This window comes from Pseudobutyrivibrio xylanivorans, from assembly GCF_008935055.1.
Lineage (GTDB): Bacteria > Bacillota > Clostridia > Lachnospirales > Lachnospiraceae > Pseudobutyrivibrio > Pseudobutyrivibrio xylanivorans_A.
Genome location: NZ_CP043028.1, coordinates 656,545 through 887,230, shown reverse-complemented (window position 1 = coordinate 887,230; position 230,686 = coordinate 656,545). Strand labels below are relative to the sequence as shown.

Below are 230,686 nucleotides of genomic sequence, written 5' to 3'. Positions count from 1 at the left end.
TGGGCATTTTTGAAGCTACAGATAGTCGCGATAACGAGATTCAAACCGAGGCACTTTATGGAATTGCCAGGGGTTATTTGAGTGCTTTGAGTCAGATGTTTTAGGTCAAAAAAATATATATGGTGAATAAAGAAATGCAATCCCTTTGACAATGGGGATTGCATTTTTTAGACACGAAATTGTTATAAAAAATAGGTTAATTTTAGCCACTCAGGACCGATATTATTGTTGTAAGGACATGGAAGATCTTTATACAACTAAACACCGCACGGATGCTAGACTTGCTCGTTTACTTAGGAGGCAACTATGAGAATTAACAACAACATGTCAGCGGTGATTACAAACAACAAACTTCTCGGTACCGAAAGTTCCCTTTCAGATGTAATGGAAAAGTTAAGCTCAGGATTTAGCATTAACCACGCGTCAGATAATCCATCTGGCATAGCAATTGCGGGCAAAATGCAGGCACAGATTGACGGACTTGATCAGGCATCTACAAATGGTTCTGACGGTATTTCTGTTTTACAGACAGCTGAAGGTGCTCTAAATGAAGTTACAGAGATGATTCAGAGAATGAGAGAGCTTTCAGTTCAGGCTGCAAACGGAACGAACTCAGGCGAAGAAAAGGAGGCAATCCAGAAAGAAATAGAATCCTTACTTACAGAGATAGACCGTGTAGCGTCTACAACAGAATTTAATAACATCAATTTATTGAACGGATCATTAGACTGCAGAACATATGCGAAGAACTGCTCAAGAATTCAGACCTCAAATACGGTCCCTGCAGGAATTTATCAGTTGGAAATTGACAAGGCTGCAACGCAAAGTAAAGCAACAGCAGCAAACGTAATGCCAGCAGAAGTGAATATGGCTGGTTCAATCAAGATTAATGGATACGGAATCGAAATAACTGGTGGAAGTCGCGAATTTGTATATGAGCAGCTTAGAAATGCGGCTGAAATCGGTGGAGCAACCATTTCAGATGTAAGCGATACTGAACCTTTAGTAATTAGCTCAAAGAAGTATGGGGCAGATGCTAACCTGAAGATAGAATTTTCGTCACTTGAATTGGCAGAAGCGCTTGGATTTGATACAACAGATGCAAATGTTTTTAACGAAAAGGATACTGACGGAAATTCATTACCATTGATTAGTACAGTAGGTGAAGATGCTGAGGTAACCATTCATCGAGAGAATGATGCAGACGTACAGGCAGGAACAATTACCTCGCTGTTTGGAGCTCAATCTACAGCGTCATTTGATGGAAACCACATTACAATCACAGACACAAATGGCTTTAAGCTTAGCTTTTTAGCTGATGTAGGTTATACAGGAAATCTCAGCTTTAACGTAACAGATATAGGTTCGATGTCGTTGCAGGTAGGTGCTAACCAGGGACAATCAATGATTGTACGAATTGCAGCAGTAACCACAGAATTCATGTATATCGATGATGTGGATGTTACTAGAATGGAAGGACCTGAGGATGCCATGGATGCCTTGGCAGATGCGTTAAGCTATGTTACATCGGTTCGTTCACAGCTTGGTGCATATGAAAACAGATTGGAGCACACAACAAAATCACTTGATACAACAGAAGAAAATATGACCTCTGCAATTTCAAGAATTGAGGATGCAGATATGGCAACCACAATGGTTGAATATACAAAGCTAAATGTATTAGAGCAGGCGGGTGTATCCGCACTTGCTCAGGCAAATGAATTACCACAGCTAGCTTTGCAATTATTACAGTAGTTTTTATCTAATCATCATTGGCAGGGATTAACCTTTGTTGTTCTTCAGTTATACTTTAAACAAGAATATGCACTTGCTTTGATAGGAGAAGAAACAAATGAACAAAGATAAGATTTCAGCTTTTACCTTGAGGATAGCATCTAGCAATGGCTGCGGATTGATAACAGTTTTATATGATATATATGAAGAATACGAATCCGAGGCTATTGAAAATTTTAAGGCTGGCCAAGTGGATGAAGCCATTCTGGCACTGAAAAAGTGCTCACAGGTTGTAACCCACCTCCAGAAGGATTTGAATTTTGATTACAAGGTAAGCACAAATCTGTACGCGCTATACGATTATGTAAAGCGAAATATATCAAAGTCCATATATAAAGCAACTGCAGAAGGTTTATTAGAGGCAAAACGTATAATGGATGAGCTTGGAGCAGCATTTGAGGAGATTGCCAGAGAGGATTGTTCAGATCCGTTAATGCAGAACACACAGTACGTAATGGCTGGTATTACCTATGGAAGGGAGACGTTGAATGAGAGCCTAATGGGTAATCAGACCAGCAGAGGCTTTTGGGCATAATCACAATTGAATATTATAGAAAAAGGAGGCTTTGCAAATGAAGCCTCCTTTTTTAATGCTGCGGGCGAAAATGTGTTGTGAGTATTAAACAATTGATGAGGATTTTTCTACGGATGAGTAATAAAACCTCAACAAAAATAAGAATTAGCAAAATAACTGAAAAAAAATATAGCGGCAAAATGGATTTTAAAACCCAGGGAGTGCCCCTATACTATCCCACGAAAGGCGGTGATGAATTACGGAGAAGTTTTTGATCTGGAGTCTTTTAACCGTGGCATCATTGTTTGATGCCAGAGATTACAGAATTCCAAATCAACTGATTGTGCTCGGATACATGGCAGGATTATTCCTAAATATCCAGCAATATAACGCAATCGGTATTGTCTATTTTGTAATAAAAGCAGTTGTGCCTGTTGCTATATTGATTCTGCTGTATATGTGGCGACATTCTCTAGGGAGTGGAGACATCAAGTTGTTTTCAGTAATGGCCACACTGGTGGGTGTGGATTTGACGACAGATGTGATGATTACTTCAGTGATGCTTGCTGGTGTCACGGTGCTTATGCTTTTTATTTACGAGAGGCGATTAGATCTAAAAAGAAGGCTACATTATTCTTTTTACATTACGGCTGCGTTTTTCATGCTGCAGTTCAAATAAAAGAATGGAGTAGAAAACGATGAAGAATTTGGAAGTGGCATTATGTGATCTGGATTCAGATTACATTCTTAAATTTGCCAATCACGTTATGGAGCAGGCCAGGGTGTCGGTACATATTTTCACCACACCTGAGGGATTTTTCTCAGATGAGAATGATTTTGATGTGTGCATTCTCACGGAGGAATTTGAAGAAGTGGCAGGCTTTAGACCGAAGGGACGTGTAGGACATAAATACATACTTACTGAAGGTTTAGCAGATGAAGCAGAGGATTACATTTATAAGTACCAGGCTGTGAACAATATCCTTGATGAAATATTTGAATTTCGACAAAGGAGTGGTACGAATGTCAGTGTAAAAAAATCTAGTGAAAAGTCTAAATTGGTGGGTGTTTATTCACCAAATTCACATGAGCTGCAGTTGCCTTTTGCAATGGCACTCGGTCAGGCATATAGAAGCGGTGGGCGCGTTCTATTCATTGATCTTGAGGAGATTTCTATAATGTCAAATTTGATTGGCAAAAGCTGTGAAAGAAATCTCATGGATCTTCTTTATGAAATTAGCACTGGCAACTCAAATGCAGATTTATCTAAGTATCTAAGAACTTTTATGGGATTTGATTACGTGGAGCCCTTCATTAACCCGAATGAAATCAGCGAAATAGACGAGGACACCTGGAACAGATTCTTCGATGTGCTGGCAAAATCGGATTATGACGTTGTTGTAATTCTGTTTGGAAGAACAATTAATGGCTTCACATCTTACATAGAAAGATTGAATAAGCTCTATGTACTTGGCAGGCCTGGAGACTATTTCAGAATGGGTCAGCAGATATTTTTGGATTATCTTGAGCGAATAGAGTTAGACGTTGAGGTGGAAAATGTTTTGCTACCAATGTCTGCAGGCAATCTTTCCGATGGAACTTATCAGATAGAAGAGCTTCTGCAGGGAAATCTAGGTGTGTTTGTAAAGAAGCTATTAGCTTAAGACAGGGAGAATTATGGTTAATTATGAAGATGAAATTCGTCAGGAGACGATGAATGAAATCGATTTATCCTACGATGTGTCGGATTTGGAAATACGTGAATTAATAAGAAATAAGATTATTGAAAAATCAAAAATGATTCCATTATCTCTTCAGGAAAGAGTAAGCATTGAAACACATGTATTCAACTCCCTCAGAAAGTTGGATGTGCTAGAGGATTTGCTGTCTGATGAAGAGATAACGGAAATAATGATAAATGGGCCAGATAATATTTTTATTGAAAAATGTGGTAAGGTCATTCATTCTTCAGAGCATTTTTCGTCTGAGGAAAAGTTGAATGATATTATCCAGAGTATTGTTGCCAACAGCAACAAGATAGTAAATGAGTCTAATCCTATAGTGGATACGAGGCTGGAAGACGGGAGTAGAGTTAACATTGTTTTAAAGCCAGCTGCGGTTGATTACCCAATCCTTTCCATAAGAAAGTTTCCCAAAGAGCAGATGACCATGGAAAGGCTAAAGGGCTTTGGCTCAATATCGGAGGAGCAGATTGAGTTTTTAAAGAAACTGGTTGAGAGCGGATACAATATTTTTGTTTCAGGCGGTACAGGAAGTGGTAAGACATCATTTTTGAATGCGTTAGGTGAGTTCATACCAAGTGATGAGAGAGTCATTACCATAGAAGATTCCGCGGAGCTCCAACTGAAAAATGTGGAGAATTTGGTAAGGCTGGAGGCTAGGAATGCAAATCTCGAGGGAAAAAACGAAATCAGTATACGGGATTTGTTGAAATCTAGTCTTCGAATGAGGCCGGATAGGATAGTAGTTGGTGAATGTAGAGGAGCAGAAGCACTTGAAATGCTTCAAGCCTTCAACACAGGACACGATGGCTCCTTGTCCACTGGACATAGTAATTCCTGCAAGGACATGCTTTCGAGACTTGAGACAATGGTGCTTATGGGAGCGGAGATTCCTCTTCCGGCTATTAGGCAACAGATTGCATCGGGAATCGATATTATTGTTCAGCTTGGACGACTTAGAGATAAGAGTAGGAAGTTGCTAGAAATTTCCGAAGTGGAGGGCCTAGAGGATGGAGAGATAAAGCTTAATCCATTGTATAAATTTAAAGAGCTTGATGAAGAAAAAGGAAGGATAATCGGCGAATGGGAAAAGGTAGGAACCTTGGTTCATACGGAGAAATTATTGGCAAATGGAATGATTTAGTGCCGATAATCCAGGGGGTGGCTTTAACAGCTGTGGTGGCATTTTTGTTTTACAGATCGGTGTTGGGAATTGCAGTAGGAGTATTGATTATTCCGTTTTGGTTAAAACTTAAAAGTGATGAAAAAAAGGCAATGCAGCAGGCAAAAATTGCGGCAGAGTTTAAGGAATATATGATGCTTATAGTTACTGGCCTTCAGGCAGGCTATTCATTGGAACGAGCCATCCGTCAATCAGAAGAGGAACTTAAAAAGATATTTCCAAAAGATTCAGTAATAGGGCCACATATTCATATTATGAACCAAAAGATAGGTATGAATGTGCAGCTAGAGAGAGCCTTCGACGAGTTCGCAAGGAGTCTAAAGCTTGAAGAAGCAGTTAGTTTGGCAGAGATTATTTCATTTGCCAAAAGAAGCGGTGGCGATTATGGAAAACATATCAGGGATACTGCGCTAAAGATTGAAGATAACCTTTCTATTCGCCAGGAGATAGAAACTATAACTACCGAAAAAAGACTAGAACTTAAAGTGATGTGCGTGATGCCGATGGCTATTTTGGCATATATTTCCATCACGTCAGAAAGCTTTATTGCGCCTCTTTATGGAAATTTGATAGGTATAGGCTTGATGACTATGTGCTTGGTAGCCTATGGCATATGCATTATCTTAGGGAGAAAAATAATTGATATTAAGGTCTAGAAGCAGGGAGGAGGGCATCTTGCAGAAAAGCCATGATTTAACAAAAAAGCAGTTGGTAGAAATAGTTCTGGTTACCACTGGTATGGGGCTGGGATTACTTGTGTACGATTTTTTGAACACAAATATAAATTTCGATGGAACAATAAAGAGAAATGATGCAGGAAAAGGGATTCTTACTGAAGATTTGAAGCTAGAGTTTTTAGATCAAAATCAAGAGATGTCAGTTGAGGTTTCTGATAGAAGTCTGACAGGGAGAAAATTGGATGAGGCATTTGATAAAGCAATTTCGGAAATACAGGAGACATACTTAGGGCAGAATGAAGCCGCTGACAATGTGATCTATGACTTGGAGCTTAAAGACAGTTACGTAGATGGTCTGATATCAGCGGATTGGAAGTTTGACACTTATGGAATCATATCCAATGAGGGAAAGCTTAGAGAAGAAAACATACCTGAGGAGGGTGTGATAGTCACGATTTCTGGAATCCTTTATTACGAGGAGGAGCGGATTCACAGCTTTTCGGTAGTAGTCAATCAAAAAGGGCTAGACACACTAGATGGGCAGATGTCCGCAATAAATAGGGCAGTTAAGGCGGAGGATGAATCCACGCGACAAAGGAAGAAGCTAAGTCTGCCAAAGGATGTCCAAGGGATGACTATTACCTGGAAGAAAAAAATGAATTATCGTGGACTTCAAATCATATTGCTTGGATTTGCTACAGTGGCGGGGCTTGTTTTAGGAAAGAAAAAGGATGCTCAAAAGGCAGCAACATTATTAACTGAGGAAAAAGAACAGGATTATCCGATGATAGTAAGTCAGCTATCTATACTTATGGGCGCAGGAATGAGCTTTAGAAAAGCGTTGGAGCGAATTGTAGCAAAATATTTAAATGGGTTAAAGAACGGTGAAACTCGTCGAGCAGGTTATGAGGAAATAGTTCGAACCTATAGGAAGATGACGGATGGTCATGGGGAGATACAGGCGCTGGAAGAGCTGGGTAAAACCTGCGAATGTAAGGAATACCGAAAGCTTTCGATGATGCTTATTCAAAATCTAAGAAAAGGCTCTAAGGAATTACTGGATTCTTTGGAAAAGGAAGAAAAATATTCCTTTGAAATGCGTAAGCAGAGGGCAGTCAGGGCAGGTGAGGAAGCTTCTACGAAGCTACTCCTTCCTATGACAGGTATGTTGTTTATTGTAATTGTTATTTTAGTAGTACCTGCAGTCATGCAGATGAATATATAAAGAAAAACGTGAGGTAAAGAGAATGAATTATTTAATGAATAAGATCAAGGGATTTGTAGTAGAGGAAGACGGTATCGGCACAGTGGAAATGATACTTATACTGGTTGTTTTAATTGGTATTGTGCTTGTGTTCAAGGATCATTTGAACTCATTAGTTGAGAGTATTTTCAAGACAATCAATTCTCAGGCAGGACGAGTATAGTGCAGAAAAAATTGAAGGGGTCTCTTTCGGTTTTCTTTGCGTTGATTATGGTTGCGGTTATGGGGCTCATTTTCACTATGAGTGAGTGCATCAGGCTTTATGAGCTCCATGCTTTTGCTCAGGAGTACACTGACATGGCTGTAGATAGTGCTTTTTCTGAGTATAATCCATACCTTTGGACAAATTATAAGATATTGGCAGTTGATTTAGGATATGGCTCTGAGAATAAGGGACCAGGGATAATGGAGCAGAAGACTCTGGATTATTGTAAATATAATTCAAGTGTGGAAAGTGGGCATAACTATGCCAGGCTTTCCACAGATGGATGTAAAGTGAATAGGTACTCGGTTCTTACAGATTCTGATGGTGCAGCAATTATTACACTCGGTGCTAAAGCTGCGAAAGAGGGAATGGCAGCACAAATAATAGACGGAGTACAGGGACATATCGACAGCATCAACAATATCGAAAAGATATCGGTGGAGGATAAAGCAAACTCTGCTAAGAAATCCTTGAATGATGCCAAAAGAGATTTGGAGAGAAAAAAGAGAGAGGCGGAAGAGGATGATGATCCCCGGACCAAGCCGGAGGACTATCCAAGTCCAGGTAGGGTTGAGGATAATCCATTGGACGCCTTTGATGTTTTAAAGGAATCATTTTCAAGAAGTGTTCTGGCTACAGTGACGAATGTTGATTCTGTTTCAGAAAAAGAAGTGGTGGAAGATCAGTTGCCATCTCACAGGACATTAAGTCGTGGAAATATGCAACAGACTACAGATGCTGGAATTGTTGATAAGGCCCTGTTTATCGATTACCTCTTAACAAATTATAGTCGATTTGACAAGGATAGAAAGCACGATGGTTTGAAGTATGAGGTTGAATACCTGGTGGCAGGGCAGCATACAGATTCCCAAAACTTGGCAAGAGTTGTGGAAGAAATACTTTTTCTTCGAGAGGCTGCTAATTTTGCAACTATTATGAGTAGCACACTTATGCAAAAAGAGGCCTATGATATTGCAGTCGTTTTGGCAGGATTTACAGGAAACCCTGTAATCATAGAAGCGCTGCAGGCAGGCATAATAGCAGCATGGGCTTATGCGGAATCTACATTGGATGTACGACTACTTCTATGCGGAGGAAAGGTTCCAGCTGTGAAGAATCTGGATCAGTGGACCTCGGACATATGGCACTTGTCATCCATGAAAAATGTAAATGTAAAGGCTAAGAATGTGGATTCTGGACTAACTTACAAGGATTTTTTAAGTGCATTGCTGGCAGTTCACTCAAAATCAAAGATTGCAATGAGGGCTCTCGATGTGATGGAAATAGCGTTAAATTCCACAGAAGACTATAAAGCTGTGAAGGTGGACAATATGCTATGGGCTGCGGATGTAGAGCTGTCCTTCAGCGCCAGTGAAATGTTTTTATCGATTTTTTCCAGGAACCAAGGAACTGCAGAGCAGATTCCCGGACAGTATTATTTTGCAAAAACACGATATCTTTCATATTAGGCAAAATTATGTAGGAAATATTTGAATTATGAGAGGAGGTGTAAAAAGGTGTCTCTAGGTAAAAAACTCTATAATACCAATTCGTTTGCACCGAATTGGCGGAGCAAGCTGCCAGTTGCTCCAGTTACTATCAACAAAGAACATGAATACAGAAAGGATAGATGTATTCATGGTCAGCCACCAGTATATAAAAGATTCATAAACTCATTAAAAGTACAGGAGATGCCTTTTTATGCCTCCTCAAAAAAGGCCAGTTATACAATTGAAGCAGCTGTGATTTTGCCACTGTTCATAAGCATGATGGTATTTGGATTGTTTATGTTTAGATTGCTACAAGTGCAGTCTGGAGTGCAGCAGGCAATAGACTATGCCAGTCGTACAATGGCAATAACCCTTGGAAATATGTCGAATTATGGTGAGTCAGACAAAGACGAAGATATCTCGGGACAGGAGCCGACAATAGGAGGAGAGGTCTCAGAAGCAGTGTTATTGGCATCAACTATTGCATTGTCAGGTGTGGAAATTGCAAAAAATGAGGTTCCTATTGGATTTGTGGATGGCGGTGCACTAGGATTTGATTTTTTTGATACAACAGTAGAAGGCAATTACATCGATATAAGGGTGAATTATCAGATGACATTTCCTGTGGGACTATTAGGACACTACTCTTTCGATGTGAGCCAAAGGGCAAGAAACCGCAAGTGGGTTGGGTATGATAAATCGGAGAATACCACAGATGCCAGATATGTTTATGTAACAGAAAAGGGAGAGGTTTACCATACAAACTACAATTGTACGTACCTCAATCCTTCGGTACATCGTCTCCCTAAGGGAGAGCTGTCAGAGGCAAGGAACAAAAGTGGTGGTGTTTACAATGTCTGTGAGCGTTGTAAGGGCAAAGATGCTCACGGTTTTATTTTTGTAACAGACTACGGAACAGCATATCACAAGGATATAAATTGTACCGAGATAAAGCATAATATCAAAAAGGTTTTGTATGAGGATGTGAAGGATTCAATGAGAGCCTGCAGTAAATGTTCAGCAGGAGAAAAGAATTGATGAAAGTTGATATAGAGGAGTGAAAATGTTGGAGCAGATTGGATTGTTTTGCTTTTATGGAATAACCGCCTTAGAAGATTTTCGGACGAAACAAATCAGACTGATAGAGATAGCAGTCTTTGGAATAATAGGAATATTAATAGATGTGATGCTACGTCCTTACTCATTACTGAGTATTATCGGTGGAGTTTTGGTTGGAGTGGTTTTATATGTTTTTAGTATTGTGACAAATGAAAAGATTGGAAAGGCAGATGCGCTGATTGTTATGGTTTCGGGATTATACCTGGGATTTATGAATATCTTGGTACTATTGTGGATAAGTTCAGTGTTTGCAGCAATTGGAGGTGGATTATTTCTTTTGACTATTGATAGAGAGTCCACCGGTGACTTCGATCTTCCATTTATGCCATTTATGTTGGCAGGATATATGGTGCTAATGTTTATAAATCAAACTGGAGGCATTTAGTTGTGAGTATTTTGTCTAAAAGTCTGAAGGGAAGCTATACGGTTGAAGGGGCAGTTATTATAAGTATTTGTTTTATTGTGTTTGGCATGGCTGTACTTTTATCCTTTGAATTGTTTAAGGAAAGTATCGCATATGTGGAATACAAGCAGGATACTTTTAATACGGTGTCGATTTTTAGGATAAAGGAAGGAATTGTTGGCACGATAAATGCCATCAGGGATTAGGTTATGAATATACAATACAAAAGGCAGCATAATGACAGCTATATGGTTGTGGATGCAGTAGATACCATATCTTCATACGAGGAGAGGATGATAGAGGAAAACAGGATAGATGCGTTGCTTGAGGTTTCCAAAATTAATATAAATGGTACACAGCAGTATAATTACAATATTTCGCGTAAGGAAAATCTGGAGGATTATCTTGACTCACATGATTTGACCATAGATATAGTTAGACGAATAATATTAAATATCCAGCTAGCCTATGATGAGCTAGAAAAATATATGATTGACGATTGTCATATATGGCTTAGCAAAGAAAGCGTTTATTTGGAAAAATCCTACGATAGTTTCAAGGTGAGTTTGTGCTATTACCCTAAGAATATGGGAAATGTGCAGGAGCAATTCAGAAGTATAATGGAGCATCTTTTGACCGTGGTGCCAGCATCTGATAAGGAACTGGCAAAAGTAGTATACGAGGCTTATGACATTTGCCTGAAGGAAGACTATACATTAAGTGAAATTTTAGATTGTATCAGTGATGTGTGTGAAGTGTCAGAGCCACCGGTAGAGAAAATAAATCTTCGAGAAGAAGAACGGACAGAATGCGACTACATAGAACAGGACTATTTCAATCAACAGGGAGAATATATCTCTGATCAGTTTGATGAAATTTCACAGGAGAAGACCAGTTTATTTTGGCAAGTACAGGGAGCTGTGAAAAATTTTTTATGTAAGAAGATAGAGTTTAAGGATAATCCTATTTTAGAGTCGGACGATTTTGTAATAGACCCGGAAAATATTGAACTAGAGCAAAAAACGGAGCTTTTAGCTGATGTGAAGCCCTCGGGAAAGCTTGTATACGATGGACTTAATCGCGAAGAAGACTTCTTAGTTGATAAAGATGTATTTCGAATAGGATCTGGAAGAGCCAATGATGCGGTTTTACATGAGAGAACTGTATCTACAAATCATGCAAAGATAGTGAGGGAGGGAGATGATTTTTATCTAAGTGACTTGAACTCCACAAACAGCACCTTTGTGAACAATGAACAGCTAGTCTACAGGAACCCTGTGAAGCTTAGGATAATGGATAGGATTTCTTTTGCCAATGTTAATTATACTTTCATGTAAAACACTATACTTTGACCCTGTTAATACACACGGAAAAACGTTGTTAAACTAGCCTGTTTCTGTTAAAATAGGTACAGTTTGTGGGTTTTATACCCAATAGGTTAGGAGATAGTAGTAATGAATATTATTGACAAGGTTTTTGGTACGCATTCAGAGCGAGAGCTTAAAAGAATTAAGCCTATCGTTGATAAAATAGAATCTTACAGGGATGCTATGGGGGCTCTTACAGACGAGGAGCTTCGTGGAAAGACTGTTGAATTTAAGGAGAGACTTGCAAAGGGTGAAACTTTAGATGATATTCTTCCAGAGGCATACGCTACAGTTCGTGAGGCAGGTAAGCGTGCCCTTGGTATGGAGCATTTCAGAGTTCAGATTATCGGTGGTATTATTCTTCATCAGGGTCGTATCGCAGAAATGCGTACTGGTGAAGGTAAGACTCTTGTATCTACACTTCCAGCATATTTGAATGCTTTGGAGGGCAAGGGCGTTCACATCGTTACTGTAAATGATTACCTGGCAAAGCGTGATGCTGAGTGGATGGGAGAGGTTCACCGTTTCCTTGGTCTTACAGTTGGCGTTGTTCTTAACGACATGACAAAGGAGGAGCGTCAGGCAGCATACAATTGTGATATTACATACATCACAAATAACGAGCTTGGTTTCGATTACCTCCGTGACAATATGTGTGTATATGAGAAGGATCTTGTTCAGAGAAGCCTTCACTACTGCATCATCGATGAGGTTGACTCAGTTCTCATCGACGAGGCACGTACACCACTTATCATTTCTGGTCAGTCAGGAAAGTCTACAAAGCTTTATGAGCTTTGCGATGTTCTTGCTCGTCAGCTTAAGCGTGGTGAGGATCTTCCGGAATTCTCTAAGATGGACGCTATCATGGGTGTTGAGAGAAACGAGACTGGTGATTTCATCGTAGACGAGAAGGATAAGGTAGTTAACCTTACAGCAGAAGGTGTTAAGAAGGTTGAGCAGTTCTTTCACATTGAGAACCTTGCAGATCCAGAGAATCTTGAGATTCAGCACAACATCATCCTTGCACTTCGTGCTCATAACCTTATGTTTAAGGATCAGGATTATGTTGTTTCAGATGGTCAGGTTATGATTGTTGATTCATTTACTGGCCGTATTATGCCAGGTCGTCGTTACTCTGATGGACTTCATCAGGCTATCGAGGCTAAGGAGCATGTTGAGGTTAAGCGTGAGTCTATGACTCTAGCAAGCATCACATTCCAGAACTTCTTCAACAAGTACGATAAGAAGGCTGGTATGACAGGTACAGCTCTTACAGAAGAGCAGGAGTTCCGTGATATTTACGGAATGGACGTAGTTGAGGTTCCTACAAACCGTCCAATCCAGCGTATCGATCACGATGATGCAGTTTATAAGACAAAGAACGAGAAGTACAAGGCAGTTGTAGAAGAGGTTAAGAAGGCTCACGAAAAGGGTCAGCCTGTTCTTGTTGGTACTATCGATATTGATATTTCAGAGCACGTTTCAAAGCTTCTTCGCAGAGAGGGTATCGAGCACAATGTACTTAATGCTAAGTTCCACGAGAAGGAAGCTGAAATCGTAGCTGAGGCAGGAAAGCACGGTGCCGTTACCATCGCTACTAACATGGCAGGTCGTGGTACTGATATTAAGCTTGATGAGGATGCTCGTGCAGCAGGCGGTCTTAAGATTATCGGTACAGAGCGTCATGAGTCACGTCGTATTGACAATCAGCTCCGTGGACGTTCAGGCCGTCAGGGAGATGTCGGTGAGTCACAGTTCTTCATCTCACTTGAAGATGATCTTATGAGACTCTTCGGTTCTGAGAGACTTATCAATATGTTCAATGCTCTCGGTGTTCCAGAAGGAGAGCAGATTAAGCACAAGATGCTTTCAGATGCTATTGAAAAGGCTCAGAAGAAGATTGAGGAAAACAACTTCTCAGCTCGTAAGAACCTTCTTGATTACGATCAGGTTATGAATGAGCAGAGAGAGCTTATTTACGCACAGCGTCATAGAGTACTTATGGGCGAGGATATGCACGACCAGATTCTTGGCATGATTCGCGATAAGGTTGACGAGTGTATTGAAAAGACTATTCCGGATGATGTTGAGAAGGAGCTTTGGGAGCTTCAGGAGCTTAATCACCTCCTTTGCCCAGTAATTCCAGTTCCTGTTATGACACAGCTTTCTATTGGAAATATCAAGAGCAAGAAGGAGCTCAAGGAAAAGCTTACAGATATCGCTCTTAAGATGTACGATGCTAAGGAAAAGGAATTCGAGCAGCCAGAGCAGTTCAGAGAGGTTGAGCGAGTTATCTTACTTCGTGTTATCGACCGAAAGTGGATGGAAGAAATCGATGATATGGAGCAGCTTCGTCAGGGTATCCGTCTTCAGGCTTATGGTAACCGTAACCCAGTTGATGAGTACAAGGCAGCAAGCTACGATATGCTTGATGCAATGAATGCAGCTATCATCAATGATACACTTACAATGCTTTACAGAATTCGCATAGAGAAGAAGGTAGAGCGTGAGGAAGTTGCTAAAGTTACTGGAACAAATAAGGACGACACAGCTACACGCGCACCAAAGAAGCGCGTAGACAAGAAGGTATTTCCAAATGATCCATGTCCATGTGGATCAGGTTTAAAATATAAACAATGTTGCGGTAGAAGCAAATAAAAAATGAAACTTGATTTCATTTTTTGTTTGCCACGACACATCCTCTTTGCCCGAAGGGCAATGTCAAATGGATGTGTCTTCCCGCTAGCAAGCCAAAAACTAAATTACTAATTATGGGGGCCTCATACTTTGTATGAGGCCTTTTAAGATATAGCCTTCCCCCTGAGAGCAGGGGGAAGGGGGACCGCGTTAGCGGTGGATGAGGGTAATATGACAAACTTAGAAGAATACTACAATAAATTCAACGAAGACAAGCGCCTTAAGTCGCGCCATGGCATCATGGAATTCACAGTAACCATGAAATACGTTCACAAATATCTAGACATACTAGAGCGTGGCAAAATAGGAAAAGAAGCTACTGGGGATGCCATGGGTTCTGTTGATGATAGCGTTTCCGATTCTGCTTCAAGAAAAGCAAAATCTAACATAAAGATTTTAGATATAGGCGCCGCCACCGGCGGCTACAGCATCCCCCTTTGGAACGAGGGCTACGATGTCACTGCTGTTGAGCTGGTAAAGCACAACCTTGGTATGCTTAAAGCCAAAGGCACTGGGGTGAAAGCATTCCAGGGTAATGCTCTAAAGCTAAAGCGATTTGAAGATAATAGCTTTGACCTTACGCTTTTGTTTGGTCCTATGTATCATCTGAAGACCTATGAAGAGCAGCTTCAAGCTTTGCTTGAAGCCAAACGCGTGACTCGCCCAGGTGGATATATTCTTGTAGCATACGTAATGAATGAATATGCCTTCCTTACTTATGGAATCAAGGAGGGCCACGTCTTAGAGAATATTGCTGAAGGAAAGTTGGACGAAGCCTACCACGTACGGCCGGGCGCTGATGATTTGTACGCGTTTATGCGCACAGAGGACATAGAGGCGTTGAATGAGGCTGCCGGGGTGCGCCGCGTACAAATCATATCGCCAGACGGCCCTGCGAATCACATGCGCCGCGAGGTCAACGCGCTTTCTGAGGAACAGTTTGCGGCCTTCATACGGTATCAGATGGCCGTCTGCGAGCGCGCCGACTTGCTCGGCGCCAGCGCCCACACAGTCGACATTCTCCAGAAATAGTAAAATCACAGCATCAGAGTAATATCACTTATAATTTCACCAGCGCAGCCGCTGTCGCGGCTTGCGCTGACCATTTTCCCAATCATTAAACTACTAGAATACTGAAATAGGCTTAGTAACTGCCTGAAACAGCCTGTCCGGGCAGTACTAGAGTAAAAATAGAATGCAGTACTGCCCGAAGCAGCTAGCCGGAGCAGTACTAGAGCAAAAATAGAGTGCAGTACTGCCCAAACAGCCAAACTAGGCAGTACTAGAGCAAAAACAAGCTACAGTACTGCCCAAAAGTAGTTTCCCACCTTCAAAAAATTAAAGAAATAATATTAGAACAAGGAATACAAATGAAAGCTATAGAAAAAGTAATAAATGAAAGATTAGAAGAAGTAAATAAACTATTGAATATATCAAACAAACAACTCACAAAGTATAGTAGCACCCCAGATATTCACATCCAAACATCAGTGACTAATGGGCGCGAACAGTTCTATTGTTTTGATGGCACGACTCACACAAGGAAGTACCTGAAGTCATGTGAAATCATAAAGTATGCTGGCATCATTCAGCGTGATTATGATTTATTGATTAACTACAAGCTTCAAACAATTCAAAAGAAATTATCCAGAATATCAAGAGATATAAGGGAGGCTAATTTAGAGCAAATCACAGGGATATACGAAAAAATGGCATCTGCAAAGAAGGCCTTCATCACTCCAATTATAGAAAGCGACGAAGAATTTATCGCCAGATGGTATGAAAGAAATCAAGGTGGACAAAATACATACCCAATAGAAGGAAACATTTTTACAGCCAGAGGAGAGCATGTACGTTCTAAATCAGAAAAGATATTAGCGGATCTTTTTGAAAAAAATAATATACCCTACGTGTACGAGCCGATGCTGAAGTTAAAAAATGGACATGTAGTAAGTCCTGATTTTGCCTTATTAAATACAAGAAAAAGAAAAACAATCTATTGGGAACATTTAGGTCTTATTGATCAAGAAGAATATGCGGTAAAAAATCTTTTGAAGCTTCAGAGATATGAAGATAGTGGCATAGTATTGGGAGAGAATTTGTTTATTTCAATGGAGTCTACTAAACAGGGGATGAATACAAAAATAGTAGAAATGTACATCAAAAACATGTTTCTTTGAGAGTCCTTCAAACTTACCAAGTCCCTAAAAAAATCAACTCCAAAAAACTTACCTAAATCCTACAAACTGCCCTCTCCGAAACTTTCCTGCATCCAGTAAAATTACCTCGATAATACTTGCTTTCAAATATGCATTTTAGTATATTTTATGGAAAAATATGCACACTCAAAGGAGAGAGGATAATGAAGATTGAGCCAATTACTTTTACAGATAAAATGGGGCGGACTGTTACACTGAGAGCAGCTGAGCCAAAGGATGCCCAAGCGCTTATAGATTATTTAAAGGTTGTAAATGCCGAAACACCATTTCTACTTAGAGAACCTGATGAGTGCAGTATTACACTTGAGAATGAGGAGGCCTTTTTACAGGGAATACTTGATTCTGAACGGGAAATAATGTTGATTGGCTTAATAGAAGGAAAGCATGTGGGCAATTGTTCTATCGCAAGCGTAGGCTCATATAAAAGAGTTAGCCACAGATGTGGAGTGGCAATAGCTTTGTATCAAGAATATTGTGGATGTGGTATTGGAAGAGTGATGCTAGAGACAGCGTTAGACATAGCACGTAAAGCTCACTATGAGCAGGCAGAATTAGAAGTGATTGAAGGAAATACAAATGCCATGGCTCTTTATGAAAAACTTGGGTTTAAAAAATATGGAACATTTCCAAATAACATGAAGTATAAGGATGGCAGCTACAGAGATTCCTACTGGATGATGAAGCAATTTAAATAAAACAATTGCAACCAACAAAAGACTATGCTACAATCTAGAAAAATTGTGAAGAAAGGAGGGCGTGTCATGATGAACAATTATGGCAGAGAATTAAAAATTGTAACTGATTACTTTAAGAATGATGCGCTCTTTTTGCACCGATAATTGCGACATAAAAGTCTAATAAGAATTATCGCATATACGAAATAGCATCCCCTTGAGGTAATAAACTTCAAGGGGATTTTTTTGTTTAACAAACTATTTTTCAAGTGCAAAAAGAGTGTTTATGGGAGGACATATGACAGATATTATGATGACAACAAGTGACCAAACAACCCAGGAAAAATCAAAAGACCAGACAGATACAACACACCCGCCAAATCCAGCAGGCTCTACCAATAAATTATGGACCAGAGATTTCACTATCATAACTATTGGCAGCGTAATATCAATGCTTGGTAATTCCTTAGTGGGATTTGCAATGAGTTTGATGGTTTTAGACTATACAAATTCATCTATGCTGTATGCAATCTACATGGTGCTATACACATTGCCACAACTGATTACACCAATAATCTCAGGTGCAATCTTAGATAGATTTTCTAGAAAGAAAATGATTTATACATTGGATTTCATAAGTGCAGGAATCTATCTGATAATGGCGATTACTCTTCTGAATGGGATATTTAATTTCCCTATGTTTGCAATGATAGTATTGCTCCTGGGAGTAATTCAGAGCACCTACTACATAGCATACGATAGTTTTTATCCATTGCTGATTACGGAGGGAAATTATCAAAAGGCATATTCAATTTCCAGTATGCTTGAGACAATGACAGTTGTGATGGTACCGGTATCTACATTTGTTTACAATCTTGTAGGAATCGGGCCACTTATGATAATTAACGCAGTATCTTTTGCGATAGCAGCTTTATTTGAGATGCAAATTGAACATGAAGAAGAATATATCTCAAAGCGCGAAGCTGAAGACACAAAGGCCGAAGGCAAGCTTAATCAGATGCTTTTAGATATAAAGGAAGGCATCAAATATATGGCTTCTGAGCCGGGATTGTTAGCAGTAGTAGCATATTTTGGCCTGAATATGTTTGCCTGTGGCGCGATGGATGTTTTGTGTTTACCTTATTACAAACAAAACTTTCATAATGGTGAGTATATTTATGCGCTAGTCTTCGGAATGAGTTTTATAGGTAGAGCAGTAGGCGGTGGAATTCACTATAAGTTTAAGATTCCAACTAAGCTAAAATTCATTTTTGCGCTGACCATATACATTATAATTGCTATTGGTGAGGGAACTTACATGTTCTTACCTATTGGATTGGCTGCAGTTGTGTGCTTCATCACCGGTATTTCCGGTGTTACTAGCTATACAATAAGGATTTCATCTACACAGGGCTACGTGCCGGATGAAAAGAAGGGCCGATACAATGGCGCCTTTCAGCTTATTACCACGGTAGGACTTTTGATTGGCCAGATGTCAGCGGGACTGATTTCTCAAAGAATTGATGAAAGATTTATTGTACTTGGCGGAAATATGATTGCATTAATAGCAGCCATTACAATTATCGGAGGCAACCGAAAGGAAGTAGCAAAAATCTATAATACCGATAACTAAAAATTTGCCAGCAAATTACTGACAATAAAAGCCAAATAAAATATTATTAAAGAGATATATTTCAGGAAATAATTAGAATTAACAATAATAAAAGGGGAATAATTATGGCAGAGACATTGAAAAAAAGAAGCGAAATTCCAGTTGAATTAACATGGGATACATCAAGACTTTTTAAATCATCAAAGGAGCTTATGGCGGCCCTTGAAGATTTTAAAAATTTGACAGCAGAGATTGAGAAGGATTATAAGGGAAAGCTCACTACACCAGAAGCGATAAATGGATGCCTGGACAAATATAATGAGTGGAACATCGAGGCCGACCACTTAATTAATTATGTTGAGCTCAACGTATCTGTAGATTATACAAATGGAGAGGCTCAAAAGGAACAGGCAATCGTTATGAGCGAGTTTTCGAAAGCGCTCAGCACTGTATCATTTATTGATAGTGAGCTTGCCGTGGCACCAAAGGATGTCATTGAAGAAGCTATTAAGACTGCAACAGAAGGTAAGCATTATTTGGAGGATGTTGAACGTCAGCGTCCACATCGACTTACACCTGAAACTGAAGCAGCACTTGCAGCACTTACAGAGACTATTCGCGCTCCATATACAATCTACGAAACAAGTAAGCTTGCTGATATTCAGTTCCCAGATTTTGAGGTGAACGGAGAGAAGCATCCATTAGGATATTCTTTATTTGAGGACAATTACGAATATGAGAGAAACACAGACATTCGTAGGGCAGCTTTTGATGCTTTCTCTAAGAAAATCCGTGAGTATCTGTACACAACAGCTACAGTATATGGCAGCCATGTCCGCACAGAAAAAACTATTTCTGAATTACGTAAATACGATAGTGTAATCGACAGCCTCCTTTTTGAACAGAAGGTAACTCGTGAAATGTATGACCGTCAGATTGACCTTATTATGGAAAAGCTTGCACCTCATATGAGAAAGTACGCAAGGCTTCTTAAGGAAGCACACGGTCTTGATAAGATGACATACGCTGATTTGAAAATCACAATGGATCCAGATTACGATCCACATGTTACTATCGAGGAATCAAAGAAATACATTATCGATGGCCTTTCAATTATGGGAGATGAATACAAGGAAATGCTTGAGACTGCCTACAGGGAGAGATGGGTAGACTTTGCTCAGAATATTGGTAAGTCTACAGGTGGTTTCTGCGCAAGCCCATATCAGAAGGGTTCGTACATCCTTTTATCTTGGAATGATAGAATGAGTGATGTATTCACACTTGCTCATGAGCTTGGACACGCAGGACATTTTGCTGCTTGCGGAAAGGCACAGAGTGCTCTTGATGTAGAGGTTTCCAACTATGTTGTGGAGGCGCCATCTACTATCAACGAGCTACTTATGGCTGAGTACCTTAAGGAAAAGAGTGGTGATGACAAGAGATTTAGAAGATGGGTTCTTGCATCGCAGATTTCAAATACTTATTACCACAATTTTGTAACTCATCTTTTGGAGGCAGCTTATCAGCGAGAGGTTTACAAGCTTGTAGATAAGGGCGAAGCAGTGCCAGCAGAGACATTGAATGAAATCTACAAAAACGTCCTAAAGAAATTCTGGGGCGATGAGGTAGAGCTTACAGAAGGTTGTGAGCTTACATGGATGCGTCAGCCACATTACTATATGGGGCTTTATTCATATAGCTACAGTGCCAGCCTTACAATAGCAACTCAGGTTATGAAGCGAATTCGCAAGGAAGGACAGCCAGCTGTCGATGACTGGAAAAAGACTCTTGCAGCAGGCGGTACCGTTGCACCGGTAGATTTTGCAAAGATGGCAGGTGTGGACGTAACCACAGATGCAGCACTTCTTGATACTATCGATTACATTGGTGGAATCATTGATGAGATTGAAGAATTAAATAAAGAACTTGCATAACAAAAAAGCAGCTACATCAATTTGATGTAGCTGCCTATTTTTTATAGTAATTAGTCGATATAACCGCTCTTTAAATAATCAATGAATGTCATAACAGTTCCGTTTTCACTATCAAATAACTCTTTGAAAATGTTCATGATAAAACCTCCTAAAATACTAAATATCAATCAACAGTTATAGAATACCACGATTTTTCAAAAGTTCTATTGATGAGAACGACAAACTATACAAAATAACGCATATCAAACTATGCAATATTCACAATAGAATGAAAGGATTGTAATAATAAAATCAAAGTGATAGTCTTACCGTAGCAAAAAATGGGTGTGAAAACCTAAGATGTTCTAAACATCATCATATATATGGGAAAGAGGAATTTCACCCCTTAGAGGATTGGAGTAATAAAATGAGTAATAACAAAAGAACAACACGTGAGAGTATTCTTATGATTACACAGGGTGCTATGATAGCCGCTCTTTATGTGGTACTTACATGGGTAGCAAATGTGCTAGGTCTTGCAAATGGCGCCATTTAGGTTAGATTTTCCGAGGCACTTTGCATTCTTCCAGTATTTACACCAGCAGCCATCCCAGGATTATTTGTACCCTTTATTTATAAAATATATTCCATAATACGTTCCTTGGTTTTCATTCCTATTTTTTCATAGAATTTCTCGGCGCCATCATTTCCTGCCCACACAGCAAGAGTGATTTCGTAACAGCCTAGGCGCTTGGCCTCAGCTTTAACATATTCAAAAAGCTGCTCGCCAATATGCTGACCACGGTAGTTGCTATCAACACATAGATCATCGATATAAAGTGATTTGAAAGGAACCATGTTAGTGGAGAAAGGCTGATTTCTGAGGGCACAAAATGCGTAACCCATTACGTCATCATTCTCGTTAACTGCAACATAGATTGGTTCTTCATCATTGGCTATCTTTTGTAATAATTCCTCGCGAGTATATTTAGTAGTACCGGAGATGAAAATATCAGGCCTGATATTGGCATGTATTTCCAACACTTCCTGTAATAGCTTAATCAAGCTGTCGATATCGTTTTCACTAGCTCTTCGAATATTCATTTTGCCCCTCCAGAATGCATTTTCCAGATTATATCATAATAATTTGTTATCAGTAAAATTTATAATAGATTTAGCGCAATCGAATAGTGTAATATTAAATTAAATCGGAGGTAATGAAATATGTTTATTAATGACGTAAAAAACAGACGAAGTGTAAGAACCTTTGACGGCAATGGTATAGGCAACGAAGTAATAGATGATTTAAAGGAATACGCAGAAAGCATTGTAAATCCTTACAATATTCCTGTGGAATTCGTATTTTTAAAAAAGGATGAGCATGGACTATCAAGCCCAGTTCTATCTGGTGAAAAGGAATATATCGCTGCTAAAGTGAAGAAGGGAGCAAACGCTGATGTGGCATATGGATATAGCTTTGAAGAGCTCTTAATGTATGCAGTAAGCAAAGGTCTTGGCACAGTTTGGATCGGTGGCACATTATCAAGGGATAAGTTTGAGAAGGCCATTAATCTTAAGGATGATGAAATTATGCCATGCATGAGTCCTATAGGATACGCCGCAGATAAAATGGGTGTTAAGGAAGTTCTTATGCGAAAAGGCGTTAAGGCTGATAGCAGATATGATTTTTCTGAATTATTTTTTGCAAATAGTTTTGAGACACAACTTACAGAAGATAAAGCAGAAGAGCTTGGAATAAAGACAGCTCTCGAAGCAGTTCGTCTTGCGCCATCAGCTGTAAACAAGCAGCCATGGAGAGTAGTTGTTACTGATAATGGAGTTCATTTCTATGAGAAAAAGGATAAGGGCTACGATAATGGAACTTATGATTTGCAGAAGGTAGACCTTGGAATTGCTCTTTATCATTTTGAAAACCAGTGTCGCGAGGAGGGCAAAAAGCTTACATTTAAGCAGGCAGACCCTGGTATTGCAACTCCAGAGAAAACTGAATACATAGCAAGCTACGTATGGTAAGAATATAATCTTAATAGTAGATAATTAGTAAGAGCCGACAAATTGAACTGTCGGCTCTTTTTTAGAATACAAACTTCTTTATATAACATGATATAGACAAGTTTGACAGAAACTTCTATTCTTGGTAAAAAAGTTTGTAACGAAAATCTACATAATCGGACTAATGTAGTGAAAGCAAATAAAAAGGGAGGAAGAAAGCTTGAACATCAAGAAAATGTGCGAAGAATACTATCAGCTTGTGCAGGGCTTTCTTCGGACACTCACCAATGGAGATAGGGACTTGGCAGAGGACCTAACTCAGGAGACTTTCCTTCGTGCAATCAGGCGAAGCGATACATTCAGAGGTGATTCAAAAGTCTCCACCTGGCTATGCCAGATAGCAAAATACACCTTCTGGCAATATCTTGAAAAGAATAATAAATTCAATCAGATTCCAATTGAAGAAGCCATGGAGATATCCACTGGTGAGCTGGTTGAAGAGATGTACATCAAAAATGAAACAAACAAGGCTCTGTACGCGGCTATCGAAAAGCTAGATAGCACTACAAAAGATGTGATGCTCTACAGGTTAAAGGGTGAGCTTTCATTCAAAGAAATAGGAGAATTAAAAGGCAAGACTGAAAACTGGGCCAGGGTAACATTCTATCGAGGCAAGGCGAAAATAGGAAAGGAGATGTGTGAATATGAGTAAATTTGAATGCGATTTAGTAGCAGATCTTCTTCCTATTTATATCGATGGAAAAGCAAGTGAGGCAACGAAGGAATTCATAGAAGAGCATATAAAAACCTGCCAGGATTGCAGGGACATCTATGAAGCCATGACGGCAGATATGGAGCTGTCAAAGCCAGAAAAGAGAAAGAAGAAATTTAAAATCCCTTCACTTCTTAAAATACTCTTAGTAGTGCTGGGGTACCTTGTTTTTGTGATAGTACTTATAGTGATAATAAATTACATCTTGATGAATGGAGTATTTTGATGGAAAAAATATCATGCGAAATAATAGAAGATTTGCTGCCATCATACAGGGATGAGGTGTTAACTGATTCGGTGAAGCTCATGGTAGAAAACCATCTTGAATCTTGTAACCACTGTAAAGGTAAGCTAACGCAGCTAGAGCAGGAAATCGAAATAAATGAACTAGAGCAGAAAAGTAGAGGACGCAAATTTATAGCAGTATTGCAAAGAAGAAAATACTACCTCATCGGAATGATGATAGGTGCGTTGATACCTATAGGAGCATTCGCCGCTTTAATAGTGTATCTCATGGTACTTTCTGAATAGAGACAGGAGAAAGATATGTTAGAGAAAAAAGGTTTTAAGATTGCAATAGGAATTATAGCTGGGCTAGTAATAGGATTGATTACTGTAATTGCAGCCATTTATATATTAATATTAGTATTTTTCTTTGGAGGCCCTCCTAAGGTTACAAAGGGTATAGAAAAATACGAGCAGACAATGAAGGAAAATATGACTCGTGAATATGGAAAAGCCAGGACTGAGTTTTTGACTTTCCCAAAGAAGGTGCCAGAAAGTGCATTTGAGCAGGACGAGAAGCCAGAATTTTATAATTCATATCAGGATACCTGGGATGACCCCACCTATGAGGTGTATCTCAAGTGTCAGTACAGCGATGATGATTACCAAAACGAAATCGATAGACTTTCCCAATCGTCACAGACGTATACACAATATGACGATAGAGCAAAAAAATTGATTTATGACAATTCGGATAGATTTGCTCATCCAGTCTATATAGCAATTGACCATAATGATTTTTCTTATGAGTATGCCATGGATTTAGGAGATAATAGCATCGCTTATATTTATGTAGCATTCAAAACCTCTGAGAAAAGCTTAAAAAAGATTCCTAAGGAATACCTTCCTACAGATTATGAGGAAAGTCTGACATTAGAGAATGGTGGATATAGTAATTATCTTGATGAAAGATCTACTGCCTATAATATATATCAGCCACCAATGTATAAGGGGCATAGCATAAGCTACGGACTAAAATCTTACAACAAGGTGGAATTGGAAAATGCCTTTGCTGGAATATCAGGATTACTTGTATTCCCAAAGGATATTAGCAGTGTGAAGGATGGATATTTCAAATATAGTAGAGATGATGATAGCGGATATGTAACTTTGGAAGCAGAGTATTCAGAAGTTGATTATAAAGAAGAAGAGGCTCGACTTAAGGATGAAGAAATAAGTTACACGACCTTTGATGCTGACACTTATGAATATCCAGCATATGTTTTATTTGATGGCGAAGAAGTCACTAATTATGAAGATCCATCAGGAAGCACAAATAAAGTATTTGAATATGCCCTTATGGATTCGCAAAACAATAGGATTAGCTATGTGTTGTTAATAAATCCAACTGCAAGGGATTTGAAAGAGAATGATAAATATCTCGCTGCAGATAGGTCTATATATCAATAAGGGAAGAAAAGCCTGTGCTTCAGTCTTTAACAAGGGCTGGGGGCACAGGTCTTTTTGCATAGAAAATAATTAAAATATTAAAACAGTAATAAACAGTAATAGGAACTTGAAAACAGTAATAAGTAGTAATAAGTTGTAATAAATAGTAATATGTGTGCATACTAGAAGGCAAGAATAAAAGTTGTAATAACCTGTAATAAGTTGTAACATAAAATAAAACATGTAATAAGTTGTAAGATGATTATAAACATGTAATAAGTAGTAATACGAGGAGGTCATCTATGAATAATCCGTTTAGCTTAGATTTTGGAACAGAACCAAATTTATACATTCCTAGAACAGAAGAACAGAACAAGATAATAAATACATTTAATTCGGAAATACCGTCTACACATATGTATTTGTTACTTGGAGCAAGAGGATCAGGAAAAACCGTACTGATGACAGCTGTTTCTCATAGACTTGCAGAAGATAAAAAATGGCTTCATATCGATCTAAATGTAGAGACAGATATGTTAAATTCGCTTGCGGCAAATTTATATAAGAAAACACAGGGAAAATTTCCAAAGGTTAAATTCGATGTCTCGATAAAAGGAGTATCTATAGCACTTGATAAAGATGAAAAATATTCAGATATACAGCTTGATATAGATTCAATGCTAAAAACATTGGCAAAGCATGATATCAAAGTATTAATAACAATAGATGAAGTGATTAATTCAAAGAATGTAAGAGAGTTTACAACTTATTATCAGCATTGCTTACGAGAAAAATTACCTGTGTTTGTATTAATGACAGGCTTATATAAGAATGTTAGAGCCTTGCAGAATAATCGCTCACAAACATTTTTAAAGAGAGCACCTAAGGTATCACTTAGTGCGTTAAATATGAGGCGAATGGCAAAGCAATATGAAGAGATTTTTGGAATAGGTGAGGCAGAATCGTTTGAGATGGCGAAGTTAACTGACGGATATTCATATGGATTTCAGATACTGGGCTATTATTTATTTGAATCAAAAAAGAAAACAGTTGATGATAAGATACTTTTTGAGTATAAGACCAGCCTTGAAGAAAGCTCTTATGAGAAGATATGGGAAGAATTATCCCCTGCAGAACAAAAAGTATCAGGAGCAATTTCAGGTTTTGAGGATAATGTATCTGTTAAGACAGTAAGAGAGAGCATCCAGATGGATTCAAATAATTTTTCATCATATCAAAGTACGTTGGAAAACTCCGGGATTCTTAAGTCAGATGGGGCCTATGGAAGATTATGTTTTGCTCTTCCATTTTTTAAGGAGTTTGTTCAGCATCAGACAATATAAATTAAAATGACAGTGAGGCCTGTGACGCCGCCTTCTTTTTAGGGCTGGTGCCATAGGTCTTTTTGTATGCACGCAGGAAAGTGGAATAGGTACCAAAGCCAGATTGTTCTGCGGCATCAGCGATTGGCTTGCCAGCGTCGATTAATGACTGAGCTAGGGCTAGGCGCTTGATAGTGATGTAGTTGCCGATGGTGTAGCCAGTCTCATCCTTGAAGGTATGCATGAGATAGTAGCGGGAAAGGTAGAACTGTCCTGCTATAGCATCAACTGATAAATCTGATGTTAGGTTTTCATTAATATAATTAATGATGGAATTGATTTTGCTGCCAGAATAGCTTGTAGATAGATATTCCACCTCATTACTTATGGCAGCGCGATTTAGCTCTACCATAAATTCAAGGAAGAGTACCTGCATGAAAAGTTCGTTTGCATAATCATCTTTTCCAAGATTTGAAGTAAGCTTGCCTACTGTGGCAGCTACACGAGAATTCTTAAAGGAATGGAGTCGCAAAACATGTGAACCATTCTCTATTGCATTTCTAAAGCAATAGGATAAATCATTATCAGTTTGGCTATATTCAGCCAAAAACTCCTTAGATATATATATGATAATTCGCTCGTAAGTGGAATTATCATGGAAAATTGGGCGATGAACTTCGCCGGCATTTACAAAGACAATATCGTTTGCCTGTAAATCAAAATTCTGTCCTTCTATAGAATAGGACGTATTCCCAGATAGGTGGATTAAAACCTTGTGGAAATCGTGATAATGAAAATCAATTTCACCAAGGTTTGAATCTGATAAATGGAAAATTTTGAAGTTGGAATATAGGTAACCTTTTTTGCTGTATTCGGTCATGACGTCATCCTTTCTTCACAATTCCATAGTATTATTCCACCTTGAGTATAAAACTCAATAGCACTATTTGCAACATTTTAAACACTAACTGATATTATCGCTTTAGAAAGTGCGGTATATACTTAAATTAAGATAAAAGAACTGTCGATTAGATTCGAAAGGACAAATATGAAATTTACAAAAATGCACGGCTGCGGTAACGATTACGTATATGTAAATCTCTTTGAAGAGAAGGTTGAAAACCCAGCAGAAGTTTCTACTAAAGTTAGTGACAGACATTTCGGAATAGGCTCAGATGGCCTTATCACAATAGGACCAAGTGATGTAGCAGATTTCAGAATGAGAATATATAACGCAGATGGCTCAGAGGCTGAGATGTGCGGAAACGGCATCCGCTGCGTAGCAAAATATGTTTACGATCATAAGCTTACAGACAAGACTGAGATTTCAGTTGAGTCAGGAGCAGGCATCAAATATCTCACATTATATGTAGAAAATGGTAATGTGCAGCAGGTTCGCGTAGATATGGGTGAGCCAATTCTTGAGCCTTCGCAGATTCCAGTAGTTGCAGATGGAGATAAGGTAATCGATGCTCCAATCGAGGTTGGTGGAAAGACTTGGAATATGACTTGCGTTTCCATGGGAAACCCACACGCAGTTATATTCGTAGATGATACAGAGCATTTTGAGCTTGAAAAGTATGGCCCACAGTTTGAGAATCACGAGAGATTCCCAAAGCGCACAAACACTGAGTTTGTTCAGGTGCTTTCAAGAACAGAGGCAAATATGCGAGTTTGGGAGCGAGGCTCTGCCGAGACTTGGGCTTGCGGAACAGGAACTTGCGCCACTGTTATGGCATGTATCTTAAATGGAAAGACAGATGATAAGGTATTAGTTCACTTAAGAGGTGGCGACCTTACAATCGAATACGACCGCGCGACAAATCACGTATTCATGACAGGACCAGCAACTGAAGTCTTTAATGGAGAAATCGAGGTTTAATATGAAATTAGTTGAGTTATTAGATAAATTAAATTACGAACTTTATGCAGGTGAGCTTGATCGTGAAATCAGCACACTTACATATGATTCAAGAAAAGTAGAAAAGGATAGCGTATTCGTTTGTATCTCAGGTACAGTTAGAGATGCTCATGATTTCATCCCTGATGTAATCGAAAAGGGTGCAAGCGTAATCATCATCGAGAAGGATGTAGAGCCAGTTGATGGTATCACATATATTAAAGTTAAGAACAGCCGTGAGGCGCTTGCATATACATCAGCAGCATACTTTGGTCATCCAGCTGAAAAGCTTAAGACTATCGGTATCACTGGTACAAAGGGAAAGACTACTACCACATATATGGTAAAGTCTATTCTCGATAGTGCAGGAATCAAGACAGGTCTTATCGGAACAATCGAGTCTATCGTAGGTGACGAGCGTATTCCTGCAGTTAACACTACTCCAGAGTCTTACCGTGTACAGGAGCTTTTTGCTCAGATGGTAGAGGCTGGGCTTGATGCAGTAGTTATGGAGGTTAGCTCACAGGCACTTATGCTTCACAGAGTTTCAGGTTTCACTTTTGACATTGGTGTATTTACAAACCTTGAGCCAGACCACATCGGTGACAATGAGCACAAGGATTTCGAGGACTATATGTACTGCAAGAGCTTACTTTTCCAGCAGTGTAAGACAGGTATCTTCAACGGAGACAGCGAGCACATCGAAGGCATCCTTAAGGGACACACTTGTGAGGTTATCAAATACGGCTACGGCAAGGACAACGACCTTATTGCTGAAAATGTAGAGCTTCTTAATGAAAACGGTGCTCTTGGAGTTCGTTACCACATAACTGGCAAGGAAGATATGACAGTAGAGGTAAATGTACCAGGTGCATTTTCTGTTTATAATTCACTTACTGCTGTTGCTATCTGCAAGCAGTTTAATGTAGCTGAGGACAAGATTAAGTCAGCACTTATGAATGTGCATGTAAAGGGGCGTATCGAGCTTGTTCCAGTTTCAAGCAAGTTTACAGTTATGATTGACTATGCACATAATGCCATGGCACTTGAGAGCCTTCTTACAACACTCAGGGCTTACGAGCCAGGCAGACTTGTGTGTATGTTTGGATGTGGTGGAAACCGCGCAAAGAGCCGCCGTTACGAAATGGGTGAGGTTAGCTCAAAGCTTGCAGATCTTACAGTTGTCACATCTGACAACCCACGTAACGAGGAGCCTATGGATATTATTAACGACATCTTAATCGGTGTTAAGAAGGCTGATGGTGAGTACGTAACAGTGCCAGACCGTAAGGAAGCCATTAGATATTGTCTTACAAATGCAAAGGACGGTGACATCATCGTTCTTGCAGGTAAGGGCCACGAGGATTATCAGGAAATTAAGGGTGTTAAGCACCATATGGACGAGCGAGAGCTCATTGCAGAGATTATTAAGGAGGACGGCAATGACATTATTTAGAGGTGCAGGAGTAGCATTAATCACTCCATTCAATGAAGATGAAACCGTAAATTATGACATGCTTGGAACTCTAATTGACAGACAGATTGAAGGCGGAACAGATGCTATTATTGTGTGCGGTACTACAGGTGAGCCAGCAACAATGAGCGAGGAAGAGAAGCTTTCTGTTATTGAATTTACAGTTAAGAGAGTAAATCACCGAATCCCTGTTATTGCAGGCTCTGGCGGTAATTCTACTCGTCTTGTAATTGATTTTTCAAAGAAGATTCAGGCTCTTGGAGTAGATGGACTTCTTATTGTTACACCATTTTATAACAAGGCAACACAGGATGGTTTGTACCAGCACTATTCTACAATTGCAAAGGAAATCGACCTTCCAATCATTATGTACAACGTGCCTAGTCGTACTGGCTGCAATATTTTGCCAGAGACTGCTATGAAGCTTGGACTTGAGAATAAAAATATTGTTGGTATTAAGGAAGCTTGTGGCGATATTTCTCAGATTACAAAGCTTGCAAGCCTTTGCCGCGGATGCCTTGATATATATTCAGGAAATGACGACCAGATAGTCCCAATTCTTTCACTTGGCGGAATAGGAGTTATTTCCGTGCTTTCAAATGTTGCCCCAAAAGGGACACACGACATGGTTATGTCATACCTTGAGGGAAATGAAAACAAAGCTCGCAAACTTCAGCTTGATTATCTCGAGCTTGTAGATGCGCTTTTCTGCGAGGTAAATCCAATCCCTGTTAAATCCACTATGAATATGTTAGGATTTAATGTAGGAAGTCTAAGACTCCCACTTACAGAGATGGAGGATAAGCATAAAGTGGCTATGAGTCAGCTGTTAAGCCGCATGCCACAGGAAATGCTTGCTTAGTGTGAAAAGTAATAAAGAAGATTTTTTAAATCCTAAAAACGGTCCAGTTACATTTGTGCTTGTGGCAATTAATATAATTGTCTTTATTGTGCTGGAATTTATTGGAGATACGGAGAATGGTGCCTTTATGTTAAATAATGGTGCTATGAATCCGTATCTTGTTTTATATAATCATGAGTGGTACCGCCTTGTTACAGCTACCTTTATGCATTTTGGAATCGAGCATTTGGCAAATAATATGCTACTTTTATTTTTGCTGGGGCAGATTTTTGAGAGGGCGGTAGGTACCACTAGATATGTTGGAATCTACCTTGGCTCAGGCCTGGCAGGTTCTTTTTTGTCGTTCTTTTATATGTGCCTGATGGGAAAGAATGATATTGTGGCAGGGGCCTCAGGGGCTATATTTGGTATAGTTGGAGGTATGATTATTGTTGTTATATGCCATAAGGGAAAATACGAGGGGATTAATACGAAGCGAATGCTCTTTATGGCAGCACTGACTCTTTATTTTGGCTTTGCAACAGCGGGAACTGATAATGTGGGGCATCTTGGTGGACTTTTGACTGGAATAATTCTCACCTTTTTCTCATATGGAATACCAACTATCATAAGGGCGATTAAGGCCCCAAAGGAAAATGGTTCCGTTGATTTTGGGGAGGAAAATCCCTATACTTAAGGTAAGAGACGTAAAAGTCGGGGGGCTATTATGAAAGTAAACATTTACTACGGCGGTAGGGGTCTGCTTGAGGACCCAACACTTTATGTTATCGGCAGAATGGAGCAGGTGCTCACAGAGCTTCAGGTGGAGGTTCACACCTACAAGATTTATGAGCAGAAGAATGCTATTTCCATGATGCCTCAGACCTTGAAGGATGCCGATGGAATCATCCTTGCGACCACTGTGGAATGGCTTGGTATTGGCGGATATATGAATCAGTTTTTGGATGCCTGCTGGCTCTATGCTGATAAGACAGCACTGGCTACTACCTACATGCAGCCGGTGGTTATGTCTACCACCTATGGCGAGCGTGAGGCAATGGTTACGTTGGAAAATGCATGGGAAATTCTTGGTGGACTTCCATGTTCTGGATTCTGCGGATATGTGGAAGATGTGAAGGAATTTCGCGAGAACACTGAGTATGCTCATATAATCGAAAAGAAGGTTGAGACCTTATATCGCACGATTTCGCAGCATACAAAGGGCTTACCAACCAGCAATCAGGCTGTTACCAGAAGCATATTGCGTACCCAGCAGCTGGAGCTTTCTCCACAGGAAACTGAGCAGCTTTCTAAGTTCGTTTCAGATGATGAATATGTTCAGACTCAGAAGGCAGATATAGCGGATTTGACCAGCATGTTCAGAGATATGATGGGCAAAAAACAGGAGACCAGCTCAAATGAATATATAAATGATTTTGAGATTCATTTTAAGGGAAATCCTGAGTTCGCAGCAAAGTACCTGTTTATGATTGATGGTAAGGAGCAGCCGCTTTTCCTTGGTGTATCTGGGGATAGAATGGATTGCCATTACGGCAAAGAAGAAAATATAGATGTGTACATGAAACTCACAGGTAGTATTATGGACAATATTGTGGCTGGCCGCGAGACTTTCCAAAGAGCATTTTCTGTGGGAGACATGACAGCGAAGGGCAATTTCAGAACCCTTAGAACCTTAGATGAAATTTTTACTTTTAACTAAATTACGGAGGATATTGTGATGAAGGACAACAATTGTATTTTCTGCAAGCTTGCAAATGGGGATATTCCTACAAATTCTATTTATGAGGACAATGATTTTAAGGTTATTCTCGATGCATCACCAGCTTCAAAGGGACATGCACTTATTTTGCCAAAGGAGCACTATGCAAACCTCTTTGAAATTGATGATGAGGTTGCTGCAAAAGCTCTTCCTCTTGCAAAGAAGATAGCAAATAAGGCAATGAAGGAGCTTGGTTGTGACGGCGTTAACATCATACAAAATAATGGTGAAGCTGCAGGACAGACAGTTCACCATTTTCATGTACATGTTATTCCAAGATGGGCTGGTGATGGAGCAATCAATGACTGGAATCACCAGAGCTTTACTGATGCGGAAACAGCAGAAGTAGTTAAGAAATTAAGCATGTAGACTATGAAAGCCTGTTACGCTCTCAAGCATTAGTGTTACTCCGCTCAACGTAGAATGTTTCGCTTGAGTAACACTAAGAGCTTGATAGCTACAGGCTTATTTTATGTTTTCTATTAAATTCATTATTACTGAATTAGCATCAAGTAACTTTGATTCTTCCATTTTTCTAATGATGGAAGCTCTATTTTCATATACTTTATTTACGCTATTCAGAAGTAATTCTGACGTAAGTTCCTCTTCCTGAAGTACAGTAGAAAATCCTTGTTTCTCATAGCTTTCTGCATTAAGAATCTGATCTCCTCGGCTTGCAGCAGCAGAAAGGGGAATGAGAATATTTGGGATTTTAAGGGCTAAAATCTCACTTATAGAATTAGCACCAGAGCGGCTAATCATAATATCTGTCATAGCAAAGATATCATTGAGCTGTTCACTGATAAATTCATATTGTTGATAACCCTGCTTACCAATAACTGAATTGTTGATATTACCTTTACCAACAAGATGGACGATTTGGAACGTCTCAAGCAACTTGTCAAGGGAATCCCAAACTGCATTATTAATGAAGCGCGAGCCTATGCTGCCGCCCATAATAAGCATAACAGGCTTGTCAGCATTGAAGCCACAGAAGGCTAAACCAGATTCCTTATTGCCGCTGAAAAGCTCTTGACGAATAGGTGAGCCAGTGTGGACAGCCTTTCCCTCTGGGAGATATGCCAGTGTTTCAGGAAAGTTGCAGCAAACCTTTGTGGCAAAAGGAATGGCAAGCTTATTGGCAAGTCCAGGGGTCATATCAGACTCGTGAATGATAGCAGGAATATGCTGACGACCTGCAGCCATAACAACAGGTACGGAAACGAATCCGCCCTTAGAAAAAACAACATCAGGCTGTATATGTTTAAGAAGCTGATTAGCTTCAGAAAAGCCCTTGATTACGCGGAATGGATCTGTGAAATTTTTCCAATCATGGTAACGACGAAGTTTGCCAGATGAAATGCCGTAATAAGTAATACCTGCATCCTCCACAAGCTTTTTCTCGATGCCAGTGTAGGAGCCAATATAAGAAATCTCATAACCTGCTTCCTTAAGTAAAGGAACCAAAGCAAGATTAGGTGTAACGTGGCCAGCTGTGCCGCCACCTGTCATAACTATTTTTTTCATAAAAATATACCTTCTTTGATAAAGTTAAAAATATAAAAAATCGCTTAAACACTATAATATTCAGTGCTTTGACAAAAGTCAAATGTACCAAATTTGACATTTAATGGTAAGAATGTTATATTGGACAACGTAACAACTTCGTAATAATTTTGAATTATTAGGAAAATAGTGGAGGATTATGATTAAATTTAGTAACAATCTAACTGCACAGTACAAACATTACAGAAAGTATGTCAACAAGCGTACAAAGCAGTCAGTAGCGCTTGCAGTTGCGACATTTCTTTTGGTTACAGGAGCTTATATGGATGATGCCCCTGTTAATGAAGTGTTCTCAACTAACGTAGAAATTCAGCCAGCTAGCACAGCGGGTGTTTTTTCTGCTGTCTCAGCAATTGAGCTTAGCGTAGGTTCAAATTTAGGATATGCATCAGCTGATGTTACAGTTGTAGCTGCTACCTCAGATCAGGTTGAGCCTGATACAGATGACGCTTACGATGAGTGGTCTGATAAGGTGGTTGCTAATGTTAATGATTATATTTATGTTCGAACAGAGGCAGATGTTGCTTCGGAAGCAGTTGCAAAGCTTCGCAAGGGTGACATTGCTACTCTCGTAGATGTTTTTGATGGTTGGTATGAGATTGAGTCAGGAAATGCTCATGGATTTGTATCAGCTGACTATTGTGTTACAGGAATTGAGGCATATGATCTTGCAGTTGATGTATGCTGCACATATGCAACTATAGATGTTAATGGTCTTCGCATCAGAGGCGAGGCATCTGAGGATGCAAAGATTATCAAGGTTGTTTCTAAGGGAAGCAAGCTTGAGGTTAATACTGATGCAGAAGAAGTTGAAGGTTGGGTAGCTGTTAAGTCTGGTGATTCTACAGGCTATGTTAAGGCTGAGTATGTTGAAGTTGATTTAGCTACTGGAGAAGCTATCACTCTCGAAGAGGAAGCTGAGGCTAAGAGAGCTGCTGAAGAGGAAGCTGCTAGAAAGGCTGCAGAGCAGGCAGCTATGGCTGAGCAGGCTAAGGCCGCAGCAGCGGAAGCAGCTGCAGCTAAGCAGGCTGTAATTACATCTGCAGATGATCTTACTCTTCTTGCAGCTATTATTCAGATTGAAGCTGGAAGCGAGATGTACGAGGGTCAGGTTGCAGTTGGTGCAGTTGTTATGAACCGTGTGCTTTCAGGTTCATACGCTGGCAATATTCACGATGTTATTTTTGCAAGAGGGCAGTTCTCTACATCACGTATGTCTTCAGTAGTTGCTAGGGGACCAAAGGCTTCATGTATCCAGGCAGCACAGGAGGCTATGGCTGGTGCTGACCCTACAGGTGGAAGATTACACTTTAGACGTGCTGGTTCAAAGGAAGGTCTTATTATCGGAAACCATGTTTTCTACTAAAATTATGAAAATATTGATTTTTAAAGCTCTTAGGGTTTACCTAAGGGCTTTTTTGGTTTATAATGCATAATAAATCATAGTTAATGAATATTTATGCATAATGCAAGGAGGTACGTTATGGACTTAAAAGGAAAGAACTTTTTAAAAATGTTGGATTTCACTCCTGAAGAGATTAATGGTTTGATTGATTTATCTTTGAAGCTAAAAGCAGAGAAGAAGCAGGGAAAGTCTCAGAAGGACTACATGGCAGGAAAGAATATAGCATTAATTTTCGAAAAAACGTCCACACGTACTCGCTGTTCATTTGAGGTGGCAGCTTATGATATGGGTGCAAATGTTACATATCTTGATCCATCTGGTTCACAGATTGGAAAGAAGGAATCAATTGCTGACACCGCTCGTGTATTAGGTCGTATGTATGATGGTATAGAATATCGTGGATTTGAACAGACTATCGTAGAAGATTTGGCTAAATATGCAGGCGTACCTGTATGGAATGGACTTACAAATGAGTCACATCCAACACAGATGATTGCAGACATGATGACAATTAAGGAACATTTTGGAAAACTTGCAGGAATAAAGTTTGTATATATGGGCGATGCCCGTTATAATATGGGTAACTCACTTATGGTGACCTGTGCAAAGCTTGGTATGGATTTCGTGGCTTGCACAAGCAAGAAATATTTTCCAGAGGCTTCTCTTGTGGAGAAGTGCAAAGAGATAGCAAAGCAGACCGGTGCTACTATCACTCTCACAGAGGATGTAGAATTTGGCTGTAAGGATGCAGATGTTATCTACACAGATGTGTGGGTTTCAATGGGCGAGCCAGATGAGGTTTGGGCAGAGAGAATAAAAGAGCTTAGTCCTTATCAGGTGAATGCAAAGGCTTTTTCTTATGCAAAGGAGGATGCTAAATTTATGCATTGTCTACCAGCATTTCATGATTTGAATACTACAATTGGAAAGCAGATTCATGAGAAGTTTGGTATAGATTGCATGGAAGTCACCGATGAAATTTTTGAAAGCGAGCGTTCGATTGTCTTTGATGAGGCAGAGAACAGAATGCACTCTATCAAAGCAGTTATGTACGCAACATTAGGAAATGCTTAAGGATTATTGTTTTGAATATTACGAATCGGTAGATTCAACAAATGACAGGATTAAGGCACGAGCCCACGCGGATGAAGTCCAGGGGCTCGTGATTTCTGCTGGGCAGCAAACAGCAGGCAAAGGTCGTATAGGTCGTAAGTGGGAATCTCCAAGTCATGATTCTATTGCCACGTCGTTGTTGCTTAGACCAGAGGAGATTTCTTTAGATGCCATTCCGACAATCACCGTTGTGGCTGCTATGGCGGTACGTGATGCGCTTTATTGTTTGTATGGATTGGATGGACAGATAAAGTGGCCGAATGATATTGTATTAGATGGAAAAAAAATCTGTGGCATCCTTACAGAAATGGAACTAAAAGATGGCAAGGTTTGGTATGTGGTTGTTGGCATTGGAGTGAATGTTCATAATAAGAATTTTCCAAAAGAGATAGCCTTTAAAGCGACTTCAGTAGATTTAGAGCTTGCAAAATCAGAAGGTGGACAGGGCCACAGGAACGAGCTAACAAACGAGATATGGAATAGTTTTAAAAAGTATTATAATATTTTCATTGAGACACAGGATATGACTGGTTTGAAGGAAGAATACGAAAAGCATCTTGCTAATCGTGGCAATCGTGTTAGAATAGAGGCTCAGGAAGCTTCCTATGAAGCAACTGCAATTGGAATCAATAATCGCGGTGAGTTGATAGTGGAAGTTGATGGTGAAGAAAGGATAATCCGTACTGGAGAGGTTTCAGTACGTGGTATTTATGGATACATATAATGGAAGAAAAGATATTATGTGGAGCTAGTTGCTACACCAAGAAATTTTATTTAAATCCAGAGTTCGAGGGACTTCCTCCAATGATTAAGGATGAACTGAAAATATTGTGCGTTATGTACACTGAGTCAGTCAGCGGAACCATTCAGATGGTTTATGAGGAAGACGGTTCTCTTAGAATTGATGTAGATCATAATGAAAATGATTTTATGTATGATGAAATCGGTTCGGCACTTGAGGTCAAGAGAATGCAAAGAGAGCGCACGGAGTTGTTTGAAGCGCTTGAAACATATTATAAAGTAGTATTTCTAGGAGAGGGAATGTAATGTTACTTACAATTGACGTTGGCAATACAAATATCACAATGGGTGTTTTTGACGGAGAGGACTTGCTTGGAAATTTCCGTATCACCACAAAAATCAATCGTACATCAGACGAGTTTGGAATTACAATCAGAGAGATTCTTCGCTCAAATGATTTAGACTATTCTAAGATTAATGATGTCATTATTGCATCGGTTGTTCCTAATGTGATGCACTCTCTTACAAGCTCGATTATCAAGTATTTTGATATTCAGCCTATCATCGTGGAGGCTGGCATTAAGACAGGCATTCGCATTGCGACAGAGAATCCAAAGCAGATTGGTGCAGACCGTATCGTTGATGCAGCAGGAGCTTACGAGCTTTATGGTGGACCAGTGCTTGTTCTTGATTTTGGTACAGCAACTACTTATGATTTGGTTGATGGCAGTGGTGCATTTGTATCAGGTGTTACTGCTCCTGGCATTCGCATCAGCGCAAAGGCTCTTTGGGAGGATGCTGCAAAGCTTCCAGAGATTGAAATTAAGAAGCCTGAAAAGATTCTTGCAAAAGAGACAATTTCTTCTATGCAGGCAGGTCTTGTTTTTGGACAGATTGGTCAGACAGAATATATTGTTAAGCATATGATTGAGGAAAGTGGCTATGAGAATGTTAAGGTTGTAGCTACAGGTGGTCTTGGCAATCTGATTGCAAGCGAGACACAGTGTATCGATATTTACAATCCAAACCTCACTCTTTACGGAATGAAGTTTATTTATGACAAGCAGAAAAGATAATTAGAAATTCAAATTTATGATAGAGAAATTACAAATCGGAAACGTAACTTTAGACAATAATTTGATTTTGGCACCAATGGCAGGCGTAACAGACCTGCCATTTCGTTTGCTATGCAAGGAGCAGGGCGCTGCGCTTTGCTGCATGGAAATGGTTAGTGCCAAGGGCATTTTATACAACAACAAAAATACAGAGAGCCTTCTTACTGTAGATGAGAGGGAACGTCCAGTCAGCCTTCAGCTTTTTGGCTCTGACCCAGAGATAATGGGGGCAATGGCTGCTAAGATTAAACATCGCAATTTTGACATTTTGGATATCAATATGGGCTGCCCAGTGCCAAAGGTTGTAAACAATGGTGATGGTTCAGCGCTGATGAAAAATCCAGTTCTTGCGGGTAAGATTATTGAGAGCATGGTAAAGTCTATTGAAAAGCCAGTTACTGTAAAGATTCGTAAGGGTTTTGACGATGAACATGTTAACGCAGTAGAGATGGCTCATGTCGCTCAAGAATCAGGTGCAGCTGCAGTGGCGGTTCATGGGCGAACTCGTGAGCAATATTATTCAGGCAAGGCAGACTGGAGCATCATAGCTGATGTAAAGCAGGCAGTTACTATTCCTGTTATTGGAAACGGAGATATCCTTGATGCAAAGGATGTAATCGCCATGAAGGAGCAGACTGGTTGTGACGGTTTCATGATAGGAAGAGGTGCACAGGGGAATCCATGGATTTTCCATCAGATTCTTCATTATTTTGAGACAGGAGAATTGATTGGAAAGCCTCCAATGGAAGAGATGGTGAAAACAATGCTTCGCCACGCAAAGCTTCAGATTGAATTCAAGGGAGATTATCTTGGAATTCGAGAAATGCGTAAGCATGCAGCATGGTATACGGCAGGCTACAAGGGGGCTAGCAAGCTTCGTGGAGCGATAAATAATGTAGAGTCATACGATGACTTAGAAAAACTTTTTGAAGAATTTATGAACCAATACGGGAATTCTTGACATCAATATGTGGGTGGCTTATAATTCACTAAGCTAATGCGATATATAAGGATTTTCAGCGGAAAATCCATTCAAAAATACATCCGAACGAAAGGAAAATTTTTATGGAAGCAAAGAAGAATTTACTTACAGCCGAAGGACTTAAGATATTAGAGGACGAGCTTGAGGATCTCAAGGTCAATAAACGTAAAGAAGTATCTCAGAAGATTAAGGAAGCCAGAGAGCAGGGTGACCTTTCAGAGAATGCAGAGTACGATGCAGCAAAGGATGAGCAGCGTGATATCGAAGCACGTATCGAGGAAATCGAGAAGATCCTTAAAAATGCTGAGGTCGTTACAGACGAACACGACACAAAGAACATTAACATCGGTTGGACAGTTACACTTCTTGATGTAGAGTTCGACGAGGAAGTTGAGTATAAAATCGTTGGTTCTACAGAGGCTAACAGCCTTAAGGGCAAGATTTCAAACGAGTCACCAGTAGGTAAGGCTATTCTTGGACACAAGAAGGGCGATACAGTTACAGTTGAGACTGAGGCTGGTGCATTCGAGTACAAGATTCTTGCAGCAAAGAAGAGTAAATAATTAGCGCAGTTTATGGCGTCACAACCCGATGGGTGTGACGTCATTTTTTATTTCTTGCAAAGAGTAGCCAACAAATCACAATTAATACAGCTCTTTTTTGAGAGTATAGTGAAAACGATGAGAAAAAGAGCTGTAGTGATTGTGAGTGTAGTTGGCGGACTGTTTAGGAGGGACAAAATGCTAGCAAAATTTAAAAAGACATTCATCGGTGACAAGGCTTTTTACAGAAGATATATTTTTCTTGCAACCCCTATGATTATCCAAAATTTTATTACAAACTTTGTAAGCTTTTTGGATAATATCATGGTAGGTCAGCTTGGTCAGGAAGCAATTTCTGCCGTTGCAACAGTTAACCAGCTCCACTTCGTATTTGCGTTGGCAGTATTTGGTGCTGCTTCAGCAGGAAGTATATATGGGGCTCAGTATTTCGGAAAAGGCGACCATAAGGGTCATATGTATACATTCCGTTTTAAGCTCTATGCGACGCTTCTAGCAACCTTCGTTGGTATTTTGATTTTTAAGGTGTTTGGCAGCCAGTTGATTTCACTCTTCTTAACCGAAAGTGAGGGAGCATCACCAGAACTTGCTTTGGAATATGGTCTCCAGTATTTAGGAATTATCCTTGTGGGACTTATCCCATTTGCAGTTAATCAGGCATATGCAACTAATATTAAAGAAACAGGCCAGACGGTCGTTCCTATGGTAGCTGGTATGGTCGCTGTGGCAACCAACGCAATTTTAGATTACTGCTTAATCTTTGGATTTGGACCATTCCCAGAAATGGGTGTTAGAGGTGCAGCCCTTGCTACTGTTATAGCAAGATATATAGAGTGTGCAATTGTAATTATCTGGGCTCACTCACACAGAGAGTTGAATAGATATCTGGAGGGTGCCTATACAGGCTTTGGGTTGCCAGCAAACATATTCAGACAGATTCTTATTAAGGGTGCGCCACTTATGCTAAACGAGGTACTTTGGGCAGCGGGTATGAGTATGGTTACCCAGAGTTACTCTGTTAGAGGAATGAATGTGTTGACAGCGCTTAGTATGTCAAACACAATTGCAAACCTTTTCAATATAGTATTTATTCAGCTTGGTGCATGTATAAGTATTGTAGTTGGTCAGTATCTGGGAGCTGGAGAGCTTGAGGAAGCAAAGGATGCTGATAACAAGATGATTGCCTTCAGCGTATTTTGCTGCACAATTATGGCGATTATAATGTTTGCTTTCGGTGGCTTGTTCCCTCGTATCTACAATGTTGCTCCAGAGATCCGTTCCCTCGCAACAAGATTTATCGCAGTTGCTGCTATATGGATGCCTTCCTGCAGCTTTAGTCACTGCTCATATTTCACACTTCGTTCAGGCGGAAAGACACTTGTTACTTTCCTTTTCGACTCAGTGTTTACATGGGTAATTGTGGCACCTTGTGCATTTATTCTTGCTCACTATACAGGGCTTGGAATCGTATGGGTTTACTTCTTCGTACAGGGCACAGAGCTTATCAAAAATATCATGGGCTACTTCATGGTTAAGAGTGATGTTTGGCTGGTGCAGATGGTTTAGCAGTGATGCTAATAATCGAGCTGGCGAAGATTATTAGTATCAGGAGGCCGCAGGCCGACGATAAGCGCCCTTGACACCTAGAGATTTCTCGGTCTATAATTGAATGACTTTTTATGTAATTACTAATCTAATTAAATATATATGAAATAACAAAGGAGAAAATATGGCACAGCAGAACAATGGTGGCAGCCAGGATGTAAATCAGTTACTTCAGGTTCGCCGTGAAAAGCTTGCTGCACTTCAGGAGGCAGGCAGAGATCCATTTGAGATTACAAAGTTTGATCAGACTCATCACACAGATGAGGTTAGAGATTTATATGAAGAGCACGAGGCAAAGCTTCTTGCAGGTCGTCAGCCAGTTAATACAGATGGCATGGACGAAGAGGCTGCAAAGCAGGCAGTTAACGACGATTACAACGAGCGTCGTGCTATTATGGATGCTCAGCCAATCCACGTTAGCATCGCAGGACGTATGATGTTCAAGCGTGTTATGGGTAAGGCTAGCTTCTGCAACATCCGTGACCGCAAGGGTGATGTTCAGGTTTATGTTGCAAGAGATGCAATCGGAGAAGAGCCATACGCTGATTTCAAGAAGTCTGATATCGGTGATATCTTTGGTATCAAGGGATACGCATTCAGAACTAAGACAGGTGAGATTTCAATTCACGCTGAGGAGATTACACTTCTTTCAAAGTCTCTTCAGATTCTTCCAGAGAAATTCCACGGTCTTACAGATACAGATATGAGATATCGCCAGAGATACGTTGACCTTGTTATGAACAAGGATTCTCGTGAGGTATTCGTTAAGCGTTCACTTATGATGAAGGAGATTCGTAATTTCCTTGCTGAGCGTGATTTCATGGAGGTTGAGACACCTATCCTTGTTTCTAATGCAGGTGGTGCAGCAGCTCGTCCATTCGAGACACACTACAACTCACTTAATGAGGATGTTAAGCTTCGTATTTCTCTTGAGCTTTACCTTAAGAGACTTATCGTTGGTGGTTTCGAGCGTGTATACGAAATCGGTCGTGTATTCCGTAACGAGGGTGTTGATACTCGTCACAATCCTGAGTTCACACTTATGGAGCTTTACCAGGCATACACAGATTACGAAGGCATGATGGAGCTTACTGAGACTATGTTCCGTCGTCTTGCTGAAAAGGTTGTTGGTTCTACAAAGATTTCTTACAACGGAATCGAAATCGACCTTGGTAAGCCTTTCGAAAGAATGACAATGACAGACGCTGTAAAGAAGTTTGCAGGCGTTGATTTTGATACTATTGCTGACGATGAGGCAGCAAAGGCTATCGCTCGTGAAAAGGGCGTTGAGTTTGAGGACCGTCACAAGAAGGGTGATATCCTTAACCTCTTCTTCGAGGAGTTCTGCGAGGAGAATCTTATCCAGCCTACATTTATTACAGATCATCCAATCGAGATTTCTCCACTTACAAAGAAGAAGCCTACAGACCCTACAAAGGTAGAGCGTTTCGAGCTCTTCATTAATACATGGGAGATGTGTAATGCATACTCTGAGCTTAATGATCCAATCGATCAGCGTGAGCGTTTTGCAGCACAGGATGCTAACGCAGAAGCAGGCGATGATGAGGCTGAGCACACAGATGAGGACTTCCTCAATGCACTTGAAATCGGTATGCCACCTACAGGCGGTATCGGCTATGGTCTTGATCGTCTTTGCATGTTACTTACAGATAGCCAGGCTATCCGTGATGTACTCCTCTTCCCGACTATGAAGAGTCTTGATGAACCAAAGAAGGAAAATAAGGCTTCTAACGGTGTTACAGGTCAGTCTTACGACCAATTTACGACTGTTTCTGAGAATATTGATTTCTCAAACGTTAAAATCGAGCCTTTATTTGAAGAGACAGTAGACTTTGAGACATTCTCAAAGAGTGATTTTAGAGCTGTAAAGGTTAAGGAATGTGTGGCAGTACCAAAGAGTAAGAAACTTCTTCAGTTTACTCTTGATGATGGTACAGGTACAGACAGAACAATTCTTTCTGGTATTCATTCATTCTATGAGCCAGAGGAACTTGTTGGAAAGACACTTATCGCTATCACAAACCTTCCACCAAGAGCAATGATGGGAATTGAATCTTGCGGTATGTTACTTTCAGCAGTAAACAACCTTAAAGATTCAGATGAGGAAGAATTGCACCTTATTATGGTTGATAATCATATCCCAGCTGGTGCAAAATTATATTAATCAAAAAGAGAACACGTTAAAACGAGAGTCCATCGATAATGATGGGCTCTTTTACATTCATAGCCATAGGGAACTATAGGTATAAAGTATATTGTTAAGTCGGAGGATTGTATTCTGAAATGATTGAGAATTTATGATATAATGCAACCAAAGGAAGGTAAAGCAATGATTCTCTATCATGGAAGTAATGTTGAAGTAAGAGCCCCAAAACTATTAAAGATTCAGCGAGAGTTGGATTTTGGAAAAGGTTTCTATACCACAAGTAGCTTAGAGCAGGCATCAAAATGGGCAGAAAGAACTGCTAAACGTTTAAAAACTAAACAAGGAATAGTTTCTGTGTATGAACTTGATGATCAGAGCTTGTCTACATTGAAAATATTGAAGTTTGATAAACCTGATGCTGAATGGCTGAATTTTGTAGCAGCACATAGAAAAGGTGAAATGATTAGTGAAGACTGGGATTTAATAATTGGACCGGTAGCTGATGACCAGACCATGCCAGTTATTGACCTCTATATGGATGGTTCTTATGATGAAGAAGAGGCAATTAAACGATTATTACCACAAAAGTTAAAAGATCAATATACATTTAAAACAGAAGCAGCATTGCAATTGTTAACATGTAAGGAGATAAAGACATTATGACAAAAATAGTTCCTACATCACTTGATTACTATAATAAAAAAGTTATACAGAGGATTATGGATAAGTATGGTCTTGAAGAGATGGAAGCAACGAGAGAATTTCTGATGTCTGAAACACATAGAATGTTAGAAGATGAGGAACTTGCAATGTGGGAGTTCTCAGAGAGAGCTATATTTGATATGTGGGAGTCAGAGAAAATTACAGGTGATCCAAGGAACTCGGTATATCTAAGGAGTGAATGAGTATGACAAAAGAAATGCAATTCTTTTTATATCTTATAGAGCGCTACGCAAATGCAAATAATAAAGTCACTGGGGACGTGCTTAAAGAATGGGATGACCATAACATAACTAATGAAATATTTGATAATTACGAAATGTACCATCAAGAACGTATTGAAAATGCCTTTGCAGATATTAATTCGTTACTTATGGTTGGTAAGCATGCGTGGTAGTATTGATATAAAATTGTTAGTGTTTATTAATGTATGTAAAAGAAAAGCCAAGGTCTTAAAATGGACTTTGGCTATTTTTGTCTATGAATTTTAATTTTAATAATTTCTATTATTTCTTTTTTATCTTCTTCAGATATCTTCTGAAAGTAAAATAAAAGTTCCTTTTCCAAACTGCTGAGATTATGTAGCTTGTTAGCTTGTTAGCATTAACAGGTGAGTTAACATATTCAAGATAGTCATTTAGTTCTAGAGAAGTTTCAGATGGAGGAGGTGCATCAAAATAGGTACTCCTATCGATATTCATTATCAAGTGCATTAGGTCATCTATGGAAATGTCATATAACCCAGCCAGTTTATACAGCATTTCTGAACTTGGTGTTCTCTTTCCTGTTTCATAGTGGCTGTAAGTCTGTCTTACAATACCCAAAGATGCAGCTACAAAATCCTGTGTGTATGAATGTGCCTTGCGAAGTTCTTTTAATTTTTTAGGTAAAATAGACTCTCCAACCATCATTATTCCTACTCCTTTAGGTACATTTTAGTTAAAAAGCTACAGTATGATGCAACACTACGTAGTAAATATAACAATATTATGTTATAATAGAATAGCGTTATTCTATATTGAACTCTACAGACTGTTGCTTCTACAGAAGGAGTGTATATGAAATACTTTAAATATGATTCATCTACATCACTGGAGGACATTGATAATCAATACAGAGCTTTATTAAAAAAATATAATTACAAAGACTCGAATAATGAAAAGATACTTGCAGAAATCGATAATGAATATAGTGCGGTAGTTGCACAGGCAAAGTATGACAGTGGTTATAGAACACTAGGACAATCAATAGTAGAGTCATTTCAAGATGGTGCAAGAAAAAAGCAGGATAAAAGAGATGTCATAGAGCAAATCAGAAAATCTAAATATACAAAGAGCGATTTAGAATTGATATTGAAGGATTTTCAAAATTATATTAGAGAAGAAGTTAAATATACGTTAAAAGGTTCGTCATATATATTCTTAAAATATTTGATAGAATATGGGGATGATGTCCGAGTATATAATTTTCTAGTCATTCGGCCTAAAAAATATGGTTATTATAATTTTCTTACAGACGACGCAGACGTCATAAAACAAAAGATTGAATTAAGTGATCAACGGGAACAAACAATAGAACATTTACGTTTGAGATTATCAAGCTGTGTGTTATATCTTTCAAAGAATGATAAAGATAAGGCTAATGAACGTTTATCAACAATTGAAGGAAAACTTACTGATTTTTATATTAAACAGTTTCTAAAAAGTGAAAAGGAGTACGTTGATACAATAGATGAACACAAAGCACTCAAAAAGGCTCGAAATAAAGTTAGAGAAGTGAAATCCTTTTATAAGTTAGTAAAAACTGTGTATATATTACTTTGGGTGATTGCTGTTGTAGTTATATTGATGTCACAGCTTAGAGGCATTGATTTAGATGCATTGCTAGCATTGGGACTCATATTTGGATATGTAGAGTTATCTGCATTCATAATATATAAATTTTTACTTAGAGCTATGCCTGTTGAGGCTGATAGACGATCTGTAAAAAATCATAGATGGTATACAGACGAAGAAATAAAAAATGGAATAAGAGGTCAGAAAGGTATACTTGCATTTATACGAGTACTTATAAAACAAGTATAATCACCTTTATAGATGGTGTTAATATAATTTACCAGTAGTGCATAGGAAAAAATGGTTTGTGAGAATAATGAAGCCTACTAGAAAGGGTAGTTTTGTTTAAGGAGGGTTTCGCCTATGAGAAGCTTCTTCAGTTCACACTTGATGATGGAACAGGCACAGATAGAACAATCCTTTCAGGAATTCACGAGTTCTACGAGCCAGAGGAATTAGTCGGTAAGACACTTGTAGCAATTACAAACCTTCCACCACGTGCTATGATGGGTATCGAGTCATGCGGTATGTTACTTTCAGCAGTTAACAACTTCAAGGATTCAGACGGTGAAGAACTTCACCTTCTTATGATTGATAACCACATCCCAGCTGGTGCTAAGTTATACTAATGTGTATTTAGTTCTTCCTGGATAGAATTATGCAGGTGAAGCAATAAGATAATTTTTGCCTTGTAGTGGTAACAAATACCACTACAAGGCTTTTTTTATACTCTAAAATAGGATATAGTGGACGATGTGCGTTTTTTACAGAAAGAAATGTATATGAGAAATAATACACTTTCGACATAAAAAATACGCATTTATTTGATATAACAAGTTTATAGGAGGTGCTATGATGAATAGAGATATACTTAGTGTTCGCGTTCTCAGAGTGCTAGTGTGCGTTTTGTTTATTGCGCTTGTGGCATCAATTGTGCTTGGAAAACCTAAGTTTAATCCAAATTCAATGGACGATGCAAAAGGTGAATTTACACCAGGAACTTACACCGCAACAGCAAATGGTTTCGGTGGAGATGTGGAAGTAACTGTGACCATTGGCGACAATGGTGGTATTTCCAGTGTTGATATTGTAGGAGAGGGCGAGACTCCTGATGTAGGAGGAGCGGCTATTCCACAGTTGCGTGACAAGGTTCTTGAGGCTCAGTCGGCTGATATCGACGGAGTTTCAGGGGCTACAATTACAAGTACTGCTGTAAAGACAGCAGTATCTAAAGCTTTGTCTCAGGCTGGTGGTTCTGCATCAGCAGCTGGTCCTTCATTTACTCCAGGTACATATACTGGTACAGCAAAGGGCTTCGGCGGTGATGTTGAAGTTACAGTTACAGTAAGTGAAAGCACTATCGATGATATTCAGGTAGTTGGTGATCACGAGACAGAAAATATTGGTACTTTTGCAGTATCAATGATGCCAGATCGTATACTTGAGGCTCAGACAACTGACGTTGATGCAGTTGCTGGTGCTACAGTTACAAGTAAGGCAATCTTACTTGCATTACAGGATGCTCTTACACAGGCAGGATGTGATTTAAGTACACTTCCATCAAAGCCTGCTAAGGAAAATGTGGCAAAGACTGACAAGACCCTTGATTGCGATATTGTTATCGTAGGTGCAGGTGGCGCAGGTATGACTGCAGCTATCAATGCGACAGAGCAGGGCAAGAAGGTTATCCTTCTTGAAATGATGCCATACGCTGGTGGTAACACAACAAAGGCTACTGGTGGTATGAATGCAGCTGAGACACATTATCAGGCTGAGCAGGGTATTGAGGATAGTGTTGAGACTTTCATAGAGGATACAATGGAAGGCGGTCATCAGATGAACAACCGCGACCTTGTAACTGTTATGGCTGAGAAATCAGCATCTGCTATTGATTGGCTCGATTCAATCGGAGCTCCACTTCCAAAGGTTGGATTCTCTGGTGGTGCTACAAATGCTCGTATTCATGCTCCAGAGGATGGTTCGGGTGTAGGTGCTTATCTTGTTACAAGATTCTTGAACAAGGTAGATGAGCTTGGCATCGATGTTATGTATGATACAAAGGCTACAGAGCTTATCAGTGACAATGGAACAATCGTTGGTGTTAAGGCTGAAAGCGATGAGTTCAATTATACAATCAATGCAAAGGCAGTAATCCTTGCAACTGGTGGTTTTGGAAACAATCAGGATATGATTGTTAAGTATCGTTCAGATTTGAAGGGTACAGTTTCTACAAGTGCTCCAGGTGCTATGGGTGATGGTATTGTAATGGCAGAGGCTGTTGGCGCAGATCTTGTAGATATTGACCAGATTCAGCTTCACCCTACAGTAGAGCAGGGAACTTCAATGCTTATTACAGAGAGCGTTCGTGGAGATGGTGCTATCCTTGTAAATCAGGAAGGTAAGCGTTTCACAAACGAGCTTCTCACAAGAGATGTTGTATCTGCAGCAGAGCTTGAGCAGACTGGTGGCTATGCATACATTATCTTCGACCAGAGATTAAGAGATGGTCTTAAGGCTATCGAGAAGTATGTTTCAACAGGTATTACAATGCAGGCTGATACAATTGAAGGACTCGCTGAGCAGATTGAGGTAGATCCTAAGGTATTAGCTGAGACATTAGACACATGGAATAAGGCTGTTGCAGCTCAGAACGATGCAGAGTTTGGTCGTGACACAGGTATGGAAAATGACTTAAGTGTTGCTCCTTACTATGCAATTAAGATTGCTCCTGGTATCCACCACACAATGGGTGGTGTCAAGATTGATACTAAGTGTCAGGTAATTGATACAGATGGAAAGGCAATCCCAGGATTATATGCAGCAGGTGAGGTTACAGGTGGTGTTCACGGTGGTAACAGAATCGGTGGTAATGCCGTAGCTGATATTGTTGTATTCGGACAGGTGGCTAGTGATAGTGCAGTAGAGTATTGCGGTAAGTAATTTCAATAAAATGTTTTTTTAGAGAGCTATTTAGCTAATGCTAAATGGCTCTTTTATTTATACGGCAAAACTTGTTTAAGTAATGTTACTTAGAGAAGTTAGCAAACTTATTAAAGTAATATTACTTAAACAAGTTATTGAACTTGTTTAAGTAATGTGATATAAACAAGTTTAAGAGGTGGAAAATATGGAGTATGAATTTTCAAATGATTTGAAATCAATAAGGGAAATATTAGGTATATCACAAAGTGAATTAGCAGAGAATTTGGGGGTTCAGCAGGTAACTTTATCCAGAAATGAGTTAGGTAAAACAGAAGCCTCAGATAAATTACTTGAGAAAGTATATAGTTTTGCATTTGATAACAACATAAAACTTGGAAGATTGAAGGAAATGCTATGGTTAGAAAATATAATGCCAAGTCATAAATTACTATTCCATGGTGCCAAAAGTGCAATTGAAGGCGAAATAACTGTAAATAGAAGTCGAACAAATAATGATTTTGGTCAAGGATTTTATACGGGAGAAAGCTATGAACAGGCCATTTCGTTTGTTTCGGGTTTTGAACATTCTTCTGTTTATTACCTTGATTTCGATGAAAGAAATCTCAAAGCTAAAAGATATAAAGTCGATCAAGAATGGATGCTTACAATAGCGTATTATAGGGGAACGCTTGAGGAATATAAAGAGCATCCAGTTGTTCTAGATTTATTGGCAGCAGCTGAAGATTGTGATTATATAATTGCGCCTATAGCTGATAACAGAATGTTTCAAATTATAAATTCATTTATAGAGGGAGAAATAACTGATGAGCAATGTAAACATTGTTTGGCAGCTACAAATCTAGGAAATCAAATTGTTTTTAAGACGGAGAAAGCAATCAAAAATTTGAAGATTCTTGAGAGAGCATACATATCTTCAAGTGAAAAAGACTATTATAAGACAATAAGAGCAGAGGAAACAAAACTTGGAGATGATAAAGTAAAGCTTGCTAGACGACAGTACAGAGGTCAAGGTAAATATATTGATGATATTCTTGGGTGAGATAGAGAAATGACAAGTATAAGCGAAATTAAAAAAATAGATAAAGATGGACTTCTTCTTTGTAATTTGCAGGCGAAAGCATTTGAGCTATCTATTATGGAACAGGAAACAAGTTCAGAAATATTTATTCGTAGATTTATGAATAGTAATATAGTGAAAAGACTAGATGGCCTTGATGTATTACAAAGTAACTTACAAGCTAAAGATTTACTTAATATTCTAGATGAGGAATATGGTAAGTCAAATTATGGGTCTGTCAAATATTCTCCAAATGAAATGTATTGGATTGGCTATATTTATCGCTATTTCTCTTATACTTATGAGAAGTCATCAGTTCAAGCATATAAAATAGTAAAACCAAAAGAATTAAGATCAATGTTTCTTCCTTATCACACAATGGATCCAGCACAAGCAATAGATAGAATTCTAGAGGCAAAAGGGCTCACAAGTGATAGCAAGGATGAAGAACTGGAACAATATGAGATATTTAAAAGAGTAAGGGAGAAAGCTAATAAAAGAATGTAATAAAGAAGGCTCTATAGTAGTTAGAAAATCCTGATATAGGGCTTTATTTATACTCTAGTTAAAATGCAGCAGCGGAAAGCTGCATTTACAGATTTAATTAAGCTTGATGCTTAATTAAATCTTACAAATCACTTATAATAGAGTACAAATTATTATTGGGAGGAATAGTGATGCAGGAACTACAGTTACATAGAATATATAAACACTTCAAAGGAAATTACTACTTAGTAGAGGATGTTGCATTAGATTCAGAAACTCAGGAAGAAATGGTTATCTACAGAAAGCTTTATGATGATGGTTCACTTTGGGTAAGACCTATGGAGATGTTTTTATCAGAGGTAGATCATGAGAAATATCCTGATGTGAAACAGAAGTATCGATTTGAGCTACAGGAAGTGGCAAAGAAGTAATAGTTGTTGTGGCACTTGAAATGGAGGCTTGAATATGGATTACAGACTAGGAACATTAGAAGACATAAAGGAAATCTGCACTATGGTGGATGCTGCTAAGGAGCTCATGTCTGAGCAGGGAATCGAGCAGTGGGATGAATATTATCCTATCGTGGATGATTTTGAGGATGACATAAAGAAGAAAACTCTTTATATTGCTTCAGAAGATAATGAGCTTGCGGCAATCTATGTAATAAGTGAAGAGTGTGATGATGAATATCGTAAATGCGAATGGGAAAATGAAAATCCTTGCATCATTCATAGATTATGTGTATCGCCAGATTTTCAGAATAACGGAGTAGGCAAAAAGGTGCTTGCACATATCGAGAATCAGCTGACAGATATGGCATATGATTCAGTGAGACTGGATGTTTTCTCAGAGAATCCATATGCACTTAGTCTTTACGGAAGGAATGGATATACCAAGCGTGGTCATGCTGACTGGCGCAAGGGTAGATTCTATTTGATGGAGAAGAAACTAAGCAGATAATAAATACTTACAACATGAGGTGACAAAATGACAGAAAAAGAATTATGGAAAGAGTTTTGCGAAAATAAAAATGTAGATATTAATACGAGCTATGAAGCCTGGGGCTTTGGAGATGATGAAGAGACTGCAGATGAATTAGCAGAATTAGTTGTCAAAGGAATTAAGTATGGTACAGCCAGCTCCTATGATGATTATATAGCTGAAGATGCACTTGATGAGCTTCCACAAGTGGGAGAATACAGTGTGATATTGAATGGAAAAGACGAAGCGGTTTGTGTCATCAGGACAAAGGAAGTGTTTATCCTTCCATTCAATGAGGTTCCAGAATCACATGCGTTTGCTGAAGGTGAGGGAGATCGCTCTTTGGATTATTGGAGAAGAGTGCACAAGGAATTCTTCGAGGAGTGTGCAGAGGAAAGCGGCATTCCATTTACAGAGGAATCAAAGGTAGTGTGTGAGCAGTTCTCACTTGAATATGTAGCTGGAGAATAGAAAATAACTGGAGATACATCAATTGGTGAACCAGCTTAAGAAATTATGACTTTTTGTGGGCTACTTAAGGAAAAAGCCCACAAGAACTTGGCTTTGCCAAGCAATATTTTCTTTCAGAAAATATTGGTCCATGTCCGGTTCTTGATTTTCTGAGGAAAATCAAAAACCTATAAAAAGAGGAGAAGATATTATGAATTTAGGAAAATTATTGTTACTGTTATTGATTGGTTATGTGATTGTTACATGGATTGGAATTGGTCATACCATTTTTAACATCAAGGTATTGCACATGAAATCCATGAAGGAGAGTCCTGGAATGGGAGAAGGCTATGAGAAGACCAAGCCATGGCATCCACTGTACAATATTATTATTTTTTCAATATTGGGATGTGTCTATGTTTCAGGACTAGAGACCCCAACACTTGCAGTGGCTCTTATTGCAGGAGCCATCTGGGCAATAATATGCATAGTGGTTGATCTGATAGGTTGGGTATTGATTAAGCACCCATGGAGACTTACATTCAAGGAATTCTATGTGGACTATCAGCCTTGGATTACATTGATTTATATTGCAATTTTCTTAGGACCAGTTATCGGATATTTGATAGTTAGATAGATGAAAAATAATTACTTACAAGAGGAGACATAATGAAAATAAGAGAGATGGACATAAAGGATATAGAGTTGGTTTTACCTCTATATATTTCTTACTACAATGAGGAAGAGGAAGCTTGCTGGACAGAGAATTAGTATCTGCATATAAATTTAAAAAAAATATGCAGATACTTAAAGTTATGAGGTAGATTATGATAATCAACACAGGGCAGCGCACTGATATTCCGGCGTTTTATTCAGACTGGTTTGCAAACAGGTTGAAGGACGGATATGTCTGTGTGCGCAATCCATACAATCCTAAGCAGGTCAGCAGATATAGGCTTGATCCAGAGGTGGTGGATGTGATTGGTTTTTGTACAAAGAATCCAGCGCCAATGTTCAAGTATATGGATTTGCTAAAGGACTATGGGCAGTATTGGTTTGTGACCCTGACTTCATATGGAAGAGATATTGAGCCCAATGTACCGGACAAGCACAAGCTGATAGAAGATTTTAAAAAGCTTTCAGATGTGGTAGGTGTCAACAGTATTGGCTGGCGTTATGACCCAATCTTTATCTCAGATAGATATACAGAAGAGTACCACATCAAGGCCTTCAAGCAGATAGCGGAAGAATTGGATGGTTATACCAAAACAGTAGTTATAAGTTTTATAGACCTTTACCCAAAGGTAAGAAAAAATTTCCCAGAGGCAAAAGAGGTGGCAAAAGACCAGCGTCTTAGAATGGGAAAGAAGATTATAGAAATAGCTACAGCCCATGGCATGACAGTGAAGCCATGTGCAGAAGGAGATGAGCTGGCTCAGTTTGGAGCAGACTGCGGTGGTTGCATGACAATCGCAGATTATGAGAAGGCCATTGGACAAAGACTTAATGCTCCAAAGAAAAAGGGGGCAAGAGCGGAATGTGCCTGCTATCTTTCAGGTGATATTGGAGCCTATAATACTTGCAAGCATCTTTGTAGATATTGTTATGCCAATGCGGAGCCGGAAGTAGTAGTGGCTCAAAGTAGTTTTCATGACCCGACATCACCATTTCTAATCGGAAATTATCAGCCCGATGATGAAATAAACGATGTTCCACAAAAATCCTGGATAGATTGGCAGATGGTTCTGCCATTGGATAAAATGTAGCATCTGGCTAAAGGCTGGATGCTACTTTTTTATCATCATCAGAAAATATTAGTGAATATTTCTTTTGCGTTTTAAAGTGTTAACACATTGTATTTTCACTGTTTTATATAACTAAATTATAGAGAATTGCCTTATGACGTGATATAATGTTAAAGTTTTCGGCATACGGAAATTAAATAAAGAATATATTTTGTTATAAGGAAGTTAGTAATGAAACAAGAAAAAAAGTTAGGGCTTATGTCCCTCATTCTGATGATATTTACATCAGTTTATGGTTTTAACAACATTCCACGTTCTTATTACTTAATGGGATATGCAGCGATTCCTTGGTTTGTAATCGCAGGTATTTTATTCTTTATCCCATTTGCATTTATGGTTGCAGAGTTCGGTTCTGCATTCAAGGACGAGACAGGTGGAATGTACTCTTGGATGTGTAAGTCAGTAGGGCCAAAGTATGCATTCATCGGTACATTTATGTGGTACACATCTTACGTTCTTTGGATGGTAAATGTTTCTTCAGGCATCTGGGTACCAGTTTCAAACGTCATCTTTGGTGAAGATACAACATCAACATGGTCATTATTTGGAATCGAGTTTTTATCTGGTTCAAGACTTCTTGGTCTTATGGCTGTATTGTTCTTCATTTTCATCACATACTTTGATTCAAAGGGTATTGATAAGATTAGTAAGGTAACATCTATTGGTGGTACAGCAGTTCTTACTATTAACATTATGGTAGTAGTTGGTTCTATCGTTATGATTATTGTTCGTGGCGGTCAGCTTGAACAGCCATTCGCAGGTATGGAGTCACTTAAGGTTCCTCTTAATGTTGCATATCAGGGCAGCCCAATCATGCTTCTCTCATTTATCGTATATGCATTATTCGCATATGGCGGAATTGAGGCCGTTGGTGGTCTTGTAGATAAGACAGAGAATCCTAAGAAGAATTTCCCTAAGGGAATCATCATCGCTGCTATGGTTATCGTAGTTGGTTATGCATCTCTTATCATGCTTGTAGGTTCATTTACAAATTACACAGAGATTCTTGGTGCTGACACAATCACACTTGGTAATGTTTCATACGTAATCATGTCAAACTTTGCTGCTACATTTGGTAAGGTATTCGGTGCATCAGCAGCTACACAGGTTGCACTTGCTCGCGGTTTTGCTCGTGTTTATGCACTTATCATGCTTCTTGCTCTTGCAGGAGCATTATTCACACTTGTTTACTCACCACTTAAGCAGATTATCGAGGGGACTCCAAAGGAGCTTTGGCCTGGTAAGATGGGTGAGATCGAGGCAGACGGTATGCCAAAGAATGCTATGTGGGTACAATGTGCAATCGTAAGTATAATGATTCTTCTTGTATCTTTTGGTGGCGATTCAATGCAGAAGTTTTTCGTTATCCTTACAGCTATGGTTAACGTTGGAATGACAGTACCTTATATGTTTATTTCATTCGCATTCCCTAAGTTCAAGAAGCTTGATGGAATCGATAGAAGCTTTGTTATTTTCAAATCTCAGAAGTCAGCAAACATCTGGGGATATGTTGTAACACTTACACTTTTATTTGCAAACGTATTCGCAATCATCCAGCCAGCGCTTGATGGAGATATAAAGACTACATTCTGGTCACTCAGCGGTCCTGTAGTATTCGGTCTTGCAGCTTGGATTATTTATAATCGTTATGAGAAGAAAATGGAAGCAGAAAGCAATAAAGAAACTACAATTAAAGCGGAAGAAATAGAAGCTTAAATATATAACCACCGGTTCAAATGAGCCGGTGGTTTTTTGTTTATACACAGTCCAAATCTCTCCACATTTATTCGATAAAAAGTTCACATTTGTCTGCTAGAATAAAATGACTCAAGAATGGTAATGTAGGGGTAAAATACATGACTGCGAAAGGGGACTATCGTGAAATCAGAATGTCTATAGACGAACTGACGGGCTTGCTGGATAAGCAGACCTTCTACGAGTGCGCCCAAGAATTGTTGGACAGCGCAGTAGACGAGCAGGAGTATGCCTTTGTATTTTTTGACCTTGAGAATTTCAAAATTTTTAATGTAAATTATGGCTATGAAATCGGAGACGAATTGCTGATTTCCATAGGCTATATCATAAAAGATGTCTTTTCAGGACAACTTATATCCCATTTTTCAGGGGATCATTTCGTGGTTTGTGCTAATTCTGTGCAAATCGTTCCTTCAATTAAGACAATTAGAGACAGAATAAAGCTCGTTCAAAAGAGCGTAAATATCGAGTTAAAAGCGGGTATTTACATTTTCAATGGCGAAGAAAAGGATGTAATCAGGTGCTGTGATAGAGCTCGAATGGCCTGTATCAGTATTAAGAAAAAATACGATGTTGAATATCGTTTTTATGATGAGGAGCTTGGTGGTTCTTTAAAACGAAAGCAGGATATTTTAGACAGTCTTGATGAAGCACTGGCAAAGAAATACATCAAGGTTTACTATCAGCCAATTGTTCGTACAATGACGGGAAAAGTGTGTAGTTGGGAAGCGCTGGTTCGTTGGATTGATCCTAATAAGGGGATGTTCTATCCAAACGAGTTTATCCCTATACTTGAAGAGTATAGACTTATTGCAAAGCTTGATGCCTTTGTTATGGAGGAGATTTTCTCCAGATACAGAGCGGATGTTGAAGGAAAAACAGAGGCAGTTCCTGTGTCTATTAACCTGTCCCGAGTGGATTTTGAGGTGATGGACGTTGTTGCCCTTATTGAGGAGAAGCTTAGAAAGTACGGTTGTCAAAAGAACATGTTCCACTTTGAGATTACCGAGAGTGCACTGAACGACAACTCTCAGTTTATTATGGAGCAGGTTAACAGAATGCGAGAGAAGGGCTACGTTGTGTGGATGGACGATTTTGGAAGCGGATACTCATCTCTAAATGTCCTGAAGAATTATAATTTCGATTTGGTAAAAATCGATATGGCTTTTCTGAGTGATTTTGAGGTGAACGACAACGGAAAAATTATCCTCAGACACATCGTATCAATGATAAAGAACCTGAATATCCACACACTAATAGAAGGTGTTGAAACACAGGAACAGTATGACTTTATAAAGAGTATTGGTTGTGAACTTATTCAAGGGTATCTGATAGGTCGTCCTATGCCTTATATTCAGGGGCTTGAGCATATCCAGAAGAGTGAGCGTGATCTTGAAACAGCTGAAGAACGATTCTTCTATGAAGATTTGGGCAAGATTGACATACTTCGCCAGAATCCACTTCAGAATATTGAAAACACTAATATAGAAAATGCACTTCCCCTTGCCATTGCCATTATTCAGAACAAACATTGGCACTTTGTATATACAAATAGTGCATACCGTGACTTGATAGCACTGTTTGGTCATGATGATGTATCTAGTGTTGAGGATGAACTGAATGATGCAGAACGAGAAACTTCTTCTCGAATGCAAAGATTTTTGGAGATATGTGATTATAGTAGGGAGAGCAGGAATCCTGAAGCCATGGACTTTATCTCTAAGGGCAGAATTGTAAACATGATGGTTAGATATATTTGTTCTGATGAGACGACGGGCAGAAATGCATACTTAATATCAATACGACTTCTTTCTAGGCTGCTTAATGCAGGCTACGATGAAAGAGTCAATGCCATCAGCCGCTCTATGTTTGCACGCTATGAGTGTGTTGATGTATTTGGTATTGATAACGATTATTATGAAAATATTTATTTGAATGACAGTCGACTTCATATAAATGGACAAGAAGTTACCGCGAGAGAAATGATTCGCAGGATTGGCGAAGAACTAGTACATCCAGATGACAAACTGTACTTTGACGATTTCTTTGATATGGAAACAGTGGAGGATCGAATTTCAGAGGAAAGTGCAGGATACATTGTAGGATTCTTTAGAATCCTTAACACCAGAAATACATATGTCTGGAAGGCTATCGAGCTGTCACTAATGCACTTTGATAAATATGATGCATTACTCAGCTGTGTGTGTGAGGCTAGCAATGAAATTTCAAGACGTATGACTGATAGCTCGAATAAACGGGTAGAAACATCTAAAAATATAGTAAAAGAAAAGAAACCAATATTTGAGGACATCCTAAAGCTTCTTCCTGTGGGTGTGTTCTGGAAGGATAAGGAACGCAGATTTTTGGGAGCAAATCAGATGTTCCTAGATTACTATGGCCTACAATCTGTTGAAGGAATCTTGGGAAAAACCGACGAGGATATGGGATGGCATATTAACCCAGAGCGATTTAAACAGGACGAACTTTCAGTAATTAATGAGGGAAAGATTATTGAAGATGTCCGAGGAGAATGTATTGTGAAGGGTGAGGTACGAAAGATTATTGCCTGCAAGCGCCCATACATTGTAGATAGAAAGATAATCGGATTGGTAGGTTACTTTAAGGACGTAACTGACGAGCAGAAAGAACAGGCTAGACTAGAAAAGCTGACTGTAACAGATGCTTTGACAGGCCTGTATAATCGTCGTGCCTTTACAGATGTCATTCAAAAGTATGTTGACCAGTATAATACTGATAAGAGTGACTTCGCGCTCATTATGCTTGATATTGACAGATTCAAACAAATTAATGATACCTGCGGTCATGATTATGGTGATGAAGTGCTTAAGAAAGCAAGTAAAGTACTGAAGCGAGTGGCTTTGGATAATAGCGTTGTATTTAGGTTTGGCGGTGACGAGTTTATCATAATACATCAGTACACCAGTGATGAAGACATTGAGAGTATCATTCAGGAAATAAGGATAGGTCTTACAAAGCTTGAAAAAGTTTCTAATACATTGATTTCTATAAAAGTGTCTATCGGTGTATCTCGCTATTCGGAAACAGGAAGTATTAGCGAGTGTCTTGATGAGGCTGACAAACGCATGTATATGGACAAGGAGAGCCACAAAAAGGATAAATTCTAAACAAAAACAAAAGCTGAAATATGTGTATTATGACGGAATTTGATTATCTGTGACCGATTGTGATTGTTTGTGATTGCGTTATATTTTTTAACGTGCTATATTCTGATTAGAGCAATCAAAAATAATCGAAATTGTTCAAGGGGTGGATACAATGCTTACGGAAGAAAGACGGACACGAATAATCGAAATAGTTAATCAGAAGAAGGCTGTTTCAGTGAATGAGCTGGTTGATCTTTTAGATACTTCAGCAGCTACAATCAGACGTGATATAAATGAGCTAAATCGAGCAAGGAAAATCGTAAAGGTATTCGGTGGTGCTACGGCTATTACTTCCCACGATGTTAACACAAAGGAAGATGCTGTAAAGATGAAGGCTCAGAAAAATATCGCTGAGAAAGATAATATCAGTCGATATGCAGCAGGGCTCATTCAGGACAACGATTTCGTATACATTGATGCAGGAACTACCACACTTGCTATGATTGATTACATTGATAATCACGATGCAAAGTACATAACAAATGGAGTTGTTCACGCGAAGCGCCTGATGGATAAAGGGTTTGATACAATCATGATTGGTGGCAGACTTAAACGTGCCACTGAGGCGGTGGTTGGACCGGACTGCATAGAATTTATTCGAAAGTATCATTTTACAAAGGCTTTCATGGGCACTAATGGTATCTCCATTCAGGCAGGATTTACAACACCTGATGTGGATGAGGCCATGATTAAGACTGCAGCCATCAGACATGCGTATATGTCCTATATTCTAGCGGACCACTCTAAATTCGATGAAATTAATTCTGTGACATTTGCGGATATCAAGGATTGCACAATTATCACAGATGAGCTCACATCTAAGGAATATTTAAGTCACACAACAGTAATGGTATGTGAATAGATTATGGAGGTAAAGCAATGATTTATACGGTTACATTTAACCCAGCACTTGATTACGTAGTACGAATGGATGGAGATTTACTCCCAGGAATGACGAATCGTTCTGCCAGTGAGGAGTACTATTTCGGAGGAAAGGGTATCAATGTATCCATGGTTTTATCAGAGCTTGGGCTCAAGAGCACAGCCCTTGGATTTGTAGCAGGCTTCACAGGACGTGCAATCGAAGAGGGCGTTAAGGCTGCAGGCATCGAGTCTGATTTTGTTCAGTTGAAGGATGGAATTTCAAGAATCAATGTAAAGCTTAAGGCAACTGAAGAAACCGAGATTAATGCTCAGGGACCAAAGATTGATGAGGAGTCTCAGAAGGCACTTTTTGACAAGCTTTCTAAATTAGTAGAAGGAGATGTTCTCATTCTGGCTGGTTCAATTCCAAACTCACTTCCAGATGATGTATATGAAAAGATTCTTTCTATGCTTGATGGAAAGGGAATACAGTTTGTTGTTGATGCAACAAAGGATCTTCTTACAAATGTTTTGAAGTATCATCCTTTCCTTATCAAGCCAAACAATTTCGAGCTTGGTGAAATCGTTGGAAAGACTCTTGAAACAGATGATGAAATATATGAGGGCGCACTTCAGCTTCAGAAGATGGGCGCGCGAAACGTTCTTATTTCTATGGCGGGCGATGGTGCCATGCTTGTAGATGAAAACGGTGAGAGATATCGTATCGGTGTTCCAAAGGGCACTGTTAGAAATTCGGTTGGTGCTGGCGATTCAATGGTTGCTGGCTTTGTAGCTGGATATATGAAGACAAAGAACTACGAGACTGCCCTTAAGATGGGAACAGCCGCTGGTTCTGCAACAGCATTTTCAGATGGCCTTGCTAAGGCAGCTGACATTGATGCATTATTTAAAAACTTGTAATTAGCTGTGGAATAGGAGACCCACGGTTAATATATAAATTTAACTCTAATTAAGTTTCAAAGTGTAGGAGGGAATATGAGAATTTCAGAGTTCATCGATCCTAAGGGGATCAAGCTTCAGGTTGCACTTGCTAACCAGAATGAAGCAATCGACCAGCTTATTGCTCTTCATGATTCTGTTGGGAATTTGAAGGATGCAGCAGGCTTTAAGACAGCTATCCTTGAGCGTGAGGCAAAGGGTACAACAGCTATTGGAAATGGTATTGCTGTTCCTCACGGCAAGTCTGCATCAGTTGCAAAGGCAGGTCTTGTTGCTATTACTTGTCCAGCCGGTGTTGATTACAAGGCACTTGATGGCAACCTTAGCAATCTTTTATTCATGATTGCTGCTCCAGAGGGAGGCGCTGATACACACCTTGAGGTATTGTCAAAGCTTATGACAATGCTTATGGATTCAGCATTCTGCAAGACTCTTGTTGAGGCTAAGACTGTTGACGAGTTCTTAGGCCTTATCGACAAGAAAGAGGCAGAGAAGGATGCTGCTACTACAGCATCTACAGCAACAGCAAGTAAGGGTGAAAAGAAGATTGTAGCTGTTACAGCTTGCCCTACAGGTATTGCACATACATTCATGGCTGCTGAGTCTCTTGAGCAGAAAGCAAAGGAGCTTGGCATTGGTTTCAGAGTAGAAAAGGATGGCTCAGGCGGAGCAAAGGATCCTCTTACAGCTGCTGAAATCGCTGAGGCAGATGCAGTTATCGTAGCTTGCGACAAGAATATTGATATGAGCGTTTTCGATGGCAAGAAGGTTGTTATGGCATCTACAAAGGACGCTATTCATACACCTGAGAAGCTTTTCGAAAAGGCTGAGACAGCTGCTGTTTACCATCACACAGGAGCTGTAACAAAGAGAACAGACGATTCTAGCGAGTCAGTGGGACGCCAGCTTTACAAGCACCTTATGAATGGTGTATCACACATGCTTCCATTCGTTATTGGTGGTGGTATCCTTATCGCTATTGCATTCTTGCTTGATGATTACTCAATTGATCCTAGCAACTTCGGTACAAACACACCAGTAGCTGCTTGGTTCAAGACAATTGGTGGCGGAGCATTTGGTTTCATGCTTCCAATCCTTGCAGGTTTCATTGCACAGTCAATTGCTGACAGACCAGGTCTTGCAGTTGGTTTCGTTGGTGGCCTTCTTGCTTCAACAGGTGCTACATTTGCAAATCCAGGTGGAGCTATTCCATCAGCTTTCCTTGGCGCATTGGTAGCAGGTTTTGCAGCAGGTTACTTCATGAAGTGGCTCGAGAAGGTTTGCGAGAAGCTTCCTCAGTCTCTTGAAGGTATTAAGCCAGTTCTTATTTACCCACTTTGTGGTATTACAGTAATTGGTCTTGTTATGTGTGCAATCAACCCAATCGTTGGTGCACTTAATGCTTGGATTTCAGGCGTTCTTACAGGAATGAGCTCAGGCTCAATTATCGCTCTTGGAATTATCCTTGGTGCAATGATGGCAACAGATATGGGTGGCCCACTTAACAAGGCAGCATACGTATTTGGTACAGCAGCTCTTGCAGAGCAGAACGAAACAGGTTGGATGATTATGGCAGCAGTTATGGTTGGTGGTATGGTTCCTCCTATCGCAATTGCACTTGCTACACTTATCTTCCCTAAGAAGTTCACAGTTGCTGAGAGAAAAGCTGGTCCTGTAAACTTTATCATGGGCTTCTGCTTCATCACAGAGGGTGCTATCCCTTATGCAGCTGCAGATCCACTTCACGTAATCCCATCGCTTATGGTTGGTTCAGGTGTTGCCGGTGCCCTTTCAATGGCATTCAAGTGCACACTTATGGCACCACATGGTGGAATCTTCGTATTCCCTGTAGTTGGTAATTGGGGAATGTATCTTGTAGCTCTTGCTATTGGATCATTTGTAAGCTGCTTCTTACTTGGTGTATTAAAGAAGACAGTAGAGGATTAAAAATCTAATAAGAACAACTACCTTCCCCTATTATACATAGGGGAAGGCTTTTGTGCTTTTTGGTAAAATTTATTATAGACAAATTACGCATTATTCTATAAAATATCGTGGTACTTTTTATAGGGATTTAGTACTTGAAACGAAAGGAGTTATTTATATGGTTTCAAAAGTAGTTAAGGTAACAAACGAGCAGGGTATGCACATGCGTCCAGCAACAGTTTTCAGCGCAGCTGTTACACCATTCGAGTCAGAGGTTAAGATCGGTTACAATGGTATGCAGTACGATGGAAAGAGCGTTATGATGCTTATGGCAGCTTGCATCAAGTGTGGTGCTGAGATCGAAATCATCTGCAACGGTTCTGATGAAGAAGCTGCTCTTGCAAAGGCAGTAGAGCTCGTTGAGAGTGGTCTCGGCGATTAATTAATCGCGGAACTTAAGGAGGAAAACATCTATGTACAAAGGCATAGAAGCATCTAGAGGAATAGGTATTGGTAGCATTTGCCTCATCGTTGACCGCGACTTATCTTTTGAGTCAAAGCACATCGATGATACAGATGCAGAAAAAGCAAGATTTAATTCAGCTATTGAGAAGTTCAAGGCTGAAACAGCTGAGATGGCTGAAAATATTCGTAAGAACATCGGTCCTAAGGAAGCTGAAATCATGGAAGGTCATTTAGCTATGATTGCCGATCCAACAATGGCTGGCGAAATGACAAAGATGATTGATGCTGGTCAGTGTGCCGAAGCTGCTGTTACTGCAGTTTGCGATATGTTTATCGGTATGTTTTCAAAGATGGAAGATGATATGATGCGTCAGCGTGCATCAGATATCTCTGATATCAAAATCAGCTTGCTTAAGATTTTACTTGGGGTAGAGGATGTTGACATTAGCAAGGTCGCACCAGGTACAGTTCTTGTAGCCCACGACCTTACTCCATCGATGACATCTCAGATAGTTAAGGAGAATGTTGTTGGTATTATCACAGAGGTTGGTGGTAAGACATCACATTCTGCTATCCTTGCAAGAGCCTTAGAGATACCTGCAGTTCTCTCTGTTCCTGGTATTACAGAGATTGTAAAGGACAAGGATACTGCTATCGTCGATGGTACAGAGGGTGATGTATATATTAATCCAGACGGAGAAGTTGTTTCTAAGTACGTTATCAAGCGCGAGGAGTTCATCCGTGCACAGGCCGAGCTTAAGAATTTCTTTGGCAAGGAAACTGTTACAGCTGATGGCGATAGAGTAGAGCTTTTCTGCAACATCGGAACACCTAAGGATGCAAAGAAGGCAATCGAGTGTGACGGTGAAGGAATCGGTCTTTTCCGTTCAGAGTTCTTATTCATGGACAAGCCACATCTTCCAACAGAGGATGAGCAGTTTGAGGCTTATAAAGAGGCTGTTCAGACAATGGATGGTAAGACAGTCATTATCCGTACTCTTGATATCGGTGGTGACAAGGATATCCCTTATCTTGGTCTTGAGAAAGAGGAGAATCCATTCCTTGGATACAGAGCAGTTCGTTACTGCCTTGCTAATCCAGATATTTATAAGACACAGCTTAGAGGAATTCTTCGAGCTAGTGCTTTTGGAAAAGTTAAAATTATGGTACCTCTCGTAACATGTGTTGACGAGGTTCGTGCTGTTAAGGCTCTCGTTGAAGAGTGCAAGCAGGAGCTTCACACAGAGGGTATTAAGTTCGACGAGAAGATAGAAGTAGGATGCATGGTAGAGACAGCAGCAGCTTCTCTTATTGCTGATATGCTTGCTAAGGAAGCAGACTTCTTCTCAATCGGAACTAACGATTTAACTCAGTACACAATGAGTGTTGACAGAGGAAATGCAAATGTTGCATATCTTTACTCAGCATTCCAGCCAGCTGTTCTTCGTTCAATCAAGAACATCATTGCAGCTGGTAATGCAGCAGGCATTCCTGTTGGTATGTGTGGTGAGGCAGCAGCTGATCCACTCATGATTCCACTTCTTATGTCATTCGGACTTGATGAGTATAGCGTGAACCCAGTTCTCGTTCTCACAGCACGTAGCATTATTTCAAAGTGGAGCAAAGCAGAGGCTGACGCTCTCGCTGAGAAGGTGCTTGCACTTTCTACAGAAGCTGAGATCGTAGCACTCCTCAAGGAATCTGCAAAATAATCGAATACACTGTGTATTCGTAATATTATGGGAGCCCCGTAGCTATCTAGCTCTTGGTGTTACTCAAGCGAAGCATTTTAAGCTGAGCGGAGTGACACTAAGGCTTGATAGCGTAACGAGGGCTCTTTTTATTATGGCTTGAGAGCGTAACATGGGCTTTTTTGGTGTTGACAAATATATATAGGTGTGATACAAGTGTATTAACACAGGTAATACAGTATAGAGGAGGACATTAGATGATCCAACTGAATTACAGAGATTCTAAGCCTATCTATGAGCAAATAAAGGATGGTTTGCGGCGTCTTGTTGTTACAGGCGCGGTAAAAAAGGATGAGAAGCTACCAAGCGTGCGGGAGCTTGCGACTAGCTTGTCAATTAATCCAAACACCATCCAAAAAGCTTATAGAGAGCTGGAGCAGGAAGGTTACATTTACACGATTGCAGGGAAGGGCAGCTATGCTGCTGAACGTGCAGATGTCACATCAGGGAGGAATGAGGAACTCATGAAAGAATTTGATGAGATTGTAAAGGAACTGTTGTATCTTTGTCAGGATAAGGACATCCTTATTAAACGTATAGAAGAGCTTGCGAAAGGAGGGGCAGAAAGTGATAGAAGTAAGTAAAGTGACAAAGAAATTCGGAGACTTTGTGGCCCTCGATGATTTAGATATGAGAGTGCCAAGAGGCGCTATATATGGTTTGGTGGGTCCAAATGGTGCCGGAAAGTCTACCATTATCCGTCATCTTTGCGGCGTATACAAACAGGATGCTGGACAGGTGCTTATTGATGGAGAGCCTGTATACGAAAATGAGGCTTTAAAGCAGCGCTATGCTGTTATTCCAGATGACATATTTTACTTCACCCAGGCAAACACACTGGATATGATGAAGTTCTACAAGAATATGTATCCAAAGTTTGACGAGGCGCTTTTTAAGAAGATAATGAATTGCTTCCCTGCAATCAACCCAAAGAAGATGGTACGAAGTCTTTCAAAGGGCATGCAAAAGCAGGTGGCGTTCATGCTTTCTATTGCGGCAAGACCAGAGCTTATGATCTTGGACGAGCCTGTAGATGGCCTTGACCCAGTAATGCGTCGTCAGATTTGGAGTCTGATTATGTCTGATGTGGCCGAGAATGGATTGACAGTTCTTGTTAGTTCTCACAATCTTAGAGAGCTTGAAGATGTATGTGACCATGTGGGAATTATGAATAATGGAAAGATTCTCATCGAACGTTCATTGGATGAGTTGCAGACCTCGATAACAAAGGTGCAGATAGCATTTGAAGGAGATATGCCTGCACTTCCACCAGAGATTACTGTTTTGAAAAAGATTACAAACGGTCGTGTGCATACACTTATTGTAAAGGGAGAGCCAAGAGCAGCGGAACAGGCAATTAATAGAATGAATCCACTTCTTATGGACGTACTTCCACTCACCCTTGAAGAAATCTTTATTTATGAGTTAGGAGGTGAGAATTATGCAGTCAAAGACATCATTTTTTAATAAGGCTTTATTTAAAAAGAATATTAGTAGAACTTGGATAGCTGGACTGCTATATTTCATCCTTCTTCTTTTATTACTTCCGGTTGCGTACATTATAAGTACTTCAGGAAGCAATGCTGAATGGTACGATAAGATGGGCTACACAGGTGAGATGCGTCTCTATGAGCATATGTCAATGATGCCGACTACATATCTAACCGTGGTGATGTCGATTGTTGTAGCAGCGATTACTTTCTGGTATCTATTCAACAAGCGTGATAACTATATGATGCATGCATTTCCAGTTGGAAGAAAGAGTCTGTATTTTACGGGACTATTATCAAGCCTTACTGTTTCATTGACACCAGTGCTGGTTACATCGATAATAATGTCAATCGCAGCATTGGCAAAAGGAGCTGGAAATGTAAGCTGTATATGGTATTGGGCATTGATAATAATGGTTACCACAGTACTATTTATATCAATAGCTTTGTTTGCAATCATGACATCAGGGCAGATTGTGACTGCTATAGTATTCTACGGAATATTTAATGTGCTCTACCTTTTGATGGAGGTTGCCTTCAGAATGACTGCAAGCCTTTTGATGTTTGGTATGAGTGAGGCTATGAATGGAATCAACTTCAATATGTTGACCCCACTATACTTCATACCAGTAAATACTCGTATCTATTCAAGTATTGAGACTGATGATATGTCAAGTCGTGTAATTTCTTTTGAGCATACCTTTGAAGGAGCAACGTATTTGGCAATCTATGCAGTAGTTGCAGTTGTTATCATTTTGATAAGCTATGTTCTATATAAGAAAAAGAAGCTTGAGACAGTGCAGGATTTTATTGCAGTTCCATTCATGAAGCCTGTATTCTCAGTTGGAATGTCATTTTTCATTTCCATGGTAGCTGGTGCATTTGTAGCAGGTATGATTGAAGCAGTTAGACCTCTCAGCTACAACGTAAAATACACTATTGCTATTGCTTCTGCAATCGTAATTGGCGTAATTATCTATTTTGCAACAAAGATGCTGATAGAAAAAACTCTTAGAGTGTTTACTGCAAAGAAGCTTATTTACGCATGCATCTATAGTATTGCTGCTGTAACAGTATTGTTTTGCATGAGATTTGATGTTGTAAATATCGAGGATAAAGTTCCAGATGTCAATGATATAAAATGGGCGGGAATTAATAACCGCTACACAATGGTCTTTACAGATGCAGATGAGATTGAGACTGTTCGAGAGCTTCACCAGAATTTCCTAGCAGACAAGAAGGAACTTAGAGATGTAAATATTATTTATCCTGAAACAAGCGGAACTACTTACACTATCAGATATAAGCTGAATAATGGAAATATCATCATCCGAAACTACAGTGTAGTTGATACAAAGGCAAAGGAAGTAAGTGCAGAGTATGTGGCAGCTACTCAGCCAATTCTTGATTTCATCAATGATCCTGGCCGTATAAAGGAACATATCATTGGAAATATTTGGAACACAGGTGAGATTTCAGACATGAGCTTCACAGCCATGAAGTATAACAGTCAGCGAGAGGATTTTGACTGGAATAATAATACCTTCGATGAACTTAGCAGCAAGGAAAAGAAAGAAAAGTTTGGAAACGTATATAAGGCACTTCTTAAGGATATTGATGCTGGAAAGGTATTTGTTCAGAGCTTCAGCGGTGGAGACTACAGCTATGAAGATAGCCAACAGTATACACTTTACAATGACTTTAGCTTCACAATAGAAGATAAGAAAACACCATATTTCTCAGATGAAGAAACCTTCTGGGATTATGGAGACTATTTCCAGAAATATCCTAGATATGAGCAGACAATTTGGGTTGCTCTTACAAAAGATTGTATTGATACACTTAATGCTCTCAAGGAGGCAGGCTTCTATGAGAGTGACGACGAAGTAATTACCTACGGTGAGTTTAATAAGATAATGGGACTTGAAGATGAGCCCTATGACGGATTAGACGGCGGTGTGGATGATTACTACTAAAATGCTTACTTCTCAATTCTCTATAAATTCTCAAAGACCCCAGGGACCTCTCAACCCTGGGGCATTTTTATCCGATATTCATTATGACTAGAAAAACTTTGAAATTTTTGTTAATTTTTTTTCGGAGAGCTATAAAGTTTTTTATAGTAAGTTCCGATAAACTAGTTGTAAAGAAAAATGTTTACTTGAAAAAGGGAGGAAAGGAGTGTGGCGATATGCGTATAGAGGCTTACAACCAGGTAGCTCAGCTCTATCAATCATCAAACACTAAAAACACTACACAGACTGCAAAGGCAAACGGAATGGGCCGTGATCAGGTTCAGATTTCGTCAACCGGTAAAGATTACCATGTTGCAAAGGCAGCAGTCTCTGAGGCGGCGGACATCAGAGAAGACAAGGTTGCTGACATCAAAGCCAGAATAAAGGCTGGTACTTATGATGTGAGTACAGATGACTTCGCTGAGAAGTTGCTCAATCAGTATGGAAACATTCTTTAGTTTTGAGAGGACGATTGCGTGGCTAGTTTAATGGATGAATTGCTCTTAACCATGGAAGGTGAAAGGTCGCAATACGAAAAGTTAATTGATCTTAGTGGAGAAAAGAAGGATTCTATTATCCACAAGAAGCTTGACGTACTGGAAGCTATTACCGCCCAGGAGCAGGCCATCGCAGACTCCTTATTGGAGCTGGAGAAAAGGCGTGCATCATTACTTAACAGCATTGCGGCAGTAATGGGGCACGACGGGGAGCAGATTACCGTATCATGGATGATCGATAATTTGGCGAACCAACCTGTAGAGCAGGAGCAGTTGCGAACTGCAAGGGGCAAGCTGAAAAAGGCAGCTGACGATGTGCAGATGCTTAATTCTCAGACCCAAACTTTATTGCGTCAGGCAATAGAAATGGTGGAATTCGATATCACTCTTTTAAAGAGTGTGAGACAGGCTCCACAGACCGCCAATTATGGCAGGGATGCAGAAACTACAGGCGATATACTAGGTAGATCAGGATTTGATGCTAAACAGTAGGAAACGGATGTCCTTAAAGTTAGCAGGCTTTAAGGAGGACCTATGGCTAATAGTTTTGGAAGCTTATATGTTGGAGCATCTGGCCTACAGTCAGCATCACATGGTTTAAATACAACAGCTAACAACCTTTCGAACATAAACGTTGAAGGTTATGTTCGTGAGCAGGTTGTTTATGAAGATAAAAATTATCAGAAAATAGGTGAAGCCGCCGTTAGTATCCAGCAACGTGGACTCGGTGTGCAGGTAGGAACAATCGTCCATGCTCGCGATATGTTTTTAGACAAAGCATATCGACAGGAGAATGGGCGACATTCTTTTTATGACGCTAGCTCAGAGGCAGTGCAGGAGGTTATCACACATCTGCAGGAACTCGATGGAGAAGAATTCAAAAGGGCAATCGAAAATTTCGAGGAGGCCTTTGAAGAATTTGCCAAGAATCCTTCAGATACTGTTAACCAGAACCTTGTATTGCAGAAGGCTAGCCTTTTTTTGGATAGAGCAAAAACTATCCAGGATGGATTTGAAGATTATCAGACGATTATCAATTCAAAGATTAAGGAAAAGCTTGAGCGAATCAACAAGATAGGTGCAGAAATCGTCGATTACAATAAGAGAATACAGACAATCGAATCAGGTAAGGTTGAGCAGGCTATGGAGCTTCGTGATAAGAGAGACTTACTATTAGATGAGCTCTCAGGACTGGTTCGAATGAGCTATAGAGAAGATTCCACAGGAATCGTTCATGTTGAGATTGAAGGCGTTGAGTTTATCGACGAGGTTCAATATCATCCTGTAGCTTCTCAGGTGGATAAGAGGACAGGCTATGTAACACCTTACTGGCCACATCTTTCAGAGATAGTTGATGAGGTAGATGAATCTCAGAATTATTATTATCCAATTTTTGATACTACAAATGTAAGCTCGGAAAAGAATTCAGATATTGGTGAAATTAAGGCTATGTTGATGGCGAGAGGAACAGGATGGACTAACTACCTTGGATTCCTTGATGAATTTGGAAATCCTATATCTTCTGATGATTACGAGTCAGGCATAGCAACCTCTATCATGATGAATTCAGAGGCAGAGCTTGATACACTTATTCATCAGCTGGTAACAGATATTAATGAAATATTTGCACCAACAACGGAGGCTTCAAATCTTAGTAAGCTACAGGGATTGACCACAGTCTCTTATACAGATGCAGATGGACTGCATACGGTAGATGTTAGCGAATTGAGAGTGTTGGATGAGGATAACTGTTCGGTTGGTAGTGATAAGAAAATGCCACCGAAGGAGCTGTTTGTTAGAGTAGGGTGTGAAAGATTTACAAAGACCACTCTTCAGGATGATGCAGGAAATCCTCTTTTAGATGCAGATGGAAATGAAATCTTTGTATATCTTTACAATGAAGAGGATATAACAGACACAGCAACTTGCTATACATTGAAGAGCCTTTCAATTAATACAGATCTGATTAAACAGGAAGCATATCTTCCACATTTGAAGTATCAGGAAAATAGCTGGGCAGTTGATTACGAGCTTGGTGTAAATCTCAGTAAGATTTGGAACAAAACGGATTTCAACCTGAACCCAAGTGATACAACACCATGCGGCTATAATGCATTTTATGTAAAGTGGATTGGTGAGGTTGGAAACGTTGGAAACGTGTACAAGAGCACAGCTAAGGCACTTGAAGGCACCAAGGAAGAAATTGAATTTAGCCGTCAGGGCGTAATCGGCGTATCTTCTGATGAAGAACTGACCATTATGATCAAGTATCAGTCAGCTTATAACGCAGCCAGCCGATATATAAATGTAGTAAATGAAATGATAGAGCATGTGGTAACATCCCTCGGAAATATGTAAGTTCCCTGAGATGCAAATGGCAGAAAGGAATAGCGTATGTCATCTACATTCTTTGGATTAACAATTGCAGCATCTGGTCTTAACACAGCTCAGGCGCAAATTAACACAACTGCAAACAATATTTCAAATGTAAATACAACGGGCTACAGTCGCCAGTATGTAAACACACAGTCTGCATCAGCATTGCGCTGCTATCAAAGCTGGGGCACAACTGGTACTGGTGTTGAGACAACAGGAGTTACACAGCGCCGCGATATGTACTACGACGAGAAATATTGGAATAATTCTTCAGCACTTGGCTTCTATGAGAAGATGCAGTATTACATGAACCAGATTGAGAATTATTACAATGAGAATGTTTCAAATACCGGATTCTCAACTATTTATGCAAAGATGTTTAACGCCATGAGCACAATGCAGGGTAGCCCTGGTGATATGACCGTAAGAAAGCAGTTTATTTCTAATGCGAAGCAGCTTACAGAGTACTTCAATCAGCTGGCTACAAAGCTTGATGAGCTACAGAATGCTATTAATGATGAAATTAAAACAGCGGTTGACGACATTAATTCTATTTCAGAAAAGGTCGCAATTTTAAATAAGCAGATTAACGTAATTGAGCAGGGCGGTGGCCGTGCCAACGAGCTTAGAGACCAGCGCGCGAATCTTATAGATAAGCTGTCGCAGATTTGTGACGTATCAGTTTCAGAGGTTGATGTAAAGAACACAAACTATCCTGATATGCATACTGGTGCCACATACTACACGGTGTATATTAACGGACAGCTTCTGGTTGATACCTACGACTACAATACCCTGGCTGTAAAGGCAAGAGATGTGGATGAGACTCACAATCAGTCGGATATTGATGGACTTTATGATATCGTCTGGTATCCAGATGGAAATGCTTTCAATCCAACACCTAGTTCAAACGGCGGAATGCTAAAGGCCATGTATGAGGTACGTGATGGTAATAATAATGAAAATATGCATGGAACAGTTCAGGATGCTGACGATCATCATATCACAATCAGCAACCTGAGCATCACTGATATAAACGAGTTGAATATGCCTGACAAGGGCTCTGTTCAGACAAACAATACGAACTATACTTACGATGGCTTTTCATTTAAAACGGACGCTGACGGAGTAATCACAGAGGTGACCTTCAATATACAGGAGACACTCACTGTTGAGGAGCAGAACAATGTAGTTGCAAAGGAATTTCAGGTTGGTGATGACATTGCTTACATGGGTATTCCATACTATCACAATCAAATGAATCTGTTCCTGAGGAATTTCTGCGAAGCCTTCAACAATATTGAGCGAGGGGCAGATGACGATACAGATGCAAATCGTGGTGTTGACAGAAATGGTGATCCAATGAATTCATTCTTTATCGCCAGAGATCAGCAGGATTTGAAGCATGAATTCCAGCTTGTATCGGGAACCGCAAATAACACGATTTATAGTGGCAAGGATATTGAGGATGCAGCAGGAAATACTGGTGACTACGACAGCTACTATCTTCTTACAGCAAAGAATGTAGGAATAGCAGCAAAGACCGATAAGGATGCAGCACTTTTTGCAACAACTACATTGGGAAATTATACAGCTGGTGTGGATGCAGCAGATTTGGTGGTTAAGCTTCAGGAACTTCAGAGTAAGACAGAGCTTTTCAGAGGCGGCGGTGGAGATGCTTTTCTTCAGTGTATGTATTCTGATGTTACTGTAGATACTCAGGAGTGCAAGATATTCACAGCCAACTTCACCAACATCCAGACACAGATCACAGAGCAGCGAACGTCAGTATCTGGTGTTGATGAGGATGAGGAGGCTTTGGATCTTATAAAGTTCCAGAACGCCTATAATCTGGCTTCTAAATGTATCTCGGTTTTCGCCGAAATATATGATAGGTTGATACTTAACACAGGTGTCTAAATTAATGAGGTAGTACTATGAGAGTTACAAACAAAATGATAATGAACAATGCAGCTTCCAACATCAATAGTGCAAAGGAGACTGTCAACACACGTAACAAACAAATGACTAGTCAGAAGAAGATTGACCGTCCATCGGATGACCCTGTAATTGCAGTTCGTTCCCTCAGATTGTCAACAACTCTCTCTCAGGTTACACAGTATTATTCAAAGAATATTCCTGACGCAACAAGCTGGCTTGATGTTACAGAAACAGCTCTCATTAATATTGCAAATCTTGTAAAGGATTGTAAGACTATAGCAACTAAAGGTGCTACTGACACTTACAATGAAGAAGATAGAAATACGATGATTACTCAGCTAGAGGCTTTGCAGAAGCAGGTTTTTGCAGAGGGCAATGCAGATTATGCAAATAGAACTGTATTCACTGGATATAGAACTAATTGCAATCTGACATTCTTAAAGGATGAGAAAGAAACACAGTATAACATTACTCAGGTTTTCACCATTGAAAAGAATATGGAAGAGCACAGATATTACAATGGTGTAAATAGTGTTCCTACCACAGAAGATGAGTTAAAGAAACCATTTTTGGATACTACAGATACAAATTATCAGGCATTAAATGATATGACTCAGACCAATTATTATAGAATTCGTCTTAACTATGATAAGATTGATGGTCTTTCAGAAGAAATAAAAGTAAAATATCCTGGAAATAATAGCAGTGGAATGGTAATAACCTATGAAAATGAAACAGATTGGGCTGCAAGTCAGGGCGGAAAAACAGTTCCAGACAATACAATGATATTGATAAAGGAAACAGGAGATTTGATTCTTGCGAATGATTTGGCAGCAACACTTAAGGCTAATGACGCAACTCTTACTGTTACCTATACCAAGACAGGCTTCAAGGAAGGTGAGCTTCGTCCAGAGTACTATTATGATTGCGTAAAGACAGCATCTTCTGATCCTGGAGATGTAAAGCTTCCTGTAACCTACACCAAGTTTGAAAGTAATGGGGATACAATCCATTTCGATATCGAATATACAGTGGCAGCAAATCAGACAATTGTCATAAATACAGAGGCATCAGATATCTTTAATAGTGATATCCAAAGAGATATGACAGAGATGATTGATGCCTGCAAAAATAGTATCAATGCTCACAAAAAGTTGGATGAGATAGATAAGCTTGCACGTGAGACAAAGTTTGCATCTGACCAGGACCAGGAGTGGCTTGCAGAGTGGAAGGAAGCAATTCAGAAGGAATGTGACTTCTATGACAACAATCTTCGCAAACTTTTTGACACAGAAGTAGGCAAAATGGATACATATTATGCTACAATATATTTAGGAATTACTGATTTGGGATGTAAGAAGGATTCTCTTAACCTCACAAAGACACGAGTTGGGGATCAGAGAGAAACTGTGCAGGATCTTCAATCATACAACGATGATTTAGATTTATCCCAGATTATCATCGATTATACAGCCGCTTACACCGCATATCAGGCCTCGCTTACAGCCGCTGGAAAGCTGGGCGAGTCGACACTTTTGAACTACCTATAAATATACCAAAAGACTAACTATTAAAGATTGTCAATAAAAAATGATTTGAAACAGAAATGTTTTAAATAAAGCGACGATGGCTTTTCATCGTAATCAGTACCTTGAAAACTGCATGACAAATAGAGCATCATCTGAGATGCTCATTAAAAAAGATTTGTATGGAATTAGTTAAACGGCTTTGTTGTATGACTGACGAGTTTTCTCAAGCTGATATATCAGTCGCACGAGCTTCTTCGTGGCATGAGATACGGCAACATAATAATGCTTTCCTTCAGCACGCTTTCTGGCAAGGTAAGCATTGAACGTCGGATCCCAATGGCAGACAAAGATAGTGGCGTTAAACAGAGCATATCGTAGATATCTGGAGCCTCGCTTTTCCATTCGAGGATGGCAGTTATCTAATTGCCCGGATTGATATGTCGATGGTGATAAACCAGCATATGCCAGAATTTTATCTGCAGAATCAAATCTGTCAAAATCACCAATCTCTGCTATGATCATAGCTCCCATACGATAGCTTATTCCAGGAATGCTAAGAATTGGAGAATTGATGGTATTCATGATAGCTTTAATTTCTTCTTCGATTTCATTAATCTCGGAATCAAGCTCACGTATCAGTTTGATGGTGTGCTTTAATTCAAGGGATTTAGCTGGCATAGTTGAACCGATAGAGGCCCTTGCTGCTTCTCGAAATGTTATGGCAACATCCTTGTCGTAATGGCCGTTAGAAGCTTCTGCCAGTAGATTTGAAAGTCTTGTGAGATGAGCGCTTGCTACTTGCTTGGCACCTGGAAATTCGTATAGCAATGAATAAACAGAATTCATATGCAGAGTAGGAACAAGCTTTTCTAATTCAGGAAAAAGAATACAGACCAGACGAGATATGGAAGTTTTAAGCTTTGCCCGTTCTTTTACTTTATCAAAGCGATAGCGGGTTAGTGACTTGAGTTCTTCGTTGTGGTACGATGTGTCAGAGTAGGACTTTAAGTTCACATCTGACATAAGCATAGAAGCAATCGTACTGGCATCTACTTTATCCGTTTTCGTCTGTCTAAGGCTTAGACTTTTTCTGTACAGATTGGTATGTAACGGATTGATAACGAAGGTGGGCAAACCTTTATCAAAGAGATATCCAAGAAGATTGTAACTATAGTGTCCGGTGGCTTCTAGTCCTACTTTTACTTTTGATACATCTTCCATTACGGATTCTATTCTCTGATAAAGATCATTGAACCCATCAAGATTGTTTTTGATGGTGAATGTTTTGAAAACAACTTCCCCAACAGTGTTTTTGATAATGCAATCGTGTTTGTCTTTAGCGACATCAATTCCTACATAGATCATATAGGACCTCCCTAATAATAGTATTGATACTGTTTCAAATCCACAGGGCTCCTTGCAATCGTAACCTACTTCTTGATAAACCGTCATGCGGTAACTAACTGATTAACAAATAAACAAAGAGACTGTGGTTGGAGCCTTTCGAAAACCGTCTATGCGGTAGGAGAATGAAACCAATCCACAGTATCTTAAACAGCATAGTCGAACCTATAGAAAAGGTAAAGAATGACTATGACTAATACTAATAGTAGGAGAAAGGGATAATGCGCGTAAAAACTAGACTGTTCGGCGAAATTGAAATTTCCGATGAAAAAGTCATCAATCTTATTCATGGGCTTATAGGTTTTCCAGACATGAAGAGATATACTCTCATTTTCGACGAAGAAAAAAAGAACAAGGGCAATATCATGTGGCTGCAATCTCTGGACGAGACAGATTTTGCAATGCCAGTTATGCTTCCTAATGTTGTAAAGCCGGATTATAATCCAGCACTTAACGAGGATTCTCTCGAGCAGCTTGGGGATTTAAATCCTGAGAATACTTATGTACTTGTTACAGTCAGAGTTCCAAAGAATCCAAAGGAAGCCTCTATTAACTTAAAGGCTCCTATCATTATCAATACTGACACAAATGTAGGAGACCAAATAATCATCGATGGAAATGAACCAGTTAGATACCTTATTCATGATGCAATACATGGAAAGGATGGTGAGTAGCGATGTTGGCATTAACTAGAAAAACGGGCGACGCGATTATGATCAACAACAACATCGAGATTACAGTCCTTGAGGTTCGCGGTGATCAGGTCAAAATAGGAATTTCAGCACCTAAAGATATATCAATTTATCGCAAGGAAGTTTACCTTGAGATTCAGAAAGAAAATGAGGCTGCTCAGCAAATCAATATGGATGATGTTGAAGCTCTCAAGAATTTACTCTAAGAATATAATCCGCTGGTTACGGCTACAAGCCTTAGGGTCTCTTCATTCGGCTACATGCCTCATACAGAGACCTAAGAGCTTGATGCCTACCAGCTCACTTAATCATAAAGTTAGTCTAATAATAGACTAGCTTTATTTTTTTGAAAAAAAATTATTTTTTGATATAAACAAACGCAGACGAGGGACCGATATAATGATTAGAAAACTATAGGTTTTTGTTTTTCATCAGAAAAACAAGAACCGGAACTGGACCAATATTTTCTGAAAGAAAATATTGCCCTGCAAGGCAGGGTTCTTGTGTGCTTTTCCATAAGTAGCACACAAGAAGTCGCAAATATTTCCACGGATACAGGGATGTATAGAAGGAGGAAGAAATGAAAATCGGCGAAGTAAGTAGTGCAGTGAGCAGCTACCAGGGACAGGGAAGTTCAGCAAAGACGGCGCCAGTACAGGAGACAAGGCAGAGTTCCCCAGTGGACTTTGCAACAGCAGCAAAGGAAATTCGCGCCAGCGAGTCTGAAGATATAAACCCTAAGTCAAAGGAAGAGCAGAAGGAAAAGGAAGAGGAGACTACTGCAGGGCAGGCAACATCGTCCCTCAAAGAGGCAATCAGCAAGATTAATTCTGCTCAAGGTAATGCGGAAGCGGTATTTGGTATCCATGAGGGTACAAACCGCGTGATGATTAAGATGGTCGATAAAGAGACCAAAAAAGTAATTAAGGAATTTCCAGCTGAGCAGACCCTTGACCTTATTGCAAAGGCATGGGAGTTGGCAGGAATTATGGTTGATGAAAAGAGATAGGAGGGTTTTCTATGCCTATTAGACTTTCGGGCTTAACATCTGGCCTAGATACTGAGGCTATTGTAGGGGCCCTTGTATCAGCCTACAGCTTTAAAAAGGATAAGTATACCAAGGCTCAGACAAAGCTTACCTGGAAACAGGATGCTTGGAAGAGCTTAAACACCAAGGTGTATAACCTCTATACATCTGTTGGTAATATGCGCTATTCTTCAAATTACTCTGCCAAGAAGACTACAGTCAGCGATACATCGAAGGCTACTGCTACAGCTAGTGGACAGGCCATTAATGGCACGCAGACTTTGGAGATTAAGCAGCTTGCCAAGACCGCTTATATTACAGGTGGTTACATTGAGGCGGCAGCAACAGGAGATGCAACGCTTTCATCTCTTGGAGCTGTTTCTGGTACAAGTGAAAAAGCAAGCATTCAGGTAAGAACCAGCACTGGAACAAAGAACATAGAGGTTGATGGTTCTACAAAGATAGATCAGCTCATTAGCAAATTTAATGAGGCTGGTGTACAGGCAAACTTTGATGAGAAAAATCATAGATTCTTTATTAGTGCCCAGACATCTGGTGCCGAAGGAAACTTTGAAATTTCAGCAAACAACACTGCAGGTCTTAGCACACTTATTACATTAGGGCTTCTTTCTGATAAGGAAATTGATTCCATTAAGGGGGAAACTGCGGGCTCTGAGATGTCTCAGAGAACCTATACCTATAAAGATGGTGCGAAGTCAATAACTTACTATGCAGAAGGTTTTGCAGGTTTAGTATCTAATTTAAAGACAGCGAAAGATACAGTAAAAAATTATAATGCAGATGATTATGCAGCTCCTGAAGATCCATCTACTGAGACAGAAGAGCAAGCGGCAGCAAGAGAGGCAGCTGGTGAAGCAGCAGCGCGTGCATACGAAACTGCAAATGAATTGTTAAACACTTATGCTGATTTTGTTACAGATTTAGAAACAAATCATGGTGTTGATTGGGATACAATAACTGCAGATGAGATTACTGCACTTGGAAAGACTCTTTATGATGCTGGCTCATATGATTCAAGAGCTCAGTCAGCTACAGAAGATGAGATTAATACTGCAGTAAATGCTATTAGAGATGCATACGTTAATCTTGGAAAGGCCACTACTGATACAGATATAGCTGAGGCTCAGGCTGCACTCAATAAAGTATTGGCAGATTCAAACAACAAGAAATGGGCTGATTATATTGAGGCTAATTTTGGTTCAAAGAACAGCGAAACAGATGAGAGCTATAGCAATTTCTGGACGCAGTCGGACAATAAGGAATTAGTTGATAGTGTATTTTACAGAGTTGATTTGGCATCTAATGTGGCAGTTAACAATCAGGCTCTTGAGATTGATGATTCACTTAAGGCAAAAAAGATTGATGGTCAGGATGCAAAGATTATTCTGAATGAAGTTGAATACACCAATAATACGAATTCAATCACTGTAAATGGTCTTACAATTGAGGCCATGGCCGAGACAACACAGGCGATTAATGTAACTGTTCAGAACGATACAGATGCATTATATGACAAAATTAAAGACTTCCTTACTTCATATAATAATTTAGTAAACGAAATGCAGAAACTATATAACGCCGATTCTGCAAAAGATTACGAGCCTCTTACTGACGATGAAAAGAGTCAGATGAATGAGACTGAAATTGAAAAATGGGAGCAGAAAATCAAGGATTCGCTGCTTCGTCGTGATACAACTTTAAGTGGACTGATTTCCACTATGACAACCTCTATGCTTAAAACCTATGAGGTAAATGGTAAGAAGGTTGCCTTGTCTACCTACGGAATCGTCACATTAGGAACACTTAAAGCTGAGAAGAATGAAAACTATGCTTATCATATCAATGGTGATAGCGAGGATAGCTATACCTCTGGTGCAGAGGATAAACTGAGAGCTGCTATTGCTGCAAATCCAGATGAAGTCATAGATTTCATGAAGGCACTTACAAGTGATTTGTATTCAAATCTTGATAAGAAGATGAAGTCTACCGCTGTTAAGTCCGTATATACGGTATACAACGATAAGGAAATGGCTTCTGAGTATTCAAATTACTCAAGTCTGATTAAACAGTGGACAGACAGAATCAAAGATCAAGAGGACGCTTACTATAAGAAGTTTTCTAAGATGGAGTCTGCACTTGCCAAGCTGCAGAATAATTCATCTTCATTAACATCGATGTTAGGCGGTTGATTATAAGAGGCAGATGTAAAAGGAGTTACAGGAGGCGATTTTTATGACACCAATGAATGGATACGATGCTTACGCAAAAAATAAGATACTTACAGCGTCACCGGCTGAACTAACATTAATGTTATATGAAGGTGCGATTAAGTTTTGCAACATTGCTATTGTGGCTTGCGAGAACCACGATATCGAGAAAGCTCACAACAATATTCGTAAGGTAGACCGAATTATTGAAGAGTTTGAAATTACTTTGGATGATAAATATCCTGTTGCAAAGGATTTCCATGCAGTATATTCTTATCTTAGGAGCTGTTTGAGACATGCTATGATAGATAAGAACCCAGAGACCTTGCAGGAGGTGCTGAAGCACCTAAGAACCATGCGAGATACCTGGAAGGATGTAATGAGGCTTACCGCCAACGGAAAGAAGTTGGATGGGCAAGCAAATATAGCAGGATAGCATGACAGGCAAAACAGTAGTTAATGACAGCCCCTCTTTGAGGGGCTGAATTTATGTTGAGAGGTGGTTACGCATACAAGCCTTGGTATTACTTCCAGGCACTTTAGAATGTGCCTTTCAGTAACACCAAGAGCTTGTCTGCTACCACCATGTACAGAAAGTTGCCCCTTATTAGGGGACGGGGAAAAAGCTGACTGATGAGGTGTTTGTTTACCCACGGGAGGGACGAGATGGAAAATATGGATTATGTTGTAATGTTGAGAGAGTCTTTAGAGAAGAAGGCTGACATATTAAGGGTACTTACTATAAGAAATAAAGAGCAGGCTGCAATTTTGCAGGACCCAAACTCTTCTCCAGATGATTTGGAGAAAAATATGAATATGAAGTCTGAGCTTATTGATAGAATCATTATGTTGGATAATGGCTTTGAGCAGCTATTTAATCGAGTGAAGGCTATTTTAGATGAGGACAGAGAAACCTATGCAGATGAAATCCGCCTGATGCAGGATTTGATTCGAGAGGTTACTGATCTTACAGCTGATGTAGAGGCAAGCGAATATAGAAATAGGGAATATGCAAAGACTCGCTTTGCAAACATAAAAAAAGAAATACGAGAGGTAAAAAAATCTAATGATGTTGTAACATCATATTATAAGAATATGATGAGCCATAATAAGGTAGAGGATCCTGCATTTTTGGATAAGAAAAAATGAAAGATAGCCTTCCCCCACTGGGAGAAGGTGCCCCGAAGGGGTGGATGAGGGCAATTTTGCAGAAAAATTTAATTAAATTTTATAACTTTTTTTACCGCATATACGAATTCCGCAAACCTAGTATTTTCAAGGGTTTGCGGTTTTTTTGTTCCATGCAAAATATAGTGAGAATTATTAGACAATTTAACTTTTTTTAAAAAAAGGGGTAAAGTTTCTAGGCTTAGATTCGATAAATAAGGTGTAAGGAACATTTAGCACAAGGAAATTACCTTACAAAATCGAATTCGAATCTTAAAAAATCAATTTAATAACCAAGGCCAGACACGGATGTTGGGCTATCAAAAAAACGGATTTAAATGCTAAAAGGATTTAGCAGAATCTCATGGAGGAATTTATTATGGTAGTACAGCATAACATGCAGGCAGCTAATGCTTCAAGAACTTTGAACATTACGACAGATTCTCAGTCAAAGAGTACTGAAAAGCTTTCATCAGGATTTAGAATCAATAGAGCAGCTGATGATGCAGCAGGACTTTCAATTTCTGAGAAGATGAGAAAGCAGATTCGTGGTTTGACCCAGGCTTCTACAAACGCATCTGACGGTGTTTCTTCAGTACAGACAGCTGAAGGTGCCCTCACAGAAGTTCACGACATGCTCCAGAGAATGAATGAGTTGGCAGTTCAGGCAGCTAACGGAACAAACTCAGAGTCAGACCGTGATGATATCCAGAATGAAATTTCACAGCTTACACAGGAAATCGACCGAATCGCTTCTACAACAAAGTTCAACGAGACATACCTTCTTAAGGGCGACATCGGATTAAAGAAGATGTACGTAAATGCACATGATGCTGGTCTTGACGGTACACTCGTTCAGAATACTACCAGAGCAACATTTACAATGGAGTCTCTTGAAGCTGGTGAGAAGTACACAATCGGTGGAACAATCTATACAATTGGTGCCAGAACAATGAAGGAAGCTGCAGAGGCCCTTCACCTTGATGATACTTTCAAAGAGACAACAAAGGCTACATTAGGAGAGACAAACTGGAACCTTACAGCTGGTGATACAATTTCAATCGATGGTAAGACTTACACAATCGTAAATACAGCAAGTAGTGATGTTGCTAACGCAAAGGTTACAAACGGATACCTCAACAACCTTATCGTTGGTGGATCAACTCTTAAGTATAATGGTAACGAAGTAACATTATTCGCAGAGCTCGATACAGTAAGTGGTGTTGATAAGTCAAACGCAACACTCGTAACTGCAACAGCGGCATACAGAATGGTAGCAATCGAGCTTAAGGCAGCATCTTCAGTAGGCGCAACAGACGGTTCGGCAGATGTTGATAAGTGGGCTAACCAGTCAGATATAACAGCAGCAGAAACAGCTAAGAAGTCAACAGTTGGAATGCATGCTACAGCAGCAAATGGTAATGCTTGGGAGTCATCAGGAAACTACTTCTGGAAGACTACAACAACAACTCAAGTTATCGGTGCTAACACCCAGACAACAACTACCATCGCATTCTCACTTAGCAAGGGCTACGTAAACGTACAGAACGCACTTACACTTAACCTTCACGTTGGTGCAGACGCAGCCATGACAAACAAGTTGAACGTTAAGCTTGAAGCAATGAATGCTAAGTCAATTGGTATCAACGGACTCAACGTATCAGATGCAACTGGTAAGGCAGCAACCTACGCAATCGATGCTATCGCAGATGCAATCCAGAGAGTATCAGCACAGAGAGCTGAACTTGGTGCCGTACAGAACAGATTAGAGCACTCTATCAAGAACCTGGATAACGTAGTAGAGAACACAGAGGCAGCTGAATCTCGAATCCGTGATACAGATATGGCCGACACAATGGTTGAGTACAGCAAGAACAACATCTTACAGCAGGCAGGACAGTCAATGCTGGCTCAGGCTAATCAGGCTACACAGGGTGTTATGAACCTCTTACAGTAATACTAATCAGCACTAAATCAAATATCATCCCCACCTCGAATAAGAGGTGGGGGTTTTACTAAAAAGAAGAACTAAATAAAATTTTAACAATGATAATAATTCCGGAGACGGATTTTCATATAAGAAAGAGGTAAGGCTTATGGCATATTTTACAAGAAACAAGATGTTAACAATGGTTTTAGAGCTTTACACAGCAAGTCACAGATTTGAATCAGGCAGCACAGGCGATGATGCAGAGGATTTAAAGGTCCTCATCGGATGCCAGCAGAAAGCTTTAGTATTAGGCGAATACCTTGAATCTCAAGGGATGGATTACACCGATATCGTAGAAAAGTTTGAAAAGTACTGCAATTTGATTTACGATATAAGTGAGAACTTAAAGGACACAGTACTCGTAATCGACAACACAGAGAAAATCCAGTGGGCTTTAAGTGAAATATTACAAGACATTGAAAACAGAATAGTAGAAATTAGAAACATAGATATTTACGACTTTAGAGGACTTGTAACAGCACCAGGAGAAAAGGCAATCGTAAGCGGAGAGATAAATCGCTTGATTGATGATTGCCTAGGCAAGGTCGAAGGACTTACCGAAGGAGAGGAAATGTACAGACCACTTATAGTTGGAACTTATGAATAAACAAATAGTAAGGCTCGTCAGATGACGAGCCTTTAACCATTTCTATGGATGAGGTGGAGAAATAGGGGAAGCTATGAACAATAAGCCAAAGACAAAACTTTTAACAATCAGTTTGTTATGTTGTGGCAGGCCGGATACAACCGAGCGCTGCCTAAAATCTTTGATGCCTATTCGTGAGGCGATTGATTCCGAACTTCAAGTTATAGACACTGGATGTGATAAGGAAACACGAGCGGTAATAGAAAAATATGCAGACGAAATATTCGAATTTACCTGGGTGAAAGATTTTGCAGCTGCAAGAAACTTTCAGCTTGATCAGGCAAATGGAAAAATGTTTTTATACATTGATGATGATGAATTTTTCCTTGATGTAAGAAATATCCTTGATTTCTTTAAAAATGATGATGTGGAAAAATATAATCTAGGTGGTTATTATCAGAGAAATTATCTGGATTATGATGGAAAAGAGTATCAGGATTTTGAAGTAATACGTATGTGTAAGGTTACACCTGAAACACATTTTGAGGGCAAGGTTCATGAGTATATAATGCCTATCGAAGGAAATACCATAATAATGGATGCAGCAGCAGGCCACTTTGGATATATATATGAAACAATCGAGGACAATATTAAGCATTCCATGAGAAATCTTCCTCTTTTGAAGGAGATGGCGGAGGAGCAACCAGATAATCTTAGATGGCCATATCAGATAGCTCAGGAGTATAGAGCTATTCATTATGATAAAGATTATCGAGATATATGTAAGGAAGGCTATGAGAAAGCATGCGCTGTAGAGGATAATGAGCATCTCAGGTATAGGGGCAGTTTTATTTGCGGATTGGCTGAAGCAAATTTTAATTTGGATGACCATGATAAGGTCGTTGAAATATATGAGAAAGAGGCAGCAAAGCCTGATGTTATGGAAATGCCATTAGCAAATCTTGCAATGAAAGCAGCAGGTATATATTGTCAAAGGAAGCAGGATAAGGAATGTAAGCAGGCTTGCGAATACTACCTGAAAATCTGCAATGAAATTGGCGATGATAAGGGGATGCAATTTCTTCAAGGTGGTTTATTTATAAACGATACCTTTAACCAAAGCAATCGAAACATGATTTATTGTTACCTGATGGTTTTGGGAATGCGAGAAAATGATTTCAGTGTTCTGACCCATTACTACAGGAAGGTAAAGTGGAATACTGAGATAGTAAGAATCAGCAGAGGCTTTGTAGTTACGTTGCTTCAAAAGGCGTCTGAGTACGGAAAGAAGAAAGAGATTTCAGCTGTGCTAAATAAGTTTTTCACCAATGGTGGATTCAGAAACCTTATGGAAGATGAAATTGATGATGTAGCATACGAGCTGACAGAACAGGAGCTTAAGAATCTTAAAGCTGCATATTCAGGAACCCAAGGCGAAAAAGAACTTGGATTATTTTTGGATATCAGGTTGATAGAGAGACAACTAAAAGATGTTGAGGATGTTACAGATTATGGTGCTGCGACGGATATTCTGGACCGATACTCGAAGCTTGCAATAGAATGGCAGAAGGTACATGATTCATGGCTTAGAGAAGAATCAGATGAAGTAATATTAGCTAAGACTACACTTCTTGGAAATGGCCTTGAGCAGTTTTTGGAGTTGGCAGATACTGACAGAGTGACCTCTTTGAACTGTTTTAAGAATCTGTTTGATGTTCGCTGGCAGATGAATGGTTTTCTGGTTAAATTTTCCAAGCTATACAGTGATAGAGTAAAGGTCCTCATGGCTAAAGAAAAAGATACTGCAAAGTTCGAGGAAATGTATAAGCTAGAGGAAGCGTTGCTTCAGCAAATAGCGGATTTGGATGCAGCAGGAAAATCAGATGAGGCAGTAGCAACCTACACGCAGCTGGTCGAGATTATCCGTAGTACGTACGGGGTAGATTCATTGCATGTATAGTAGGGAAAAAAGATAATTTGAAGAGTATGTATTTATTGTGAGAATATGTTTAGATGAGTCAGTAGGCATCAAGCTCTTAGGTCTCTGGATGAGGCATGTAGCCGAAGGAAGAGACTCTAAGGCTTGTAGCCGTAACTGACGGATTAAAGATATGAGAAAGATTTTGATGTATAGGTGGAAAGCCTATAACTACAAGGATATAAAATTCACTTTTGAGAAGCTAGGCTACGAAGTGGAGGAGGTCTACCAGGACCTCCTCAATTATGATGTGGATGAAGTTTTTGCAGAAAAACTCAGAGGTATAATAAGGGAGAGCGCGTATGAGTTCTTTTTTACAGTCAATTATTTCCCACTGATTTCAAACGTCTGCGAAGAAATGGGGCTTCTTTATGTTTGCTGGAGCTGCGATAATCCACTGATATCCCTTTATCATAAGTCAGTTTTCAATAGCGTAAACAGAATCTTTCTATTTGATTTAACAAATGTAGAAGAATTCAAAGGTATGGGGGCGGAGCATATTTACCATTTGCCACTTGCAGTGGATACCAACAGATTAGATTATCTCTTTACAAATTCTAATGATTTGGACATGTATAAGAATGAAATAAGCTTTGTTGGTTCTCTGTATGAAAAAAATTCCTACGATAAGATGGAGTTCACATTGCCAGATTATTTGCGTGGATATTTTGAGGCAACAATGGAGGCTCAAAAGGATTTGCAGGGTGTGAACATTATCGACAGGATGCTGACACCAGAGATTCTGGTGGAGCTTGAAAACTATTTTGAATTGGAAAAATCAGAGGATTCGCTCTCGGATTTGAACTTGATTTTTTCAGTAACAACGCTGGGATTTAAAATTGCCGAGAAGCAGAGACGTAGTATTTTAATTGAGCTTTCAAAGCATCATGATGTTAGTATCTATACAAACTCAAATGTGGCTGATTTGATTCGTGTGAATTATAAAGGCAGTGTGGATTATTGGGGCGAGATGCCAAAGGTATTTAGAGGTTCAAAAGTTAATTTAAATATTACGATACCAAATATAAAAAGCGGAGTTCCACTTCGTATTTACGATATTCTTGGGGCTGGAGGTTTTTGTATCACTAATTTCCAAGCAGAACTACCAATGTTTTTTGAAAATGAAAAGCACATGGTCTGGTACTACAACCAGCAGGACCTCTACGAAAAAGTAGACTACTACCTCCACCATGACACCGAGCGTAATCGCATCGCGCGTTGTGGATATGAGCACGTGCGTGAGAATTGTTCGTATGAAATGAGGTTGAAGGAGATAATAAATAAGCTCTTGTAACTATCAAGCTCTTAGTGTTACTCAGTGAGACATGTAGTCGAACAGAGTAACACTAAGGCTTGAGAGTGTAACAAGAGCGTAAGATTTATTTACAGACCGTAATTCACCATCATTCCTGAGTACTGACTAGTCGCATAAGGTGCAGTGAGAGTTTTACCCGGATTCTTGTATTCCACAACAGCTTTATCCACATAAGCCATTGGATTTATCGACGCCTTAGATGCCGCAGATCTAACAGCTGATTTTAATTCATTAAGTGTTGAGAATGCGGAAGCCTTGTCATCACTGTTGATTACATCTGCAAGTCTTTCACTGTCCAAGCTAAGATGTCCATTTTCATCAGCTGTAATTCCAACAAAAGCAAGACTTTCAGTCATTCCCCTGGCAATAGATGAAATCTCGTTAAACAGGGTACGATTCTGATGCGCGCCTGTATATCTAAGTCCAACATCTATCATTCCATTGTAGCTGTCAAGCATCTGATTTACACCATCAGTGAGTGCTTCAGTATCATTCTTTAGTCCAATTGTAACTTCACCGTTTGTCGGAGCTTTCAAATATAACTCGTAGGCTTTGTTTACAGTGAACACATTTGAAAGGGACTGGTGTTCAGTTCCATTTAGTTTAAAGTCAGAGTTGCTTGGCTCTTGCGTGACTCTTGAAATTCCAAGTATATCTAGCTCGTCTCGGGAAATAGTTGATGAAATGTTGAACAGTCGGGTCTCGTCTTCCCCAATTCCTGTTGCTTTAGAAGAAACCTGAATGGCATTTGATGCGATTCGATTAGTAATCAGCTGGGCATTCAAGCCAACATCTGAAGTATTGATAAGGCGTACAATCTTGTTTTGGATTGCCAGATTGTCCTCTCCTGGATTTACGTTGAACTGGAACTCGTAAGAATGATTCTTAATGTCTAAGTCGAAGGTATATTGGCCAGGCTTGAAGTTCATGTCCTGCGGAGCCAGGAAGTTTCCTGTATTAATCTGAGGCTTGGCCAAGGAGTCGACCTCTATTGTGAATTCCTCAGTGGAACCAGTCTCCTCATCACCTACATAAGCAGCCTCGATGGTATTTGGATCCGAAGATGAGGCAATTCGTTTGCTGAGAATAGATTCTATATCTTCGCCATTAGAGGTCAAATTAGAAACAGAGATAGACATCGAATTCGCATGCTCCTTAATATCGATAGCAAATTGCCCCATGTCCTCGGTGTCCTTAATCTTGTAGAGAGGAGAGTCCTTATTGGCCTTGACTATTTTGTTGTATGTATCGCGCAGTTCGCTTTTTTTGTGGGATTCATAGCGTGAGCCTATGCTATCGCCATAGGTCGACATGAAATAGTTGTACGCTGAATCGATGCGTGCCATAAGACGTCCCTCCTTTCTTCCATGAATGTGTTGCCTTCGACACTCCTTTGTCTACTCTGGGACTTACTTAGAAAAATGTATTCACTTCTAGCTATAATTATACTTATAGCTACTATCATAATACCACAAGTTAAATAGTTTGAAAACCCACTAGATTTTGTAATATATTCAGATAATTTACCAAACCTAGTGGGTTCCTTCGCCCACGCTAGTTACGTCAACAAAAGCCTATACCTTCACGTCGCGAGATTGGCTCCTAAGGAGGTATAGGCTTTGTTAACTACTAGCTTATGTTGAGAAATTCATATAGGTTAGCTGAATGATTTGTAAATAGCGAGTATGTTCTTGCAATACGTATCAAGATTGTCGAAGGACGCAGCGCGAAGCTTTGCAGTACGGGATTTGGCTTCGTAAACGCCAGAGTCTGATAGTAATTCGTCTATGCTATTTACGTAGGCGGTGGTGTCGCAACAGATATATCCGCAGGAGTCGTTGATAATATCTGAGAGGCCTCCTACACCAGAGCATACTACTGGCTTGCCAAGAGACATAGCTTCTAGGGCAACAAGACCAAAACCTTCAAAGATTGAAGGCATTAGCAGAAGCTTTGCGGTTTTCATATATTTGTAGACATTATCCTGAAAGCCCTCGAAGTGAACATTAAGGCCTTGGCTTGTTGCGTAAGCCTGACACTCATCTAAAAGCTCTCCATTTCCAACCATTCTAAATGTAAGATCATCATGGTATGGAATAGCTTCAAAAATCTTTATAGCGCCAAGTGGGTTTTTGGCTTCGTTGAAACGACCAACATATAGGATATCTGAACTGCCAGCCGATGCAGTCTCGCCGGCTTCAAGAACCTGTTTTACAGAAAAAGGATTTCCAAGTGTTGTGATTGGACACTTCAACGCTCCGCTGTACACATATTCATTTGCCACAGCATCGGAAACAGCAATTATCTGGCTGAACCATCTGCTGGCTATCATATATGAAATTGAATTAGGGTGTAATGGATTTTTCAACCAAAGTGGATTGCAGTGGATGTGCGAAATCACTGGAACGCGTCCTTTTAGAGCAAAGCCACAAAGCACACTTGCAGTAAAATCGTGGGCCTGAACAACAGTCGGTTGTAGTTCATCCACAGCCTTTTTAATTTCAGAAATAGTGAGAGCGTCGATGCCGCGATAGCAATCATAAAGACCAATAGATTTTAATTTGTCTTCAATTGGTCCGTGAGGAGCCATATAAATGAACTCCTCATGACCTGAAAGACCTTTGATAATCTGGCACACTACATTTTCTGCACCAGAATAGATGTTGGATTTGATTACGTGAAGTATCATAAGCTTTATTCTTCTCCTGAGGCAGTGTATCGAGTAGTTGTACTGCCATACTCGTAAGTTTCAAGGAATTCAGTGAGCTCCTTGAAAGATTTTGGAAATTCCTTGCCGAGCTGTTCGGCAATTGTACCGTTGTAAAGCTTAACAGAATTATCGGAATCAACGCTTCCGATTTTGATTGTACTAATATCGCCTTCATTGAAGACCTTTACGGCCTTCTTTCCAGCAGCATAGCCTAGAGCGTATGGATCTGAGAAAAGTGTAACAAGGGCATGCTCACCGATTGTAGTGTCACCTGCCACGATTGTAACGCCGTTCTCGGTGGCAATGTTTCCGATGGTTTCCATCTGGTCAGAAAGAATGCTGCCGAATGGAATATAAATTGCAGAGCATTCTGAGCAGGCTTCCTGAATTAGACTTTCAAGTGTGATTTCTTCAGGCTCTTCCTCGTTGTTCTTGGAATCTGTTTTTGAAACAGTGTTCTCAGTATCTTCTTCATCGGAAGATTCTTCGACTACCTCTGTCTCTGGAACAACCTTTCCACTGGTCCAAAACTGTGAAACAAGGGCAACACGGGTGGAAGAGGTAGAGTTAAGACCAAGGATTGTATCTTCTCCCAAAGCGATAACATCATTATCCATACCTTGCTTAGCAGAGGATGCCACGTACTTGCTAGGAGTCAACGCGGTGGAGTTTTGCTCCTCCTGCTCACCAATTGATGTTGCTGTATCAGATGCAGGAATCAGATATTCCTTCCAAGGGATTCCAGCCTGGTCTAAATAAGCCTCAAAAATCTCGTTTTGATAGATAGCATCAGTATCCTCAGGGGAGAAGAGGATGCCTACAGTCTGTAAATCATCGGTTGCTTCTATCATAAGTGAAACCTGATCAACAATGCTAGGCTTTGAGCTTACGCCAGTGATATTTGTGTTGGTAGTATTATCCCAGCTCTTACCGTTAAGGCTTGCGATACGAAGTGTACCCTTGAAATCAACAATACCTGTAGCTACGATTGGAATAATATCGGTAGCATTCTTTGCTGATAAAAGAGTTGATTTACCAGCAGTAAAAATCATATCTGGTGACTTGGTGATAGCATTTGCTGCAAGCTGATCACTAGTCTGATCCTCGTTCACAACGGAGGTGCTGATTGAAAAATGCTCATTGCCTAGATAATCCGTGAGGCAATCAGTGAAGCCCTGAAGAAGAACCCTATTATAAGTATTGTCTTCTGATAAAAGTGCTGTTATATTATACGAATATGAATCGCTTTCAGATTCTTCGTTTACCTCATCTTTTGGTGTGTCAGCAGATTTTTTTCCACATCCAACTAGGGAAAATGTCATTGTTGCTGCCAAAATCAAACTTAATAATCTTTTTTTCATATTAATATGTAAATCCTTTTAAACTAAATCAAATTTATAAAATAGGTGAGTCAATTTTAATGACAAAACCTAAATAAGTCAATTATAAGGAGAAATATGAATTCCTACCTAAGATATATTATAGACGTAAGTTTGGGATTATTGTATCCAAAACGTTGTGTGGCTTGCGATAATGTTTTATTGAAAATAGAAAAAGAAGCAGGTTTTTGTCAGTCTTGTCAAAAGAAAATCAGGCTTGTTGGAAAAGACTATTGTCTGAAATGTGGTGCGCCAGTTAACAATCCACAGGCGGAGTTTTGCACAAGCTGTAAGAATGCCAGCCATGTTTATACACAAAATAAAGCAGTTTTCAGATACTCAGGTGATATGAAAAATGCCATGTATAGATTTAAATATAGTAATAAACGGTGTTATGGCAAGGTGTTTGCCAAATATGCAGTAAAAAGCTATGGAAAATGGCTACAGCAAAATAACATAGAAGCAATAATTCCTGTTCCAATGTACCAGAAAAAGGAGAGGAAGCGTGGGTACAATCAGGCAGAGATTTTTGCAAAGGCACTTAGTGATGTAAGTGGTATTCCCGTTAATTCAAAAATAGTCAGACGAAATGGTGATACTGTAGCCATGAAACAACTAAATAGTCTAAAAAGAAAGAAAAATCTGTTAAAAGCTTTTAGTTTGGCAAAAAATGATGTACAATTTAAAAAAGTGCTTATAGTAGATGATATTTACACAACAGGGACAACAATGGATGAAGTAGCCAAGATACTTAGAAGCGGCGGAGTTCAAGAAGTATATGGCATGTGCGTATGCATAGGAGAAACCCAATAATCAGGAGGTATCATTTATGGATGTTCGTAACTGTAGAACTTGTGGAAGATTATTCAATTATCTTGGGGGACCAAATATCTGCCAAGCCTGCCGCGATGAAACTGAAAAGAAGTTCCAGAATGTAAAGGAGTATATCCGAGAAAATCCACGAGCTTCCATTCAGGAAATATCAGATGCTAATGAAGTTTCTACAAATCAGCTTCGTCAGTGGATTCGTGAGGAGCGCCTGCAGTTCTCTGATGATTCTCCAATAGGAATTGAGTGCGAGATTTGTGGTGCAACAATTAAGACAGGTAAGTATTGTGATAATTGCAAGAACAATACAGCTAATGCTCTCGCAAAGTCTATTGAAAAGCCACAGGCACCAGAACGACCTAAGGAGAAACCAAAGAAAGAAAACAAGATGCGCTTCATCCAGAAGTAAAATACAATACTAAAGAATTCTAAAGACCTACCGGTTCTTCCGGTAGGTGTTTTTTTTAGAAACTGTTTATGCTATACTGATTCTGATTTACTATGCATTTTTATAAAAATCACTTAAGAGGATAATGTATGATTAACGAAGAACGCGTTAGGCATATGACTTCCATGGCTATTTTCGAGAAAGAAATGGGCCCGGAGTATCAGCCGATGCTTCGCTATTCAAAGAAAGAATATATTGCACTACACGGTTGGGGCGGCTTTTTGGCTGGCACGATTTTCTTTGGTGCGATTTATGCAGGAATAGTGATATATCTGGTTAGCAATGTCATAGAGAATATTACTACCATGTACTTTTTAATAATTGCCTTGGTGGGTCTTGTAGCTTATGCATTTTACATTATTATTCATGTTCACGGCTCAAGACTGAGGGCTGCCAGACGGTACAAGCGTGGCAAGCGCCTTATTAAGGAGCTTGGAGCTAAATACACGAAGCTTAGTCACATGTATGAAGCCGAGGTACAACAGACAAAACCACTGCTAGCTAGAGAGGATTTCTAGAATGAACGCTTTTATTAGATTACGAGATGACATACGAAGATTTGTGCTTTCGCGAGAAATACTTTTCTTAAAAATATGGAGTGCCCTGGTAGCTTTTGTTGGACTTATGTGTATACGATCTAACTTTGGACACAACAAGCAGCTAAGTCAGATGTGGGTTTCCATAATCATTGCAATTGTTTGTGCGTTTTTCCCTATTCAGGGCGTTTCGATGATTCTCGCTATTGTTTTATTGATTGATTTGGTATCACTCAGCCCACAGGTTGCAATCGTTGCACTAGGATTAATGGTTGTGGGTTACTTGGTTTGTGCATATTTCAGAAGCAAGAATACGTACAATATGGTTACGGTTCCAATTTGTTATTCGTTTAACTCACCATATGTTATGGCTCTCGGAGCTGGGCTTATGTCTAATATCAACGAGCTTACATCTATTGTATGTGGCTCTGTTGTTGCATTTTATCTTCACGTAATAAAGGACAACACAACTGCTATCGTTGATGAGACTTCTGAGGTCAATGTAGTGACACTGGTTCAGGAGCAGATGATCGGAAACCGAATGTTTTGGTTCTTTATCATTGCAATGGTGGCAATGTTTTTAGTTGTTTACCTTCTTAGACAGGCCAGCATCAATATGTCATGGATAATTGCAAATGTAGCAGGCGTAGCAGTTGAATTTATCATTATGCTTGCAGGACTTTTGCTTACAAGTCAAAAGGGCGAGATTCCAGGACTCATTCTTGGGAATATCATTGTTTTACTAGTTGGTGTGATTTTGAATTACTTTGTTATGGATTTGGATTACTCACGAATTGAGAAAGTTCAGTTCGAGGATGACGATTATTATTATTACGTCACAGCAGTTCCTAAAATCCGCATTGCTGAAGAAGATAAAGAAATTAAGAAGATATAAAAATAGAAGATTTAACTTATAAAAACAATCCCTGATAGGGGTAGTAAGGAAGTGAATCGGTGGTAGATTTTGTCAATGCAATGGATGCCTTCATCGATGATTATTTCAATGTAAATATTCCCGATGTTTCCATCACAGACGCAATCGAGGTTATCATAATTGCATATTTCATGTACCACCTGCTTGTTTGGGTGAAAAACAGCAGGGTGTGGATGCTAATTAGAGGCGTGCTTATCATCATGCTTTTCTTCTTAGTTGCGGCTATTTTCCAGATGAACACAATCCTTTGGTTGGGCGAGAAGCTGGTATCGGTAGCAGTGACGGTGCTTATTGTCGTGTTCCAGCCGGAGCTGCGTAGAGCTTTGGAGCAGATTGGTCGAAGGAAAATCACCTCGCTATTTTCGTGGAACATACTTAAAACTGGCGCAAAGAAGTTTGATGATTCTACTATCGTAGGCCTTGTTACAGCCTGCTACGAAATGGGCGCAGTAAAGACAGGTGCGCTTATTGTTGTTGAAAATGACATGCAGCTGACCGAATTTGAGAGAACCGGTATTGGTATTGATGCGGTTGTCAGCCGCCAGCTGCTTATTAATATTTTTGAAAAAAACACTCCGCTTCACGATGGCGCAGTAATTGTTAGAGGAGACAGGGTAGTTTCTGCTACCTGCTATCTGCCACTTTCTGATAACATGGCGCTCTCAAAGGATTTGGGAACAAGACATCGTGCAGCTGTTGGTATCAGTGAGGTTTCTGATTCACTTACAATTGTTGTTTCAGAGGAGACAGGTACAGTTTCCTATGCAAGGGAAGGTCGTATCGTTCGCGATGTGAAGGAAGATGAGCTTATTGCAGAGCTTAGAAGGCTTCAGAATCCTGATGAAGAAACAAGCAAAACAGAAGCAGCAGAAAAGGAGGGCAGAGCATGAAGCAGAAGATTATAAATGCCCTCACAAAGGATATCGGATTAAAGATACTTGCAATTATCTTTTCATTTTTCCTTTGGTTGGTTGTTGTAAATATTGATGATCCAAAGCAGACAAGGACATTCACATCTGTAGTTACAGTTACAAATGCAGATGTTTTGACACAGGCTGGAAAGCTTTACGAGATAAAGGATGGAGTTAATACAGTAAGCTTCCGTGTTACAGCAAAGCGATCCATTATTGAAAAACTCTCACCATCAGATTTTTCTGCGATAGCAGATATGAATAATCTGGAAAACGCTGAGAGAATACCGGTTACTATCGCTGCAAAATCTTATGCAAACTATGTAACCATTTCTAGCAGACAGAATTATTTGTATGTTATTTTGAAGGATTTGACCACAGAGCGTTTTGTTATAAGTGCCCAGACCTCTGGAACACTGGAGCCAGAGCTTGCAGTGGAGGAGGTTACCTGTAGTCCAACAGTCATAACTGTGACAGGCCCACAGGAAGAGGTGGAAAAGATTGCAAGTGTTGTGGCTACGGCCAATATCACAGGTGTTAGCAGCAACTTTACTGAGAATGTTATCCCGAAGTTTTACGATAAGGATGGCGAGACTGTTGATACATCAAACTTCAATTTGTCAGTATCTACTGTCAGCGTTAGTGTAGCATTCGTAAATACAAAGGCAGTTGATATTGTGGTTAAGACTAGCGGTACGCTTTCACCGGAATTGACACTGGGTTCAATCAAGACTGACCCATCGTCAGTTATGATTATAGGTGAAGCTAGTGCACTTAACGATGTTAGCAACATCACTATTCCAGATACAGTTATTAATTTATCGAACCTTACAGGTTCATTTACAACTTCAGTTGATATTAGTTCTTACCTGCCAGATGGTGTTCAGCTTTCAGAGGGAACATCTTCCAAGGTTGCAATTTATGTTACAATGGCTGGCGAGACTGCCTCAACAGTAGATGTTCCAGCTGAGAATATTGAGCTGAAGAATGTTCCGCGAGGATTGGCAGCCGCCCTTGACTCAAAGACCGTTACGGTGAATGTATTCGGAAGCGAGCAGGCATTGGCTTCACTGAAAGCAGATTCAGTAAAGGGATATATCGACTGTACAGCTCTCGGAGAGGGCGAGGGACAGAATGCAGTATTGCAGTTCGAGAATGTTGATGGAGTAACTATTCAAAATACATCAGTCACGGTTTCAGTAATCGCAGATCCAAATGCAACAGAAGAGGATAGTGCGACAGAAAGTGATGAAACGAAAGAGGATTAATTAATATGGGAAGATTATTTGGTACAGACGGAGTCAGAGGAGTAGCAGGCTCAGAACTTACTATAGATTTGGCTCGTTCACTTGGTCAGGCAGGTGCTTATGTGCTTACAAAAGAGGCTAGTCATCAGCCTACAATTATTGTTGGCTGTGACACTCGTATCTCAGGTACTATGCTTGCTTCAGCACTTATGAGTGGTATTTGCTCAGTTGGTGCAAACGCCGTATATGTTGGTGTGCTTCCAACACCAGCAATTGCTTATCTTACACGCAAGCACAAGGTCGATGCAGGTGTTGTTATTTCAGCAAGTCATAACCCAATGGAATTTAATGGAATTAAGTTCTTCAATGGTGATGGATTCAAGCTTTCAGACGAGCTCGAGGATGAGATTCAGGCCCTTATTGAAAGTGGTATGAAGGGTATTAATCTCCCAACTGGTGCTGAAATCGGAAAGATTGATTATCGTTTTGATTTAGGTCGCGAGTACGTTGATTTCCTTAAGCACACAGTGCCACTTGATTTATCAGGTCTTAAGATTGTTATTGACTGTGCAGAGGGAGCTTCTTATCGTACAAGCGTTGCATGCCTTTCAGAGATGGGAGCAGAGCTTATCACAATCCACAACAATCCAGATGGAACAAACATCAACAGCAACTGTGGCTCAACTCACATGGATGAGCTTAAAGCCCGTGTTGTTGCTGAAAATGCACAGGTTGGACTTGCATTTGATGGTGATGCTGATAGAATGCTTGCAGTAGATGAGAAGGGGCGTCTTGTTGATGGCGACCAGATTATGGCAATCTGCGCAAAGCATATGAAGGATAAGGGTACTCTTAAGAAGGATACCTGCGTTGTTACTGTAATGACAAACCTTGGATTCACACTCATGGCTAAAGAACAGGGCATAAATGTAGAGTCTACAAAGGTTGGCGATAGATATGTTTTAGAAAATATGCTTGCTAATGGATATAATATCGGAGGCGAGCAGAGTGGACATGTTATCTTCCTTGATGACAATACCACTGGTGATGGATTGCTTTCCGCACTTCACCTTCTTCGTGTAATGGTTGAGACAGGCAAGCCACTTTCAGAGCTTGCATCTATTATGGAGGTACTTCCACAGGCTCTTGTGAATGCAAAGGTTCCAAATCACAAGAAAGAGAGCTACATGGAGTATCCTGAGATTGCTACAGCAATCGAAAAACTTGGGGAGAAGTTCGCTGGCGAAGGCCGAGTTCTCATCCGTCCATCTGGCACAGAGCCACTGGTTCGTGTCATGATAGAAGGAAAGGATCAGGCAGAAATTGAGGCTGACGCAAAAGCGTTAGCAGAATTAATCACGAAAACGATATTATAGATCCAGTGCTTAGTTAACAATATAATATTTTGCTGAAAGGAACATTTAGTGACTAAAAGAAAACATATTTATTGTTAACGTAAAACACTGTTCATAGAGTAGGATATTGAGTTATGGTTTCTAAAAAAGTGAAGATAAAGAATGCGACAGGGTTGCACTTGCGCCCAGCGGGACTTCTATGCGAAATTTCAATGAAGTATAGCAGCAAGGTGACCTTTCACACTGACAATAACTACGAGGCGAATGCAAAATCAGTACTTAGCGTACTAGGCGCCTGCGTAAAGACAGGAGAGGAAATCGAAGTATTTTGCGATGGCATAGACGAGACTGAAGCTCTCGACGACATCGTAAATTCTATTGAAGCAGGATTAGGAGAATAGTTTAAATAGCCTGTAGGCATCAAGCTCTAAGGTCTCTTAGTGAGACATGTAGTCGAGCAGAGAGGCCTTAGGCTTGTAGCCGGAACAGGCGAGATATAATCTACATGTTTTAGGAGGACAGAATAATGTTGAACTACAAGCGTTACAAAGCAAACCCTGTGTTACAGTTCCCAGAACGTACCTGGCCGAACAAGCAGATTACTAAAGCCCCAATTTGGTGCTCAGTTGATCTACGAGATGGCAACCAGGCCCTCGTCGAACCAATGAATGTCGACGAAAAGATGGAACTATTTGACCTCCTAATTAAGCTAGGCTTTAAAGAAATTGAGATTGGATTTCCTGCAGCATCTCAAATTGAATTCGATTTTTTAAGACAGTTAGTTGCTGAAAATAAAATTCCAGATGATGTAAAAGTGCAGGTGCTTTCGCAGTGCCGTGAGGAATTGATAGATCGTACCTTTGAAGCTATTCAAGGTATTAAGAATGTTATTTTCCATATTTACAATTCAACATCTACTCTTCAGCGAGACGTTGTTTTCAACGCTGAAAAGGATGAGATTATCGAGATTGCAAAGAAGGGTACACAAATGGTGAAGGACCGTCTTTGCAAATATGATGGAAACCTTCAGCTTGAATATTCGCCAGAGTCTTTTACTGGCACTGAGGTGGAATTTTCACTTGATATTTGTACAGCTGTTCAGGAAACATGGGATCACGCAACAGATGCTCCTATCATTTTTAACCTTCCTGCAACAGTCGAGATGAATACACCAAATGTTTACGCAGACCAGATTGAGTGGATGAGCACACATTTTAAGGACAGAGATAATATTATCCTTTCTATTCATCCACATAACGACAGAGGAACAGGCGTGGCTATCACAGAGCTTGGACTTCTTGCAGGTGCAGACCGTGTAGAGGGAACACTCCTTGGAAACGGTGAGCGCACTGGAAACGTAGATATTCTTACAATTGCTTACAATATGTTTTCACAGGGTGTCAATCCAGAACTTAATTTGGATGATATCAAGGAAATTGTGGAAATTTGTGAGAGAGTTACAAAAATGCCAACAGACGCAAGACATCCATACGCTGGTGAGCTTGTGTTTACAGCATTCTCTGGTTCACACCAGGATGCAATAAATAAAGGCGTTAAAGCAATGCGCGAACGCCAAAACATGTATTGGGAGGTTCCATATCTTCCAATCGATCCGGCAGATATCGGCAGAAAGTATGAGCCAGTGGTTCGTATCAACAGCCAGTCTGGCAAGGGCGGCGTTGCCTTTGTTATGGATACAGTTTATGGCTTCAAGCTTCCAAAGAAGATGCAAAGAGAGTTTGCAGATGTTGTTCAGTACATTTCTGAAAAGCAGGGTGGAGAGGTTACACCACAGCGCATTATGGAGGCTTTCAAGTCTCAGTATTTAGAGAACAAGGAGCCACTTACACTGGAGTATGTGGTTATCCAGGACAGCAAAGAAACAGACGATACAGTTGCTGTGCTTGATTTCAGCTATCATGGAGAGAAGTTCCATTCAGAAGCTGAAGGAAATGGACCTATTGATGCCGTTAAGCTTGCTATCAAGCAGTGTGTTCCAGAGCTTGAGTTTACACTCATCGACTACACAGAGCATACACTTGCTCAGGCTCAGGGTTCTGGTGCTAAGGCTGCGGCATATATTGAAATGCGTGATGAGCGCCACGGCAATACCACTTTCGGCGTTGGCGTAAGCTCAAATATTACACGTGCGTCTATCCGAAGCCTGTTCTCTGCATATAACAGACTAATAGCTAAAGCTAAGGATTATGTGTAAATGATGCCAAACATTCAATTTTAGAAGTTAATCTTGAATATATTTTTGGCTGATTATATAAAAACGAGGTATAGGAAAGAATGAGAAAGATACTAGTAACTGGATGCAATGGCCAGCTTGGTCGTGCAATTCAAAAGGAGTATGGCAACGAGGTCGAGTTTATCTTGACAGACGTAGTTGAGGGGGAGATGATTTCTCCACTTAACATCATGGATTTAGATGAGGTACTTAGTTTTGTTGAGGCTAAGAAGCCAGATGTTATCATTAACTGTGCTGCAGCTACTAATGTAGATGGCTGCGAGAAGGATTGGGATTTTGCATATAAGCTTAATGCACTTGGTCCTAGAAACCTTGCTATTGCAGCTACAAAGGTTGGCGCAAAGCTTGTGCATGTTAGTACAGATTATGTATTCCCAGGCAATGCGACAAAGCCTATCACAGAGTTTGACCAGCCAGCACCAATCAGTGCTTATGGCAAGACAAAGTATGAGGGTGAGAAGTTTGTTCAGCAGTTTGCTGATAAGTGGTTCATCGTTCGCACAGCATGGCTTTATGGCGATGGAAAGAACTTCGTTAAGACAATGCTTAGCTTAGCTGAGAATCACGATGAACTTTCAGTTGTATGTGATCAGCTTGGTTCACCAACTTCAGCAGCAGAGCTTGCTCGCATGATTCATCATCTTGAGCCTACAGAGAACTATGGTATTTTCCATGGAACATGTGAGGGAGATACAAACTGGGCTGATTTCACAGAAGAGATTTTCAAGCTCATGGGAATCAATGTAAAGGTTAATCATGTGACTAGCGAGGAGTACAAGAAGATGAATCCAGCTAGCGCTGACAGACCACACTATTCAATTTTGGATAATTACATGCTTCGTCTCACAAGCGGCTATAAGATGGCTGATTGGAAAGATGCATTAAAAGAATATTTAGCATAAGGAGAAAAAAATGAAAGGTATTATACTTGCTGGAGGTTCCGGCACAAGACTTTACCCATTAACAAAAGCTATTAGCAAGCAGATTATGCCAATCTATGACAAGCCAATGATTTACTATCCATTGTCTACACTTATGTTGGCAGGTATCAGAGAGGTGCTTATCATCTCTACACCAAGAGATCTTCCAGTATTCGAGGAGCTCCTCGGAGATGGTTCACAGCTTGGTATGGATATTCAGTATGCAGTTCAGGAGCATCCAAACGGACTTGCTGAGGCATTTATTATCGGTGCAGATTTCATCGGAAGCGATGCTGTAGCTCTCGTGCTTGGCGATAACATTTTCTATGGCCAGTCATTCTCAAAGGTGCTTCTTTCAGCAGCTACAAGAACAGAATCTGAACCAGGTGCAACAATCTTCGGTTACTATGTTCGCGACCCAAGAGAGTATGGCGTAGTAGAATTCGACGAGAATGGCGTAGCAATCTCTATCGAGGAGAAGCCTGCTGAGCCAAAGAGCAACTATGCTGTTCCAGGACTTTACTTCTATGACAACTCAGTTGTAGAAATTGCAAAGACAATCAAGCCTTCAGCACGTGGAGAGCTTGAAATCACAGCAGTAAATAATGAGTATCTCAACCGTGGAAATCTCCATGTAGAGACACTTGGCCGTGGATTTGCATGGCTTGACACAGGAAACCATGATATGCTTCTTCAGGCAGCAGAGTTTGTAAGTACATTCCAAAAGAGACAGGGTATGTACATCTCATGCATCGAAGAAATCGCATACAAGCGTGGTTTCATCAACAAGGACCAGCTCCTCAAGCTTGCTGAGCCACTCATGAAGACTGCGTACGGACAGTATCTCGTAGACGTATCTAACGGATTATAATTTTTGAAGTAAGGAGAGAAAGCCTGAAATCAGATAGCACTATTAAAGGCAACTGACCTTGATGAGCCATCCCTACTTAGATGGTGCTTTAGCAGCATCTTATGTAGGGCAATGAGCGAATAAGAGCGCAAGCGTGTCAGTGATTTAATAGGGCTAGATGATTGAAAGGCTTGGGATTATTTTATGGCAATTACAGTTGAAAAAAATGTTAATGGTATTGAAGGCCTTTGCGTCATCACTCCAAAGGTATTTGGTGATGACAGAGGTTACTTCATGGAAACTTATAATGAGAATGATATGAAGGCAGAGGGATTGGACTATGTATTTGTTCAGGATAATCAGTCTGCAAGCAAGAAGGGCGTACTTCGTGGCCTTCATTTCCAGAAGAATTTTCCACAGGATAAGCTCGTTCGTGTAATCAAGGGCGAGGTTTATGACGTGGCTGTTGACCTTCGTGAAGGTTCAAAGACTTTTGGTAAGCACTATGGAATTCTTCTTTCAGAGGAGAACAAGAAGCAGTTCATGATTCCAAAGGGATTTGCTCATGGTTTCTTAGTAGTCAGCGAATATGCTGAGTTCTGCTACAAGGTTACTGATTTCTATCATCCAAATGATGAGGGTGGTCTTGCATTTGATGACCCAGATATCAATGTTCAGTGGCCAATTCCAGAGGGAATGACAAAGGAAGATTTGATTCTTTCTGATAAGGATAAGGTAAACGCAAGCTTTAAGGCATATTGCGAGGAACACGGTATTTAACTTGAATTCTTTTACTAGTTTAGTTTTTGGGAGATGATGATATGAGAGGATTTTTTGCAGGCCTAAAGTTTCTTTGGCGCAAACATACTGCTGTAAGAATTGTTGCAGCAGGAGTACTTGGGACTGCTACACTTGGCGCAGCAGGTGCAGGTATTTACACATTGATGCACGACGATATTCCACAGGAGGAAGAGGTTGTAGTTGAAGAGGTTGAGGTGGAAGAGGAAGCCGCAGCTGAGGATGTGTATATACCAGAATTCAAAAAGATTGTGCTCACAAGTGAATCCCTTGAAAAGGATTTAACAATCTACATTTCAGATGAGGAAGATAATGCCATTACTGGCGTACCTTTTTCAGTAAAGCTTTTGTCCGAAGAGAAGGCGAAGGATCTTCAAAGCTATATTGATAAGATTGATGAAATCAACACAGAGATTTCAGAGATGTCTGGCGAGTCAGCTCAGCAGGGAACACTGTTAGAAACTCTTCAAAATAGAAATGTTGATATTACAGTAACTGACGAAAATGGCGAAGTTGTTGAGAAGCAGAAGAGCAAAATAAAGGATGATCCTCTTTATCAGCTGTATCTTGATAAGGAAGAGGCAATCCAGTCATTTGGAATGGCTCTTAAGGATGCGGATGGTAAAGTTTACACAGATGATGACGAGGATGGCATTATTGCTGAGAAGGAGCTTGAGCCTGGTGATTACGTTGCCTGTGTAATGTATGATTTCGACAATCAGCCGCTTTATGATTCTACAAGCCTGGCTACTCAGGTAAATGTTAAAAAGAAGGTTGAGTACAAGGTTCAGAAGGAAATTACAAAGCAAATTAAGAAGGACGTTGCCGCAGAGGACAATCAGCCTAAGGAGGTTACTCCAGTTGAGGAGACTCTGAAGGACACTCAGGAGTACGTTCCTTCAAGCAAAGCAGAAAATGGAAGTGCTGTAAAATCTATTTCTGGTGCAGATATCACAGCTCCAAAGAGCACGGCAAGTGCAAGCAAGGCAACGAAGAAAGATGGCGCAAAGACATCTGTAACTCATGAGGTTAAGGTAGCTGCCAAGGAACATAAAATCACTGTAAAAGATATTTACTATGATGAGGCTGCAACTTCAGTTACAAAAGAGGAAACAAGATCTTCAGAAGTGAAGGCTGTTGGAGTTGCCTATGAATATGCTCCACAAACCATTGATGGATATGAATGCATTGAAAAGATCAATGAAAAGGGAACTGTTGCAGATAAAGATATCGAAGTAGTCTTTAAATATAAAAAGGTAAAGACAGCGGCTGAAAAGAAGGCAGAAGAGGAGAAGAAAAAGCAGGAAGAAGAGGAAAAGAAGAAGGCGGAGGAAGAGAAAAACAAGCCAACTCCTAGCCCTTCACCATCTCCAAGTGCTACTCCAACTCCAGAAGCCACTCCGGAGCCAACACCTACTCCAGAGCCAACTGCTACTCCAACACCTACTCCGACTCCTACAGATGAGCCAACACCTACACCAGGTGAGGGTGATTCTGCAAAGCTTAAGGGCAGAGGTGGTCATGCTGTTAACACCAGCATTCAGTTTGTTGCTGCAAGGATTAAGAAATATGCTGCAGCTACAACAAACACCGAGAAAGCTACTTTGGATATGAGCTACTCAGGTGGAACATTTACAATCAGTGCAAGCGAGAATGTAAGTGCTGTTAAGGTAAATGGTACTGATGTTGCAATTAGCGGTGGAAAGGGAACTTTCACAGCTACAAAGGATGGAGATTACAAGCTTACAGGTCTTGCAACCTTCTCTGATGGATATCAGGATGGTGGACTTGTTGTAGTTTATACAGTGTCTGGTTATGGTTCGGCATCAACAGACCAGCTCAAAGACAAGGAAGGAAATGCATTATTCCTTGATGAGGGATTGACAAAGCCAGCTACAGTTGCTGACTATGGCAAGGATAAGAAATATTACTACAGAAGTTCAACCTTTGCATATTATGGATGGCAGACACTTGATGGAGCAAGCTATTACTTTGACAAGAATGGTAACAAGGTTACTGGTGAGCAGGTTATCCAGGGTGTAAAATACAATTTTGGCCCAGACGGAGCGCTCCTTGTAAAGGGAAATGGTATTGATGTTTCAAAATATCAGGGAAATATTGATTGGAATGCTGCTAAGTCGGCAGTCAGCTTCGCGATTATTCGCTGTGGTTACCGTGGACAGAATGATGGACAGCTCCATGAGGATCCATATTTCTACAAGAATATGAAGGGCGCAAAGGCTGCAGGAGTTGCAACAGGTATTTACATTTTCTCAAGAGCATTAAATGAAGCTGAGGCTGTTCAGGAAGCTTCAATGGCTGTTGCTATGGCGAACAAAGCAGGAGGATGTGCTTATCCAATTTACATCGATATGGAGGACACAACCAGAGGCCAGCACAACCTTTCAAATGCTCAGCGAGTTGCTATCGTAAATGCATTTGTATCAACAGTTCAGTCATCTGGCTACAAAGCAGGTTTATACTGCAGCAAGAACTGGATGACAAAGCGAATGGATGCAGGTTCAATTAGCGGTAGCTGCTACATTTGGATTGCTCAGTATAATACAAGCTGCACTTACACTGGCAAATATACAATGTGGCAATATTCAAGCAAGGGTTCCGTACCAGGTATAAAAGGGAACGTAGATATGAATAAGTCGTACTTCTAGCGTTTGACTGAAAACCGATAATTTATATTAAGTAAAGAACAAGTGTAGATAACAAGCTAATTCCTCTCCAGAGGCTCACATGTAGTGACCGTAGGAGAGTGGATTGCTTGTTAGCGTAACACTTGAACAGAAACTATGGATAAGAAAAATACAAATAACGTAGAAACTAATAAAAAAATATTTCGCTTTTTTAGTAGCGTGGTTTTAGTCGCTGTACTGGCCGCGCTATTTGGCGTTATGTGGTATATGCGATTGCAGATGCTGATGACACAGCGTTTCTTAAGCATTGGTAACTATTTGATGATTGGATTGTATGCTGTGCTTACAATTCTTGTAATCAATACATTCAAAGGATTTGCGATTGGAAGTGGTAGAATTTCTATCCTGACCATGTCACAGGCCATTGCCATGGGACTGGTTAATGCAATGGAATTCTTCATAGTAATTTTGATGACAAGAATTAAGTCATTGATGTGGATGACACTTGCCTACATCATTGTGCTTACAGTTGTGGATTGTGTTGCGGTACTTGCGGTAACCTTCATAAGTACCAAGGTATACCGAATGATTTTCCCTCCATTCACAATACTGAATATTTTTGGTCAATATGAAAATGATCTTGTTATCAAGATGAATCGTCGTGCAGACAAGTATCGTATTACTGGAGAGATGAGCTGCAGAGAGCCACTTGAAAAGATTACAAAAGAGCTTGAGAATTACGATGCAGTTCTTATCAACGATGTACCATCAGAAATTCGAAATGATATTGTAAAGGCTTGCTTTGCAACTGATAAGCGAGTTTATTTTACACCAAAGATTTCGGATATTCTTATTAAGGGGTCTGAGGAGGTTAATCTTTTTGATACACCTCTTTACCTGTGCAAGAATGTCGGAATGGATGGTATTTCTTCTGCAATCAAACGTGCTGGAGATATTTTGTTTTCAGGAATCGGAATCATTCTCACATCTCCTATTATGATTGTGACAGCTATACTTATCCACGCATATGATGGCGGACCAGCACTTTATAAACAGACACGTTGTACAATCGGCGGAAAAGATTATAAAATCATGAAGTTCCGCTCTATGATTCAGGACGCAGAGAAGGATGGTAAGGCGCGTCTTGCCAGCCAGAATGATGATAGAATTACACCTATTGGTCATTTTATCAGAGCGACAAGAATTGACGAGCTTCCACAGTTCTTCAACATTCTCAAAGGCGATATGTCAATTGTCGGTCCACGTCCAGAGCGTCCAGAGATTATTGCTGAGTATGTAAAGGAAGTTCCAGAGTTTGCTTTCCGTACCCACGTGAAGGCAGGTCTTACAGGTTACGCTCAGGTATACGGAAAGTACAATACAACAAGCTATGACAAGCTTAAGCTGGATATGATATATTGTGAGAAGTGTTCTGTACTTCTTGATATTCAACTAATACTTATGACTCTAAGAGTTATTTTTACAAGGGATGCAACAGAGGGTGTCGAAGAAGGCGCCATCAATGCTAATGTACATAATAAATAGCTGTGCAACAGCCGGAGAAGAATTGCTATGAAAAAAGCTTTAATACATGCCCATACTGCATATATGGTCACACAATTTAATATGGACAATATCAGAATTCTTCAAAGTCTTGGCTATGTTGTAGATGTAGCATGTTGTTGGCAGGATGATGATAGTGCGGTAAGTCCTGAGGCACTGCTTCAGCGAAGAAAGCAGTTGGATGGCTTAGGTTGTGGGATATTTGAGACTGCCAGTCTCCGAAAGATTTTGAATTTACCCGAGTTGGTGACAGCATATCACCAGCTTAAGAATGTAGTAGAAACCAACAGATATGAGATAGTTCATACTCAGTCACCTATCGGAGGCGTTATCTGTCGACTGGCTTGTCGTAAGGCAAGAAAGATATACGGAACAAGGGTTATCTACGCAGCTCATGGTTTTCACTTTTTTAAGGGAGCGTCTCGTTTCAACTGGATATTCTTTTACACAGCGGAAAAGTTCTGTAGCAAGTATACCGACCTGTTGATAACTATCAACAAAGAAGATTATGAAAATGGAAAACGGTTGAAAGCCAAGGATGTTGCTTACGTTCCAGGTGCAGGTGTAGATACCCACAAGTTTGTAGCTAGCCACGATGCCAGAGAACGAATCAGAGAGGAGCTAGAGATAGACGAAGATACTATCGTGCTACTATCTGTTGGTGAGCTTATTCCAAGAAAGAATCATGAAGAGGTATTTAAAGCTCTTAAAATGATGAAGGACAATGGAATACTTGCATCTCCTGATAGTGATGAACGTGTTCAGCCGAAGTACAAGCTAAAATATCTTGTGGCTGGTCGTGGTAAGATGAGAGCTGATTTAGAAGATATGATTGATGCTCTTGGCCTTAATGATTACGTGGAGATGTTAGGATTCAGAAATGATGTAGCAAACATCCTCGCAGCCAGCGATATCTACGTATTTCCTTCTCATCAGGAGGGCTTGCCTGTGGCACTTATGGAGGCAATGTCTGTTGGAATGCCTGTTGTCTGTAGCCGAATCCGCGGAAATGTGGATTTGATTGAGGAAGGTGTTGGAGGATATTTCTTTGACTCCAAGGATGCTTCGTCTCTTGTTACAGCTTTAAGAAAAGCACTTGCTGACAATGCAGGCCGACGAGCAGAAATGGGAGCTATAAATGTTGAAACAATGAAAGGCTTCGACAAATCCCGCGTAAACGAGGTAATGAAGGACATTTACAGTAAGGTTTAGTATTTAGATGAGCAAGATGTAGTTCAAAAGCTCATATCTCTCTGTAAGGAACATTTAGTGGCTAGAAGAGAGCATATGGCTTGTGAACGTAACATATTGCGGACTGGAGAGCATATGGTAGTCCTACATGTATCAAAGTCTAATACATATTCTGGTATGGAAAATGTTGCTATCAACATTATGAAATCTATGCCGGATGAAATTCGCTGTGTTTACCTCACAGCAACTGGTTCAGTGGAAACGAAACTACTGGAGCAGAACATCGAATACATCGGTATGGAAAAGGTTGATGAGAAGGCCATCAAGGAAGTTATCGACCAGGTGAAGCCAGATATCATCCATGCCTATGAGTATGATTGTAGCTTAATGTGTACAAAAGTTACTGATGAGATTCCAATTATCAGTCATCTTTACTCGATTCCGAATTGGGTCAGAAAAATAGGACCAAAATCCGTCATTTACGGCGGAGCATGCAAGAATTTTGTCAAAATCATCATTCCTGACAAAAATGTCGAGGAAAAAGCATGGTTTAAGGACAAAATGGAGGGCAAAACAGTTGTCCTTGGAATACCATTTAATGCGGTCAGCGTATTTGAAAAAGGGTACGTTGCCGGAACTGAAATGACTAAAGAAAAGCTTAACGGCTTTAAATCAGACTTATTATTTGTCGGCTATCTGAAGGATGATAAGAATCCTTACGAGTTTATCAAGCTAGTGGCCGAGATTAAGAAAAATCGCCCAGATATCAAAGCAATAATGGTTGGAGGCGGTGATTTAGGCAGTGAGTGCTTGAAACTTATAGGAAAGTTGGATTTGACCAACAATATCAAAATGGTTGGAATGCAGTATAATCCATATATTTACATGAATCAGACTAAGATTCTTGTGGTTCCATCAAAATTCGAAGGCTTTGGAATGGCGGCACTGGAGGCTATGGCTTTTGGAAAGCCAGTGCTTGGCAGCAAAGTAGGCGGATTAAATGTGACTGTGGATGATGGCTGCGGAAAGATTTGCGGAAATGACAAAAAGCCAATCGATAGAGAAGCTTTTATTTCAAATATAAATGAACTCTTGGATAACAGCGAGATATATCGTATGAAGTCCGAAGGGGCGAGAAGACGTGCCAAGGAATTAAATAACTTTGACACATACATGGAAGAAGTAGTTAAAATTTATGAGGATATTTACAACACTGCTAAACAAGCTTAAGAATGCGGATTTCATACTTGTTACATTATCTACAGTGGCTTGCTCGGCGATGTCATTCATATTTAGTGTATATTCAAAATCTAAGGTGCCGACAAATCCAATGGGTATATACAGCACCTGTCTAATTGTCCAAACATACATGAACTATGCGCAGTTTGGTGTGCTTAATGCATACAACAGGGACTATCCACAGGCTTTGGGCCGCAAGGATTTTGATGCAGCTAGAAAGATGAAGAATTCAGCCATGACTTTTATGCTCATGGTTTACGCATTGATATTCACAGTATTTGAGGCATGGGTATTGCTCCGATATCATGGAGTAATAGGTGTTGATCAGGAAAAAACGTACTATGCGTTTGGTTATGCCCTTTGCCCAATAATGATTCTACTGAAAAGCTTCGATGATATGTCAAACGCCACAGTGCGAATGAATGGTAAATATAACAAATCAGCCATAATTGGTTTTGTACGTACTGTTTTAGCTCTTGGAATAGGTATTTTAATCCTCAACATAGCAGGCTACTATGGACTTTATGCTATGACAATGTCTTCAGCAATTCTTGGAATTGTCCTTTTTCATAAGGATTCTATGAAGGGGGCAAGGCTTGAATTTGATTTTTCATATATGAAGCTGATGGTTCTTGGCGGACTTCCTCTACTTATAAACAGTTTGATTTGGACCATAGTTCAAAATGTAGACAAGCATGTTATTTTAACATTTATGGATACAGATGCCTTGGGAGTTTATACCGTTCCAACTATGGGCTTTACCACAATGGTATTGGTACCACAGACGATTTCCCAGGTATTTTATATAAAGATTTCTCATCTGTATGGAGCTCACCAGGATGAGAAGGAACTATTGGACAAGGCAGGATATTTCACCAGCATCACAGCTTTGATTTCCGGAGCAGCATGTCTGTTTGTATTCTATGTAATGCCAATTTTTGTACGGTTCTTCATGCCTGCATATACAGATGGAACAGTAGCTACGCAGATACTTGTCATTGGCGTTGCAATTTATGCCACTACAATGATTTACGGTAATATTTTCAGTGTTTTGAAATTGAATAAATCATTGATAGCCAATTCGGTGGCACTTTGCATTTTCAATATTATTTTTTCAAGCGCCCTTGTTGTGTTTGTAGAAAAAAGCATCAATATGGTTGCTATTGGAACAGGATTATCCTATGCTTTATATTCGTTGCTTTTGATTGTAAAGCTTTCAAGAAGGTTTAAATATTCATTTGGAAAGCTGCTTATAAAGAGCTGGGGACCAGCAATGGGACTGATAATTCCGGGACTTTTGGTTTATTTGTTAGTGATGTAGAAGAGGTATATAATTGAAATCGACTATTTTTATAGGCTGTGTGGAGAGTTCTTATACTCTCCTAGAGGCAATGCTTGAAAATGGATATATCGTGGACGGAATCATTACCATGGAAAGCTCGGCAATTAATGCGGATTTCAGGTCGCTGGTACCACTAGCGGAAAAATATGGTATTGATTGTATCTGTACGAAAAATATAAATGATGAAGAAACTGTAGGCTTTGTTCGTGACAAGGCACCAGAGGTTATCTACTGCTTTGGTTGGTCAAGGCTTATAGGCAAGGAATTACTTAGTATTCCGAAGTATGGTGTGATTGGATTCCACCCAGCGGCCATCCCTTTCAACAAGGGCAGACATCCAATTATTTGGGCACTGGTGCTTGGGCTTGAGAAGACAGCTTCATCATTCTTTGTAATGGATGAGGGAGCCGATACTGGTGATATTATCAGTCAGAAGGAAATCATTATTGATGAGACTGATGATGCCCAGAGCCTTTACGATAAAATTCTTGAGACTGCGAAGGTGCAGGTTCTCGAATTTACAAAGCAGTTTGCGGAGGATTCAGTGGTTAGACATCCGCAGGATCTAAATGCCGGAAATACATGGCGCAAGCGCGGTAGACTAGATGGGCAGATTGATTTTAGAATGTCCTGCAAGGCAATTTATAATCTGGTTCGAGGTCTTAGTCATCCTTATCCTGGTGCGCATATTGCAGTTGGAGAAAGAGATGTGAAGGTTTGGAAGTGTGAGTACATTATTTCCGATGAATTCACAAATCTTGAGCCAGGAAAGGTTCTAGAGGTTAATTCACCAACAGACTATGTTGTGAAAGCTTACGATGGCACCATTCATGTTCTTGATGGTGATCCAATGGATATAAAAGAAGGAGATTATCTCTAATGAATATACTTGTTATTTCGCCACATCCAGATGATGAAACACTTGGAGCAGGTGGAACACTTTTAAAGTTAAAGGCTCAGGGCCATCATATTTTTTGGCTTAATATAACAAATATGAAGACTGAATATGGCTACACCGAAGAGCGTGTCGCCGAGCGAAATGCTGAAATTGAGATTGTAAGAAAAGCATACGGATTTGAGGCACTTTATAATCTTGAGCTTGAGCCAGCCGGAGTTGATAAATACGATTTGGGTGACCTAATTCCAATTCTTAAGAATGTTTTGGAAGAGGTAAAGCCTGATGTACTATTTGTGCCTTACAAGCATGATGTTCATTCGGATCATCGTGTGATTTACGAGGCTATTTATTCCTGCACAAAGGCCTTCAGGGCTCCATACCTGAAGAATGTGCTATGTATGGAGATTATTTCTGAGACAGATCAGGCAGACCGTGAAAATGGATTTGTTCCAAATGTTTTCTTTGATGTAACGGATTACATCGACAAGAAAATTGAGATTATGAAGACTTATAAAAGCGAAATTGATGAGCCACCATTTCCTAGAAATGAAGATGCAATCAGAGGGATGGCTGCCTATCGTGGAGCAACTTCACACTATAAATATGCCGAAAGCTTTTATTTGGTAAAAAGCCGAATGGATTAGGAGATAATAAATTGTACACTATTTGTTTTATGGCAAGGCATCCATTTAATGATTTTTCACCTGCCGTATATAAAAAAATAAAAGAAAACCACGATGATCAGGTTCGCGGAGTGTTTATCACCTGCGATAAAAAAGAGTCAAAATATATCTATGATAAGTTCGATAAGGATGAGGTTGTAGTATGTGATATGTCGTCCTTTATGAATGAACATTGGGATGAGTTTACTCTTGAAAAGCTGGCAGAGTACGAGAAAAAGTATGATGCAGCACCTATGTGGAAATACATATACACTGACAGATTTTTGATTTATCGCGATTATGATTATTGTGTGCATACAGCAGCTGGTCTTATCGCTTTTTGGGAGTATGTATTTACAACCTATAATGTGGATTTCTTCTATGATGAGGTTATTGCAACCTTCCTCACCTACGCCGCATATCTGGTAGGAAAGAAGACTGGCACAGGCTATTATTCTCTTATGTTTATGAGAGCTTGTGGCAAGGATTTGACTCATCATTATATTTTAAATGACCCATTTGAAAAGATTTATAATATGCCTAAGAACTATGCTGACATCCCTGTAACAGAGGAGCAGCGTGCAGAGGCGGAGGCTTTCCTTACAAAGTTTGAGGAAAAGCAGTCTAAGCCAGCATTTATGCAGTTCTCGGGGAAAAAGCCAAAATGGAAGGCAAAGTTTTTTATTTTGCCACTTTTCTACATCAGACAGAGATTTTTCAATCCACATACAAGGGACAAGGGTTCATATATTTATTACAAGGCTTATGAAGCTACAATGGACCCTATTAAGTGGTATTTCAGATATCAGAAGGCTAAGAAGTATTTTAAGAAGGCGGATTATTCAAAGAAGTTTGTGTACTTCCCACTTCATCTGCAGCCAGAGGCTACAACAATTGTATGTGCACAAAAGTATGAAAAGCAGCTATATTTCATCGATAATTTGGTAAAATCTTTACCTGCAGATACTGTACTTTATGTTAAGGAGCATTATTCATTCCTTGGAATTCGTCCAAACAGCTTCTATGAGCAGTTTAATCAGTATCCAAACGTGGTTCTTATTGACCCATGGGAGGATTCGCTGAAGCTTATAGATAAGAGTGAATGTGTTGCTACACTTACAGGTACGGCAGGGCAGGAAGCAATGCTTCTTCGCCACCCAGTATTTATGAGTGGAGATATTGTTTATACAGGAGCTCCTGGTGTTATGCACCTTGAGGAGGTCTTTGGAAATTACGAGAGCGCACTTGCAAACTACAAGCGTCCATCTCGTGAGGAAATAATTCAGTATTTGGCAGTCTATATGAGCTGCGCCCGCGAGGGTAATACCTACGTAATGAGCGAAGATCGTTTGAAGGACGAAAACATTACGCTGGTAGCAAAATCGATGTATGAGTATTTTCAGGAAATAAAGGGTGAATAATCAAGCAGCTACACAGATTAGGCAAGCGCGAGCAGGGAAGTATCATGCCGAGCTAGGAGGACGCCCCGAAGGGGAAAGTTGCCTAGCGAAGGTACGAGGGGTGCCCTGCGGGAGCATGAGATAGTAGGATGCTGCTGAAGTAATTTGGAGGAATTTTGAATGAGTAAGGTTTTAGTTACAGGATCTGATGGATTCATTGGTTCACATTTAGTAGAGGAGTTGGTAAAGAAGGGCTATGAAGTAAAGGCTTTTGTTTACTACAATTCGTTTAATAACTGGGGATGGCTTGATACTCTTGATAAGAGCATCATGGATCATGTAGAGGTATTTGCAGGTGATGTCCGTGACCCTAACGGTGTTCGCGAGGCTATGAAGGGCTGCGATGCAGTATTCCATCTTGCAGCACTTATCGCTATTCCATTCTCATATCACAGCCCAGATGCATATGTAGATACAAACATCAAGGGAACTCTTAACATCCTTCAGGCTGCAAGAGACCTTGGTACAAAGCGTGTTCTTGTTACATCTACATCAGAGGTTTATGGAACAGCTCAGTATGTACCTATCGATGAGAAGCACCCATATCAGGGCCAGTCACCATACTCTGCTACAAAGATTGGTGCAGACAGACTTGCAGAGTCATTCTACCGTTCATTCGATTTACCTGTTACAATTGTGCGTCCATTTAATACATTCGGTCCACGTCAGTCAGCTCGTGCTGTTATTCCTACAATCATCACACAGCTTCTTGCAGGTAAGGAAGAAATCAAGCTTGGTTCACTTACACCAACACGTGATTTCAATTATGTAAAGGATACAGCTGCTGGTTTCATCGCTATGTATGAAAGCGACAAGACTATCGGTCAGGAAATCAACATTGCTACTCAGAAGGAAATCTCTATCGGACAGCTTGCTGAAGAGCTTATCCGTCAGATTAATCCAAATGCAAAGATTATCTGCGATGAGGATAGACTTCGTCCAGAGAAGTCTGAGGTTAATCGTCTCCTTGGTTCTAACCAGAAGATTCTTCAGCTCACAGACTGGAAGCCACAGTACACCTTCGAGCAGGGCCTTGCCGAGACAATTGAGTTCCTTCGTAATAACTTAGATAAATACAAAGTAGATATTTACAATATTTAATTATTTGGAAAGTAAATATTTAAATATAGAATAGCCAATACAATAGACCTTGATGAGCCATCCCTACTTAGATGGTGCTATAGCAGCATCTTATGTAGGGGAATGAGCGAATAAGAGCGAAAGCGTGTCTATGTATGGCTATGATATATTTAAATATGTATTATATGAGAAAATATATGGAAAATGTATTTATAAAAGAGACAGATACAATTTTACAGGCTATGAAAACCTTCGATGAGAGTGCCAGACGTACTGTCTTCATTGTTGATGAAGACATGAAGCTAATAGCAGCACTTTCAGAAGGCGACGTGCGTCGTTTTATTCTTTCAGGTGGAGATTTAAACGAGGTAGTCAGCAAGATTGCAAACTATCATCCTCGCACAATGAAAGAAGATGATAGAGATGGTGCCAAGGAATTCCTTAGCCGTCACAATATCGAAGGTGTTCCTATTGTTGATGATAATGGCGTTGTTATTGACACTGTTTTCTGGAGCGCCGGAAAGCGAACACATCAGAGCAACCTTACTACACCAGTTGTTATGATGGCTGGCGGAAAAGGTACACGCCTTTATCCTTACACACGCATTTTGCCAAAGCCACTTATTCCTGTTGGGGAGAAGCCTATTGCAGAGCTTATTTTCGATGGATTTGCAGAGTACGGCATCAGCAGAATGATTATGATTGTTAACCACAAGAAAAACATGATTAAGTCATATTTTTCTGAGGCGAGTGTGCCATATGAGATTGAGTATGCAGATGAGGATACACCACTTGGAACAGGTGGTGGGCTTTCACTCCTTCGTGGGAAGCTTGATGAGACATTTATCCTTACAAACTGTGACATTCTTATAGAGGATGATTACTCGAAGATTTATGAGCATCACAAAAAAGAGGGCAATGTAATTACTATGGTGTGCTCTCTTAGAAATTTTCAGGTTGCTTACGGCGTGGTAGAGTTTGGTGAGCACGGAAATATTACAGATATGAAGGAGAAGCCAGAGTTTAGCTTCTTTACAAATACAGGTATTTACATTGTAGAGCCAGAGGTATTCGACTATATCAAAGATGGCGAGTTTATTGGCTTCCCAGACATTATTAATCGCATCAAGAATGATGGAAAAAAGGTTGGTGTTTATCCTATCAACGAGAATTCGTGGATGGATATGGGACAGCTTGACGAGCTCAACAAGATGGAAAGTCGTCTAAGAGGAAAATAGGGAAAATAATGGAAAGAATAAAACAGTATTTTTCAGATATGAATAGAGACAAAGCCGTGAAAATTGCCGCAGTTTTAGCTGGGGCAATTAGTATTGTTTACGCCTTGATTTTTTATTTCAGGAATTGCTTTAACAGTGCAGCAACAAAGAAAACAAACTTTTATTTCGGAATTATTTTCATCGTGATGATTGCAATTACGATTTATGTTTTGAGAAAGCTTTTGCTTGATAAGAAATGGAATTATCCAAGGTTATTCGTCATCATGTCCATTGCTTGGACATTTTGTATGCAGCTCGTCATGCCTCCTATCTCTGGAGTTGATGAGGTTCAGCATTATTACAGTGCATATCATTGCTCAAATATCATGATGGGAATGAAGGATCACAATCTTGGTCTGGATAAATATCATCAGATGATATGGACTGACGAATCCTTCTTCTACATGAGGGCTGAGGATTATTATATGATGCCTTATGTGGATGTGACCTTCCCTTATGAATATGCTATTTTGGCAAATGGTAATTGGTTTAAGCATGGTGAAGATTTGCAGGATAATGTGGAGTGCCATATTAACCCAACAAAGGCATCAAGATATTTAGTGTCAGCAGTTGGAATTACTATAGCCAGATTGCTTGGCTTTGGATTTGCTGGCGTTATATTTATGGGACGCTTTATGAATTCACTCTCTCTGATTATAGCGGGATGGATTGCATTAAAACTCCTTCCAGTTGGACGTCATCAGTTTTTTACTTTTGCATTTTTCCCAACATTAATTCACTTATGTAGTTCATATTCTTATGACAACATGAGTATTCTGTTTTCACTTGCATTGCTCACGTTGTGTCTGTATTATGGACAGCCACAGGTGAAGTTGCATGCATGGGATTTGATAATTCTTGGAATCTGTGTAGTATTCCTTATTCCAAACAAGACTGTTTATGTAATATTTGCAATTTGGATTTTTGCTATTCCGGTAAAGAAATGGTGGAGCGATGTAGTTCTTAGCAAAAAGTGGTACGAGTATGGTATTTTGGCAGTGCTGATTGCGGGAGCAGCGGTAGTGTTTAAGAAAGTATTCGTTAAGTATTTTTGGAAGGTATACAGCCTTATCTTCTGGTCAAGCAATGAATCAGTATCAGAGGTCGATCCAACCAGACAGGTATGGAGCTGGGAGTATTTCAAGGGTCACAAGCTTGAGACCTTCAAGTTTGCGTGGGATGGTATTAAGTCAGATTTTTGGTTCAATATCAAGCACGTAGTTGGTAGCGAGATTGGTCATACAAATCTGAATGCACAGGTACCAATGGCCTGCATAATTGTGATGCTCTTGATTATGATAGCAGGAATTATTTTCATAAAAGGCAAGAGACTTACAAAGTGGCAGTACATATTCTTAGGCTTGGGAATATTCATTTGCCTAGTAGGTATTTTTGTTGGATGCATGACTAGATTTACACCTATCGAAAGCCAGAGAATTCAGATTTCTTTTAGATATTTAATTCCATTATATATGGCTTTATGTATCATTCTTGGCACAGATGCCAAGGAAAACAAATTAGCATTGACATTGATTTACGTACAAAACCTCACTTTGATATATGCAATGTGTGGTCTGCTCTATTTCTTACTTCATTTAAGAGATGGAATGCCAATGCCATTTGAAATGTAATAAAAAGTATTGAGAGAATATATGAAAAAACATATTTTAATAGTTTGTCAGTTTTTCTACCCAGAGCCATTTCGCATAAGCGATATTGCTTTTGAATGGGTAAAGAGAGGATATAAAGTTTCAGTAGTGACGGGATTGCCTAACTACCCAGAGGGCAAGGTTTATCCTGGTTACGGATTATTTAAGAAGAGAAAAGAAGTAATCAACGGAGTTGAGGTATATCGCATTCCAGAGATACCTCGAGGCAAGAATAAATTTGGACTTGTGCTCAACTATCTGAGCTTTCCGTTCTTTGGTTTCTTTTGGAATTTATTCACAAAAATAGAAGCGGACGAGGTTTTCATGCTTGAGACATCTCCGATGCATCAGTGCAAGGTTGGCGTGGCATATGCAAAGAAGCATAAGGTGCCATGCTACTTGTATGTTCAGGACCTGTGGCCAGAGAACCTTGAGATGATAACAGGAATACATAATCCTATTATCATTAAGCCGATTGAGAGAATGGTTCGAAAGATTTACAAGGGTTGTACTCATATCTGGGGAAGTAGCCCAAGCTTTGTGGAGGCAATTCGTAAATACGTAGACACAGAGGAGCATGATAAGGTAAGCTTTTGGGCACAGTACGCGGAAGAATTCTATGAACCAAGACCAAAGAAGGACCACAAGGGCTTCAATGTGATTTTTACAGGAAATATTGGTGTAGCACAGGGCCTTGAAATATTACCTGAGGCAGCAGCTATTATTCGAAATGAGGGAATCAAGGATGTTCGTTTCACAATTGTAGGAGATGGACGTGCACGTCATTCCTTTGAAGAAAGTATTACAAGAGCTGGAGTGTGGGATTTGTTTGAATTCACAGGCCGAGTGAAGGGGACAGAGGTCCCTGACATTTTAGCTACAGGTGATGCAGCATTCCTTTCTTTTGCAGATGACGACCTTTTTTCAAAGACTATTCCAGCAAAGCTTCAGTCATATATGGCCTGCGCAATGCCTATTATTGCATCAGCCAAGGGCGAGACTGTTAGAGTGATTGGAGAAGCAGAATGTGGACTTTGCTCAAATATTGGTGATGCAAGAGCACTTGCGATGAACATTATCAAGATGAGAAATATGTCCGCTACTGAGCTTAGAGTGATGGGCGAAAATGCCTATGCGTACAATAAGGAGCACTTCTCGAAGAAGAAGTTAATGGATGAGATTGACGAGTATATGAGATGAAAACATGTATAGCAACAGTAATATATACACAAGCTAAGCCTTATCTACAGGATTTATTAGACTCTGTGGATAACCAGTCCGACTCAGACTTTGATTTATTGATAATCAATGATAATTATTCAACTAATGAGCTGGAGGAATTAAATTTGCCTGAATCAGCAGTTGTTGTGGATTGCCATGAAAAGCATTTATCGATTGTTGGTACTCGTATCGAAATGCTTAGGCAAGCCAAGCAATTGGGATATGATTTGGCAATACTTGTGGATGCAGATGATGCTTGCTCAGCCACAAGGGTTGCAGAGTACAAAAAAGCCTATGAATTAGACAAAACTAAGGTATTCTTTTATAATAAATTCGTTACAGAGGATGGCAAAGATGTGTTCAAAATCCTCCCTGAATCAGTGACGGATGTAAAGCTAATATCACAGCAAAATTTCCTTGGTCTGTCAAATACAGGAATTAGATTGGATGCCATTTCAGATGAGTTTTTAGACAGTCTAAATGAGTGTGAATCACCTGTCTTCGACTGGTATCTGTTTACAAGAATTCTAATGGATATAGGCGAAGGACAGCTGGTGGATAATGCTACAACAATTTATCGTATATATGAGAATAACACTGCTGGAACAAGCAGAGATTTAAAGAAGGAGTTGGATGTTAAAAGAAAACATTACAGTATTCTTTCTGAAAGATATGATTGTTTTAAAGAAATGAAAACTAAGCTTCTGGCCATGGAAGAATCCGACCTAAAGCTTTCAAATAATCACCAGGGATACTGGTGGAGTGATATACAGATGGAGGACAATTATGAGATTTAATTATCAGGCAATGGTAGAAGGTAATCAGAGACCTTATATAATCGCAGAGCTTGGTGCTAATCACAATGGTGATATGGAGCTTGCCAAGACACTTATCAAGACAGCAAAGGAGTGCGGTGCTGACGCCGTTAAGCTTCAGTCTTGGACAGTAGATGACCTCTTTTCAAAGAAGAAGTATGAGGATAACTATTTCCTTGGAGATGATTACAGAAACCGTACAGACTATACATTAAAGTCGGTTATGGAGGCATATGCTGTTTCAAAGGAGCAGCACGTTATGCTTCAGAAGTACTGCGAGGAGCTTGATATCGATTTTGTATCTACACCATTCTCAATGGCTGGTGCAGATTTCCTTGTTGATGAGCTTCACGTTCCATATCTTAAGGTTGCATCACTTGATGTAGATAACATTCCATTCCTTAGACACGTAGGTAGCAAGGGTGTTCCTGTAGTTATCTCAACAGGTCTTACAGGTATGGATGATGTTTGTGCAGCAGTTCAGGCTCTTGAAGAGGGCGGCTGTCACGAGATTGTTATCCTTCACTGTGTATCTATGTACCCACCAAAGGATGAGAATGTTAACCTTAACAACATTGATATGTATAACATGGTATTTGATTATCCAGTTGGTTACTCAGATCATACAATCGGCACAGTTGCACCAATCATGAGTATTGCTAAGAACGTATGCATCATCGAGAAGCACTTCACAATGGATAAGAACATGGAAGGATGGGATCACAAGGTTAGTGCTGACCCAGCAGAGCTTAAGGCTATTTGTGATGCTGCTCGTCAGGGCTACGCAATGCTTGGTAACTACCACAAGGTAGTAGTAGAGGATCAGAACCGTCGTGACGAGTTCAAGCGCTCAATCGTTGCAAAGCACGATATGCCAGCAGGTCACGTTCTTACATTCGAAGACCTTGACTACAAGCGCCCAGGTACAGGAATCTCTCCTAAGTATTATGAGGCTCTCATCGGACGTCAGCTTAAGCACGACGTAAAGTATGATGACATATTTACTTGGGGTGACTTTTAACAGAAGATATTTCGTGGATAATACTGAAATGTACTAGCTTGTAGGGGACAATGATATATTCTATTTTTCGAGAATATAGTGAAAACGATGAGAAAAATAGAATTATATTATTGTCACCGTAACAAGCGGAGGATTTAGAATTATGATAGCATTTATTCCAGCTCGTGGGGGATCTAAAGGTGTCCCAGGGAAGAATATCAAAAATTTATGCGGCAAGCCTCTTATCGCATATACGATAGAGGCCTGCAAGAAGGCAAAGCACATTGATAGAGTCATCGTCACTACAGATGACGAGGACATCGCAAGGGTAGCAAGAGAGTACGGCGCTGAGGTTCCATTTATGCGTCCAGATTATCTTGCCAGCGATACAGCTTCAGCTGTAGATGTTTATATTCATGCAGCAGAGTGGGTTATGAATGAGACAGGCGAAAAGCTTGATAAATTCATGGTGTGCCTTGCTACTGTTCCATGTAGAGACGAGCATCATATTGACGAGGCAATTGAGAAGTTTGAATCGGACAAGTCTACTACTCTCATTTCCTTCACAGAGGCAGAGGTGCCACCAGGATGGTACCATGTGGTAGATGAAAATGGACGAGTTTCAAATGCGGGCTTTGGTGCTGCAGGCTCTAATATAGCAAACCGCCAAACCAACGCAACATACTATATTCCTAACGGAGCAATCTATATTCTTGATTACAATCTCCTGAAGGAAAAGCGAACCTATTATTGCGATAACACCACAACCTACGTGATGTCACGTGAGGACTCCGTGGATATCGATTATCCAATCGATTTCGAGATTGCGAAATTAATGGTCGAAAATAAATATTATAAGTAGCCTGTAATTCACAAAGTAATTCTTCTCTGAAAGGAACATTTAGTGACTGAAAGAGAATGGATTCTTTGTGAATGTAACAGGCGGGAGACAGTCTTTTGATAATAATTAGAGCAATAGCCTTGCTGCTTTTTTTCACAGTTGTTCCATTTGCAGTAGGCAGACTAATTACATATAGAGCAAAGTCAAATCTGATTTCTGAATATCTTGTTGGATTCTTTGGAAATCTCGGTATTTTTTATATCCTTTTTGCATTTTATAACTGGGCTCAGATATGGAAAACATATACGGATCCAGTTATTGGTGCGTTTACAAAGCTTTGCAGAATGTATCTCATAGTCATAGCAGTACTAATAGTGCTCTGGGCATGGTTAGACAGAGCTACGATAAGAAAGAGTGTTAACATCCTTAAAACTGAGCTTGAAAGATATATAAGCTCCGTAAAGAAGGATAAATTCGTTTTTATTTATTCCATCGTATTTGCGGTATTGTTCGCGGCTCAGCTTTATTTTGCCCTTGGATATGAGGTAAATGAGTGGTCATACGATGATTATGACTATGTAGTATCCAGTAAGGATACTGTGTCCAGCGACACACTTACATATATCAATTTTATTGACGGCACCATGCCAAATATTGCTGAAAAGAGAGCAGCTACAGCGTGGGTTACATATATTGCATTTTTGTCAAAGGTATCTGGTTTTGAGGTTACAACAGTTAGCCATACTATTTTACCAGTGCTGTTATTAATGGTTGCATATCTGAATTTTTACTACATAGTAGGTGTATTGTTTGATGAGCTGGACAACAGACTGATTGCCATGATTCTCATATCAATGGCATATATTTTTGGTCTGTATTCTCATTACTCAGCCACCTTCAGATTATTGGGAGCTTTATGGCAGGGAAAGGCTGTTTTAACTACCATTGCGGTTCCGTTTTTAGTTGTATATCTGATAGAAATCTATGCTAAAAGGGTGGAGACTCGATACATGCTAACTATAGCTGCTGTTTCTTTGGGAGCATGTTCACTCACCTTGCTTTCTGCATTTTTTATTGCCATTAGCAGCTTGATAGTATGGGTTATTATGTGTGTTTATCACAGAAGAATTTATGGTATTAGATACCTTTTGGCTAGCCTGGTTGGTCCTGCCTTTTTAGGCGTCTTTTATGCAATGCTATGGATGCTTCAGCAGGATATGAAAAATAACGAGTATAAGTATTTTGAATTCCGTAAATACGGAAAATAGGTTTAATTGATGAGTTGGATTGATTACTTTTGGAATAGTACGAAAGGCTATTGGGGGAGCTTTGGTTATGTATCCCTTTTTGTAATAGCACTTGTACTTATTTTCAAATTTGAAAAAGTAAAGATACGACGATATGCTTTTCTTTGGTATACAGGATTCGCACTGCTTATCATCTACAATCCATTGACACTGTTCGTGAGCAGAAAGGTTTTAGAACCTACTACCTTCAATCAATATTACCTGAGATTTTTTAGTCTGATACCGGTAATGATTGTAATTGCTTATGGTTTTACGATTGGACTTTCGAAGTTTACAGGAACTAAAAAGTTCATTGGAGTAATTGGCGCCTGTGTGATTATAGCACTGCTTGGTAACTGCATTTACACTCAGGATTGGTTTACAAAGGCTGAGAACAGGAATAAGGTACCTCAGGATGTGGTTACAATCTGCGATTTGTTTGCAGATTATGAGGGCGATACCATAAGAATTATGGCACCTCAGGATATAGCAGTTTATTTAAGGCAGATGGATAGTCGTTTTTCCATGCCTTACAGCAGATATATTCCTGATGAGGCTTATGAGCTTACAAACGAGAAGCCTGATCCACAGGTGATTGTGGAGTACGCTCGGGAAAATGATGTCGATTATGTAGTGGTTTCCGCCGTTGAAGATATTTTAAATGCATATCTGAATTATGGCTTCACACTATATGGCAGGACGCCTTACTATGCGGTGCTTATGCCAAATGACCCTGTCTGGATTCTTACAGAATATGAAGATAAATCAGGAAATCAGGGACTGGCGTATACCTTGAAAAATCTTAATGATGGAACCCTTGTTGTAATTGATGGAGGCAATGTTGGTAACGACCAGCAGATGCGAGATGTCATCATGGAAAATGGTGGTACAGTAGATACATGGATTCTAACTCATTACCACAAGGATCACATAGATACCTTCAATGCAATCTATGAGGATCCACAGGGGATTAAGATTAAGGATATCTACGTTACACCTTTGGAGCCAGAGGTTTTCTATAGTCTGAACCTTCAGGAATGGGATGACGTTGATACCTTTGAAAAGTTTCAGGAAATTACAGAAGGCGCAGACAATATCAATAAGGTTAGTCGTGATGAGGTGCTGAGCCTCAGCGATGGCTTGAAGATTACCTTCTTCAATGCTATGGATGATGTAGTATTAAATGCAGAGGGACATGAGGATATTCCAAATAATGATTCCCTGGTGTTTAAGATAGAGACAGACAGCAGAAGCGCGTTGATTTGTGCTGATGCTCACAGTAAATATATAGCAGAGTATTTAGTGAAGACCTATGGAGATAAGCTGGATTCAGATATTCTTCAGTGTGGTCATCACGGAAATAACAGCATGCCTACCGAGACGGGCTTCTACGAAGCAGTTTCACCGGAGGTGGCAGTATTTGACAGTCCAGACTGGCTGATGACAAGCCCTGAATATACAGCAGGTGCTTTGGCAGCTTATCTTAAGGATTTGGGAGCAAGAATAATTTGGTTTAAATCCGCACCAAATGTTTTTGGATTTTAATTTTTTGGAACGGATTTGTAGGAGCTGAACATTGAGAGACTACTTGATTAATAATAAAAAGAATATATCTACTTTTCTGGTAATTGGTTTACTTTTTGCAAGATGCAATATGGGTCTTGCCTTTGGAAACGTTTATGTAGGAATCAATTTACTGTTCGACTTTTTGGCTTTCGTGTATTGCATCCTTCTTGTGGTTTTTACAGAGGATAAACGTCCGGTCAAAAATGCAATCTTCAGTCCGGCTATAGCATGGGCATTGATTTTTAGTATTTTGGTTTATATCTATGGACATTACCAGATAAGATATTCCTCTATTCACTACAGCAGAATGTATGCAATTCTTACTGTTGCACCTGCGATTTTTATCCTTATACTTCTTTATTACAATTCAAAGGAGGTTATGGATATTCTTTGCAATGCTGGAACCGTAGTGATTATGACTACTCTTATTACCAGCATGTTTTTTGATGAAGGATGGATTAAGTGGACTCAGGGTGATTATGCCCGAGTAGGCGAGACTCCTGCAGGTACATGCATCGATTCAGGAAATCTGATTTTACTTCTTTTGATTCCTATTCTTTATCGAATTATTGTTGAGAAGAAGGTTAAGAGATTCTTGTGGATTACCCTTATAGGTATTTTCCAGATTGTAGCGACAGGAGCAAAGTCTTCGGTTTTACCAATTGTTTTTGTATTTGCCATTATGATAGTTGGCGCTTCTGATGATATTAAGGTTATCAGAAGAAATCTCATTATACTTGCTGTTGGAGCAATTCTTTCCTTCACGGCAATAATGGTAGTTCCTCCTCTTTATGAGGTTGTAGGCTACAGAATAGCAGAGCTTTTCACAGGTGTTGCGTCTACAGAATATGATTTGCACACAAGTACAGGTCAGAGAATGGCTATGATAGCTTTGTTCAAGGAACATTTTGGAGAGTATCCACTATTTGGTCACGGCTTTTATGCATTCAAGGAAATGGCTTATTCGGCTATTGAGGAATACAAAGTTGATGGAGTGGTAAGCTACAGAAATGTTCAGATCCATATGAACTTTTTAGAGTTATTATTCTCTTATGGAATCGTTGGGTTCGTACTTTATTATTGGTTCCCGGTTTATGTTTTATTCAGGACAATCAAAGCGAGAAAATTTGCTAAAATCATGGTATTTTCAATCATGATTTCATTCCTGTTTATGGATTTGGGAATTGATATGTATTATAAATATTTATTTCCATACTATGCTTATTTCTTAGCATATTTCTTTATGAAACAGGGACAGAACAAGGGATTTAATGTTGTAAAAGGGTGAAATAGTGAAAAATAAAAATACTATCAGAAAAATCGAGAGCATAATTGAATTATTGGTACTTACAGTAATCTACTACTACGTATGGCGTAACTTCATTTTTGACAAGCAATACTTCTGGCCTATGGTTGGTCGTGGTAAGTACGTACTCATGGGAGTTTACTTCATACTTGTGCTTGTTATTACACATCTTTGCGAGGGCTTTAAGTATGGCATCTTAAAGATTGCCGATGTACTTTTCTCACAGTGGATTGCTGTGACTATCGCAAATATCGTTACATACCTTCAGCTCTCACTTATGGCTAACGTAATGATAAATGCAGTGCCAATGATTTGGCTTACACTTACTGATTTTGTGGTTCAGGGAATATTCGTATATACGTTTTTTGCAATATACAACCATTATTCAGAGGCAAGCCGTCTTCTTATGGTGTACGGAAATAAAGAGTCGGTTGGTCTTAAGCTGAAAATGGATACCCGTGACGACAGTTATAATATTAAGAAGCTTATCAGCGTTGATGAGGGCTTTGATAGTATTTATAAAGAGCTTGAAAACTATGATGGTATTGTTATTTCAGATGTCAGTGCTGAGCAGAGAAACGATCTTTTAAAATACTGCTACATGCACGATATTCAGACATACATTACACCAAAGATTTCAGATGTAATCATTGGTGGCGGTGAGGATATCCACCAGTTTGATACACCACTTGTTATGATTAACACAACAGGTCTTACACCTGAACAGGAGATAGTAAAGAGATTTTTCGATATTGTTCTTTGCGTAATTGCGTCAGTTGTATTATCGCCACTTATGCTTATTATTGCGCTTGCTATCAAGCTTGAGGATCACGGTCCGGTGTTCTACAAGCAGGCACGTGTCACAAAGGATGGAAAGGTATTTGACATCCTTAAGTTCAGAAGTATGGTGGAGGATGCTGAGCAGCGTCCAGCTACAGATGATGATGACAGAATTACAAAGGTGGGACATGTAATCAGGGCTACACGTGTAGATGAGCTCCCACAGTTGTTTAATATTATCAAGGGAGATATGTCTATTGTTGGTCCACGTCCAGAGCGAATCGAGCACGTGGAATCTTACACAGCAGCTATCCCTGAGTTTGAGTTGCGTAGCAAGGTTAAGGGCGGTCTTACAGGCTTCGCACAGATTTATGGAAAGTACAATACATCAGCTTATGACAAGATTAAGCTTGATCTTATGTATATTGAAAATTACACCTTCCTTTTGGATGTTAAGCTTGTACTTATGACTATCAGAATTCTCTTTAAGAAGGAGAGTACAGAAGGGTTTGACAAGGTTGTTTCTGCAGATGAGATTTTGGCATCTATCGAGGCAGAAAAGAATAAGAGTGGAGAGTAGAAAATAATTATGAGAATACTTCATTTAGCATTGGCATCCCATTTTACAATTGGGATGCTGTATCAGGAAAACCAGATGATTGAATGTCAGCGTGCTGATGGACATGAGGTTCTTCTTATCACTGACAGATGGCATTATGAAAATGGTGAGCTTGTTAAGGGTCCAGAAGAGGACACTATAATGGATAACGGAGCCCGCCTCATCAGACTTACTTTGGACAGAGTTATGTGCTCAGAGCTTTGGACAGAGAAGACTCAGAAGTGTCATAAGGTTAGAGGGCTTATTGAGGAATTCAAGCCTGATACAATTCTTTTCCATGGTATGAGTGGATATGAAATTATGACTGCTGCGGATTATTGTAAGGAGCATCCAGAGTGCCTTCTTTTCATGGATTGCCATGAGGATTACAGTAACTCAGCAAGAAACATAATCAGTAAAACTTTCTACAAGGTTATTCACGGACACTTTATCAGCAAGGCAATGCCTGAGATTGACAAGGTCCTTTATATAGGCGCTGACATGCGTAACTGGATGAACGATTTGTACGTGATTCCAAAGGAGAAGCAGGAATTTATGGCTCCGGGTGGTACGCTCTACTCAATCGAGCAGCAGAAGAATGCCCGTCAGGAGATTATCAAAAAGTATGGGCTTCCTCAGGATGCTATTATTATGGCTCACTCTGGAAAGCTTGCTGCACCTAAGCGTACAGCAGAACTGCTTCGTGCTTTCAGCAGAGTTGACGACCCTAGAATGGCAATGTTTGTGTTTGGTTCTATTCCAGAGGATATGGAGTCAACAATTCGTCCATTGCTTGAGGCAGACTGCCGTGTTCATTTCATGGGCTGGAAGGTAAACAAAGAAATCGAGGAGTTCCTTGCAGGTGTGGATTTATACTGCCAGCCAGGAAGTCAGTCTTCTACCTTTGAAACAGCTATGTGTTGTGGTTGTGTAAATATGGCTTATCCATTCGACAGCTATACAGACGACACATACACAGACTGCAATCATGAGAATTACTTCTTTGTAGAAACAGAAGAGGATATCGAGAAAGTATTCAGGGATATCAAGGAAAATGTTCAGATACTTGAGCAGGCAAAGGCTAAGTCCTTCTCCTTCGCTCGTCTTAACTTTGACTATGCTGTGATATCAAGAAGAATATATACACTATGAGAAATTTAAAAGATAAAAATATTTTAATAATAATGCCAAAATTCTATGCCTACCAATCTAAGATGCAGGCAGATTTTGAGGCAAGAGGTGCACATCCTCATTTTTACGATGAGGAGCCTGAGAAGACCAAATTCTTAATTTTAAAGAACCTCGAAGCAATCTTCCACAAGAAGAATGTGTTCGATGGCTTCAATAAAAAGCTTAGGAATCAGATTTTCTCTGAGATGCCAGATGGTGGCTATGATTACCTTCTGGTAATAAGAGGTAATGTCCTAACAGAGCAGACCATCCATGAGCTTAAAAACAAGGCGTTAAAATCTACAGGCAAGTCGATTTACTACGCATGGGATTCCTTTGAGAATATGCGTCATAAGGGAGAACTGGGACGTCTTTTTGACTGGAGAGGAACCTTTGATTCTGTAAATGCAAAGGAGTCTGAGCTTGATTATAAGCTGTTACCTTTGTTTTATTCAGATGAGTTTGATGCGGAGAAGATTCCTGAAAGTGAAAAATCTGATGAGATTTATGATTATGTCAGCATATCAGCATTTTTTCCATTCAGATATCAGTATTTTAAGGCTTTCAAGAAAGCTAATCCTGATAAAAAGATGTGCTTAAAGCTTTATCTTGCGCCAAGCGTTTACCGCGGAAAGAAGCTAAAGGACCCAAAGCTGGTTAAGGATTTGGATATGGATATCATTAGCTTTGAACCATTTTCACCAGCTGAAATTCGCGACAAGGTGAAAAATTCCAAAGCAGTGCTCGATCTTGCACACGAGAAGCAACAAGGTCTGACAATGCGCACAATGGAAACTTTGGGAATTAAAAGAAAACTAGTTACAAACAACATATATTTACGTGAGTATGAGTTTTATAATGATAATAACGATATAATTCTCTCTAATCTTGCGGCAAAGGCTGAGGAAGCTGAGCGCACAGGTGATTACAGTGCATTCTGTCTTCCAGGCGATGAGTGGCTGGATCAGCCGTACGCGGAGAACGAAGACGTTCGTAAGAAATATAGTATTCATTCATGGATAGACAATTTATTTGAGGTATAAATATGAAATATTTAGTTACCGGTGCAAATGGTTATATTGGTCAGGGTGTAGTAAAGACTATGCTGGATCTTGGTGCAGAGGTAGTAGCTACAGATTTCCACACAGACGAGGTGGATGAGCGTGCCAGACGCATCGATGCAGATCTCTTCACTTTAGACGATCCATATGGCTATTTTGAAAAGCCAGATGTGGTTATTCATTTGGCATGGCGAGATGGTTTTCGTCACGCATCAGAGAATCACATGAAGGATTTGCCAAACCATTATGCGTTTATTGATAAGATGTGTAAGGCAGGTATCCGTAAGATGTGCGTCATGGGTACAATGCATGAGATTGGATTTATGGAGGGCTGTATCAAATCAGATACTCCATGTGCTCCACAGTCTCTTTATGGCATAGCTAAGAATGCTCTGCGTCAGGCTACCATGCTTATTTGTAAGGAAAACAACGTGAAGCTTCAGTGGCTTCGTGGTTACTATATCGTGGGAAATACTCACAGAGGCTGCAGCATTTTTTCTAAGCTTACAGCAGCTGCCGAGGCGGGAGATGAGACCTTCCCATTTACAACAGGTCAGAACCAGTTTGATTTTACTGACTATGATTTATTCTGCGAGCAGGTGGCAAAGGCATGTATGCAGGATGAGGTTCTTGGAATTATTGAGTGCTGTACAGGTAAGCCAATGAAGCTTGCTGATCGTGTGGAGAAATTCATTACGGATAATGGCTACAGCATTAGTCTTGCTTATGGCACATTCCCAGACAGACCATATGATTCAAAGGCAGTTTGGGGTGACTCGCGTAAAATAGATAAGATTTTAATGAATTGGAGATAGTATGAAACCAACTTTATACATAGTTATTCCTTGCTATAACGAAGAAGAGGTGTTGCCGATTACAGCTCCTTTATTCTTAGATAAAGTTAAGGAACTTGTTGAACTTGATAAGATTTCAGATAACTCACGTGTAATGTTCGTCAATGATGGTTCAAAGGATAACACATGGAACATCATCAAGGATCTTGCTAAGCAGGATGAGCATTATGTTGGTATCACTCAGAGCCGTAACCGTGGTCATCAGAATGCAGTTCTTGCAGGGCTTATGGAAGCAAAGGAGCTCTGCGATATTACAATCTCTATCGACTGCGATGGACAGGATGATATTAACGCTATGAACGAGATGGTAGATGCCTACGCTGATGGATGCGAGGTAGTTTACGGCGTTCGTAGTAAGAGAGATACAGATACATTCTTTAAGAGATTTACAGCTGAAAGCTTTTACAAGCTTCTTAACAGCATGGGGGCTGAGGTCGTTTACAATCATGCTGATTATCGACTTGTATCAAGCCGAGTCCTTAATGAATTTGCAAATTACAAGGAGGTAAATATCTTCCTTAGAGGAATGTTCCCACTTGTAGGCTTCAAGAGCACCAGCGTTTATTATGAGCGAAACGAGCGTATTGCAGGCGAGAGTCATTATCCACTTTCAAAGATGCTTAGCCTTGCTTTTGATGGCATTACATCACTTAGCATCAAGCCTATCAGAGTGATTACTGGAATGGGTATTTTCGTCGCATTTATAAGTTTGATTCTTATCATTTATTCAATAGTTCAGCACTTCGCCGGAAATACTTTAGGTGGCTGGACAAGTACAATGATTGCGGTATGCTTCCTTGGTGGTATTCAGCTTATTTCTCTTGGAGTAATTGGAGAATATGTGGGAAAAACATACATGGAGACAAAGCAGAGACCTCGCTATATCATCAGCGAAAGAACCTACGATAAGGAATAGGGTATTAAAAGAGTATAAGTAGTAATAAGGCATTTTAGAATAATTAGTCGTTTAAGAAGGAGAAGCTGAAATAGTGATTAATTGTGTTAGAGTGTTTATTAACGAAATTTATCAAAGGACAGTGGTGTTTTTATCCACTGTCTCTTTATCTGTAATTTTCTTTTTTAGTTTAATTTCCACCTGCTATAGAGCAAGCGACAGCAGAGAGATAACATACTTTTGCAGGGACTCCAAGATTAAAAACATTATTTTTATTTTAGTATTTTTAGTTCTATATTATGTTGTTCATAAGCTATCTCCACTGCAAAAATTTAAATCAAAGTTGAATGATGACGCATTTTACAATCAGGCAAAAAAATATATGCTAAGAGTTATTTTTTTGATATGTATTGTATGGGTTTTGGTTACCCAATTTCTTCCAGGTTCTGATCAGCTTGACGTAATTGATTGCGCTTACAAGCTGCATGCAGGTGAATATAATATGTTGGATCCAGGAGGATATTTAGATAGGTGGACTAACCAAATTGGTCTTGTTCTTATAAATTATTTTTTATCTAAATTTTGGGGATATTTTAATATCACAGCCTTTCAGGTGTTAAATGTTGTTGGATTAACATTGCTTTACAAGATGATTGTAGAAGTCTTGGAAGAAAATAAAGTGTCAAGACTTACACAGATTGAATTACTAGTAAGTGGAATAGTATTTTTCCCATTTTTAATGTACACATCATTTGTATATGGCACGATTTGGCATATGACACTGTCAATGGTTGCCTTTTATAATGTGGTGAAATATTTAAAAGACAGTAAGTGGTGGAGGATATTGATCTCCGCAGTCACTATGGCTTTAGCTGTACAGGTAAAGAATAATGCCTGGATTTTCTGTGTGGCTATATTGATATATTTATTATTGAGCATTGTTAATAATGATGATAATAGATTGAAAAAATCTTTTTATATTATATTTATATTGTCTGTAAGCATTATGGTAGCTAAATTGCCAGCATACTATATCGAAAAGCTTACAGGTTATGTATTAAATCAGGGCGTAAGTAGTTGGGCATTTATTGCCATGGGACTGCAGGAAAGCGAGGAAGAATATCCTCCTGGTTGGTGGAATGGATATAACAATCAAACCTATGAACGTGTTGGATGTTATACAGATAAACAAGCTGTTTTAGCAAAGAAAGAAATAGAGAATAAGCTGAAAAAATTCGCTAATGACAAAGCCTACGCCGTAAGATTTTTCTCAAAAAAATTAGCCTCAATGTGGGCAGAACCAACATACCAGTGTTACTGGATTAACCAAATTAGAAATCATAGGGTCACTTATTCAGACAAGATGACAAATGCCTTTAGTGCAGAAAACTATACTAAGGCTGCTGATATTTTGGACTACATTCAAACATTAATCTATTTGGGCTCATTACTTTGGTTAATATTTGAGTCAAAAGAGGATTTCAATACTCGCTCCTTTTTTATGCTAACATTTCTAGGTGGATTTATTTTTCATGTTTTTTGGGAGGCCAAGACACAATATTCTATCGTATATACGATTATGCTTTTACCATGCGCTGTTATGGGATTTGAAAGATTAATAGATCATTTAGATGGCATAAAAGTTAATGGTTCTGAAGTCCTGGACAGAATGGTTATTATAAGAGAATTAGTATGCTGTGTATGCCTAATAAGTGTATGTATCGCATATAAAAAATGCGGCGAGGGATGTCTTACTTCAGATGATAATTTATACAATGAATACCTGGCCACATGGGTACAACCATACACAAACGAGAGTATGTTAGACATTGCACATATTAAGGCTGATAAGGAATACGATGAGGGTATGTTAGTATTTCTAAATCACTTGCTGGAAATTAATGGTATAACGTATTAATATTATAGATTTTTCATACAAAAATCTTGATTTGGACACAAGTTTAATATAGACTCAAATGTAACAATGACAATGGTGTGCGGCTTAAAGTTTAGACTATTGGGAAAGGTGGAGATTATGAAGAAATTTAAGGTAACAAAAGTACTTTCGGTTGTATTGGCGGTTGTTTTTGCGGTATCTACATTCACAGTTGGTAGTGAGGCAAAGGTTCACAGTGCAGCAGCAGAGCAGCAGCGTGAGCTCACAGCAGAAGAGATTGCAGCTATCAGACCGATGTTTAAGGCTGATCAGTATGCAGCATACTATCCAGATGTAGTTAAGGTATTAGGTGAAGATGAGGAGGTATTATTTACTCACTTTATCACTAACGGTATTTGGGAAGAGAGACAGCCAAGTGTAGCATTTAATGTAGATGTTTACGCTAGCGAGAACTATGATTTGCAGAGTGCATTTGGAAATGATATCATTGCTTACTACATGCACTATGCTACAACAAATGAGTACAGAAGAGTTCCTGCTCCTGCAGATGCACTCAGAGCTGGTTTCAAGATTTACAGCGTTTATGATTTCGTTCAGGGACAGGTTGGACCACAGAAGGGTGTTGCTCCAGTATTAGCACCTGATTATCATCCAGGTATTGTACTCTAAAACTAATTATGATAAGAAGGGGTTTGGCACTGCGCTGTCAAACCCCATTTTTACGTAGAACAGAAAGGTTAGACTAATGTTATCTCCAACTATAGAAAATTTCCTCGAATTCGAACGAAAGTATAAGTGCAACAGCATACGTATATACGATATTCCGGTTTGGACACTTTATCGTTACGAGGTTCATAATACAATAAAAAAATACACAATAGGAAAGGGCGAAGGTAGCCAGACTCCTTTCAAAAAAAGCGAGCTCTTTGCGATGGCACTTAATGCGCTTAAGCCTCTTCCTAGAAAAAAGGTAGATGTTATTTTTGTTGCAGATGGAAGACGTAACAGAAATATAGATACTGGCGTGTATGAGAATATTTTCTTTGACGAAGTGTCGAAGAAATTTAACAGTATTCTACTGGAACATCCAGATAATCACACTCATTTGCAGCCAAATGGAATGGATAATGTGTTTTTTACAGACAGAGTTTCCTTCTACACCAACATCGCTGTAAAGCTTTCAACTAAGTTCAATACAAAGAAGAGACAGGCTTATACCAAGGCGGTTGAGGAGAACTATGGTGAGATTTTCAAAGCCATAGAGACAACCTTTGGACCAGATGTATATGATGAGCTTGTGGAGGGATTTGTCGACAGAATGTATTATTATGAGATTAATAAGAAGTTCTGTGGTAAAATCTTAGACAGGGTCCAGCCTAAGCTGATTATGGAGCTTTGCTATTTCTCAATGGAAAGCTTTGCCTATAGTGCACTTGGAAAGGAAAGAGGCATTCCTACAGCTGAATATGCCCACGGCTTTTCATTCCCTTCATGGACACCAGTGCAGTTTAATCCAGAGGATAACTCTGAAGTGTTACCTGACTATCATCTGGTATATTCACGTACCCAGGAGGATGTTGTACATATGCCTTCTAATGTGAAGGTGCTTACAGTGGGCTTCCCATTTTTTGAGAGGGAGAGAGCAAAATATAAAGCAAAGTATCCAAAGGATGATAAAACCATCTGCTTTATGTCTACTGAGCGCGAGGGCGTGGAAATCAGTAAGATTGCAGCAGCTGTAGCTGATAAAATCGGTGATGAATATCATATCATCTATAAGCTTCATCCAAAGGAGTTTAGCTTCTATAAGGAGAAGTATCCATGGCTTTTGGATAAGAAGGTTGATATCATAGATACTCTTGATAATCACATCTTCAGATATCTTGCTGAAAGCAAGGTGGCTATCAGTACAGTGTCTGCCTCAGTATGGGAGTCTATAGGCTTTGGATGCGGATCTATTCTTCTGGATATCAGAGAGGTTGCAAAGGATATGGCATTCCTCATCAAGGAAGAGGGCGTTACTTGCGTTAACGATCCAGATGCAATTGTAGACCTCATTAAGAACGATAAAGTTACTTATGTTGACCCTGATAGTATTTTTGAACCAAATGCTATGGCTAATATTTGTAATTTTATTAAAGAATATATATAAGAATTAGTTATAATTTTTGCTAGCTAACATATAGAATTGGAGATAGGAAAATGAAGATAGTTGCAATCATGCCAATCAAATTAATAAATGAGAGATGTCCAGGTAAGAACACAAGACTTCTTGGCGGAAAGCCTCTTTTACAGCACGAGCTGGACAGCCTGAAGTCTACAGGCCTTTGCGACAGCATCAATGTATACTGTAGCTCAGAGGATGTTGTTCCATTTCTTCCTGAAGGGGTAAATTTTGTTAAGCGCCCAGAGGTGCTTGATTTACCAACATCAAACTTCTCTCAGATCTTTGAGACCTTTATGAACACTGTAGATGCAGATATTTATGTTTATGCACATGCCACAGCTCCTTTCATCACAAAGGAGACAATGGAAAACTGTATCAATGCAGTTAAGTCAGGAGAATACGATTCGGCATTCTGCGCACTTAAGCTTCAGGATTACTTATGGCAGGATGGCGAGCCATTAAACTTTGATGCTACAAATGTTCCAAGAACACAGGATTTAAAGCCTATATATCAGGAGACATCCGGTGTATACGTATTTACGAAGGAAGTATTTGAAAAGAAGCATCGCAGAATTGGAGACCACCCATATGTAAGCGAGGTTTCCTTTAAAGAAGCCGTGGATATTGATAATCCAGAGGACTTCACACTTGCAGAAAAAATTGTAGACTTAGAGCTATAATTTCGGAGGATTTTAAATGAACAGAATTAAGGTTTTAGATGTAACATTACGTGACGGTGGATGTGTCAATGATTTCAATTTTGGCACAGACTATATGGAGAAGATTCTTGCAGCTCAGGAAGCAGCAAATATCGATATCATCGAAATGGGATATATCGATGACAAGGATGGTTCTGAGAACGGCAGAACAAAATTCATTAACGACACATTTATCAAGGAGGCAATCCTTAAGTCTAAGAAGCCTGGTCTCCAGTATGTTGCAATGATTGATTATGGTAAATTCGATGTAAACAATCTTGCACCTAGAGGAGAAGATACAATCGATGGTATTAGAATGGCTTTCCACAAGAAGGACCGTTTTAATATGCTTGAGAAAGCTAGAATCATCATGTCCAAGGGATATGATTTCTATATTCAGCCAATGATTACAATGAGATATTCAGACGCTGAGCTTTTAGAACTAATTGAGACAGTAAATAAAGAAATACCAAACGCTAAGGGATTTTACATTGTAGATAGCTTTGGAGAGATGCGTCCAAACGATATGGAGCGTATGTTAAACCTTGTGGATTACAACCTTGACAGAAATATGATGCTTGGTTTCCACTCACATAACAACTTACAGCTTTCATATTCAAATGCTATTTCAATGCTCCAGTTCCCTACTACAAGAACTATCATGGTAGACAGCTCTATCATGGGAATGGGTAAGGGGGCAGGAAACCTTAACACAGAGCTTTTACTTGAGCACCTTAATCTTTTCTACGGTGGTGAGTATGTTATCCAGCCACTTTTAGATGTTATTGATAAGGTTATCAACCAGCTTCACGACGAGTTTTACTGGGGCTATGCACCAGAGTATTACTTATCATCAGCTAATCACTGTACACCAAGCTATGCTAGCTACTATTTCAACAAGCATATGCTTCCAATCGACCAGGTAAGCGAGCTTTTAAATATGCTTGCTGAGGAAAAGAAAATTTCCTTCGATAAGGCTTATGCAGAGCAGGTATACATTGAGTACAACAAGAGCAAGACTGTTGATGATACACAGGCTGTTGAGGATATTAAGAACCAGATCGGAGGCAAGAAGGTACTTCTTGTTGCTCCAGGTAGAAGTATCAAGGACGCAGCAGATAAGATTAAAGAGCTTGTGGCAGACGATGATGTATTCTCAATCGGTCTTAACAGCAATATTGACATAGCTTTTGATTATCTTCTTACAACAAGAACAGAGGCTTACAGCGCAGCTGTAGCAGGAAATAAAAATGTTATCGTACCTTCAAATATTTCCAAGGGTGGACGCGGAAACGTAAAGGTACTTGATTACAGCAAGTGGATTAACGTGGATGAGCAGGCCAGAGATTCTGCGACAGTAATTTCACTCAATCTTCTCAAGAATTGCGAGGTAAAGGAAATTCTTCTTGCAGGCTTTGACGGTTTCTCAGTTGATATTAATGAGAACTATTTCGATGCTTCCATGAGACATCCATACAATGCCGAGGAGGCGCAGAAGAGAAATCAGTATCATAAGGAATTATTTGGAAAAGTAAAGGAAGAGGGCGTTAAGCTTACATTTATCACACCTTCTAAGTACGAATAAAAATGAGTAAAGAAAATGGTTAGGGGCAAAACCCTAACCATTCTTTTTTATCTTAGCTAATACTCTTTGTTTGATCATATTAACTTCTTCAATTTTTAATCCAAGTAAAATCACTCCGTAAACAGATAAACCAATAAATGTCGACAAAAGGAAGATTACAAGGTTGCCTGTAAAGAAGTGCTTAATTTCATAAATGATTAGCATCAGTACAAGGGATCCAGGAATCTGTTTAAGCAGTGTAGGTAAAAACTGATGAACGTTGTAATCAGGAATGTGCGTCTTAACCATGTGTGAATTAATGAAGAAATTCACGGTAAGGGAAATCGAGCTGGCAATTGAAACACCCATAATACCGATGTATCTGGAAAGGATGATACTGGCGAGGATATTGGCAGCTACGGCGAAGAATCCGGTAATCATAGGACGCTTTGTATCCTTGAAGGAATATAAAACGCGGATGATGATGTCTCTGACACCAGAGCTGGTAAAACCGACTGCGTAACCGATAAGTGCGGCAGAGGTCATAACAAGTGAACGTTCATCAAAGTTTCCTCTGCGATAAGCAATTGCAACAATCTCACGGGAGCACATACAGGTGATGATTGTAATTGGAATCATGATGCAAATCATGGAGTTTACGGCAAATCTCATTGTAGAGTTTAGCTTTTCTTTATTACCCTCAGCAGTGTAATTTGAAAAGTTCACATAAAGGATATCTACAACGTTATTGATAAGTACATTACATACGAAATCTTCAAGTGAAACAGCAAGTGTAAGGGCTGTGGCAGCACCGAAGGCAAGACCGGTACAAATTGAATTATCTACAATCTTATTAATCTGGTTTACTGATCCTCCAATACAGATTGGCAAAGCAGTAAGAAGAACTGTTTTAACCTCGGGCACCTCAGATATTTTTGTGATAGTAAATTTAAAATATCTGCGTCCACGGATGAGAAGCAGTGAACCAAATATAATGTAGCTGATGTACTGAGCAACAACCAGTGATGAAACAGCAAGTGTTCGATATAAAAGGACACAGGAAATAATTGTTACCGTGCTGGTGATAAATGATTCAGTACGGCTAACAACGAAATCCTTGTTGGAATCCATCAGGGATGTCCAAATAAGGGTGATTACAGCAAAGATAAAAAATGGATAACAAATATGAAGATAATGCTGTAATAAAAGTGATTCCGAAGGTGTGTAGGAAGGCGCAAGCATCTTTGCAATATAAGGTGTAAGCCCATATGAAAGAAGCATTACTACCAAAACTACCGGAAGCAAAATCTCCAGACAGGCGGAGATAAGCTTTGAAGCAGCCTCTTTACCTTTATTTACAAGCGTATGTGTGTAAATACTGATAATGGAAAGGGTGATGGATTTGATAAATGCAGAACCCAACATTCCTACGAAATTAAAGGCTACGTTATATATATCTGTCTCAAAGGTGGTGCCGAAGTAGTAGGCAATAACAGCCTGCTTTACAAAGCCAAGAGCCTTGAAACAGAGGGTAAGAGCAGAAATCACCGCGGTAGTGGCGATGATGCTTTGTTTTTTCTTAGTCATTTCGTCCTCCGATTAATTTTCATTAAGGCTAATTATACACTTAGATACTAGCATAAGCAAAGATAATAGTATAAAATAAAATGGACTATGGAAAGTAATATAAACAAAAATGAGGGCACAATGGGAGAATTATTTGAAGAGAAAAAGGGCATAATACATTTCCTGATTGCAGCGGTTATTTTGGTGTGGACGGTGGTCACACTTCAGTACGGCTTGCCCGCAGAGGAGAGAGGCCTTATGGCCCTTTATAAGAGCATCTATCAGGGACAGCATGGCCTTGTGGATGGCTGGGAGTCAGTACAGACAGGAGGTCTTCTCACATATCCACTTATTGCGCTTTATTATCAGGTTCTTCAGCCTCTTTTTGCGGATTTATCCTTAAATATAGGCTTGGTGCTTTTTATGAGATATTGCTACATCCTTGTAAGGCTTATCGTGGCGATATACGTATTCTGTACTTTCAGAAATAGTGATTTTGAGGATGGAGCATTTCCAGCGGCGCTTTTATATTTTACCTTCATCTTAGGCTGGAAGGATTTTTCACATCACACCTTCTGTGATTTTGGAATGATGCTCATCATCTGTTTTATCATGAGATTTTATGATAATAGAAAACCGGTATATGCTGCGCTTACAGCACTGACAGCAAGCATTACTGTGGTGGCATATCCACCTATGCTTATTATGGCAGTATTTTTAGGCGCGTATTGGTTGCTTATGTGTATAAAGGATGAGGCTCCAAGAAGCACCTTCATCAGTTACATGATTATTTGTATCCTGCTTGGAATTGCAGTGGTTTTATACTTACAATTCACTGTAAGCTGGGGAGATATCCTAACTCAGCTTCCAGCCATGATAAACAAGGATAATCCAGAACCTATGTATATACGTTTTGGGCAGACAATGGTTAACTACCTGTGTCTTGCTGTTATCGCATATCTTCCAGTTTGCATCATAAGAATCTGGGACAGACTTAAAGGAATTTCAGAGGAAACAGAAAGAGCACTTTTCACTTTATACTTTATAGTATTTATGGGTGCTACTTTCCTTTATAAAACAGATGGAATTGGAGCAAGCCAATTAGTGCCAGGTTGTCTGATTATCTTTTTCTGGTTCCCATATTTTATGAGAGAGAAGGAAGTTAGCAGCTATACAAGAATTGGTTCTTACAGAAACGCAGGCGCTGAAACAAAGGTGATTCTTTGGACTATCTTTATATTTTCAGCGGTTGCACAGTTGATTTGGGCATTTTTTGCTGAAGACGGTGTGGCTGTAAGTGGTCACATGGCGCTTTATGTAGTGATGATTATGATACTTCTTTTTGCAAAGGAAGAAGTGGAATACAGAGGATTGATTACAATATTGCTTCTGTTAAGCATCTTCTTTAATGGTATATGGGTAGCAAATGGCAACGGTAGTTTTTCACATGTATTTAAGCCTATGTACTACACTACCAGAGGAGACGTACAAGGAATTGCTCTTGAGGAGCAGGATTTCTTCACATATGAGGAAGAGATGGAGCTTTTAGAAGAGTTAGATAGTAATGGAGAATAAATAGAATGAAGAAACAACAGTTAATAGTTATACCAGCGTATCAGCCTTTGGAGAGCCTTGTGCCTCTCACAGAGGAGATTCTTACACTTTTTGAGAACGTTTTGGTAATAGATGATGGCGGCAAGGAAAAGTATGCACCTATCTTTAATAAGCTTAAGGAGATGGGAGCGATTGTTGTCACACATGCTGTTAATCAGGGAAAAGGCAGAGCCTTAAAATCTGCAATTAATTATGGACTTCTTAATCCTGAGCTTGTAAAGGCTGGTATTATCACCGTGGATGCTGATGGACAGCATCGTCCAGAGGATATTGTAAAGGTGGCAGACTGCATGGAGCAGCACCCAGATGATGTGGTGCTTGGCTGTAGAAAGTTTGATACAGGAAATGTGCCTTGGAGAAGCCGTATGGGAAATGGCATTTCCCGAAAGGTATATAAGTGGGCTTGTGGTATCGATGTAAGCGATACACAGACAGGACTTCGCGGGCTTCCATTTAGCTTCCTTGAAATCGCAGCAAAGTGCGAGGGAGAAAAATACGAATACGAGACAAACATGTTCCTCGACATGAAAGCAAATGGCATTGGTGTTCAGGAGGTTACAATCCAGACTGTATATGAGAACAATAATGAGTCTTCTCATTTCAATCCAGTTAAGGATTCAATTCGTATATACAGTATTATTATCAAATATTCATTCTCATCGCTGTTTTCAGCATTGATTGATTATATTGTATTTATCATTGCTCACTCATGTGGCGCAAAGATCATGCTTGCTACTTACATAGCAAGAGCCTGCTCATGTCTTGTAAACTTCTCTTTGAATAAGAAGATGGTGTTTAAGGGCGAGGGCAACACAGCAGTGGAGCTGGCAAAGTATTTGGTGCTTGTAGTGATTTCAGGAACAATCTCAGGCTGGGCTGTTACTAATCTTTCAGCAATGCTTCCTATGATTGCACCAGTAATCATTAAGGTTCCAGTTGAAATCATTTTGTATCTCTTTAACTACACTGTTCAGAGAACTATTATCTTTAAATCCAAGGAGTAAAAAGTGGTAGCAGTTGTATTGTTTATAGCTGTAATCTGTAGCTTTAGTTTTTTTGCAGCATTTAAACTGAATAGAACCTTTGAGGAGACTCTGCCTCTTTTGGCAATGGGAATCATTCTGATTTTATTTTTAACAGGAATGATAAATATCCTTGGCGCTGGCTGGATTATCGTTTGTCTGGTAGCAGCTGTTTTGTACGGCTACACTATTTACTGGATTATACGGGGCAAGTCAGAGGTTTCGATAAAGGATTCGATATTTAATCTGGTTACTCCGGGATTTGTTGTATTTGCCATTATTTCAGCCATGATTGCTTATTACAATCAGGACAGATTGGCGATACATACTGATGAGTTTTCCCACTGGCTTGACACAGTGGTTATAATGACAAGGATGGATGCCTTTGGAACGGCAGAAGGTTCCGGAGCAATATTCCCATCTTATCCACCTGCCATGTCACTTTTTCAGTATCTTTTGGAAAAGATAAACATGACGGTCACAGGTGACTTCTCAGAATGGAAAGCATATTTTGCTTATCAGCTATTGGCAGTAATTGTCATGCTTCCATTTTTGAAGATGAAGGACAGAAGTCTGGTGCAGAAGCTTGTTATTGTAATAAGCTGGCCGGTATGTCTGATTTTACCATTGCAGTTTTTCAAGGATGTTTATTCATCCCTTTATATTGATCCGTTCCTTGGAGTGCTTGGTGGATGTGGCTTTGCTGCTGTTTCCATTACAAAGAAAAAGGACTGGGTTTACAATGTCTACATGACCATGCTTGCAGCAGTGCTTGTATTATCAAAGGATGTTGGAATATACCTTGCCATGTTTATTGGCTTGTATTATTTTGTTGATTACATTTCCCGAGAGGGATTTGGAAAGAAGCAGCTGGTGTGGCCACTTGCGCCGATTATTGCTATGGCTGCAGCAAAGCTTCTTTGGAAACTGGAGTTGAAGGTTTCAAATACAGGGCAGAAGTTCAGCCAGCCTTTTAATTTAAAGGGCACCATTGAAACAATTCAGGGAAACGGAAATGAATTCTGCACTACCGTATATACGAATTTCAGAAATGCTCTCACATACAGATACGTATATTATGAGAGACTAGGCTTTAATTACGCAGCGATAATGACACTATTTGTGATTGGATTTATCTGTTTGCATGTGAGTCTTTATAAGCGCAAGCAGTTAAATAAGTCAGCTGCTGTTTCGGGAGCAGTTATTCCCGGAGTTGTAATTGTATTTTACATTCTTTCAATGTTTCCACTTTATATTTCAAGATTTGCAGAGGATGAGGCACTGAACCTTGCTTCCTTTGACAGATATTGTGGAATCATGTTTTTAACTGGAATACTTCTGATGTTCTGGACGCTTAGGGATATGCTTATAGATGCAGATGGCAAGGTGATTCCTGTTGTACTTGCTTTGGGAATGCTTACAAGTGTTTATCACAGCCAAAAGGACAATATAGTTTACTATACCAGCAAACAATCAGTTGAAGATTCTCAGAAATATAGATACAATGTTGATTTGCTTGCGTCAAAGATTAATGAGAACTGTGAGGATAATGCCAGAATCCTTGTGGTTATAAATGATGGTCAGGATATTATTCCAGCCATGTTAAATACATTTTCAAAGCCAAGGGTAATTGATCAGAGTAATGGATATTTCCCAAACAATACACCTGAGGATGGAAGTTCTATTATTAGTGTGGATGATCTTCAGGCAATTATCACTTCAGAGTTTGATTATGTGGCTGTGTATGATATAAATGAATGTCTGACAACAAACTACATGGAGCTTTTTGAAGAAGGCAATATTTTATCAGGTTCCATTTATACATATAATAAGGATGCTGGTAAATTGGAATTATATAGATAGGTATAATCAACTTTTTAAATGAGGTAAGATTATGTTAACAGCAGAAGAAAAAGCAAAGTTTATAGAAACCCTGAACGGCACTTCTTATGTCGGAGAGCCAGTTGATAACACATTTATGTTTATCAAGAAGCAGGTTGAACACCTTGGAGCTTTCCTAGAGGGACATAAGGATTGTCTTGTTTTTGCAGAAGACAATATCACTTTTTCAAAGGAGATTCTTGAGAATAATCACGTGGTGTTCTGTGAGTATCCTCAGTACGAATATGCGTTATTTGCTATGGAGTACAGAGATGTGAGAATGCCTCTTCCAGAGTTCTTTGAAGAAGAAGGCTACTACATCACTTCAGATTCTACCATTGGCGAGAACTGCACAATTTACCCGGGCTGCTTTATCGGACCTAACGTACATATTGGAAACAATGCACTTATTCTTCCTGGTTCAAAGATTAAGCATGCTACAATCGGTGACAACTTCCTTTGCAATGAAAACGTTGTTGTAGGATGTAATTCCTTCACAAAGGCTAAGGATCCAAATGGTGATTTGATTTCTATGCCTTCACTTGGACGAGTTGTTATTGGAAACAACGTAGAGCTTGGCGCTTGCGATGTTATTGAGCTTGCTACTTGTGGTGATACAGTTATTGGGGACAATGTAAAGCTTGATAACCTTGTTAGTATTGGACATGAATCTGTCCTTCATAAAAATGTATGTATGGCTGCACAGGCTACACTTGCAGGTTTCGTAGATGTTGGAGAGAACACATTTATCGGCGTAGGCGCCAACGTAAAGAATCGTATCAATATTGGAAAGAATGTTACAGTTGGTATGGGCTCAGTTGTTGGACGAGCAGTAAAAGATGGCGAAACAGTATTTGGAAATTTGGCAAAGCCTATTCCAATTTTAAAGAAGAGTTTTCAGAAGTAGGAAAGAAAATGAAAAATATATTAGAATGGCTAGAAAATAGCACAGAAAAATATCCAGAAAAAACAGTATATTCAAATTTAGACTACAGTCTTACATTTTCACAGGTTAGCGACATTGCAAAGAGTGTTGGCTCTGCGATTTTAAATGCTAATCTTCCAGAGGGTCCAATTGCAGTAGTGATGGGCAAGGAGCCAAAGATGATTGCCAGTTATCTTGGTGTGGCATACTCAGGAAGAATTTATGCTCCTGTGGATGTTACACTTCCTATCAAGAGACTAGATTCAATCTTTACAAATCTTGAGCCACAGGCTGTAGTAACAAGCGAGGCTTTAAAGGAAAAGGTTCAGGGAATCTTAGAGCAGGTAGGCAAGGCAGATGTGAAGGTTCTCACAGTGGAGGAGCTTGAAAAGGCACCTGTTGATCAGCCAAAGCTTGATGAAGTAAGAGAGAAGATGACAGAGTTAGATCCTCTTTACATCATCTACACATCAGGTTCAAGCGGAGTACCAAAGGGCGTTATTGCAAGCCACCGAAACGTAATCTGCTACATCAGAGCCTATGTAAAGGTTATGGGAATCACAAATGAAGATATTCTTGGCAATCAGTCGCCACTTGATTACATCGCAGCAATCAGAGATATCTACATTCCATTATATACAGGCGCATCATCATTCCTTACCCCAAAGGAATTCTTTATGCAGCCTAATAAGCTTTTTGATGCATTAAATAACGCGGGTGTCACATCAATCGGATGGACATCATCATCAATGACACTTTTGGATACACTCCATGCCTTCAAGAACGACACACTTAAAACTGTAAATAAGGTGTGCTTCTCAGGCTCAGTTATGACAAAGCCAGTTCTTGAATACTGGATAAGCAATCTTCCAAATGCACTTTTTGTAAATCAGTATGGTCCTACAGAGGCTACAGCTTCTTGCACATACTATGTGGTAGATGAGCATACAATGGATTACGAAAGTGTTCCAATCGGAAAGGCTTATGATGATTATAAAATCATCCTTATCGATGAGGATGGTAAGGAGCCAGCAGCAGGTGAGCTTGGTGAAATCTGTGTTACAGGTCCAACACTCGCACTTGGTTACTACAAGAATTTAGAGCGAACAAATCAGGATTTCATTCAGAATCCGCTCAATAACAGATATAGAGAGCTGATTTACAAGACTGGTGATGTGGGCAGGATTCTTCCTGATGGAAATATTGAGTTCCACGGACGTAAGGATCGCCAGATTAAGCATATGGGACATCGTGTAGAGCTTGATGAAATCGAGGCAGCAGCATCTAATATAGCCGGCGTTGGAGAGAACGCTGTAATTTATGATGCAAAAAATGAAGTTCTTGTGCTATACTATGTTGGCGAGGCAACAATTAAGGAGCTTTCTGCGGGCTTAAGAGGAATCATTCCAGGTTTTATGGTGCCTAGAAAAATGATTAATTTAGAAGCCCTTCCAAAGTTGCCAAATAGTAAAATAGATTTAAAGGAACTTGAAAGGATGTATAGTAATGAAGGATAAAGTTCTTGATATTTTAGAGGGCGTAAGGCCAGACATTGATTACGCTACAGAGGATAATTTAGTAGACGGCGGTGTTTTAGAGTCTTTCGACATCGTTGCAATTATTGCACAGTTTGAGTCAGAGTTTGATATTGAGGTTGAGCCACAGTATCTTACAGCAGCACACTTTAATTCGCTTGATGCTATGGTTTCATTAGTGGAGACATTAAAGAAATAATGATTAATACACCAGCATATATTTTTAACATCGATATATTGCAGGAGAGAGTGGACAGAATTAAGTCCCTCATCCCAGAAATAGAGTTAACCTATTCAATAAAGGCTAACCCTTTTTTGGTGCCTTATATTATTGATATGGTTCGTCATTTGGAGGTTTGTTCTCCTGGCGAGCTTTCTATTTGTAAGGCCGCTTCTGTTCCACCTGTAAAGATTATTTATTCAGGTCTTTTAAAGGAAGAATGGGATATCACAGAGGCTGTTGAGTACGGCGTGGATATTATCACTGCCGAGAGCCCTCGTCAGCTTCGCCTTATTGAAAAGGTATGCGCTGAAAAGGATTGCCATGCAAAGGTACTTCTTCGTCTTACCAGTGGAAATCAGTTTGGTATGGATCAGGACACAGTTGTTGAATTATTGAAGACTCTTTCAGAGTATCCACACGTGGATTTTGCAGGCATTCACTATTTCTCAGGCACACAGAAGGTGCGTAGTGCTAAGTTCGAGGCAGATAGGGCTAATGTTCATGGGCTTTTTGATGCTGCAAAGGAGCTTGGTATCAGCATAGATTTCCTAGAGTTTGGTCCTGGAGCAGGTATCGAGTATTTCGATTCACCTTCTGATGATAAGGATTTTGAGAATTTCGCAGTTGCCATGGAAGCTATCACAGATTTCAAGGAATCTGTTAAGCTTGGTATAGAAATGGGCAGATTTATCGCCAGCACCTGTGGACGTTTTGAGACTACAGTCAAGGAGATTAAGCCATCAAAGGGTGTTAACTATGTAATCGTGGATGGTGGTATCCATCATCTGAATTATTTTGGTCAGATTCAGGGTATGAAGATTCCTGAGATTTCCGTTAGCACTACAAGACCAGCAAAGGATAAGTATTGTATTGTTGGTAGCCTTTGTACTACTGCAGATGTGCTTGTTCGCGAGGTTGAGCTTCCTTCTTTAGAAGAGGGTGATGTGCTTACCTTTAATAGATGTGGTGCTTATTCTATTACTGAGGCGCCAAATCTATTCCTGTCCCGTCGTATGCCTTGCGTTTATGCAGAGAGCAAGGATATGGGTCTCAAACTTTTAAGAGAAGGAATGGAGTCATATCGATTTAATAATGAGTACGAAAATTAAAGACTTCTTTAAAAAGGATTTTGTAAAATCCGGAATAATTTGTTTTATAATAGCTTTTCTCTCTTTTTTACCTTTTGTAATTAAGGGAGAAGGCTTTTTTGTGTTAACAAACGATTTTAACGACCAGCAAATCCCATTTACCATTGGCTTGCACAATGCACTTTTAGATAGTGGTATCAGTGGTTTTAGCTGGGATATTGATCTTGGTACATCTACAATGGATGGATTCAGCTTTTATGAGCTTGGAAGCCCATTCTTCTGGCTTAGTATGCTGTTCCCAGCAAACGCTTTCCCATATATCGTAGCCTGGATATTCATGCTTAAGTTTTCTTTTGCAGGTGTTTTCTCCTGCCTATACCTTAGAAGATTTGTAAATGACAGTAAGTGGGCAGTGCTTGGCTCAGTGCTCTATGCATTCTGTGGCTATTCACTTGTAAACATGGTTTATTATCATTTCCACGAAGCGATCTGTTTCTTCCCGCTTCTTCTGATAGGACTGGAGCGTTACAAGGAGAAAAAGGATTATAAGTTCTTCGTCTTTACGATATTTTTAAATTGCATAGTTAATTATTTCTTCTTCGTAGGAGAAGTAGTTTTCCTTGTAATTTATTATATTTGCAGATTTGGAAGCCGCGATATCAAAGCAATGGCAATGGATGCCATAAAGTGTGTAGGTTGCGGAATCTTTGGCGTGGGTATGGCTGCAATCATATTTGTGCCTAATATTATTTTTGTATCAGGGAATCCACGTACAGGTAATTTCAAGGGCTTTCTGTCAATGCTGACAACAGACCTTAGCGAGTACATGTACATCATTAGGAACCTGTTGCTGCCAGGAGAACCTATGACTGTAATGAGTTCTATCTATGAGACAAGATTTTCAAGCCATGGTTTCTACTTTCCAATGATAGGTCTTGGGATGGTTATTGCTTATCTGATCAAGAAGAGAGACTGGCTGTCAAAGATTATTATTTGCTGTGCAGTGGCATGCTTTATTCCACTTCTCAGTGATTTGTTTTATTTATACAGTGCGGCTCAGATGCGATGGTGGTATATGTTTGCACTTATGGCTGTACTTGCATCTATTAGAATGCTGGAGGAACCAGATGCTAAAGCTGTGAAGCTTGGTACGGGAATCTATATCTGTTTTATCGCTATATTTATTGCAGTACTATTTGCTTTCAATGCAGGCCAGGTGGGAGACAGAGTATGGATTAATTCATATATAAAATTATTTGCATGGATTACCATAGCTGTTGGTGGAGCTATTCTCACAGCTATTTTTGTAATCAACGATAGTCAGGTTTATAAGAGAATGTTTGCAGGTACATCAGCATGTGCTCTTGTACTTCTTGCTTCTGTGATGTTTTTCTACAGAGGAAGTGCCTGGATGGGATATCAGGCCTATAAGCAGAGATTTCTTGTTGGAACTCAGTTGGAGCTTCCTAATAATCAGTACAGACTAAACGATACTATGAATCTTATCAGCATGACTGCACATGTAGCAGGCTTTACAAATCAGTCTTCTACAGATACAAACAGCATTCGTGATTTTGAGGATTTATTTGATTATTATTCTCAGGAATCGGCTATGCCCAAGAATGAAATCCCAGGACTGGCTGAGCTGTTGGCAGGTAAGTATTATCTGTCCTTTGATCCAACTGGAACATGTATAGCAGAGTATCCTACAAACCTTGAGACTATGTATCTCATGGAGCGTGGAGCATGTCCAATTGGTTTTGCAGCGGATTCTTACATCACTGAAGAAGAGCTGAGAAGGCTTGATGTAAATCAGAGAGCCATTGCTCTTTTGGATAGCGTGGTTATCAGTGAAGACGAGGTTTCTAAGGAGCAGTATGCTCAGGTGGCAGGTGATTTGCCTGAGAAGAAGGCTGAGAATATTGATTTTGAAACATCAGTAAATGACTATGTGGTGGAACACACCTATGGAGCTGTTCTTGGTTTTGAAAAGGATGGCCATGGCATGAAGTGTGTCACTGGATATGATAAGGACACTTATGTATATTTTAGTGTTCCTTATGACGCTGGCTGGACAGCTACAGTGGACGGGCAGGAGACAGACATCATTGTGTCCGGTGGCATGATGCTTATAAAGGTACCTGCCGGAGAACACAAGGTGGTATTCGATTATGTGACACCAGGGCTTAGAGCGGGTGAAGCTATTTCCGCAGTGTGTTGGATAATCTTCCTGTTTTTTACATTACATAAGAGAAATGGTAAAATCTAATGATGAATATTTATAAAAACAAGCTGATTTGTTTTTCAAATAAATACTATTTATTTAGTAAGGGGCCAAAGCTTTTTATATCTGAAGATATTAGCTGTAGCAGGAGAAAGATTGTGGCGCTGCCTATCTCATCTGTAAAGAGAACCATTGGTTCTATTAGGTTGTTTTCTCGAGCACTGAGATTGGAGCCAAGGTGCGGTGTCTTCGTGAATGATCATGTGGCACTTGTTTCGTATCATGGTGCAATTTTTAGAGTGAATTGTGGCACTGGTGAAATTACAGAGGAACACAGCTTCCGTTCAGAAATGAACAATCCTCTTTGCTTTACAAAGATAGAAGGCGTGACAGGTTTTACAGATGGCATATATTATGGTGAGTACTTTTTAAACCATGAAGGTGCTGAAGTAAATATCCATAGAAGAAATTTAGATGGAAGCTGGCAGGTGGTATACACCTTCCCGGCAGGAAGCATATATCACATACATGGGCTTGTGCCATGCCCACAGAAGGATTGTGTTTACATCCTTACTGGAGATAAGGATGAAGAGTCAGGAATCTACGAAGCTAAAAATGATTTCAGTGAAGTAAAGGTGATAGTCAGCGGTAAGCAGGCCTACAGAGCTTGCGTGGCGCTTCATATAGAAAATGGTCTTTTGTATACCACAGACACACCATTAGAACAGAATTATTTGTATCAGTTGGATTTTGATACTAAAGATATAACGGCTGTAATGCCTATTGCCGGACCTTGCATCTATGGTCAGGCGATTTCGGAAGATGAAATGATTTTTTCTACATCGGTAGAGCCGGATAGCCGCATTACAGGATTAAAATATCAGTTTACATATAAGCTTGGACTAGGCGTAAAGGATAGAGTCAGCCACGTTTACTATGTTAAGTGGGTTGATGGAAAGGCTGAGGCAAAGGAAATCTTCTCAGGTAAAAAGGATATTATTCCGATGGGAGCAGGGCAGTTCGGAACTATCATGTTTCCTAATGGAGTCGGAAAGATATTTATGACTGGTCAGGCACTTCGCAAATACGATAACAAGACAATTCTTATAGATGAATTAGGAGTTTAGTTAAATGGAGCTTTCTCTTTTAGAGCGATTTGGAATTATCGAGGTTGGCTCAAGAGTTATTCTTGGAAAATTTCCAAAGCTTAAACAAACTGCAAAGAAAATAAGAGCTAAGAAAAGTCATGGAACAGTAGTGGCAGAAGAGATTGATCCGAATCTCAAGGCAATGTTTTTCGAGAGAGTATTGGCAGTTTTAGAGCCTGAAGATATTGTTCTCATTCATTCTTCTATGGATGGACTCAAAACTATCGGTATCACTGCTGAAGAGTTTATCGACTTTATGAAAAAGCAGGTGAAGGAAAATGGTATTACCTTTGTGCTTCCTTGCTTTCCAACCACAAATCTTACAGCTCCTACAGAAAAGAGCAGACCGTACGACCCAAAGAAGACTATCTGTTGGACAGGAATGCTTCCAAATAAGTTTTTGTGCGAGCCGGATGTGATTCGTACAGCCTTCCCATATAATTCACTTGCAGCCATGGGACCAAAGGCAAAAGAGATGATGGCGCATGATATGGAAGCAACATCGGTTTATGATAAGACAAGTGCATGGCAGTATTGCTACGAGAATCGTGCTAAGCTGCTCTTTGCAGGTGTGAAGGCAAGTAGCAGCAACACAATGGGCTCTCATATGGTTCCGGATTTAATGGGCGAGGATTGGCCTGTAAAGGACTGGTATGAGGAGAGATACTATAAGGTTCGTATAGACGGAGAGGTATCTGAGAAGCTTGTAAGAGTGCAGGCGGATAAGTGGGCTCAGTACTGCATGGAGGAGCGCACCTCTGGAATGCTCAAGGAAGCTGGAGTTCTTGATGAGACCTATATCGGAGGCTGCAATCTTGGTATTGTAGAGGATTGCAAGAAGATGATGGATGTGCTTATTGAGCTTTCTAAAAAGGGAAAGCTTGTGTACATGATTCCACGTAAATACCTTAAATAACAGATTAGTAAGAGAGAATTATAAAATGAAGCTTGCGGTAATCAATGCGGAAAGTGGAAAAGGCGGCGGGCCAGCCACTATCTGTGATGACATATATAAAAACTATATAGCGGCTGGAAACGAGGGCTTGGCGTGCTGGGCCAGACAAGCAAACGAAGGCGATGGTGTGAACCGCTATAAGATTGGAAATAAATTTTATTTGGCATGGCATTTGGTTATTACCAGATTGTTTGATGCTCATGGCCTTGGCTCTGTGATAGCCACTAAAAAGCTGGTAAAGAGACTTAAGGAATTTCAGCCAGATATTGTGAATCTCCACAACATCCATGGCTATTTTTGTAATTATAAGATTTTATTTGAGTACCTTAAGGAAGCCGATATTCCTGTGGTTTGGACACTTCATGATTGCTGGCCATTCACTGGACATTGCCCATATTTTGATTTGGCAGGTTGTGATAAATGGAAGACAGGCTGTCATCATTGTCCAGAGCTTAGGAGATATCCAAAATCAATCTGGCTGGACAAGTCAAAACGTAATTACGAATTAAAGAAGGAGCTCTTTGCTGGTATCAGTAAGAACCTTACCCTTGTAGCACCTTCAGCATGGCTTGGAGATTTGGCAAGGGAGTCATTTCTTAAGGAGTGCAGAATAGAAGTTATTAACAACGGAATTGATTTGGATTTATTTAAGCCTTCCAAGGGAGAATTTAAAAAATCTCATGGCATAGAAGATAAGAAGATGGTTCTTGCCCTTGCCTCAGAGTGGACGGTTCGAAAGGGCTTTGAGGATATTAAATATATAGGACAAAACCTACCAGATGACTACAAGCTTGTTATTGTAGGCCTACAGCCTGAGCAGGTGGCAGAGGTACCAAAGGAAATCATTCCTATCACTCGTACCAATAATGTGCAGCAGCTGATTGAGATTTATTCAGAGGCAGATGTGTTTGTAAATGCTTCTATAGAGGATAATTTCCCAACAGTTATTTTAGAGTCATTGGCTTGCGGCACTCCTGTAGTCACCTATGATACTGGTGGATGCAGGGAAGAAATCAACGAGAGCTGCGGAATTCTTGTGGATAAGTACGACAAGGAAGGGCTTATTGCGGGGATAAAGTCTATGGGCGCAAAGAACGAGGAACGCTCAAAGGCTTGCATTGAGAAGGCTCATTATTTTGAGAAAAAGAAAATGTATGACAAGTACAACGGGCTTTTTGATGAGCTTTGCAAAAATAAATAGACTATAAAAGCGGAGGATTTTGATGAATAAATCATTAAGTGAAAAGATAGTTAATTGCGTAATGGGAATTCTCTACGTGGTAATGATTATTCCTATGGCGTTTTCAATGTATAATTCAGTGCCTGCATGTGATGATTTTTCCTTTGGAACAAGATCTATCTCAGATAACCTTTTGGTGGATGCAGCAGGCTACAGTTTATGGAGCTGGAAATACCATAGTGGAAGATGGCTTACATTTTTCTTCCAAAAGCTCATTAATCCGCTAAACATTCAAAGACATATGGGAAGATTTTACGGTATCTGTGACATCATTGTTTTTCTTATCGTGTTTGCTGTAATTCTTTATACCTTCAGAGTTTTGTTAAACAGACTTCTGAAGCTTGAGGGAACATTGCTTAATGTGGCAATATTTTTGATTGTGGCTGTATGCTTTACAACCTTCTATTATTCTGAGGCATATAATTGGTACATTGGCGCTACTGCCTACACAGTACCTTTTGCATGTTTCTTGCTGACACTTACATTTGCGGTGAGATATGAAGAGACATTACAGAAGAAGTTTTATGTGGGTACGATTTTAGCCGGACTTATTCCTGCTACAAATGAGTTCTTTGATGTACCACTTGGTGTGCTGTATTTGTATGTGGTCTTTTATGTTTGCCGCTGCGATTACAAGAATAAGAAAACTCTTATAAATAGACTGATTCCACTTATCGTATTCATGATTGGTGGAATAACTACTGTATTTGCACCAGGTAATTTTGCCAGACAGGATACATATGAGATTGAGCCTAGCGTGCCTATGGCTGTAAAGCAGATTGTGATTGATATTGTTGTTAGAGTTAAGGATGTGGTTTTCTATCATCCAGTAGCTGTACTGCTTTTTATGGGACTTATCATTCTCGGCTTCAAAGCAGGTCATGCTTCATTTAAGGATGGTAATAATATTATTCTTACTGCAGTGATGACTTTTATCACTGTCTTTGGCGCAGTATTTCCATATGTGTATGGAAGAGCCATGACTACAACTTATCTTGATGTAAGAATGCAGTATCTGTTTGATTATCTTCTTTTCATCGGAATTGGTATTGGATGCATAAGACTTGGAAGATTATTTAGAAATGGCAAGGTAGTTATCGGGCTCGCCGCATTATGTGTACTTGCTACAGCGGCATTTGTAGTACGCGGTGGCACAAAGCCTGTTATCCAGACAGATATTATTAGCAAAAGAGATTTGATAACACAGAGCTACGATTACTGGAATGGTGTTATTCTTGAAATCGAAAATTCGGCTGAGGATGATGTGGTAATCACAAGAACAGAGGAGCCAGCCTGGTCTCCATATTTTCTGTATATGGGATTAGTGGAGGAGGATTCCTACGACCTTCCTTTGGATTCTATTTTTGTGGATGGCACGATTATGCCTAATGTTTATTATCAGAAGAAGTCGATCAAGTATGTGATTGAGTAAGTTTTTGGGAGTATAAAAATGCATAATAAGACGTTATTTAATGAAAAGGTGAGCAAAATATTATTTGTATTTCTCTACATATGTTTGTTTGCTCCATTTGTTTATTCGGTATATTATTCCATGCCGGCTACAGACGACTTTGCCTGGGCAATAGAGTGGTTTTCATCTAATAGAATCGTGGAAGCCTTTAACAGAGTTGCCTGGAACTATATGAACTGGTTTGGACAGTCAGGCGTATTTGCTGTTCTTATTCAGATTTTATTTAACCCATTATATTGGTTTAATGATGCAGGTCATTCCTTTGGAATCTGTATGATTATCGTATTTCTTGCTATAGCTATTGGAATGATTTTTGCAGTGAGAAAGCTTGCTGGATGTTTTTTACAGATTGAGAATACATTCATCAAGAGTGCTTTCACATTCTGTGTTATCACTCTTATCTTCACAACCTATTATTATGCAGATGTATATAACTGGTGGACAGGTGTGCCAGGATATTCATTTATGCTGATGCTTATGTTCTTCTGCTATAGTCACATCGTTAAATATGTTCAGACTCAGGATCAGAAGAGCTATGTTATTTCTATTATCGAGGGTGTTATCGTTTGTACAGGTTTGATGAACTGTGTCCCTATGGGATTGTTTTTCCTGTATGTTGTATTTATTCGTAAAAACGATAATCCTGATGGTTTCTGGAAGAAAGCTCTTCCTTTAATTTGTTATGTAATCAGTGGTGTTATAACTGTAATTGCACCAGGAAACTATAAGAGAGTTGACAGCCATAACAAGGGTGAGATGAATCTTATTAAGGGTGCTTATATTACTCTTTATACATTGGGTAAGAGAATGGTGGAGACTCTTATAAAGTATCCATGGACACTTGGTCTATTTGTAGCAATTATTTTAATCAGCCTTACAATTAAGGCTAAGGATAATCCTAAATTTGTGAACGTAATTGCAGGCTTTGTATTAACTTTCATTGCGGCGTTTGGTGCGCTCTTCCCATATGTTGCTGGTGAGAGAAAGAAGCTGGGTGAGGAAATTACACCTAGAGCACTTATCGCAGCTGACTATGTTATGTTTGTCGGTATGGCGTTTGTAGCATTCCAGCTAGGTCAGGCTTTGGCGTATAAGTTTAATAAAACACTTGAGCTGAAGGTGTCTGTTTCGGTTGCAGCAGTAGTATTAGTTGTAGCACTTGGAGCAGCAAAGCTTATGGGTACACTTATGTACATTGTGCCATATGATATCATCAGACAGCGCGAGCAGATTAAGACTATTTACTATACCTGGGAAGGCATTATCGAAGAGATAGAACAATCCCCAGAAATGGATGTAGAAGTGAAGAGAGAAAATGTTCCATGGACCAGATTCTCATACCCAGTAGGTATTGATGAGGGAACAAACTTCGTGCCAGAATGGGCTAGAGGCTATTATGGTGGAACAAACCAGTGTGCGGCTATGTGGTATGGGAAGAAATCGGTGAGAGTTTATATAAATCAGTAGAATTGCGAGGATAAGACATGAATTTTTTTGATGAGGGGAATATGTCTAAACGTTTATTTTACACTAAGCTAGTTCTTATGATTGCAGTCGTAGTCTCTGCTTTTGTAGTAGTATATGTAAATTTAACTTATGGGCAAACGGTAATTCATTCTGACTCAGCAATTGCATATAGATATTTTAAATCAGTTGAGAAAACACATGAATTATATCCATCTACATGGAATACGGGGAATGGTGAGGTATATACTTTTTCGGTATTACCGTTTGTAATTATATGTAATTTCCTTATAGGTAAAGCTTCTGTTGCATGCTCGGTAGCATACACTACAGTGTACCTTATTCTTTGTGTTGGCTTCTTCTGGCTGTTTAAGAAATTCTTTAAAAATGATGCATGGCTTATCGCTATTCCATTGTACAGTGCTTTTTTGTGCAGTGGTATGGCGAGATTTTTGTTACTTATACAAGGTGGTTATGACGGACCAGTTATAGCAGTTACAATTTGTGCTGGTCTGTTTTTCTATGTAATTAATAGCAAAGAAATACCTAAGAGAGTACTTGTGATTCACAGTATTCTAGTGTTTATGATGCTTACATGCGGGGTTAGATATATTGCAGAATATATACTCCCATTATTATTGGCACTAGCGATTTTTGTTTTTTTGAAAAAAAGAAAAGATTATGTCGAAATCGTAAAGAGAACTTCGACTACATTGCTTGCACCAGCATTGTTGGGACACATAGTGTATAAGATTATATGCAGCCACCATAATATGAATTTTGGTGATAATAGTTCTTTGCAGCTTGATTTTTCTGTTGCCAGAATAATAGAGAGTATCAAAAATACTATTGTGAATGCTTGTATTATATTTGGTTATACAGAGAACGGAAGCAGACTTACAAATTGGATAAGCATTCTTATAACACTTTTGATTTGTGTGGTATTTCCAGTTTTGCAGTTGGTAAGAATAAAGAACCTCAGTGATAATGAGCAGGGATATTTATCTTTTGGTGCTATCCATAATATGGCTTTAATAGGTGTTATTGTGCTGTCACATAAGACTGAGGAGAGATATCTGTATGGAACAGTTGTAGTATTTCTTATTATTTCAGCAAATTATATTTATCATGTGATAGCTAACGATAGGGAAATACTTCGCTATTTAATAGTATTTTTATTTGTTTTAGCTACTTTGAGACTTTCATATGGGTACAGCAAAATGACAATTGGCTGGCGAGAAAGGCTGGCAACTAGAGAACATTTTGTTGAGGAACTTTCTGCTCATGGAATTACAAAGGTGTATGGAACATATTGGGTTGGATATCCAAATGAAGTATATTCAAATGGGCAGATAAGATCTGGTGCCTATAAGGTATTTGGAGCTTCGCTTGGTGAGATCGTAGCTCAGGTAGATAGTGATGCATTCGAGCCTACTGAGGGGCGTTGTGGTCTTATATTTACCGAAAACGAATACAATGAGCAGATGCGAGTATATGGTTCTGATCCTGCAACAAGATTAGTTGGCGAGCCAGCAGAGGTCTATGTTATCGACGGATTGGAATTAGGTGATTTATATGATGGCTCTGTAAGAGTATTTGTTTATGTTTATAAGAATGATATTGCCGACAGATTTACAAACGGACTTGATGATGGAATCCTAAATCCAAGAGAGCTTGACTTTAACTACGGTGGTGTCTGGGAAGAGGATGTAATTTATATCACACAGGGTGGAATAGTACATGGTCCATATCTTAACATTTCACCAGGTCATTATATTGTTACTGTGAATGGCAAAAACTTAAATATATGTGAATTTGATATATATTCGCAGCAGCAAAACGAGGATATTGAATATACTCTTTTGTCTGTATCTGATGAGCAGGCAGTTATGGATTTAACGATAAAAAAATATATCAATGATATACAGTTTTATGTCATGAACAATATGGATGGCAAAGCGGAATTTTATAATATTACCATTGTGCAGTAATAGAAATATTCAAAGGATAAATAGTTATGAAGAAAAATAGAAGTTGGATGTTTATATATTTTGCTGCTTTTATTGCAGCAGTATCGGCTATATATACGATAATGACATATGGTCAGACGTATATACATGGCGATAGTGCAATATCCATTCGTTTTTTAAATGCAGTGAAGGCAACAGGTAATTTGTATCCAAAGTCATGGAATGGCGTAAATGGTGAAGTATATACGTTTAATACTTTACCAATAAGTTTGTTGATGATGACTATTATAAAGAATAAGCCTTTTGCCAGAGCATTATCATCAGCTATATCCTTTGTACTGGCTGGCAGCGGTATGATATGGCTTTCAAAAAAGCTGTTTAAGAATAATTCATGGGCATTTATGCTGCCTGTGTTCTGTGTGTTTATTAGCAGTGATAATGCCAGAGATATGAATTTGTACCAGGCAGCTTATTGCCCACAGATGGTTGCACTTACTTTTGTTGTGGGAATCTTCTTGGGATTATGGTCTGATGAGCTCAAGAGTAAAAAATGGTGGGCAGTTCATTTTATACTTTTATTGCTAATGCTTACAGGTGGAAAAAGATTTATTGCAGAGTATTTCCTTCCTATGATGTTTGTTTTAGGAATGGAATTTATTCTTTACATAATTTCAAAAGATAAAAGATATACAACAAAAGATCTGACACATAAGTATGGTGTGGCGACAGCAATGATAATAGTACCGTTCGCGTTAGGTTTTTTATTGAACCGATATATAAATATTTCCAGAAATATGAGTGCAAATGGAAATAGTAAGTTTACAATATCACTTAATCCAGAAAGCATCATATTGAATATTAAGCTGACAGTTCGAAATGCAATTACTATTTTTGGATATAGAGCCGATGGAAATGCTACATTCAATGCCATGGCTATTATTGCTACGGGGTTGATTTGCGTTGTTTTTCCGTTAATGCTTTTATGTTACTTCAAGAACATGGAGAAGTTTGAGTGTCTGTATGTTCTGTTTGGTTTTTTGCATAACGCAATTATGCTTGCAGCGGTGATACTTTGTTCGCAGACATCAGAACGATATGTGTTAAGCGTAGTATATGTTTGTATCGTGCTCTCAGGGTGCTACTTATATAGAGTATTTACTAAAAAGAAAATCGTGATAAATATTTTTATTGTTGTAGCACTTTTTCTGATTACGATGACGTATTCATTAAATCTTCTAAAAGTTACTGTTGGTTGGAAGGATAAGCTGAATGCACAGGAGTCAGTTTGCCAACAGCTTTTAGACAAGGGAGTTACTAAAGTCTATGCTACATATTGGCCTGGGTATCCATTGGAGATATATTCTGATGGGAAATTAACTGTGGCTGGAGTTAGTCCTGCTAAGCTGGGGTTGATGAAATATTACTGGCATGTAGATGAGCATGTTTTTGAGAAGAAAGAGGGAAAGACTTGTTTGCTATTAACAGAGGCAGAGGATAATGGTTTGGTTTTAGACTATTATTCTGGTGATCCTATTGATAGAATAATTGGACTTCCATACGAACGATTTGTTATAAACGATGCATATCTTTTTGATAACGATATAGATAAATACTATACAACTAATTTAGTGGTATATGTGTTTGAAAATGATGACGTAGCTGATACGTTACTGGATGGCACACACGATGGAGTACTTGTTCCTAGAGAAATGGATTTTAATGATTTAGGTGTTAGAACTCCAGATGTTATTTATCTTACGTTGGGCGCTATAATTCATGGACCTTATGATTCATTGCAGGCTGGTCATTATACAGTTAGGATTAATGGAAAGAATTTGAATGTATGTGGAACTGATGTGAGCTCAGAGCAGGCGCAGGGTAATATTGCTGCGCAGGTGGTGTCAGAAAGCGAAGATTGTAAAGTTATAGATTTAATTATCACAAATACAGTGGAAGATATTCAGTTCTATCTTACAAATGGCACTGAGGAGACAGCAGAGTTTTATAATATTACTATCGAAAAGCAGTAGATGATTGAACATGCGTAGAGGACGAAGATGCAGATAAAAGAATTGCTAAAAAAAGTGAATATAAAGGGGGTAATAGTAGCAAGTATAATTGCTACTATTATGCTTTTAGAGATTGTTTATTCTGGAAACATTTTTTTTCAGACAATCATTCCTATGCAAACCTATGAGCAGTGGGATGAAATCCTAGTTAACAATTTATCGATTGAAGGTAATGACTTTCATTCCACAGGAGCTAATTCGTATATCGTCGTACCGATGAACAGCTCATATACGTCTATACGAATTAATATGAAGCCTGAAGATGCTGAAAAAATTATTGTGAGGGCATATTATCCATATGAAGAGGGGTTTTCAGCTAATTATTCAAAGAAGCTTATAGTTTCACAGGATGATACAACAATTGAATTTAAAAGTGACAAACATGTTGGTGCGGTGAAGCTTCAGTTTATCGGAGCAGAAGATGGTTATGCGGATTTCACTTTAAATAGAATTGAATTTGGTAATGGAAAGCTGCTTTTTTCAAAGAGATTTTTGGTTAAGAGTTTTGTAGCATGGATTGCTTTAGTAGGTGTTATGTACACACTCTTGTGGATTGCCTCAAATCTATTTGGGAGAAATAAGAACAGCATATTTTGGAAGACTTTATTTGTCACAGGAATTTGTTCAGTGATAATTATGGGTGTGACAAAAAGTTATTATCTAGCTGGTTATTTCCATAAGAATCTGGATGATGTTTTCATGGATTATTTTAACATGCTTAGTTTGACATTTGCGGATGATGTATATATTTTGAAGGCAAACTGGCCAGCAATGTGTTTTGTTATCCTGTCAGCTATGAAAGCATTTATTAGTAATCCTGGAATGCCAATTAACAATGCTGTCATGTTAGGGGAAAATGCAATTAATCTACGAGACAATGAAATAGCTATGATGGGATTTGTCTTAATCTTTGTAGCATGTTTTATTTTGATTGCATACTCTGTAAAATCAATTCTTAATAGTGAAAGTGACAGGAAAAATATATTGTTACTTTTGTTGTCAGGACCAATATTGTGCACAGTAGAAAGAGGAAATCTTATCATGGTTTCTTTTGCATTTCTTATGGTGTACTTGGCATTATATAATGCTGAGGATAAAAGGCTTAGATATATAGCTTTTTTTGCATTGAGTTTATCAGCCAGTATCAAGCTTTACCCAGCATTGTTTGGTTTACTTACTCTAAGAAGGAAGAAATGGAAAGAGACAGTTGCTTTGGCGGTTATGGGATTTTTTACATTTGTTATTCCATACTTCTATTTTGATGGAGTAGTAACTATTATAAAATGGCTAGGTGGCATGTCAGCTGCCAATGATGTCCTGACAAGTAATGGTGTAGGTGGAAATTACTCTATCAGAAATTTTACAACAATACTTGGAACCATGTTAGGTGTCAAAGGTGAGCTTTATGGATGGATTCCTGCTGTAATGTTAGTTGTCCTTTTGGTCGCTGCACTATTTTGTAAAAGAGAGTGGGAAAGACTATTTTTGATTGCTACAGCATGTATTTGGTTCCCATATTTTTCATTTACTTATACATTAATGCTTTATATTCCAGCTGCAGTGGTATATATGAATCAAAGTGACGAAGAAAAGGCGGAGATAGATGCATTTTTACTTGGATTGTTGCAGGCTATTTTGATATTACCAATGTGGTCATGGGTTGATTCCTTTAGTAAAAGGAAAAATCTCGATTGTCCTATGAATGTTACAACATTTGTTTTAAATACTGTGATTGTAATTATAGTATTTAAAATATTGGTTGGTTCGATTTTTGAAGGAAGAATTAGGAGAACATTAGAAGTTCAAATTGTCTGCATAGCTGCAGCGGTGATTGTTGTGATATTCGGAACGATTAACCGTTCATATGGTTTGGAAGATAGTTTCGCTGGGAAGGGAAGTAGTTGCAATCCTTATCAGATAGCTTCAGTTGAAGACTGGAGAAAACTACAGCAGATAGTTAATTCTGGCAATTCTGTTTCAGGTGTGCATTTTATTCAGACAGCAGACATAGAGTTTGATGGAGTGACTTCGGTTAATCCTGTTGGATGGGGAAGAAATAATGTGAAATTTGATGGTGTTTATGATGGACAGGGCTATAGCATAAAAAATTATTATTCACTATCTGACAATGATGAAAATATGGGACTCTTCGGAAGACTTAGCGGTCAGATTTACAATGTAAATTTGGAGAATTGTAATATCGCTGGTTCTATCGTAGGTGGAATTGCATATGATGTTTCTGGAACAGGCATAATATCCAATTGCTATGTAAATGGCCTTTTATATGGCTATAGGGTTGGAGGTATAGCAGCCATGAACAGTGGAACCATAGAAAACTGTGTTGCATTTGTAAATATGGAAGGTGCAAATAAATATGGTGTGGCAGCTGACTATGGCGGAAAAACGGAAAACTGCTTCACAAATGAAGTTATTAAAACGGGTAGTGGAAGTTTGATAGATGAAAATACCCTTTCAAGGGTTAATAACTACATTGAACTAAACAATAAAACAATCAATGCAAGACAAAAATTTTTACCGTGGCTTATTGATGGCGGCATGTTTAAGATTGTGAAAAATATGTGAAAAGTCATTATTGCTGTAATAACAAGCAATGATGTGCTACAATGGTTAAGCATATGGACATTTTTGAGAATAGAAAATAATACAAAGGAGAAATTATTTTGAAAGTAGTTCTTTTAGCAGGTGGATTCGGGACACGTATTTCCGAAGAATCTCAATACAAACCAAAGCCAATGATTGAAATTGGAGGAAAGCCAATTCTTTGGCACATTATGAAGGAGTATTCACACTACGGATACAATGAGTTTGTAATTTGCGCAGGCTATATGCAGCATGTAATCAAGGAGTGGTTTGCTGATTATTTCTTACATAACAGTGATATCACATTTGATTACACAAATGGAGAAAGGAACATCATTGTTCATGACCAGTATCTTGATAAGTGGAAGGTCACCGTTGTAGATACAGGACTTAATACTATGACAGGTGGACGTATTAAACGTATACAGAAGTATATTGGTGATGAACCATTTATGATGACCTATGGTGATGGCGTTTGCGATGTAAATATCAATGAACTTGTTGAGTTCCACAAGTCTCATGGAAAAATTGCCACACTTACTGCTGTTCGTCAGGATCAATCAAAGGGAGTTCTTGATATCGGTGGTGATAATGCGGTTAGAAAGTTCCGTGAGAAGAAGGCATCTGACGGAGTACCTATCAATGCTGGATATATGGTTCTTCAGCCAGAAATCTTTGATTACATCAAGGATGACAGCACTGTATTTGAGCGCGAACCGCTTGAAATGCTCGCTGCAAAGGGCGAGCTTATGAGCTTTACCTACGATGGCTTCTGGCAGTGTATGGATACAAAACACGAAATGGAAAAGCTGGATGAAATGCTTGCCACTGGAAAGGCACCATGGAAGGTTTGGTAGAATGAAAGATAAAATAAAGAATATAGCAAATGGCATTATTGACAAGAACAACGTGGATTTAGCTGGACTGTTGTTATTGGAAATACTCGGAGCTTTATTCTTGGTTGCATACAAAAGTAAATGGAATGAGGCAGGGGAAATATTAGGATTTAATTATAATTATTTTTCCTATTTTTTCACCTTGCTCATTTCGTTTATTATTTATGTTTTATTGTCTAAATGTTCATTTGGAAAAAGGCTTAATGGAGTTATAGGAATAGCCGCTATGTTTTTTTCTTTGCTATACATTTTCATTATGTATAGAGAAGAGGCTAATATCATTGCAGGCGGAAATGATAATTTATTAAGAGACCTGATTGACCATAAGGTATACAGTTTACTTCTTTTGGGATGTGCTGGTTTGATGATTTACCTTATGAAGTCTATAAATGAAAAGACAATTTCAGATAGAAAAAATGTTTTTAGAGCCTTTGTTTCGCTCCTAGTTGCGTTTGTGACGGCATGGCTGTCATATTCGTTGAACATTTTTAAAGATGAGGCTGGTGGTTTGTGGCATATTCATGCATATGTCAATTCCATAATAAATGTTGCTCATGGTGTTCCTTATAGCAATAATGCTCAATCTATTTATGGGCACTATGGAATATTGTACCTTCCATTAGTGAAGCTATTTGGAGATGATTTGAAAGCTGTGATGCTTACGGTGTCTCTTATAGTTTTTTTAACTACATTGGTTGCAATGCTTATCATAAATACAGTGGTAAAAAATGATTTACTATTTTTCGTTGCTGGTGTTGCTGTTCTTGCAAATGAAACAGTCTACAGAGCTGGTGGAAATTATTTCCAGGTATTTCCTCACAGAGTGTTGTTTCCAATAGTCGCTATAGGATGGGTGATATTAAAGAATAAAAAACAGCTGGGTGTTTTCAAGTATCCATTGGAGATTTTGCTTGGAGCATTAGCAATAATGTGGAATATAGAGACAGGTGTGTTTGCAATTGTTTCTATTATAGCCATCGATTTATTTGAAGAATGGCAATGGAAAATACTTGTGATTGTTAAAAGGCTATGTTTGTTTTTGGCAGAGATAGCCGTTTGCTTTGCATTATCGTATTGCTTTACAAATTTATACAATATTGCCGTTGGTGGAGAATGGCTGGATGTAGGGACTTATATTTTCCCATTGGCTACCACAAGCTATATGGATGGATTTTTACGGACACCAATGCAGTCTCCAGTGTATTGGTATGTGTTATATGTATTTGTGTTTACATGTACGCTGTTCCCTATAATCTCCAGACAGTTTTTTGATGAAAAATACAGTTTCTCATTAGAGGAAAAAATAGTTATTTCAGTTGATATTTCCGGATTGTTGGTTCTTTTGTATTTTATCAATCGTCAGGCATTTAATAATGTCACTATAAGTTATGTACAGTTGGTTATAGTATTGGCTGTCATGGCAAATAGATATTTTACAAAAGAAGATAATCTGATTTCTGCGGACACTATTGCATTGCTTTTGATTTGTGCAATGTCTGTTGAGTGTGTTGTATCTATTGGTAGAACTATTGATAATCGTATTGCAACTGTTTGGGAAATAGAATCATTGGAAAGAGATGCTTCTAATTTCAAAGAGTGGAGAGAAGAAGGCGTTGTTTCTATGGGAGTAGGAGTTCCAGAACTTTATTACTTCGATGGAGGGGATTCACAATCTGCCATGACTGATTGGTCAGATATGTGGGATTATACATATGTTGACAAAGTTCTTTCTGAATCGGATATAGTCTATATAAATGCGAATGATGGAATAGATTTGGCAGATATGCTACATAGTAATCATTTGACAAGGACCAGAAAATTCGAGGGAGAGAACATTGATATAAATGAATTTAGAAGATATGAATAACACAGTAGAAAGATAAGAGGTATTTTATGTCAAATTGGAAAAATGAAGCAGAGGCACGTGAACAAATTAAGGCGCTTGTAGCAGATTTTTATCATGATTTTAAGGAGCCAAAGGAGTCGAAGGCTAACTTTAAGCCAGGCGATAGAATTAGCTATGCAAGCCGAGTTTATGATGAGAAGGAAATGCAGTCTCTTACAGATGCAATGCTTGATTTCTGGCTTACAACAGGTCGTTTCTCAGATCAGTTTGAAAAGGAGTTCGCTCAGTGGATTGGTGTTAAGTTTGCGCACCTTGTAAATTCAGGCTCTTCAGCAAATCTTATTGCATTTATGACACTTACAGCACCAGAGCTTGGTGACAGACAGATTAAGAGAGGCGATGAGGTTATCACTGTTGCAGCAGGCTTCCCTACAACTGTTACACCTATGATTCAGTATGGTGCAGTTCCAGTATTTGTTGATGTTACTGTTCCACAGTACAACATTGATGTTACAAAGCTTGAGGCAGCACTTAGCCCAAAGACAAAGGCAGTAATGATTGCTCATACTCTTGGAAATCCATTTGACTTAAAGGCTGTAAAGGCTTTCTGTGAGAAGCATAATTTATGGCTTGTAGAGGACAACTGTGATGCCCTCGGAACTAAGTACACAATTGATGGTGAGACAAGATTCTCAGGTACATGGGGAGATATTGGTACATCATCATTCTATCCACCACACCACATGACAATGGGTGAAGGCGGATGCGTTTACACTAATAACGCACAGCTTAACAGACTTATCCTCTCATACCGTGACTGGGGTCGTGATTGCATCTGCCCTTCAGGTCAGGATAATTTCTGTGGCCACAGATATGATGGACAGTATGGTCAGCTTCCACAGGGCTATGATCACAAGTATGTATATAGCCACTTTGGATACAACCTTAAGGTTACAGACCTTCAGGCAGCAGTGGGTGTTGAGCAGCTTAAGAAGTTCCCAAGCTTCATCGAGAGACGTCGTCACAACTGGGCTAGACTTCACGATGCACTTGCAAACAGCTCAGCAGCAGATAAGCTTATTCTTCCAGCTCCAGCCGAGAATTCAGAGCCAAGCTGGTTTGGTTTCCTTATCTCAGTAAAGCCTGAGAGTGGTGTTAAGAGAAACGATGTAACAAAATACATCGAGGATCATAATGTTCAGACAAGACTTCTCTTCTCTGGAAACCTTATTAAGCATCCTTGCTTCGACCAAATTCGTGACACAGATGCTTACAGAGTAGTTGGTGAGCTTGAGAACACAGAATACATTATGAACAATACATTCTGGGTAGGTGTATATCCAGGAATGACAGATGAAATGATTGATTACATGGCACAGGTAATTACAGAGGCTGTTAATCAGTAGTTAGGAGTTTTAAATATGCGAAATATTAAGATACTTGATTGTACACTTAGAGATGGTGGTTATGTTAATGATTGGGAGTTTGGACACCATAATATATGCGCAATTTTTGAACGTTTAGTTGAGACAAATGTGGATATCATCGAGATTGGGTTTATCGATGACAGAAGACCTTTTGATATCAACAGAAGTATCATACCTGATACTAAATCTATAGAGGCAATTTATGGAAACATAAAGAAAAGACCTCCTATGGTGGTAGGTATGATTGATTATGGTACATGTGCTCTTGAAAACATTCAGCCATGTAGCGAAAGCTATATTGATGGTATACGAGTAATTTTCAAAAAGCATATTATGCATGAGGCTATGGCATATTGTGCCGAGCTTAAAAAGCTTGGCTATAAGGTGTGCTCACAGCTTGTATCAATCACAAGCTATAGCGATGAAGAGCTTATGGAGCTTATAAGCCTTGTTAATGAGGTGAAACCATATGCTGTAAGTATGGTAGATACATATGGATTGCTTGATCCAGAGTGGATGTTACATTACTATGACCTACTTGATGAGCATGTGGACAAATCAGTAGCTATTGGCTTCCATGCACATAATAATTTCCAGCTTGCTTATGCAAACAGTAGAGCATTCCTAAACAAGGAAACAGACAGAGATATCATTGTTGATGGTACATTGTTCGGAATGGGCAAGAGTGCAGGAAATGCACCATTAGAGCTTGTTGGAATGTACATGAATCAGAACTATGGAAAGAACTATAACATTAACCAGATGTTAGAGGGAATTGACGAAAGCGTTATGGATTTCTTCAAGAAAACTCCATGGGGCTACAAGACATACTTCTATCTTTCTGCTTATAACAGAGTTCATCCAAATTATGTATCTCAGATGCAGGGCAAGCCAAGTCTTTCTATTTCAGATATTAATGATTTACTTGGCAAGATTGAGCCAGAGGATACAAAGCTTCTTTACGATAAGGCTGTTGCAGAGGAATTATATGCTGAATTTGAAAAAACTCAGCTTGACGATTCTAAGGATTATGTAAAGCTTGAAGAGGCACTCAAGGGAAGAGATATTCTTCTTGTAGGTCCTGGAAAGAATATTCAGCTTCAGAAGAACAGAGTGGAAAAATATCTTGCAGATAAGGAACCTGTAGTTATTTCTATTAACTATATTCCAGGTGCAATTGATGTGGACTATGTGTTTATCACAAAGACAAACAGATATTGTGATATGTCTGATGATTTGCTTGAGATTAAAAATAGAGACCTTAAGGTTATTGCAACAAGTAATGTGACAGCAAGAGGCGATGAGTTTATGTGCTCATTCACTCGCGAAAAGTTGCTTGAAAAGAATGAGAGCATTGTGGATAATTCATTCCTTATGCTTTTAAAGATTCTTAAGGAGTGTGGAATTAAGAATCTTGCTTGTGCTGGCTTTGATGGATACTCAGATAAAGAGGATAACTATTTCAATCCTAAGATGGAGTACTCATTCGTTAAGCAGGAAGCAAGACACTTAAATAACCATATCAGAGAAGTTCTCAATGAGACATATGCGGATATGGATATTGAATTTGTGACTTATTCACATTACATGGATGTTGAAGACAGCCACGATGCAGCATTTTAATTTGATTGGAGTCTAAAAGATGAGAGTAGTAGATTATATAGCTGACTTTTTAGTAGAAAAAGGTGTTACTCATAACTTTATGGTAACTGGTGGTGGCGCAATGCAGCTTGATGATGCATTGGGACACAAGGCAGAAATTAAAAATATTTTCAATCACAATGAGCAGGGATGTTCAATTGCAGCAGAGGCTTATACACGTGTAACTGGCAAGATTGCCAGCGTGTGCGTTACAAGTGGTCCTGGTGGAACTAATGCTATTACGGGTGTAATGGGTGGATGGCTTGACTCTATCCCTATGTTTGTTTTATCAGGTCAGGTTAAGAGAGAGACAACACTTTGGTCTGTACCAGAGCTTAAGCTTCGTCAGCTTGGAGACCAGGAGTTTGATATCATCAACTCTGTTTCAAATATGACAAAGTATGCTGTTATGCTTACAGAGCCTGCTGATATTGCATATCATTTAGAGAAGGCATGGTATTTAGCTAATACAGGACGTAAAGGACCAGTTTGGCTTGATATTCCTCTTGATGTGCAGGGTGCTAAGATTGATGATTTAGAGCTCAGACATTTTGATGCAGCAGCAGAAGGCTTAGAGTTATCATTAGACACAGTTTCTGATGCTCAGCTTGCAGATATTATTGAAAAGATTAAGTCGGCTAAGGCTCCTCTTATTTTTGCTGGATATGGTGTTAGATTATCAGATTCATCAGAGCTTTTATTAGAGCTTATTAAGAAGCTTCAGATTCCAGTGGCAGTAGCATGGAATTCAGGAGATTTAGTAGCTTATGATAATCCTTTCTATGCTGGTTCACCAAGTAGAGAAGGTACACGTGGCAGCAGCTTTATTGTTCAGAACTGTGATTTGCTTCTTGTACTTGGAAGCCGCATGAATATTAGAACTATCACATATAATAAGCATGACTTCGCAAAGAATGCTTACAAGATCATGGTTGATATTGATAATGAGGAGTTAAAGAAGCCAACATTTACTCCTGATATGCCAATCAATGCAGATGTTCATGAGTTCATCGAGAGAATGCTTAAGATGGATTATGAGCCACAGGATTCCCACAAGGATTGGGTGAAGTGGTGTAGAACAATGGTAGAGAAGTATCCAGCTTGTTTGCCAGAGTATCATCATGATTCAAAGGATGAATTATTAAATCCTTACGTATTTGTAGATACACTTTTCGATTGCATGGATGCAAAGGATGTAATGACACTTGGTAATGGTAGTGCGTGCGTAATGCCATTTGCTGGTGCAAAGATTAAGCAGGGACAGAGAATGTTTACAAACTCTGGTTGTGCTGCCATGGGTTATGGTATGCCAGCTGCTCTTGGTGCAGCCATCGCTACAGAAGCAAATAACGGAAGAGTTGTTTGCGTTGATGGTGACGGTAGCTTAATGATGAATCTTCAGGAGCTGGCTACAATTGCTTACAACAAGTGCAATGTTAAGCTCTTTGTATTAAATAACAATGGATACCATTCAATCAGACAGACTCAGAGAAATCTGTTTAAGCCACCTCTTATTGGATTAGATCCTTCAACAGGTGTAGGCTTCCCAGAGTTTGATAAGCTTGCAGATGCTTTTGGATTTAAGTATTTTGAGGTAAATAATGAGCCTGATGTTAGAGCAACTATTGAGTCAGCTTTAGCAGCAGAGGGACCAGTTCTTGTAAACGTAATTGTAGATCCAGATCAGAACTTTGTTCCAAAGCTTTCTAGTAAGGTAATGCCAGATGGAAGCATTGTTTCTCCATCTATGGATGACATGTTCCCATTCCTTCCTAGAGATGAATATGAAAGTAACAGGTATTTGAGATAATATGGCTAAGATAGCAATTTTTGATTTTGACGGAACTATCGTAAATACGATAACGGATGTTGCGTTATCATTTAATAAGGCGTTGGAAACCCATGGGTTTCCAACCCATCCAATGGAAGCCTTTGATGGATTTGTAGGAGGCAATCTTGAAACAGTAGTTTCAAGGATGCTTCCTAAGGATGCCATCTCTGATGAGAATATTGACAAGGTTAAATTTACTTATAGAGAAATCTATGGTACCAGTCCTAAGGAAAATACAAAGCCTTATGATGGGATTATGGGGCTTCTTCAGGATTTAAAGGATGCTGGATGGAAATTAGCGATTAACACAAATAAAGGTCAGAAGCTTGTTGATGATTTGACAGCTGAACTTTTTCCAGAGGGAATGTTTGATTCTGTTGTTGGATATCTGGAGAGTAGACCTTCAAAGCCAGATCCATATGGTGTAAAAATGATATGCGAAGAATGTGGTGGAGATATCTCTGATGCCATTTACATTGGTGATGGCATGAGCGATGTTAATACAGCAATTAATGCTGGGATTCCATGTGTGTTTGTGACATGGGGTCAGGGGGATTTTGATGGGGATTTTGATGATGTTGTTTCTGTATCTTGTGTCGAGGGACTTAGGAATGAACTGCTAGGATAAATTTGGAAGGATATGTGACAAGGTGAAGTACGGCAGAATTACATATTATGATGTTAATAGCGAACTAACAGAGTACACGAATATAGGTGATTGGTGTCAAACATTTGCTATTGATAATCTATATGAGAAGCTTGGTGTTAGCAAATCGGATATCATTGATATCAATAGAAGTGAATTGCCAACGTATAAAGGGGAAAAACTACTCGTTGTAATTCAAGCAGACTGTAGGCAGCTGGATAGAAGAGATTTTTTTCCACTTTCTGATGATATTGTGCCGGTATATTTGGGAATTCATAGAACAGAAAAAAAACATATCTTAAATAGTATAGATAGATTTACTGAGATAATTGGCTGTCGAGATGAAGCTACATGTATTATGTTTAAATCTCTTGGATATAATGCATTTATTAGCGGGTGTTTAACACTTACGCTTCCTAAGAGACCGGAAATAGGCGATTATACGGAGTTGTATTTAGTTGATGTACCGCATGAAATTAATAAGTATATACCTTCTGCATATGCCGGGCACGTACATAAAGTGACCCATGAAATTTTTAATAGCAAGAATCCAGAAGATGAGTCTAGGAAAATATATGACGAATACAGAAGGAAAGCAAGATTGGTTGTAACAAGTCGACTACATTGTCTCGTGCCTTGTCTGGCCATGGGGATTCCTGTTGTTCTAGTAAGAAAATATTACGATGATAGATATGGGTTTGTAGAAAAATATGTTAAACCATATTTAGTAGAGGAACTATCGGAAATCAACTGGGATGTAGAGCCGGTTGATGTTGATGAAATAAAATTATTAATCATGGATGTAGCAAAAAGCATGATTAATAAAAAAGTATCCTCAGAAGGCTGGCATATAAATGATTTGAGTCAAGAGATGAAAAAGCTTGATATTTATTATGATAAAAGAAAACGAGTACAGTATGAGTCACCTTTTATGACAAAGATGTATTATAGAATTAATAGAATTAGTCCAAAACTAGCTAGATTTATCAGATTAAAACTTTTGGTAAGATTCACAGTAATAGAAAAATGATGATGTTTTAATGCAGTTTAACTTTGGGGGAAAGATGGACAAAAATAATAAGCAGTCAAAAAAAAGTAAAATACCAAGGATTATATATAGTGTTTTTTTTATTTTTAGTATTATTATTGTTGCTTTATCCATTTATATTTATAGAGTATCTACCGAACAAATGGGATTGCGAGGTGCTGGTACTATTGTTAATCCTTATAAAATATCTTCCTCTAGCGATTTAGTATATTTAGGTAAACTAGTTGATTCAGGGTATACTTTTGAAAAAGAGTATATAGAGCAGACTGTAGATATTGATATGGAAAGTATAGGATTATTTAATCCTATAGGAAATGAAGACTATTCTTTTCAGGGGATATATGATGGTGGTGGTCACTCTATTAATAATATTGTAATAGAGGAGGAAGAGGGCGCACTGTTTTTGGGTTTAGGTGGTCAAATAAAGAACTTAGTTGTGGCTAGCGGAAAGATATCAGGAAATTACGCAGCTGGGTTTGCGGTTAAAGCAGTTTCTTCTCAGGCAATTATTTCAAATTGTTATAATTACGCTACAATACATGGTGAAATACGTTCATCAGGTATTGCTGACGATTTTTCGAAGGGGAAAATCAACTTTTGTTATAATTTTGGTGAAATACAAGGTGAAATAGTTAACGATATTTCTGCATTCAACGTAGGAGAACTTATTAGTATAAATATGTCTGGCGATGAAATTATTATGCCGGAAACATTTACAGGATATAGTTATTTTATTTCAGGTACTTCAGATTATTTGGTTGATGTTATAAATAGTTTTTTTTCACTAGGAACTACAAACTTTAATAAATTTTCAGAAATTAATTTCTTACAAGATTCAAAGATTTTTTTCACAGGAAATACACTTAAACGAGATATTATACGCGGAATAAATGGAAAGGGAACATACCATATTCCATATTTGATTCAGGACGTTGACGATTTTTTACTTTTTACGGATTTAGTAAATTCAGGGATTGATTTTAAAGGCGTATATTTTAAGCAGAAAAATAACATTGATTTAGTAGGTATAGATGAAATAAACCCAATAGGAATTTTTGATTCTGCTAAATATTTTTGGGGAGTTTATAATGGGAATTCATACTCAATAAGTAACCTTAATATGGACAGGGAAGATAATTGTGGATTGTTTGGAGTTTTGGCAGGCACTGTACTTAACGTTAGTTTAGAAAATTGCCATATAAACGGAAACTGCGTTGGCGGAATTGCAAGTCATAGCTATTATCTTTCTCGACCACAAATTATTAATTGCATTTGTTCAGGAAGTAATATAACGGGAGTGACAAGGGCAGGAGGTATAGCTGATAATTTTGGTAATGGAGATATAATTTTATGTGTCGTAGATAATAGTACATCTGTTAATGCGCCGAAAGAGTCATTTATTTGTGCATGTGACGCGAAATATATAATTAATTGTTATGCATATGATTGTTTTTCTAATAAACCAATAATTGAAAAAAATGTTCTTTGTGCTGAGTCTGTAACAGGAAAAATAATTAGTGATTTAGTTATAGATGGTTCTTTGGTTAAAACATTAAACAAGTATATTAATCAACATAGTTCAGTAAGGTATGTAAGGAGTACAGATTTGAATCTATGGGAGACTAGCTCAACATTAAAGCTTTCTGATCAACATAGTTCGCGAATAATTTATAAGATAGTGGATTTGCTGCTCATTACTGGTTTATTTATTTTAGTTTTAATATTTAATAAAAATAAAATTGGGATATTAAAAAATAAAATTATAATATCGATATCTGAAGCTCGTAGGCATCGAATTATTTTTGTTTCTATAGCTTTATCATTGCTTGTATTATTTGTAATTTATAATTTGATTGAAAATGGAATAGGTTTTGACAGATTATATTATAATTATTCAAATGGAGATGCGTTTACTGATCGTTTATCAATGATTTACTTTGCTAGTGATATGGCATCAGATAGATATATATTATCAGAATCATTTTATCCGCCTTTAAATAATTTGTTGTATTGGTTATTGAGCTTTTATTGCGGTGGATATATTGAAAATAGGTTTTCGTATTTTCAGTCACATATTTTGAATGATAATCAAATAGCTACTATTATTTTTTTGGCAATAGCTCTTGAAGTATCAATAGTGTTTGTTTTATTACGAAAATATATAGTTGGAAATTCAATTTCAAAAAGTCTGATTGCGATTATAAGCTTTTTGTCGGCACCTATGCTTTATGCTATTGAAAGAGGTAATAGTCTAGTACTCTCATTTCTCCTAGTAATGTGTTTTTTAATTTATTATAAAAATTCGGATTCCGCCAAGAGAGAGTGTGCGTTATTATCGCTAGCTTTTTCAATTTGTTTAAAGATATATCCAGTTTTTTTCTGTATACTTTTAATTGATTTGAATAAGAAAAAAAATAGTATAAATAAAATTTTGAGGGTATTTATCTACAGTATAGTAATTACGACATTATCAACAATACCTTATGGCGGATGGAGTGCAGTTAAAGGAATATTTTCAAATGTCGTTGGATTGCAGAGGGGAACATTGGACTTTAGTACAGCGACGAGATTAAATTATTTTAGAGGTTTGAGTGTTAATTTTTACAATCTGTTTAGATTGTTCTTTAATGAAAACTGTGCCCAAAAATTCAGTTGGATTTTATATGCGTATGTTTTTTTAATCGCTATATTAGTGATTGTTTTTGTGAAAGAAGAATATAAGAAAACAATAGTTGCGGCTTGCCTTTTATGTGGTGTTCCAAATTTATCTAGTTTTTATACATTGATTTTCTTCATTCCTTCTTTTTTACAAATATACAACAAAGATGATTTAGAAAAAATCGATTATATTTATAACGGAATCATTATATGCATGATTTCCTTCACTCCAATTTATTATTTCAATAATGACTTTAGTTTATATTCTATAGTATCTCCAATAGGGGCATTGTTATTAATTTCTCTTTTGTTTTTTGATTCTGTATTTAAAATAAAGTCTGTAGAATGTACTAGTAGTGAATAAAAAGAATCTTAATCAAGGAAGAACAGATGGACATAATAAAAAAATTCTTATTAAGAGATGATAGAATTACAAAGGATAGCTATATATGGAATATGATTTCGAATTTTCTATCGGCTTTTCAATCTGTAATTATATTAATTGTTCTTACAAGAGTTCTGTCGTTGGAGGAATCTGGAATATTTACAATTGCTACCGCAAACGCAATTTTATTCTTATATATTGGTAAATATGGCGTGAGAAATTATCAAGTATCAGATATTAAGAATGGCTCAAACTTTTGTGACTATTTGATTGCTAGATATATAACCGTTACTACCATGTGCATAGCTTCAATATTATATGTATTGAGGTTTATTTTAGATGGTGAATATACATATCACAAAGCGATGATAATTATGCTAATGTGCATATATAAAATTCCAGATGCATTTGAAGATGTATATTACGGAGAATATCAAAAAAAAGGTAGACTGGATATTGCCTCAAAATGTATGACCATAAGGTTGCTATTAGCAATAGTTACTATGGCAGTTGTAGTTATACTTACGGAGAATTTATTATTATCTTTGCTGGTTTCAAACATAATTTCATTTGTGACTATGTACATTTTATTGAGAAATACATCGCAATTATTTGATTTGAGTGGAAAAGTAAAATGTTCTGGAATAAAAAGAATACTAATACAATGTTTTCCATTATTTTTATCAGGTTTTTTTTCTCAGTATATTGTTAATGCACCAAAGTATGCCATAGATTTATACCTTTCAGATGAGATACAGGCTTGCTATGGATTCATAGCAATGCCAGTTTTTGTTATAGGTCTTTTTAGTAGTATGATTTTTCACCCGATTATTCATAAAATGGCTACCTATTGGAGCGAAAGCAATGTAGATTTATTTCTTAAAAGGTTTTTTTTTCAAGTGTGGATTATAATAGGTATCTCGGTATTATCGATACTTGGGGCATGGGTGATAGGTGTTCCTATTCTTTCTATAATGTATAATACAGATATGCGAGAATATAAATATTACCTCATTATTTTGTTAATAGGTGGATGTTTCCTGGCAATGAATAATTTTTTCTCGGTAATACTGACTATACAGAGGCAACAATTTAGAATATTGTTGGGATATAGCTTTGTGGCTGCAATAGCATATATAACTACAGGGAATATAGTTCAGTTATATGGCATCAATGGCGCAACATGGATGTATGTAGGCTTAATGGTTGCCTTGACTGTTATTTTTTTGTTTTGTATTTTGATTGAGTTTACTAAATGTAAAAATAAAGATTTAGATTGTTAAAGCTTATAAATTATAGGTGCTTTTTAGAAATGTTTCGGAGGATAATACGTGAAAAGAGCAGGCAATATCGAATTTTTGAGGTTTGTATTTGCGATTGCAATAGTAGCACATCATGCGATGCTTGAAGGTTATATGGCAATGTGGGGGGGATTTTTGAGTGTTGAGTTTTTTTACATACTTACCGGCGCATTTATAGCAAAGAGTTGTAAAAAAGAATGTGAGCATGAATACACAGAGGATATTCACAGCACTGTAAAAAAAACATATTCGTATTTATATAAGAGAATATTAGCAATATTCCCAGAATTGATTATCTCTACATTTATTGGACTACTATTTTTTGTTTTAATAGGAGTTGTTGATATTCATAGTTATAATTACTTTAGGCATGTATTAAATGATTTCCTTTTTTTACAAAGTTTTGGAATGCCAGTAGCCAGTGTTTCTGGCATAGTATGGTATTTGTCTTCAATGTTTATTGGTATATCTATAATATATCCATTTGTCAGAAGACACTATACAGAGTATTGTAAATTGATAGCTCCGATTTTGTCTATGTTAATACTAGGTATACTCATACATACTTATGGAACTCTTAACGTGCCAGCGGAGTATTTATTTGGAATAATTAATACGGGTAATCTAAGAAGTATAGCTTTTATTTCGTTGGGATGTTTTGTATATGAACAGGCGGTTTCATTAAATGAAAAAAAACTAAGTAAGAAGAAGGTAATAGTTTTTACCTTGTTGGAAATAGTTTGCTATGTATTGATTCTTTTGCATATGCACTTGTATACTTCAGATAATAGTATTTTTGATGAACAGGCTGTTATCTTGATGGTTATAGGTCTGACTATATCATTAAGCGATATTTCTATAATAGGATCATTGTTGAAAGAGAATAGAATAGCTATTTGGTTAGGTAAGTATAGCGGAGCGCTTTTTTTTGGTCATTTTGTCTGGGTGCAACATCCAAAGGAATTGGCAACACTTCTAAAGTATACAGGAAATAATCAGAAGATTATTAGTATAGTAGTTGCGTTTGGGGTTTCATTTATTCTTATGATGTTAAGCTTATGGATTAAAAGTTGTAGTGTATATAAAAATCTTATTATGAAGATTTCTACATAAAAGATACCTAAACTAAAACTATGTTTCCAAAAGGATGGTCAAATTGATAGATAAAAATTTAATAAAAAAAAATTATAGACTAGTATTATTAGGGGTTTTTATATCAGCATTTATTCTTTGCGAATGGATTGCTTCAGGTACATTTCATTTCGGCGATAGTGAAACTATTATTGCTCAATATAAAGACGGAAATTCAGTTTATGCGTATGGATATGAGGTGACTGGACAAGAATACTATCGAAAGGATTCCTTTGCGTATATAGTTTTACCGAGTATAGAGAATGTAGATAGGATTACAGTTACAGTTGATAATCTGGGAAATAATAATCTAGCGATTAAATTATTTTATTCAGATGGAGCTGATTATGAATATGAATATCTGAGAAATATAGACGGCAAAATAAGTATAAATCTTCCTACAGAAACTACGCGTGTAAAAATACGATTTGAGGGTAATTTAAACAAATCTATAATAATTGAAGATATAACTTTGTTTAGGCAGACTACAAGTTTTAATTGTAAATTTGTGCTGACGTTAGGTGTTATATTTACCATTATATTTATATTAATAGTCTTATTTTTGAGATTATTAGAAGTTCATATGTGTGATACTACTGTTGAAATGTTTCTAAAATTTTTAATAGTGGGTGAAGTGATTTTCTGGCTGTTGATGTTTTTATCAAATGGCTATTATTGGGGAACATATTTCTTTCCCAATAGAACAGATTGTTTTATGGATCATTTTAATATGCTTGCTTTGCTTAATAATAAAGATCCTTATTATTTAAAAGCGAGTTATCCAGCTATATGTTTTTTATTACTAAAAATATTGCACTTATTTATGCCATTAGACATACAGCAAATTGAACCAGGCTTAGAATTGAGAAATAATAGTATCGCGATGTTTCTATTTGTATTGACAGCGCTAATTGTCTTGTATATTTTAGCTACATTATTTGAAAAAATTCTTTGTAATTACGGTGAAAAAAAATACATATTGGCTATTTTGTTATCTGGTCCTATTATGTTTGCTTTTCAGAGAGGAAATATAATATTACTGACATTAGTATTTTTATTGGTATATTATTTATATTTTGATTCTGAGGAAAAGAAGAAAAGATACATTGCATATATAGCGTTAGCATTTGCCGCAAGTATAAAAGTATATCCGGCTTTGTTCGGGATTATGACATTAAAGAAAAAAAGGTATAAAGAGACAATACATTTGGCTATTATAGGTTTTTTATTGTTTATAATTCCTTTTTTTGCATTTGATGGAATAGAGACGTTCAAGGAGTTTCTAAATGGATTAAGCGCTGCAGGTACAGTTATGACTAGTCAAGGTGTGGGACAAAATTTAAGTCTTGAGAATCTTAGACTTTTGCTTAATTTATTAATGGGAACGAACATTTCATCATCGAACTTGTTTTTGGTATGTATCACAGTAGTGTTGCTGTTAACAGCTTATTTTTGTGAAAAAAAATGGGAGGCATTATTCTTAATCGCTACTGCATGTGTGTGGTATCCAGCTTTTTCATTTACATATGTTTTAGTACTTTATTACCCAGCTATATTTGCTGCACTAAAAAATACTGATGAAATAAGAAAAAATGAGCTCATTATGTTGGGAACCATGATGTTACCATTGGGTTTACCATATATGAGTTGGGTTGATAGCCGTGTTATTACAGATAATCTACAAATGCCGATGGCAGCTTCTACTGTACTATTGTATTTTATTATTATTTCAATAGTTTTTAGAATAACTTTGAGATTATTATTGAATAGAGTTATTAGAATCAATCTTGAAAAATTATATTTTAAAATTGATGTTTGTGTGCTTGCACTTATATTTTGTGCAATTGTCTGTATCTCGAGTTTTAACCTTAATAGAACTTATAGCAATGAATATAAATTTAGTGGGAATGGGACTGAACATAAACCATATGAAATAGGTAGTATCGAGGATTTTTTATATCTTGTAGATGCAACTAATTCAGGAGAAACTTTTTCTAATGCTTATTTTGTCCAAACGGCAAACATAGTTTTTGATGGTGTTACATCGATTAATCCAATTGGGTGGACACAAAGAAGAGCTAAGTTTTCTGGCTACTATGATGGACAGGGCTATTCTTTGATTAACTATTATTCAATGTCTGATGATGATGAGAATATGGGAGTTTTTGGTGAATTAGATGGAGTAGTGTGCAATCTTAATGTTTTGAACTGTTCTATTTCAGGTGAGTCCGTTGGAAGCTTTGCATACAAAGTTTCAGAGAATGGAACGATACTTAATTGCTATGTTAATGGTGTGCTTAGTGGATACCGAACTGGCTCTTTTGCAGCATATAATTTTGGTAGAATTGAAAATAGTGTGGCTTTTGTCAATCTTGATTCCAAAAAAAAGCATGATATTGCGGCAATGGAAGCTAAAAGTATTGTTATAAATTCATACGATAGTAATAATCATACTTTAAACAAGCTTGATGCTAGTTCGCTATCAAAGCTTAATTTACATGTTGATAATAATAATAAAACGCTTGGTGTTAAGAATGATTTATGCTATTGGGTGGGTGATGAAAAATATTTTGTAAAGGTGTCAGCTAATAAATAATAGCACAAAAAATTGCGATAAATGTCATCAATAGTGCTGTATAATAGTAAATGGTAAAAATGAGTATCTTATATATATTTTATCTTAAAGATTGAGGGCGTACAAAAATTCTTTAAAGATACATAGAAATTGATTAAAGAAAAAGCGTTAAGTGGTCATATATAAGACATGTTTAGATTATCTATTGCAAGTAATGTTGTCGCCTAGTTTGCTTATATAAGGTATGGCTGTATTCTTTTATATAATTGTATTAATGTTCTGAAGTGAAGGAGATTATACTTATGCTGAGATGTATACGAATCAATGGGTTGTTTGGTAGATTTGATTATGAGCTTGTCCTTAATAGTGGTGGAATTACTGTTATAACAGGTCCTAATGGATTTGGTAAATCAACTACCATTTACAAAATTCCTTTGTGCAGAATACATATATACAATTAAGTTCTTTATTGTGGGGGAACGTGGCAGATTATATACCATTTTTCAATTTAAATGTATATATATAGAATTGGAATACTTTGGTTTTTGGTAGCATTATTTTGGGGAAAGTTGTTCTATAGAGTATTTGACTGCCAAATAAAAAAAATATAGATTTGTAATTTTATTGATGTCCGCATTTTGGGGAATGTGGCTTGGTACATTTTTACAGTTACCACAAGATTTGGATATTGTGCCACTTATTATGTTATTTATGGAATGTGGTAATTATCTTGCTAATAATATAGATATGGAATCATTGGCATGGAAAGGTGCTGGGGTGTGTTGCTTTTTCTTTTGGATATACCTTGTTTTTGGAAAAGGAATTTACATAGAAATTGCTTCACGCTCGTAACCTTGCTCTATGATATGTGTTTTGGTGGCTCTATTAGGATGTGTAGTTATAATACAGTTATCACAAGGAATAGAAGAGTTAAGAACTGGAAAAGCATTTGCTTTCATAGGGCGAAATTCATTGGATTTGCTATATATACATTATTTAGACAATTAATTTTAGTCCTATTTTGATTATTCTTGCCAATTTGGTACAAGCATCCTGTAACATTCGGACAATGGTTCCTGTATTATCCGGACAATGGTTCTAATAACATCCGGACAGGATTCCTGTACCAAGTTGACAAGATGACATCTATTTTTCTTCAGTATAATTGTTTGCGTTGGAACTGTCATCTCCAGCGTCAGCTGGCTGATGTTCCACCGTAGGTCTTCTTGATGGACCTTTTAGGTCGAAACGATATGCGTTTCGCACGATTCTGTCAAGTACCGCATCTGCAATAGTTGGATCCTTGAAAACCGAAGGCCACTCCTTCACTGGAAGCTGTGCTGAAATAGCGATAGCTCTTTGATGATGGTAACGTTCTTCTACAACCTCAAGGAAATCCTGAGTCATTGGCAAGTCCAGTTGTTTCATTCCAAAATCATCCAGAATGAGCAAATCAGGTTTTACCAAGTCACGCATCAGCTTATTGTAGGAGCCATCGCCCTTGCCTATGGTTAAGTCAGTTAGAAGTCTTGTAGTTCTATAACATCTAACCGAATAGCCAAAGATGCAGGCCGCTCTACCAAAGGCTGATAACAAGTAGGTCTTACCCACACCAGTGGCGCCTGTGATTATTAGGTTATTGCCATTTTTAATCCACTGGCAATCAGACAGCCTTGCCACATCAGCTTTCTTGAGTTTTCTGATGGGATCAAAATCGATGTTCTCTAGCGTAGCCGTTGGCTCTCTGAGAGAAGCTAGTTTTATAAGTCTGTCAGTTTTTGCCCGTTGCCTTGCGTCGTACTGAGCAGTGACAATCATTGCCATCCTCTCATCAAAAGGTAAATCTTCTGATGCTGGTAACTCATCCTGTCTTGCATACTCAAGACGCATTGCATGCAGCTTCATGGCTGATAATTGCTCGGCAGTTTGATAATTCATGATGGACACCTCCTTTACATCCATTCTCCGATACGGAGATTTTCATGGTGTGGAGTTGGAGTGTCCGCATCGGAACTGCTTTGCTTAATTGGTAACATATCCTGACCATTCTTAAGAATGTTTTTCAGGGTTGTATATGTGACAGAGTTAAGACTAAGTGCTTTTTCACAGGCATTCTCGACTCTGGTATCACCATAAGTATGGCTGAAGTTTATTACAGCCATGCAGGATTTATAAGCCTGCTCTTCAAACTCATAAGAGGCTAAAAGCTTATCAACAAAGTTAAAGGTGTTTGGACCAATCCTAAAAGCCTTTTGCTTGTAGTAAGTACCATTTAATCCATTGAATTCAGCAATGGCTTTATGATTATCAGGCATATGCTCTGTAGTGGTTACATAGCGCTGACCTGCGTACCTTCTTTGGTGTATAGCGATTCTGTTTCCAACGCTATCGAAGATTTCAATCTTCTTAGCATAGGCATGAATTACAACACTACGCTTATAGTAGCTATACGGAACAGAATAATAAAAATCAGCAAATTTTACATGATAATTGTTTGGCACCTTGCTTACTTTCCTAGTTGTAAAGGCTTCAAAACGGTCCTGTGGTAATGGCCTGAGTGCTGGCTTATCTATAGCAATAAAGTTACTTCTTCTTGATCCAGGACGATGCTTAAATTTTACTTCAACAAGCTCTAGGACACGTTCTCTTATGTCGTGATTAAGAGCTTCAAAGCTGTAATAGATTCGTCCCTTAAGCCATTCAAGAAGCCAGGTTTCAAGCCAGCCAACACCTGATTCAACAGAGGCTTTATCACGAGGCTTACGCACTCTTGCTGGAATAATAGCGACCTGATAATGACGAGCCAATGCATTGTATGCCTCATTAATCTTTGGATCATAAAGGTTTGTATGCACAACAGCTGTCTTGCAATTATCTGGAACAAGTATGCGTGGCAAACCACCATACCACTCAAAGGCATCTATGTGAGCCTGATTCCAGTTAAGCTGTGTTTCATCAGGAAAAGCTTCAACAAATGGATACGAACTGTCACCAAGTGTTGTAACAAAGAAATGAGCTTCATGTTTTTCACCTGTGATGTTATCCACGACACAAGGGAGCGTATCGCCAATCCAGTCGATAAATAGTTCCTTGCCTGGCTCTCTTTCCTGAGGCATGACAACATTTTTACCAGTGTTGTCTTTCCACTCATTGTACTTGGCACAGAATCTGCTGTAACTGTATCCATCAGGATACTCAGGACGGTATTCTTCCTGCCAAATGTATTGGAGGTTTCTTCTTGGATTATCAAGTAACTCCTTGTGATAAACCTCCCAGTCAGGTTCTTCTTTGGATTGCTTACGCCCAAAAGCGTCAGGATAAATGAGCTCATTAATTCTAGCAGGAGATAATTGTAAAGCATCTTGGTATGTGAGCCCACATTTTTTGCAGCGTGACAAAATTTCAGAAACAGTTGATTTTGAACAGCCAGCTGCTTCTCCAATCTCACGACAAGTTAGATGAATTTCTTCCTTCAAGCGAAGGATTTCAGTAATAGTCATCATTGGTAGACACCTCATTTCATTACCCTCCTTAGAATGTATTTACATACATTCTAAGTGAGTAGAATTGCGATGTCATTTGTCCGGATGTTTCAGGAACCTTGTCCGAGAGTTATAGGATTGCTTGTCCGAATGTTATAGGAACGCTGTCCGGGAGTTACAGTAATGCTGTCCGAATATTGCAAGAATCATCATCTATTTGGAATCGCTGCTATTTTTCCGAGGAAAGTGCATTTTACTTTATGAATAATTTCGTTTTAATAGCAGGGAGAGTGATTGTAGATACCCTGATTTTTATTTTATGGTTGGCTGTAAAAAAATCAATTGTTAATCTAACGAATAAAGGGAAAGCAAATATGTAATACTTTTGACTACAAACGAGATTTTACTTTTGAAACGGTTTTATCTTCTAAGTACAAATTGGATATATTGGAGAAGGCAAAGGGTGAGGGATATTTTATCAAAGGGGTTTTTGTTCTAACATCAAATCCGGAAATAAATGTTGCTAGAATAAAGTCCAGAGTAGCAGGTGGTGGACATGATGTTGAGAAAAATAAAATAATATCTAGGTATTGGAAGTCGTTAAATAATATAAATACATTGCTCAACATATGTGACATTTTGCACGTTTATGATAATTCTGGTGATAAGCCAGTTAGAATTATCAGAAAGCATAAAGATGAATTATCTATATTTCCAAATGGGTTATGGGATGAGCAACGTATTTTTCATATAATGAATGGAGAGATTGGTCAGCCATAAAAGGTTGGCCTTTACACCTTTACACATTACACATTGGTGTCTGACCCGTTACGAAATTGTCGCAAAAACAAAAGTTCGATTTGGGGTTGACACCGATATTTTTTGTGAATATAATACGTAAAATAGTAAATATCTTATATTCCACAAACCGGAAACAGGGGAAAAAGATGACAGTAAGTGAGAGAATACTTCGATTAATAGATGAATCTAACCTGACGCAGAAAGAGTTTTCTGAAAGGACAGGTATTCCACAGAGCACAATCAGTGACTGGAGAAAGAAGGCCACAAATCCTTCTTCGGATAAAATTCTGATTATCTGTAAAACTCTTAATGTTACACCTGAGTGGTTATTATCAGGTGTAGAGGAGGATGGCGGCAGAGCAAATAAGCCAGAGTATTATGTAGTTGGTAAAGAATCTGAGATGGGGAAATTGCTTACTGGTTATTCTAAGCTTGATAATGCACAGCGGGACAGGGTCATGGGATATGTGAGAGCTTTAATGGATATTGGAATGCTTGATAAGAAAGAAAAATAGGTTTTAGTCTGAGCTTCCTGTAGAAAGTTCCACTCAAATATGGAGGGGTAATTATGGACTATGAAATAGTAAGGTTACCATATGAAATAGGGTCAGATGCCGACTATATTAATGCATTTGATAAATGTATGCGAACTTATAAAAAGTGGGTTGCAGGATTATTTGAGGATAGGAATGGTATAGCAACTCAACTTTCAATTACAGAAAAACAAAGAATTATAAATGCAATACGAACTGATGGTGGAATAATAAAAAATTGTATTAGTCGTTATTATGCTGGAGATATTGCAACTGCGACAAAAAGAATAGGTTCGTTATTAGAAAGAATTATATTGGATGATAAAAACGGTTTTATTAAGTCAGATATTGATAAGAATTATTGTTCAAGGCTATGTGCAAATTATCCATTTTTAAATATAAATCTTTCTTCCGAACAGATAAAAAGGATGCTGGATAATGAACTTACTTTTTTCAGAGCTAGGAAAGAATATTTTACCGATTATTCTGAAATGTACCATATACCTTTGGATAAACGAGATTTAGTTGGAACTGAACGCTTTAGCGTGCCAGGAATACCATGCCTATATTTGGGAACATCGGTGTATGATGTTTGGTTAGAAATGGGGCGTCCAGCGTACAGTGACTTTAATGTGTCTGCAATAAAATTAACTGAAAAGGGGAAGAAAATGCAGATTTTGAATTTAGTGGCAACCCCCTATTTGCTCTTAGGATTAAATTCACCAATAGGAGATGAGAATAATATGGACAGTAATCTGTCTATAATAAAATCACTGCTGAGGATATATCCATTGGTTATAGCTACATCCATAAGAAATAAATCTCCAAGAGGGAAATTTCGCTCAGATTATATTATTTCTCACTTAATAATGTTAAATTTAAAGAAACTCGGAATTGATGGAGTTGCTTATCTGTCTAAGCGAATATTGAGTAGTGAGGAAGACATTGTCCTTCCGCAAATGGTGAATGTAGCGTTTCCTGCATTTGAATCGTCTTCTGTAAACGAAAAATATGGGGAAATTTGTGAAAAAATCCAAATTACAAGACCAGCCAATTATGAGGAGTTCTTGAGCTTAGAATTGGGTTCGGCAGAATGTCTTAACAAAAATAGTTATTTCGCTAAAACCTTTGATGATAATCAAAATTTATATAGTTGTGTAAATCGAGTTAAAATATCAGGAAAAGATGTTGTTTATCAAAATACGGGATTTTATAGATTTGAGAATCATTTATGTGAGCAAAAGTTTTATAAACTGTGACCACATTGGTACCTGCCCCCATTACGAAATGCAGTATGAACAGGTGTTGAAAACATATCCTATAATTGCTGAATTATACGCTTCAGTAAAGGAATTATACGAGATTATATACTCTAAGCATTCAGATAGACTAGATGCATTGTTATCTAGACTTGAGGATTACAATATTCCTGAATAGCAGACATATGTAAATGGAATTAGAACAGATATAGATGCTGTAAAAAATGAAATTGATCTTCAGTATAATAATGGATTAGCAGAAGGCAGCGTTAATAAGATAAAGGTAATAAAGCGAGTAATGTATGTGAGAAACAGCTTTGAGTTGTTAAAGGCAAAAGTATTGTTGCAAGAGCAATTATACTATAAATTCAACTAAGTTTGGAAAGAACCGATTTACCGTTTACGACTTATCGGCGGAGCCGATTATAATCATTCTTTTAATAAAATCAATTTGTGGAAAAAATATGTAAATATTGTTATAATTCTGTGAAAGAACAATAAATGGTCACATGTAAAAGTTATAATAATTTTACAAAAAGTAGAAAAAAGCTTTTTTATGGTGTTTTTAGGAGGTAATAGGTATGTATAGAGAAATAGCATATACCATAAACCCTGAAAAAAAAGAGGATTTTTTGAAAAAATTTTATTCGTCATCTCTGAAAACAGAAGAGTGGGAAAAAATTAAAAATGAGTCTAGAATAATTGATAAAAGCAGACTGGATGATTTATTCAGGGAAAATAGATGAATAATTTTGAGTGGAAATCTATCCGCGAAGTCCCATTAGAAGTTATTAAAAATTTTGATTGTGGGGATTATGAGTTTAATATTTTTTTGCAAGAGAAGTCTTTTAATTGGATGGATAACGGATACGCTGCAACTTATGTAGCAGTTGATAGTGAAGAAAATGCTGAAAATCATATAACAAAAATATATGCATATGCTTCAATTAACTGTACAGGGTTATTATACAAAGCAGAGCACGCCAAGTATTTGTCTTGCGTTGAGATACGCATGTTTGCTGTATCAAGACGTTTGAGGGGCGACGGTGTTACGGATGTTGACGGTATTAGATACAGTTATAAAGTTTTCCAATCTTTAATGCAAGAATTATATTATATGTCCACGAATTCAATTGGATTTTGTGCTGTTACGTTAAATGCCAATGATAAAGGTTTAAAGTTATATATTAAATTTGGATTTGTAAAAACAGATGAATATATATTGCCGAATGAGGAGGAAAAGCTCAATATAAAGGACTGTACACCATTGATTTTTTCGCTAATAACAGAGGATGCAATTACAAGAATTTTTGAGTAGATATAGATAATTAAAGCAATAATAAGGGAAGTAGTTATGAATGACACAATAAGAAAAGTAATTAATGAAAAAATGATTGATGATATTACAGAGCTGGAACGTATATTTGAAGCAGATTTTCTTTACATAGATGGTCCTATTTCAGCTGAACTCAATAGTGTTGTTGTTGATGAGATTGGCCTCTTAAGAAAGTATGATACACATGGTAAATTATGTATTATGTTAACAACAAATGGCGGAGATGCAAATTCGGCCGAGCGATTAGTGAATGTATTCAGACACAATTATGATACAGTGTATTTTATTATACCTGATTATGCCTATAGTGCTGGTACGATTTTGTGTATGAGTGGAGATAAAATATTTATGAATTATAATTCTGTATTAGGACCAATTGATCCTCAGGTTCAGAATAAGGAGGGAAGGTTTGTTCCTGCATTAGGTTATTTGGATAAGATAGATACATTGTTGGAAGCGGCAAGAGATGGATCTATTTCACAAGCAGAGTTTTTAATTTTGAAAGATTTTGATTTAGCAGAACTTAGTTTGTATGAACAAGCTAGAGATTTAACTGTTGATTTGTTGAAAGATTGGCTAGTAAAGTACAAGTTTAAAGACTGGACTAAACATAAATCTACAGGAAAAGAAGTAAGTGTATCAGAGAAGGAGAACAGGGCTAAAGAGATAGCTGAAGGGTTAGGAAATTATAAGCGATGGAAGGCACATGGACGGCCTCTTAATATAGAGACTTTGAGAAATCTAAAATTAATAATTGATGATTTTAGTGATATTGAAAATGCTGAAAAGTATATATTGTCGTTTTATTCTATGGCGAGGGAGTTCAAACAATTAAGTAATATGGGTGGAATGACCTTTACTAGGGAGGGACGAATTTGAAAAGCATAGTTGAAGAAATAAAAAAGATGACAAATGAAGATGTTTATTTGACAGAATCATCGGCTGATTGCGGTTTGTCAATTGTAGATTCTAGAGGATTCAGAGCGAAGAGTATTTCGGATTCTGTTCCGAAGGAATATTATGCAAATAGGACAGGAGAAAATAAGCAGTTGCAATATAGATCTTGCATAAATAACTATCAAATATTATTTTAAATTGATGAAGAGTGTGAATGCTGCTTATGAAAGTATAATATATAAAATATGTATTTTGTTAAGTAACTACCGATGTTTCATCGGCGGAGCCGATTACAATTATTCCTTGCTTGCGTTAGCGAGTGGTCTGGGAAGTTCGGGCAGACCGGGGCCTGAGGCCTAGGTAGGAATGGTATAATAAGAATATACGAACGAAAAAGGGATAATCTAAGTTCTTGAGGGTTTGCCAAAGTTGTTGAGGGTCTTTCATGAGGGGCTACTAGTTTTAAGCTACTTGTTGAGGGTTCTTCGTGAGGGGCTGGTTTGAGGGGCAAACTTGAGGGTATAACATGAGGGTCTGGCGAAAGCCAGACCCCATTTTCATATCAGAAGTCATCATCTTCGTAATACGTTACCGGATTGTGTAAACGGTAAATCATGAGTACCTCGTTCCATTTGTTCGGATTTGAGATAATTTTGTATAACAACTATGGATTGTATGGAAACTATGGACATAGTTCTCATACAAGTCATAAAAACCGAACAACAGGAGGAACTCATATGAAAAATTCAGCTGCCTTAAAAAGACAGATGCGCTATCAACAATGGGTTGAAGAAGTTAAAGACTTCAATGCCAGACCCAAAGATATGACAGTTCGTGAATGGTGTGCCATTCACAATATAAAACCACCAACCTTTTATGATCACTTGCGACGTGTTCAAGATTACTATGCTGGACAAATTCAGAGTTCAGAAGCCTCGAACAAAATGGTTGTGAGTGAACCTGCTTTTGTTGAACTACCAGCTCCAGTTCCTGCACCAAAGCCTGTAACACATGGTGTAGCGTCAATCATTTGTGGCAATTCGAGGATAGAAATATCGAAAGATATTTCAGAGGCCTTCCTACTAAAACTGATAGGAGCAATAAGCCATGCTCAATGACACAACCAGTTTTAAAAAGGTTTACATCGCTACAGGTTATACTGACCTTCGACAAGGTATTGATGGACTGGCCTCATTCGTAAAGCTGCGATTCAACTTGGATTCATTTGATAAGGATACCCTGTTTTTGTTTTGCGGAAGAAAGGCAACCAAGATAAAAGGTCTTGTTTGAGACGCCGATTTGATGAAGCCCTAAAGGCTACACCAAAGGACAAGCAAAAATCCTGCACTGCGAATAAAGCTCTGAAGATGATTCAGGCTATCTATCGCGAGGAGAAAAAGCTAAGTGACCTTTCTCCGGCCGAAAGATACGAACATCGACAGTTTACTGTCAAGCCTCTGGTTGAGGCCTACTTTGCGTGGGTTCATAAAGTTGAACCAAATGTATTAGCTAATAGCAAAACTCATAAAGGATTACAGTATTCAATAAACCAGGAACAGTATCTAAAGGTCTTCCTTGAAGATGGCGAAGTTCCTATGGATAACAACTTGGCTTTATCCGAAGGAATTACTTATCCGCAGCTTTTTCTGGGAAGCCTTATAAATGCTGACTTCACAGAAAAAAGCTGCGCATAATGATCGCTACCTTATCCCACAAATGTGGGCTAATTCTTCATCATTTTTCCATAACGGTTTTTCTGGTTCAGGCTCCGATTCTGTTCCCTTTTCCATTTGCTCCCTTAACATTTCAACAGAAGGACTGGCATATGATTTTCTCGTCGTTTTTGCATCAGCATGTCCTAGGATTACAGCTATAGTCTCAATAGGGACGCCATCGCGGTACCACCCGGTAGCCCGTGTCCTTCGAAGCATATGTGGATAAACGTTCGGAATTTCCGGATATTTTTCTCTTATCTTGTCAGCATATTTTTTGACAATTCGCTCTACGTTTCTTTCAGACATCCGCCCCATTTCTCCTTTTATGACAGTATATATGAATGGCGCGGATCTTTTTCTCAAGTCTTTATGATATATCGAAATGTAACGTTTTATCAGAGGAACCGCCTTTTCTGAAAGGGCAGCAAACCGTTCTTTGTCGCCTTTACCTTTGACCAGTAAGTGCGGCTCATCTGTATTTAAGATAACATCTGATATATCCAATCCGATAAGTTCGTCGGCCCTTATAGCGGTATCATATAAAACAACAAGAATCACCTGATCCCTGATACCCTTCATCGAAGAGCCCGGTGAAGCCAGATATTCTTTTATGATTACCGGCGACTCTATTATTTCACCCACCCGTGAAGGAACTGTTACATACGGAACGTCCGATACATTCAAGTATATCTGATACAGGTCGATCCTTCTGGTGGCAGCATACTTCATATATGCTGATATGACAGTCAATCTATGATTCACGGTTGCCGGTTTATAATCTTTTTCTACAAGATAAATCCTGTAATCCAGTACGAAGTCATATGTCAAATCTTCAAACTGAAACTTCTCCATCGGTATTTTTTTGACATCCGTTATATATCTCCTAAAAACCGTCAGCGCATCCTCATAAGATTTGACTGTCTTGGGACTGTCACTGTGCTGTGTGGGAAGGTAAACATTCAAATAGTCCCATGTCATCGAAAAGAAAAGTTTTTCCGTTAAAATGCCCTGTTTTCTCATATGCGCCTCACCTCCGGGATCACCTCGTCGGTGAGTTTGTCATATTTTTTCAGTATCTTAAATGCATCATCCACAAGGTGGTAATAATAAAAGCTTTCATCCGGATTCTTATGGCCAAGATATTTGCTCAGGTAAATGAGCATCGTATTGAGGTCTTTCCCCTCAAGGATCCACTGGTTGATCCTATCCACTACGAAAGTATGTCGGAGTGAATGCGGGGTAGGCGTCTTTACACAAGTGGAGGATGCCTCTGTCTTTAGCCAAAACTCTCGGAATCGTTTGTCTACCGATGTGTTCTTCATATGATCATCGGCATATCTTCCGGGGAAAAACCATACCGGCTCATGTCCTAGGGTGTTCCTGATATAATTCCAGTAATCTTCAATAAGCACACGCATATCTTCTGAAAGATATATCAGACGGTCTCTCCTGTTTTTTCCATCATATATGGTTATGATACCTCTTTCGATGTCGACATCACTTCCTTTAAGCAAGCAAACCTCGCTGTTTCTCATTCCACAACAATAATACAGGCGGAACATTACCGGATATTCGTTTGCCATCCTAAAATCAGAAGGTTTAAACGATTTCGGAAGATAAGAATCGACGATATTGAAAAGCTCCTGTAGTTCCGACTTGCTGAATATATGTACTTTCTTATAATCCTTACCTACGCTTTCAACCGGAACATAGCTTTTGATTCCAAGTGTGTTAAGGTATATGGATAAGGATCGTACTGCGCTTATGCGGCTGGTATGACTGCTCTTGCTTTCCTGAGGCAGCGCCTTTAACCAGTCTTCAAGCCTTTCAATAGTAATCATTGTGCCATCAAAGCCCTTGTCTGCCCAATACCTGTCAAATCGATAAAGCTGATAACCTTTTACATTATAGATGAAACCGAGAGCACGCATCTGTGAAATAAAATCCCTTATGTATGGTGCAAGAACGCTCTGATATTCATAATCCTTATACGATGTCATAGCGCCCTCCTTTCATTAACAGTCCGGTCTCTGAAAGCGATAGCGGGCACATACGCATCCGATCTTCGTCCAGTAAAAGATATGGAGCAAGAGTATTTGTTGTGCGGTGTCCTAAAAGATCTGCAAGCACCTGTTTTGATGCTCCCTTCATCAAGTTATCCGTAGCAAAAGTCTTTCTGGTGATATGAAATCCGGATCTGTCATCGGGTCTTGCTGGCAACGTTCTTTTTAAAGCTCCCCGACACACGGAGCGGCCGACCTTATCGTAAGGAACCCTGTTTTTTATAAAAAGATAGGGGCTGACAGTCCTTTCATTTGCACGACCTTCTGTAATATATCTATAAATGGCATTGCCAACACTTACCGGCATAGGCAGGATGATTTCGTGATCCGTTTTTTCTTGCACGATACGCACAGTCTGTCCGTCCCAGTCTATATCTGATAACTTGAGGGATGTAATATCTATTGATCGTAGTCCCATTTTTATGCCCAATAGTAGGATTGCTGTGTCTCTAAGTTCCATGGGCGTATTGGCAGATGAATTCTTGCTATTGATGACATCCTTTTCTTCTGATGATAATGTTTTTACAATATGTTCCCTTTTCTCTGAAGCGCAGTACAATGCTTCATTTATTCCAAATGGGAGGATTTCTTTCCGCTCAAGGTATCTAATGAACCTTCGAATCCTGACATTATATGCATTTTTCCCTTCCGGAGTTTCATGCCTGTCGTTAAGGTTAAAATCCTTTATCACTTCCGGACTAACCTCAAAAAATGATGTAAGCCCGGAGCATACGAGATACTCGCAAAAACGTGTTACGGATGAGCGGATCATATTTATTGTAGATACTGACCATCCTTCTTTCTTTTTTATTTTCAGATAGGAATCAAGTTCCGTTTTGCACCACGGCGGCAGCATCTCACACTTAAGCGATTTACAATGTTGTATTGTGTTTATGGCAAGATTTTTTTCTTTTACAAAGACATCAAAGAGATAAATAACTCTCCATGCCTGCTTCCATGAGTTTCCGTTGTGATGGTATGTCGTTTCATGTTCTAGCCATACATCAGCAACTGCCTTGCTGTAATTCAGGCCGTTAATCTCCATAAACAAAAGAAGATTGTGCAGAACGTAGCTTGCAGTTTTACACGGTGAATCGCTGTATCCGGCCGCCGTGAAATCATTCAGAAAAACCGGTATCAGCCTAGCAAATCCTTCTGCTGATAATAAACTGATTATCTCCCGAGCCCCTTCGATCTCTGATATCTGATCATCAGCAAAATCTTTGATATCAAAAATTCGGTTGTGCATCCTAAAATATGGATACCACGCAAGACCATGGATACATAATCCTTTATCTGCCATGTAGTTCATAATATCACCTATTGCATAAGTATAGCGCACCTTAGAATTATCAGAGGCATGTGCGTCTATCTGGCAATAGCTTTCGATAACATCGAACGTGATCTTTTCCGGTACGGTTATCCCCCATGATTGCAGACGATACAGGTATCTTGCTATGCAGTTTCTTATTTGTTCTTTGGTTCTTTCTGCGTGGTCTACTGTATCCAGATATTCCGTAAGAAGATCTTTCCACATCGGACATAATGCATCCGTATATGGCAGGACGAATGGATATGCATGGATTGGCTGCACTTCACCGAACTTATAGATGTCAATCAACCTGTCCAGCGTAATCTTTTCTCCCTTGATATGGGGCTGTCTTTCTGAAAACCACTTCTCTGCAACAGAATCAGAATACATGATATCTGATTCTAGTAAGTACTCGTATAGGATTGTTAGAAGATTGATGGTATAGAATCGAGCAGTGCTTCCAGCACCTTTTTGTTCCATGTACTCGCAGAGTTTTCTGCTGTTAGTACAATACTCCAATAGCCATGGTCTGTTCTTTTGATCGTTAGGATCAATTCGATCATAAAAGCGTATGTCCCTTGGTCGTGCCATAATTAATCACCCCCTTTGCATTATGGTGATTTTATTATAGGCATGATCCCGATTATTATGCGACACTTTTTTCTGCAAGATGCATTGTTATCAGCATTTCAGAGCAAAAATGCAGATAAGTAATTCCTTCGGATAAACTGGCTTATCCGAATATTCGCATAAGCCAGTGAGCAGTCAATCCGTGGCTTCTGTATCGGAAAGAAGAACTGGGTTATGATTGATACAATCTCTGGCACCAAAGCAAGCGCCGTTGCTTACGGCATAGCCGAAACGGCCAAGGCGAATAACCTTAAACCTTATGAGTATTTCAAACATCTTCTTACTGTTATCCCAGAACATCTGGATGATACAGATAGAAGTTTTATGGATAAACTACTTCCTTGGTCAGATGAATTACCAAGTGAATGTAGAAAACCAGTTAAGTAATCGTCGCGCCTGCGGGCGCGGCTAAATTTTAGAAAGGTACGGATGGTTTACCGTTTACTGTTGTTGATTGTTTACAAAAAGAGTTTATATATAAAAATGCACCAGGCAATAATTGCTTGGTGCATTTTTATTGGATTGAGCATATATGTCGAGACTATTCAGCTGGATAGAAGTAACCACTATAGGCTTTACGACTTAGATGTTGAGCTGATGTATTCACATCTACGGTATTGGTTTCATCGAAATTGCAAACTACAGCTCGTGAATTAGTCAGATTAACGATGTTCCTAATTACGTAATCGTTTGTAAGTGATTTAAATGAACATTTTTCAACGTTTAATGTCCATGCTTCTTGTTGGTTATTAATAACATAGATATAACAATTTATATCTCCGTCTCCAGGAACCATCGAATTTGGGTCCAGATTGTTATTGATAAAAGAACAGTTCTTTACATTAATATCGGTAAGTTCAGTAGGTTTGACTTTATAGAAATATAATAATTTTTTCGTGCCTATATTTGATTGGAATGAACATTCATTAAATAATACCTTTTCAAACTGTGCACTATTTATTCCTACTATACCATCAGATTGGTGTACAGCACTCTTAAAACTGCAATTATTAAATTCAACATGTTTGAAGACACCCGTTCCACCTGTCGTCCAAAGACCCACTGCTTCGTCAGAATTTGTATTTGTGAAGCTTGAATTATTAACAATTACAGAATCAACAATCTGTTCATTGTCTCCCATGTACCAAAAACAACCGCCAATTCGGTGAGTTGTAGTGTTTTCTGTACAACTGTAATTATCAAATCGTGAATTCTCTATGCGAATATTATTTGTTAAGCCATCTCTAAACCAAAGTAAATCAGCTTTTGCAAAACATCCGTCCTTTTGAGCGGGTCTGGCGGTAAAAGTACAATTGTAAATATTGCAATTTTCACAGCCTGCTACAGCTAGAAGAATTGCTTCACCTTGTGTTAGTACAGAATTTTTATTGATTTCATATAAAAAGTTGATATTTTTAATAGTAAGATTTTGTGGAACATTATTCCAATCTTTGGAATCTAATCTGACAATTCGGTATGTTTTTTGTGTAAAATTAGGATCTACAGCCCAAGTGGTTGAAGATGAACCTGTGTAAGTAAATCCGCCTAATTTTATAGGGCTAGAAAGATAGTAGGTACCATTATTAAATCTATATTCAGTTACATTTGAGTTTAATGCTTTCTCTAATTTGTAAAACTGTGGAGCCATATCCTGATTAGGGAAAATACCCATAGATGCAACATTGATTATACCATTTGCAATTTGAATATTAGCATATAGACCATTATTAAGTTTTATAGAAAGATTAGGGTGATTATATAGTGGTATGATAGATATTTGATAGAGTGCACCACCGAAATCTCCCTCAGATTGATAATAATATGTCTTTGCAAATTGGCCTTCTTGAAGAGCTGCTCTTTTCATTGCTGCTATATTTGTGAAAGAGGCAATGTTGTTGGGACTAGAATCGGTATTAGATGTTATATAACCTAAAACAGAAAATTGTCCATTGTTTTCTTCAATTGAATTCCATACAACTGTAAAACCATTAGGTAAGTAGTTAGTATAGTCTGGAAATGATAGAATAAAATTTTTGACTAATTCTATATTATTTGTGATTTCATTGGAGGTATTAATTAATCCATCACCAACACAAGTTATACTACCAGATTCAGGATTTTCTACATAAAACATAGCCTCTATTTTGTGAGATGATAGAGGAGTCATTGGGTCAAATATTTGGTGAGTGCTTCTGCTGGCAATAAGCCAGCAAAAGCAAATAAGTCCACAAACAAATATAGCTGAGAGTATTTTTATTCTAGTAAAAAATGATTTTGAGTCCATTTAAATACCTCCTTATTTGTATTTTATGATTCGAATATTGTTAAGAAAATATTACGGGTGTGATCAAGGGCTCGACATAATATCGTAACACATTGTAACATAATTACAGCCAAAATCTAAATAGTTTCTTGATAAAAGTTACTATCTGCTTTAATACACTTTGCTGCTCAGTAGATTTCTTTTCAGGAGCAAATGTTGGTGTTGGGCTAGGCGTAGGTTCTTGGGTAAGTTTTGGAGTAGGAGTAGGTGTAGCAGCAAGATGCGGCGTTGGTGAAGGCTTCACCAAAGTCGGCTCTGGGGTAGGTGTAGGGGATGGAGTAGGAACAGGTGCTTCTGCTGCAACGGATCCAACAACTGGTTCCTCTGTTCCAGATTGATTTTGAATCTCAGTATGCTCATCTTGCTTAGTTTCAACTACTGGTTCTGTCGCCTGAGCAGTAGTAGGTGTAGGCTTCGGAGTTGGAGTAGGTGTAGGCTTCGGAGTCGGAGTAGGTGTAGGCTTCGGAGTCGGAGTAGGTGTAGGTTTCGGAGTCGGAGTAGGTGTAGGTTTCGGAGTCGGAGTAGGTGTAGGTTTCGGAGTCGGAGTAGGTGTAGGTTTCGGAGTCGGAGTAGGTGTAGGTTTCGGAGTCGGAGTAGGTGTAGGCTTCGGAGTCGGAGTAGGTGTAGGTTTCGGAGTCGGAGTAGGTGTAGGCTTCGGAGTCGGAGTAGGTGTAGGCTTCGGAGTCGGAGTAGGTGTAGGCTTCGGAGTCGGAGTAGGTGTAGGCTTCGGAGTCGGAGTAGGTGTAGGCTTCGGAGTCGGAGTAGGTGTAGGCTTCGGAGTCGGAGTAGGTGTAGGCTTCGGAGTCGGAGTAGGTGTAGGCTTCGGAGTCGGAGTAGGTGTAGGCTTCGGAGTCGGAGTAGGTGTAGGCTTCGGAGTCGGAGTAGGTGTAGGCTTCGGAGTCGGAGTAGGTGTAGGCTTCGGAGTCGGAGTAGGTGTAGGCTTCGGAGTCGGAGTAGGTGTAGGCTTCGGAGTCGGAGTAGGTGTAGGCTTCGGAGTCGGAGTAGGTGTAGGCTTCGGAGTCGGAGTAGGTGTAGGCTTCGGAGTCGGAGTAGGTGTAGGCTTCGGAGTCGGAGTAGGTGTAGGCTTCGGAGTCGGAGTAGGTGTAGGCTTCGGAGTCGGAGTAGGTGTAGGCTTCGGAGTCGGAGTAGGTGTAGGCTTCGGAGTCGGAGTAGGTGTAGGACTCGGAGTTGGAGTAGGTGTAGGACTCGGAGCCGGAGTAGGTGTAGGTGTAGATGTAGGGGTAACCTCTGGAGTTGTTGACTTCTCGTCGTTTTGAGTATTGTTATTTTCGTCTTCTAAATCTGTAATGGTCGGGTTGTCTACGATTTCAACAAGTTCCTCTTCAAATTGTTCGGCTTCATCAAATACCGGAACTACTTCCATAGGTTCTTCGACTACAGGTCTATCAATTATTGGTTCATCCTCGATAGGTTCTTCAATCACAGGAACTTCTGCTTCTAGAGTAAGCTCTTCTTGTACTGGGAAGAATGCCTCCTTAACAACCTCAATGATATTCATTGAAGGATCGCGTAACTCGATAGAAATATCCTGAAGACCCTCTGCCAATGTATCTGATTCGATAGAATAATGAACGGATTCATCGGTGGTGCTTCTTATATATATCGAGCGGATTCCATAATTACCTGATGCAAAATCTTCAGAAACATCTGGGCTTGCGTACCAGTTTCCATCCGACATATTGACAAATTCTTCGATGCGAGAGTCAAAATATTTGCCTTGAGCCAGACCTACGTTGATATAGTTGTTTTCACTGTAGTTTGCAAAACAAATCTGAGCATAAGCAATGTCATAATCCTTCTGATAAATACTTAGGCATATTATTGGATTCTCGTCACCTATAACACAGGTTTGATTTGTGATTGAGACGGAAATTGATGGCTCGAACTCTTTGTGCTCAACATAACCGCAAAGAGTACATTTACCGTCTTCGTCTAAGGTACATTCCTGAACTTCTTCATAATCGCAATCGATTTCTTCGTATATTGCTTCAGTATCTTCATCACTTGATTCGTCTGATTCTGATGAAACTTTTCTGCGGATTTTAGCAACGCACTTTACGGTGTGAGTGCCATCTTCATTGCTGATATAGACAAGTTCGTGCTCATGTTCAAGCTCTTCTTCGTCCTCATCTTCTTCATCAGTTTCATCTTCATCTTCTTTATCATCTTCGTCGTCTTCATCTTTGCCATCTTCATCTTTTTCATTTTCATCATCGAAATCTGTCTCTGATTTATCGCCTGTGGTATTCTCGCCTTTTTTATCAATATCAGTGGAATCTGTATCATCAGAAACATCTTTATTGTCATCATCTTCAGTTATTTCATTATTGGGATTTGATGCATCCGTGCTAGATGGAGAGAGTTCCTGAGATATATCGTCCGTGATATTGTCAGTATTCTGTTGTTCATTTTCTTGACCGTCACTTGGTGCTGGGGTTGCTTCATTATCTGCATTGACAGACGGTGCAGATTGAAGTGTTGGTTCAGGTTCGGCCGGTACTACTTCAGCCGGAGCCTCAATTTGAGCAGGTGCTTCGTCCGTTGACGGCTGTTCAGTCGCACGCGCGTAGATTGGAACTAATGACAACGTGGCAACCAAAAGTATGGAAATAAATTTCTTCATATATCACAACAGCTCCTTTCGGGGAAATTTGTCACCATAGTTGGAGTGTAGAAAAAGTTTATGAATATAATGTGTTGCAACAGACAAAAGAAAGTGAAAATGATATAACAAAATTGTTAGATAACCACTTTCTGTAATGGAATGGGGAATTATACTCTGCCATTGTTATAGATGGGTGGTAGCAGGATTTGTGTAACGGAGTGGTGTATTCTGCTATTAGTAAAAAAAAGTGGAAATAATAATAAAAGACGTATATAATATACGAAGATTTTTGTGATTATAAATCTTTGGAGGAGAAAAGAAAACAATATGAGAACATATTTAGTTACAGGTGGAGCTGGGTTCATTGGCTCAAACTACATTCACTACATGTTTAAGAAGTATGACAACGAGATTCGTATCATCAACGTTGACAAGCTTACATACGCAGGTAACCTTGAGAACCTTAAGGATATCGAGGATCGTGACAACTATACATTCGTAAAGGCAGATATTTGCGACAAGGAAGCTATCAGAAAGATTTTCCAGGAGAACGATATTGACCGTGTTGTTCACTTTGCAGCAGAGTCACACGTTGACCGCTCTATCGTAAACCCAGAGGTTTTCGTTCAGACAAATGTACTTGGTACAGCTGTAATGCTCAACTGTGCTAAGGAAGCTTGGGAGCTCGAAGATGGCTCATTCAAGGAAGGAAAGAAGTTCCTCCATGTTTCTACTGATGAGGTTTATGGATCACTTCCAGATGATGACAATGCATTCTTCTACGAGACAACACCATATGATCCACATTCACCATACTCAGCATCAAAGGCTAGCTCAGACATGCTTGTAAAGGCTTACATGGATACATATAAGTTCCCTGCAAACATTACAAACTGCTCTAACAACTATGGCCCTTACCAGTTCCCAGAGAAGCTCATTCCACTTATCATCAACAATGCGCTTCAGGGCAAGGATCTTCCAGTATACGGTGATGGAAAGAACGTACGTGACTGGCTCTTCGTAGAGGATCACGCAAAGGGAATCGATATGGTCCAGGAGCAGGGTAAGCTTTTCGAGACATACAATATTGGTGGTCACAATGAGAAGCAGAACATCCAGATTATCCACATCATCCTTGATACACTTCAGGAGATGCTACCAGATGGAGACCCACGCAAGGAGCTCGTTTCAGAGAAACTTATCAAGTACGTAACAGACCGTAAGGGTCACGACAGACGTTACGCTATCGCTCCAGACAAGATCAAGGCTGAGATTGGCTGGTATCCAGAGACATGCTTCGAGGAAGGCATCAAGAAGACAATCGCTTGGTTCTTCGAGCATGAGGATTGGATGAAGAATGTTACTTCTGGAGATTACCAGAAGTACTATTCAGATATGTATTCAAACAAGTAATTATAGAAATAGAATCAAATTTAATACGCAAATTTATAGCCGCAGAGTTTTCTGCGGCTATATTTGTGTATTATTTGTGAAAATAAACAAAAATAGAAATTTGTTTCTTGAGATAATTCTTTCTTTTATCAATATACTTTAGTTGACTGAAATGTTATAATTTTTAACATTGCGGTAGATATATTTAAAACTATATAGCAAGAAAGGGTATTTTGAAATGTATAAAAATGAATTAGAGATTGATGTGGGAAGGTGCTTATCAGCATTACTTAAAAAGAAAAAGTTCATCGGAATCATCACAGTTCTGATGTTTATTGTGGGTGTAGGTCTTACACTTAACGTTGGAGAGGATATGTATTCTGCCACGGCTACAGTTTATGCAGCAGCAGACGGCTCTATTAATGATACGACAGCAGCAGTCACAGCTATGAATGCTTACCTTAATGTTGCAAATTCATACAAGGTTTGCCAGAGAGCTGCACTCATCATTGGTCGTAGTGATGTTACAGCTGCAGACGTTCAGGGCTCAGTTAGCGTTAGCTCTTCAGCTAATAAATCATCTTCGAGCACTATTTCAAACTTCATGAATAGCTCTGCTACAATTATTTCATTTACTACATACACAGCAGATCCAGCTCTTTCAATGGAGATGGCTGATGCTATGGCTCAGTCATATGCGATTGAGATGGCTGATATTTTGAAAACAGACGCTGTTAAGACTCTTGATACAGCATATTCATACAGATTGGCAAAGAATGCTAAGATTCAGGCTTGGAAGAAGAGAGTAGAGTTCCTTGCAGGAGGTTTCGTTTTAGCATGCCTCGTTGTTGTACTTTGTGAGATTTTCGACAGAAAGGTTCGTACAGTTCGCGAAGCTTCAATCAGAGAGGAACTTCCTGTAATCGGAATTATTCCAGATTATAAGGAGTAGGAGGTGCAATGATGAAAAGGTTAGAGATTTACAGAAACGACAATTATGTATTAAATGATGCCTTCGACCAGGCGGTTATGAATCTTCATATTTTGAAAAAGCAGAATGGTTACAAGAGCTTTCTCATCTGTGGCTGTGAAGCTGGTAATGGTACAACTACTGTTGCAATCAACCTTGCTGCAGCACTTGCAAGCTCTGGTTGGAAGACGGTTCTTATTGACGGTGATATGAGAAAGAAGAATCGATATAAGAGATTGAATGAGAATGTTTCTGAGGGCCTTTCTGATTACCTTATGGATAGAGTTTCTCTTGATCAGGTTATTTGTGAGACAACTACAGAGAATCTTTCATATATCCCATGTGGTGAGCTTATCGATAATCCTGTTCGCCTACTTTGCTCTAACAAGATGAATGTTGCTAGAAACGAGCTAGCTGATACATACGATTTTATCATTTATGATATGCCTGCTATCAACGCAGCAATGGATGCAAAGGTTATCGCTGTAAATGTTGATGCAACTATTCTTGTTTCAGCAATCGGCGACACTACAAAGCGTGGCCTTGTTGATGCGGCTAATGCTCTTACTGAAGTTAAGGCAAATCTTATTGGAACAATTGTTAACAAGCTTGAAATGGATGAGTACGTTGCGTCAAATGCAGATTATGATTACTTCCAGAACGAGCGTTATGCAAAGAAATTAAGCAAGAAGAACAAGTAGGAGGCAGAGAAGAAAGTTATGAAATCATTTATTAGAAAAATTACAGTTTGCCTCTTTGCAGTTGTTTGCTTGGGTGTAAATTTCGGTATTGTGGCAAATGCTACTGAGGTGGAGGCACCACAGCCTGAGACCTCGCAGGAAGCGGTATCCTCTGTAGAGGGATCGCAGATTGCTATCATCGAAATTGAAGGTTATACAATTGATGGTGGAATGATTGAGGCTGGTAAGGAAATTACTGTAAACTTCAAGTTGCACAATACAGCTACTGATATGGCTGCTCGTAGCGTATTGATGACTATGTCAAATTCTACTGGTGCGATATATCCAGTATATGGAAATGACAACCAGGTTTACGTTGGAAATATTGGCGCAGGAAAGACAAAAGAGGTTTCAGTTCCTCTTACAATTGGTTCAAACTTCACTGGTAATGCAGTTGATCTCAGCTGCAATTTTGAATATGAGACAGCAGATGCTAGAATGACTAACACAGCTACAATTGTAATACCTACTTCTGGTGGAAGTACAATCGGTGTTAAGTCAATCGATGTTACTACACATGCTATTGTAAATGGTAAGTCGCTACTCAGCTTTAACTATGTAAACCAGAGCTCATCAAATATTACTGATGCAGAGCTTGTTATCGATGGAAATGTCTCATCAAACAGCAAGCGAATCAAGCTTGATACAGTTTATGCTGGCAAAAGCTATACACAGGATTATTATGTAATCTTCACAGAGCCTGGTGATCAGGAGGTTAATGTTTCGCTTACATACACAGACACAGATGGAGAGACAGTTTTAACCGACTTAGGTACTTTTAGTGTTACAGTTAGCAAGGACAACAATGTAGAAGCAGTTGATGATTCATTAAGTCTAATTCTTAGATGGGTTGGCTTGGGCATCGCTGGAGTAGTGGGAATTATTGCAGTTGTTGTAATTGCTTTGTATATTAAGAAGAGATAGTTTTTGTTATTTGGTTTTAGGGAGAAATACAATGAAAATCGCAATGATTGGCCATAAGCGAATACCATCGCGTGAGGGTGGAATTGAAATTGTTGTTGAAGAGTTGGCAACAAAAATGGTAGAAGAGGGACACGATGTCTATGTTTACAATAGGGCCGGACATCATGTTTCTGGAGCAGAAAATGATGTTCAGGTTGGAAAGATGTATAAGGGAATACATATCATCACAGTACCTACTTCGGAAAAAAAGAGTCTTAACGCTACTATCTATTCGATTTTGGCTACGCTTCATGCAGTTTTTCATCATTATGATGTTATACATTTTCATGCTTCCGGCCCATGCGCAATGATTTGGTTACCACATCTTCTTGGTATTCGAACAGTTGCTACCATTCATGGTATTGATAGCCAGAGAGCTAAATGGGGTGGTTTCGCTACCAAGTATCTTGAGTTTGGCGAAAAATGTGCTGCGAAGTATGCTGATGAGCTTATTGTTTTATCAGAGGGTAATAAGAAATTTTTCAAGGATACTTATGGTCGTGAGGCTACACTGATTCCAAATGGGATTGGAAAGCCTGAGATTCTTGAGGCAGAAGAAATCACTCAACAGTTTGGTCTTAAGAAGGATGAATACATTCTTTTCCTTGCACGTATAGTTCCAGAGAAGGGGCTTCATTATTTGATAAAGGCCTACAAGCAGATTCACACTGATAAAAAGCTTGTTATTGTTGGTGGCACAAGCCACAGTAATGATTATGTTTCAAAAATTAAACGTGCTGCCCGAGAGGATGAGCGCATTATGCTTCTTGGTTTTCAGCAGGGTAAGGTTCTTGAGGAGCTTTACTCAAATGCTTATCTCTATGTACTTCCTAGTGATGTGGAGGGAATGCCGATTTCTCTTCTCGAAGCAATGAGCTATGGAAACTGTTGTCTTGTTAGTGATATTAATGAGACAGCTGGAGTTGTTGCTGATAAGGGAATTACATTTAAGAAAGGGGATGTGGAGGACCTTAAGCAGAAGCTTATCGAACTTCTTGATGATCAGAAGGAGGTCCGTTCCTACAAAGAACAGGCTGCGGAATATGTCCTCAGCAAATACAATTGGGATGACGTGGTTTCACGTACAATCAATTTGTATAAATGTGGACTTAAAGCCTTTTAGTGGTTATGAGAAAACTAGCAATTATAGCACCATGCATACTTCCAGTGCCCGCCTCTAAAGGCGGGGCTGTGGAGGAGCTTATTACGTGCATCATCGATCAAAATGAAATATCCCAAAGCTTTGCAATTGATTTATATACAATTGCGGACTTTTCTTGTTCAAATAACTATTCTTTTACAAATATTATTCCAATAGAGTTAAACAGTTTTACAGCGAAGATTGATAGGGTTAGCGATAAGTTTTATCGCACTTTTAGTGAAGGTATAAGCGCGAAACGTTTGTATGATAAGTCTATTATTAAGGCATTTATGGAACATTGGGAACCGGAAGATTCTTATTATGCCGTTATAGTTGAAAATCAAATGTCAACTACGGCAGAGCTTTTGAAAGCAACTGCTGGTGTAAGGGATTTTCCTATTTATTTTCACATGCACAATGATGTGGATGTATACCGTTCGCCAGATTACATCAGGATGCTTACAGCTGCGGGAGTTCAATTTATTGCTGTAAGCAATTATATTAAAAAACAGATTCGCAAATACGATAATAATGCAGTTGTTGAAGTGCTTTACAATGGCATCGATTTTGATGCTTACAAACAGACTACTCGAACAGCTGATGAAAATGTAAAGTTTCTCTATGCGGGAAGGATAATTCCTGACAAGGGGGTCCTGGAACTTGTAAAGGCGTTTAATCTATTCTTAGAGCAGTCACCTTCGGAAGTCGCTGATAGAGCTACCTTGGATATCATTGGATTCTCTGAAAAGCTGATTCCTTACGAGAAAAAAGTCTTAGAAGAAATAAAGAAGAATCCATCTCGAATTTCTTGCCAAAAGAGGCTATCAACTAGTGAGATGGCTTTACGCTATAACGAGTATGATGCAGTAATTATGCCTACAATAGCAGAAGAACCATTTGGACTTGTTGCATTGGAGACTATAGCAAAGGGGATTCCACTTATTACAACCAATTCTGGAGCAATACCAGAAGTGGTAGGAGATGGGGCTCTTATTGTAGATAAGAATAGCGATATAATCCACAATTTGTCTAAAGCGATATGCGAATTTTCCACAAATATTAACTATCGTATAGAAACTGGCAAAAAAGGCTATAATAAGGCAAGAAATGATATAGAGTTTAACATCAATAGCTATTATGATAGATTAGTACGGATTATATCATCAAATAAGTATATCTGTGTATCAAAGGTATCGGTGATAGTTCCAGCTTTTAATGTGGAAAAATATTTGAAAAGATGCATTGAGTCGTTAATAAATCAGACACATAGCAATTTGGAGATTATTATTGTGGATGATGGCTCTACAGATTACACAGGACAGCTTTGCGACAACTATGCTGCAATGGATTCCAGAATCACGGTAGTTCATCAGGAGAACAAAGGGCTTTCGGCCGCTAGAAATGCAGCTCTTGATAGGGTGACAGGGGATTATATTTTCTTTGTGGATAGCGATGATTACATTGAATCGAGTGCTATCTCTGAAATGCTTGAGCAGGCAACTCAAAGTAATTCAGATGTGGTTGCGTGCGGATTCTCGCACGTATTTGATGATAAACCAGAGATACTTTTTACCAGTACTGAGCCAGGATTTTTCAGTGGAAGAGAAAGTGTCATTCAAATGATGCGTAACAATAATGTTTGTACAGTGGCCTGGAGCAAGTTATACAAGTCAAATCTTTGGGACAATATAAGATTCCCAGAGGGACATGTTCACGAAGATGAGGCTACGATATACAAGGTACTTTATAAAGCAAAGCTTGTTCGGTACATGCCAAATAGTCTGTACAAATACTATCAGCGCGAAAACAGTGTTATGAATGCAGGACTCAAAGGAAGATGTGCTGACTTTCTTAGTGCCATAGAAGAGCGCATTTCTTTTTTTAAAGAGCAGGGCGACAGGCAGTTGGTTGAACACAGCGTTATTTCGTTGCTGGAATATATTAAATACATTTATAGAAATGCGGAGGCCTCCGATGATGAAGCTACTAAAGTTTCCATGGAAGCCAAATATAGAAATATCATAGGGGAATATGGAGCACCAGGGATTGCTGGTGCGAAGAAAAAAATAGCTCTGTTACTTTGGAACTATTTTAAGTACTAGATTATGAACGATGTTTTACTGTCGGTAGTTATACCGGTTTACAATGCAAGTGAATATTTGGAAGAATGTCTCACGGCAGTATGTAACCAGACCTATAGGAATCTGGAAATTATTTTGGTGGACGATGGTTCCAAGGACAATTCTTTGGCAATCTGTAAGAAGTTTGCAATGAATGATTCCAGAATAAAGATTCTGACACACCCGAACAAGGGCGTGTCAGCAACACGAAATGACGGAATCGAGGCTGCTACTGGAGAATATATTTTTTTCTGTGATGCTGACGATTACCCGGAAGAGGATTTAGCAGATAATTATGTTAATGCCATTGAACGCTGGGGGAAGAAAAAGTACAGCTTCATTGTTTGCGGTATGTTTTTTGACAACAAGCTGAATAAGAATGTTAAGGATAAAAAAAATATTCTTGAGATTGCCCATGGTTATGTTGAGGGTGAGAATTATTTAATGTCTCGAAGCTCAGCGGCAGTTTTATCTTGGTTGAAATTATTCAACTTCGTTACCAACAAATGCTATGACTTGAAATTGATTAGAGAGAATAATATTCGATTCGATGAAAGCATTAATATTGGTGAAGATTTGAAGTTTAATTTGGACTATCTTGATCATTCACCAGGATACATAGGGATGATTAATCTTGCTTTATATCATTATGTAAAACGAAGGGATGACAGCCTTTCAATCTCTTATCACATAAGTGATTTGGAGGATACTAAAGTTATCTATAGGCGATTTATTGATTGGGAGTCAAAGCAGGATGGAGTTAACGATGATAATATTCTTGTATTAAAAGGAATATTTGTCAATGACTGGGTTAGTCGTCTAACAGCCTATTACGAGGAATATGGAGGTAGATCAGCTTCGAAGCTTGTCCGAAGGAAGTTACAAACTGAACTTAGAAGCAGAGAATTCCAGACATTGCTAAAGGAAATTCGAAAGGGGCAGAAGATAAGTCGATTTAGGTATCTGTGCCTTAGAACGGGTAACTTTGAAGTTTTCTATTTCTTTAGAGGAATTTATCAGATAATGAAGGGATAATGAAAAAGGCTAGCTTTCAAGGCTAGCCATTATTTCAGGGTTACTTCATAAAATAGCTATAAAGAATTGGAGCATATTTGAAAGCTAGAGATTGTTTACAAGAGCTACTAGCATTTCGCGGGAAAGATTTTAACTCCCGTTGTAAATTTCGTATATGCGATAATATAGCTTTATTTTTTTTATTGCCAGTTCTATAGTTTTTCAGCAGACAGTACATATTATAGTGGAGAATAGAAGTATAGCTCTCATCCACGTAATCAAATGGTGCAAGCTTTTTGATTTCATCAAATGCAGGTTTGTATTTAAATACACCATTATTAAAAACATTCAGGCTGTTTGTGACAGAATAATCATTTTGCACATAATGATAAAGTGGCGCTTGTACACAGACAAATTTTAAATTTGGATTTTGGGTTAGCAAATCCGTTTGAAATAGTAGGTCCTCACATAGTGAGATATCTGAGCGAAAGGCGTTATCTTTAATAAGTTCTGCTTTGAAGAGCCTAGTGAAAAGAAAACCACGGATGTTATCATCAGTGAACATTGCCTTTAGTAATTCATCGGAGCTAAGGAAATCGTCGACATCTGGCGTATATTCGGTTGAAATCCCATCCTTTTCGGTGAAATAGCCGCAGATGCACCCGCTCACATCTCCAGTCAATGCGGCTTGCATTTGCTCATACATAGTTTTTTCGATATAATCATCAGCATCTAGGAAGCTAATCCAGGAAGATGTGGCATATCTGATTCCAAGATTTCTTGCAGCAGATACGCCAGCATGATTTTGTCTGATGTATTTAATAAATGGATAGCGAGCAGAATAATCCCTCGCGATTGATGGAGATGAATCATCAGAACCATCATCAATTAGCAGGATTTCATCAGGAATTACGAAACCACTTAATATGCTTTCAAGCATTGTGGCAATGGTTCCATCGCTATTAAAAAATGGGATAATTGTAGTAATTGGTTTATTCATACTTAGATTATACAGGTGTTTATACGTCATAGCAACACGGGGAGAATCATGAGTTATACATCAATTCCAAAGAAAATACATTATTTCTGGTTCGGAGGGAAACCAAAATCAGCTCGTATTGAGCGCTATATTGAGACGTGGAAAGCAAAGTGTCCAGATTTTGAGATTATCGAATGGAACGAAAGCAACTACGACATACACAAGCATCCTTTTATGGAAAGGGCATACAAGGACGGAAAATGGGCATTTGTTACTGACTACGCCCGTTTGGATGTATTGGCGCAGTATGGTGGCATCTATCTGGATACAGATGTTGAAGTGTTAAAAGATTTGTCACCACTTTGTGAGCATAAAGCATTTATGGGATTTGAAAGAGAGGACTTGGTCGCAGATGGCTTGGGGTTTGGAGGAGTTCCACATTTTCCAATTTTCGAAGAGATGCGTCATTGCTATGACGATTTGGAAGAATATATTGAAAGTCCCAAACTCAGGACAAAAGTCCTTGTGGAGCATGGTCTGAAGTTGGATGGCACACGTCAGCAGGTGGCTGGAATGGAGATTTATCCAATCGAAGCTTTTTGCCCGAAGAATTGGGCTACAGGAGCAATTAGATGCACTGAGGCAACCTATTCAATCCATCATTTTGAGGCTAGTTGGCATGAAAAAGGTGCGAAAAAGTATTTGTGCTTGAGAAGGATACTGAATAGGATTTTTGGTGAAAAACGAGGGGCAAACATTTTTGATGCTACCATCGTTTTAAAAGATAAATTAAAATTTTTGATAAAAAGGGAATGATGCATTTTGGAAAATAAATTAGTTTCTGTTATTGTGCCAGTATACAATGTGGAAAGTTTTTTGGAGCATTGTGTTACATCTTTACTGGAGCAGACCTACAGCAATATAGAGATTATTTTGATAGATGATGGCTCTACGGATTCTAGTGGTGAGATGTGTGATCAGTGGTATGAGAAGGACGCACGTATCAAGGTGGCTCATCAGCGTAACCAGGGCCTTTCTGCAGCGAGAAATACAGGTCTAGATATGGCGAAGGGCGAATATATATGTTTCGTTGATTCGGATGACTTCGTGACAAAGGAGCACATACATCTTTTAGTTGCAGCCATAGAAAAGACTGGTTCAGATTTTGCATTTTGTGATTTCGCATCGTCGAAATTGGCAGAGTCATCAGAGAAAATTACTAGTGCGCTGCTTATGACATCGGAGAAATGCAAGGCATGGCTTACCAATCCCATTTCAAGGGAATATGTCTTGATGGTAAGCTCCTGCAACAAGCTGTACAAGAGAGATTTTTTTAAGGATTATCGTTTTGAATTTGGAAAATTTCACGAGGATGAGTTCCTTGTAAATAGATTGGTATTTAATACTACAAAGGCTGTTTACTTGCCAGTGAAGAGTTATGTATACCGCAATAATGATGAGAGTATAACAGGAAAGGAAAACGCAGGACATCTGAATCATCTTCATGCAATTGATGCTTATGAGAAGCGCGTCAAGCTAGCTCTTGAAAATGGAGATGAAGACTTTGCTGAGATTACTTTCAAGTGGGCACTTTTGAAATTAGCTAAGTTTTACAAAGACGGAAGTGAGCCAATGAAGAAGAAGTCAATGTCGATGTACATTAGACTGTTTGATACTTATGCAGAGGATTTGTTTGAAGAAAAGAAGTATTTGAAATACATGACTTTTAAAAAGTCACCTGCTATTTTTTGCAAGTTTTTTAGGATTTAGTTTTGGGAATGGGTAATGTTATGAAGCAGGTCTCAATAATTGTTCCAGCCTACAATGTTGAAAATTTCATAGACGATTGTTTAGGCTCGATTCTTGTTCAGACCTATTCTAACATTGAAGTGATTGTGGTTGATGACGGTTCCACTGACTCAACCAGAGCACATATTGATGCTGCAATGAGGCGGGATAAGAGAGTTCGAGGCTTCTATCAGAGCAATTTGGGTGTGTCTGCTGCTAGAAATTTTGGCATTTCAAAGGCCTTTGGTACCTATATCATGTTTGTTGATGGGGATGACTATATTGCCAAAGATGCTGTAGAGACTATGGTTGCAGCACTGGAACAGACTGATGCTGACTGGGTTAACTGCCAATATAACAGAGTGGATGATAAAGGCCAGCAGCTTGAGGCCTATGATTTTATCGAGGGGCTTCATAGTACACAGACTCAGGAAGAAAAATTCAATCTGATAAAAGGGGAGCTGATTGATTATTTAATCGGTTACGAGGTTTGGAACAAAATCTACAAGGCATCCATTATCAGTGAGAATGGAATCTGCTTCAATCAGGATTGTCACATGGGTGAGGATTTGGCTTTTAATATTTGTTATGGATATTATGCCAATAGCATTAATTGTATCAAGCCTAGACCATATTTTTATAGAGTACGTACTGATTCTGCAATGGGCAGTCTCCATAGTCTACGGAGGAATTTCGAAGAGCACCTACAGCTTGTTAAAGGAATTCAGCCACAGTTTGAAGCTGTTTTTACAGGCAAGATTAGAGAAAAGTTTTATCAGTTGTTTTGTAAGCTGATGATTCATGCCAGCTTTGGCTATACAATCGAGGAGTATGCAAGGGTTGCAGCAGCTGTAAACGATGATTATTTTTTCAACTTGCTTGAAGTTGCATTGTCACATAAGGAAGCCTTTAAGGAATTTCTTGAAGCGGACAAGGTAAATTGCTATTACCAAAACGGTCTGTTTATTCAGACCAATTTAAAACATGCATTTCTTATCATGGCTCATGGTGAGTTTGAGTCTCTCAAATATTTGCTGCAGGCATTGGATGATATTAGAAATGATATTTATTTACATATTGATAGAAAGACCAGATTCGCGGACTTTAAAGAAATACGTTCGTGGGTGAAAAATGCTGGTCTCTTTTTTGCGCTTAGAGTGGATGTGAGATGGGGTGATATTTCATTTGTTTTGGCAGAGATGGTTCTGTTGAAAACAGCTACGAAACATGGCCATTATAAGTATTATCATCTAATTTCTGGAATTGACTTTCCACTTAAATCACAGGATGAGATTCACAGTTACTTAGCAGAAAAGAATCAGGAATTCGTTTCCTACCACCATGATGGCGAGTATGGAGATGATTTCATGTACAAGATAAAGTACTATTATCCTTATGCTCGTTGGGTTGGCAGAGGCTATCATGATGGCCCAGGCAAGAAAAAGGCTTTGCTTCGATGGCTAACTAAAAGAAGTTGGGCATATGTTGACAGGCAGGCAGCCAGAGGTGTGGATAGGACAAAGAAGTATCCGGAATTGGACTTTGTAAAGGGAGATAACTGGTTTTCAATCACAGATGATTTGGCTAGATATACGTTAGAAAATGAGTTAAAGATATACAGAATGTATTGGTTTACCAATGCACCTGACGAGATTTTCCTTCAGACACTAGCTATTAATTCAAGGTTCAAAGACAAGGTTCCTGGCAATTGTTTGAGATATATCGATTGGAACAGGGGGAATCCATATGAGTTCGTATATACGGATTTAGAAGATTTGATAGATTCAAAGACCTTGTTTGCGAGGAAGATATCTTATGTGAATGAACCTAGGTTGGTGCGGGGATTAGTAGCTTCCATAAACGGTGGCTCGCAAGGCCTTTCTCATGAGGCAAACAATTCACAACCATTGGTTTCAATTATCGTACCTATGTACAATGTGGCAGAGTATCTTGGCAAATGTCTTGATTCTATTATGGGACAGTCATATACCAAACTTCAGATTCTTTTGATTGATGATGGCTCGACGGACAGGACCGCGACTATCGCTAAGCAGTACGCCAGAATAGATTCACGCTTCACATATATTCATCAGGAAAACAAGGGCTTGTCGGGAGCTCGCAATACTGGAATTGAAAATGCAAATGGAGAATATATTGCTTTTGTAGATTCTGATGATTGGATTGAACCGGATTATGTGAGTCACATGGTTCAGGATGCTTTGAAGACAGATGCTGATATTATTATTTGTGGATATGTAGAAGAAGGGGGAAGCTGCAGACAGATTTCACTTGATAAATCTAATGGCTTTTCAAGAACTTCTGCGATGAGAATACTTGGAAATATATTCACCGAGGATTATCTTGCTATGATTGTGGCTTGGAACAAGCTATATAAAAAGCAGGTGTTTGATAAGGTACGATTTGCAGTTGGAAAGATTCACGAGGATGAGTTTGCAATTCATAGAATCATAGATGAGTCAAAGCTCATCTGCACAGTGCCAGAGCCCCTATATCACTATAGAATTCGCACTGATGGTATCACAGGCAGCAAGCACACAGATGACATAAGACATTTTGATGTATTTGAAGCTCACCAGGATAGAGTGGAATGCTGTAAGAATCAGTTTTATGGTGAGTTTTACCGTTTAATAGTATATTCAATGTTTGAGGAACTGATTCAGCTGATGTTCAGATATAGCGACGAGGCATACAAGAAATATCATTTGGATAATCGATTCAGAAAGCTTTTGCTTAGGGAATGTATTAGGCACTATCGTCAATTGGATAAACATCAGAAAAGGGAATATCTGATGGCAATAATTAGTCCAAGGGGATATGTGAAAAGAGCGAACGGAATAATGGAGACCAAAAGTGAGTAACATAGATATAAGCGTGGTAGTAGCGACCTACAAGCAAGAAAAATATATAGGGATGACCTTGGACAGTATACTGGCTCAGAAGTTTTCTGGTTCAATTGAGGTAATTGTGGGGGACGACTGCTCGCCAGATTCCACAGGTGAGATAGTACGTAAATACGGTAATGAATATTCTGATATTATCAAAGCAATTGTTCGTCCAAAGAATCTTGGTGCTTTCAAAAATTTTGAAGACTTGCTTACACGCGCGCAAGGTAAGTATATTGCATTAATTGAGGGAGATGATTACTGGATTGACGAAAATAAGCTGCAAGAACAGTTTGATTTCATGGAAGCCAATCCAGATTATGTAGCCACCTTTGGAAAGAGCATTATTGTTGATGAAAACAATGAGCGTCAGGTAGAAATGGAGCAGTATATTAAATTTGCAGAAGCGGGTGAATATACTATTGATGACTTTGATAATTATCTTCTTCCAGGCCAAACTGCTAGCTCATTTTATCGTAAAGACGGCTTCATGAAGGTGTACGAGGTGGTGAGGGCTATTAAGACTGGAAGGCTCAGAGTTTTTTGTACTTTGACAGACAGATTGCTTGTGCTTTCTATACTTGCAGCAGGACGTATCAACAAGTTTGATACATACTATAGCGCTTACAGATATATTTTGGATCCAAGCAGTAATTCATGGTCTTCAAAAAATGATTTCTTCAATTTCAGGAATGAAGCAAAATTTTTGATTAGCCTTCATGAGCTTGAGAAAATAGCGAGATTTGTTGGCATGAAGCTGAACTATGACGATAGGCGAAGATACGAATTTGCAGTAATTGCAGATAAAAAGGGAGAATTAAATTTTCTACAGGTAATAATCCTAAGAGTGATAGATTTCATTACCTGCAACAATAAGGGCGAGTTTATTAAGTTTATGGTGGAGAGAAAAAAAGCTTATCACGCCGCAAAATAAAGTTATGAGGATGTTGCTTTGGGAAAATATAAGAACAAGGTTTTAAATTACAAAGAGGGAATAATTAAAAGACTGTATTTCAATCTCAAATGGATATACGGCTTTTTTCATGATTTTGTGGGTAGGATTATTACCTATATATGTATTGAATTAATCCACATGGTTGTGGGATTTATCATTACCTATAAAATAGGCTCAATTGTGGATGATGCTTTAAACCAGAATGTGTCTAAGACTATTATCATGGGTGTATTGTATGTTGGACTGTTTATCTTAAATGCTGCAATTAGTATTGGAGCCAACAGATTTGGTGCATGGAACTATAATTCTATGCAGTCATACCTTGTCAAGAAATTATACAGGAAGGTTATGCGCGCTGATTGGGAGGAGCTAACCAGATTCCATTCTGGAGATTTAATTACCCGTCTTACTAATGATGCTAAAACAATTTCGGGAAATGCCAATGGTTTTCTTACTACCATTATCTCTTGCACATTGATGATATTAGCATCGTTGGTAGTTATCCTCATCAATGACGCCAGCATGATTTTGGTTGTAATTATTGTGGCACCGATAATAATGTTTTCTTCAAGAATTTTTATGAACAAGATTTATGAGTGTCAGTCTAATATAAAAGCCATTGAGAGTAAGGAGAACTCTTATCACAAGGAGTCATTCCACAATATTCAGGCAGTTAAAGCATTTGGACTTGCAGACGAGTTCTATAAGCGAATTCAAGTGCTTGAGCAGGAAAGATATACTGCTGATATGAAGTCTAATTTCTTCTCACTTTTGTCATGGGGCGTTACATATATAAGTGGAATTTTATCAGCAATTATCTGTATATCATGGGCATTCTACAGAGTGAATACTGGGGCTATGACTTTCGGTGACCTCACTGTTGTAATTATGATGGCCTATAGAATTGCTATGTCTGGAAAGAGCCTCTTGAATTTGATACCAATATCTCTGGAACTTACAGTTTCAACTGAGCGTGTCCGTGAAATCCTTGCAATACCAGATGAAGAGGAAGTAACATCGCCAGAGTATGCAAAGCTTGTTGAAAAAGCGGGGGATTCTGGTGTAACTGTAAAGGTAAATGACATGTCTTTTGCCTACAAAGATAGTGATGGCAGACAGATTTTTGATAAGGTTTCTATGGAGGCATATCCAGGAGAAATTATTGCTCTTGTTGGTCCATCTGGCGAAGGTAAGACAACTATGCTTAGAATTCTTCTTGGAATATTAAAGGTTCAGGATGGGCAGGTATATGTAACAGTTGAAGGAGATGATTCAATCCGAAGAGAACTTTCTCCAGAGACACGTTCTCTCATCGCATACGTTCCACAGGGAAATACGATGCTTTCTGGTACTATCGAGGAAAATATGCGCTTAATTGCACCTGAGGCAACAGATGAGGAAATCATTGATGCCCTTAAGCAATCATGTGCTTATGATTTCGTTCAGAAGCTTCCGGATGGAATTTATCATAATGTTGGCGAGAGCGGAGTTGGATTTTCAGAGGGACAGAATCAGCGTCTTGCCATAGCACGAGCAATTCTTCGCAAGACCCCAATTCTTCTTATGGATGAGGCTACCTCGGCACTTGATGTCGCAACAGAGCGAAGAGTCCTTAGCAATATCATGAAAAAGGACAGCAAACGCACCTGCATTTTGACTACCCATCGCCCGAGCGTATTATCCGCCTGCGACAGGGTATATCGTATAAGCGATAGTCATGTTAATGTGATAAATGAAGCTGAGATTCAGCAGCTTATGAATGAATTTTAGGAGTGAGTTATGGATAAAAAAATATATGTGACAAAACCAGTGCTTCCTCCCATAGAAGAGTTCGTTGAGTATCTTGAAAATGTTTGGGAGACACATGACCTTACAAATTTTGGGACATATACCAAGCAGCTTATGCTTGAATTGATGGATTTTTTTTCAGAGGATTATTTGATTCCAATGTGCAATGGTCACATGGCACTGGAGATGACACTTCAGGCTATGGAGTTGTCTGGCGAAGTGATTACCACACCTTACACATTTGCGTCAACTACACACGCCATTGTTAGAAACGGGCTAAATCCAGTGTTTTGTGACGTTAGAGAATCGGACTGCACAATTGATGTAGACAAAATTGAAGCATTGATTACCGAGAAAACCTCAGCAATTGTGCCCGTACATGTTTATGGAATTCCCTGTGATATAGAGCGGATTGAGGCAATTGCAAAGAAGCATAATTTGAAAGTAATCTACGATGCAGCCCATGCATTTGGTGAAACGGTAAACGGAAAAAGTATATCCTCATTTGGTGATGCCAGCATGTTCAGCTTCCATGCCACAAAGGCTTTTAATACCATTGAAGGCGGCTGTTCGGTTGTGCGAGATATAGAAACTCTTACACGTATTTATCAGCTTCATAATTTCGGTATTATGGGTGAAGAGAGCGTTGAGTTTGTAGGCGCTAATGCAAAAATGAATGAGTTTCAAGCAATTATGGGCTTGTGCAATCTTAAGCATTTTGAGGAAAATAGGCAAAAGCGCAAAAGGTTGTTTGGATTGTATATTGAGTCCTTAAAAGATGTGGAAGGAATAAGGTTGCTTTCGTATGATGACGAAAGTGTTGAGTATAATTACACTTATTGCCCTATTTTTGTAGATGAAAACAAATATGGAAAAACTCGGAATGAGCTTTACCAAGTGTTGAAAGACAGAGGGATTTTTGCAAGAAAATATTTCTATCCAATAACAAATGAATTCGCTTGTTATAAGGAGTGTGGATTTAGTGGAAATACACCGATAGCAAAGAAATTATCGGAGCAGGTTCTTACTCTGCCACTTTATTCTGATTTGAGTGAAGAGGATGTAGTTAGAATTACAGACATTATTAAGGAGATATAGCATGATACTTGGTATATATGGAGCGGGAGGAAATGGAAAATTAGTTGCAGATTTGGCATTATATGAAAATGAAGCAGAATCCAAATGGGACAAAATAATATTTGTTGATGATGTCGTTGGAGTCGAAGAAAAATATGGGCTTGAAGTGTACACATTTAGTGAAGTGCGAGAAAAAATAAAACCACAGGATATTGAGATGGTCATTAGCCTTGGAGAGCCTTGTGATAGAGAGTTAGTATTTGAAAGAATAAAAGAGGCTGGTTATTCGTTAGGGCAAGCAATTTCACCAGATGCTTATGTGACTAAGGACGTTAAAATTGGTGAAGGTGTCATTATTTTTAATTGCTCAGTCGGAAGCGATGTTATTTTAGGAGATAATGTTTTCGTGTCTGAGGGGGCTTTGATAGGTCATGACATTACTATTGGACCACATGGAGTAATTGGGGCTCGGGCATTTGTAGCAGGTCATTGTCAGTTAGGAGAGCAGGTGTATATTGGGCCATGCGCAGTTTTGCGTGACAGGATAAAAATTGAAGATACTGCGGTTGTAGCAATAGGTGCTGTTGTGTTTAAAGATGTTTCAGGAAATTCAATAGCTATTGGAAATCCAGCACGCTCTATGAAAAAAGAAGAAGGGTACAGAATCTTCTAAAAATGAGGATTGTAGCTTAATACTCAACAACTTTAATAGGTGTGTCAAATAACCATTATGCAACATAAAATATATGGTTTTTTATGCACATTTTTTGACTGAAAGATAGTATCATATATACACTTGTGTGGAGTTTGTGAACAAAGTGTGTTCACAACAGATTTTTTAGTAGGGAGATAGAGATATATGACTAAAGAAAAAGCAATTGAACTGTTAGAGAGCAGGGGGCAGGGCCATGTAATGAGAGGCTTCGATGGCCTTTCAGAGGAAAAGAAAGCGGCTTTCCTTGCACAGATTGAAAATATCAATTGGTCAGATTTTGAACTTATCGGTAATGATTCAAATGATGCACGTGGCGAGTTCACTGTTCCACCAGCAATCGAGCTTCCAGAGATCGAGAGTAGAAAAGCTGAGTTCGAGGCAGCAGGTCTTGAGGCTATCAAGAAGGGCGAGGTAGGGGCTGTTCTTCTTGCTGGCGGAATGGGCACACGTCTTGGTTTCGATTTGCCAAAGGGATGCTACAACGTTGGCCAGACACATGATCTTTACATTTTTGAGTGCCTTATCAATAACCTTATGGATGTTGTTAACAAGGCAGGCGCATTCGTTCCTCTTTACATCATGACATCAGAGAAGAATGATGCTGCTACACAGAGCTTCTTCAAGGAGCACGATTATTTCGGATACAATCCTGAGTTTGTAAAGTTCTTTATTCAGGATATGGCTTGTGCAGTTGATTACGATGGCAAACTTCTTCTCGAGGAAGAGGGCCGTCTTGCTACATCACCAAACGGAAACGGTGGTTGGTATGCATCAATGCTCAAGGCAGGTCTTAAGAGCGATATCCAGTCAAAGGGCATCAAGTGGATTAATGTTTTTGCGGTAGACAATGTTCTTCAGAGAATTGCTGATCCATTGTTCATCGGTGCAACAATCCTTGGCAACTATGTTTCAGGTTCAAAGGTAGTTCGCAAGGTTGAGCCAGCAGAGAAGATGGGACTTCTTTGCTTAGAGGATGGCAAGCCAAGCATTGTTGAGTACTACGAGATGTCAAAGGAGATGTCTGAGGCAAAGGCTGAGGATGGAAGCCTTCTTTACAAATTCGGCGTAATTCTAAACTACCTCTTCTCAGTTGAGAAGCTTGACGAAATCGTTGACAACAATATGGTTGTTCACGTAGTTGAGAAGAAGATTCCATTTGTTAATGAGGCAGGAGAGAAGGTATCGCCTACAGAGCCAAATGGTTACAAGTTTGAGCTCCTCGTACTTGATATGATTCATATGATGGATAACAACCTTGCGTTTGAGGTTGACAGAGTTCATGAATTCGCACCTATCAAGAATCTTCATGGGGTTGATTCGGTTGATAGTGCAAGAGAGTTACTTGAGAAGAATGGCGTTGTATTGTAAAGGGTTGGTCTAATGTATAAGAGAAAGAAAAAGTTTTGGGCAAAACATTGGGATTTCATAACATTAGACACTTTAGCTTCGCTTCTAGCATTGATAATCGCATTGTTTTTCAGATTTGATAAACTTGTTATGACGGATGTTATTCCTCATGAGTATCTGTATGAGAACGTCCTGATAATGATTGTCTTTGTAAATATTTTGAATTGCGCGTTGCGAGATCCCTACACGGGAATCGTACATAGAAGAAAATGGCAGGAATTAATGGCTGTCGTTGTGCATTCGTTTGTTAACCTTGCTGGTATACTGATTTTTCTGGTTGCCTTCAAGTACACAAACAGCATTTCGAGAACAGTCATATTTGCATGGTTTGGATTGATGGTCCTCTTCATGTTTGCCTTTAGAATTATTTTTAAAAGAATTATTCGTATGCGCAAGCACGACGATAGCACAAAGTCTACAATGCTTGTCATTGCAGACTCAGGTACAATCAATCACTGTCTCAGCCAGTTGGCAGCATCAGATTATGTAGAGTACAAGGTAATTGGTTGTGCAATCATCGACAAGGAATGGGTTGGAAAGAAAATCCAGGGTGTTCCTGTCGTTGGTACCTGTGATTCAGTTTTTGAATTTATTCGTACAAATGTTGTTGATGAGGTTTTCATCGACGGAAAGAATAGATATAGTGAGGAGCTTTTAGCTGAGCGCCTTACTGATTTGGGATGTACAGTACACATTTCACTTATCCATACTGAGCATTTGATGAAGAACCGTACTATCGAATACTACGGCGATTACATCACAATGACTACCAGTATGCACATGGCTACAAATCGCGAAGCATTCTGCAAGCGAACAATCGATATTCTTGGTAGCTTGGTAGGGTTGGTTTTTTGTGGAATCGCTTTTATTTTCCTGGCACCAATTATCAAGATTCAGGCACCGGGCCCTGTGTTCTTCTCACAGACTCGTATCGGAAAGAATGGTCGTCGTTTCAAGTTCTACAAGTTCCGAAGCATGTACACCGATGCTGAGGAGCGAAAGAAGGAACTGATGGATCAGAACGAGATGAATGGTCTCATGTTCAAGATGGAAAATGATCCTAGAATTTTCCCAGCTGGACACTTCATCCGTAAGTATTCAATCGATGAGCTTCCTCAGTTTTGGAATGTATTGATTGGAGATATGTCATTGGTTGGCACACGTCCACCTACAGAGAATGAGTTCGAGCAGTACGAGCTTCATCATAAGGCTCGACTTGGTAGCCGCCCAGGTCTTACAGGATTATGGCAGGTTAGTGGCCGAAGCAACATCACAGACTTTGAAGATGTTGTTGCCCTCGATACAGAATATATTAAAAATTGGTCTATTCCACTTGATATACAGATTCTATTTAAAACTGTTGCAGTAGTTCTAAAAGGCTCTGGCTCAAAATAGACAAAACACCCTCGTAACGATATAATATTCGTTACGAGGTTTTTTTATGAATATTCTGGAGAATAATAAATGAAAATTACAGTAATAACGCCCTTCTTCGAAGGGGATAAATACATGGACAACTTGATAGATTGCATGCTGGAAAATGAGGCTTCACTGAAAAAAGTTGGACACGACTTGGAACTAATCCTTGTAAATGACAGCCCATGGAAGACACTTGAGGCACCTGCATCAGAGGATAATTTCATTCGCGTCATTACAAATCCGGAGAATAAGGGGATTCATTACAGCAGAGTGGCAGGCCTTGCAGAAGCAACTGGAGATTATGTAATGTTCTTGGATCAGGATGATAGCATTGCAGATGATGCGCTTGTGAAGCTGCTTCGTTTAATTACAAAAAGTGGTGCAGAAGTAGAGGTGGCTAATGCATCATTGGAGCAGGCAGATGGCAGTAAGCTTTTGTGGTACAGAAACTCATATCACAAGACTCTGATTGGAGATTTAAATACGTATTTACGAATTGGAATTCAGATTATATCGCCGGGGCAGTGTCTAATTAAGAAGGATGCAATTCCAGAATTTTGGGAATCAAATATCATGTCAAAAAATGGTGCTGACGATTACTTCCTTTGGCTGTTGATGCTGGCAAAGGGACTAAAGTTCCACTATCATGACGAGGTATTGTACACCCATAGATATACTGCAACTAATCTTTCAGCAGATACTACAGTTACTGACGAGTCAGTATATGATTTTATAGATTTGCTAAATGAATGTGATTATTTCAAGCAGGAAGATATTTTCACTCTTCATGAAATGATTACATACAAGAATCAGTTTAGAGCAAGTGGTACTTTTGGAAAAATCACTTGCTCCCTTGCAAATCTTGGGTTATTCATAGACAATATCAAATTCAAGAAAAAAACGGGGACTAGATACGGGTTTAATCGATAATGAAAGACATAGCGATACTTCTTGCAACCTATAACGGACGGGAATATTTAAGGCAGCAGCTAGACAGCCTTTTTAAACAAACGAGACAGGATTTTAGGCTAGTTATCCACGATGATGGGTCAACAGATGGTACTGCGGAAATAATAAAAGAATATCTTGAGGAATATCCTGAGCGGATTGAGGTTTTCTACGGAGGCTCCTGCGGAGGTGCCAAGGAGAATTTTCTTTGGATGCTTGATAGAGTGGAGGCAGATTATTATTTAATGTGCGATCAGGATGATGTATGGTTTCCCGAAAAGCTAGAACGCTCGATGGAAACTATGGTTGAAGCTGAGGATGAGCTCGCAAAGCTTGAAAGTATAGAGGTGTTGCCTGTTTGTGTATTTACGGATATGATGGTGACGGATGATAAGCTTAATGTGATTTCGGATTCATTCATCAGATACATTGGAAGAAATCCAGCTAATATTGCATACACTCAGATTATCATTGATAATCCCGCAGCAGGCTGCACAATGTGCTTCAATCGAAGACTGAGAGATTTGGTTATATCACTCACACCGATGATTGACTCGGACAATATCCCGATGCACGATGCGCTTATTCTTGAGATTGCGGCGATTATGGGAAAAGTTGTACCAATCGATGCGCCTCTTGTATACTATAGACAGACTGGCCACAACACAATGGGGGCAGTCACTGAATCTGATGGTGACAAAGCAAATCGCAATCTTGAGGACATAAAAGGTGGTAGTTTTTTCGAGAAGAAGAGAGCTTTCGTCAATGAATCCCGGCTCTTTGCTTCAGAACTTCTCGTAGCCGATTGGCTCCCTAAGGACAAGAAAAATGTGCTTATGAGATTTGCAAAAATTGGAGAGAAGGGTAAAATAAAGCGCATGAGTTTTTATGCGAAGAATAACTTCTCGCGCGCCCGTCACAACCTATGGTTTAGATTGTGGGTTTAATATTTAAGTGAGTATAAGTAGCCTACAATCTCTCAGTGCTCTTCACAAGGACATGTAGTCCGGTGAAGAGTATCTGAGGATTGTAGGTGTAACTTATGCGGACTATAAGGTTTGTAGACTAAGAATCTGGAGAATAGTATGAAAAAGACTTTGTTGTATTTAAAGAAACATGCAGACTTTATTATATGTGATTTGTTGGCACTGATTGTAGGTTACTTTCTAGTTGTTCAGCTGAGATATGCGCTTAGACCTGTCCACCATGGTGAACTTTTCTTTGACTATGGTGTTGTATTGACAGGCGTATATCTTCTGATTTTAATTTTGAGTAAGAATCTGTCAGGGGTTATCAAACGAAGCTTCTTTAAGGAGTGTGAAGCCCTGCTTGTGCAGGTATTTGTGAGCTGGGCTTTTTTTACAGCCGCGCTATACTTAGTAAAATCAGCTCAGAACTTCTCTCGAAGTGTATATGCAGCAGCATTTGTTTTCTGCTACTTGTTCCTTCTTGTGGAGAGAAGCGCTCTGAAATGTTTTATTCGCTTTAGTCGCTTTCATTCAGCACTTTGTCCAAAGCTTATTATTGTCTGTGACTCTAATCATTCTCAGGAAGTTATCAAGCGTGTTCTGAAAGGTTCCTTTGAAAATGATTATGAGATTGTTGGCGTTGCTATGAACAATGAGGGTGTTACAGATTATATTGATCATTTCGATTCATTGATCGGTCTTGACAAGCTTGAGGAGTTTATTGCTGACAAGAAGATTGATGAGGCCTTTATCGAGGTGGCGGATGCAGGGGTAGAAACACATGTAATCGATCTTTTGCTTAAGCATAATATTATTGCTCACCGCAGTTTGCAGGAAAGCACAATGAATTATGTTGAGCAGGGAATTGAGGAAATCAGTGGACATTTTGTAATAACTGTTCGCGATACGCAAGTATCCTTTGTAACAAGGGCAGAGCGTCTTGAGACGAAGCTGTTTAGAATGTTTACAAGAAAAGAAAAAGATTGGCAAAAGGATTAGAATGAAATCAGCAGTATTTTTTGATATCGATGGTACACTTTGGAATTACGATAAGTATATTCCAGAAAGCACAAAGCTTGCTATAAAGAAACTTAGAGAAAACGGTCATCTTGCTTTTATCTGCAGTGGCAGAGCAAGAGCATTTATAAATGACCCAGATTTGTTGGCACTCGGTTTTGATGGAATTGTTTGTTCCTGTGGATGTCACATCGAGATAGATGGAAAGATTATCTATCAGAAGATTATTGATAAGGACTTCGCAAAGAAGACAATTGAATTGATTAGGAGCTATGGCATCAGACCTATTCTCGAAGGTCCTAAGAAAATTTATATGGACGATGAGGAATTTGGCAATGATGATATATTTGGAAATATCTTAAGACGTGATGTTGGAGACAATCTGGTAGGAGTCAACGGTGAGAACTATGGCAAATGGGAAATCAATAAGATGTCATGTGCTACCGATGTTGACGAAGAAAAACGAATGGAGTGCTTTGATAGATTGTCTGATGATTACGCTATAATTGTTCACAGTGATGATGTTTGCGAAATAGTTCCAGCTGGTCACAACAAGGCAACAGGAATGTTGAAGGCATGTGAACTTGTTGGAATCAATCCTGAGAATACCTTTGCTATTGGCGATAGTGAAAATGATTTGGATATGCTCACAGCAGCACACGTAGGAATTGCTATGGGCAATGGTACCGACCGTGCAAAGGCCGCAGCTGATTATGTTACCACAGCCTTTGACGAGGACGGTATATATAATGCTCTAAAGCATTTTGGCCTTATTTCATAATCATTTTTGTGATTTTATCACCTGCTTCATTCAGGTAATAATCGATAACAATTTTGCTTGGGCAGTCAGCCTCTGAGATATTGAGATTTTCAAGTGCATTTTTTTCAGTTGAATAAAGTGAATCCAAAGGGCAGATGATTTCCTCTAAAGCAGTTTCGAGGGTCACCTGCTCTTCGTATTTGTTTTCGGAGATGCTCGTGATCTCATATTTAGTCTGTGGAAGTCCGTCACTGCCAAGAGTGGTTTGGAGCTCATGGCAACGGAGAGTGACGGAAGAGATAATCTTGTTTTCTTCATCCTCTTGTTCATCTTCATCGCCCTCATCATCTTTTTCTTCCTCATCGTTTTTTCTCTCTTCAGAAATTTCTTCAGAATCTATTGAAGTAGAATCATATGATATCTCGACATCATATGATTCTCCTATTTCGTAAGTTTCCAGAATTTCTGTAGTTACACTAGTATCTTCAGTATCATCAGATGGCTCAAGTAATATAGAATCTAAAGAACCTTCCACATCAGTTACCCCCTCGTCGTTGGAAGAATCAGCATTAGCTAGGTTATTATCCGAAGCTTCAATATCAACAGTCTCATCAATCTCAGCAGCCATGACATAGGATTTTCCTATGCCAAGACTTAAAAAAGAACTAGCGAGCAATAATGTAATTATTTTTCTAAGTGTCATATATTTTCCTTTCGTATATACGTATTAATAATTTATAGTGAGGCTATCAAGTTGAATCTTTGCTGTGGCAGGTGATGGAGTGTTACCAGGTGACGTCCAGTTTTGAGCACAGGCGCTTGCTGAAATAACCAGATAGCAATTTTCATAATCAGAATCAGTCCACTGAGCGGGAACCAATCTTACGGTATAATCGTTAGTATATTGGCTGTTGTGGATATCCATATCCTGGGTTCCAACAACAGTTTGTTTATTTGTTCCCATAATCTTTCCGGTGCTGCTATAAAGAGTTATGGAAAGATTTTTGAAGACGTCTTTTGTGTTAATCTTGTTAAAGTTCAACGTAACAGATTTTGCTCCAGCTTTAATTACACCGGCATGAACTGAGCAATACATATTTACATTTGCTTCAGTATAAATACGGCTGGATTTTGAACCAGCTGGCTCATTTACTTTCGAACTAGAAGCAGAAACTAACAAAGAACCAGATGTATTAGAACTATTCAATAGAATAGTCTGATCAGATGAGCCTGTTGTTCTTGCAACACGCTTAACTACTTTGTAGTCATTGAGCTTAGCAGCAAAAACTGAATATACAATTTCTGAATCAGTTGTTGTCACTTTTACTGGAGCATTTGTAATAGTGTGGGTATGAGTAGCATTTTTCCCACAGGTGTAGGTTATGGTAGCAGTCTTCATGTCTGAGTTTAGGGTTGCATCACAATTCCAAGTATGACCTTTTACGTCGCAATCTGCATATGTGGTAATAACTTCCACTGTGCCTGAAACACCGACCTTAGCGGTTACGGTTCCATGACTACCACTTCCGTTTGGACAGTTTGGTGAGTAACTGTCATAAGATTCGAACTGAACATAAAGAGTAGCGTTAGCTCTCTGAGTAGCGCTTAGACTGGAAATGTCAAATCGAAGGCGTCTTGGAGAACTTCCAGTACCCTCACCAATGTAGGTCGGTTCGGGAATTGCTGATTTAATGTTTACACCATTTGATATAAGTGACCAGTTTGAAAGATCAGGCCTGTTGGTCCACTTGCCGTTACCTTGATTTCCGCTTGTGACGGCAAGACTTGTTCCATCAGTAGCGCTAATGATAATATATTTAGCGGTTGGAAGGAATGCAGCACTTCCTACTGATAATGTGGCAGATACACTGGCACTACAGGTCTTTGGACGACCACCATCATGATAGCCTAGATTATCCCAGCAGGCGCAGGACCAGCTATTTTCTTTTTTTTCAATAGCGTTAGGTCCGGCATAGATATACTGGGAAAGAGTACCATTAGCATTCCTGCCAAGATGCTTTGCTTTGAACCGCTCAATATAACCACCTGTTCCGTTGAGCAATGGATTCAAGGTGGAGTTTCCATTTATAAAATTCACTGCAGTATTATTCTTATAGAGCTTATACATATATAGCTCGATTGGTACAGCGTTTTTTCGGCAGTTAACGCTACTATCGCAAAGAAGGTAATTTTCCAGCCCACCACAATAACCTTCTGCCATTCCAATCAGTTCTTCAATATTATCGATAGTATCAAGACCTGTTATGCTGATATTGTCGTTTAAATTTAACCAGGCACCACCACCTTTTCCTGTGCTTACAATATAGTTGAAAAAGTTTTGAGCGGCGTTTCCACCATTACCTTTTACTCCGTCACCACCGTAATTGTTTGCAGCATATTTTGAACGGGCTATGAGCTCGTAGATGGATGGATATTTTCCGGCAAGTGAATTGTTACCCTGGTATCCTCCTGCATTTATATACTCTTTGTACAAAGCTAGTTGATAACTCTCCACCCATGAGGTTTGTTTTGTTGATAGAACATAGCCACTGCCATCAGCGGTTTTAACTTTGTAAAAGGATGCAAGAGTAGTAAGAAGCCAATAATCAGCAGTTTTATTTACGCCATTTACTGTTGCGGAAACTTGTGCAAGCGGCTTACCTACTAAATACTCTGGATGATCTGCTGTTAATTTTAAAATTGCTTCAGAAACATATTTATATTTGTCGGGCTGAGCTAGATAGCTGCACATTATCTCTCTGAGGTAAGCTGTACCACTTGTGTTATCAGAAATCGCTTTGTAACGATTAAGTCCCAACAGCTGTCCGAAAAACTTTGGATTTGCGAGAAGTGTATTGGCAAAGAATGCTTCGAAATCGCCGGTTGATAACGCGATATTGCCATTATTATTTTTGACTACATCACTGACTCTTTTTTCGGTTCCACCTAATCCGAAAAAGGTGTCATCGTATTTATCTACCCAGGAAATTTTTCCTTGGTTTGAGTTTGGACTCCAGGTGCTTTCTTCGTAGAATAGCTTAGCCCACAGCTTTGTTACCAACTCGCTTGTTGTATCAGAATTTTTTGCTAAGTAAGCTGGAATATAATTTCTAAATGGGACAAAAGTATTTGTTGATTCCGCATATACGATATGGCTGGTGGTAGGGAGCGCAAGGCTGAATGCAACAGTGAGAGGCAAAATACCTCGTTTTATATATTTTAAAATTTTCATCTTAGCACCTCACTAAAATGGCTTGAAGCCCTGGCCCTCTATATAGTAGCCATAGCATCCATTTTCATAGCCAAAATTAAATTCCTGGATATTTTCGCCTTCGCCATCAGTGGTGCGTTTGTTTAACTTGTTGATAGCTTCCCAAATCTTGGAATTCTTCTCGTCAAACTCTTTTGATTTTGCATCTAAAGACTGATTCAAATCATTTGTAGTTTTTTCAAGTGAATCGTGCATTTCCTTTGTTTTACTATCAATTGAATCATTAATTTCTTTGGCCTTACCATTTATTGAATCATTAAGCACCTTAGTCTTGCTATTAATTGAGCTGTTAAGTTCATTGGCTTTATCTCCAATGAGGGTGTTTAGTTCCTTATCCTTGCTATCTGAGGTTTTTGCGTTTTTGTCGATTGTATCTTTATTGTTTTTAATTAGAGTATTAAGCTCAGCATCCTTTTTGTTTAAGGAGTCCTTTGTAGTGTTAATAAGTTTTATGGTTTCGTCATGTATTTTATTAAATTCAGAGACTATAGAATTAATAGTATTGCCAAGAGTTTCATGCTTCTCAGTGAATTCCTTTACTTTTGCATTGAGAAGATCAAGAAGATTTTGGTGCTTCTGATTGAACTCAGTTGTTTTGTCATTAATAAGCTTGTTAGTGTCAGAATGTTTTTTATTTGATTCAGATTCTTTCTGCTTGATTAGACTATTTGTGTCATCATTTTTCTTTGTAAGAGCAGAAGACTCCTTACTTATGAGATTTCTAATTGACTCATGCTCATCTGCAAATTCCTTAAACTTTTCATTAAGGTAAGCCAAGAGATTCTTATGTGTCTTGTTGAATTCATTGGTTTTATTTTCAATGAGCTTGTTAGTATCTTTCTGGTTCTTATTTATTAATTCATTCGTTTCATTGTGCTTTTGATTAAACTCATCAGTTCTATCTTGGATAAGTTTGTTTAACTCATCATCTCTCTGCTTAGATTCAGCTGTTCTTTCGTCGATGAGTTTAGAGGTATTTTCCTGATTCTTATTAATCTGGTCAGTAGTCTGCTTATGCTTCTCATTGAATTCATTAGTCTTATCTTCAATAAGCTTGTTAGTATCATTATGATTTTTATCGATTAACGCATTTGTTTCTTGATGTTTTTGGTTAAACTCATCAGTTCTATCCTGAATAAGTTTGTTTAACTCAGCATCTCTCTGCTTAGATTCAGCTGTTCTTTCGTCGATGAGTTTAGAGGTATTTTCCTGATTCTTATTAATCTGGTCAGTAGTCTGCTTATGCTTCTCATTGAATTCATTAGTCTTATCTTCAATAAGCTTGTTAGTATCATTATGATTTTTATCGATTAACGCATTTGTTTCTTGATGTTTTTGGTTAAACTCATCAGTTCTATCTTGAATAAGCTGATTGATTTCTGAGTCTTTCTGTGAAATAAGATTGTTAACCTCAGCATCTTTCTCAGCTATAAGGCTTCTAATCTTAGTATCTTCATCAGTGAAGTATTCAGCCATCTTATCAATGACTTCTCTTAAGTTAAGCTCGCTTTTGATTGTTTCTGAAGCTAAATTCTTGATACGATTGCTAAGTTTTTCATCTTCGCTATCAGAATGATTTCTTAGTTCCTTGAGCGCATGGAAAAAATCTAATTTCATGGAGGCAAATTCTTCCTGAGTAGTTTTGGAAAACTCAGCTAACTGCTCTTTAAGACAATCGTCTTGTTCATCGGAGTAAATACGAAGTTCAGCAATAGCTTTATTAATGCTGACTCTATGTTCATCCTCAGCTGAAATGCTCTGCTTGAGCCATTTATCTAGTTCTTTTATTAACTTTTGAAGCTCTTCATAGTTGTCAGTATCTTTTGTGGAAGCAGTATTTATCTGCACTTGAAGCTGGTTGCGGATGTCAGTCATCTGGGAGTGATTAGCCTGATACTTCTCATCTATGAGTTTGTAGACTACAGCTAAATCCTCTACGTTAAGGACGGAACTACTATCTATATAGTTTGCAATGATAGTATCAAGAGCCTTTTCCTGTGCATCTGTAAAACCAGCTAATGAATCTATGTAATTGTAGACTTCTGCAACTATTTCCTCTTTTGAAAGTTCGTGGGCCTTAGCCTTGCTGCCTAGCAACGAAAGACCTTTAAAGCGCAACAATAATAAAGCGATTAGTGCAATCGCCAGTACCGATAAAAATAGTGCAATTTTATTTAAATTTTTAATCATTTCATATCTCCTTAATTTGCTAAGGAATATGAAAGTGGTATTGATTCAGAAATTCCTATGGAATATTTGGTTGAACCTACCGGATAATTTTTAGAAAAAAGACAAGGGGTAATTTAACACAGAAAAATAAAATGTGCAAGTAGAAATTTTTAAAAAGCGTAATCGGTGTTGTTCTATCACTTGACATAAAGCTATATTTTTCATATCATTAGTTAAGTTTTAAATGCGATGATGAAGAGGAGTAATCAGTGTCGTCCTGTAGAGAGGGTCGCTCACCGGCTGAAAGGTGACCTAGGAGCTGAGCTGACGAAGGTAGCTTCGGAGTAGGTGGTGAATAAAGTGCCTTTGGGCAGACAAGCCATCCGAGTCGTTCCCGTAAGGAATAAGATGAGTTATAAATGCAGGTGGTAACGCGAATTTTCGCCCTGTGTGTCGAATTTACCGACGCACGGGGCTTTTTTGATTTTATTCAGAGCCAAGTAAATCTTGAGCTGATAGTTGCCACTTGTGGCAAACTTCAGGTAAAGATTTATTTGGTGAGATACCTACATGAGGAAAAGGAAAGCAGTGTAACTGCGGTTTTCCGAATGGAGGCTGAATAAAATCAGCTAAAATTTGGAAGGAGTAAAAAAATGAAAGAACTTGCAAAGACATATGACCCAAAGGGTCTCGAAGATCGTTTGTATAAGAAGTGGGAGGAAAATGGCTATTTCCATGCTGAGGTAGACCGCAGCAAGAAGCCATTTACAATTGTAATGCCACCTCCAAATATCACAGGACAGCTCCACATGGGACATGCCCTTGATAACACAATGCAGGATATTCTTATTAGATATAAAAGAATGCAGGGTTACTCAGCTCTTTGGCAGCCAGGTACAGACCATGCAGCTATTGCTACAGAGGTAAAGGTTATCGAGCACCTTAAGAAGCAGGGCATCGAGAAAGACAGCCTTGGTCGTGAGGGATTCCTTGAGAAGTGCTGGGACTGGAAGGATGAGTACGGAACACGTATCATCAACCAGCTTAAGAAGATGGGTTCTTCAGCTGACTGGGAGCGTGAGAGATTCACAATGGATGAAGGTTGCTCAAAGGCTGTTGAGGAAGTTTTTGTTAAGCTTTTCAACGAAGGCTACATTTACAAGGGAAACCGTATCATCAACTGGTGTCCAGTTTGCCAGACTTCTATTTCTGATGCTGAGGTTGAGCATGAGGAGCAGGCAGGTCATTTCTGGCACATGAAGTACGAAATCGTTGGTGAGCCAGGACGTTTCGTTACATTCGCTACTACACGTCCAGAGACAATGCTTGGTGATACAGCTGTTGCTGTAAACCCTAAGGACGAGAGATACCAGGATATCATCGGAAAGACTGTAATGCTTCCATTTGTTAATCGTGAGATTCCAGTTGTTGCTGATGAGTATGTTGATATGGAATTTGGTACTGGTGTTGTTAAGATTACACCAGCACACGACCCTAACGATTTCGAGGTAGGTAAGAGACATAACCTTCCTGTAATCAATATCCTTAACGATGATGCTACTATCAATTCAAACGGTGGCGAGTTCGAGGGTATGGATAGATACG

General features: G+C 38.9%; 198 protein-coding genes and 3 pseudogenes (2 of these 201 running past the window's edge). 181 read left to right on the top strand and 20 right to left on the bottom strand.

Annotated features, from left to right (window positions below; translation table 11 throughout):
* The 21 genes and pseudogenes from FXF36_RS03950 to FXF36_RS03850 form a co-directional block, all read left to right on the top strand.
* Positions 1-104, top strand: partial view of a DUF6240 domain-containing protein gene (locus FXF36_RS03950; RefSeq protein WP_151622577.1) — the 3' end only. It extends 2,776 nt beyond the left edge of the window; only the last 104 of its 2,880 coding nucleotides appear in the window; its start codon lies off the left edge, out of view; it ends in the stop codon at positions 102-104.
* A 202-nt stretch (positions 105-306) separates the two neighbouring features.
* Positions 307-1,755 (top strand): flagellin N-terminal helical domain-containing protein, encoded by a 1,449-nt coding sequence (locus FXF36_RS03945; protein WP_151622576.1) that lies wholly within the window; start codon positions 307-309, stop codon positions 1,753-1,755.
* Between the two features lie 97 nt (positions 1,756-1,852).
* The gene (locus tag FXF36_RS03940) at positions 1,853-2,329 is read left to right on the top strand and encodes a flagellar protein FliS (RefSeq protein ID WP_151622575.1); all 477 of its coding nucleotides are present in this window, start codon (positions 1,853-1,855) and stop codon (positions 2,327-2,329) included.
* Positions 2,330-2,579: 250 nt separating this feature from the next.
* Positions 2,580-2,987: a prepilin peptidase gene (locus tag FXF36_RS03935; RefSeq protein WP_263008654.1), complete on the top strand. Its 408-nt coding sequence runs from the start codon at positions 2,580-2,582 to the stop codon at positions 2,985-2,987.
* Between the two features lie 19 nt (positions 2,988-3,006).
* The gene (locus FXF36_RS03930) at positions 3,007-3,972 is read left to right on the top strand and encodes a hypothetical protein (protein ID WP_151622573.1); all 966 of its coding nucleotides are present in this window, start codon (positions 3,007-3,009) and stop codon (positions 3,970-3,972) included.
* Positions 3,973-3,985: 13 nt separating this feature from the next.
* Complete coding sequence (locus tag FXF36_RS03925) at positions 3,986-5,194, top strand: TadA family conjugal transfer-associated ATPase (protein ID WP_151622572.1); 1,209 nt, start codon at positions 3,986-3,988, stop codon at positions 5,192-5,194.
* Positions 5,134-5,889, top strand: a complete 756-nt coding sequence (locus tag FXF36_RS03920) for a type II secretion system F family protein (protein WP_151622571.1) — start codon at positions 5,134-5,136, stop codon at positions 5,887-5,889. The genes FXF36_RS03925 and FXF36_RS03920 overlap by 61 nt, the downstream gene beginning before the upstream one ends.
* Before the next feature lie 19 nt (positions 5,890-5,908).
* Complete coding sequence (locus FXF36_RS03915; RefSeq protein ID WP_151622570.1) at positions 5,909-7,135, top strand: type II secretion system F family protein; 1,227 nt, start codon at positions 5,909-5,911, stop codon at positions 7,133-7,135.
* Positions 7,136-7,157: 22 nt separating this feature from the next.
* Positions 7,158-7,337, top strand: a complete 180-nt coding sequence (locus tag FXF36_RS03910) for a Flp1 family type IVb pilin (RefSeq protein ID WP_174819708.1) — start codon at positions 7,158-7,160, stop codon at positions 7,335-7,337.
* Positions 7,337-8,848, top strand: a complete 1,512-nt coding sequence (locus FXF36_RS03905; protein WP_151622568.1) for a DUF5702 domain-containing protein — start codon at positions 7,337-7,339, stop codon at positions 8,846-8,848. The genes FXF36_RS03910 and FXF36_RS03905 overlap by 1 nt, the downstream gene beginning before the upstream one ends.
* 48 nt (positions 8,849-8,896) lie before the next feature.
* Entirely contained in the window at positions 8,897-9,907 is a 1,011-nt protein-coding gene (locus FXF36_RS03900) for a TadE/TadG family type IV pilus assembly protein (RefSeq protein WP_151622567.1), read from the top strand.
* Positions 9,908-9,932: 25 nt separating this feature from the next.
* A complete protein-coding gene (locus FXF36_RS03895) occupies positions 9,933-10,373 on the top strand; it encodes a prepilin peptidase (protein WP_151622566.1) in 441 nt (146 codons plus the stop codon).
* A 2-nt stretch (positions 10,374-10,375) separates the two neighbouring features.
* Entirely contained in the window at positions 10,376-10,597 is a 222-nt protein-coding gene (locus FXF36_RS03890; protein WP_151622565.1) for a hypothetical protein, read from the top strand.
* 3 nt (positions 10,598-10,600) lie between these two features.
* Positions 10,601-11,728: a DUF6382 domain-containing protein gene (locus FXF36_RS03885; RefSeq protein ID WP_151622564.1), complete on the top strand. Its 1,128-nt coding sequence runs from the start codon at positions 10,601-10,603 to the stop codon at positions 11,726-11,728.
* A 117-nt stretch (positions 11,729-11,845) separates the two neighbouring features.
* Positions 11,846-14,416 (top strand): preprotein translocase subunit SecA, encoded by a 2,571-nt coding sequence (secA, locus tag FXF36_RS03880; protein ID WP_151622563.1) that lies wholly within the window; start codon positions 11,846-11,848, stop codon positions 14,414-14,416.
* A gap of 210 nt (positions 14,417-14,626) precedes the next feature.
* Positions 14,627-15,487: a class I SAM-dependent methyltransferase gene (locus FXF36_RS03875; protein ID WP_151622562.1), complete on the top strand. Its 861-nt coding sequence runs from the start codon at positions 14,627-14,629 to the stop codon at positions 15,485-15,487.
* 338 nt (positions 15,488-15,825) lie between these two features.
* Complete coding sequence (locus FXF36_RS03870; RefSeq protein ID WP_151622561.1) at positions 15,826-16,635, top strand: hypothetical protein; 810 nt, start codon at positions 15,826-15,828, stop codon at positions 16,633-16,635.
* A 182-nt stretch (positions 16,636-16,817) separates the two neighbouring features.
* Positions 16,818-17,369, top strand: a complete 552-nt coding sequence (locus FXF36_RS03865; RefSeq protein ID WP_151622560.1) for a GNAT family N-acetyltransferase — start codon at positions 16,818-16,820, stop codon at positions 17,367-17,369.
* A gap of 277 nt (positions 17,370-17,646) precedes the next feature.
* Positions 17,647-18,981, top strand: coding sequence for an MFS transporter (locus FXF36_RS03860; RefSeq protein WP_167511281.1), 1,335 nt, complete (start codon positions 17,647-17,649; stop codon positions 18,979-18,981).
* 104 nt (positions 18,982-19,085) lie between these two features.
* Positions 19,086-20,894, top strand: a complete 1,809-nt coding sequence (gene pepF, locus FXF36_RS03855; RefSeq protein ID WP_151622558.1) for an oligoendopeptidase F — start codon at positions 19,086-19,088, stop codon at positions 20,892-20,894.
* Between the two features lie 406 nt (positions 20,895-21,300).
* Positions 21,301-21,498, top strand: a pseudogene (locus FXF36_RS03850) (QueT transporter family protein); the annotation flags it as partial.
* A gap of 8 nt (positions 21,499-21,506) precedes the next feature.
* On the opposite strand, the gene FXF36_RS03845 reads toward FXF36_RS03850, so the two are convergent.
* A complete protein-coding gene (locus tag FXF36_RS03845) occupies positions 21,507-21,977 on the bottom strand; it encodes a GNAT family N-acetyltransferase (protein ID WP_151622557.1) in 471 nt (156 codons plus the stop codon).
* Positions 21,978-22,097: 120 nt separating this feature from the next.
* On the opposite strand from FXF36_RS03845, the gene FXF36_RS03840 reads away from it, so the two are divergent.
* From FXF36_RS03840 to FXF36_RS03815, 6 genes are all read left to right on the top strand, one after another.
* Positions 22,098-22,907 (top strand): nitroreductase family protein, encoded by an 810-nt coding sequence (locus FXF36_RS03840; RefSeq protein WP_151622556.1) that lies wholly within the window; start codon positions 22,098-22,100, stop codon positions 22,905-22,907.
* 199 nt (positions 22,908-23,106) lie between these two features.
* Complete coding sequence (locus tag FXF36_RS03835; protein ID WP_151622555.1) at positions 23,107-23,598, top strand: RNA polymerase sigma factor; 492 nt, start codon at positions 23,107-23,109, stop codon at positions 23,596-23,598.
* Complete coding sequence (locus FXF36_RS03830) at positions 23,591-23,884, top strand: zf-HC2 domain-containing protein (protein WP_151622554.1); 294 nt, start codon at positions 23,591-23,593, stop codon at positions 23,882-23,884. The genes FXF36_RS03835 and FXF36_RS03830 overlap by 8 nt, the downstream gene beginning before the upstream one ends.
* Positions 23,884-24,189, top strand: a complete 306-nt coding sequence (locus tag FXF36_RS03825) for a zf-HC2 domain-containing protein (RefSeq protein WP_151622553.1) — start codon at positions 23,884-23,886, stop codon at positions 24,187-24,189. Before FXF36_RS03830 ends, FXF36_RS03825 begins: the two co-directional genes overlap by 1 nt.
* Positions 24,190-24,204: 15 nt before the next feature.
* Positions 24,205-25,353: a hypothetical protein gene (locus tag FXF36_RS03820; protein ID WP_151622552.1), complete on the top strand. Its 1,149-nt coding sequence runs from the start codon at positions 24,205-24,207 to the stop codon at positions 25,351-25,353.
* A gap of 281 nt (positions 25,354-25,634) precedes the next feature.
* Positions 25,635-26,675, top strand: coding sequence for a DUF8462 domain-containing protein (locus tag FXF36_RS03815; RefSeq protein ID WP_151622551.1), 1,041 nt, complete (start codon positions 25,635-25,637; stop codon positions 26,673-26,675).
* A 1-nt stretch (position 26,676) separates the two neighbouring features.
* On the opposite strand, the gene FXF36_RS03810 is transcribed toward FXF36_RS03815, so the two are convergent.
* Positions 26,677-27,534: an AraC family transcriptional regulator gene (locus FXF36_RS03810; RefSeq protein ID WP_151622550.1), complete on the bottom strand. Its 858-nt coding sequence runs from the start codon at positions 27,532-27,534 to the stop codon at positions 26,677-26,679.
* 168 nt (positions 27,535-27,702) lie between these two features.
* On the opposite strand from FXF36_RS03810, the gene dapF reads away from it, so the two are divergent.
* From dapF to FXF36_RS03780, 6 genes are read left to right on the top strand one after another with little or no spacing between them, the layout of a single operon-like run.
* A complete protein-coding gene (dapF, locus tag FXF36_RS03805) occupies positions 27,703-28,536 on the top strand; it encodes a diaminopimelate epimerase (RefSeq protein ID WP_151622549.1) in 834 nt (277 codons plus the stop codon).
* A 1-nt stretch (position 28,537) separates the two neighbouring features.
* The gene (locus FXF36_RS03800) at positions 28,538-30,010 is read left to right on the top strand and encodes a UDP-N-acetylmuramoyl-L-alanyl-D-glutamate--2,6-diaminopimelate ligase (RefSeq protein ID WP_151622548.1); all 1,473 of its coding nucleotides are present in this window, start codon (positions 28,538-28,540) and stop codon (positions 30,008-30,010) included.
* Complete coding sequence (gene dapA / locus FXF36_RS03795) at positions 29,997-30,890, top strand: 4-hydroxy-tetrahydrodipicolinate synthase (protein ID WP_151622547.1); 894 nt, start codon at positions 29,997-29,999, stop codon at positions 30,888-30,890. Before FXF36_RS03800 ends, dapA begins: the two co-directional genes overlap by 14 nt.
* Before the next feature lies 1 nt (position 30,891).
* Positions 30,892-31,566 (top strand): rhomboid family intramembrane serine protease, encoded by a 675-nt coding sequence (locus FXF36_RS03790; RefSeq protein WP_243143572.1) that lies wholly within the window; start codon positions 30,892-30,894, stop codon positions 31,564-31,566.
* 30 nt (positions 31,567-31,596) lie between these two features.
* The gene (locus tag FXF36_RS03785; protein ID WP_151622546.1) at positions 31,597-32,589 is read left to right on the top strand and encodes an SCP-2 sterol transfer family protein; all 993 of its coding nucleotides are present in this window, start codon (positions 31,597-31,599) and stop codon (positions 32,587-32,589) included.
* An 18-nt stretch (positions 32,590-32,607) separates the two neighbouring features.
* A complete protein-coding gene (locus FXF36_RS03780; protein ID WP_151622545.1) occupies positions 32,608-33,018 on the top strand; it encodes an HIT family protein in 411 nt (136 codons plus the stop codon).
* A 96-nt stretch (positions 33,019-33,114) separates the two neighbouring features.
* Here the strand turns inward: FXF36_RS03780 and murG are convergent, their stop codons facing one another.
* The gene (gene murG, locus FXF36_RS03775) at positions 33,115-34,176 is read right to left on the bottom strand and encodes an undecaprenyldiphospho-muramoylpentapeptide beta-N-acetylglucosaminyltransferase (protein ID WP_151622544.1); all 1,062 of its coding nucleotides are present in this window, start codon (positions 34,174-34,176) and stop codon (positions 33,115-33,117) included.
* A 178-nt stretch (positions 34,177-34,354) separates the two neighbouring features.
* Between murG and FXF36_RS03770 the strand changes: the two genes are divergently transcribed.
* The 12 genes from FXF36_RS03770 (at position 34,355) to FXF36_RS03715 (ending at position 45,020) form a co-directional block, all read left to right on the top strand.
* Complete coding sequence (locus tag FXF36_RS03770; protein ID WP_151622543.1) at positions 34,355-35,581, top strand: cell wall hydrolase; 1,227 nt, start codon at positions 34,355-34,357, stop codon at positions 35,579-35,581.
* A gap of 117 nt (positions 35,582-35,698) precedes the next feature.
* Positions 35,699-36,694 carry an ornithine carbamoyltransferase gene (gene argF / locus FXF36_RS03765; RefSeq protein ID WP_151622542.1) on the top strand — a complete coding sequence of 332 codons (996 nt, stop codon included), beginning with the start codon at positions 35,699-35,701 and terminating at the stop codon, positions 36,692-36,694.
* Positions 36,687-37,457 (top strand): biotin--[acetyl-CoA-carboxylase] ligase, encoded by a 771-nt coding sequence (locus FXF36_RS03760; protein ID WP_151622541.1) that lies wholly within the window; start codon positions 36,687-36,689, stop codon positions 37,455-37,457. Before argF ends, FXF36_RS03760 begins: the two co-directional genes overlap by 8 nt.
* The gene (locus FXF36_RS03755; RefSeq protein ID WP_330583213.1) at positions 37,457-37,780 is read left to right on the top strand and encodes a DUF6145 family protein; all 324 of its coding nucleotides are present in this window, start codon (positions 37,457-37,459) and stop codon (positions 37,778-37,780) included. The genes FXF36_RS03760 and FXF36_RS03755 overlap by 1 nt, the downstream gene beginning before the upstream one ends.
* Positions 37,780-38,550, top strand: a complete 771-nt coding sequence (locus tag FXF36_RS03750; RefSeq protein WP_151622539.1) for a type III pantothenate kinase — start codon at positions 37,780-37,782, stop codon at positions 38,548-38,550. The genes FXF36_RS03755 and FXF36_RS03750 overlap by 1 nt, the downstream gene beginning before the upstream one ends.
* Positions 38,551-38,566: 16 nt before the next feature.
* On the top strand, positions 38,567-39,550 hold the full coding sequence (dusB, locus tag FXF36_RS03745) for a tRNA dihydrouridine synthase DusB (RefSeq protein WP_151622538.1): 984 nt from the start codon (positions 38,567-38,569) through the stop codon (positions 39,548-39,550).
* Between the two features lie 104 nt (positions 39,551-39,654).
* Positions 39,655-40,134 carry a transcription elongation factor GreA gene (gene greA, locus FXF36_RS03740; protein ID WP_151622537.1) on the top strand — a complete coding sequence of 160 codons (480 nt, stop codon included), beginning with the start codon at positions 39,655-39,657 and terminating at the stop codon, positions 40,132-40,134.
* Positions 40,135-40,311: 177 nt separating this feature from the next.
* Positions 40,312-41,697, top strand: a complete 1,386-nt coding sequence (locus FXF36_RS03735) for an MATE family efflux transporter (protein ID WP_151622536.1) — start codon at positions 40,312-40,314, stop codon at positions 41,695-41,697.
* Positions 41,698-41,860: 163 nt separating this feature from the next.
* A complete protein-coding gene (gene lysS, locus FXF36_RS03730) occupies positions 41,861-43,921 on the top strand; it encodes a lysine--tRNA ligase (RefSeq protein ID WP_151622535.1) in 2,061 nt (686 codons plus the stop codon).
* Positions 43,922-44,062: 141 nt separating this feature from the next.
* Positions 44,063-44,566, top strand: a complete 504-nt coding sequence (locus FXF36_RS03725; protein WP_243143571.1) for a DUF3990 domain-containing protein — start codon at positions 44,063-44,065, stop codon at positions 44,564-44,566.
* Positions 44,563-44,808, top strand: a complete 246-nt coding sequence (locus tag FXF36_RS03720) for a hypothetical protein (RefSeq protein WP_151622534.1) — start codon at positions 44,563-44,565, stop codon at positions 44,806-44,808. The genes FXF36_RS03725 and FXF36_RS03720 overlap by 4 nt, the downstream gene beginning before the upstream one ends.
* Before the next feature lie 2 nt (positions 44,809-44,810).
* A complete protein-coding gene (locus tag FXF36_RS03715) occupies positions 44,811-45,020 on the top strand; it encodes a DUF3791 domain-containing protein (RefSeq protein ID WP_151622533.1) in 210 nt (69 codons plus the stop codon).
* A 109-nt stretch (positions 45,021-45,129) separates the two neighbouring features.
* Here FXF36_RS03715 and FXF36_RS03710 read toward each other — a convergent pair whose 3' ends face one another.
* Positions 45,130-45,534 carry a helix-turn-helix domain-containing protein gene (locus tag FXF36_RS03710; RefSeq protein ID WP_243143570.1) on the bottom strand — a complete coding sequence of 135 codons (405 nt, stop codon included), beginning with the start codon at positions 45,532-45,534 and terminating at the stop codon, positions 45,130-45,132.
* Between the two features lie 147 nt (positions 45,535-45,681).
* On the opposite strand from FXF36_RS03710, the gene FXF36_RS03705 reads away from it, so the two are divergent.
* From FXF36_RS03705 to FXF36_RS03585, 25 genes and pseudogenes are all read left to right on the top strand, one after another.
* Positions 45,682-46,707, top strand: a complete 1,026-nt coding sequence (locus tag FXF36_RS03705) for a hypothetical protein (protein WP_151622532.1) — start codon at positions 45,682-45,684, stop codon at positions 46,705-46,707.
* 116 nt (positions 46,708-46,823) lie between these two features.
* Positions 46,824-47,087: pseudogene (locus tag FXF36_RS03700) on the top strand (lysine--tRNA ligase); the annotation flags it as partial.
* A gap of 223 nt (positions 47,088-47,310) precedes the next feature.
* Positions 47,311-49,398: a flavocytochrome c gene (locus FXF36_RS03695; RefSeq protein ID WP_167511280.1), complete on the top strand. Its 2,088-nt coding sequence runs from the start codon at positions 47,311-47,313 to the stop codon at positions 49,396-49,398.
* A gap of 187 nt (positions 49,399-49,585) precedes the next feature.
* A complete protein-coding gene (locus FXF36_RS03690; RefSeq protein ID WP_151622531.1) occupies positions 49,586-50,440 on the top strand; it encodes a DUF3990 domain-containing protein in 855 nt (284 codons plus the stop codon).
* Between the two features lie 9 nt (positions 50,441-50,449).
* Positions 50,450-50,965, top strand: a complete 516-nt coding sequence (locus tag FXF36_RS03685; protein WP_243143569.1) for an antitoxin — start codon at positions 50,450-50,452, stop codon at positions 50,963-50,965.
* Positions 50,966-51,135: 170 nt separating this feature from the next.
* A complete protein-coding gene (locus FXF36_RS03680; protein ID WP_151622530.1) occupies positions 51,136-51,375 on the top strand; it encodes a DUF1653 domain-containing protein in 240 nt (79 codons plus the stop codon).
* A gap of 34 nt (positions 51,376-51,409) precedes the next feature.
* Positions 51,410-51,904: a GNAT family N-acetyltransferase gene (locus FXF36_RS03675; RefSeq protein WP_151622529.1), complete on the top strand. Its 495-nt coding sequence runs from the start codon at positions 51,410-51,412 to the stop codon at positions 51,902-51,904.
* A gap of 27 nt (positions 51,905-51,931) precedes the next feature.
* Positions 51,932-52,396 carry an ASCH domain-containing protein gene (locus tag FXF36_RS03670; RefSeq protein WP_151622528.1) on the top strand — a complete coding sequence of 155 codons (465 nt, stop codon included), beginning with the start codon at positions 51,932-51,934 and terminating at the stop codon, positions 52,394-52,396.
* Positions 52,397-52,586: 190 nt separating this feature from the next.
* Positions 52,587-53,012 carry a hypothetical protein gene (locus tag FXF36_RS03665; RefSeq protein ID WP_174819707.1) on the top strand — a complete coding sequence of 142 codons (426 nt, stop codon included), beginning with the start codon at positions 52,587-52,589 and terminating at the stop codon, positions 53,010-53,012.
* A gap of 190 nt (positions 53,013-53,202) precedes the next feature.
* Positions 53,203-54,141, top strand: coding sequence for a DUF1848 domain-containing protein (locus FXF36_RS03660; RefSeq protein ID WP_151622527.1), 939 nt, complete (start codon positions 53,203-53,205; stop codon positions 54,139-54,141).
* 210 nt (positions 54,142-54,351) lie between these two features.
* On the top strand, positions 54,352-55,896 hold the full coding sequence (gene yjeM / locus FXF36_RS03655; RefSeq protein WP_151622526.1) for a glutamate/gamma-aminobutyrate family transporter YjeM: 1,545 nt from the start codon (positions 54,352-54,354) through the stop codon (positions 55,894-55,896).
* 140 nt (positions 55,897-56,036) lie between these two features.
* Entirely contained in the window at positions 56,037-59,081 is a 3,045-nt protein-coding gene (locus FXF36_RS03650) for an EAL domain-containing protein (protein WP_151622525.1), read from the top strand.
* 151 nt (positions 59,082-59,232) lie between these two features.
* Positions 59,233-59,982, top strand: coding sequence for a DeoR/GlpR family DNA-binding transcription regulator (locus FXF36_RS03645; RefSeq protein ID WP_151622524.1), 750 nt, complete (start codon positions 59,233-59,235; stop codon positions 59,980-59,982).
* A gap of 17 nt (positions 59,983-59,999) precedes the next feature.
* Complete coding sequence (pfkB, locus tag FXF36_RS03640; protein WP_151622523.1) at positions 60,000-60,905, top strand: 1-phosphofructokinase; 906 nt, start codon at positions 60,000-60,002, stop codon at positions 60,903-60,905.
* Between the two features lie 75 nt (positions 60,906-60,980).
* Positions 60,981-62,891 (top strand): PTS fructose transporter subunit IIABC, encoded by a 1,911-nt coding sequence (locus tag FXF36_RS03635; protein ID WP_151622522.1) that lies wholly within the window; start codon positions 60,981-60,983, stop codon positions 62,889-62,891.
* Between the two features lie 157 nt (positions 62,892-63,048).
* Complete coding sequence (locus FXF36_RS03630; RefSeq protein WP_151622521.1) at positions 63,049-63,312, top strand: HPr family phosphocarrier protein; 264 nt, start codon at positions 63,049-63,051, stop codon at positions 63,310-63,312.
* A gap of 31 nt (positions 63,313-63,343) precedes the next feature.
* Positions 63,344-65,047 carry a phosphoenolpyruvate--protein phosphotransferase gene (gene ptsP / locus FXF36_RS03625; RefSeq protein WP_151622520.1) on the top strand — a complete coding sequence of 568 codons (1,704 nt, stop codon included), beginning with the start codon at positions 63,344-63,346 and terminating at the stop codon, positions 65,045-65,047.
* A gap of 236 nt (positions 65,048-65,283) precedes the next feature.
* Positions 65,284-65,670: a GntR family transcriptional regulator gene (locus FXF36_RS03620; RefSeq protein WP_151622519.1), complete on the top strand. Its 387-nt coding sequence runs from the start codon at positions 65,284-65,286 to the stop codon at positions 65,668-65,670.
* A complete protein-coding gene (locus tag FXF36_RS03615) occupies positions 65,654-66,553 on the top strand; it encodes an ABC transporter ATP-binding protein (protein ID WP_151622518.1) in 900 nt (299 codons plus the stop codon). Before FXF36_RS03620 ends, FXF36_RS03615 begins: the two co-directional genes overlap by 17 nt.
* On the top strand, positions 66,528-68,552 hold the full coding sequence (locus tag FXF36_RS03610) for an ABC-2 transporter permease (RefSeq protein WP_151622517.1): 2,025 nt from the start codon (positions 66,528-66,530) through the stop codon (positions 68,550-68,552). Before FXF36_RS03615 ends, FXF36_RS03610 begins: the two co-directional genes overlap by 26 nt.
* A gap of 185 nt (positions 68,553-68,737) precedes the next feature.
* The gene (gene flgM / locus FXF36_RS03605; protein ID WP_330583211.1) at positions 68,738-69,049 is read left to right on the top strand and encodes a flagellar biosynthesis anti-sigma factor FlgM; all 312 of its coding nucleotides are present in this window, start codon (positions 68,738-68,740) and stop codon (positions 69,047-69,049) included.
* 18 nt (positions 69,050-69,067) lie between these two features.
* Positions 69,068-69,580, top strand: a complete 513-nt coding sequence (flgN, locus tag FXF36_RS03600; RefSeq protein ID WP_151622516.1) for a flagellar protein FlgN — start codon at positions 69,068-69,070, stop codon at positions 69,578-69,580.
* 42 nt (positions 69,581-69,622) lie between these two features.
* Positions 69,623-71,446 (top strand): flagellar hook-associated protein FlgK, encoded by a 1,824-nt coding sequence (locus tag FXF36_RS03595; RefSeq protein WP_151622515.1) that lies wholly within the window; start codon positions 69,623-69,625, stop codon positions 71,444-71,446.
* Between the two features lie 36 nt (positions 71,447-71,482).
* Entirely contained in the window at positions 71,483-73,384 is a 1,902-nt protein-coding gene (flgK, locus tag FXF36_RS03590) for a flagellar hook-associated protein FlgK (RefSeq protein WP_151622514.1), read from the top strand.
* Between the two features lie 17 nt (positions 73,385-73,401).
* The gene (locus FXF36_RS03585) at positions 73,402-74,955 is read left to right on the top strand and encodes a flagellin N-terminal helical domain-containing protein (protein WP_151622513.1); all 1,554 of its coding nucleotides are present in this window, start codon (positions 73,402-73,404) and stop codon (positions 74,953-74,955) included.
* Positions 74,956-75,123: 168 nt separating this feature from the next.
* Here the strand turns inward: FXF36_RS03585 and FXF36_RS03580 are convergent, their stop codons facing one another.
* Complete coding sequence (locus tag FXF36_RS03580; protein WP_151622512.1) at positions 75,124-76,299, bottom strand: IS110 family RNA-guided transposase; 1,176 nt, start codon at positions 76,297-76,299, stop codon at positions 75,124-75,126.
* Positions 76,300-76,559: 260 nt separating this feature from the next.
* Between FXF36_RS03580 and fliW the strand changes: the two genes are divergently transcribed.
* The 10 genes from fliW to FXF36_RS03530 all read left to right on the top strand — a co-directional run bounded on the left by fliW (position 76,560) and on the right by FXF36_RS03530 (position 87,300).
* Positions 76,560-77,012, top strand: a complete 453-nt coding sequence (gene fliW, locus FXF36_RS03575) for a flagellar assembly protein FliW (protein ID WP_151622511.1) — start codon at positions 76,560-76,562, stop codon at positions 77,010-77,012.
* A 2-nt stretch (positions 77,013-77,014) separates the two neighbouring features.
* Positions 77,015-77,236, top strand: a complete 222-nt coding sequence (csrA, locus tag FXF36_RS03570) for a carbon storage regulator CsrA (protein WP_151622510.1) — start codon at positions 77,015-77,017, stop codon at positions 77,234-77,236.
* Positions 77,237-77,610: 374 nt separating this feature from the next.
* The gene (locus FXF36_RS03565; RefSeq protein ID WP_151622509.1) at positions 77,611-78,039 is read left to right on the top strand and encodes a flagellar protein FlaG; all 429 of its coding nucleotides are present in this window, start codon (positions 77,611-77,613) and stop codon (positions 78,037-78,039) included.
* Between the two features lie 11 nt (positions 78,040-78,050).
* Complete coding sequence (gene fliD / locus FXF36_RS03560) at positions 78,051-80,267, top strand: flagellar filament capping protein FliD (protein WP_151622508.1); 2,217 nt, start codon at positions 78,051-78,053, stop codon at positions 80,265-80,267.
* Positions 80,268-80,310: 43 nt separating this feature from the next.
* The gene (fliS, locus tag FXF36_RS03555) at positions 80,311-80,721 is read left to right on the top strand and encodes a flagellar export chaperone FliS (RefSeq protein WP_151622507.1); all 411 of its coding nucleotides are present in this window, start codon (positions 80,311-80,313) and stop codon (positions 80,719-80,721) included.
* Between the two features lie 230 nt (positions 80,722-80,951).
* Positions 80,952-81,434 (top strand): flagellar protein FliT, encoded by a 483-nt coding sequence (locus tag FXF36_RS03550; RefSeq protein ID WP_151622506.1) that lies wholly within the window; start codon positions 80,952-80,954, stop codon positions 81,432-81,434.
* A 397-nt stretch (positions 81,435-81,831) separates the two neighbouring features.
* Complete coding sequence (locus FXF36_RS03545; protein ID WP_151622505.1) at positions 81,832-83,409, top strand: flagellin N-terminal helical domain-containing protein; 1,578 nt, start codon at positions 81,832-81,834, stop codon at positions 83,407-83,409.
* A 139-nt stretch (positions 83,410-83,548) separates the two neighbouring features.
* Entirely contained in the window at positions 83,549-84,049 is a 501-nt protein-coding gene (locus FXF36_RS03540; protein WP_151622504.1) for a hypothetical protein, read from the top strand.
* 73 nt (positions 84,050-84,122) lie between these two features.
* Positions 84,123-85,988, top strand: coding sequence for a glycosyltransferase (locus FXF36_RS03535; protein ID WP_151622503.1), 1,866 nt, complete (start codon positions 84,123-84,125; stop codon positions 85,986-85,988).
* A 151-nt stretch (positions 85,989-86,139) separates the two neighbouring features.
* Positions 86,140-87,300, top strand: a complete 1,161-nt coding sequence (locus FXF36_RS03530; RefSeq protein WP_151622502.1) for a CgeB family protein — start codon at positions 86,140-86,142, stop codon at positions 87,298-87,300.
* An 89-nt stretch (positions 87,301-87,389) separates the two neighbouring features.
* On the opposite strand, the gene FXF36_RS03525 is transcribed toward FXF36_RS03530, so the two are convergent.
* The 3 genes from FXF36_RS03525 to FXF36_RS03515 all read right to left on the bottom strand — a co-directional run bounded on the left by FXF36_RS03525 (position 87,390) and on the right by FXF36_RS03515 (position 91,392).
* Complete coding sequence (locus FXF36_RS03525) at positions 87,390-88,667, bottom strand: flagellar capping protein (protein ID WP_151622501.1); 1,278 nt, start codon at positions 88,665-88,667, stop codon at positions 87,390-87,392.
* Between the two features lie 311 nt (positions 88,668-88,978).
* A complete protein-coding gene (locus FXF36_RS03520; protein ID WP_151622500.1) occupies positions 88,979-90,010 on the bottom strand; it encodes a glycosyltransferase in 1,032 nt (343 codons plus the stop codon).
* A gap of 5 nt (positions 90,011-90,015) precedes the next feature.
* Positions 90,016-91,392, bottom strand: a complete 1,377-nt coding sequence (locus tag FXF36_RS03515) for an ABC transporter substrate-binding protein (protein WP_151622499.1) — start codon at positions 91,390-91,392, stop codon at positions 90,016-90,018.
* Positions 91,393-91,488: 96 nt separating this feature from the next.
* Between FXF36_RS03515 and FXF36_RS03510 the strand changes: the two genes are divergently transcribed.
* From FXF36_RS03510 to FXF36_RS03315, 40 genes are all read left to right on the top strand, one after another.
* The gene (locus tag FXF36_RS03510) at positions 91,489-92,223 is read left to right on the top strand and encodes a ComF family protein (protein ID WP_151622498.1); all 735 of its coding nucleotides are present in this window, start codon (positions 91,489-91,491) and stop codon (positions 92,221-92,223) included.
* A gap of 16 nt (positions 92,224-92,239) precedes the next feature.
* A complete protein-coding gene (locus FXF36_RS03505) occupies positions 92,240-92,647 on the top strand; it encodes a flagellar protein (RefSeq protein WP_151622497.1) in 408 nt (135 codons plus the stop codon).
* 128 nt (positions 92,648-92,775) lie between these two features.
* The gene (locus tag FXF36_RS03500) at positions 92,776-93,204 is read left to right on the top strand and encodes a hypothetical protein (RefSeq protein WP_151622496.1); all 429 of its coding nucleotides are present in this window, start codon (positions 92,776-92,778) and stop codon (positions 93,202-93,204) included.
* 1 nt (position 93,205) lies between these two features.
* Positions 93,206-94,117 carry a hypothetical protein gene (locus FXF36_RS03495; protein ID WP_151622495.1) on the top strand — a complete coding sequence of 304 codons (912 nt, stop codon included), beginning with the start codon at positions 93,206-93,208 and terminating at the stop codon, positions 94,115-94,117.
* A gap of 59 nt (positions 94,118-94,176) precedes the next feature.
* Positions 94,177-95,046, top strand: coding sequence for a diadenylate cyclase CdaA (cdaA, locus tag FXF36_RS03490; protein WP_317617421.1), 870 nt, complete (start codon positions 94,177-94,179; stop codon positions 95,044-95,046).
* On the top strand, positions 95,043-96,335 hold the full coding sequence (locus FXF36_RS03485) for a CdaR family protein (protein WP_151622494.1): 1,293 nt from the start codon (positions 95,043-95,045) through the stop codon (positions 96,333-96,335). The genes cdaA and FXF36_RS03485 overlap by 4 nt, the downstream gene beginning before the upstream one ends.
* A 5-nt stretch (positions 96,336-96,340) precedes the next feature.
* Positions 96,341-97,690 (top strand): phosphoglucosamine mutase, encoded by a 1,350-nt coding sequence (gene glmM, locus FXF36_RS03480; protein WP_151622493.1) that lies wholly within the window; start codon positions 96,341-96,343, stop codon positions 97,688-97,690.
* Between the two features lie 113 nt (positions 97,691-97,803).
* The gene (locus FXF36_RS03475) at positions 97,804-98,070 is read left to right on the top strand and encodes an HPr family phosphocarrier protein (RefSeq protein ID WP_151622492.1); all 267 of its coding nucleotides are present in this window, start codon (positions 97,804-97,806) and stop codon (positions 98,068-98,070) included.
* Between the two features lie 125 nt (positions 98,071-98,195).
* Positions 98,196-99,884 carry a 2-isopropylmalate synthase gene (gene leuA, locus FXF36_RS03470; protein WP_151622491.1) on the top strand — a complete coding sequence of 563 codons (1,689 nt, stop codon included), beginning with the start codon at positions 98,196-98,198 and terminating at the stop codon, positions 99,882-99,884.
* Positions 99,885-99,964: 80 nt separating this feature from the next.
* Entirely contained in the window at positions 99,965-100,825 is an 861-nt protein-coding gene (rfbD, locus tag FXF36_RS03465; RefSeq protein ID WP_151622490.1) for a dTDP-4-dehydrorhamnose reductase, read from the top strand.
* Positions 100,826-100,835: 10 nt separating this feature from the next.
* A complete protein-coding gene (gene rfbA, locus FXF36_RS03460) occupies positions 100,836-101,714 on the top strand; it encodes a glucose-1-phosphate thymidylyltransferase RfbA (protein WP_151622489.1) in 879 nt (292 codons plus the stop codon).
* A 183-nt stretch (positions 101,715-101,897) separates the two neighbouring features.
* Positions 101,898-102,473: a dTDP-4-dehydrorhamnose 3,5-epimerase gene (gene rfbC, locus FXF36_RS03455; RefSeq protein WP_151622488.1), complete on the top strand. Its 576-nt coding sequence runs from the start codon at positions 101,898-101,900 to the stop codon at positions 102,471-102,473.
* Between the two features lie 41 nt (positions 102,474-102,514).
* Positions 102,515-105,160 carry a glycoside hydrolase family 25 protein gene (locus FXF36_RS03450; protein ID WP_151622487.1) on the top strand — a complete coding sequence of 882 codons (2,646 nt, stop codon included), beginning with the start codon at positions 102,515-102,517 and terminating at the stop codon, positions 105,158-105,160.
* A gap of 135 nt (positions 105,161-105,295) precedes the next feature.
* Positions 105,296-106,684: an exopolysaccharide biosynthesis polyprenyl glycosylphosphotransferase gene (locus tag FXF36_RS03445; RefSeq protein WP_151622486.1), complete on the top strand. Its 1,389-nt coding sequence runs from the start codon at positions 105,296-105,298 to the stop codon at positions 106,682-106,684.
* A 27-nt stretch (positions 106,685-106,711) separates the two neighbouring features.
* The gene (locus FXF36_RS03440; protein WP_151622485.1) at positions 106,712-107,914 is read left to right on the top strand and encodes a glycosyltransferase; all 1,203 of its coding nucleotides are present in this window, start codon (positions 106,712-106,714) and stop codon (positions 107,912-107,914) included.
* Between the two features lie 114 nt (positions 107,915-108,028).
* A complete protein-coding gene (locus tag FXF36_RS03435) occupies positions 108,029-109,123 on the top strand; it encodes a glycosyltransferase family 4 protein (RefSeq protein ID WP_167511278.1) in 1,095 nt (364 codons plus the stop codon).
* Between the two features lie 139 nt (positions 109,124-109,262).
* Positions 109,263-110,453 carry an oligosaccharide flippase family protein gene (locus tag FXF36_RS03430; protein ID WP_167511277.1) on the top strand — a complete coding sequence of 397 codons (1,191 nt, stop codon included), beginning with the start codon at positions 109,263-109,265 and terminating at the stop codon, positions 110,451-110,453.
* Positions 110,454-110,466: 13 nt separating this feature from the next.
* A complete protein-coding gene (locus tag FXF36_RS03425; protein WP_202880056.1) occupies positions 110,467-111,354 on the top strand; it encodes a formyltransferase family protein in 888 nt (295 codons plus the stop codon).
* Entirely contained in the window at positions 111,354-112,016 is a 663-nt protein-coding gene (locus FXF36_RS03420) for a PIG-L deacetylase family protein (RefSeq protein ID WP_151622482.1), read from the top strand. The genes FXF36_RS03425 and FXF36_RS03420 overlap by 1 nt, the downstream gene beginning before the upstream one ends.
* 11 nt (positions 112,017-112,027) lie before the next feature.
* Complete coding sequence (locus tag FXF36_RS03415; protein WP_151622481.1) at positions 112,028-113,455, top strand: capsular polysaccharide export protein, LipB/KpsS family; 1,428 nt, start codon at positions 112,028-112,030, stop codon at positions 113,453-113,455.
* 159 nt (positions 113,456-113,614) lie between these two features.
* Positions 113,615-114,595 carry an NAD-dependent 4,6-dehydratase LegB gene (locus FXF36_RS03410; protein WP_151622480.1) on the top strand — a complete coding sequence of 327 codons (981 nt, stop codon included), beginning with the start codon at positions 113,615-113,617 and terminating at the stop codon, positions 114,593-114,595.
* A 176-nt stretch (positions 114,596-114,771) separates the two neighbouring features.
* Positions 114,772-115,812 (top strand): sugar phosphate nucleotidyltransferase, encoded by a 1,041-nt coding sequence (locus FXF36_RS03405; protein ID WP_151622479.1) that lies wholly within the window; start codon positions 114,772-114,774, stop codon positions 115,810-115,812.
* An 8-nt stretch (positions 115,813-115,820) separates the two neighbouring features.
* Complete coding sequence (locus tag FXF36_RS03400; protein ID WP_151622478.1) at positions 115,821-117,482, top strand: DUF2142 domain-containing protein; 1,662 nt, start codon at positions 115,821-115,823, stop codon at positions 117,480-117,482.
* 21 nt (positions 117,483-117,503) lie between these two features.
* Positions 117,504-118,700: a glycosyltransferase family 4 protein gene (locus FXF36_RS03395; RefSeq protein WP_151622477.1), complete on the top strand. Its 1,197-nt coding sequence runs from the start codon at positions 117,504-117,506 to the stop codon at positions 118,698-118,700.
* Complete coding sequence (locus FXF36_RS03390; RefSeq protein ID WP_151622476.1) at positions 118,697-119,518, top strand: glycosyltransferase family 2 protein; 822 nt, start codon at positions 118,697-118,699, stop codon at positions 119,516-119,518. The genes FXF36_RS03395 and FXF36_RS03390 overlap by 4 nt, the downstream gene beginning before the upstream one ends.
* Positions 119,508-120,557: an N-acetylneuraminate synthase family protein gene (locus FXF36_RS03385; RefSeq protein ID WP_151622475.1), complete on the top strand. Its 1,050-nt coding sequence runs from the start codon at positions 119,508-119,510 to the stop codon at positions 120,555-120,557. The genes FXF36_RS03390 and FXF36_RS03385 overlap by 11 nt, the downstream gene beginning before the upstream one ends.
* Positions 120,558-120,699: 142 nt before the next feature.
* Positions 120,700-121,398, top strand: coding sequence for an acylneuraminate cytidylyltransferase family protein (locus tag FXF36_RS03380; protein ID WP_151622474.1), 699 nt, complete (start codon positions 120,700-120,702; stop codon positions 121,396-121,398).
* 95 nt (positions 121,399-121,493) lie between these two features.
* On the top strand, positions 121,494-122,645 hold the full coding sequence (locus FXF36_RS03375; protein WP_151622473.1) for a DUF6077 domain-containing protein: 1,152 nt from the start codon (positions 121,494-121,496) through the stop codon (positions 122,643-122,645).
* Positions 122,646-122,654: 9 nt separating this feature from the next.
* Positions 122,655-124,208, top strand: a complete 1,554-nt coding sequence (locus tag FXF36_RS03370) for a ComEC/Rec2 family competence protein (protein WP_151622472.1) — start codon at positions 122,655-122,657, stop codon at positions 124,206-124,208.
* A gap of 43 nt (positions 124,209-124,251) precedes the next feature.
* Entirely contained in the window at positions 124,252-125,517 is a 1,266-nt protein-coding gene (locus tag FXF36_RS03365) for an O-antigen ligase family protein (protein WP_151622471.1), read from the top strand.
* 4 nt (positions 125,518-125,521) lie between these two features.
* Positions 125,522-126,895: a sugar transferase gene (locus FXF36_RS03360; RefSeq protein WP_167511276.1), complete on the top strand. Its 1,374-nt coding sequence runs from the start codon at positions 125,522-125,524 to the stop codon at positions 126,893-126,895.
* Between the two features lie 9 nt (positions 126,896-126,904).
* Entirely contained in the window at positions 126,905-128,065 is a 1,161-nt protein-coding gene (locus tag FXF36_RS03355; RefSeq protein ID WP_151622469.1) for a glycosyltransferase family protein, read from the top strand.
* Positions 128,062-129,126: a WaaS/CpsH family glycosyltransferase gene (locus tag FXF36_RS03350; RefSeq protein ID WP_151622468.1), complete on the top strand. Its 1,065-nt coding sequence runs from the start codon at positions 128,062-128,064 to the stop codon at positions 129,124-129,126. The genes FXF36_RS03355 and FXF36_RS03350 overlap by 4 nt, the downstream gene beginning before the upstream one ends.
* 2 nt (positions 129,127-129,128) lie before the next feature.
* Complete coding sequence (locus tag FXF36_RS03345; protein WP_151622467.1) at positions 129,129-129,959, top strand: NAD-dependent epimerase/dehydratase family protein; 831 nt, start codon at positions 129,129-129,131, stop codon at positions 129,957-129,959.
* Position 129,960: 1 nt separating this feature from the next.
* The gene (locus FXF36_RS03340; protein WP_151622466.1) at positions 129,961-130,914 is read left to right on the top strand and encodes a glycosyltransferase family 2 protein; all 954 of its coding nucleotides are present in this window, start codon (positions 129,961-129,963) and stop codon (positions 130,912-130,914) included.
* Between the two features lie 91 nt (positions 130,915-131,005).
* Positions 131,006-132,811 carry a hypothetical protein gene (locus tag FXF36_RS03335; RefSeq protein ID WP_151622465.1) on the top strand — a complete coding sequence of 602 codons (1,806 nt, stop codon included), beginning with the start codon at positions 131,006-131,008 and terminating at the stop codon, positions 132,809-132,811.
* Positions 132,812-132,928: 117 nt separating this feature from the next.
* Entirely contained in the window at positions 132,929-133,459 is a 531-nt protein-coding gene (locus FXF36_RS03330) for a hypothetical protein (RefSeq protein ID WP_151622464.1), read from the top strand.
* 76 nt (positions 133,460-133,535) lie between these two features.
* A complete protein-coding gene (locus FXF36_RS03325) occupies positions 133,536-134,942 on the top strand; it encodes a hypothetical protein (RefSeq protein ID WP_151622463.1) in 1,407 nt (468 codons plus the stop codon).
* A gap of 50 nt (positions 134,943-134,992) precedes the next feature.
* Positions 134,993-135,637 carry an acylneuraminate cytidylyltransferase family protein gene (locus FXF36_RS03320; protein WP_151622462.1) on the top strand — a complete coding sequence of 215 codons (645 nt, stop codon included), beginning with the start codon at positions 134,993-134,995 and terminating at the stop codon, positions 135,635-135,637.
* A 16-nt stretch (positions 135,638-135,653) separates the two neighbouring features.
* Entirely contained in the window at positions 135,654-137,240 is a 1,587-nt protein-coding gene (locus FXF36_RS03315; RefSeq protein WP_151622461.1) for an aldolase catalytic domain-containing protein, read from the top strand.
* Between the two features lie 33 nt (positions 137,241-137,273).
* Here the strand turns inward: FXF36_RS03315 and murJ are convergent, their stop codons facing one another.
* On the bottom strand, positions 137,274-138,806 hold the full coding sequence (gene murJ / locus FXF36_RS03310) for a murein biosynthesis integral membrane protein MurJ (protein WP_151622460.1): 1,533 nt from the start codon (positions 138,804-138,806) through the stop codon (positions 137,274-137,276).
* Positions 138,807-138,926: 120 nt separating this feature from the next.
* Between murJ and FXF36_RS03305 the strand changes: the two genes are divergently transcribed.
* The 28 genes from FXF36_RS03305 to FXF36_RS03170 all read left to right on the top strand — a co-directional run bounded on the left by FXF36_RS03305 (position 138,927) and on the right by FXF36_RS03170 (position 180,061).
* Positions 138,927-140,360 (top strand): hypothetical protein, encoded by a 1,434-nt coding sequence (locus FXF36_RS03305; RefSeq protein WP_167511275.1) that lies wholly within the window; start codon positions 138,927-138,929, stop codon positions 140,358-140,360.
* Positions 140,361-140,365: 5 nt separating this feature from the next.
* Positions 140,366-141,403, top strand: coding sequence for a bifunctional glycosyltransferase family 2/GtrA family protein (locus FXF36_RS03300; RefSeq protein ID WP_151622458.1), 1,038 nt, complete (start codon positions 140,366-140,368; stop codon positions 141,401-141,403).
* A gap of 3 nt (positions 141,404-141,406) precedes the next feature.
* Complete coding sequence (locus tag FXF36_RS03295; protein WP_151622457.1) at positions 141,407-143,284, top strand: hypothetical protein; 1,878 nt, start codon at positions 141,407-141,409, stop codon at positions 143,282-143,284.
* Between the two features lie 31 nt (positions 143,285-143,315).
* Positions 143,316-144,209, top strand: a complete 894-nt coding sequence (locus tag FXF36_RS03290) for an LbetaH domain-containing protein (protein ID WP_151622456.1) — start codon at positions 143,316-143,318, stop codon at positions 144,207-144,209.
* Between the two features lie 8 nt (positions 144,210-144,217).
* Positions 144,218-145,744: an AMP-binding protein gene (locus FXF36_RS03285; protein WP_151622455.1), complete on the top strand. Its 1,527-nt coding sequence runs from the start codon at positions 144,218-144,220 to the stop codon at positions 145,742-145,744.
* Positions 145,734-145,961, top strand: coding sequence for an acyl carrier protein (locus FXF36_RS03280; RefSeq protein ID WP_151622454.1), 228 nt, complete (start codon positions 145,734-145,736; stop codon positions 145,959-145,961). The genes FXF36_RS03285 and FXF36_RS03280 overlap by 11 nt, the downstream gene beginning before the upstream one ends.
* A complete protein-coding gene (locus tag FXF36_RS03275; RefSeq protein ID WP_151622453.1) occupies positions 145,961-147,094 on the top strand; it encodes an alanine racemase in 1,134 nt (377 codons plus the stop codon). Before FXF36_RS03280 ends, FXF36_RS03275 begins: the two co-directional genes overlap by 1 nt.
* Positions 147,078-149,342, top strand: a complete 2,265-nt coding sequence (locus FXF36_RS03270; protein ID WP_151622452.1) for a YfhO family protein — start codon at positions 147,078-147,080, stop codon at positions 149,340-149,342. The genes FXF36_RS03275 and FXF36_RS03270 overlap by 17 nt, the downstream gene beginning before the upstream one ends.
* A gap of 113 nt (positions 149,343-149,455) precedes the next feature.
* Positions 149,456-150,424 (top strand): hypothetical protein, encoded by a 969-nt coding sequence (locus FXF36_RS03265; protein WP_151622451.1) that lies wholly within the window; start codon positions 149,456-149,458, stop codon positions 150,422-150,424.
* Positions 150,425-150,428: 4 nt separating this feature from the next.
* The gene (locus tag FXF36_RS03260; RefSeq protein ID WP_151622450.1) at positions 150,429-151,361 is read left to right on the top strand and encodes an AAC(3) family N-acetyltransferase; all 933 of its coding nucleotides are present in this window, start codon (positions 150,429-150,431) and stop codon (positions 151,359-151,361) included.
* A 25-nt stretch (positions 151,362-151,386) separates the two neighbouring features.
* Positions 151,387-152,601, top strand: coding sequence for a glycosyltransferase (locus FXF36_RS03255; protein WP_151622449.1), 1,215 nt, complete (start codon positions 151,387-151,389; stop codon positions 152,599-152,601).
* A gap of 22 nt (positions 152,602-152,623) precedes the next feature.
* On the top strand, positions 152,624-154,072 hold the full coding sequence (locus FXF36_RS03250) for a DUF6056 family protein (RefSeq protein ID WP_151622448.1): 1,449 nt from the start codon (positions 152,624-152,626) through the stop codon (positions 154,070-154,072).
* Positions 154,073-154,090: 18 nt separating this feature from the next.
* On the top strand, positions 154,091-155,578 hold the full coding sequence (locus tag FXF36_RS03245) for a DUF6056 family protein (RefSeq protein ID WP_151622447.1): 1,488 nt from the start codon (positions 154,091-154,093) through the stop codon (positions 155,576-155,578).
* 41 nt (positions 155,579-155,619) lie between these two features.
* A complete protein-coding gene (locus tag FXF36_RS03240; protein ID WP_151622446.1) occupies positions 155,620-157,566 on the top strand; it encodes a hypothetical protein in 1,947 nt (648 codons plus the stop codon).
* 26 nt (positions 157,567-157,592) lie between these two features.
* Positions 157,593-159,575 (top strand): hypothetical protein, encoded by a 1,983-nt coding sequence (locus FXF36_RS03235; protein ID WP_151622445.1) that lies wholly within the window; start codon positions 157,593-157,595, stop codon positions 159,573-159,575.
* 27 nt (positions 159,576-159,602) lie between these two features.
* Entirely contained in the window at positions 159,603-162,197 is a 2,595-nt protein-coding gene (locus tag FXF36_RS03230) for a glycosyltransferase family 87 protein (RefSeq protein ID WP_151622444.1), read from the top strand.
* Between the two features lie 98 nt (positions 162,198-162,295).
* Positions 162,296-163,072, top strand: a complete 777-nt coding sequence (gene rfbF / locus FXF36_RS03225; protein ID WP_151622443.1) for a glucose-1-phosphate cytidylyltransferase — start codon at positions 162,296-162,298, stop codon at positions 163,070-163,072.
* Between the two features lies 1 nt (position 163,073).
* A complete protein-coding gene (locus tag FXF36_RS03220) occupies positions 163,074-164,978 on the top strand; it encodes a hypothetical protein (protein ID WP_151622442.1) in 1,905 nt (634 codons plus the stop codon).
* A 26-nt stretch (positions 164,979-165,004) separates the two neighbouring features.
* Positions 165,005-166,363: a lipopolysaccharide biosynthesis protein RfbH gene (gene rfbH / locus FXF36_RS03215; RefSeq protein WP_151622441.1), complete on the top strand. Its 1,359-nt coding sequence runs from the start codon at positions 165,005-165,007 to the stop codon at positions 166,361-166,363.
* Positions 166,364-166,378: 15 nt separating this feature from the next.
* Entirely contained in the window at positions 166,379-168,007 is a 1,629-nt protein-coding gene (locus tag FXF36_RS03210) for an aldolase catalytic domain-containing protein (RefSeq protein WP_151622440.1), read from the top strand.
* A 19-nt stretch (positions 168,008-168,026) separates the two neighbouring features.
* The gene (locus FXF36_RS03205) at positions 168,027-169,835 is read left to right on the top strand and encodes a thiamine pyrophosphate-binding protein (RefSeq protein WP_151622439.1); all 1,809 of its coding nucleotides are present in this window, start codon (positions 168,027-168,029) and stop codon (positions 169,833-169,835) included.
* Between the two features lies 1 nt (position 169,836).
* Positions 169,837-170,484, top strand: a complete 648-nt coding sequence (locus FXF36_RS03200; protein ID WP_151622438.1) for an HAD family hydrolase — start codon at positions 169,837-169,839, stop codon at positions 170,482-170,484.
* 22 nt (positions 170,485-170,506) lie between these two features.
* Positions 170,507-171,532, top strand: coding sequence for a polysaccharide pyruvyl transferase family protein (locus FXF36_RS03195; protein WP_167511274.1), 1,026 nt, complete (start codon positions 170,507-170,509; stop codon positions 171,530-171,532).
* Positions 171,533-171,566: 34 nt separating this feature from the next.
* Complete coding sequence (locus FXF36_RS03190) at positions 171,567-174,572, top strand: hypothetical protein (protein WP_167511273.1); 3,006 nt, start codon at positions 171,567-171,569, stop codon at positions 174,570-174,572.
* Positions 174,573-174,598: 26 nt separating this feature from the next.
* Positions 174,599-175,876, top strand: coding sequence for a lipopolysaccharide biosynthesis protein (locus FXF36_RS03185; protein ID WP_151622435.1), 1,278 nt, complete (start codon positions 174,599-174,601; stop codon positions 175,874-175,876).
* A 48-nt stretch (positions 175,877-175,924) separates the two neighbouring features.
* Positions 175,925-177,007 carry an acyltransferase family protein gene (locus FXF36_RS03180; protein ID WP_151622434.1) on the top strand — a complete coding sequence of 361 codons (1,083 nt, stop codon included), beginning with the start codon at positions 175,925-175,927 and terminating at the stop codon, positions 177,005-177,007.
* 43 nt (positions 177,008-177,050) lie between these two features.
* Positions 177,051-179,621 (top strand): glycosyltransferase family 87 protein, encoded by a 2,571-nt coding sequence (locus tag FXF36_RS03175; protein WP_167511272.1) that lies wholly within the window; start codon positions 177,051-177,053, stop codon positions 179,619-179,621.
* Between the two features lie 281 nt (positions 179,622-179,902).
* Positions 179,903-180,061 (top strand): AAA family ATPase, encoded by a 159-nt coding sequence (locus FXF36_RS03170; protein ID WP_151622432.1) that lies wholly within the window; start codon positions 179,903-179,905, stop codon positions 180,059-180,061.
* Between the two features lie 685 nt (positions 180,062-180,746).
* Here the strand turns inward: FXF36_RS03170 and istB are convergent.
* Both istB and istA read right to left on the bottom strand, forming a co-directional pair.
* On the bottom strand, positions 180,747-181,538 hold the full coding sequence (istB, locus tag FXF36_RS03165; protein WP_167511271.1) for an IS21-like element helper ATPase IstB: 792 nt from the start codon (positions 181,536-181,538) through the stop codon (positions 180,747-180,749).
* A gap of 14 nt (positions 181,539-181,552) precedes the next feature.
* The gene (gene istA / locus FXF36_RS03160) at positions 181,553-183,118 is read right to left on the bottom strand and encodes an IS21 family transposase (RefSeq protein WP_151622430.1); all 1,566 of its coding nucleotides are present in this window, start codon (positions 183,116-183,118) and stop codon (positions 181,553-181,555) included.
* 402 nt (positions 183,119-183,520) lie between these two features.
* Here istA and FXF36_RS03155 point away from each other — a divergent pair, with 402 nt between their 5' ends.
* From FXF36_RS03155 to FXF36_RS03110, 11 genes are all read left to right on the top strand, one after another.
* Positions 183,521-183,862, top strand: a complete 342-nt coding sequence (locus tag FXF36_RS03155) for a hypothetical protein (protein WP_151622429.1) — start codon at positions 183,521-183,523, stop codon at positions 183,860-183,862.
* 167 nt (positions 183,863-184,029) lie between these two features.
* The gene (locus FXF36_RS03150) at positions 184,030-184,398 is read left to right on the top strand and encodes a helix-turn-helix domain-containing protein (RefSeq protein WP_151622428.1); all 369 of its coding nucleotides are present in this window, start codon (positions 184,030-184,032) and stop codon (positions 184,396-184,398) included.
* 53 nt (positions 184,399-184,451) lie between these two features.
* On the top strand, positions 184,452-185,675 hold the full coding sequence (locus tag FXF36_RS03145; RefSeq protein ID WP_151622427.1) for a hypothetical protein: 1,224 nt from the start codon (positions 184,452-184,454) through the stop codon (positions 185,673-185,675).
* Between the two features lie 28 nt (positions 185,676-185,703).
* Positions 185,704-185,853 (top strand): hypothetical protein, encoded by a 150-nt coding sequence (locus tag FXF36_RS03140; RefSeq protein WP_167511270.1) that lies wholly within the window; start codon positions 185,704-185,706, stop codon positions 185,851-185,853.
* A gap of 403 nt (positions 185,854-186,256) precedes the next feature.
* Positions 186,257-186,421 (top strand): hypothetical protein, encoded by a 165-nt coding sequence (locus FXF36_RS16215; protein WP_167511269.1) that lies wholly within the window; start codon positions 186,257-186,259, stop codon positions 186,419-186,421.
* A complete protein-coding gene (locus FXF36_RS03135; protein WP_151622425.1) occupies positions 186,418-186,993 on the top strand; it encodes a hypothetical protein in 576 nt (191 codons plus the stop codon). Before FXF36_RS16215 ends, FXF36_RS03135 begins: the two co-directional genes overlap by 4 nt.
* A gap of 36 nt (positions 186,994-187,029) precedes the next feature.
* Positions 187,030-187,890 (top strand): SDH family Clp fold serine proteinase, encoded by an 861-nt coding sequence (locus FXF36_RS03130; RefSeq protein ID WP_202880055.1) that lies wholly within the window; start codon positions 187,030-187,032, stop codon positions 187,888-187,890.
* Entirely contained in the window at positions 187,887-188,105 is a 219-nt protein-coding gene (locus FXF36_RS03125) for a hypothetical protein (protein WP_151622424.1), read from the top strand. The genes FXF36_RS03130 and FXF36_RS03125 overlap by 4 nt, the downstream gene beginning before the upstream one ends.
* Positions 188,106-188,645: 540 nt before the next feature.
* The gene (locus FXF36_RS03120; protein ID WP_151622423.1) at positions 188,646-189,026 is read left to right on the top strand and encodes a hypothetical protein; all 381 of its coding nucleotides are present in this window, start codon (positions 188,646-188,648) and stop codon (positions 189,024-189,026) included.
* Positions 189,016-189,198, top strand: a complete 183-nt coding sequence (gene tnpB / locus FXF36_RS03115) for an IS66 family insertion sequence element accessory protein TnpB (RefSeq protein ID WP_151622422.1) — start codon at positions 189,016-189,018, stop codon at positions 189,196-189,198. The genes FXF36_RS03120 and tnpB overlap by 11 nt, the downstream gene beginning before the upstream one ends.
* The gene (locus FXF36_RS03110) at positions 189,195-189,602 is read left to right on the top strand and encodes an IS66 family transposase (protein ID WP_167511268.1); all 408 of its coding nucleotides are present in this window, start codon (positions 189,195-189,197) and stop codon (positions 189,600-189,602) included. The genes tnpB and FXF36_RS03110 overlap by 4 nt, the downstream gene beginning before the upstream one ends.
* Positions 189,603-189,608: 6 nt before the next feature.
* Here the strand turns inward: FXF36_RS03110 and FXF36_RS03105 are convergent, their stop codons facing one another.
* Genes FXF36_RS03105 through FXF36_RS03095 form a run of 3 tightly spaced genes read right to left on the bottom strand, consistent with a single transcriptional unit; the run spans position 189,609 to position 193,589 of the window.
* Positions 189,609-190,643: a tyrosine-type recombinase/integrase gene (locus FXF36_RS03105; protein ID WP_151622420.1), complete on the bottom strand. Its 1,035-nt coding sequence runs from the start codon at positions 190,641-190,643 to the stop codon at positions 189,609-189,611.
* Positions 190,640-191,623 (bottom strand): tyrosine-type recombinase/integrase, encoded by a 984-nt coding sequence (locus FXF36_RS03100; RefSeq protein ID WP_151622419.1) that lies wholly within the window; start codon positions 191,621-191,623, stop codon positions 190,640-190,642. Before FXF36_RS03100 ends, FXF36_RS03105 begins: the two co-directional genes overlap by 4 nt.
* Positions 191,610-193,589, bottom strand: coding sequence for a tyrosine-type recombinase/integrase (locus tag FXF36_RS03095; RefSeq protein ID WP_151622418.1), 1,980 nt, complete (start codon positions 193,587-193,589; stop codon positions 191,610-191,612). Before FXF36_RS03095 ends, FXF36_RS03100 begins: the two co-directional genes overlap by 14 nt.
* Before the next feature lie 162 nt (positions 193,590-193,751).
* Here FXF36_RS03095 and FXF36_RS03090 point away from each other — a divergent pair.
* Positions 193,752-194,015, top strand: a pseudogene (locus tag FXF36_RS03090) (transposase domain-containing protein); the annotation flags it as partial.
* A gap of 154 nt (positions 194,016-194,169) precedes the next feature.
* Here the strand turns inward: FXF36_RS03090 and FXF36_RS03085 are convergent.
* Positions 194,170-195,912 (bottom strand): hypothetical protein, encoded by a 1,743-nt coding sequence (locus FXF36_RS03085; RefSeq protein ID WP_151622417.1) that lies wholly within the window; start codon positions 195,910-195,912, stop codon positions 194,170-194,172.
* A gap of 103 nt (positions 195,913-196,015) precedes the next feature.
* Entirely contained in the window at positions 196,016-198,595 is a 2,580-nt protein-coding gene (locus FXF36_RS16490; protein ID WP_202880054.1) for a hypothetical protein, read from the bottom strand.
* A 309-nt stretch (positions 198,596-198,904) separates the two neighbouring features.
* Here FXF36_RS16490 and rfbB point away from each other — a divergent pair, with 309 nt between their 5' ends.
* The 7 genes from rfbB to FXF36_RS03045 all read left to right on the top strand — a co-directional run bounded on the left by rfbB (position 198,905) and on the right by FXF36_RS03045 (position 206,938).
* A complete protein-coding gene (gene rfbB, locus FXF36_RS03075; protein WP_151622416.1) occupies positions 198,905-199,990 on the top strand; it encodes a dTDP-glucose 4,6-dehydratase in 1,086 nt (361 codons plus the stop codon).
* Between the two features lie 217 nt (positions 199,991-200,207).
* Positions 200,208-200,921, top strand: coding sequence for a Wzz/FepE/Etk N-terminal domain-containing protein (locus tag FXF36_RS03070; RefSeq protein ID WP_151622415.1), 714 nt, complete (start codon positions 200,208-200,210; stop codon positions 200,919-200,921).
* An 8-nt stretch (positions 200,922-200,929) separates the two neighbouring features.
* Positions 200,930-201,640, top strand: coding sequence for a CpsD/CapB family tyrosine-protein kinase (locus tag FXF36_RS03065; protein ID WP_151622414.1), 711 nt, complete (start codon positions 200,930-200,932; stop codon positions 201,638-201,640).
* 18 nt (positions 201,641-201,658) lie between these two features.
* A complete protein-coding gene (locus FXF36_RS03060; protein ID WP_151622413.1) occupies positions 201,659-202,603 on the top strand; it encodes a COG1361 family protein in 945 nt (314 codons plus the stop codon).
* Between the two features lie 31 nt (positions 202,604-202,634).
* On the top strand, positions 202,635-203,765 hold the full coding sequence (locus tag FXF36_RS03055) for a glycosyltransferase family 4 protein (protein ID WP_151622412.1): 1,131 nt from the start codon (positions 202,635-202,637) through the stop codon (positions 203,763-203,765).
* A gap of 5 nt (positions 203,766-203,770) precedes the next feature.
* Complete coding sequence (locus tag FXF36_RS03050) at positions 203,771-205,885, top strand: glycosyltransferase (protein ID WP_151622411.1); 2,115 nt, start codon at positions 203,771-203,773, stop codon at positions 205,883-205,885.
* A gap of 3 nt (positions 205,886-205,888) precedes the next feature.
* Positions 205,889-206,938, top strand: a complete 1,050-nt coding sequence (locus FXF36_RS03045) for a glycosyltransferase family 2 protein (RefSeq protein ID WP_151622410.1) — start codon at positions 205,889-205,891, stop codon at positions 206,936-206,938.
* Positions 206,939-206,978: 40 nt separating this feature from the next.
* On the opposite strand, the gene FXF36_RS03040 is transcribed toward FXF36_RS03045, so the two are convergent.
* Positions 206,979-207,917, bottom strand: a complete 939-nt coding sequence (locus FXF36_RS03040; protein ID WP_167511267.1) for a glycosyltransferase family 2 protein — start codon at positions 207,915-207,917, stop codon at positions 206,979-206,981.
* A 48-nt stretch (positions 207,918-207,965) separates the two neighbouring features.
* Between FXF36_RS03040 and FXF36_RS03035 the strand changes: the two genes are divergently transcribed.
* The 13 genes from FXF36_RS03035 to FXF36_RS02975 all read left to right on the top strand — a co-directional run bounded on the left by FXF36_RS03035 (position 207,966) and on the right by FXF36_RS02975 (position 223,662).
* Positions 207,966-208,712, top strand: coding sequence for a glycosyltransferase family 32 protein (locus FXF36_RS03035; RefSeq protein WP_151622408.1), 747 nt, complete (start codon positions 207,966-207,968; stop codon positions 208,710-208,712).
* 6 nt (positions 208,713-208,718) lie between these two features.
* The gene (locus FXF36_RS03030) at positions 208,719-209,666 is read left to right on the top strand and encodes a glycosyltransferase family 2 protein (RefSeq protein ID WP_167511266.1); all 948 of its coding nucleotides are present in this window, start codon (positions 208,719-208,721) and stop codon (positions 209,664-209,666) included.
* An 8-nt stretch (positions 209,667-209,674) separates the two neighbouring features.
* Complete coding sequence (locus FXF36_RS03025; RefSeq protein ID WP_151622406.1) at positions 209,675-212,563, top strand: glycosyltransferase; 2,889 nt, start codon at positions 209,675-209,677, stop codon at positions 212,561-212,563.
* Entirely contained in the window at positions 212,556-213,521 is a 966-nt protein-coding gene (locus tag FXF36_RS03020; protein WP_151622405.1) for a glycosyltransferase, read from the top strand. The genes FXF36_RS03025 and FXF36_RS03020 overlap by 8 nt, the downstream gene beginning before the upstream one ends.
* 117 nt (positions 213,522-213,638) lie before the next feature.
* Complete coding sequence (locus tag FXF36_RS03015) at positions 213,639-215,312, top strand: ABC transporter ATP-binding protein (protein ID WP_167511265.1); 1,674 nt, start codon at positions 213,639-213,641, stop codon at positions 215,310-215,312.
* Between the two features lie 9 nt (positions 215,313-215,321).
* Positions 215,322-216,428, top strand: a complete 1,107-nt coding sequence (locus FXF36_RS03010; protein ID WP_151622403.1) for a DegT/DnrJ/EryC1/StrS family aminotransferase — start codon at positions 215,322-215,324, stop codon at positions 216,426-216,428.
* 1 nt (position 216,429) lies between these two features.
* Positions 216,430-217,080: a NeuD/PglB/VioB family sugar acetyltransferase gene (locus tag FXF36_RS03005; protein WP_151622402.1), complete on the top strand. Its 651-nt coding sequence runs from the start codon at positions 216,430-216,432 to the stop codon at positions 217,078-217,080.
* A gap of 186 nt (positions 217,081-217,266) precedes the next feature.
* The gene (locus FXF36_RS03000; protein ID WP_174819705.1) at positions 217,267-218,490 is read left to right on the top strand and encodes a UTP--glucose-1-phosphate uridylyltransferase; all 1,224 of its coding nucleotides are present in this window, start codon (positions 217,267-217,269) and stop codon (positions 218,488-218,490) included.
* Positions 218,491-218,502: 12 nt separating this feature from the next.
* A complete protein-coding gene (locus FXF36_RS02995; RefSeq protein WP_151622401.1) occupies positions 218,503-219,924 on the top strand; it encodes a sugar transferase in 1,422 nt (473 codons plus the stop codon).
* 69 nt (positions 219,925-219,993) lie between these two features.
* Entirely contained in the window at positions 219,994-220,878 is an 885-nt protein-coding gene (locus FXF36_RS02990; protein WP_151622400.1) for a glycosyltransferase family 2 protein, read from the top strand.
* The gene (locus tag FXF36_RS02985; protein ID WP_151622399.1) at positions 220,878-221,843 is read left to right on the top strand and encodes a glycosyltransferase family 2 protein; all 966 of its coding nucleotides are present in this window, start codon (positions 220,878-220,880) and stop codon (positions 221,841-221,843) included. Before FXF36_RS02990 ends, FXF36_RS02985 begins: the two co-directional genes overlap by 1 nt.
* A gap of 138 nt (positions 221,844-221,981) precedes the next feature.
* Positions 221,982-222,863, top strand: a complete 882-nt coding sequence (locus FXF36_RS02980; RefSeq protein WP_151622398.1) for a hypothetical protein — start codon at positions 221,982-221,984, stop codon at positions 222,861-222,863.
* 1 nt (position 222,864) lies between these two features.
* Positions 222,865-223,662, top strand: coding sequence for a Cof-type HAD-IIB family hydrolase (locus tag FXF36_RS02975; protein WP_151622397.1), 798 nt, complete (start codon positions 222,865-222,867; stop codon positions 223,660-223,662).
* On the opposite strand, the gene FXF36_RS02970 is transcribed toward FXF36_RS02975, so the two are convergent.
* From FXF36_RS02970 to FXF36_RS02960, 3 genes are read right to left on the bottom strand one after another with little or no spacing between them, the layout of a single operon-like run.
* Positions 223,652-224,344 carry a hypothetical protein gene (locus tag FXF36_RS02970; RefSeq protein WP_151622396.1) on the bottom strand — a complete coding sequence of 231 codons (693 nt, stop codon included), beginning with the start codon at positions 224,342-224,344 and terminating at the stop codon, positions 223,652-223,654. The genes FXF36_RS02975 and FXF36_RS02970 overlap by 11 nt on opposite strands.
* A 24-nt stretch (positions 224,345-224,368) precedes the next feature.
* Positions 224,369-226,873: a hypothetical protein gene (locus tag FXF36_RS02965; protein ID WP_151622395.1), complete on the bottom strand. Its 2,505-nt coding sequence runs from the start codon at positions 226,871-226,873 to the stop codon at positions 224,369-224,371.
* 12 nt (positions 226,874-226,885) lie between these two features.
* Positions 226,886-229,102, bottom strand: coding sequence for a hypothetical protein (locus tag FXF36_RS02960; protein ID WP_151622394.1), 2,217 nt, complete (start codon positions 229,100-229,102; stop codon positions 226,886-226,888).
* A 632-nt stretch (positions 229,103-229,734) separates the two neighbouring features.
* On the opposite strand from FXF36_RS02960, the gene FXF36_RS02955 reads away from it, so the two are divergent.
* Positions 229,735-230,686 carry the start of a valine--tRNA ligase gene (locus FXF36_RS02955; protein WP_151622393.1) on the top strand. 1,697 nt of this gene lie beyond the right edge of the window, so only the first 952 of its 2,649 coding nucleotides appear in the window; it begins with the start codon at positions 229,735-229,737; the stop codon falls past the right edge of the window.

Coding starts and splice junctions, on each gene's coding strand:
- FXF36_RS03150 (WP_151622428.1), top strand. CDS start 184,030: ATGACAGTAAGTGAGAGAATACTTCGATTAATAGATGAATCTAACCTG.
- FXF36_RS03095 (WP_151622418.1), bottom strand. CDS start 193,589: ATGGCACGACCAAGGGACATACGCTTTTATGATCGAATTGATCCTAAC.
- FXF36_RS03390 (WP_151622476.1), top strand. CDS start 118,697: ATGAAAACATGTATAGCAACAGTAATATATACACAAGCTAAGCCTTAT.
- FXF36_RS16490 (WP_202880054.1), bottom strand. CDS start 198,595: ATGAAGAAATTTATTTCCATACTTTTGGTTGCCACGTTGTCATTAGTT.
- FXF36_RS03930 (WP_151622573.1), top strand. CDS start 3,007: ATGAAGAATTTGGAAGTGGCATTATGTGATCTGGATTCAGATTACATT.
- FXF36_RS03595 (WP_151622515.1), top strand. CDS start 69,623: ATGGCTAATAGTTTTGGAAGCTTATATGTTGGAGCATCTGGCCTACAG.
- FXF36_RS02960 (WP_151622394.1), bottom strand. CDS start 229,102: ATGATTAAAAATTTAAATAAAATTGCACTATTTTTATCGGTACTGGCG.
- FXF36_RS03230 (WP_151622444.1), top strand. CDS start 159,603: ATGCAGATAAAAGAATTGCTAAAAAAAGTGAATATAAAGGGGGTAATA.
- flgK (WP_151622514.1), top strand. CDS start 71,483: ATGTCATCTACATTCTTTGGATTAACAATTGCAGCATCTGGTCTTAAC.
- FXF36_RS03105 (WP_151622420.1), bottom strand. CDS start 190,643: ATGAGAAAACAGGGCATTTTAACGGAAAAACTTTTCTTTTCGATGACA.
- FXF36_RS03800 (WP_151622548.1), top strand. CDS start 28,538: ATGAAATTAGTTGAGTTATTAGATAAATTAAATTACGAACTTTATGCA.
- FXF36_RS03670 (WP_151622528.1), top strand. CDS start 51,932: ATGACAGAAAAAGAATTATGGAAAGAGTTTTGCGAAAATAAAAATGTA.
- FXF36_RS03770 (WP_151622543.1), top strand. CDS start 34,355: ATGATTAAATTTAGTAACAATCTAACTGCACAGTACAAACATTACAGA.
- FXF36_RS03530 (WP_151622502.1), top strand. CDS start 86,140: ATGAGAAAGATTTTGATGTATAGGTGGAAAGCCTATAACTACAAGGAT.
- FXF36_RS03925 (WP_151622572.1), top strand. CDS start 3,986: ATGGTTAATTATGAAGATGAAATTCGTCAGGAGACGATGAATGAAATC.
- dusB (WP_151622538.1), top strand. CDS start 38,567: ATGATAGAGAAATTACAAATCGGAAACGTAACTTTAGACAATAATTTG.
- FXF36_RS03875 (WP_151622562.1), top strand. CDS start 14,627: ATGACAAACTTAGAAGAATACTACAATAAATTCAACGAAGACAAGCGC.
- FXF36_RS03035 (WP_151622408.1), top strand. CDS start 207,966: ATGAGTTATACATCAATTCCAAAGAAAATACATTATTTCTGGTTCGGA.
- FXF36_RS03580 (WP_151622512.1), bottom strand. CDS start 76,299: ATGATCTATGTAGGAATTGATGTCGCTAAAGACAAACACGATTGCATT.
- FXF36_RS03060 (WP_151622413.1), top strand. CDS start 201,659: ATGAAATCATTTATTAGAAAAATTACAGTTTGCCTCTTTGCAGTTGTT.
- FXF36_RS03630 (WP_151622521.1), top strand. CDS start 63,049: ATGGTTTCAAAAGTAGTTAAGGTAACAAACGAGCAGGGTATGCACATG.
- greA (WP_151622537.1), top strand. CDS start 39,655: ATGGAAGCAAAGAAGAATTTACTTACAGCCGAAGGACTTAAGATATTA.
- FXF36_RS03750 (WP_151622539.1), top strand. CDS start 37,780: ATGTTACTTACAATTGACGTTGGCAATACAAATATCACAATGGGTGTT.
- FXF36_RS03285 (WP_151622455.1), top strand. CDS start 144,218: ATGAAAAATATATTAGAATGGCTAGAAAATAGCACAGAAAAATATCCA.
- FXF36_RS03440 (WP_151622485.1), top strand. CDS start 106,712: ATGAAAAAAGCTTTAATACATGCCCATACTGCATATATGGTCACACAA.
- FXF36_RS03385 (WP_151622475.1), top strand. CDS start 119,508: ATGAGATTTAATTATCAGGCAATGGTAGAAGGTAATCAGAGACCTTAT.
- FXF36_RS03675 (WP_151622529.1), top strand. CDS start 51,410: ATGGATTACAGACTAGGAACATTAGAAGACATAAAGGAAATCTGCACT.
- FXF36_RS03550 (WP_151622506.1), top strand. CDS start 80,952: ATGGAAAATATGGATTATGTTGTAATGTTGAGAGAGTCTTTAGAGAAG.
- FXF36_RS03130 (WP_202880055.1), top strand. CDS start 187,030: ATGAATGACACAATAAGAAAAGTAATTAATGAAAAAATGATTGATGAT.
- FXF36_RS03245 (WP_151622447.1), top strand. CDS start 154,091: ATGCATAATAAGACGTTATTTAATGAAAAGGTGAGCAAAATATTATTT.
- FXF36_RS03830 (WP_151622554.1), top strand. CDS start 23,591: ATGAGTAAATTTGAATGCGATTTAGTAGCAGATCTTCTTCCTATTTAT.
- FXF36_RS03910 (WP_174819708.1), top strand. CDS start 7,158: ATGAATTATTTAATGAATAAGATCAAGGGATTTGTAGTAGAGGAAGAC.
- glmM (WP_151622493.1), top strand. CDS start 96,341: ATGGGAAGATTATTTGGTACAGACGGAGTCAGAGGAGTAGCAGGCTCA.
- FXF36_RS03330 (WP_151622464.1), top strand. CDS start 132,929: ATGAAGAAATTTAAGGTAACAAAAGTACTTTCGGTTGTATTGGCGGTT.
- FXF36_RS03845 (WP_151622557.1), bottom strand. CDS start 21,977: ATGAATATTCGAAGAGCTAGTGAAAACGATATCGACAGCTTGATTAAG.
- FXF36_RS03475 (WP_151622492.1), top strand. CDS start 97,804: ATGGTTTCTAAAAAAGTGAAGATAAAGAATGCGACAGGGTTGCACTTG.
- FXF36_RS03145 (WP_151622427.1), top strand. CDS start 184,452: ATGGACTATGAAATAGTAAGGTTACCATATGAAATAGGGTCAGATGCC.
- murG (WP_151622544.1), bottom strand. CDS start 34,176: ATGAAAAAAATAGTTATGACAGGTGGCGGCACAGCTGGCCACGTTACA.
- pepF (WP_151622558.1), top strand. CDS start 19,086: ATGGCAGAGACATTGAAAAAAAGAAGCGAAATTCCAGTTGAATTAACA.
- FXF36_RS03735 (WP_151622536.1), top strand. CDS start 40,312: ATGCTAGCAAAATTTAAAAAGACATTCATCGGTGACAAGGCTTTTTAC.
- FXF36_RS03050 (WP_151622411.1), top strand. CDS start 203,771: ATGAGAAAACTAGCAATTATAGCACCATGCATACTTCCAGTGCCCGCC.
- FXF36_RS03620 (WP_151622519.1), top strand. CDS start 65,284: ATGATCCAACTGAATTACAGAGATTCTAAGCCTATCTATGAGCAAATA.
- FXF36_RS03585 (WP_151622513.1), top strand. CDS start 73,402: ATGAGAGTTACAAACAAAATGATAATGAACAATGCAGCTTCCAACATC.
- FXF36_RS03085 (WP_151622417.1), bottom strand. CDS start 195,912: ATGGACTCAAAATCATTTTTTACTAGAATAAAAATACTCTCAGCTATA.
- FXF36_RS03260 (WP_151622450.1), top strand. CDS start 150,429: ATGGAGCTTTCTCTTTTAGAGCGATTTGGAATTATCGAGGTTGGCTCA.
- FXF36_RS03445 (WP_151622486.1), top strand. CDS start 105,296: ATGGATAAGAAAAATACAAATAACGTAGAAACTAATAAAAAAATATTT.
- yjeM (WP_151622526.1), top strand. CDS start 54,352: ATGAAACAAGAAAAAAAGTTAGGGCTTATGTCCCTCATTCTGATGATA.
- FXF36_RS03885 (WP_151622564.1), top strand. CDS start 10,601: ATGAATATACAATACAAAAGGCAGCATAATGACAGCTATATGGTTGTG.
- FXF36_RS03695 (WP_167511280.1), top strand. CDS start 47,311: ATGATGAATAGAGATATACTTAGTGTTCGCGTTCTCAGAGTGCTAGTG.
- FXF36_RS03660 (WP_151622527.1), top strand. CDS start 53,203: ATGATAATCAACACAGGGCAGCGCACTGATATTCCGGCGTTTTATTCA.
- FXF36_RS03255 (WP_151622449.1), top strand. CDS start 151,387: ATGAAGCTTGCGGTAATCAATGCGGAAAGTGGAAAAGGCGGCGGGCCA.
- FXF36_RS03920 (WP_151622571.1), top strand. CDS start 5,134: ATGGGAAAAGGTAGGAACCTTGGTTCATACGGAGAAATTATTGGCAAA.
- FXF36_RS03065 (WP_151622414.1), top strand. CDS start 200,930: ATGATGAAAAGGTTAGAGATTTACAGAAACGACAATTATGTATTAAAT.
- rfbA (WP_151622489.1), top strand. CDS start 100,836: ATGAAAGGTATTATACTTGCTGGAGGTTCCGGCACAAGACTTTACCCA.
- FXF36_RS03820 (WP_151622552.1), top strand. CDS start 24,205: ATGTTAGAGAAAAAAGGTTTTAAGATTGCAATAGGAATTATAGCTGGG.
- FXF36_RS03240 (WP_151622446.1), top strand. CDS start 155,620: ATGTCTAAACGTTTATTTTACACTAAGCTAGTTCTTATGATTGCAGTC.
- FXF36_RS03280 (WP_151622454.1), top strand. CDS start 145,734: ATGAAGGATAAAGTTCTTGATATTTTAGAGGGCGTAAGGCCAGACATT.
- FXF36_RS03780 (WP_151622545.1), top strand. CDS start 32,608: ATGAAGGACAACAATTGTATTTTCTGCAAGCTTGCAAATGGGGATATT.
- FXF36_RS03635 (WP_151622522.1), top strand. CDS start 60,981: ATGAGAATTTCAGAGTTCATCGATCCTAAGGGGATCAAGCTTCAGGTT.
- FXF36_RS03725 (WP_243143571.1), top strand. CDS start 44,063: ATGCAACCAAAGGAAGGTAAAGCAATGATTCTCTATCATGGAAGTAAT.
- FXF36_RS03120 (WP_151622423.1), top strand. CDS start 188,646: ATGAAAAATTCAGCTGCCTTAAAAAGACAGATGCGCTATCAACAATGG.
- FXF36_RS03380 (WP_151622474.1), top strand. CDS start 120,700: ATGATAGCATTTATTCCAGCTCGTGGGGGATCTAAAGGTGTCCCAGGG.
- dapF (WP_151622549.1), top strand. CDS start 27,703: ATGAAATTTACAAAAATGCACGGCTGCGGTAACGATTACGTATATGTA.
- FXF36_RS02970 (WP_151622396.1), bottom strand. CDS start 224,344: ATGACACTTAGAAAAATAATTACATTATTGCTCGCTAGTTCTTTTTTA.
- FXF36_RS03515 (WP_151622499.1), bottom strand. CDS start 91,392: ATGAAAAAAAGATTATTAAGTTTGATTTTGGCAGCAACAATGACATTT.
- FXF36_RS03005 (WP_151622402.1), top strand. CDS start 216,430: ATGATACTTGGTATATATGGAGCGGGAGGAAATGGAAAATTAGTTGCA.
- FXF36_RS03345 (WP_151622467.1), top strand. CDS start 129,129: ATGAAATATTTAGTTACCGGTGCAAATGGTTATATTGGTCAGGGTGTA.
- FXF36_RS03860 (WP_167511281.1), top strand. CDS start 17,647: ATGACAGATATTATGATGACAACAAGTGACCAAACAACCCAGGAAAAA.
- leuA (WP_151622491.1), top strand. CDS start 98,196: ATGTTGAACTACAAGCGTTACAAAGCAAACCCTGTGTTACAGTTCCCA.
- FXF36_RS03395 (WP_151622477.1), top strand. CDS start 117,504: ATGAAAAAACATATTTTAATAGTTTGTCAGTTTTTCTACCCAGAGCCA.
- FXF36_RS03235 (WP_151622445.1), top strand. CDS start 157,593: ATGAAGAAAAATAGAAGTTGGATGTTTATATATTTTGCTGCTTTTATT.
- FXF36_RS03945 (WP_151622576.1), top strand. CDS start 307: ATGAGAATTAACAACAACATGTCAGCGGTGATTACAAACAACAAACTT.
- FXF36_RS02985 (WP_151622399.1), top strand. CDS start 220,878: ATGAAAGACATAGCGATACTTCTTGCAACCTATAACGGACGGGAATAT.
- FXF36_RS03430 (WP_167511277.1), top strand. CDS start 109,263: ATGAACTATGCGCAGTTTGGTGTGCTTAATGCATACAACAGGGACTAT.
- FXF36_RS03100 (WP_151622419.1), bottom strand. CDS start 191,623: ATGACATCGTATAAGGATTATGAATATCAGAGCGTTCTTGCACCATAC.
- FXF36_RS03525 (WP_151622501.1), bottom strand. CDS start 88,667: ATGGCACGCATCGATTCAGCGTACAACTATTTCATGTCGACCTATGGC.
- rfbD (WP_151622490.1), top strand. CDS start 99,965: ATGAGAAAGATACTAGTAACTGGATGCAATGGCCAGCTTGGTCGTGCA.
- FXF36_RS03140 (WP_167511270.1), top strand. CDS start 185,704: ATGCAGTATGAACAGGTGTTGAAAACATATCCTATAATTGCTGAATTA.
- FXF36_RS03650 (WP_151622525.1), top strand. CDS start 56,037: ATGACTGCGAAAGGGGACTATCGTGAAATCAGAATGTCTATAGACGAA.
- FXF36_RS03485 (WP_151622494.1), top strand. CDS start 95,043: ATGAAGCAGAAGATTATAAATGCCCTCACAAAGGATATCGGATTAAAG.
- ptsP (WP_151622520.1), top strand. CDS start 63,344: ATGTACAAAGGCATAGAAGCATCTAGAGGAATAGGTATTGGTAGCATT.
- FXF36_RS03680 (WP_151622530.1), top strand. CDS start 51,136: ATGCAGGAACTACAGTTACATAGAATATATAAACACTTCAAAGGAAAT.
- FXF36_RS03870 (WP_151622561.1), top strand. CDS start 15,826: ATGAAAGCTATAGAAAAAGTAATAAATGAAAGATTAGAAGAAGTAAAT.
- FXF36_RS03220 (WP_151622442.1), top strand. CDS start 163,074: ATGAAAGATAAAATAAAGAATATAGCAAATGGCATTATTGACAAGAAC.
- murJ (WP_151622460.1), bottom strand. CDS start 138,806: ATGACTAAGAAAAAACAAAGCATCATCGCCACTACCGCGGTGATTTCT.
- FXF36_RS03370 (WP_151622472.1), top strand. CDS start 122,655: ATGAGTTGGATTGATTACTTTTGGAATAGTACGAAAGGCTATTGGGGG.
- istB (WP_167511271.1), bottom strand. CDS start 181,538: ATGAATTATCAAACTGCCGAGCAATTATCAGCCATGAAGCTGCATGCA.
- secA (WP_151622563.1), top strand. CDS start 11,846: ATGAATATTATTGACAAGGTTTTTGGTACGCATTCAGAGCGAGAGCTT.
- FXF36_RS03520 (WP_151622500.1), bottom strand. CDS start 90,010: ATGATACTTCACGTAATCAAATCCAACATCTATTCTGGTGCAGAAAAT.
- FXF36_RS03010 (WP_151622403.1), top strand. CDS start 215,322: ATGGATAAAAAAATATATGTGACAAAACCAGTGCTTCCTCCCATAGAA.
- FXF36_RS02980 (WP_151622398.1), top strand. CDS start 221,982: ATGAAAAAGACTTTGTTGTATTTAAAGAAACATGCAGACTTTATTATA.
- FXF36_RS03405 (WP_151622479.1), top strand. CDS start 114,772: ATGGAAAATGTATTTATAAAAGAGACAGATACAATTTTACAGGCTATG.
- FXF36_RS03545 (WP_151622505.1), top strand. CDS start 81,832: ATGGTAGTACAGCATAACATGCAGGCAGCTAATGCTTCAAGAACTTTG.
- FXF36_RS03025 (WP_151622406.1), top strand. CDS start 209,675: ATGGGTAATGTTATGAAGCAGGTCTCAATAATTGTTCCAGCCTACAAT.
- FXF36_RS03275 (WP_151622453.1), top strand. CDS start 145,961: ATGATTAATACACCAGCATATATTTTTAACATCGATATATTGCAGGAG.
- FXF36_RS03300 (WP_151622458.1), top strand. CDS start 140,366: ATGAAGAAACAACAGTTAATAGTTATACCAGCGTATCAGCCTTTGGAG.
- FXF36_RS03290 (WP_151622456.1), top strand. CDS start 143,316: ATGTTAACAGCAGAAGAAAAAGCAAAGTTTATAGAAACCCTGAACGGC.
- FXF36_RS03690 (WP_151622531.1), top strand. CDS start 49,586: ATGGAGTATGAATTTTCAAATGATTTGAAATCAATAAGGGAAATATTA.
- FXF36_RS03210 (WP_151622440.1), top strand. CDS start 166,379: ATGCGAAATATTAAGATACTTGATTGTACACTTAGAGATGGTGGTTAT.
- FXF36_RS03540 (WP_151622504.1), top strand. CDS start 83,549: ATGGCATATTTTACAAGAAACAAGATGTTAACAATGGTTTTAGAGCTT.
- FXF36_RS03355 (WP_151622469.1), top strand. CDS start 126,905: ATGAGAATACTTCATTTAGCATTGGCATCCCATTTTACAATTGGGATG.
- FXF36_RS03785 (WP_151622546.1), top strand. CDS start 31,597: ATGAAAGTAAACATTTACTACGGCGGTAGGGGTCTGCTTGAGGACCCA.
- FXF36_RS03495 (WP_151622495.1), top strand. CDS start 93,206: ATGAACGCTTTTATTAGATTACGAGATGACATACGAAGATTTGTGCTT.
- FXF36_RS03400 (WP_151622478.1), top strand. CDS start 115,821: ATGGAAAGAATAAAACAGTATTTTTCAGATATGAATAGAGACAAAGCC.
- FXF36_RS03250 (WP_151622448.1), top strand. CDS start 152,624: ATGAATAAATCATTAAGTGAAAAGATAGTTAATTGCGTAATGGGAATT.
- argF (WP_151622542.1), top strand. CDS start 35,699: ATGGACTTAAAAGGAAAGAACTTTTTAAAAATGTTGGATTTCACTCCT.
- FXF36_RS03045 (WP_151622410.1), top strand. CDS start 205,889: ATGAACGATGTTTTACTGTCGGTAGTTATACCGGTTTACAATGCAAGT.
- FXF36_RS03000 (WP_174819705.1), top strand. CDS start 217,267: ATGACTAAAGAAAAAGCAATTGAACTGTTAGAGAGCAGGGGGCAGGGC.
- FXF36_RS03760 (WP_151622541.1), top strand. CDS start 36,687: ATGCTTAAGGATTATTGTTTTGAATATTACGAATCGGTAGATTCAACA.
- FXF36_RS03170 (WP_151622432.1), top strand. CDS start 179,903: ATGCTGAGATGTATACGAATCAATGGGTTGTTTGGTAGATTTGATTAT.
- FXF36_RS03665 (WP_174819707.1), top strand. CDS start 52,587: ATGAATTTAGGAAAATTATTGTTACTGTTATTGATTGGTTATGTGATT.
- FXF36_RS03200 (WP_151622438.1), top strand. CDS start 169,837: ATGGCTAAGATAGCAATTTTTGATTTTGACGGAACTATCGTAAATACG.
- rfbH (WP_151622441.1), top strand. CDS start 165,005: ATGTCAAATTGGAAAAATGAAGCAGAGGCACGTGAACAAATTAAGGCG.
- FXF36_RS03865 (WP_151622560.1), top strand. CDS start 16,818: ATGAAGATTGAGCCAATTACTTTTACAGATAAAATGGGGCGGACTGTT.
- fliS (WP_151622507.1), top strand. CDS start 80,311: ATGACACCAATGAATGGATACGATGCTTACGCAAAAAATAAGATACTT.
- FXF36_RS03450 (WP_151622487.1), top strand. CDS start 102,515: ATGAGAGGATTTTTTGCAGGCCTAAAGTTTCTTTGGCGCAAACATACT.
- tnpB (WP_151622422.1), top strand. CDS start 189,016: ATGCTCAATGACACAACCAGTTTTAAAAAGGTTTACATCGCTACAGGT.
- fliD (WP_151622508.1), top strand. CDS start 78,051: ATGCCTATTAGACTTTCGGGCTTAACATCTGGCCTAGATACTGAGGCT.
- FXF36_RS03270 (WP_151622452.1), top strand. CDS start 147,078: ATGAGTACGAAAATTAAAGACTTCTTTAAAAAGGATTTTGTAAAATCC.
- FXF36_RS02965 (WP_151622395.1), bottom strand. CDS start 226,873: ATGAAAATTTTAAAATATATAAAACGAGGTATTTTGCCTCTCACTGTT.
- FXF36_RS03720 (WP_151622534.1), top strand. CDS start 44,563: ATGACAAAAATAGTTCCTACATCACTTGATTACTATAATAAAAAAGTT.
- FXF36_RS03535 (WP_151622503.1), top strand. CDS start 84,123: ATGAACAATAAGCCAAAGACAAAACTTTTAACAATCAGTTTGTTATGT.
- FXF36_RS16215 (WP_167511269.1), top strand. CDS start 186,257: ATGTATAGAGAAATAGCATATACCATAAACCCTGAAAAAAAAGAGGAT.
- FXF36_RS03340 (WP_151622466.1), top strand. CDS start 129,961: ATGAAACCAACTTTATACATAGTTATTCCTTGCTATAACGAAGAAGAG.
- FXF36_RS03325 (WP_151622463.1), top strand. CDS start 133,536: ATGTTATCTCCAACTATAGAAAATTTCCTCGAATTCGAACGAAAGTAT.
- fliW (WP_151622511.1), top strand. CDS start 76,560: ATGCGCGTAAAAACTAGACTGTTCGGCGAAATTGAAATTTCCGATGAA.
- FXF36_RS03410 (WP_151622480.1), top strand. CDS start 113,615: ATGAGTAAGGTTTTAGTTACAGGATCTGATGGATTCATTGGTTCACAT.
- FXF36_RS03715 (WP_151622533.1), top strand. CDS start 44,811: ATGACAAAAGAAATGCAATTCTTTTTATATCTTATAGAGCGCTACGCA.
- FXF36_RS03505 (WP_151622497.1), top strand. CDS start 92,240: ATGGATGTTCGTAACTGTAGAACTTGTGGAAGATTATTCAATTATCTT.
- FXF36_RS03685 (WP_243143569.1), top strand. CDS start 50,450: ATGACAAGTATAAGCGAAATTAAAAAAATAGATAAAGATGGACTTCTT.
- FXF36_RS03040 (WP_167511267.1), bottom strand. CDS start 207,917: ATGAATAAACCAATTACTACAATTATCCCATTTTTTAATAGCGATGGA.
- rfbB (WP_151622416.1), top strand. CDS start 198,905: ATGAGAACATATTTAGTTACAGGTGGAGCTGGGTTCATTGGCTCAAAC.
- csrA (WP_151622510.1), top strand. CDS start 77,015: ATGTTGGCATTAACTAGAAAAACGGGCGACGCGATTATGATCAACAAC.
- FXF36_RS03070 (WP_151622415.1), top strand. CDS start 200,208: ATGTATAAAAATGAATTAGAGATTGATGTGGGAAGGTGCTTATCAGCA.
- FXF36_RS03840 (WP_151622556.1), top strand. CDS start 22,098: ATGTTTATTAATGACGTAAAAAACAGACGAAGTGTAAGAACCTTTGAC.
- FXF36_RS03315 (WP_151622461.1), top strand. CDS start 135,654: ATGAACAGAATTAAGGTTTTAGATGTAACATTACGTGACGGTGGATGT.
- FXF36_RS03500 (WP_151622496.1), top strand. CDS start 92,776: ATGATTAACGAAGAACGCGTTAGGCATATGACTTCCATGGCTATTTTC.
- FXF36_RS03610 (WP_151622517.1), top strand. CDS start 66,528: ATGCAGTCAAAGACATCATTTTTTAATAAGGCTTTATTTAAAAAGAAT.
- FXF36_RS03510 (WP_151622498.1), top strand. CDS start 91,489: ATGAATTCCTACCTAAGATATATTATAGACGTAAGTTTGGGATTATTG.
- FXF36_RS03190 (WP_167511273.1), top strand. CDS start 171,567: ATGGACAAAAATAATAAGCAGTCAAAAAAAAGTAAAATACCAAGGATT.
- FXF36_RS02995 (WP_151622401.1), top strand. CDS start 218,503: ATGTATAAGAGAAAGAAAAAGTTTTGGGCAAAACATTGGGATTTCATA.
- FXF36_RS02990 (WP_151622400.1), top strand. CDS start 219,994: ATGAAAATTACAGTAATAACGCCCTTCTTCGAAGGGGATAAATACATG.
- istA (WP_151622430.1), bottom strand. CDS start 183,118: ATGAGGTGTCTACCAATGATGACTATTACTGAAATCCTTCGCTTGAAG.
- FXF36_RS03350 (WP_151622468.1), top strand. CDS start 128,062: ATGAGAAATTTAAAAGATAAAAATATTTTAATAATAATGCCAAAATTC.
- FXF36_RS03420 (WP_151622482.1), top strand. CDS start 111,354: ATGAATATACTTGTTATTTCGCCACATCCAGATGATGAAACACTTGGA.
- FXF36_RS03815 (WP_151622551.1), top strand. CDS start 25,635: ATGAATAATCCGTTTAGCTTAGATTTTGGAACAGAACCAAATTTATAC.
- FXF36_RS03185 (WP_151622435.1), top strand. CDS start 174,599: ATGGACATAATAAAAAAATTCTTATTAAGAGATGATAGAATTACAAAG.
- FXF36_RS03205 (WP_151622439.1), top strand. CDS start 168,027: ATGAGAGTAGTAGATTATATAGCTGACTTTTTAGTAGAAAAAGGTGTT.
- FXF36_RS03135 (WP_151622425.1), top strand. CDS start 186,418: ATGAATAATTTTGAGTGGAAATCTATCCGCGAAGTCCCATTAGAAGTT.
- pfkB (WP_151622523.1), top strand. CDS start 60,000: ATGATTTATACGGTTACATTTAACCCAGCACTTGATTACGTAGTACGA.
- lysS (WP_151622535.1), top strand. CDS start 41,861: ATGGCACAGCAGAACAATGGTGGCAGCCAGGATGTAAATCAGTTACTT.
- FXF36_RS03320 (WP_151622462.1), top strand. CDS start 134,993: ATGAAGATAGTTGCAATCATGCCAATCAAATTAATAAATGAGAGATGT.
- FXF36_RS03055 (WP_151622412.1), top strand. CDS start 202,635: ATGAAAATCGCAATGATTGGCCATAAGCGAATACCATCGCGTGAGGGT.
- FXF36_RS03305 (WP_167511275.1), top strand. CDS start 138,927: ATGGGAGAATTATTTGAAGAGAAAAAGGGCATAATACATTTCCTGATT.
- FXF36_RS03825 (WP_151622553.1), top strand. CDS start 23,884: ATGGAAAAAATATCATGCGAAATAATAGAAGATTTGCTGCCATCATAC.
- FXF36_RS02975 (WP_151622397.1), top strand. CDS start 222,865: ATGAAATCAGCAGTATTTTTTGATATCGATGGTACACTTTGGAATTAC.
- FXF36_RS03705 (WP_151622532.1), top strand. CDS start 45,682: ATGAAATACTTTAAATATGATTCATCTACATCACTGGAGGACATTGAT.
- FXF36_RS03810 (WP_151622550.1), bottom strand. CDS start 27,534: ATGACCGAATACAGCAAAAAAGGTTACCTATATTCCAACTTCAAAATT.
- FXF36_RS03895 (WP_151622566.1), top strand. CDS start 9,933: ATGTTGGAGCAGATTGGATTGTTTTGCTTTTATGGAATAACCGCCTTA.
- FXF36_RS03565 (WP_151622509.1), top strand. CDS start 77,611: ATGAAAATCGGCGAAGTAAGTAGTGCAGTGAGCAGCTACCAGGGACAG.
- FXF36_RS03435 (WP_167511278.1), top strand. CDS start 108,029: ATGGTAGTCCTACATGTATCAAAGTCTAATACATATTCTGGTATGGAA.
- dapA (WP_151622547.1), top strand. CDS start 29,997: ATGACATTATTTAGAGGTGCAGGAGTAGCATTAATCACTCCATTCAAT.
- rfbC (WP_151622488.1), top strand. CDS start 101,898: ATGGCAATTACAGTTGAAAAAAATGTTAATGGTATTGAAGGCCTTTGC.
- FXF36_RS03755 (WP_330583213.1), top strand. CDS start 37,457: ATGGAAGAAAAGATATTATGTGGAGCTAGTTGCTACACCAAGAAATTT.
- FXF36_RS03940 (WP_151622575.1), top strand. CDS start 1,853: ATGAACAAAGATAAGATTTCAGCTTTTACCTTGAGGATAGCATCTAGC.
- FXF36_RS03645 (WP_151622524.1), top strand. CDS start 59,233: ATGCTTACGGAAGAAAGACGGACACGAATAATCGAAATAGTTAATCAG.
- FXF36_RS03710 (WP_243143570.1), bottom strand. CDS start 45,534: ATGATGGTTGGAGAGTCTATTTTACCTAAAAAATTAAAAGAACTTCGC.